Source organism: Paraburkholderia atlantica, from assembly GCF_000092885.1.
GTDB lineage: Bacteria > Pseudomonadota > Gammaproteobacteria > Burkholderiales > Burkholderiaceae > Paraburkholderia > Paraburkholderia atlantica.
The window spans coordinates 682,579-910,778 of record NC_014118.1; the positions used below are offsets into that span (position 1 = coordinate 682,579).

The window sequence follows — 228,200 nt, forward strand, 5'->3', positions numbered from 1 at the left end:
AGCCTCCGCGATCGCAACAAGGTGGAGAACCGCGACCTCACGGGCGATCCGTGGGACGGTCATACGCTGGAATGGGCGACGAGCTCGCCGCCGCCGGTGTATAACTTCGCGCACATCCCGGACGTCCGCTCGCTCGACGCGTTCAGCGAAATGAAGTCACGCAAGGGCGGTGTCAAAGTGCCGGCGTATCGCGACATTCACATGCCGTCGAATACGTCCGCGGGTCTGCTGGTGGGGCTGTTCTCGCTGGTGCTCGGATTTGCAGCCGTGTGGCACATCTGGTGGCTTGCGATCGTTGGCCTGGTTGGCACGATGCTCACCGTGATCATCTACAGCTTCATGGACAACGACGGCTATTACATTCCGGCGGACACTGTCGCGCTGATTGAAGAGAAACGCAACGGCGGTGCTGGCGCCGTGGCCGGTGTCGGCGCAAGCGTCGGCAAGCAGGTCGAGCTGGAGGTGGACTGATGTTACAGAAGACTATTGCGGTTGAGCCGCATCTCGCGCCGGACCACGTGCCGTCGCACTCGGTGTTCGGCTTTTGGGTGTACCTGATGACCGACTGCATCATCTTCGCGGCACTGTTCGCAGTGTTCGCGGTGATGAGCCAGCAGTTCGCGGGTGGTCCGAGCGGTAAGGACCTGTTCGAGATTCCCGGCGTCGCCCTCGAAACGACGATGCTGCTGCTCTCGAGTATCACCTACGGCTTCGCGATGCTCGGCGCGCACAAGAACCGCAAGGGCGTGCTGCTCGGCTGGCTCGGCGTGACGTTCCTGCTGGGCTTCGCGTTCCTCGTGCTGGAAATGCGTGAGTTTTCGCACATGATCGCCGAAGGCGCGGGTCCGAGCCGTAGCGCGTTCCTGTCGTCGTTCTTCACGCTGGTCGGTACGCACGGTCTGCACGTGACGTTCGGCTTGATCTGGATGGTGGTGTTGGCGCTGCAGGTGATGCGTCATCGCGACCTGACCGAACGCGACATGATCCGTCTAACGTGCCTGAGCCTTTTCTGGCACTTCCTCGACGTCGTGTGGATCGGCGTTTTCACCTTTGTCTATCTTGCGAGCGTGATCTAAATGGACCATAGCCATAGCGCCCATGGCGCACACTCGGAAGGCGGTCACGGCAGCTTCGGCAGCTACATGACGGGCTTCGTGCTCTCCGTCATTCTGACCGTCGCGGCATTCGCGATCGTGATGACCGGTACGTTGACGGGCCACAGCGCGTTGTTCGCGATCGCGGGCCTCGCGGTCGTGCAGATCCTGGTGCATCTGGTGTTCTTCCTGCATATGAACGCGTCGTCGTCGCAGCGCTGGAATGTGACGGCGTTTGTGTTCACTGCGTTGACCGCGGTTATCGTGGTTGGCGGGACGTTGTGGGTGATGCATAACGTCAGTATGAACATGATGTCGCGCTAAGCGGATAACGTTTTAGTGTTGGCCTCGATGAAAAGCCCCGCAAGATTTCGATCTTGCGGGGCTTTTGTTTTGGCTGGACGGTTTGCTTTTTTACTGTGCTCGTGGCGCGCAGAATACGAAAACGTCATCGACATGCAGGAGCGTTGCGAATCGCCAAAGGCCGTCGCAACAGAAGAAGCCCGCTGCTTCGACGAAAAGCTACATGCGTATCTGCAACACTGTCAGGGCACTGCTTTTTCCGTCGTTCGTCGAAGGTTGCGGGATGCCGCTCGCCGAAGCGCTCGAGTTCAAAGTACCGATACTCGAGAGTGAGTGCGATTTCGATCCGTCGCGTCGATGCCGGGGCGCCAGCGAGGCCGACGCGATCGACGCCCGTCGGCAAGAGCCCGTCATGGACGCGCCCGGTGGCACAAGGCGAAAGGAGAAGTCCAGCGCGGTGATCCATGCAATCCCGGTACTTCGAAGGTCCTAACACTGCGTAGCCGCCTTTGGCAATCGCGGTCCACGTTCGCCCGTACCTGCCCCGAGACGCTTGCTAATTCTCCGACGGACCACCAGGTTGAAGAAACGAGTGGCAATATGGAGTTGCCCCTGTAACTCAGGACATTCGGACACCGTTAGGTTGATGACTCCGCTGCCTGCCTGAACTCGCGCGGCGAGCGATATTTCAGTGCTTTGTGCGGGTGGCGTTCATTGTAGTGTTCAAAAGCAACGGCCAGATGCGAGAGTGCCGTCGGCGCGTCACGCTTATCCATATAGGCGACGTAATTGTGCTTCATGGTCTTCACGAACGACTCAGCCATACCATTGCTCTGCGGCGAGCGCACGGGCGTCGTCAGCGGCTGCAGGCCCAGTTCGCGCGCAAAGCTGCGCGTGCGATGGTCAATGTAGGCCGAGCCGTTGTCCGTCAGCCATTCGATGGGCTGCGCGGCCTGCGTAGTGCCGAAGCGCTGTTCGACGCAGCATCACGTCGCGCACCACGTCGCCGCTATGGCGTCCAGTTGTCGCAGCCCAGCCAATCGCCTCCCGGTCGCAGCAGTCCAGCGCGAACGTCACGCGCAGCGGCGTGCCATCGTCGCACCGGAACTCAAAGCCATCGGAGCACCAACGGGTATTGCTGCGGTCCACGGCAACGCGACCGTCATGCCGCCGCGTGTCTCGCCGTACGCCGGGACGGCGCAGCAGCAACTGGTGCTCACGCATAACCCGATACACGCGCTTGTGATTGACGCACGGCGCGCTGGTCTGTTCTCGACTGCGGCGCAGCAGTCCCCAGATGCGTCGGTAGCCGCAGGTCGGCAGATGCGCTACATGGGCCCGGATTTCTTCGACCAATTTCGCGTCATCGCTCGGCCTGGCGCTACGGCCATCTGGCCAATCGGACGAGCGAGCCTGTTTCGCTGCTACGCCAGAGCGCGCCACGCCGAGAACTTCACAGACCGTTTTCAATGGTCATCCCCCAGCAGCAAGCGCGAGCGCAATCAGTTTTTTTGAGCGCCGCCAATCCACGGCTTCCTTCAGGATTTCGACTTCCATCGTCTTCTTCCCGAGTAGTCGTTGCAGTTCCTTGATTTCCTTGATGGCTGCGGCGAGCTTTGATGCCGGCACGACGGTCTCGCCCGCTTTCACTGCCGCCAGACTGCCTTCCTGGTATTGCTTGCGCCAGCCGAACACCTGGTTCGGGTTCACGCCATGCCGCCGGGCAACGGGTGTCAGCGTCTCCTGCACGATGGCGACTTTTTCCTGCGCCGTGCGCCGCCGACGGCGCTCCGGCTCACTCAGAATTTCGATGGGTTCCACGTAACGACTAGGCTTACTGTTAGGCACAAGGCTATCCCTTATTTTAAGAGAGTCCTCGTGTCCTCAGATACGTGGGGCTGCTCCAAGGTGTAATAACCAGTTGTGATATAAAGCCGCGCAGCCCCCGAAAAGGCTCGATGTACTGGTGAGCAACAAGCGCGCATATGCGCTGTACCGGCGTCTCGGCTTCGTCAAATTGCCGCGCAGGGCGCCAGTTTCGGCGCGCCTGCCGCGCGAACTCGAATCGGTGCGAATGGAGTGGGTTGGGAAGGAATAGAGGGGCGCCGTAACAGAGGCGACCTGCAAGATACGACGCAATCACGGGGCAGATACCCGATGCAGTCGATTCATAAGACACAAACGAGGACCTGAAAACATGCACATCCATCCCGTAGTTCTTTGCGGCGGCAGCGGCACGCGACTGTGGCCGATGTCGCGCGGCGGCTATCCGAAGCAGTACCTGGCACTGACCGGCGAGCACACGCTGGTTCAGCAAACCGCGTTGCGCTTGCGCGGCATCGAGGGTGTCACCGCGCCGATCGTCGTCACGAACAATGAACAGCGTTTTCTTGTCGCCGAACAACTGCGTCAGGTGGACGTGGGCTCCGCAAACATCGTGCTGGAACCGGCAAGCCGCAACACGGCGCCGGCCATCGCCGTGGCCGCATTGCTCGCCTTGCGCGACACGCCGGATGCGTTGCTGCTCGTGCTGCCGTCCGATCATGTGATCGCGGGCGAGGCGGCGTTCGTCAAGGCGGTCGAAGCGGCCGCGCAGATCGCGAACGATGGACGTCTGGTCACGTTCGGCATCACGCCGACCGAACCGCACACCGGCTACGGTTACATTCGCGCGGGCGCGCCGCTGATCGACGGCACGCAGACGTTCGCGGTCGACTCGTTCGTCGAGAAGCCCGATGCCGCGACCGCTCGGCGCTTCATCGATGAGGGCCGCTACTACTGGAATAGCGGCATGTTCATGCTGAAGGCGTCGACGTATATGGACGAGTTGCGCCGCTACGAGCCGGAGATCGCGCGTCAGGCCGAATTGTCGCTGCAGAACGCGCAGCAGGATTACGATTTCGTGCGTCTCGAAGCCGAGGCGTTTGCCGCCTGCCCGAACATCTCCGTCGATCACGCGGTGATGGAGAAGACCCAGCGCGCGGCCGTCGTTGCGGTCGCTGATCTCGGCTGGAACGACATCGGTTCGTGGACCGCGCTCGCCGACATCGCCGAGCGCGATGCGCAGAACAACGCGCTGATCGGCGACGTGCTGACCGACGCGGTCAGCAACTCGTATATTCGCGCCGAGCATCGGCTGGTGGCGGCGATCGGGCTCGAGAACGTCGTGATCGTCGAGACCGCGGATGCGGTGCTGGTCGCGAATCGGGACCAGGCGCAGGACGTCAAGAAGATCGTCGCGCAGCTCAATGCGATGGGGCGTCACGAGTCGGTCACGCATCGTTGCGTGGTGCGTCCGTGGGGTTCGTATGAGGGCATCGATAGCGGCGAGCGCTTCCAGGTCAAGCGCATCGTCGTCAATCCGGGCGCGCAGCTGAGTCTGCAGATGCATCATCATCGGGCCGAGCACTGGATCGTCGTGAAGGGCACCGCGCTCGTGACGAACGGCGACAAGGAAATTATGCTGACCGAGAACCAGTCGACCTATATTCCGCTGGGCGTTACTCATCGGCTGCTGAACCCCGGCAAGATTCCGCTGGAGTTGATCGAGGTGCAGTCGGGCGCGTATCTCGGCGAGGACGATATCGTGCGGTTCGAGGATACGTACGGGCGCGTGGCGAAGGTTTAAAGAGCTCGGGGTTGGCCCCGGCGTTGCGCCTCAAAGGCCATCGGTCGAAAGACCGGTGGCTTTTTTACTCATGCGAGCGGATCTGGAAACTGACTCGATGGATGCGAAGGATAACCGTCGAGCAGATGATCGGCGGATCGTCGATACAAAGTCTAGGCGGACTCCGGGCTTACCTATCGCTGAACAACGCTCATCGTCAATTCTTGTAAAGCGGGCTTATCCCGAATTAAAGCTGTTGACCGTTGTCCATTCGATGATTAATTCTCCCGGTATCGCTTGAAAAGAATCAAGGAATCCTTTGAAGCAACCCGTTATGCCATGGCAGAAGCTCAAGGTTACGCATGGGCATGCAATTGTCGCGGACGCTCTGGCAATCAGCACGGCGTCACTGATCATGCGGGTCGTACAGCCCGCTACAGAACACGCGGCGGGCAGCAGCTGGCCGCATTTCGTTGCCGCAATCCACGCTTGCGTCAGCGACGTATAACAGAGGCGCCGGTTTTTGCCCAGGGAATATATGATGCAACCCACTAAGTCTTTGGTCACATTGACCGCTGCGTGTACTATCGCTGCGTTATCTTTAAGTTCGATGGTTCACGGTAGCACCATTTATTCTGTGCCATTTGACTATAAGAAATTCCCTGTGCCGTCGATCTACTTTGAAGGAAAATCACCCAAGGAAATCGACCAGTTCTGTAAATCCGGTCAAAACGCTTCCGCTGATGATGCGGCGGCGTGCGGACAATGGGATTTCGAACATTTGAATTCGACGCTAAACGCCACTTATACCAGATTCTGAATTCAATAAAAAAGTCGGACGAAGAATCGGCGGAGTATAACGATCCTTTAGCCGCTCCCGATTTTGTCGGGGCGCAAGAAAGTTGGTCCAAATACCGCGATCGCTACTGCTGCTCATATGACTACGCGCTCGGCGAAGCATCCGGACGCTACGTATATTTCTGGGATTGCATGAAGGAAATTACTCAGGACCGCATCAAGCAGCTGGAAAAATTTTCGCAATGAATATGCCCCGCTTTGTGAGGGTGCTTGCTTGGGTCCGTTAGGCATGTCTGATCGAGACGTGTCACAAAGGCAAGCGGCACCACGTCGCCTGATCATAGGCCGCCGTCAAGTTCAGAAAGTCAGCAATTGTCCACTTGCTCCCAACCTCGCTCCGGTGGCTTTTTCTCATTCACCTCACGCGTCCGCCACAGCGAGTTCACAATACCCCCGACGTCCACCCGCAACCCCCAAAGCCAAGGAACCCCATGCCCCAACCCAAACCCATCGAATACGCCGACGCCTCCCCCGAAGTCCGCGCCGTCTACGACGACATCAAAGCGACCCGCCAGGTCGACGACGTGAACAACTTCTGGAAGTACATCGCGCAGCATCCGCCGACCCTCGCGCGCACGTGGGACAGCCTGAAGGAAGTGATGGCGCCCGGCGCGCTGGATCCGCTGGTCAAGGAGCTGTTGTACGTCGCAGTCAGCGTAACGAACAACTGCGGCTATTGCGTCGCGAGCCACACGGCGGCGGCGCGTCGCGCCGGCATGACCGACGAGATGTTCGGCGAGTTGCAGGCGATCGTCGGAATGGCTAACGAAACGAACCGGCTCGCGGTCGGCTATCGCGTGCCGATCGATCCGGCCTTCGAATGAGAGCATGAAGCGCATGATGCGGCCCGATCGTACCGACCCGGGCCGCAACCCATGCATGCTTGTGGATGGGTATCGAGCGCGCAAATGCCTTACGCTCGGGCGTTCCAGTTCCACGCACCATGTCCTGCCGTGGGATTCAACGTCTGTACTGGCGCGAGCGCTGATCGACCGCATCTGCGCACCCGAAAACTGATCGCCGTCCGCCAACTTGCGGCAGACCGGTGTCGTTCAGCCGCCAACGCGTCGGCCGATCAGCGCATACTCCATCCCGCGAGTAACGCCGGTAGCTCGGCCATCTCCCTGAACACGTGCACCGCGCCTGCGCCATGCAACGCGGTCGCGCTGCTATGGCCGAGGTGTGTCGGGCAATAGCCGAATACCGTCGCGCCGGCCGCGACACCCGCGGTCGCGCCCGTCACCGTATCCTCGATTACCGCGCAGCGTGCCGGCTCGACGCCCAGTGCCGCGGCCGCGGCGAGGTAGACGTCGGGAAACGGTTTGCTGCGCGGCATTTCGTGGCCGCTGAAGATGCGTCCGTCGAAGCAGTCGAGCAGGCCGGCCTTCACGAGCTGCAATTCGATCTTGATGCGATCCGCACCCGACGCCACCGCAATGCGTCCATTCAACGTTTGGTGCAGCGCGCGCACCGCGAAAGACGCGCCGTCGATCGCACGCAACTCATTGTCGAGCGCCACGTTGCGACGCGCGCGGAACTGCGCCAGCCACTCGGCCGTGAGGGCAAAGCCGGTGTGCGCTTCGATTAGTTCGGCTTCGTCCTTGACCATCTTGCCGACGAAAATGCGCATCGTCTCTTCGACGCTCAAATGCCAGCCGAGCTCGCCGAGCATCTCGGCGAGCACGCGATTCGTGATGGGTTCGGAATCGACGAGCACGCCGTCACAGTCGAAGAGCACGGCGTCGAAACGAAAATCGGCCATCGGAGAGGGTACGGATGAGGTTCGCTAAAGCGGCAAGCATACCTCACCGGCCTGCGGGCCGCAGCGCGATGGCCACCCGTCAAACGCGCGCAATCATTCGCTGTACCCGTCGCTCAGCGTCTTCAGGAACGCGATGATGTCCTGAATGTCCTGATCGGTCATCGCGGGTTGATCGCCGAACTTGAGGTCGAACGGCGCGTCGGCGACATCGATGTTCGCGCGATACCGCGGCGGCAGATCGTCGTACTTGACCACCTTGCCCGACGCATCGCACGGATACATGTTGTCCGGCGCCGTGTCGCGCAGGTTGTAAAAGTCCATCACGTGCTTCAGGTCGTGATACACGCCGTTGTAAAAGAACACCTTGCGTTCGGCGACGTTGCGCAGCGTCGGCGTGAGGAACATGCCACAGTACTGGGTCTGCTTCGCGAGGTCGTCGCGAAACGGTCCGCATACGCCCATGTCGAAGAACTTCGGGTCCTTGTTCATCGGAATCGCCGGATTGCGCGGCACACCCAAGGCTTCGTATTGCGTATCGGTGAAAAGCGGCGGGAGGCCGTCGCGGCTCGGCTGGCTCAGGTGACAGCCCGCGCAATTCGCCTTGTCGTTGTCGTTGAACAGTTGCAGACCGTGCAGTTCGGCACGCGTGAGCCGCGCCTTGCCTTCGAGCCAGTAGTCGTATTTGCTCGTGAACGCATGAAACGACGGATCTTCGGTCTGATAGCGGCCCACCGCGAACATCGCTTCGGCAATCAGCAGGCTCGGGTTGTTGACGATGCCAACTCCAAAGATCCGTTTGAACTGGTCGAGGTAGCGCGTTTGCAGCAGCTTTCGCGCGACGTCGGCTTCGCTTGTAGCGGTGGTCGTACCAGCCCGTCCGAATCGTCGTACGCAATGATCGCGGCGGTGTTCTTCCAGTCAGGCTGCTGTTCGAGGAAGTTGATCACCTTGGTGACGAACGCGCGATTAAAGATTCGAGTCGCGGACATTACGCTGGCTATCGGTTTCCATTCATATCGCTGACTTCCGGTTCGCGTCGTGCTAACCGTGATGCGCTTTCTTTTCGCCGCACGCTTTTTTTGCAGGCAGAGCGACGGATTTCCCCCTCTGACCCGTTGAAGAAGAAACGGGGCCACTCTGGCTCCGGCTCTTTTCGGTCCTATGGAAGAAAACGACATGATCTCGAACCGCATGAGTCGCCTGCTCGGTTGCGCGCTGACCGCCGCGCTGTGCTGCGCGGCCACGCTGACGGCCGCGCCCGCCTCCGCGCAAGTGCTGATCGCGCCGATGGCGCCGCCGCCGCCGCGCGTCGAAGTCGTGCCCGCGCCTCGGGACGGCTATGTGTGGGATCAGGGCCGCTGGCGCTGGGAGCACGGCCGCTATGTGTGGGCGCCGGGCCACTGGCAGCCGGTGCGCGTCGGCTATCACTGGGTGCCTGGGCATTGGGCGCAACGGGGGCCGCACTGGCGCTGGATCGACGGACATTGGGCTTGAGCGAGGCTTGCGATGAAAACACTGGTGATCATTCTGCTGGTGGCCTCGCTCGCCGGCTGTGTGGTCTATCCGGCACGTCCGGCCTATTACCGGCCGGCGGTCGTCGTATATTGACCGCGTACGTGATACCCGGCCGGATAGGGCGTGGCGGCACGAAAGCCATAACAACACGACAGTCGAAGGAGCGGCGGCAATTGAACGACGTTGATCCCGTGTTGCGGCCCGCACGCGAACGCGCGCGCGTGGTGTCGCGACGGAGCCGCACGCCTTGAGCGACGCGCCGCCCGATCCGGACGCCGAGCTGCTCGCGCGAGTGGGCCGCGAGGAGCCCGACGCGGTCCGTTCGCTGGTCGCGCGCAAGCTACCGCGGCTGCTCGCGCTCGCCACGCGGATGCTCGGCGATCGCATGGAAGCGGAGGACGTCGCGCAGGAGGTCTTCGTGCGAATCTGGAAACAGGCGGCTCGCTGGCGTCAAGGTGAAGCGAGGTTCGACACGTGGATGCATCGGGTCGCACTCAATCTTTGCTATGACCGTTTGCGCGGCCGGCGCGAAGACCCGAGCGACGAACTGCCCGACTCGGCCGATCCCGCCGCGCCACCCGACGCGCGGCTCGAAGCAAGCGCCGACCACGCGCGCGTGCGCGCGGCGCTCGCCGCGCTGCCGGCGCGACAGCGCGAAGCGCTCGTGCTGAGCTATTACCAGGAGATGTCGAACGTCGACGCTGCCGCCTTGATGGGCGTCAGCGTCGATGCGCTGGAGAGTCTGCTGAGCCGCGCACGCCGCGGTTTGCGCGCGCAACTGGCCGGCAGCGGCCTTAGCAAGGACAAGTCATGACGCCCGAAAGATTCCATCAGATCGTTGCAGCGTACGGCGCCGACGCGCGTCGCTGGCCGGAGCGCGAACGCGAGGCCGCGCAGGAGTGGGCGCGCGCGCATCGCGACGAAGCCGACGCGGTGTTGATCGATGCGGCCGGCCTCGACGCATGGCTCGCCGCGGACCGGATCGAGCCGCCGAGCCTCGAACTGCAGCGTCGCGTCATCGATGGCGCGCCAGCGCGACGCCCTACCGCGCGCTGGCGTTTTTGGTGGTCGGGCGCGGCGGTGGCAGGCGTCGGGCTGCTCGGTGGTGTGGCCGGCGCGCTCGCGGTGTCGTTCTTCTTGCTGACCGAGAATGCGCCGGCCGTGCATGAATCCTCGTATCTGACTTCGAGTTTCGGCGGCAGCTCCGCCGATTGGAGCGGCGAATGAACGGGCGCTCGTGGAAATTTGCGCTGCTGGGTTCCGCGGTGCTCAACGTGTTCCTGCTCGGCGCGATCGCCGGCGGCGCGTATCAGTGGTTCGCCGTGCACGGTGCGAATCAGCCGTTGGCGCAGGACCAGCGCGCGCTGCGATTCGCCGCCGAGCCGCTGTCGGCGCAGCAGCGGCAGACGTTTATCGACGGCCTGAGAAACGCGCGGCGCGACGGGCGCCAGTATGCGCGCGACGCTCGCGAAGGGCGTCGTGAGGTATTGCGTCTGCTGGCCGCGCCGCAGTTCGATCGCGCCGCGCTCGATGCCGCGCTCGCGCGCACCCGCGCGGCCGATAGCAGCCTGCGCGCGATGGTCGAAGCGAGCGTCGCCGATTTCGCGGCGACGCTGACGCCTGAGGAGCGCATCCAATTCGCCGAGAGTCTGAAGCTGCGCGGGCAATGGCGCGAAGCGCAACCGGCGCTGAACGCGAACAAGCCGGCGTCGAATGCCGCATCGGGCGAATAGAAAAATGCGTGCGGTGGCGACGGATTTCGGCATATCGGCCGTTTAACGGGCATGCAGGCGTGTCACCCGCCGACGAGGATCGTATGGGCCACTCACCGAACCTGAATGCCGCGGCGATCGCACTGAACCGCTTCGGCCTCGGCGCGCGCGCCGACGATACGCCGCCAGCCGATCCGAAGGAATGGCTGCTCGCGCAGTTCGAGCAGTACCAGCCTCGGCCGGACGCGTGGGCGAAGCAGCCCGATTCGAACGCGTTGTCGAGGGAGCTATTGCAGCAGCGCATGCAGATCGCGCAGCAGGCGAAACAGAAGGTGGGCGAGGAGAACAACCCGAACCGGAACGCGAGCAACATCGCAACCAACATCGCCAGCAACGCGGCGGCGGCCAGCCAGACCGACGCGCAAGCTGCGATGCAATCCGAACGAAAGGCATTTCGCGTCGAAATCCTCGACATGTACCGCTCGTCGGTCAATGCGCGCGTCGCAAGTGCGCTGAGCACGCAGACACCGTTCATCGAACGGCTCGTGCATTTCTGGGCGAACCACTTTGCGGTGTCGGTAGAAAAGCCCGGCGTCGCGGCGCTCGCCGGGTCGTTCGAAGCGGAGGCGATTCGCCCGCACGTGCTCGGCCGTTTCGAGGACATGCTGCTGGCCGTCGAGCGTCACCCGGCCATGCAACTGTTCCTCGATCAGACGCGCTCGGTCGGTCCCGACAGCATGGCCGCGCTGCGCGCCGCGCAACGCAATCCGGACAACAGACGCGGACTGAACGAGAACCTCGCGCGCGAGATCATGGAGTTGCATACGCTCGGCGTGCGCAGCGGCTATGGCCAGGACGACGTGACAGAGTTCGCGCGTGCGCTGACCGGCTGGAGTCTGGCAGGCAATCCGGGGAACGGCGGCGCCAATGCAAACCGGCGCGCGCAGGAGCCAAGCGGCGAACCCGGCAGCTTCGTGTTTCGCGAGGCGCTGCACGAACCGGGCTCGCGCACGATCATGGGACGCCGCTACGACGAAGCCGGCGAACAGCAGGCGCTCGCAATCCTGCATGACCTCGCGCATGCGCCGGCCACCGCGCAGCATATCGGCGTGAAGCTCGCGCGCCATTTCGTCGCCGACAATCCGCCGGCTGGCGTGAGCGTTCGTCTCGCTGAGGTGTTCACTCGCAGCGACGGCGATCTGCCGACCGTCTATCGCGCGTTGATCGATACGCCACAAGCGTGGTCACCGGGCGCGGTGAAGTTCAAGACACCGTGGGAGTGGACCATTTCGTCGATGCGCGGACTCGGCTGGCACGACCTCGGCAATCTGCAGTGCGCGCCGATCCTGACGCAGCTAGGCCAGCCGGTGTGGCGGCCGGGATCGCCCGCCGGCTACGACGATATCGCCGCGAGCTGGGCCGCACCCGATGCGCTCGTACGCCGTGTCGAAGTCGCGCAACGTTTCGCCGCGCGCGTCGGTGACCGGCTCGATGCGCGCTCGCTCGGCCAGACCCTGCTGGCTGGCTCGCTCAGCGAGCCGACGGCGACGGCGGTGTCACGCGCGGAAAGCGCTTCGACGGCGATCGCGCTGCTGCTCGTCTCGCCCGATTTTCAACGGAGGTGAACGCCATGCTGTCACGCCGCCAGTTTCTGAGCGTCGCCGCCGCCAGTGCCGGTGCACTGCTCGTGTCGCCGCGGATTGCGTTCGCGCATGTCGCGACCGAGCGCCGCTTCGTGTTCGTGATCCAGCGTGGCGCGGCCGATGGCCTGAACATCGTCGTGCCGTACGCGGACCCCGCGTATGCGAGTTTGCGCGGACCGCTCGCGATCGATGCGTCGAACGCGCCGCATCTGGATGGCACGTTCGCACTGCATCCGGCGCTCGCGCAGATCGCGAAGCTGTACGCGCAGCGCGAGGCGCTGTTCGTGCACGCGGTCGCTTCGCCGTATCGCGACCGCTCGCATTTCGACGGACAGAACGTGCTGGAGACCGGCGGCACATCGCCGTATCAGACCAGGGACGGCTGGCTCAACCGGCTCGCCGCGCAATTGCCCGCGACCCGCGAAACCGCGATCGCGTTCGCGCCGACCGTGCCGATGGCGCTGCGCGGTCCCGCTTCGGTGACGTCGTATGCGCCGTCGGGCCTGCCGCAGGCGCCCGACGATCTGCTCGCGCGCGTGTCGCAGCTGTACGAGCAGGACGCGCAGTTGCGTCCGCTGTGGGAATCGGCGATGGCGGCGCGCGGCCTCGCGGGCGATGCCGGCGCACGTCAGGACCCGGCGAGCCTCGGCAAGCTCGCGGCCAGTTTTCTGGCGCGCGACGACGGGCCGCGCATCGCGATGATCGAGACCGGCGGGTGGGACACGCACAGCGCGCAGAACGCGCGCCTCGCGAATCAGCTGAAGGCGCTCGACACGATGCTCGCGGCGTTGCGCGACGGCATGGGACCAGCGTGGAGCAAGACCACGGTGCTGGTCGCGACGGAGTTCGGCCGGACCGCGGCCGCGAACGGCACGGGCGGCACCGATCACGGCACCGGGTCGGTCGCGATGGTGCTGGGCGGCTCGGTGGAGGGCGGACGCGTGATAGCGGATTGGCCGGGGCTCGCGCCGCATCAGTTGTATCAGTCGCGCGACCTGAGGCCGACCACGTCGCTCGATGCGTTGATTGCCGGCACCGCGAGTGAAAGTCTCGGGCTCGATCCGGAACGGACGGCGGCAGCGCTGTTTGGCCGGACCATCGCGGGCAGACCGGTGACGGGCGTCGTGCGGACGTGACGCGTTGATCGCCGGCGCGGCGCGCGAAAGTATTGCGCTCGATCCGGACGATCGCGGCGGTCCGCCGACCCCAACGAGCAGTGCGACCTCAACGCGCGCAGGCGGACGCTTCGCATTGATTCGCCGCGACCTGATGCGTCGCGTGCACCGAGCGCTCGCCGACGCGATGATAGCGGCGGCCGTAGTAGATCAGCGCATCGCCCGCGCCCCGCGTGCGCGTGGCCTTCACCGCGCAGAAGAACACCGTGTGCGTGCCGACTTCGGTCACCGACTCGATCTCGCAATCGAGCGACGCGAGCGCGTCCTGCAACACCGGCGCGCCGGTCTTGAGGCTGTCCCATTGCGCGGCCGCGAAGCGCGCTTCGATCGCGAGCGCGCTCGTGGCGAAGTGCGCGGCAAGCGCCTGTTGCTCCGCGCTCAGCACGTTCACGCACAGCTTGCCGTTGCCGCGAAACACCGCGTTATTGCGGCTGCCGCGGTTGATGCAGACTAGCAGCGTCGGCGGCTCGTCGGTGACGCCGCAGACCGCCGACGCGGTGCAGCCGGCAAGGCCGGCTTCGCCGTCGCTGGTGATGATGTTGACGGCCGCGCCAAGACCGGCCATCGCGTCGCGGAACGTGCTCTTGTCAAGCATGAAGGCCTCTGCTGGAAGTCGGGGGGCGCTAAGACGACGGTGATCGCGTCAGCCGCGAGCCTTGTCGGCCGGTGATGCCGCGCAAGCCGGCGAACGGAAGCGCGCCGCCGTGTGGCTCTCGGGCAGCCGCGCGTGGCCGAACAGCTTTTCGCGCAGCGTGCCGTCGCGATACGCGCGCTTGTACGCGCCACGCTCCTGCAGCAGCGGTACGACCAGTTCGATGAAATCGTCGAAGCACTCGGGCACGACGGTGCGCGACAGATTGAAGCCATCGACGCCGGTTTCCTCGGTCCATGCGATCAGCTCGCCGGCGATTTTGTCGGCCGAGCCGACGAGCGGCTGCTGACGGCTGCCGAGCACCATCTGTTCGAGCAGCTTGCGCCTCGTCCATTGCGGACCGGCGGCGCGCGTCATTGCTTCGACGTTCGACACGATCGCCTGGCTCTTGCCGGTTTCGATCGGCTCGTCGAGGTCGTAGCGCGCGAAGTCGATGCCAAGCGATGCGGCCGCGTGCACCAGCGCCGCCTCCGAGCTCGCATAACGGCGGTACTCGTCGAATTTCTCCTGCGCTTCCTGATCGGTGCGGCCCGTTATTATGGTTTGGCCGAGCAGCACCTTGATGTCGTCGGCGCGGCGGCCGCCCGCGACCGCGTGCGCGCGAATGTCGTCGACGATCGTCTTGACCGCCGGCTTCGCCTGACCGTTGACGAACACGCACTCCGCGTGCGCCGCCGCGAACTGTTTGCCGCGCGCGGACGAGCCGGCCTGATACAGCACCGGCGTGCGCTGCGGCGACGGCTCGGCGAGATGCATCGCATCGACGCGGTACTGCTTGCCGTGGTGATGGATCACGTGGACCTTCGACGCGTCCGCGTAGACACCGTGTGCCTTGTCGCGCAGCACCGCGTCGTCCTCCCAGCTGCATTCCCACAGCTTGTAGACGAGCTCCATGTACTCGTCGGCGAGATCGTAGCGGTCGTCGTGCGCCATCTGACCGGTCAAGCCTATCGCGCGCGACGCGCTGTCCAGATAGCCGGTCACGATATTCCAGCCGACCCGGCCGCGCGTCAGATGATCGAGCGTCGACATGCGGCGCGCGAACAGAAACGGCTGCTCGACCGACAGATTCGACGTGACGCCGAACGACAGATGCCGCGTGACCGCGGCCATCGCCGGAATCAGCAGCGTCGGATCGTTGACCGGCACTTGCACGGCACCGCGGATCGCCGCGTCCGGGTTGCCGCCGTAGACGTCGTAGACGCCGACCACGTCCGCGAAGAAGATGCCGTCGAACAGGCCCGCTTCGAGCTTGCGCGCATAGTCGGTCCAGTACTGTAGATCCGTGTAGCGCGTGGACTGATCGCGCGGATGCGTCCACAGCCCTTGCTGGATGTGGCCCACGCAGTTCATGTCAAACGCGTTGAGAACGATTTCCTTCGGCATGGTGTGTTCCGGCGGGTGAGCGGCTTCGGGCGCTGGCATTGCGTTTAATATAGTGGACGAAAAATCACTATGCAAGACATTATTCGGCAGCTGGGAGGGTGCGCGTTGAACGCCGTTTGCACTCCCCCGGCGGCATCGCATCGATATAATTTCGCGGTACTCACCTCCGCACCGACAACCCCGCCATGTCCGAAACTTCCGCGATCGATCTGACCCAGGCGATCTCCGCGCGCGTAAAGACCGAGCGCGAGGCGCGCAACTGGTCGCTCGCCGAACTGGCCGAGCGCTCGGGTGTGTCGAAGGCGATGATCAGCAAGATCGAGCGTGGCGAGGCGAGTCCCACCGCGACGGTGCTCGGGCGGCTGTCGGGCGCGTTCGGGCTCACGCTGTCGACGTTGCTCGCACTCGCCGAGCAGACCGGCGAGCGGCTCGTGCGTCATGCGGACCAGTCGCTGTGGGAAGACCCCGAAACCGGCTATACGCGGCGGCGAATTTCACCGCCTACCGGCGGCGTGCTGGAGTTGCTCGAAATCGAATTGCCGATCGGGGTGAGGGTGCCTTATCCGTCGGATGCGTTCGTGTTTCAGCATCAGCAGATCTGGGTCACGCACGGAGTGCTGACGTTTCGCGAGGGCTCGCTGACGTACCGGCTCGAAGCGGGGGACTGCCTGCAACTCGGTGCGCCGGTCGAATGCGAGTTCTTCAATTCCGGCACTGAGGTGTGCAGATATGTGGTGGGCTTGGTGCGGCGCTGAGCTGTGCCGGATGGTGCCCAACAGTCCAGATAGCAGGACGACGACCGGGGATTAACGGGAGACACCGCATGCATCGCAGGTTCGCGGCGCTCCCGTTCGCGAGTCGAATGCCGACGCTCAGCTTCCACCACCTCCGCGGGACGGGAAATTCAGCGTGAGCTTATTGGTCACCGAGGTCACGCCCGGAACACCTTTCGCGATGTCGGCAGCCTGCTGGATCATGCCGCTCTCAGGTACCGAGCCGGTCAACGTCACCGCGCCGCTACGCGCCCGCACGAACACGTTCGACACGTTGAAGCCCTGAGCTCTCGAGAGCGCGCGCCGCACGTCGCGGCCGAGCTTGCGATCCGCCGCACGCGTCGATTGGGTGGTCGTGGCCGGCGCGGCTGCGGTGGCGGCAGGCGCCTGAGCGTCGCTCGCCTGCGCGTGGGCGCTGGATGCGGTTGCCACGCACAATGCAATTCCGAGCACCTTCAAAAGATTGACTGTTTTCACGGTTTCACCATCCTCGATAAGTTGATGTCGCTTCGTTGCATGTTAGAAACGCCGCGCTTTTGTCGAGCTGGTCTGGGCTCTGGGAAGTGCCTGTCTTGTAGAGGAGTGGTGGTTTCGGCGCTTCCGGCGCGGTTAAACGATACTCCTGGCGGGGCTGGCATGCCAAAAAAACCGTACCGCGGGGAGGTGCGATCAGCTATAAGCGCGGGCGGGCGGCGGCCAGTTTGTCCCAGAACGACGGGGGTAACGAAATCCTCGAGTTTCCTTTACCGGCATCTCCGCGGGAAAACTCGACAGACGGACCGAGATAGCGGGGCGGCGAATACGGATTCAGCGAGTATCGCAGGCCCGTTGACCAGAAAAGATCGGGGACAGGCGTGCTGAAAGTGCGCTGTGCAAGCAGCCTCCCGCTCTTTGCATCGAATAGTCGGCCGACATATTCAGGGCTCCCGCTGCGGCCCGGAGCCCATCGCAACAGGCAAAGCTCTGCTCTGTAGATGCCGTCGACAGGTGCCGAATGACGACACTCGCGTCCATGCGGAGTATGGTCGAAGAGCCCAAAATAAAGCCCTGCGCTAAGACCAGCCAATAATGCAGCACGCTTAAGGATGCGCTTCATAGGTAGAGCACGATCGGCGGGAAAAGCGGAACGTAGCGACGGTCCGAGTAGATGATGAAATCGCCGCCGCGCTGATGTCTGATTGCCCACTGCCGAAAATCGCTGTTATGGATCGGGTAATAAACCTGTCCTTTGATAACTGGATCGCCAAGCGTCACCGGCGACTCCACGTAAGGAACATAACGGGACGTAGCCGCCACGCCAGCAAGCGGCATCACGATAACACCGTTACTGCTCCAGTGCCCCAAATACTGGGATCGTTCCCCGGCTCATCGGTAAACGTGAAGTTGTCTTTTACGTACACCCATGCGCCCGTTACTTCGGCAGTCGTCCTTTGCGTGCCAAATGGGTCCCTTGACAGTCGAACATGACCTATAGCGGCATAGATTACGAACGATCCAAGCGCGGCGGTCAAATCGTCGGGGACTCCTGTTCGCGCAGCATCCGCCATTAGCTTTAGTTTGATTTTTTCCGCAAACGTACCGTCAACTTCGACGTGTTGAAATTGAAAAAACTGATGCAGATGTTGGGGATCATTTCGACAGATATCGTTCTTTATCGTGGTTGTATCGTACATGTCAGGCGGGTACGGCTTGCCTTCCTGATTGATTCCCTTGAGCTCGTCGCTGGGACTGCGGAGTAGTTCAATCGGCCGGCAAACCATCGTTCCATTAACTTCGCTCCGATGGGCATCATTTCTTTGCGCAGAGCGTTCGGAATCTCCTGGATATCGAATGGCGGTACCGTCTTTTTCGGGCGACGATCTTCGTCGCGTGGGTGGTTTGGGCGGCACAGGTGTGTTCAACCATGTTCTGAAGCGGGAAACCGAATCGGCGACCTTGAGAAGATCGTTGATCATTTTCACGGTTGGATCAGGTTTGCGAGACTTGGCCGGGCTAGGCACGGCATTCGGCTTCGCGACTGGCGAGGCCGGAAACGGCGGCGGTGGGTTGTCCGTCGAAAGCGAGACCTCATGCACGATCCGAGCACGACGAACGCGCTCGTCGACCGTTCCAGCGCGCATCCCGCCATTTGCCTGTAAGCTTCCCTGACGGGTTCGCGCCAAGGCTGCGCGCCCCGCTGTGGTGCTTCACGATTCGCAGACGGACTCGCACGTTATTGCCAATCAACCAAGGGATATCAGTCATGAACAGCTTCGTCATTAAACGAATCATGCTTGGGGTTTCGGCGGTCGCACTGGTGGCCGGCACCATTCCGCTCGCGGTCGCACAGGGCTCGACGGATGCCGCGGCCCAGCAAGGCGCGACGACGACCACCCCGAAGCCGACGAAGGCCGAGCGCAAGGCCGAGCGCAAACAGGCTCGCGCGAAAAAGAACGCCGAGCTGAAGAAACTCGAAGACGCGGGCTACCAGCCGGCGCAAAACGATCCGAACTATCCGGACAAGCTGCAGGCGGCGCAGAAGAAGGCCGGCGTCGGTGCGCCGGCCAGCCAGTAACGGCCAAGCGGACAAGCCCACGCCCGGCGCAGTATTCAGCGCTGATGAGACGCCGGGCGGCTTCGACTTCGGGTACGCTTTGCCGTCAGCAACGCGACCGGCAAGGCAGGTGATCATGGCCACGAAACACGAAATCAGGCGCTACAAGGCGAATCTCTCCGACGAACTGCACAGCGCCGCCCTGTATGAGACGCTCGCGCGCGTCGAGAAAGACGAGACCCGCAAGCAGGTCTATCAGGATCTCGCACAATCCGAACACAGTCATGCGCAAGTGTGGGCCGACAAGCTCCGAGCCAACGGCATCGAACCGAAGGGCCGCGGCCATGCGGTCAAAACGCGTCTGATGAAGGGGCTCGTGCGCGTGTGCGGCGCGGACTTCGTGCTGCCGACTCTTGCCGCCGCCGAATACGCGGACCGCAACAAATATCGAGGCCAACGCGACGCAGGCCACATGTCGGCCGATGAACATCACCACGCGGCGGTCGTGCAGACGCTCGCCGGCACCGGCAATACCGACCTGTCGCCCGGCGCGCGCATTGCCGCGGCCGAGTCGTGGCACAAGGGCGCCGCGTCGGGCAACGATCTGCGCGCGGCCGTCCTCGGCGCGAACGACGGCCTCGTGTCGAACTTCTGCCTGATCATGGGCGTCGCCGGCGCAGGCACCGGCAACAAGGCGATCCTGTTGACCGGCCTCGCCGGGCTGATCGCCGGTGCCTGTTCGATGGCGCTCGGCGAATGGCTGTCGGTCACCAACGCGCGCGAACTCGCGAGCACGCAGATCGCCAAGGAAGCCGAGGAGATCGAGGAACAGCCCGAAGCGGAGGAGCACGAGCTCGCGCTGATCTACCGCGCGAAAGGGCTCGACGCGAACGAGGCGAAACGCGTCGCCTCGCAGATGATGCGCGACAAGGACAAGGCGCTCGACACCTTGACGCGCGAGGAGCTCGGTCTCGATCCGGCGGAACTGGGCGGCAATCCGTGGTCGGCGGCGGGCGTGTCGTTCTGCCTGTTCTCGCTGGGCGCGATTTTTCCGGTGATGCCTTTTCTGTGGTCGCACGGCGTCAGCGCGATCGTGCAATGTGTCGTGCTGAGCATGCTGGCGCTCGCGTCGATCGGCGTGTTTACGTCGCTCTTCAACGGTCGCAGCGCGGGGTTTTCGGCGCTGCGCCAGATCATCATCGGGCTGATCGCGGCGGGATTTACGTTCGGCGTCGGACGTTTGCTGGGCGTGTCGATTTCCTGAGCGGTTCACCTCGCACGCACCGTCTCGCCCTTGCCGCCGTCCGGGAGCACCTTTTGCTCTGTCGCGACATCCTCCGCGCGCGGGCCGACCCGCGCCAATCCCTTCTCCCACAAGGCTTTCGTCGCGGCGTCGAGCGCTCGCGGCGCGGCCGGGTGTCGCATTTCCTCATGTGCTTGTCGGAATTAGTCGGCTAGCCGCACTTTTTTCTAGCAACTATGTAGGCACAGCGCGGGCGACGTCCGCAAGCGAGGAGAGCATTCGATGAATTCCCCCAAGGTCGTGGTCGAAGGGCTGTGCAAGGTGTTCGGCACCAACCCTAAACAGGCGCTCGCAATGCTGGCCAGCGGCGCCACCAAAGAGGAGGTGTTTGCCCGCACCGGTCAGATCGTCGGCGTGCACAACGCGTCGTTCGAGGTTCGCGAGGGCGAGATCTTCGTGCTGATGGGCCTGTCCGGCTCCGGCAAGTCGACGCTGATTCGCCTGATCAATCGGCTCGTCGAGCCCAGCGCCGGCAAGGTGCTGATCGATGGCCGCGATGTCGCGAGCGTGCCCCGCGCCGAGCTGACGGCGCTACGCCGCAAGGACATGAGCATGGTGTTCCAGTCCTTCGCGCTGATGCCGCAGCGCACCGTGCTGTCCAACGCGGCGTTCGGCCTCGAGGTCGCGGGCGTCGGCCGCAAGGAGCGCGAGGCGCGGGCGCTGACGGTGCTCGAACAGGTCGGCCTCGCGCCGTTCGCGCAGAAGCTGCCCGCCGAGCTGTCGGGCGGCATGCAGCAGCGCGTCGGGCTCGCGCGGGCGCTCACGGTCAACCCGTCTCTGATGATCATGGACGAGGCGTTCTCCGCGCTCGATCCGCTCAAGCGCAAGGAAATGCAGAACGTGCTGCTCGATCTGCAGCGCGAGCAGCAGCGCACGATCCTGTTCGTATCGCACGACCTGGAGGAGGCGATGCGCATCGGCACGCGCATCGCGATCATGGAAGGCGGCCGCGTCGTGCAGATCGGCACGCCGCAGGAAATCATCAAGAATCCGGCCGACGACTACGTGCGCGCGTTCTTCGAAGGCATCGACACGAGCCGCTATCTGACGGCCGGCGATCTGATGCAAACCGACGACGTGCCGCTGATGCACGCGCCGCAGATCGACGCATCGAGCGTCGCGGCGACGCTGAACGGCAGCGCCGACTACGCGTTCGTGCTCGACAGCGAGCGCAGGATACGCGGCTTCGTGTGCCGCGACGAGACGGGCAGCGCGTCGCCCCGGCTCAACCAGATCGAATGCATCCATCGCAGCACGCCGCTCAACGACGTGGTCGAGCGCGTTGTGGCGAGCCGCGCGCCGCTGCCGGTCGTCGAAGCGGACGGCTCCTACTGCGGCTCGGTCAACAAGACGAACGTGCTGAGCGTTCTCACGCATCATCGAGGTTCCCATGTCTGAAATCATTCCAATTGGCGCCTGGGTCGATCACGGCGTTCACTACCTGCTCGATCATGATGCGAAGACCTTCGACACGATCGGCAAGGTCATCGAGAGTTTCGCCGCGGCGGTCGAGCACAGCCTGCAGGCCGTGCCGATGTGGGCGCTGATGGCGTTCTTCGTCGGCATCGGCTTGTGGCGCGTCGGCTGGCGCTTCGCGTTGTTCACGCTGGCGGCGCTGCTATTGATCTACGGCACCGGCTTCTGGGATCAGATGGTGATCACGCTCGGCCTCACGCTGTCGTCGACGGTGATCAGTCTCGTGCTCGGTGTGCCGCTCGGCATCTGGATGGCGAAGAGCCGCACCGTCGAAATGATCGTGCGCCCCGTGCTCGATCTGATGCAGACGATGCCCGCGTTCGTCTACCTGATTCCGGCTGCGATGCTGTTCGGCCTCGGCCGCGTGCCCGGCATTCTGTCGACGGTGATCTTCGCGATGCCGCCCGCGGTGCGTCTGACCGCGCTCGGCATCAAGCACGTGAATCACGAAATCGTCGAAGCGGGGCAGGCGTTCGGCTGCACGCCGTGGCAGCTGCTGTACAAGGTGCAGTTTCCGAACGCGCTGCCATCGATCATGACCGGTGTGAACCAGACCATCATGATGGCGCTGTCGATGGTGATCATCGCGTCGATGGTCGGCGCTGGCGGCCTCGGCAACGACGTGCTCGCGAGCATCCAGCGGCTCGATATCGGACTCGGCTTCGAAAGCGGCATGTCGGTCGTGATGCTGGCGATCATTCTGGACCGCATCACCGAGAGCTTCGGCCGGGCGCCGGGCAAGGCACGCGCACCATTGTTCGCCGGGCTGCGCCAGGCGATGAAAGTGCGCCGCGAGCCGGCGGCGCAACACGGTTGATGGTCTGATCCGATACGTCCATGAAGCGCGACGCAATCGCCACCGCCGAAGAAGCCGATGCACGGCTGTCCGCCGTCGCGCACGTCGGCTTCCTGACGCTGCCGAACTTCTCGATGATCGCGTTCACCAGCGCGGTCGAGGTGCTGCGCATGGCGAACTACGTGGGCCGCGCGCAGCACTACCGGTGGTCGGTCGTCACACCGGATGGCGAGCCGGCGCGCGCGAGCAACGGCATCACGGTGAAGCCGACCACCACGCTCGCCGAGACAGGCATGCCGGACCTGCTGTTCGTGTGCGCGGGCTGGCACGTGCGCGAGTATGTGAACGACGCGGTGATCGCCCTGCTGCGCGAGGCGGCCGCGCACCGCGTGCCGCTCGGCGGCATCTGCACGGGCCCGTATGCGCTGCTCGCGGCGGGGCTGCTCGACGGCTATCGCGCGACCGTGCATTGGGAGGACATGTCGCCGTTGCACCAGCGGTATCCGCACGTGCATTTCGACGACGAGCTGTTCGTGATCGACCGCGACCGGCTGACCTGTACCGGCGGCACCGCGCCGCTCGATCTGATGCTGCATCTGGTCGGCATGCGGCTCGGGCCCGCGGTGGCCGCGCAGGTGTCCGAGCAGTTCATCGTCGAGCGGATTCGCGGCTCGACCGATTACCAGCATATTCCCGTCGACGCGCGGGTCGGTTTGTCGCGCGCCGAACTGATCGAAGTGGTCCGGCTGATGGAAGCGAACATCGAGGAGCCGCTATCGCTCGATGAACTCGCGCGGCTCGTGAACCTGTCGCAGCGCCATTTGCAGCGGATGTTCAAGCTGTTCCTGAACGTATCGCCAACGCACTACTACCTGAGCCTGCGGCTGCGCCGTGCGCGCGAACTGCTGCGCAATACCGATGCATCGATCGCACGCGTGACCACGGTGTGCGGTTTTCATTCGCCATGTCATTTCAGCAAGGCGTATCGCGCACAGTTCGGACATGCGCCGAGCGTCGAGCGGCGCATGCCGGAGTAGCGCACGCCGCGTCAAATCAGATCGCCTGCGCGCGGCCCGGAAACGTTTCGTCGTAGCACGAGCCGTCGTCGACTTGTTCCGCCGTGCCGCGTTGCTCGCGATACATCATCGGCGGCACGCCGAACTGTTTGCGAAATTCCCGTCCCAGGTGCGACGCGTCCGAAAAGCCGCAGCTCGACGCGATATCCGCGACGGTCTTGTCCGAACTCGTCAGCAGCCACGCGGCGGTGCGCAGGCGCACCTGCTTCGCATAGGCCTGCGGCGCCTTGCCGGTCTGCGCCTTGAAGAGCCGTTCCAATTGACGCGGCGACAGATCGAGCTTGCCCGCCAGTTCGTCGAGCGACAGCGCGCGGCCAACGTGCTGCTCCATCAGCAGGATCGCGCGCTTGACCTTCGGATGCGACGCCGGCGCGAGACCGGGCGGATGCGGCTGCGGCGCGTTGCCCTTTTGCAGGTCATCGACGAGCAGGATGCGCAGCGCCTTCTGCACCGTGGCGGTTTCGAAGTGACGCAGCAGGATCGCGGCGGCGACGTCGATCGACGCGCGCCCGCCCGAACACGTGATGCGCCGCCGGTCGATCACGAACAGCCGGTCGGCGACCAGCATCTGTTCGTCGACCGACGGAAAGCGCTCGATGAAATCCCAGTAGTGAAACCAGCTCACGCAGATCCGATGGCCGTCGAGCACGCCCGCGCGCATCAGCGAGAACACGCCGGTGCACATGCCGACCAGCGTCGCGTCGCGCGCGGCGGCGCGGCGGATGAACGCGAGCGTCGCCTCGCTCGCGGCCGGCCCCGAGTGCAGCAGTCCGCCGACCACCACCACGTAGTCGAACTTTTCGGCGGTCTCGAAGGTTTCCCACGGCGTGATCTGGATGCCGCAACTCGCGCGCACCGGAGCAAGGGTTTCCCCGATCACGCTCCACGAACAGCGCACCGGCTTGCTGAAGTCGCCTTCATCGGCGGACAGGCGCAGCAGGTCGACGAAACCCGAGAACGCGGTCAGCGTGAAGTTCGGCAGCAGGATGATGCCGAAGCGGATGCGCTGCTTCGTGGCGGTGTCGACTGACGGTGGGGAGAGCGTTTCAGCGGAATTCATGCGCGCGGCGGGTCGGTGAAAAGAACTGCGAAAGCGGGACGAACGTTGACCGAAAAGGGTATAGGCAAGCATAGCACCACGGACCTTCAGCATTGCCTGCCGCAATCGGGCCGCCTGTCGCGAATGCGTCGCAAGTCATCGCAAATCCGCCGTGAGGCCCGCCTGGCGGGTCATTTGGCGACGCCATCCCATTGCGATGCCGTTTTTATTCTATCGATCGGTCCCGCCGTGCGGTGCAATAGACGCACTTTCCATCCGGGCGCATCAGTCGAGTCGACGCGCTTCCGGCCATCGCAACTCGCAAGACTCAGCGCACAAGGCACGCCATGAACGTCAGCGTCTTCGATCTGTTCAAGATCGGCATCGGTCCATCGAGCTCACACACGGTCGGGCCGATGATCGCCGCATGCCGCTTCGCATCGCATGTCGAGGACGCGAATCTGCTCGGCTTCGTGCGGCGCGTCAGAGCCGAGCTGTTCGGCTCGCTCGGCGCGACCGGCAAGGGCCACGGCACCGATAAGGCGGTGCTGCTCGGCCTCGAAGGCAATCTGCCCGATCAGATCGATCCCGACCTGATCGAGCCGAGACTGCGGGCGATCCGCGAGACCAGGCAGCTCGTGCTGCTCGGCAAGCATCCAGTCGCGTTCGACGAGCGCGAACATGTCGGCTTTTACCGCAAGCTGATGCCGGGCGCACCGGGCTCGGGCGTCGTGCATCCGAACGGCATGCGCTTTCAGGCCTTCGACGAGAACGGCCAGTTACTGGTCGAGAAAGAGTATTTCTCGATCGGCGGCGGCTTCGTCGTCAATCGCGACGGCGATCGCGTGAATGGACGGCGCGCCAGCGCGGAGGTGCCGTATCCGTTCCGCACCGGCGACGATCTGATGCGCGTGTGCCGCGAAAGCGGCCTGTCGATCGCCGAAGTGACGTTGCGCAACGAATGCGCGACTCGGCCCGAACACGAAGTGCGCGAGGGCCTGCTGGCGATCTGGCGCACGATGGCCGCGTGTGTCGAGCGCGGCTGCAAGGTGCGCGGTGAACTGCCCGGCCCGATGCACGTGAAGCGCCGCGCGGCCGAGCTGTGCGAGCGCTTGCGCGCACGCTCGGAGGAATCGCTGCGCGACCCGCTGTCGATGCTCGACTGGGTCAACCTGTACGCGATGGCCGTCAACGAGGAAAACGCCGCCGGCGGCCGGGTCGTCACCGCGCCGACCAACGGCGCGGCCGGTGTGATTCCGGCGGTGCTGCACTACTACGTGAAGTTCATGCATGCGGCGAACGACGCCGGCATCGTCGACTTCCTGCTGACCGCCGCGGCAATCGGCATCATCTACAAGGAAACCGCGTCGATCTCCGGCGCCGAAGTGGGCTGCCAGGGCGAAGTGGGGGTGGCCTGCTCGATGGCCGCCGCGGCGCTCGCGGCCGTGATGGGCGGCACGCCCGCACAGGTCGAGAACGCCGCGGAAATCGGCATGGAACACAACCTCGGCATGACCTGCGACCCGGTCGGCGGGCTCGTGCAGATTCCGTGCATCGAGCGCAACGCGATGGGCGCGATCAAGGCGATCAACGCCGCGCGAATCGCGATGAAGGGCGACGGCAAGCACGTGGTATCGCTCGACAGCGTGATCCGCACGATGCGGGAAACCGGCGCCGACATGAAGACGAAATACAAGGAGACGTCGCGCGGCGGGCTGGCCGTGAACGTCATCGAGTGTTGAACCCGCTACACCGTATCTGCAAAACCGCAAAGGACCCACGATGAGCCGCTATTCGATATTCAGCCTGCTGCGCAACGGGATGTCGTATCACGAGAACTGGGAGCGGCAATGGCGCAGCCCCGAGCCTAAACGTGAGTACGACGTCGTGATCGTCGGCGGCGGCGGGCATGGTCTCGCGACCGCGTACTACCTCGCGAAGGAACACGGCGTGCGCAACGTCGCGGTGCTCGAGAAGGGCTGGATCGGCGGCGGCAATACCGCGCGCAATACGACGATCGTGCGCTCGAACTATCTGTGGGACGAATCCGCCGGGCTCTACGAGAAGGCGATGAAGCTGTGGGAAGGGCTCTCGCAGGATCTTAACTACAACGTGATGTTCAGCCAGCGCGGCGTGATGAATCTCGCACATACGCTGCAGGACGTGCGCGACACCGAACGCCGCGTCAACGCGAACCGGCTGAACGGCGTCGACGCCGAATTTCTGACGCCGGCGCAGATCAAGGAACTCGAACCGACCATCAATCTGAATAGCCGCTACCCGGTGCTCGGCGCGTCGATTCAACGGCGCGGTGGCGTGGCCCGGCACGATGCGGTGGCCTGGGGCTTCGCGCGCGGCGCGGACCAGGCCGGCGTCGATATCGTGCAGAACTGCCAGGTGGTCGGCATTCGCCGCAACGGCAGCCAGGTGACGGGTGTCGATACGACGAAGGGCTTCATCAAGGCGAAGAAGGTCGCGGTGGTCACGGCCGGCAACACGTCGACGCTCGCCGACATGGCCGGCGTGCGCTTGCCGCTCGAAAGCCATCCGTTGCAGGCGCTGGTGTCGGAGCCGATCAAGCCGGTGGTCAACACGGTCGTGATGTCGAACGCGGTCCACGCGTACATCAGCCAGTCCGACAAGGGCGATCTGGTGATCGGCGCGGGCGTCGATCAGTACACCGGGTTTGGACAGCGCGGCAGCTTCCACATCATCGAGGGCACGCTCGAGGCGATCGTCGAAATGTTCCCGGTGTTTTCCCGCGTGCGGATGAACCGGCAGTGGGGCGGCATCGTCGATGTGTCGCCGGACGCGTGCCCGATCATCAGCAAGACCGATGTGAAGGGGCTGTATTTCAATTGCGGCTGGGGCACGGGCGGCTTCAAGGCGACGCCCGGCTCGGGATGGGTCTTCGCGCACACGATCGCGAAGGACGAGCCGCATCCGTTGAACGCGCCGTTTTCGCTGGACCGGTTCTATACCGGTCATCTGATCGATGAGCACGGCGCTGCCGCCGTGGCCCACTAGTCGACGAGGAGACACAGATGTTGCTGATCGAATGCCCGTGGTGCGGTCCCCGCGCCGAAACCGAATTCTCCTGCGGCGGCGAGGCGGACATCGCCCGCCCGCTCGACACCGAATCGCTGACCGACAAGGAATGGGGCGACTACCTGTTCATGCGCAAGAACCCGCGCGGCGTGCATCGCGAGCAATGGTTCCACACGCAGGGCTGCCGCCGCTGGTTCAAGGCGCAGCGCGACACCGTCAGCTATGCGTTCCAGGGCTATCAGACGTTCGAGCGTCCGTTGCTGGCGCTCGACAGTAGCGATCCACAGGCAGCCAACGCACAGGCAAAGGCACAAGAGGGCAAAGCATCATGAGCCAGAAAGACCGACTCCCGACCGGCGGCCGCATCAATCGTGCGATCGCGCTGAGCTTCACGTTCAACGGCGTCGAATACCAGGGCTATCAGGGCGATACGCTTGCGTCCGCACTGCTCGCCAACGGCATGCATTTCGTCGCGCGCAGCTGGAAATATCATCGGCCGCGCGGCATCGTGACCGCGGGCGTCGAGGAGCCGAACGCGGTCGTGCAGCTGGAGACCGGCGCCTACACGGTGCCGAACGCGCGGGCCACCGAGGTCGAGCTGTACCAGGGGCTCGTCGCGAGCAGCGTGAACGCGAAGCCGAGCATCGAGAAGGACCGCATGGCGATCAACCAGAAGATCGCGCGCTTCATTCCGGCGGGCTTCTACTACAAGACCTTCATGTGGCCGCGCAAGCTCTGGCCGAAGTACGAGGAAGCGATTCGCGACGCGGCCGGCCTCGGCACCGCACCGAAACAGCGCGACGCGGACCGCTACGACAAATGCTTCGCGCATTGCGACGTGCTGGTGGTCGGCGGCGGCCCGACCGGGCTTGCGGCCGCGCACGCGGCGGCGTTGTCGGGCGCGCGCGTGACGCTGGTCGACGATCAGCCCGAACTCGGCGGCTCGCTGCTGTCGTGTGCCGCGGAGATCGACGGCAAGCCGGCGCTGCAATGGGTTCAGAAGATCGAAGACGAATTGCGGCAGATGCCCGACGTGAAGATCCTGAGCCGCAGCACCGCATTCGGCTACCAGGACCACAATCTCGTCACGGTCACGCAGCGACTGACCGATCATCTGCCCGTGTCGCAGCGCAAGGGCACACGCGAACTGCTGTGGAAGATCCGCGCGAAACGCGTGATTCTGGCGACCGGCGCGCATGAACGGCCGATCGTGTTCGGCAACAACGATCTGCCTGGCGTGATGCTGGCTTCGGCGGTGTCGACCTATCTGCATCGCTATGCGGTGCTGCCGGGTCGCAACGCGGTCGTGTTCACCAATAACGACGACGGCTATCAATGTGCGCTCGACCTGAAAGCGGCCGGTGCGCAGGTAAGCATCATCGATCCGCGCGCGGGTGAATCGAAGGGCACGCTGCCCGCGCTCGCGCGCCGCCACGGCATCAAGGTGCTGAACGGCACGGTCGTCACGGCGGCTCACGGCAAGCTGCGCGTCGCATCGGTGTCGCTCGCGTCGTATGCGAAAGGTCAGATCACCGCTCAACAGGGCCAACTGCCGTGCGATCTGCTCGCGATGTCGGGCGGCTGGAGCCCGGTGCTGCATCTATTCGCACAGTCGGGCGGCAAGGCCCACTGGCATGACGACAAGGCCTGCTTCGTGCCGGGCAAGGCGGTCCAGCCGGAGACCAGCGTCGGCGCCTGCGCGGGCGACTTCACGCTCGGCCAGGGCATCCGTTTCGCGGTCGATGCCGGCGTCGAAGCGGCGCGCGCGGCCGGGCACATCGTCGCGCGGCCGAAGCCGGTGCAGGTCGCCGAGCTGAGCGAAGCGAAGCTGGAACCGCTGTGGCTTGTCGGCGGACGCGAACTGGCCACACGCGGGCCCAAGCAGTTCGTCGATTTCCAGAACGACGTCTCGGCCGCCGATATCTTCCTCGCCGCGCGCGAGGGCTTCGAATCGGTCGAACACGTGAAGCGCTACACCGCGATGGGCTTCGGCACCGACCAGGGCAAGCTCGGCAACATCAACGGCATGGCGATTCTCGCGCAGGCACTCGGCAAGACCATTCCCGAGACCGGCACGACGACGTTCCGGCCGAACTACACGCCGGTCACGTTCGGTACGTTCGCCGGCCGCGAGCTGGGCGAATTGCTCGACCCGGTGCGCAAGACCGCGATCCATGAATGGCACGTCGAACATGGCGCGGCGTTCGAGGACGTCGGCAACTGGAAGCGTCCGTGGTTCTACCCGAAGAAGGGCGAAGACATGCACGCGGCGGTAGCGCGGGAGTCGCTCGCGGTGCGCACCAGCGTCGGCATTCTCGATGCGTCGACGCTCGGCAAGATCGACATTCAGGGCCCGGACTCCGCGAAGCTGCTGAACTGGGTGTACACGAACCCGTGGACCAAGCTCGAAGTCGGCAAGTGCCGCTACGGCCTGATGCTCGACGAAAACGGCATGATCTTCGACGACGGCGTGACCGTGCGCCTCGCCGAGCAGCACTACATGATGACGACCACCACCGGCGGCGCGGCGCGCGTGCTCACGTGGCTCGAACGCTGGCTGCAAACCGAATGGCCCGACCTGCGCGTGCGGCTCGCGTCGGTCACCGATCACTGGGCGACGTTCGCGGTGGTCGGACCGCAGAGCCGCAAGGTGCTGCGAAAAGTCTGCGACGATATCGACTTCGCGAACGCGGCGTTCCCGTTCATGACGTATCGCGAAGGCACCGTCGCGGGTGCGGCGGCGCGCGTGATGCGCATCAGCTTCTCCGGCGAACTCGCTTATGAAGTCAACGTGCCGGCCAACGTCGGACGCGCGGTGTGGGAAGCGTTGATGGCCGCGGGCGCGGAATTCGACATCACGCCGTACGGCACCGAAACGATGCACGTGCTGCGCGCGGAGAAGGGCTACATCATCGTCGGCCAGGATACCGACGGTTCGATGACGCCGCACGACCTCGGCATGGGCGGGCTCGTCGCGAAGTCGAAGGACTTTCTTGGCAAGCGCTCGCTCTCCCGCTCGGACACCGCGAAGGCGGGGCGCAAGCAACTGGTCGGGCTGTTATCGGAAGATGCATCGTTCGTGATACCCGAAGGCTCGCAGATCGTCGCCGGGCCGTTCCAGGGCGAAACCGCGCCGATGCTCGGGCACGTCACGTCGAGCTATTACAGCCCGATTTTGCGGCGCTCGATCGCGATGGCGGTCGTCAAGGATGGTCTCGACAAGATCGGCACAACCGTCACGATTCCGCTTTCAAGCGGCAAACAGATCGCGGCGAAAATCGCGAGTCCGGTGTTCTACGACAGCGAAGGAGCACGTCAACATGTGGAATGAAACAGGCGGAACGGTATCGGTCGTGGATCGCGCGGTCGGTCGGCAAAACGGCGTGTGGCAGGAGTCGCCGCTGGCCGGTGTGGGTGGCCTGCTGAAACAGCATCAGGCCAACTCGACTGCCGCGTTCCGGCTCGGCGAGCGGCCGTTTCTCGAACTAATGAACGTGCGCGGCGATCCGCGCGACGCGGCGTTCATTCGCGCAGTGGAACAGGTGATTGGCTGCAAGCCGCCGGAGAAGGCAAACACCGTCGCGCGCGGCAATGGCTACGACATGATGTGGCTCGGTCCGGACGAATGGCTCGTGCGTTCGGAGGCCGCGCACGATGCGACGCGCACGGCGCCGTTGCAGGCGAAGCTCGGCGCGGCGTTCGCGGGCGTGTTCGCCTCGGCGGTCGATGTCGGCAGCGGCTATACGGTGCTCGAAATAAAGGGCACCCGGACGCGCGATGTGCTCGCGCGCGGCTGCCCGCTCGATCTGCATCCGAAACTATTCGGCGTGGGGCAGTGTGCGCAGAGCCATTATTTCAAGGCGTCGATCACGTTGCTGCCCACCAGCGCCGACAGTTTCGACATCGTCGTGCGCCGCAGCTTCGCGGATTACTTCGTCAGGATCATGCTCGACGCCGCCGAGCCGTTGATGTCCTGAGTGGTTGATACACGGCGGGCGGTGCATGTTCAGGCACCGGCCGCCGCTTTCTGCGCTTCTTCCTCATCTTTCGCCATGACGTCGACACGTGTCGCCACCGCGCGTCTTACGGCGCTTGCCTGCGATGAGCGCGATGCCGGCGCCGCGCTCGCGCTGCTCGATCAGAGTATCGCGCTGCGTCATCGGCGCATTGCGCTGATTCGCTATCTGCTCGCGCGGGAGCTAGGCGCGCCGCTCGAAGCGCGGCATCACGCGTACGTCGAAAAAATCGCGGCCCGTCTGAGCGCGGATGCGCTCGCGCGGATCGCCAGTGCCGCGCGTGCGCGACTGCGGACGTAGGTATCGGCGTTATCAGCGCTTGCCGTCATCCAGCGCCGAGAGGATCTGATGCGCGGCGCTCACGCGCGCCTCGTTCGGGAAATTGCGGTTCGCGAGCATCACGATACCGAGGCGCTTTTGCGGCACGAACGCGACATACGCGCCGAAGCCGTTGGTCGATCCGGTCTTGTTGATCCAGACGTTCTGCTGCGGCGGCAGCGGCGGTTTGATTTCGGTCGACGGGCTCCCGTTGAGGACCATTGCCAGCGAATTGCCGGCCAGCAAGGTCGGCAATTCGACCGGATACGGGTACTGCTCCCAGATCAGATCCTGAGTCAGCACGCCGGCCTGGAAGTAGCCGGTATGCGTGTCCGTGATTGCACGCTGGAACTGGCTGTCGAGCGGAATCAGGTTCATGTTCGCCTGCACGAAACGCAGCATATCGGCGGCGGTCGACTTCACGCCGTACGCTTCGGCTGAAATCACGCCGCCCGTCAGACGGACCGGCGCACCGTCTTTCGCATAGCCCTGCGCGTAGTCCGGCATTTTCGCCGCGGGGACGTCGATGTAAGTGCTCTTCATGCCGAGCGCAGGAAACACGCGTTGCTGCATCAGCGCGGTGAAGTCCTGGCCCATCGTCTTCGCGGTGATCAGCCCCAGCGTGCCGATGCCGGGATTCGAGTAGGTGCGGAACGTGCCGGGCGGATGAGCGGGCTGCCAGTCGTGGAAGTACTGCAGCAGTTGCGCGTTGTTGCGGATGTCATCCGGCACCTGCAGCGGCAGACCGCCAGGCGTGTGCGTGCCGAGATTCAGCAGGCTGACTTTGCCGAACGGCCGGCCGCGCAGCGTCGGCAGATAGCGCTCCGTGCCGTCCGACAACGACAGCTTGCCGTCGAGCTGCGCATACGACGCGAGCGTCGCCGTGAAAGTCTTGCTGACCGAGCCGAGTTCGAACAGCGTATCGCGTGTGACCGGCTTGCCGGTTTGCGTCGATGCGACGCCGTAGTTGTACACGTAGGGCTTGCCGTCGTCGATCACGCCGACCGCCATGCCGGCGATATGGTACTTCGCCATCAGCGGCCGGATCGCCGCATCGACGGTGGATTGGAGTTGCGCGGCGGCGGGCTCGGCCGCGTGACCGGCGGGTGAGATCGCGGACAGCGTGAACAGCGCGAACGTGGCGGTTGTTATCAGTTTGAGCGCTCGGGTCTTCATTGCAAACGGTCCTCGGTCGGGGAGTGTGAGTCGGCGGATCGGCGAATCGGCTGAGGCAGCACTATCGGGCTTTTGCGAAACGCTGGCAAACGAGGATATGTTGCGCGGGGGTATAGAAAAAGTTGTGGGCCGCAACGCGAGCGTTGCCGGCGTTGTCGGTTGTAGCCAAACGCGTGTCGGGTTCGGCACAGGTGTCGCCGCGGACCGCCGCTACGCTGGTGGAACGGCGCGCCATGCAGCGTGCGGGCGCGTCGCTCACGAACATGGAGACGAGACAATGAGCAGCAATCGCGGCGTCGTGTATCTGGGGCAGGGCAAGGTCGAAGTGCAGTCGATCGACTATCCGAAGATGGTCGATCCACGTGGCCGTTCGATCGGCCATGGGGTGATCCTGAAGGTGGTGAGCACGAATATCTGCGGCTCCGATCAGCACATGGTGCGTGGCCGCACGACCGCCGAGGTCGGCCTGGTACTCGGGCACGAGATTACCGGCGAAGTGATCGAGGTAGGGCGCGACGTGGAAACGCTGAGCGTCGGCGATCTGGTGTCGGTGCCGTTCAACGTGGCCTGCGGACGCTGCCCGACCTGCAAGGCGCAGCACACCGGCGTGTGCCTGAACGTGAATCCGTCGCGCGCGGGCGGCGCGTATGGCTACGTCGACATGGGCGGCTGGATAGGCGGCCAGGCCGAATACGTGATGGTGCCGTACGCGGACTTCAATCTGCTGAAATTCCCGGACCGCGCGCAGGCGATGTCGAAGATCCGCGACCTGACCTGCCTGTCCGACATTCTGCCGACCGGCTACCACGGCGCGGTGATGGCCGGAGCCAAGCCCGGCGCGACCGTCTATATCGCCGGTGCTGGACCGGTCGGCATGGCGGCGGCCGCGTCCGCGCGCCTGCTGGGGGCGGCCTGCACGATCGTCGGCGACATGAACGAGGCGCGCCTCGCGCACGCGCGCAAGATGGGCTTTCAGACCATCGATCTGTCGAAGGACGCGACGCTCGGCGAACAGATCGAGCAGATCCTCGGCAAGCCCGAGGTGGATTGCGCGGTGGACTGCGTCGGCTTCGAAGCGCACGGTCACGGCAGCAGCGGCTCGCACGAGGAAGCCCCGGCCACGGTGCTCAATTCGCTGATGGAAATCACCCGCGCGGCTGGCGCCATCGGCATTCCCGGACTCTACGTGACCGACGATCCAGGCTCGGCCGATGCCGCCGCGCGCAAGGGCAGCCTCAGTTTGCGGTTCGGCCTGGGCTGGGCGAAGTCGCATTCGTTCCACACCGGGCAGACGCCGGTCATGAAGTACAACCGCGATCTGATGCAGGCGATCCTGTGGGATCGTTTGCCGATCGCCGATATCGTCAACGTGACGGTGGTATCGCTCGACGATGCACCCGAGGGCTACCGGCAATTCGACGGCGGCGCGCCGAAGAAGTTTGTGATCGACCCGCATGGGCTATTGAAGGCGGCTTGAGGTTCGATAGCCGCTAAATTGCCGCTAAGCGCTGCGTGGGCTGCTGGTCCACGCGGCGCGTCGTCTTAAGCACGCGTTGAACGGATCCACTGTCCAGTGCGTATTTTCATTGATCAAGCCGCCAGCACTGGCGCATTGGACAGCGAAGGCGCCTGGTTGCGGCGTTCGCGCGTCGGCGCGGTGCCGAACGCATCGCGATAGCTCTTCGAGAAGTGGCAGGCCGACTGGAAGCCGCACGCCATCGTGATGTGCATGATCGACATGTCGGTCTGCAACAGCAGCTCGCGCGCGCGCCGCAGGCGCAGCGTCAGGTAGTAGTGCGTCGGCGTCATCCCCAGGTGCTCGCGGAACAGCCGTTGCAACTGCCGTTGCGACATGCCCGCCAGCCGCGCAAGTTCCTCGCGCGACAGCGGCTCCTCGATGTTGTTCTCCATCAGCGAGATCACTTCGAACAGCGACTTGTTGGCCGAGCCGAGCCGCGCGACCAGCGGCATCTTCTGCTGCGCGCTGGTGTCGCGCACATGTTCGACGATGAACTGCTCGGCGATCTGCGTGACGCGCGCGGTACCGACGCGCGGCGAAATCAGATTCAGCATCATGTCGAGCGGCGCGACGCCGCCGGTGCAGGTCACCCGATCCCGATCGATCACGAACAGCTCTTTCAGAAAGCGCGTGTCCGGAAACTCTTCCTTCAGCGCCGACATGTTTTCCCAATGAATCGCGCACGCATAACCGGCCAGCAGGCCGGCGCGCGCGAGCGCATAGGTGCCCGTGCACAGACTGCCCAGCACGCAGCCCATGCGCGCGAAACGGCGCAGCGCGGACAGATGCTCGGCGCTGGTGGAGCGCTGCACGTCGATGCCGCCGACCACGAACACGATATCGGGCTGCCCGACGCATTCGACCGGCCCCGTATCGACGGAAAGCCCGTTGCTCGCCATGACCGGCCCGCCGGCGGGACTCACGATCGACCAGCGGTAAAGCGGCTGACCCGTCAGGTAGTTCGCCATGCGTAGCACTTCGATCGCGTTGGTGAACGCGATCATCGTGAAGTTCGGAACCGGCATAAATGCGAAATGCGACAACGATGCCGTGCGATCGGTGGACATGGGAACGGGGAATCCTGATGTAAATTTCGCGTCGCCGTGGGGAAGGCGACTATCTCAATTCTGAGTATCAGGGCAACAACCATGCCATCAGGCTAAACCCCTGGATGCTGTGCACACAGCCAGGAATGGCTAAGCAATCCGCTGACGAAATCGCTTCCACGCAGCACCAGAACGGCGCCGCGACGGCAATACGGCGCACCCGAACGGCGCAGCAAGACTGCCTTGTAGTGCAGCCCCACGCGGGCCGACTGCGCCGACTTGTCGAAAAAGGACGCGCATGGCGGAAAAGGCAAAGAACGCGTCTGAATTCGTAAATAGACGCGCGGGCCGACCGTCAAGAATAGATCCAAGGCAAAGCGGCGGCGCGACCCCGCCGGCAACCCGCAACAGCCTCCCCGTCAACGTTCTTACGGACCTTCCATGTCGAACCCGAATCCCTTCTTCGAAGACTCGCTGCCGGCGCGCGATCCGGCGGTGCGCGGCGCCATTCTGAAAGAGCTCGAGCGTCAGCAGTCGCAAGTCGAGCTGATCGCGTCGGAAAACATCGTGTCGCGCGCGGTACTCGACGCGCAGGGCTCGGTGCTGACCAACAAGTACGCGGAAGGGTACCCGGGCAAGCGCTACTACGGCGGTTGCGAATACGTCGACGAGATCGAGACGCTCGCGCTCGATCGCATCAAGCAGCTTTTCAATGCGAAGTTCGCGAACGTGCAGCCGCATTCCGGCGCGCAAGCGAATGGCGCGGTGATGCTCGCACTGACGAAGCCGGGCGATACGGTGCTCGGCATGTCGCTCGACGCGGGCGGGCATCTGACGCATGGCGCGAAGCCCGCGTTGTCGGGCAAGTGGTTCAACGCGGTGCAGTACGGCGTGCGGTGCGACACGATGCTGATCGACTACGAGCAGATCGAGGAACTGGCGCAACAGCACAAACCGACGCTGCTGATCGCGGGCTTTTCCGCCTATCCGCGCGCGCTCGACTTCGCACGGCTGCGCGCAATCGCCGACGGCGTCGGTGCGAAGCTGATGGTGGACATGGCGCATATCGCGGGCGTGATCGCGGCCGGCCGTCATGACAATCCGGTCCCGCATGCGCACGTGGTCACGTCGACCACCCACAAGACCCTGCGCGGTCCGCGCGGCGGCTTCGTGCTGACCAACGACGAAGAGATCGCGAAGAAGATCAACTCCGCCGTGTTCCCCGGCTTGCAGGGCGGACCGCTGATGCATGTGATCGCCGGCAAGGCGGTCGCGTTCGGCGAGGCGCTGCAGCCGGGCTTCAAAACCTATATCGACAGCGTGCTCGCCAACGCGCGGGCGCTCGGCGACGTGCTGAAAGCGGGCGGCGTCGATCTGGTGACAGGGGGCACCGACAACCATCTGCTGCTGGTCGATCTGCGGCCGAAGGGGCTCAAGGGCAATCAGGTCGAACAGGCGCTGGAGCGCGCGGGCATCACCTGCAACAAGAACGGCATTCCGTTCGATACGGAGAAGCCGACCGTCACGTCCGGCATTCGCCTCGGCACGCCGGCGGGCACGACGCGCGGCTTTGGCGTCAGCGAGTTTCGCGAGGTCGGGCGTCTGATCGTCGAGGTGCTCGATGCGCTGCGGACGTCCGCCGAAGGCGACGCCGCAACCGAACAACGCGTGCGCCGCGAGATTTTCGCGCTGTGCGACCGCTTTCCCATTTACTGATTACGCGCGGAGCAAACGATGAGTCAACTGCACGAGAACAGCATCATCATCGACGGGCTGAACATTTCGAAGTTCGAGCGCTCGGTGTTCGAAGACATGCGCAAGGGCGGCGTCACCGCCGTGAACTGCACGGTATCGGTCTGGGAAAGTTTTCAGAAGACCGTCGACAACATCGCCGAAATGAAGCAGCAGATCCGCCAGTACAGCGAGATCCTCACGCTGGTGCGCACCACCGACGACATCTTCCGCGCGAAGAAAGAGAACAAGACCGGCATCATCTTCGGCTTCCAGAACGCGCATGCATTCGAGGACAACCTCGGCTATATCGAAGCGTTCAAGGATCTCGGCGTCAACGTGGTGCAGCTTTGCTACAACACGCAGAACCTCGTCGGCACCGGCTGCTACGAGCGCGACGGCGGTCTGTCCGGCTACGGGCGCGAGGTGATTCAGGAGATGAACCGCGTCGGAATCATGGTCGACCTGTCGCATGTGGGCGGCAAGACCTCGTCGGAGGCGATCGCGGCGTCGAAGAAGCCGGTCTGCTATTCGCATTGCTGCCCGTCCGGGCTCAAGGAGCATCCGCGCAACAAGACCGACGAGCAACTGAAGGAAATCGCGGACGCGGGCGGCTTCGTCGGCGTGACGATGTTCGCGCCGTTCCTGAAGCGCGGCCCCGATGCGACCGTCGAAGATTACATCGAGGCGATCGAGTACGTGGTGAACCTGATCGGCGAAGACCAGGTGGGAATCGGCACCGATTTCACGCAGGGCTACAGCACCGAATTTTTCGACTGGATCACGCACGACAAGGGCCGTTATCGCCAGTTGACGAACTTCGGCAAGGTCGTGAACCCGGAAGGCATTCGCACGATCGGCGAGTTTCCGAACCTGACCGCCGCGATGGAACGCGCCGGCTGGACCGAGACGCGCATCCGCAAGATCATGGGCGAAAACTGGGTACGGGTGTTCGGCGAAGTCTGGAAGGTGTGAGCCTTTTTACAGCGGATCAAAACGGAGTTCCCACATGCAACCTCAACTGCCCATCGATGTGAATCCGGACACCGGCGTCTGGACCACGGACGCGCTGCCGATGCTCTACGTGCCGCGTCATTTCTTCACCAACAACCACGTCGCCGTCGAGGAAGCGCTCGGCCGCGACACGTACGCCGAGATTCTCTACAAGGCCGGCTACAAGTCCGCGTACTTCTGGTGCGAGAAGGAAGCGAAACAGCACGGCATCACCGGCATGGCGGTATTCGAGCACTACCTGAACCGTCTGTCCCAGCGCGGCTGGGGCCTGTTCAGGATCATCGAAGCCGATCCGGCGAGCTCGCATGCGCGGATCGAATTACGGCACTCGTCGTTCGTGCTCGCCCAACCGGGCAAGACCGGCAAGCTCTGCTACATGTTCGCCGGCTGGTTCGCGGGCGCGATGGACTGGGTCAACGATACCGCGCCAGACGGCGCGCGCAAGGGCCCGCCGTCGCAATCGAAAGAAGCACGCTGCGCGGCGGAAGGACACGAGCACTGCGTGTTCGAAGTGTCGCCGCTGGCGTCAATCTAATCCGAGCATTCCGAGGTCGACCGCGATGCGTTACCCGAACCTTTTCAAGCCGCTCACGTTGAACAAGCTGACGCTGCGCAACCGCATCGTCAGTACCGCGCACGCGGAGGTCTATGCGGAACCGGGCGGCCTGCCCGGCGACCGTTATATCCGCTACTACGAGGAAAAGGCCAAGGGCGGCGTCGGACTCGCCGTGTGCGGCGGGTCGAGCCCGGTGTCGATCGACAGCCCGCAAGGCTGGTGGAAGTCGGTGAATCTCGCCACCGACAAGATCGTCGATCCGCTAGCGCGGCTCGCCGAAGCGATGCACGCGCATGGCGCGAAGATCATGATTCAGGCCACTCACATGGGACGCCGTTCGGCGTTTCACGGCGAGCACTGGCCGCATCTGATGTCGCCGTCGGGAGTGCGCGAGCCGGTGCATCGCGGCAATGCGAAGATCATCGAGGTCGAGGAGATTCGCCGCATTATCGGCGACTTCGCGACGGCAGCGAAGCGCGTGAAGGATGCGGGCATGGACGGCATCGAGATCTCGGCCGCGCACCAGCATCTGATCGATCAGTTCTGGAGCCCCCGCACCAACTTCCGTACCGACGAATGGGGCGGTTCGCTCGAAAACCGCCTGCGTTTCGGCGTCGAAGTGTTGCAGGCGGTGCGTGCGGCGGTCGGCGCCGACTTCTGCGTCGGTCTGCGCATGTGCGGCGACGAATTCCATGAAGACGGGCTCGATCACGAACAGCTGAAGGAAATCGCTCAGGCAATGAGCGAGAGCGGCCTGATCGATTATCTCGGCGTGATCGGTTCCGGAGCGGACACCCACAACACGCTCGCCAACTGCATGCCGCCGATGGCGCTGCCGCCCGAGCCGTTCGTGCATCTGGCGGCCGGCATCAAGCAGGTCGTCAAGGTGCCGGTGATGCACGCGCAAAGCATCCGCGACGCGGGCCAAGCCGAGCGGCTGCTGGCGAGCGGCATGGTCGATCTGGTCGGCATGACGCGCGCGCAGATCGCCGATCCGCATATGGTGATCAAGATCCGCGATGGCCGCGAGGACGAAATCAAGCAGTGCGTCGGCGCGAACTACTGCATCGACCGTCAGTACAACGGGCTCGACGTGCTGTGCGTGCAGAATGCCGCGACCTCGCGCGAAGCGACGATGCCGCACGTGATCGTCAAGTCGCGCGGGCCGAAGCGCAAAGTCGTCGTGGTCGGCGCGGGGCCGGCGGGGCTCGAAGCGGCGCGCGTCGCGAAGTCGCGCGGTCACGACGTGGTGCTGTTCGAGAAGAACGATTACGTGGGCGGCCAGATCATGCTGGCGGCGAAAGCGCCGCAGCGCGAGCAGATGGCGGGCATCGTGCGCTGGTTCGACATGGAGACGAAGCGCCTCGGCGTGGATCGACGCCTCGGTGTCGCCGCCGACGAGCGGACCATCACGGCCGAGAAGCCCGACATCGTCGTGCTCGCCACCGGCGGTTCGGCGTTCACGTCGCAGGTCGCGGCATGGGGTGTCGACGCGGGACTCGCGGTCAGTTCGTGGGACGTGCTGGCCGGCAAGGTCGAGCCGGGCCAAAACGTGCTCGTGTATGACGGCGTCAGCACGCATGCGGGCGCGGGCGTCGCGGATTTCATCGCGAGCCGTGGCGGGAACGTGGAGATCGTCACGCCCGACGTGAAGGTCGCCGACGACGTCGGCGGCACCACGTTCCCGATCTTCTATCGCCGTCTGTACGCGCAAGGCGTGATCCATACGCCCAACTACTGGCTCGACAAGGTGTACGAGGAAGACGGCAAGAAGATCGCCGTGATCCGCAACGAGTACACCGAGGAGCAGGAAGAGCGCGCGGTCGATCAGGTGGTGATCGAAAACGGCAGCACGCCGAACGACCAGCTTTACTGGAAGCTGAAGCCGGAATCGGTCAATCGCGGCCAGGTCGACGTGCACAAGCTGTTCGCGTCCGAACCGCAACCGTGTCTGGACGAGCAACTCGGCAATGGACGCTTCCTGCTGTTCCGCGTCGGCGACTGCATCTCGATGCACAACATTCACGGCGCGATCTACGACGCGCTGCGCCTTTGCAAGGATTTCTGACGATGAGCCCCGTGTTTGTCATCACCGTCCTGCTGTGGGTGTCGGTGGCCGGTCTCGCGTTCGCGCTGGCACGCCGCGCCGCCTACTGGCGCGAGGGCCGCGCGACCGTCGCGGGCGCCTACGGCTGGACCAATCTGCTCGCGATCCCGAAACGCTACTTCGTCGACCTGCATCATGTAGTTGCGCGCGATCCGTATATCGCACGCACGCACGTTGCAACGGCGGGCGGTGCGATCCTCGCGATGGCGCTCGTGTTCGTCAACTACGGCTTCGCGATCTACTCGCCGTGGCTCGACAAGCTGATCTTCGTCGCCGCGCTGGCGATGCTGATCGGCACGGTGTTCGTCTGGCGCCGCCGGCATGGCGCGAAGACGGTGCCGGCGCGGCTCTCGCGTGGGCCTTGGGATCAGTTGCCGCTGCTGCTGGGTTCGTTCGCGCTCGGTCTCGCCTTGTTCATCGCGTTGCCCGCGACGGCGATGTCCGGTGCGCTCGCCGTGATCGTCGCGCTGCTGATCGCGGCGGGCGCGTTCACGATGACGTTCGGCGCGGCGCGCGGCGGTCCGATGAAACATGCGTTGGCGGGTCTGCTGCACCTCGCGTTTCATCCGCGTCAGGAGCGCTTTGCCGATGCCGCCGCGGCGCGTAACGCTCCCGACGCCGTGCCGCCCACGGCATTGAAAATGCCGCTGCTCGACGCGAAGGAATACGGCGTCGGCAAGCCGGTCGAATTCCGCTGGAACCAGTTGTTGAGCTTCGACGCCTGCGTGCAATGCGGGAAATGCGAAGCGGCGTGCCCCGCGTTCGCGGCGGGTCAGCCGCTGAACCCGAAAAAGCTGATTCAGGATCTGGTGACCGGCATGGTCGGCGGCACCGACGCGCAATACGCTGGCAGCCCGACCCCAGGCATTCCGGTCGGCAAGCATGCGGGCGCGCCGGGTAAGCCACTGATCTCGACGCTGATCGAAGCGGACACGCTGTGGTCCTGCACGACCTGCCGCGCCTGCGTACAGGAGTGCCCGATGCTGATCGAGCACGTCGACGCAATCGTGGACATGCGCCGCAACCAGACGCTCGTCGAAGGCAGCGTGCCCGGCAAGGGGCCGGCGACGCTCGCGAATCTGCGCGAGACCGGCAGCATCAACGGCTACGACATCGGCGCGCGTTACGACTGGGCCGTCGATCTGCAGGTGCAGGTCGCGCAGCCGGGCCGTCATGTGGACGTACTGCTGATCGCCGGCGAGGGCGCTTTCGACATGCGCTATCAGCGCACGCTGCGCGCGCTCGTCAAGGTGCTGAACCGCGCGGGCGTCGATTACGCGGTGCTGGGCGGCGCCGAAACCGATACCGGCGACACCGCGCGGCGTCTCGGCGACGAAGCGACGTTCCAGCAACTGGCTCGTACGCTGATCGGCACGCTCTCGCAGTACTCGTTCACGCGCATCGTTACCGCCGATCCGCATGTGCTGCATAGTCTGCGCAACGAGTATCGCGCGCTCGGCGGCTTCTATCAGGTGCAGCATCACACGGCGCTGATCGACGAACTGATCGCGAGCGGCAAGCTGTCGCCGCGCGCGGCCGCCGCCGTCGCAGAGCGCAACATTACCTATCACGATCCGTGCTATCTGGGCCGCTACAACGGCGAGACGGAAGCGCCGCGGCGTGTGCTGAAGAGCATCGGCATCAAGGTGGTCGAGATGGAGCGGCACGGGATGCGCGGACGCTGCTGCGGTGGTGGCGGCGGCGCACCGTTGACCGATATCCCCGGCAAACGGCGGATTCCCGATATCCGTATCGACGACGCGCGCGCAAGCGGCGCGGAGATCGTTGCGGTCGGCTGCCCGAATTGCACGGCGATGCTCGAAGGGGTAGTGGGGCCGCGTCCGGAAGTGCTGGACGTGGCCGAACTGGTCGCCGCGGCGCTGGAGTAACGCGATGATGAATACGCTCAAACGAATCGATCCGCGCCGGCCTTTCTCGGTGACGGCGCAGGGGCTCCGGCGCATCACGCTCGGCGTGGTTGGCATGGCGGATGCCGCGGGTAGTGCGTCGCTAGCCGATGCGCGTCATGCCGGGCATCGCGAACAGCCGAAGCCGCGCCGCACGACCGCCACGCCGCACCATGTGCTGCTGGTAGCGGCGCACGCGGATCGTGGCGCGCTCGATGAACATGCGCGGCAGACGCTCGCCGCCGCCGCGCTGATCGCCGACGCGCAAACCGAAGTCGTGTTGCTGGTGTTCGGCGAATTCACCGGCGATGCCGCCGCGCTCGGCGCCGACAAGCTGATCGAATTGCCGATGTTCGACCGCCGCACGTACGCACCGGACGATGAGCTGAATGCGCTGGCGGCCTGCGTCGCAGCCTACGCGCCGGCCCATGTCTTCCTGCCCGACAACGCGACCGGCGACGGCGACCTCGGCCGCCGTTATGCGTCGGTGGCGGATGCAAGCGTCGCGACGCACGTCGTCGAGATCGATGCCGGGCACGTGTCCACCTATATCCGCGCGAATACGGCGCTCGCCAGCCGCGCGCTGCCCGAAGTCGTGCTGCTCGAGCCGAACGCGGTCGATCCGAAGCTGCCGTTCGTCGGCGCGGGCGAGCGGGTCGCGTGGCGCTTCGACCGCGAGGCAGAAGCAGCGAACGCGCAACGCGCGATACGCGATCTCGGCATCGACGAAATCGACGCGGCGCAGGTTGCGCTGGAAGAGGCGGACTTCATCGTATCGGCGGGCAACGGCGTCAGCGACGTACCCGCGTTCGAGCGGCTCGCGACGACCCTCGGCGCGGCGATCGGCGCGAGCCGGGTCGCCGTCGACGACGGCAAGTTCACGCGCGACAAGCAGATCGGCGCGACCGGCAAGACCGTCGAGGCGAGCGTGTATATCGCGTTCGGCATCTCCGGCGCGGTGCAGCATCTGCAGGGCATCAAGGATTGCCGCCATGTGATCGCAGTCAATCTCGACGCGAGCGCGCCGATCGCGAAGCGCGCGAATCTGACCGTGATCGCGGACGCGCAGGAAACCATCGCGGCGCTCAACGAAGCGGCGGCCGCGGCGCGCGGCGCGCGTGCGACTTCGGCCGCGCTGTTGCAGCCGGGCAAGCTAGCCGAAGGAGTGCTCGCATGAAGATCGCCGTGTTGGTTTCGGTCGGACGTCATCCGCTTAGCGGCGCCGCGCGCTATAGCCGCAACGATGCGGCAGCGTTGACGCTGGCGCTGTCGCTCGCGAGAACGCATGGCGCGACGCTCGACGTGCTGCATGCGGGCGATCCGTCGAACGCTGCATTGAACGAGTATCTGGCGCTCGGCGCGCGTTCGGTCGAAGTGCTCGACATGCCACTCGACGCCGATCCGGCGCCACAACTCGCCGCGCGTTTGCGTGACTACGAACTGGTGCTGACCGGCACGCGCGCCGAAGGCGGCTTCGATAGCGGCATGCTGCCGTATCGCGTCGCGCATGCGCTGGCGGTACCGCTCGTCGGCGCCGCCGTCGATCTGGCTGTGCGCGATGGTTGCGCGCAGGTCCGGCAGTTCATGCCGAAGGGCCTGCGACGGCGCGTCGAAGTGCGGCTGCCCGCGTTGATCGCCGTGCACCCGCTCGCGAACGCCGCGACGTCGTACGCGTATGCGCGGCTGCGCGAAGGCACGATCGAGCGCACCACCGCGCCCGGCGCCGCCGCGCCGCAAGGCATTACTCCCGAACAGTCCGCATGGACCATCGGCCCCGCCACCGCGAAACCGGTGCGGCTCGCCGCTGCCGAAAAGCGCTCGGGCCACGCGCGCATGCTGTCGGCGACGACGACCGAGAGCCGCGGCGGCAGCGTCGTAATTGAAGGGAGTTCCGTCGAAAAAGCACAAGTGATCCTCGCGTATTTGCGCGAGCATCAACTGGTGGATTACTGAATTCCGGCTCGGGCCAGCATGCGACCAGGAGGGCCTGGCGCGGCGCCAGACGTGACACGCAACGGAGCACACAATGAAAGTTTCCGCAGACGTTCGCGCAATGATCGAACGCCGCAAGCCAAATTACACACTGGAAGCGCCGTTCTATACGAGCGAGGATATTTTCGCGCTCGATATCGACGCGATCTTCCGCCAGCACTGGATTCAGGTAGCGGTCGAGCCCGACGTGCCAGAGCCGGGCGACTACGTGACGGTCGAGATCGGCAACGACTCGATCCTGATCGTGCGCGACGACGACATGCAGGTGCGCGCGTTTCATAACGTCTGCCGCCATCGCGGCGCGCGTCTGTGCAATACCGGCAAGGGCTCGCTCGGCAATATCGTCTGTCCGTATCACAGCTGGACGTATAGCCTCAATGGCGACCTGATGTTCGCCGAACACATGGGCGAACAGTTCGACCGCTGCAAACATAGCCTGAAGGCGGTGCATGTCGAGAATCTCGCGGGGCTGATTTTCATCTGTCTCGCCGAGCAGCCGCCCGCTGATTTTTCCGTGATGCGTGCCGCGATGGAACCGTATCTGTTGCCGCACGATCTGGCCGGCTGCAAGATCGCCGCGTCGATCGACATCATCGAGGACGGCAACTGGAAGCTGACGATGGAGAACAATCGCGAGTGCTATCACTGCGTCGCGAACCATCCTGAGCTGACCATCTCGCTGTACGAGTACGGCTTCGGTTATCAACGCTCGCCGGCGAACGAGGAAGGCATGGCCGCGTTCGAGGCCACCGTCGCGCGCCGCACCGCGCAGTGGGAGGCGATGCAGTTGCCGTCGGCGGAAATCGAGCGGCTCGCCGATCTGGTCACCGGGTTTCGCACGCAACGTCTGCCGCTCGATCGCGACGGTGAATCGCAGACGCTCGACGCGAAGGTCGCATCGAAGAAACTGCTCGGCGGTTTCAAAGAGGCCGATCTCGGCGGCCTGTCGTTCTGGACTCAGCCGAATTCGTGGCATCACTTCATGAGCGACCACATCGTCAGCTTCTCGGTGATTCCGCTGTCGGCCGGCAAAACGCTGGTGCGCACCAAATGGCTCGTGCACAAGGACGCGCGCGAAGGCATCGATTACGACGTCGACAATCTGACCGCCGTGTGGCGCGCGACCAACGACCAGGATCGCGCGCTGGTCGAATATTCGCAGCGCGGCGCGACGAGCAGCGCGTATGAGCCGGGTCCGTATTCGCCGTTCACCGAAGGACTCGTCGAAAAGTTCTGCGAATGGTATATCGGCCGTCTCGCGGATTACGACGCGAACCCGCGAGCAGCGCACGACGAGAAAGTCGTGTCGTTCGCGCGCTGAGTGCAACACCGCAATGACGAGCGGGGGGACAACCATGATGCGCGATCAGGCCATGTTTCAAGCGGACATCGAGCAGACTTCACAGAATCCAGCGGGCGCGTTGAGCCGTGTGACGCAGCCGCGCTTCTGGGACGCGCTGCCGGCACGCTGGAACAGTGACTCCGACGACACGCTGGAGTGCTGCCAGGTTCGCAGCGAAACGCACGACGTGAAGAGCTTTTTCTTCCGTGCGCCATCGGGGCGGGCATTCGTGTTCGAGCCGGGGCAGTTCATCACGCTGGAGCTGGAGATAGGCGGCGAGACGATCAATCGCTGCTATACGATCTCGTCGCCGCCCACGCGGCCCCATACGATCTCGATCACCGTCAAGCGCGTGCCCGGCGGCCCGGTGTCCAACTGGCTGCACGACCATCTGCATGCGGGCATGCAGGTGCGCGTGCTCGGGCCGTCCGGCGAATTTACCTGCGCGCGGCATCCGGCGCGCAAGTTCCTGTTTCTGTCGGCGGGCTCGGGCATCACGCCGCTGATGTCGATGAGCCGCACGCATCATGAACTCGGCGAGGACAGCGATATCGTCTTCGTGCATAGCGCGCGCACGCCGGACGACATCATCTTCGCGCGCGAGCTCGATCTGATCGCCGCCAATCAGGCGCATTTCCGCACCGCGTTCGTCTGCGAGCGCGTGGGCGCGCGCACCAATTGGCCCGGCATCACCGGCTTTCTGACGTTGCCGCTGCTGAAACTGATTGCGCCGGATTTTCTGGAGCGGGAGATTTTCACCTGCGGGCCCGCACCGTACATGCAGGCGGTGCGCAATCTGCTCGACGAAGGCGGCTTCGATCGCCAGCACTATCACGAGGAAAGCTTCTCGTTCGAGACCGTCAGCGAAGTCGCCGCGCAATCGGCCGAAGCGCATGTCGCCGACGCGCTGCGCGATGCGCCCGCCCCGGCGGAAACCGCGACGCGTTTCAAGGTCAGCTTTACGCGCAGTCATCGCGACATCGAGTGCGGCGGCGACCAGCATGTGCTCGAAGCGGCAAAGCAGGCGGGCGTGCGGCTGCCGGCGTCGTGCACGCAAGGCATGTGCGGCACCTGCAAGGTGAAGCTCGTGTCCGGCGAGGTGGCGATGAAGCACGCGGGCGGAATCCGTCAGCGTGAGATCGATCAGGGCATGGTGCTGCTGTGCTGCAGCAAGCCGCTGAGCGATCTCGTCGTCGACAAGTAATACGACTGGTAACACCACAAGAACGCGGCAAACACTGGGCGGATTTGCGTGGAAGTCGCATGCGGACAACTGCATGTCGCAAAACAACGCTACCCGGCAATTCTGGTTGGCGATTCTAAATGCGCGGTGTGCGGTTCGATGGCAAACGCGTCAATGGGCAAATGGATCAACGGGAGAACGTCGATGAGACTGATCGGAAAGGTAGTGGTGGCAAGCGCGTTGGGGGTGATGCTGGCGGCGGTCAGTGCGGGCGTGTCGGCCGATTCGAAGCCGACCATCAAGATCGGTTACGTGGAGGGCTGGGACGATAGCGTCGCGACGTCGAACGTGGCCGCCGAAGTGATCGAAAAACGCCTCGGTTATCAGGTGCAATTGGTCCCGGTCGCGGCCGGCGTGATGTGGCAGGGCGTGGCGCGGGGCGACCTCGACGCGACGCTGTCCGCATGGCTGCCGGTCACGCACGGCGCGTACTGGAACAACTTCAAGGACAAGGTGGTCGACCTCGGGCCGAACTTCAACGACGCGAAGATCGGGCTGATCGTGCCGGACAACGTGGACGTGAAGAGCGTCGGCGATCTGCAGGCGAAGAAGTCGGAGTTCGGCGCGCGCATCGTCGGCATCGACGCTGGAGCTGGCGTGATGCAGAAAACCAGCGAGGCGATCAAAGCGTACGGGCTCGACTATCAGCTGATGCCGAGTTCAGGCAGCGCGATGACCGCCGAGCTGGCGCGCTCGGAGGCGGCCAGCAAGCCGATCATCGTGACCGGCTGGAAGCCGCACTGGATGTTCGCGAAGTACAAGCTGAAATTCCTCGACGATCCGAAGAAGGTATTCGGTGAAGCGGAGCACGTCGATAGCGTGGTGAATCCGGAGCTCGAGAAAAAGGCGCCGACGGTGGTCGCGTTCCTGAAGAAGTTCCAATGGAAGCCGGGTGAGATCGACACGGTGATGCTGGCCACGCAGAACGGCGAAAAGCCGGCCGCGGCGGCCGACGCGTGGATCAGCGCGCATTCGGACCGCGTGGATAGCTGGGTGAAGTAAGCCGGCAAGCGTCGGCGCAGCCTGATGAAAACGCCGCTTTTCAGCGGCGTTTTTCTGTTTACCGCAGCACGACGGTGCGCTCGCCGTTGATGAACACCCGCCGCTCGACGAACGCCTTCACCGCGCGCGCGAGCGTAATGCACTCGACGTCGCGTCCGGTCGTCAGCAGCCGTTCGGGACTGTACGAGTGATCGACCGGTTCGACCCCCTGCTCGATGATCGGGCCTTCGTCGAGATCGTCGGTAACGAAATGGGCGGTGGCGCCGATCACCTTGACGCCGCGCGCATGGGCCTGGTGATACGGTTTCGCCCCCTTGAACCCCGGCAGGAACGAATGGTGAATATTGATCGCGCGCCCGGCGAGCGCGCGGCTCGTTTCGGCGGACAGGATCTGCATGTAGCGCGCGAGAATCAGCAGCTCGGCGCCGGACGAGTCGAACAGGTCGAGGAGTTGGGCTTCCTGTTGCGGCTTCGTGTCGGCGGTAATCGGCAGATGATGGAACGGCAGGCCGTGCTGCCGCGCGAGCGGTTCGAGGTCGCGATGATTCGAGCCGATGCCGACGATGTCCATCTTCAGCTCGCCCATGCGCCAGCGAAACAGCAGGTCGGCGAGGCAGTGTTCGAGTTTGGACACCATGATCATGACTTTCGGCCGGATCGACAGATCGTGGATCGCCCACGTCATCCGGAAGCGTTCGGCGATCGGCGCGAATTCCTGCTTCAGCGTGGCGATCTGCAGCGCGTCGTCGCGATCGACGTGGTGAAACACGCAGCGCACGAAAAAGCGCTCGCTGAGTTCGTCGTCGAATACGGTGAGTTCGTCGACGTAGCAACGATGCCGTTCGAGAAAACCGGCGACGGCGGCAACCTGGCCCGCCGCGCTCGGACACGCGACGGTGAGGACCCCTTGTGCAGGACGGGAAATGGCGGACATGAGCTCTCCACATTGACGATCAGGCGCGGCCGCGGGGCGCGGCGCGCATCGTCGCAGTAGAGCAAATCGGGCGATCGCGGGGATAGAAGCTAACCGCCGTTGCGCTGGAATGGGAACGCCAGGAGGATCTGCCGCGCTATTCCGCAGGGTCCGCCGCGAGCCTTCGCTTCAGCGTATCGATCAACGCGCGCACTTTCGCCGGCGGGTGACTCGTCGGCGGAAACACGGCCTGGATGCTCGCCGGCGCGGTTGCCCATTCGGGCAGCAGCCGGATCAGCCGTCCCGCCGCGACGTCGTCCGCGATCGAAAAATCCGTCAGCAGACCGATGCCGCCGCCCGCGAGCGTCGCCGCGCGGCAGGCATTGGCCGTGTTGACACGCAACGCGGACTCGCATCGCACGCTCGCGGCTTTCCCGTCGACGTGCCGCAGATCGAGCGTCAACGGATGCGGCAGCACCGACAACGCGCAATAGGGCAGCGTCTCCAACTCGGCCGGCGTGCTCGGCACGCCCCACGTGCGCAGGAACTCGGGACTCGCGACCAGCCATTTGACGAAGCTGCCGAGCTTCACCGCCCGATAGTTCGAATCCGCGAGACGGCCAAGCCGGATCGCGACGTCGATGCCATCGGCGATCAGATCGACGTAGCGGTCGCTGCTCAGCAGCTCGACGTCGAGCTGCGCATGCGCGCGGCGCAATTCGACCAGCGCGGGCGTGACGACGAGCGTGCCGTAGTCGTTCGGCGCACTGACGCGCAGCGTGCCGCGTACCGGCGAAGTTTCCCCGCCGAGCGCGTTCAGCGCGTCCTCGGCGGCGCGCAGTATCTTCACGCTCGCCTCATAGAACGTGCGGCCCGCCTCGGTCACGCCGAGCCGCCGGGTGGTGCGCACCAGCAGGCTCGCGCCGACCTCCGCCTCGAGCCGCTGCATATGCGTGCTGACCATCGTCTTCGCGAGTCCGAGCCGCGTCGCGGCGGCGCTCAGCGAGCCCGCGTCGATGACCGCGACGAAGATCGCGAGGCGGTTCAGGTTCACGTTGCGCACATCGGCCATGATCGATTGTCCATTCTCGCTTGACTGTGTTTCCGGGATTATCGGGCTTCCGCGCAACAGTGCCTACGCCATATGCTGGGCGTCTCATTCAACGTATCCGGAGACCTCCATGTCCGCCACCCGCCCCGCCCAGCCTATCAAGCTGTATACGACGCGGCTTTCAGGCCACGGTCATCGCGTGAAGCTGTTTCTGACGCTGCTCGATCTGCCGTTCGAGGTGATCGAGCTGGACATGAAGGCGGGCGACAACCGCAAGCCCGAGTACCTCGCGCTGAATCCGTTTGGTCAGGTGCCCACGATTCGGGACGGCGAGCTCACGCTATTCGATTCGAACGCGATTCTCGTCTATCTGGCGAAGCGCTATGGCGACGCGTCGTGGCTGCCGGACGATCCACTCGGCGCCGCGGCGGTGCAGCGCTGGCTGTCGCTCGCGGCTGGCCAGATCGCATACGGGCCGTGCGCGGCGCGGCTCGTTACCGTGTTCGGCGCGCCGCTCGACCACGAGCGTGCGAAGCAGATCGCCGTCAAGCTGTTCGACGTGATCGACGAGGAGCTCGCCGGCAAGCCGTTCGTGGCCGGCGCGCACGTGACGATCGCCGATATCGCCGCGCATACGTATATCGCTCACGCACCCGAGGGCGGTGTGTCATTGCAGCCGTATCCGAACATTCGTGCATGGCTGAGTCGCGTGGAGGCATTGCCGCGTTTCATCGCAATGCCGTCGACGAAGGCGGGTTTGCTGGCGGCGTGATTCGCGTTTAGAGCCGCGTCAGATCTTGCGAGGGAGTCCGATCATGTCCGAATTCGTTCTGTTGAATAACTGGGGAGCCGACGTGTCGCCGTTTCATGCCGGCGAGCAGGAGGCGCAGCAGCGCGCGGGTGTGCGTGACGTGGCGGAGTCGATGGGGCGTCGGGGCATTCGCCGTTTCATGCCGGAGCAGCATCGTGAGTTCTTTGCCGCGCAGCCGTTCCTCGTGATCGGCGGCGTCGATGCGAGCGGTCAGCCGTGGGCGACGCTCCGCGCGAGTTGGCCGGGCTTCGTCTCGTCACCGGATGCGCGCACCCTGCGCATCGAAGGCGGCACCTTGGCGGGCGATCCGCTCGCCGCGGCTTGGCGCGAAGGCGCGCAGCTCGGTGCGCTGGGCATCGAGCCGCGCACGCGGCGCCGCAATCGGGTGAATGGCGTCGTAAGGTCCGTGCAGGGCGACACGTTACAGGTCGAAGTCATGCAGAGTTTCGGCAATTGTCCGAAGTACATCCAGAGCCGTACGCCGTCTTTCATCGAACGGAACGCGGCTGCGACGCGCGCGCAGCCCGAGATTGCCACGCATCTGAGCAGCGCCGACCGCGAACTGCTCGCGAGCGCGGACACGTTCTTTATCGCCAGCGCGAATCTGAGCGAGGAAGCAGGAGTGGGGAAGGGTGTCGACGTTTCGCATCGCGGCGGCGCACCGGGTTTCGTGCGCGTGGACGACGCAAAAACGCTGACCACGCCCGACTACAGTGGCAACCGCTTCTTCAACACGATCGGCAACCTCGTGCACGATCCCCGCGCGGGCCTGCTGGTCATCGACTTCGCAACCGGCGATCTGCTTTATCTGGCGGTGCGAGCGGAGATTATCTGGGACGGGGACGAACTCGCGGCATTTGCGGGCGCGCAGCGGCTCGTGCGGTTCCATGTGGGCGAAGTGCGGCGCAGCCGTGGCGCGTTGCCGTTCCAATGGTCCGCGGTCGAACTGGCGCCGCAGTTTCTGCCAAAGGTTCGGGAAAGCGCCTGAGCCGATGCGCACGCGCGTCCGTTAGCTGGTGCGGCCACCGTTTTAGTGCGCATTTCGGCCGAGCCGGTAAGACACGCCAAGTCTGGTGGCCAGTTGCCACACATAGACTCGCGAGTACGAAATGCCGAACTGACGGCTTATCAGCTCGCGCATGCGCGCATTGCTCCAGCCATCGGCGTCGAAGCCATAGTCCCGTGGCGAGGCTCTCAGCGCCTCGGCCAACCAGTCCAGATCCGCCAACGCGAGTGCGGAATGGCGGCCGCCGACGCTCATGTTTCTAAGCGCCTCGAGCCCACCTTGCTCCAATAGCTTGCGATAGCGCTCGACGGTGGTCTTTGCCATTCCCATCTGTTTCGCGACCTCGGCCGCAGCGACGCCGTCGAGCAGTTTCTTGCCCGCTGTGAGACGCCGTGCGACGGTCGGTAAATCGTCATTCGGTCGATGCATTGGAGAACTCCGCCGTTGGGTCGCTGACCGGACTGCAATCGGTTGCTGGGATAGACAGAGAAGAGGCCACGCCACTTACAGATAATCGAAAAGTCGCCCGCTGTGTCCAAAAGAATAAAAAATCAATCGCGTCTTTCCTCTGATAGAAAAAGACGTAATCCTCGCGTAAGACGTTAGCACTATGTTTTCTTTCTGCATTCGTAAAAAATCTTTCTTGCGATTGAATTTCACGTTTGCTAACCTGATTGAACTGATTTAAACAAAACATCAATCCGAACCAGTTCGCGCCGGCTGCCCGGACACCGCCAAGCCGCATGGAGTTTGAGGTCTGGAGCTTGTTAGTAACGCGCGAGATGTCGGAAGACTGACCCGTTTGAATGCGTGGATTTCTGTTTTGCGAATGCCATTCGAATGCATTTTTGGATGCAGGGTGGCGTTCGCTGGAAATCTGCGAAAAAAGGGTTCTCAAGATTGAAAAAACCGTTTTCGCGGCGCTTTCCAGGCGGATTATAGAGAAAGGGGACATTCGCGCGGAGTGTCGCTGTGAATCCCGACTCCAGTAACCATCTGCTTACTTTGACTGCGTCGCTCAATATCCGGAAATATTTTTGCCGGGTACGCGATACGCATAAACACGATCAAAGATGACGGCGCTTTCATCGGGCGCCAGTGGGTATCTGCAAGCAGGCGGTAAGGAGAATGACATGAACACCGATAAGACCCGCGATATCGCCGCGATGCTATTGCGTGCCGCCAAGCGCAAGAGACTCGTGTCTTATCAGGAACTGCACGCGCTTTTCGGTCGCGACGAACCGTTGCAAAGCCGTTATCGGGCACTGGCGGACGCGGCGCGCTCCCTGAGCGATTGCGCGTCGCTCGACTACGGCTGCCTGATGAGCCTCGATAACGGTCTGCCGGGTGATGACTTCTTCAACCGTTTCAGGCACGACAGGCCGCATGAATACGAAAAGGTGATGGGCTTCGGATCGGCGGGACGCTCGACGACCAAGAAACGACTGATCGCAGATGCCGAGCGTCTGCGGGTGTTCGAACATGCATCGCAGACCGAGGCAAACGGGAACGCGGCGAACACGTCGGCCCGTACGCCGCGTCGAAATGCACGTAACGCGCCGAGACGCTCGCGGGTCGACAGAAAATGCGAAACGCCTCTAAATGACAAGGCATAGCCGAAGATAAAAAATCCGCTTGAGCCGCGAGAGCGGTATTCGCGTTTGCTTCAAAGCTTATTCTCGTGGTGCACAGGGAAATATTTAACAATTGTCTAATTGCGGCATATGTCGCGCATGAATGAACCGATCTGCGCGGAGGGGCGTAAATTCGCAAGGGTGTGAATACGCGCGCGGTAAATTTGACATTTAAATGTCGAGCCAGTCTGGTTGACAATCGCCGAACGGTGCGGGGCGTATGAGACTGGCGCTTGTGACACTTTGCGCACGCGACTGCGCATCGTCGGTCATCGCCGGAGGCAATTTCTGGCACGCCGTATGCACACCGGCGACGGTAGCCGAAAAGCCCGGTGGTGGCCGCGGTAGACACACATCGCATTTGACATAATACAAATTATCACCAAAAAATTCGGGTTTCGAGATGGAGTCATTATTTCCGCATTTCGTCCAACATCCGCGGGCATCTTTGCAGTCTGAGCAATTTCCAAATTCTCGTAACGAGATTAGAAAAGCGATCAGAGAAATCCGCCTTTAGATTTAATGATCGGAATCAATCACCTGAGAACCTTGTGTACGCTGCCGCACATTGCGCGCGGCTAGTACGGAATATTTTTCATTACGGTTGTAGAACAAAAAACGATTGGAAATTTGGGCTATGGACACCCTGACAGACGTGCGTGGGCACACTGAGACTAAGCGAATTCGAATCGACAAAAGCGTCGCCTTGAAATCTTTTGATGACGTGATTCCCCAGGAGACGATCGCCGAAATCAACCGGTTCATCGACCACCTGTTCGACACGACGGCACCGCGCTCGCAGTCCGGCGCGCAGATCGCCGAGATGCTGCGTAGCGCTCAGGCTTTTCGTGAGCTCGAGCAGTCGATCTGCGCGAATGCGCGCGCGCTGGCCGCGAGGGTCGGGCAGACAAATTTACCGACCGAGCCGTTCCACGTACTGCGCTGTGCCAGCAAGACTTCGCTGGCGGAGAGCCACTGTCGCCACTACGACTCGCACCTGCTGACGCTGCTGATTCCGCTTCAGCTGGCACCCGACGGCGTTCACAACGGCGACCTCGTGATGTACCGCAAGCCGCGCCTGTCGGTCACGACGCTGACCAACCTGATCTGCAAGATGCGCCATGGCTTCCTGCACAGCTTGCCGCTCAGTTGGCGCAGCTGGCATACCCTGCATGATCTGCGTGTCGGCAACTGCCAGCGCATTCGGGTCAAACCGGGCAGCGTCTATGAATTCAACGGCTTCGCGCTTCAGCATGCGAACCTCGACGTACAGAACGGGCAGCGGCGCACGCTCCTGATTCACTATTACGATCCCGGTCACTCGCTCGGCCTGAGCGGCGTGCTGCGCCGCGGGCGTATCGGCTAAGCACACCGGCACACTGGCGCACGGCACCTCTTGCCGCGCGCGCCTGCCACGTCACTGCCCTATCACCCCGACAAACCAGGCGGATTTCACTTTGCTTTTAATCCGGCATAGACTGAACTCAGACTTTTTCCGTTAGACGCTTTCTTCGCACTTGCCGTGACCGTTGCCGTGCGCGGCGACGGATGTTTTTGTCGTGCTCCGCGAGCCGATGGCAGTCTGACCGGTTCGTGCCTAATCAACACTGAAAAGGGACGACTCATCATGGCCGATACCGGTTACATGGCACGCAAATCCGTCGCTGAGATCGTCGCCAGCGCCGACGTCGAAGAAGGCCGCCATCTGTCGAAAACGCTCGGCGCGACGAGTATCACCGCGATGGGTATCGGCGCGATCATCGGCGCCGGCATCTTCGTGCTGACGGGAACCGCCGCCGCGCAGTTCGCGGGGCCGGCCATCACGCTGTCGTTCATCCTGGGCGGCATCGCGTGCGCGTTCGTCGGCCTGTGTTATTCGGAGCTTGCGGCGATGCTGCCTGTGTGCGGCAGCAGCTACACGTACACGTATGCGACGCTCGGCGAGATCTTCGCGTGGATCATCGGCTGGGACCTGATCCTCGAGTACGCGATGGGCGCCGCGACCGTAGCTGTGGGCTGGTCCGGCTATATCGTGAGCCTGTTGCGCAACGTCGGTATCGACATTCCACCTACCCTCGCCGCCGCGCCCGGCACCGTCGTCAAGCTGGCCGATGGCTCGACGGTCACCGGCGTGATCAACCTGCCGGCGGTCGTGATCATCGCGATCCTGACCACGTTGCTGGTGTTGGGGACTAAGGAATCGGCGCGCCTGAACAACGTGATGGTCGCGGTCAAGCTGACCGTGGTGGTCGCGTTTATCGCGATCGGTCTGTTTTTCATCAAGCCGGAACACTGGCATCCGTTCATTCCTGCCAACACTGGCCAGTTCGGCAGTTTCGGCATGAGCGGAATTCTGCGTGGCTCGGCCGTGGTGTTCTTCGCATTCATCGGCTTCGATGCGGTGTCGACGGCTGCACAGGAAGCGCGACAGCCGCAGCGCGACATGCCGATCGGTATCCTCGGCTCGCTGGTCATCTGCACGGTGCTGTACATCCTCGTCGCCGCCGTGCTGACCGGCCTCGTGCCCTACACCGAGCTGAACGTTCCCGATCCGATCGCCAAGGGTGTCGATACGATCGGGCTCACGTGGTTTGCGATTCTGATCAAAATCGGTGCGTTGACGGGGCTGACCACCGTGATACTCGTGCTGCTCTATGGGCAAAGCCGCATCTTTTTCACGATGTCGCAAGACGGTCTGTTGCCGCACTTCTTCGCGAAGGTGCATCTGCGTCTGCACACACCTTATCTGAGCCAGATCCTGATCGGTTCGGTCGTCGCGATCGTCGCGGCGCTGACACCAATCGGCGTGCTCGGCGAGATGGTCAGCATCGGCACGCTGTTCGCGTTCGTGCTCGTGTGCGGCGCGGTGATCTATCTGCGGCGCAGCGACGCCGAGGCGGCGCGTCCATTCCGGGCGCCCGGCGTGCCCGTCGTGCCAGTGCTCGGCATCCTGTTCTGCTTGCTGCTGATGGTCGGCCTGCCGCTCGTTACGTGGCTACGGCTCGTCGTGTGGCTCGTGATCGGCATGGTGATTTATCTGTCATACGGCCGCGACCATTCGGTGTTGCGGCATCCGGAGCGCAAGCGTACGTGAGTGTGATTCAGTGACCATTGCATGCCTTTAAATAGCGGCAATTGCTGGACGTCAAATGCTGGATCGCAATTGACATGTAATCGACGATTGCCATTCAACCTGCCGAACTCTCTGGACATGCGCGCTGCGTCTAGTCCCAGTCGCGACAACCAAGAAGAAATTGACAAGCCACCCAGACCCGGTAGGATCAACGGAAATATTTTCCGCGCATTAACGCGCTAACGCTCATTCTGAACAGTTAATTCGACCGCAAACCGTTAAAACCGTCACCGATCTCACGCGCAAAAAAGACTGCCTTGATCAAAGGAGTTTCTCTTGCTTTGCTCCGCATTCCGCCTGCGTAGTCGTGCCGTATCGCTGCTGATCACCGGTTTGCCGCTCCTGCTTGCCGCCTGCAACGACCGGTCCCAGACTCCCGCCACCGCGTCGATGCCGCCGCCGATTCCGGTGCTGGTCGAAACGGTTTCCACCACCCCTGTCGCCGATGTCGTCGAGTTGCCGGGCCGCATCGAGGCCGTGCGCACCGCCGAGATTCGCGCGCGCGTCGATGGCATCGTCGAGCGCACGCTGTATCAGGAAGGCACGGACCTGCCGGCCAACGCTCCGCTCTTCCAGATCGACGCGAGCGACTATCGCGCGCAGTTGCAGCAGGCGCAGGCCGCGCTCACGCGCGCGACCGCCGTGCGAGACAACGCGGCGTCGGTCGTGGAACGGTTCAAGCCGCTCGTCGGTCGTCATGCGGTCAGCGCGCAGGAATACGACGCCGCACTCGCGACGATGCAGCAGGCGCAGGCCAATGTCTCCGATGCGCAAGCCGCGGTTTCGCTCGCGCAACTGCGGCTCGATCGCTGCATCATACGCACGCCGATCGCTGGGCGCGCGGGCCGCGCGCTCGTCACCGAAGGCGCGCTCGTCAGCGCGGGCGCGGCCACGCTGCTCACGCAGGTCAATCAGCTGACACCGATCAACGCGGTGTTCACACAGTCGAACACCGTGATGCTCGACGTCGAGCAGCAGATCCAGTCCGGCGCGCGCAAGCCGATCAGCATGAAGCACGTCGAGGTGCAACTGATCCTCGCCAACGGCCAGGTCTACAACGAGCGCGGTTTTCTCGACTTCGCCGATCTCGTCATCGATCCGTCGACCGGCACGCAGACGGTGCGCGCGCGCTTCGCGAATCCGGACCGCACGCTGTTGCCGGGGCAGTTCGTGCGCGGGCGCATCATCGCGGCGGGCACGCTGCAGGGCATCCGTATTCCCGAGCGCGCGGTGCAACTCGACAACGGCGTTGCGAGCGTCGCGCTGGTCGCCGACGACGGCACCGTGGTCCGCCGCAACATCGATCTCGGCGAACAGGGCGAAGGACGCTGGACCGTGCGCAGTGGTCTGAAGCCCGGCGAGCGCCTGATCGTCGATGGCTGGCAGAAGGTGCAACCGGGTCAGCGTGTCGACGCGCGGCCCGCGCCCGATGCTTCGCCGGCGGCGCAGCCGGCCGCGGCCCCCGCCCCCGCTTCTGCCGCGCACTGACGGGCGGGCCGATGAATCGATTCTTCGTCGCCCGGCCGGTTTTCGCGTGGGTCATCGCCCTTTTCATCGTGCTGTTCGGCGCGATCGCGCTCGCGCTGTTGCCGGTCGAGCAGTATCCCGACGTCGCCCCGCCGTCGCTCAGCATCACCGCGGTGTACAGCGGCGCCGACGCGAGTACGCTCGAGCGTACCGTCACGTCGATCGTCGAAGACGAGATGAACGGCATCGACCATTTCCTGTACATGTCGTCGGTGAGCCGCTCGAACGGCACGATGCAGATCACCGTGGTGCTGAAGCCCGGCACCGATCTCGACGTTGCGCGCAGCCAGGTGCAGGACCGTCTGAGCCGCGTCGAGCCGCGTCTGCCGCTCGAAGTCCGGCAGGTCGGCGTGCGTGTGACGAAGGCGTCGTCGGGCTTTCTGATGCTGCTTGCGCTGCAGGCGACCGACAGCGGTACCAGCGCCACCGCGATGGGCAACTTCGCGTCGAACAACATCGTCAACGAGCTGCGCCGTATCGACGGCGTCGGCGATGTGCAACTGTTCGGCTCGTCGTACGCGATGCGGATCTGGATCGATCCACGCAAGCTCGCGGGCTTCGGGCTGTCGGCGAGCGAGGTGCTGCAGGCGATCCAGGAGCAGAACAGCCAGACCGCCGGCGGCGGCCTTGGCGATCAGCCGATCGCGCCTGGCTCGGAATTCACCGCGCAGATCGTCACGCAAAGCCGCTTCACGACGCCCGAGCAGTTCCGCGAAATCATCGTGCGCGCGAATCCGGATGGCTCGACCGTGCGGGTGGGCGACGTCGCGCGCGTCGAGCTCGGCAACGACAGTTATGGCAACCGGCTCACCGTCAACGGCAAGGCGTCGGCCGGCATCGCGATCCAGCTCGCGAGCGGCGCGAACGCGCTCGCGGTCGCCAACGCGGTGCGCCAGCGCATGCGTGAATTGCAGTCGATTTTCCCGCGCGGCGTCACGTGGACCGTGCCGTTCGACACCACGCCGTTCATCACGACCTCGGTGCAGGGCGTGATCCGCACGATGATCGAGGCGCTGCTGCTCGTGACGGTCGTGGTGTTCCTGTTCTTGCAGGACTGGCGCGCGACCGTGATCCCGACGATCGTCGTGCCGATCGCGCTGATCGGCACCTGCGCGGGGCTCTATCTGTTCGGGCTGTCGATCAACATTCTGTCGCTGTTCGGCATGGTGGTCGCGATCGGTATCCTCAACGACGACGCGATCGTCGTCGTCGAAAACGTCGCGCGGATCATGCGCGAGGAAGGGCTCGGCGCGCCGCGCGCAACGGTGAAAGCGATCGGGCAGATTTCAGGCGCGGCGATCGCCAGTACGCTGGTGCTGGTCGCGGTGTTCATTCCGATGGCGTTTTTTCCGGGCTCGACGGGCGGCATCTACCGGCAGTTTTCGGTCACGCTCGCGGTGTCGATCCTGCTGTCGACAGTGCTGGCGCTGACACTCGGCGCGGCGTTGTGCGCGGCGATGTTGCGTAGCGAGGCGGCGGCAAAGGAACGGCCGAAGAACCCGGCGTCACGTCTGCTGCACGGCGTGTTCGGCGGCTTCAATCGCGGGCTCGACGCGGGCACCACGCGCTATATCGGCGGCGTCGATTCGATGTTGCGCTCGCCGCTGCGCTGGCTGCTGGTGTTCGTCGCGGCCTGCGCGATCACCGCGTTTTTCTTCACGCGGCTGCCGACCGGCTTTCTGCCGACCGAGGACCAGGGGTACATTTTCGTCACCTACACCGGCCCGCCGGGTTCGACCGACCAGCGCACGCAGCGCGCGATCGACCAGGTCGAGGCGTTTCTGCGAACGCAGCCGCAGGTGCGCAACGTCGCGTCCGTGACGGGCTTCAGCTTCTTCGGCCAGGGGCAATCGGCGGCGCTGTCGTTTGTCGATCTGAAGCCGTGGGACGAGCGCTCGGGCGAGGAGAATTCGGCGAGCGCGCTGGTGCGTCGCGCGAACGCCGCGTTCCGGCAGATTCCCGAGGCGATCATTTTTGCGCTCGATCCGCCGCCGATTCCTTCGCTCGGCACCGCGACCGGCTTCACGATGAAGATTCAGGATCGCAGCGGCGTCGGCGGCGAGGCGCTGCAACAGGCCGCGCGGCGCATGATGATCGAGGCGTCGCAAAGCCCTCTTCTCGCGGGCGTGCGCGCCGAGGGCATGCCGGAGGCGCCGCAGCTGTATGTCGAGATCGACCGCGTGAAGGCGCGCGCGCTCGGTCTGCAGATCGGCCAGGTGAACCAGGCGCTTGCGCTGACGTTCGGTTCGAACTACGTGAACGACTTCGTGTTCGAGGGCAACGTGCTGCGCGTGCTGTTGCAGGCGGACGCCGAGCAACGTATGCGCGCCGAGGACGTGAGCGCGCTGCGCCTGCGCAACAACCGCGGCGAGATGGTGCCGTTCTCGGCGTTCTCGCACGTGCGCTGGATTTCCGGGCCGCAGCAACTCGAACGCTATAACGGCTTTCCGTCCGCGACGCTGTCGGGTCAGGCCGCGCCCGGCCGGTCGAGCGGCGCGGCGATCGCCGAGATGGAACGCATCGCGTCGCACGTGTTGACCGGCAGCCTGAGCTACGAATGGACCGGCACCGCGTTCGAGGAAAAACAGGCGAGCGGCCAGATCGGCATGCTGCTGGGGTTGTCGCTCGTGGTCGTGTTCCTTCTGCTCGCGGCGCTGTACGAGAGCTGGGCGATTCCGGTCGCGGTGTTGCTGATCATCCCGTTCGGCGTGATCGGTGCGGTACTGCTGACGTTGCTGCGCGGACTGTCCGCGGATGTGTACTTCAACATCGGCCTCGTGACGATCATCGGCCTTGCAGCGAAGAACGCGATTCTGATCGTCGAGTTCGCGATCAAGGAGGAAGCCGAAGGAAAGGACGCGTTGGCCGCCGCGAAGAACGGCGCGCAGCAGCGTCTGCGCCCTATCCTGATGACGAGCATCACGTTCGTGTTGGGTATGCTGCCGCTCGTGCTCGCGACCGGCGCGGGCGCTGCGAGCCGGCGCGCGGTCGGCACCGGCGTGATGGGCAGCATGCTGACCGCGACGATGTTCGGTATCTTCTTTACGCCGCTGTTCTATGTGGCCGCGCGTCGCTGGCTGAGCCGCAAGAAGCGCAGCATCGATCTCGACGATGACGATCTGCCGACGGCCACGCCGGGCGAAATGGGCGGAGGGCAGCGCGATGCGTAAGCGCCTTCATCAGTGCCTTCATAAGCGCCTGCTGCTGCCCCTCTTCTGCTGCTCGCTCGGCGCCTGCAACTTTGCGCCGAAGTATCAACAGCCGTCATTGCCGATTGCCGACCATTTCGACACGACCGAGACCGCCAATCCGGCCACCGCGCATCTGGCAAGCGAAGTCGACTGGCAAACCTTCTTCGCCGACCCCCAACTGAAGCTGCTGATCGAGGCCGCGCTCGAGCACAACCGCGATCTCGCCGCGTCGATCGCGCGGATCGAGCAGGCGCGCGCGTTTTATCGCATCCAGAACGCCGCGCGTTTGCCGCAGGTCAATGCGAACGCGGGTGCGACCCGCACGAAGGCGCCGCTCGGTTCGATCGATCCCGAGTTCGACAACACGGACATCTCGGTCCAGTTCAACCAGTACAACGTGCAGGCCGCGGTGACGTCGTTCGAACTCGACTTCTGGGGCCGTGTGCGCAACACCAGCGAAGCGGCGCGGCGCCGCTATCTGGCCACCATCGAGGCGCAACACGCGTTCCGTTTATCGCTGATCGGCAACGTCGCGTCGAACTACTACGCGATCCGCTCGGGCGATGAAGGCATCGCGCTCGCGCAACAGACGCTCGACAGCCGCCGCTATGCGCTCGACGTCGCGAAGATGCGGCTCGATGCGGGCGTCACGTCGAGCGTCGATTACGACCAGGCGGCCATTCTCGTCACGCAGGCGCAGACGCAGCTGGCGGAGCTGCAACGGACTACCGCGCAGCAGCGCAATCTGCTCGAGGTGCTGATCGGCGGGCCGCTGAACGAGTCGCTACCGCAAGCGCCGCCTATCGCCGACGCCGCGCAATTTCGCGAACTCGACGCGGGCCTGCCCTCCGCGTTGCTGATCGACCGGCCGGACATTCAACAGGCCGAGCAGCAGCTGCGCGCGGCCAATGCAGACATCGGCGCCGCTCGCGCGGACTTTTTCCCGCGCATCGCGCTGACGGGCAGCTTCGGTTATGTGTCGGCCGAACTTGGCGATCTGTTCGTGCCGGCCAAGCAGGCGTGGTCGTTCGGCGCGCTGGTCGGCATGCCGATCTTCGATGCGGGACAGCGCCAGGCGCAACTAGCGCAGGCGCGCGCGCGACGCGACGAACTGGTCGCCGACTATCAGCGCACGGTGCAGAACGCGTTTCGCGAGGTCTCCGATGCATTGGTCGCACGACAACGCTACAAGGAGCAGATCGCGGCGCAGGAACAGGCGGTGCAGGCGCAGCGGCAACTCGCCGAAACGGCGGAGCTGCGCTACGAAAACGGGATCTCGATCTATCTCGAGGTAGTGGATGCGCGACGCAATCAGTTTGCCGCCGAGCAGCAGCTGATCCAGCTTCGGGCGACGGCCTTGCAGAATGGGGTGTCGCTTTACGTCGCGCTGGGGGGCGGACCCGACGAACCGCCGAATGTATCGCAAAGCACGTCTCACGCGGATGGGGTCCAGCCGCCCAACTGAGGCACGCGCGCTGCATCGGCGCGTCGTGCCCACCGCCGGCATTGCACCGGCGGGTCCTACTCATCAGCCAAGCGTCACGTCGACCGACGCTTGTTCACCATCGCGCACCACGGTCACGGACACGCTGTCGTCCGCCTGCGCGATCATGCGGCGCAGCTGCTCGACGCCGCGAATCACCTTGCCGTCGACGGCAACGATGATGTCGCCCGCCTGAATGCCTGCCTCGGCGGCCGGACCGGTGGCCTGCTGTACCACCACGCCGCCCGGCAGCTGCGCTTGCTGGAGTTCGTCGCGGGACAGCGGACGCACGGCGACGCCCAGACGCGGACGGTTTTGCTGCTGCGGTTGGGGCGGCTGCTCTTCGCGTGGCTCGGCCGACGCCAAGTCCGACGCTTGCTGCGTACCCACCGTCACCGACAGCTTGTTTTCGCTGCCGTTGCGCCACACGCTGATCGTCGCTTTGCTGCCCGGCGACAGTTGCGCAACCTGACCGACCAACTCCCTGGTGTTATCGATATGCTTGCCGTTCACGCCGACGATCACGTCGCCCTGGCGCAGACCGGCTGCGTGCGCGGGACCAGTCGGATCGACCGAGCCGACCAGTGCGCCGCCCGTCGAGTCTAGGCCGAGCGCCTTCGCCTTGTCGGCGCTGAGCGGCTGCACGGCCACGCCGATGCGGCCGCGAGTCACGTGACCGGTGCTTACGAGCTGGTCCTTCACGTGCATCGCCGCATCGATCGGAATCGCGAACGACAGGCCCTGGAAGCCGCCGGTGCGCGAGTAGATCATCGAGTTGATGCCGATCACTTCGCCGTTCAGATTGAACAGCGGACCGCCCGAGTTGCCCGGATTGACCGGCACGTCGGTCTGGATGAACGGGATCGGGCTATCGTCGGACATCGAACGCGATTTCGCGCTGATGATCCCCGAAGTCACCGTGCTGTCGAAGCCGTAGGGCGAGCCAATCGCCACGACCCATTCGCCGACCTTGCTGCTGTCCGGGTTGCCAATCTTCACGGTCGGCAGATTGTTCGCGTCGATTTTGACGACGGCGACGTCGGTGGTCTTGTCCTTGCCGATCACGCGGGCGCGGAATTCACGGCCGTCGGTGAGCTTCACGCTCACGCTGGTCGCGCCGTCGACGACGTGATTGTTGGTCAGGATGTACCCGTCCTGGCTGATGATGAAGCCCGAGCCGAGCGCTTCGCCGCCGCTCTTGCGTTGACCGTTCTCGTCGATCGATGCGGCTGCTTTCACGCCGATATGCACGACCGCCGGACCATAGCGCGTCACGATGCTGGAGAAGTCGGGCGCCGACGAGCGCGAGCCGACGATATCGGACACCGCGTGCAGCGACGACGTCGAGCCCTGCGTGCTGCTCACGGATGCATCGGCACTGCGATGGCTGAGTGCATACGCGCCGCCGAACGCGAGTACTACGCAAATCGCAGCGCTACCGCTCCAGTATTTTTTCGTGGTCATAGTCAAGGGAATATTGCCGAAAATTTCAAGTTGGATGCGTAATGTAGTGGCCTCCTCTTAAACAAGGCTTAAAGATGGTGCTCGATCAAAACAGGCGAAGAAGCCTTGATTTATGGGCTGTTCGTGCGTCGTGCGCGCTTGCGGCCACCGTTGCGCGTGCAGCTGTCGCGCGATGTGAGGATGAATTCACGAATGGCTTATCGTGCCCGACCCGTGATTTCCCCAGGATTGACCTCGCCGAAACCGGTTCCGATAATAACCATATCGTGGACTTGATATCCACAATGTGGACATAAAGTTCTTTCAGCACACTTCGCGAGGAATTTCCGCATGCCAGAGGCAAACCGATCCGATTTGACGCCGTACCAGCTGCCGTTCCCCAAAGAAGCGCAAAAGGAAATCGTCGTGCCCTTCGCGATTCCGACCGACGAACGCGTGTGGGTCCCGCAGGCCGAAAACGTGTCGTTTCGCCCGCTGTGCCTGAACGCGTCGCAGGGATACTGGATGAATCTGCTGCGCGTGCGCCGCTCCGGGGTGTTGAGCCGGCATCGTCATCCGCAGGCCGTGCACGGCATGGTGCTCAAGGGCCACTGGCGCTATCTCGAACATGACTGGGTCGCGACCGAAGGCAGCTATGTGTACGAGCCGCCGGGAGAAACGCATACCTTGTATGTCCCCGAGGACGTCGAGGAAATGATCACGTACTTCCAGGTCAACGGCGTGATGTTCTATTGCGATCCGTACGGCAATTACACCGGCTACGAAGACGTGTTCACGAAGATCGACATGTGCCGCAAGCACTACACGGCGGTCGGCCTCGGCGAAGACTACGTCGACCAGTTCATCCGGTAACGAGCCGCGCCCAACGACTCTGCAATACCACGAGGCGCCGCAACACCATCCCCCACAGCAGGACACATTGCGCAGGAGACAAGCATGCTTCAGAAGTCGCAGCGTCTGAAACGTATCCAGGTGGTCGCCGTCGTCTTCCTGACGGTTGCGGGCATCGTCAATTATCTCGACCGCAGCACGTTGTCGATCGCGAACCATCTGGTCAGCGAGGAGTTGCATCTGTCCGCTTCGCAGATGGGATTGCTGCTGTCCGCGTTCTCGTTGTCGTATGCGTTCGCGCAGTTGCCGGTCGGCGCACTGCTCGACCGTTTCGGCTCGCGCGTGATGCTCGGCCTCGGCATGCTCGTGTGGTCGATCGCCCAGGTGGCGGGCGGCTTCATCCAGACGCTCAATCACTTCCTGACCGCGCGCGTCGTACTCGGCATCGCCGAGGCGCCGCTGTTTCCGGCCGGCGCGAAAGTCGTCAGCGAATGGTTCGCGGTACGCGAGCGCGGCACGCCGATCGGCACCTTCATCTCGTCATCCACCATCGCGCCGATGATCGCACCGCCGCTGCTCACGGTGCTGATGCTGGCCTTCGGATGGCGAACGATGTTCGTCATCATGGGCGTGGTCGGCATCATCGTCGCGCTCGCCTGGTACGTCGTCTATCGCAATCGCGGCGAAATCGCGCTGACCGAAGCAGAAACCGCGCATCTGAACGAAGGTTCGACCGCCCAGGAAAACCCGCAGGGCCTCAGCTGGGCCGAATGGGGCGCGCTGTTCAAGCTGCGCAACACGTGGGGGATGATCTTCGGCTTCATGGGCGTGATCTACATGGTGTGGCTCTATCTGACCTGGCTGCCCGGCTATCTGGAGCGCGAGCGTCATCTGAGCATCGCGCACACCGGCTGGCTCGTCGCGATTCCCTATGTATTCGGCACGATCGGCATGGCGAGCAGCGGCGTGATCGCCGACTATCTGCTGAAGCGCGGCATGGCGCCGATCCGCAGCCGCAAGTGGCCGCTGTGCGTCGGTCTCGTCGGCGCGGCCGCGTTCACGGTGCCGGCCGCCTACACGCCGAGCACGACGCTCGCGATCGTCTACGTGTCGCTCGCGATGCTGTTCGTGAACCTGTCGAGCGGCAGCGCATGGGCGCTCGTCAGCGTCGCCGCGCCGCGCCATCTGGTGGCGTCGCTCGGCAGCATGCAGAACTTCGGCGGCTATCTGGGCGGCTCGTTCGCGCCGGTGATCACCGGCATCGTCGTCGATCAGACGCATTCGTTCGTCAACGCGCTGCTGATCAGCGCGGCGGTTGCGTTCGCGGCGGCGCTCGTCTATCTGTTCGTCGTCAAGGAAGTGGCGCCCGCACCGCTCGCCAGCTCGATCGAGACCCAACCCACCTGACGCGGCATCTCACATGACATTCCAGAATCAGCTACTCGAAGGCAAGACCGCGCTCGTAACCGGCGGCTTGTCCGGCATCGGCGCGGCCATCGCCAACGCGCTCGCGCAATTGGGGGCGCACACGGTGGCAGCCGGTTTGCCGCTGCCCGAAGGCGCACCCGAGACGCTCGATCGCGAGATTCCGCGCGTTGCACTGGATGTGCGCTCGGGCGACGCCGTAAGCGCAGCGGTGAACGCATTCGAGCGTCTCGACATCGTGGTCAACTGTGCGGGCGTGATCAGCCGCGTCGAAGAACATCGGCTCGACGTGTTCGAACGCGTGATGGATATCAATCTGAACGGCACGATGCGGGTGTGCGCGGCCGCGCGCGACTTGTTGAAGGCGTCGGCGGGCTGCATCGTGAATACGGCGTCGATGCTGAGTTTTTTCGGCGGCGGTCTCGTGCCCGCCTATAGCGCGAGCAAGGGCGCAGTTGCGCAGCTAACGAAGTCGCTCGCGATCGCGTACGCGGCCGACGGGATTCGCGTCAATGCGGTTGCGCCGGGCTGGATCGCAACGCCGCTCACGCAGGCGTTGCAGGATGACGATCGCCGCTCGCAGGCGATCCTCGAGCGTACGCCGCTGCGTCGCTGGGGCACGCCGCAAGAAGTCGCGCAGGTCGCGGTGTTTCTCTGCACGCCGGCGGCGTCGTTCATGACGGGAGCGATCGTGCCGGTCGACGGCGGGTATCTCGTCGCGTGATCGGATCGTTGCGTGAAGCGGCGCCACCTTCGTTTGACGCCATCGATAAAGGCATAATTGCGTACCCCTGCCCTGCCTCTATGTGATGCCCGGTTCCGCTTCCAAACCCTCTTCGCGCGCTGGCGCCGCCGGCCATGATGCCGTCCGGCACGCCGAAAACAAGGCCGACTCCAAGGCCGTCGCCGGCGCCGCCGCGTTCTCGAAGTTCATCGCGGTGCTGCAACTGATCGCCGATGCGCCAACTCCGCCCAACGTCGCGAAACTGAGCGCGGCGAGCGGCTATCCTCGCCCGACCGTGCATCGCATCGTCGCCGCATTGCAGGCCGAAGGGCTGATCATCGCGAGCGGCAGCGGCAATGCCTACGGCCTCGGACCGCGCCTGATCAATCTCGCGAGCCATAGCTGGGAGCGCTCGGACCTGCGGCTCGCGGCCGTCGATGCGTTGACGGCGTTACGCGACCTCACGTCGGAGACGATTCACCTCGCGGTGCCGAGCCAGGGCGAGATGGTCTACATCGAAAAGCTCGAAAGCCCGCATGCGGTGCGCATGGCCTCGCGCATCGGCACGCGCGTGTCGCTGACGTCGAGCTCGGTCGGCAAGGCGTATCTGGCGACACTCACCGTGGCCGAGCGCGAGGCGCTGCTGAAGAACGCGCCACTCGCGCGTTTCACCGAGCACACGCTGACCGACCTGGACGACGTGCGCCGCGAGATCGATGCGACTGCGCAACGCGGCTACGCGGAGGATCGCGAGGAGAACGAAGATTCGATCTGCTGCTACGGCGCCGCGATTCGCGGCCCGGACGGCCGCGCGGCCGGCTGCGTGAGCATCAGCATGCCGACCTTCCGCCGTCGCGACGATGTGCAAGCTACTTACATCGAGCCGCTGCTTGCGGCATGCCGCACGATCGCGGCGCGGCTGGGCCCGGCGAGCGGCAGATAGCGGACGATAGTGCGGCCGCGGCCGTCGATAAACTGCTATTCTTGCTGTCGCGCCGCGTGCAAGCGGCAGACCCCGACAAGCTCCCGGCGGCGCTCACGCGCCCGCCTTCGCAAAGACAGGAATACGCATGTTCGGTTTTCTGCGCGGCTACTTTTCCAACGACCTCGCGATCGACCTCGGCACGTCGAACACGCTGATCTACATGCGCGGCAAGGGCATCGTTCTCGACGAGCCGTCGGTCGTATCGATCCGCCAGGAAGGCGGGCCGAACGGCAAGAAGATCATCCTCGCCGTGGGCCGCGAAGCGAAGCAGATGCTCGGCAAGGTCCCGGGCAACATCGAAGCGATCCGGCCGATGAAAGACGGCGTGATCGCCGATTTCAACATCACCCAGCAGATGATCAAGCGCTTCATCCAGATGGCGCATGAGTCGCGACTTTTTGCACCGTCTCCGAGAATCATCATCTGCGTGCCCTGCGGTTCGACCCAGGTCGAGCGTCGCGCGATCAAGGAGGCCGCGCATAGCGCGGGCGCCTCGCAGGTCTATCTGATCGAGGAACCGATGGCCGCCGCGACGGGCGCCGGCCTGCCGGTGTCGGATGCGACCGGCTCGATGGTCGTCGATATCGGCGGCGGCACCACCGAGGTCGGTGTGATCTCGCTCGGCGGCATCGTGTACAAGGGTTCGGTGCGCGTCGGCGGCGACAAGTTCGACGACGCCATCGTCAACTACATCCGCCGCAACTACGGCATGCTGATTGGCGAGCAGACCGCCGAAGCGATCAAGAAGGAAATCGGCTCCGCGTTTCCGGGCTCCGAGGTCATGGAGATGGAAGTCAAAGGCCGCAACATGTCCGAGGGCATTCCGCGCAGCTTCACGGTGTCGAGCAACGAAATTCTCGAAGCGCTGACCGATCCGCTGAACCAGATCGTGTCGTCGGTGAAGATCGCATTGGAACAGACGCCGCCGGAACTCGGCGCGGACATCGCCGAGCGCGGCATCACGCTCGCGGGCGGCGGCGCCCTGCTGCGCGATCTCGACCGTCTGCTCGCCGAGGAAACCGGCCTGCCGGTGTTCGTCGCCGAGGCGCCGCTGACCTGCGTCGTACGCGGTTCGGGCATGGCGCTGGAGAGGATCGAGAAGTTCGGCAGCTCGTTTTCCTATGATTGACGCGCGCGCCAGCCACTGAACGATGACGACCCTGCCCGCCTACGAGCCGCCCGTCGATGAAACCGAGTTGCTGTTGAAATGGATTCGCCGCGCGCGCGAATCGCAGATGAGCCATTACGACATGGCGGATCTGCTGTCGGCGCGGGAGCGCCGCATGGGCTGGCTCGTGACCGCGCTGACCGCGTTCGTCGGCACGGCGGTGTTCGCGTCGTTGAGCGTGCCGCCGGTGTCGTTCGAAATGCGGATATTCGTTGGTCTCGTCAGCGTGACGGCGGCGATTTCGGCCGCGCTGCAAACGTTCCTGCGCTATGCGGAGCGTGCCGAGAAACATCGCGCCGCCGGTGCGCGCTACGGCGCGGTGCGCCGGCGGCTCGAAGCGGTGTTTGCCGGCGACGCCGATGCGCGCGAAGCGCACTACCTCACCGCGATCCGTACCGAACTCGACCGTCTCGCCGAAGACTCGCCGAACGTGCCGCCGCGGATCTTCTATCGCACGCAGCGTACGTTGCTGGCGGATAGGCCGCGTCGACGCGACGCATAAAACGTACGGCGTCTTCGTTTCCGTTTCCGCCTTCGCTGCGGATCACAAATCGTCGGCGCTGATACCCAGCTCGGCCGCCATGCGCCGCACGACGGCCTGCAGACGGCTGACTTCATCGGCGAGACGCTTCTGCTCGGCCTTCAGCGCCTCGAATGCGGACAGCGGCACGCTGTCGTCCTCGGCGACCGCCGACTGCGCGGCTTCGCTGATGCTGACCTCGCCGCACAACAGATGCATCCAGCGATTCTCGCGCTCGCCCGCCATGCGCGGCAGCCGGACGACGCGAGGCGGATCGTTCGCGGCCAGCTCGTCGAGAAACGCCTCGACCGACGAGATATCGGCGAAACCATGCAGACGCGCGCTGTTCAGGCGCAATTCGGCGGCCGTTTGTGGGCCGCGCAGCAGCAGCGTGGTCAACAGCGCGATCGACTGTCCCGGCAGTCCGAGTACGCGGTTCATGTTGTGCTCGAAGCGCGGCACCCGGCTGCTGCTGCCCTCGAACACGAGGCTCAGGCGTTTCAAGCCGTCGACGGCGGTCAGCACCTCGGCATCGGTCGCGTTCATCACCGGCGCGCGGCCGGTCTTCTGATTGCAGCCGAGCGTCAGCGCGTTCAGCGATAGCGGATAACTGTCGGGTACTGTGTTCTGTTTTTCGACGAGCACACCGAGAACACGTCCTTCGAGCGCGGTCAGCGCGCGCAGCGAGGGTCGGGAAGGAGCGTCGGGGGTCGAATTCATGGGGATGCGTGGTCTCGTGGAAGATGCGCGCGCCGTTCGCGGCGGGACGGCGCGTTCTATCAGGTGGCCACTATGATAAACGCGGCGCGGCCCGCGCGGTGGGGGAATCTGCGCTGGCCGCGCCGTCGCGCGTCAGGCGGTCTTCGAATACTTGAAGGTGCCCTGTGCGCTCGCGATCAGCAGCTTGCCGTCCACCCACGCTTCCGCGCGCGAAAAGAAAATCGAGCGGCCCGCGCGTTCGAGAAAGCCCTTCGCGGTGACCGTCGCGCCGAGCCCCTTGTCCAGATAGTTGGTGGTCAGCGACAGCGTGAAGCCATGCCGCGCCGGTTGTCCCGGCTGCGCATACAGGCCCGCGTAGCCCGCGGCGGCATCGAGCAGCGTTGCGATCGCGCCGCCTTGCAGCACGCCCTGACGATTGAGCTTGCTCGCGTCGATCGGCATCAGCAGCTCAGCGTAGCCGTCGCGCCATTGCGTCAGCCGCACGCCGAGCGATTCGAGAAACGGGTTGTCGATGGGAAAGTCGGACATGATTCGGGCCCTGGCGGGTCGTAACGAGCCGTGAGCATACCCGCGATCACGCGGCGGCAGCGGCCAGGCGCGCACGCGGGCAAATCCCGCCGCATCTGCTAGTGTGAAGGGATGGACATTCTGTTTCGTGGAGACTCCATGCGCTCCGCTAGCTCGAAATCTGGCGAGTCTGCCCGCCTGACCGACGCGCAGATCGCCACCGAGGCGGCGCGCCGTCTCGCGTGGGACTCGGCGGTGCCGCCGCGCGCCGTGCGCGTGAAGGTCGCGCGCGGGCGCATCACGCTGTCGGGCGAGCTTCAGAGCGAAGCTCAGCGCACCGCGATGCTCGAAGACGTGACGCGGTTGTTCGGCGTCACCGGCATCGCGGACCGGACCGTTATCAAGTCGGCATAACGCGGCTCAAGGGGTCAGCTCTCGCCGGCTTGCAGCAGTTCCCGGCAATGCCGCGCGATCTGCTTCTCCTCCTCGGTATGCAGCACCCTCACCTTGCCCACCGGATCGCCCTCGACGAGCCCAAGAAACGCAAGCCCGTCGCATACACGCCGCCGAACCTCGGCGCTGTGCTCGCCGATCCCGCCGGTAAACACGAGTAGATCGATGCCGCCGAGCAGTGCCGCGTATCCGCCGATCGTCTTGCGCACTCCGGTTGCAAACGCATCGAGCGCGAGCGACGCGTGCGCATCGCCGTTCGCCGCGCTTTTTTGCAGCGCTTGCATGTCGCTTTCGCCGTCCGCGTACCCGGCCAGACCGCTCTGGCGATTGAGCAGCGTGTCCAGCGCATCGGCGTCGAGTCGTTCCGCGCGCATCAGATACAGCAGCACGCCCGGATCGAGGTCACCGCTGCGCGTGCCCATCGGGATGCCGCCGGTCGGCGTCAGGCCCATCGTCGTGTCGACCGAGCGGCCGTCGAGCAGCGCGCACAGGCTCGCTCCATTGCCGAGATGCGCGAACACCGCGCGCGACGGCAATGCCGCGCCGAGTTGCTTGACCAGCGATTCGTACGACAGCCCGTGAAAGCCGTAGCGGATCACGCCAGCGTCCGCATAACGGCGCGGCAGCGGGAGTTGCGCGGCGCGCGGCGGCAGCGTCGCGTGAAACGCCGTGTCGAAGCACGCGTAATGCGTAGCGTCGCGGAAAATCTGCGTGGCTTCGTTGATCAACTCGAGTGCCGGCGGGATATGCAGTGGCGCGAAGTGCAGCGCGTCGAGCAACTGACGGCGCACGTCGTCGGTGATGCGCTGGTGCGTGCGCAGACGCGGGCCGCCATGCACGACGCGATGCCCGACCGCCGAGGGCCGCGCATGATGCTGTTGCACGAGCAGCTGCGAAAGCTGTTGCAGCGCCTCGGTCTGCGAGTCGAGCTTTTGGTCCTGCTGCAACAGCACGCGACCATCGGCCGCCTTGATCCGCAGTCGGCCGTCGGTGCGGCCGATGCCCTCGGCCGCGCCTTCGAGCAGCAGCGTTTCGTCGTCGGCCGAGGGTGCGAAAAGCCCGAACTTCAGCGACGACGACCCACTGTTCAGCACCAGAATCGTCCGTTCCTGATCGTGGTCGTGCATGGTGTCCCCCTCAGCCTTTCCACGTCCAGTTACGGATTTCCTCCTTGTCGATCCCTTCTTCGTGCGCATACGCGAGATGCTCGATGATCTGCCCGCGCAGCCACTCCTTCGTATGATCGCCGACGCCCCGCAGCGTCGGCACGCGATCGATCGCATCGATCGCCAGCGTGAAGCGGTCGACGCCGTTGATGATCGCGAGTTCGAGCGGGGTATTGATGTTGCCCCTCTCGTTGTAGCCATGCACGTGCATGTTGCCGTGGTTCTTGCGGTTGTACGTGAGCTTGTGCACGAGCGCCGCATACGCGTGGAAGTTGAAGATCACCGGTTTGTCGGTCGTAAACAGCGAATCGAAATCGCGGTCGGACAGTCCATGCGGATGCGCATGCTCGGGCATCAGGCGGAACAGATCGACCACGTTGACGAAGCGGATCTTCAGCGTCGGGCAGTGCTCCTTCAGGATCTGCACCGCGGCGAGCGCTTCCATCGTCGCGATGTCGCCCGCGCACGCCATCACGACGTCGGGCTCGGCGCCCTGATCGGTCGACGCCCAGTCCCAGATGCCGATACCTTTGGTGCAGTGAATGACGGCCGCGTCCATGTCGAGATAATCCAGATGCGGCTGCTTGTCGGACACGATCACGTTGACGTAGTCGCGCGAGCGCAGGCAGTGGTCGCCAACGCTCAGCAGACAGTTCGCATCGGGCGGCAGGTAAATGCGCACCACATCCGGGCTCTTGTTCGTGACCACGTCGAGAAAACCGGGGTCCTGGTGCGTGAAACCGTTGTGATCCTGGCGCCACACGATCGACGTGATCAGCAGATTGAGCGACGGCACCGGCTGCCGCCAGCCGAGCTCGCGCTTGGATTTTTCGAGCCATTTCGCGTGCTGGTTGAACATCGAGTCGATCACGTGCACGAACGCTTCGTAGGTCGCGAAGAGCCCATGACGGCCGGTCAGGTTATAGCCTTCCAGCCAGCCTTCGAGCGTGTGCTCGCTGAGCATCTCCATCACGCGGCCGTCGGCCGACAGGTGGCCTCCGTCGGCGTCGCTCGGTTCGAGGGGATCGAGCCAGGTCTTGCCCGACACTTCATAAACCGCATGCAGCTTATTGCTCGACGTTTCATCGGGACCGAACAGCCGGAAGTTCGACATGTTCTTGCGCATCACGTCGCGCAGGAAGGTGCCGAGCACCGCGGTCGGCGACGTATACCCCGCCGCCGGTTTCTTCACGGCCACCGCGTAATCGCGGAACGACGGCATGTCGAGCATCTTGCACAGCAGCCCGCCGTTCGCGTGCGGATTCGCGCTGATGCGGCGCGCGCCTTCGGGCGCGAGCGCGCGCAGTTCTTCGACGAGCCGGCCGTTCGCATCGAACAGCGTTTCGGGACCGTAGCTGCGCAGCCAATCCTCGACGATCTTCAGACTCTTGCGATTGGTCACCGCATCGGCCACCGGCACCTGATGCGAGCGCCAGGACCCTTCCACTTTGTGACCGTCCACTTCTTTCGGCCCGGTCCAGCCCTTCGGCGAGCGCAGCACGATCATCGGCCAGCGCGGCCGCGTGGTGTCGTTGTTCTGCCGCGCGTTCTGCTGGATCGCGCGAATCTCGCTGATGCATTGTTCGAGCGTCGCCGCCATCTGCTGATGCATCGTGTCGGGATCGTCGCCTTCGACGAAATATGGCTTGTGCCCGTAACCGACCATCAACGCCTCGAGCTCTTCATGCGGAATGCGCGCGAGCAGCGTCGGATTGGCGATCTTGTAGCCGTTCAGATGCAGCACGGGCAGCACCGCGCCGTCGCGGATCGGGTTCAGGAATTTGTTCGAATGCCACGAGGTGGCGAGCGGCCCGGTCTCCGCTTCGCCGTCGCCGATCATCACGGTGACGATCAGCTCAGGATTGTCGAACGCGGCGCCGTAGCCGTGCGACAGGCAGTAGCCGAGCTCGCCGCCTTCGTGAATCGAGCCCGGCGTCTCCGGCGTGCAATGCGAACCGATGCCGCCCGGGAACGAGAATTGCCGGAAAAAGCGCCGCATGCCGTCTTCGTCCTCGCTGCGGTCCGGATAGACCTCCGAGTAGGTGCCTTCCAGATAGCAGTGCGCGAGACTCGCCGGCGCGCCGTGACCGGGGCCGGACAGAAAGATCATGTCGAGATCGTGTTTGCGAATCAGCCGGTTCAGATGCACGAGCACGAAGCTCTGACCGGCGTCGGAACCCCAGTGGCCGAGCAGCCGGTTCTTGATGTGCTCGGGCTTCAGCGGTTCGCGCAACAGCGGGTTGTCGCGCAGATAGATCATGCCGACCGACAGATAATTGCATGCGCGCCAGTAGCGATCGAGGTTGCGCAGCGTATCGGGGTCCAGAACTTGCGGTGGGGTGGGATGCGAGGTTGCTTCGGCCATGGCGTCACTCCTCGAAAAGAATTGTCAGGCTGGTTGGCGAATGATGCGGTGCACGCGAAACGAAGCCGTAGGGCACGGGTCGAATGTACTAAGCTGCTCAAACCGGGGCGAATGTTTCTAGCCCTCGCAGTATCTCGCGCTGAATGTGGCATTCGTACTGCAATTGCCTTGCGCTGTCTGCTTTCTTTTCGTGATCCTCTGTCTCAGGTCAATGGCCGCCATGTCGACATCTCCCAGTGCGCTCAAAGTGCTTAAGGTTCTGGTCCTTACGCTCGTGTTGACGTTCGTGGCGGTCGGAATACCGATAGGCGTATTCGGGCTGCTGGTCAAGCTGTTCAGCCACGCCTAGCACAGCGGCGCCGCTGGCAGCATGTGGACGCGAGCGCCGCGGAATATGTATGCTCTCTGAAAGACCGGGCGCGACATTTGCATCGCGCCGCTCATTCAACGCAAGGAGAGAGCCTTGGCCAATCACAGCGACCACACCAACAACCCGTCCGCTTCGCAACCTGATCCTGATTTGCAGGCGCTCGCCCGCGAAGTCTTCGACCTCGCGCGACGCGGCGATGCGACGATGCTCGCCGCCGTCATCGAAAAAGGCGTGCCGCCGAATCTTCGCAACGAACGCGGCGACAGCCTGCTGATGCTGGCGAGCTACCACGGCCACGTCGACGCGGTGCGCACGCTGCTCGAACAGGGCGCCGATGCGAACCTGCGCAACGACGCGGGACAGACGCCGATCGCGGGCGCCGCGTTCAAGGGCTTCGATAAAGTGATCGAAACCTTGCTCACGCATGGCGCCGACGTCGAAGGCGCATCGCCCGATGGCCGCACCGCGCTGATGATCGCCGCGATGTTCAACCGCACCGCAATCGTCGATCTGCTGCTCGCGCACGGCGCGGACCCGCATGCGCGCGACGCGAACGGCGTCAGCGCCGCCGATGCCGCCGCCCGGATGGGCGCCGCCGATACCCAGGCGCGCCTGAAAGCGCTCGGCGCTTAATCCCGCGACTTCACCCGCGGCTTTATCCATGAGGCGGCGCCCGCACGTCGCACGCGGCGCCGCCTAACTGCCCTTCGCGCTGCGCAACAGCGTCTCCGCGTCGATCTCCGCCAACTCGCCGATTCGCCCGACGCTCACGTCCGCGGGCGGATTGTTCGCGATCTCCTTCGCATCGAATGCATAGTGTCCCTGGCGCGGAAACACGGTCGTCAGCTCCGTGCCCCAAGCCTTCTTCATCGCGCTCAGAATCCGCAGCTTGTCGTCGACCATCACGTAATGGCGCGCCGGATAGCAATCCATCACCTGATCGAGCATCAACTCCTTGTGGATGTAAATCAGCACGCGCCCTTCGACTTCGTCCCACAGGCCCGAGCGCGAAATCTTGCGCGGCTGGAACACCACGTCGCCATCCGACAGGATCACCGTCGGCCCGTACTTGCCGACATGACGCAGCGCGTCGAGCGCACCCGGATAGAGCCGGTTCGCAAACGGATACTCGATCAGGAACGACGACATCAGCAGCAGGCGCGTGTCGCGTGGATGCTCGGTCCGGTAGCGCTGCAGCGCGCCAAGGTAGTCGGCGTAGCCGAGTTCGGTGCGCAGGTTCTCGAAGATTTCCCAATAGCGGGCACTGTTCTCTTCGCCGAACTGCCCCATCATGTGCGCGCGCAGATCCTGCAGCACGTGATCGTTGTCGAGCAGCGTGTTATCGCAATCGAACAGAAACACGACATCGTGCGGCGTGGCGGAGGTGACTGGCATCGCGGTTCCTCGTGGCAGGTTCGTGGATCGCCTCGGCTACTTCAGCCCGCCGTCCGGCGCGACGGGTTTTTCCGCGTGGCCGCCGAAATCGTGCCGCATCGCCGACAGCACGCGGTTCGCGAAATCGGCTTCTCCGCGCGAACTGAAGCGGGCGAACAGCGCCGCGCTGAGCACCGGCGTCGGCACGCCTTCGTCGATCGCCGCCGCGACGGTCCAGCGCCCCTCGCCGGAATCCGATACGCGGCCCGCGTAGCCTTTCAGCTCGGTGTCGCTGGCGAGCGAGCCGGCGATCAGGTCGAGCAGCCACGAGCCGATCACGCTGCCGCGCCGCCAGACCTCCGTGATATCCGCGAGATTCAGATCGTACTGATACAGCTCGGGGCGGCGCAGCGGCGACGTTTCGGCATCGGCTTCGCGCGCGTGGCGGCCGGCGTCGGCGTGGCGCAGCACGTTCAGACCCTCGGCGTAGGCGGCCATCAGCCCGTACTCGATGCCGTTATGAACCATCTTGACGAAATGCCCCGCGCCTTGCGGGCCGCAATGCAGAAAGCCCTGCTCGGCGGTGCTCGCGCCCGCCGCTCGGCCCGGCGTCGCGCTTGCGGTGCCCACGCCGGGCGCCAGCGCCGAGAAGATCGGTTCGAGCCGTTTGACGACCTCGGCCTCGCCGCCGATCATCAGGCAGTAGCCCCGCTCGCGCCCCGCGACGCCGCCGCTCGTGCCGACGTCCACATAGTGAAGCTGGCGCGCGCCGAGCTGCTGGCCGCGGCGGATGTCGTCGTGATAGTAGGAGTTACCGCCGTCGATCACGATGTCGCCGGGTTCGAGCAGCGGCGCCAGCTTGTCGAGTGTCGCGTCGACCACCGCGGCGGGCACCATCAGCCACACGGCGCGCGGCCTGGCGAGCTTCGCGACGAGGTCTTCGAGCGAGCTCGCGCCGGCCACGCCTTCCTGCTTCAGCCTGTCGACCGCCGCCGGCTGCACGTCGTACACGATGCATTGCTGAGCGCCGCTGGTCAGGCGCCGCACCATGTCGGCGCCCATCCGTCCCAATCCAATCATGCCTAGCTGCATAGCTCGCTCCGAAAGATGCTGCGTTGCGCTGTCCGATTTTCTGGTCGTCGTGTCGTCGTGTTGCGGCGGCGTGGCTGCCCTTAAGCATAGGCGCTATGTCGCGAGCTACGCCGAATGTATCGAAGGAAGCCGCACTTTTTTGCAGCGGGGCGGCGCGGCTCGAAGTTTCACGCGGCTGGAGACGCGCCGCATCCGCGCGAAAGCGAACGCGGCGGCGTCGGGCGTCATTCGCTGCGCTCGGGCACGCGCGTGCCGCGGCGCGCGGCCAGCTTCGCGTATTGCTCAGCCGCGAAGCGCTTGACCGCGCGCCACATCACCGGATAGCGATAGCCGGGCACCGCGAACAGCACGAGCGCGCACAGCCCCAGCAATCCGCAAAACAGGAACGTGCCGCGATAGCTGAACGCCTGCACGAGCAGCCCGGACAGCACCCCCGACAGGATCGAGCCGACCCGCGCCGCATTGAAGAACAGCGCGGTCGCGCGCCCGGGCGAATGCGGCATCAGATCCTGCACGTAGGTCATGCCGAGGCATGAGGTCACGGCGACCACGAACGCGTTCAGCATCTGCATCGGGATCAGCACGCTGACGCTGCCGGCCAGCGACATCGCGACGAAGTAGACCGCGTGCACGGCCGCGCACGCGGCAAGCCAGTTCGGCTTGTGCAGCGACGACGACTTCGCGCCGAGCGCGAGCATCATCGGGATCTCGGTCAGCGCGCCGAGACCGAGCATCACCGACACGTCGAGATGCGTGCCGTTCAGCCCGTGCACGATGTAGAGCGGCAGCACGATCATCGTCGCGTTCGCGGCGAGGCCGAGCAAGGTCAGCGCGGTCACCGAGCGCAGGATGTCGTTCGCCGACGCGGCCGGCAGCGTTTCGTGCGCATCCTCGCCGGGCTGCCTCAGCGGCGGCACTGTGATCGACGCGGACGGCTCGGAAGCGGTGTCTTCGACCGTGTGATCGCCGAGATGGCTCTGCGGCTCCTGCATGCGCCAGACGATGAAGCCGCAGGTCGCGAAGCTCGCGGCCGCGAACAGGAACAGCCCGGTGAAACTGGTCGCGGCGAGCACCAGCGCGCCGACCGACGGCCCGAACACCCATGCGGCCGACAGGATCGTGCGCAGCGTCGCGCTGGCGAACACGCGCTCGGCGGGGTCCGGCACCGGCAGCGCCGCGCGGCTGAACGAGAACACCATCGAAATCGCCGAGCCGCCCGCGCCGATGAACACGATACCGACAACCAGCAGCAGCCGGTAATCGCGCACCACGCACAGACACAGGTAGCCGAGCGCGGCCAGGATCAGCGCCGCCAGCAACAACGGTCGATGGCGCCCGCTCCTGTCGCTCCAGCGCCCGGCGGCCGTGCTCGCGAGCACGCCGCTGGCGGCGATCAGCGTCATGAATACGCCGAGCCGGAACGGCGTCATGCCGGCGCGTTCGATGCCGAACAGAGACAGATACGGTGCGGTGAAGGACATCGCCACACCGAGCATCAGGGTGGCGGCAGCGAGCGGCTTGAAGCCAGGAATGCGAAGCAGGTCGAAAAAACGCGCAGTTTTCAACACGGGGACGGAGGGTCAGGTGGAGCGGGCCGCGTTGCGCTTCAATGCGCTCGACGGCACGTTAGGCGTCGCGGGCTCGGGGCCAAAACGACCGGGGCATTATCGACCCGGAGCGCGGCTCGCGTAAACCCGCTCACAGGCCGTCCCAAACGAGGAAGGCGCACGCGTGCATCGGACTGCTCGCGTCGTGCCGTGGCGATGCGTGCCGTTAGCGGCAAGCTGCCGGCACGCTCGCCGCTACTTGCCCTCAGTTGCGCGCATTTGCTGCGCCTGCGCCTTGTAGTCGTAGGTCGGATAGAACTCGGTGTGATAGCCGCCCCACGCGGTCGATTCGATCGCGCGGTTCACTTCGCGCAGCCGGCTCGCGGGCACGCGCAGCGTCACCACCTGTCCGATGCCCATCATCACGTACCACGACACGACTTCGATGCCGGGCGGTGGGAAGGTCTTGAAGAAGCCCTGCTCGCGCAGTTGATCGTTGATCTTCGGCAGCGGCTTCGATTCGTCGTGGCGCAGGAAGATCGTCAGCAGGAAGGTGTCGTCGGCGGGAGCGGACGTTGGTGTGGCTGGGGTGGCCGCGATCGTGGCGGGGGGCGCCGCGTCGGCGGCGTGGGCGAGCGGCGCGATCGCCAGGAACCCCAAGGACACGGTGAGACCAGCGACTGTCGATGCAATGAGCATGAAACGCCTCCATCACGGATTGAACTCAGCTTCGATCACACGCCAGCGTGCAGCAATCCCCACTCCAGCGAACGCATCACACGACGACGTAGCCGCGCTGTTCGAGCGTCCACCGATGCCATCGGTTGCCATACGCGCCACACACGACCGCGAACACGATTGACAGCACGAAGCCGATCAGATCGGCCGTCTCGCCCCACACACCGATGCCGAGCAGGATCACGTTGATGCCGAGCATCACGAACGCGGCGAACCACATTCTCTTCGACAGCGCCCAGATGAAGCCGAGCAGGCACGCGCCCCAACTGAAGCCGGTCGCGACCGCGATAGCGTCCTTGTGCTGCGGATGTTGCAGATAGATTCGTGCGTTCATGTTTTGCGAGGTTTCGTGCGATGGCGCGGCGCGTCGATCGGTCGAGCACGCGCGCACCGCTTTTTAACATGCCGCGGCGACATCACGCGCATCGGCTGCATACGGCCGCTGCGCTGACGATCCGCGGCATAGCTGCTACGCTTGGCAGATCACGATCACGAGCGGAGCACGCATGACCTCCCCGACACCCTATTCCCCGAAAGCCCCTTCCCGCGCCGAGCTCGACTCGCTGCCCGGCGCCACCGTCGTCGAATTCGGCACCGACTGGTGCGGCTATTGCCAGGGCGCGCAGGCCTCGATCCGGCAGGCGCTCGCGCCGCACGCGGGCCTGCGGCATCTGAAGATCGAGGACGGTCCCGGCCGCCCGCTCGGGCGCTCGTTCAAGGTCAAGCTGTGGCCGACGCTCGTGCTGATGCGCGACGGCGCCGAGGTCGCGCGCGTGGTGCGGCCACGCAGCGCCGAGGACATCGAGGACGCGTTCGCGTCGCTCTGAGATTCGAGCTCCATCATGCGCCAGGTCATCCATCATCTGAGTGTCCAGGCCCGTGGCCGCGGCCTGGTCGAATTTACCGACGACGCGCGCCGCTTCGTCGACGATACCGACATTCGTACAGGATTGCTGACGGTGTTTTGCCGGCATACGTCGGCGTCGCTGCTGATTCAGGAGAACGCCGATCCATCGGTGCGGCGCGATCTGCAGCGCTATTTCGAGAGCCTCGCGCCCGAAGACGACACGCGCTACGAGCACGACACCGAAGGTCCCGACGATATGCCCGCGCATCTGCGCACGGCGCTCACGCAGGTGCAGTTGTCCGTGCCCGTCGAGCATGGAAGGATGGTGCTCGGCACATGGCAGGGGCTCTATCTGTTCGAACATCGGCGTCACCCACAGCCGCGCGATATCGTGCTGCATCTGCTCGGCGAATAAGAGTCCGCTTTCGCACCCACTCGTCACGCAAAGGAAACTGTCACCGGCATTTCTCCGCACACCGCATCGTACGGAGCCTACCCAAGGGAGCACACCTCATGGACACCCGTAGCGAGCTGCAAGCCACCGTCAAGGCGATGGTTCAACCGGGCAAGGGTCTTCTCGCCGCCGACGAAAGCGGCCCGACGATCGCCAAACGCTTCAAGACGATCGGCCTCGAATCGACCGAAGAAAACCGTCGCGCGTATCGCAACCTGCTGCTGACGACACCCGGCCTCGGCGAGTTCGTGAGCGGCGTGATCCTCTACCAGGAAACGCTTGGCCAGAAAGCCGACGACGGCACGCCGTTCCCGCAAGTGGCCGCGGCGAACGGCATCGTGCCGGGCATCAAGGTCGACCTCGGCAAGGTGCCGCTCGCGCTCGCTCCCGGCGACGAGATCACCGAAGGCCTCGACGGTCTCGCCAAACGCTTCGTCGATTACAAGCGGCAAGGCGCGCGCTTCGCGAAGTGGCGCGCGGTCTACAACATCACCGACAGCCTGCCGAGCCGCCTCGCGATCGAGGCGAACGCCGATTCGCTCGCACGCTACGCGGCGATCAGCCAGGAAGCCGGCATCGTGCCGATCGTCGAACCCGAGGTGCTGATGGACGGCGATCACACGATCGAGCGTTGCGCGGAAGTGACCGAGGCCGTGTTGCACGAGGTGTTTCATGCGCTGCATCGGCATCGCGTGGTGCTCGAACATATCGTGCTGAAGCCGAGCATGGTGCTGGCCGGCTCCGAGCATCAGCAGCAGTCGAGCACAGCGCATATCGCGGCGGCGACCGTGCGCGTGCTGATGCGCACGGTGCCCTCTTCGGTGCCGGGTCTCGTGTTCCTGTCGGGCGGACAGTCGCCCGAGGAGGCCACCGCCAATCTCGGCGCGATGAACCGGCTCGGCGCGCTGCCGTGGAATCTGAGCTTTTCGTATGGGCGAGCGTTGCAGGAACCGCCGCTGAATGCGTGGCGTGGCCAGCCGGGCAACGTGAAAGAGGCGCAGCAGGCGCTGCTCAAGCGCGCGCGTCTGAATGGCGCGGCCGCGCTCGGCAAGTACGACGCTTCGATGGAAAAGGATTGACGCTGGCGGGCGAAGCGCAAATCGCCCGTCATCACGCTTTTGTACAAAAAGGCCGGAGCCGACACGCCGGATGAGACCCGGCGCGCGGCTCCAGCCGCCTTTGTGCCTCGATACGCCGCGCTTACTGCCCCTTCGTATCGCTGCTCGCGTCCGCCCCCGGCATATTCGTCGAGTCGGTCATGGGCTTCTTCGACTTCGAATGCTTCTTCATGTGATGTTGGGTCGCAGGCGTGGTCGTCGCCGCCGGGCCTGCGTCGCCGCCCTCGCGTGTCGAGGTCGCGGCGTTGGTGTTCGGGTCGTTGCCGGCCGGCCCCCCGCCGGCACCGGCGCCACCGCCGGCGCCTTGGGCCATCGCGAGCGACGAAGCCGCGAGCAAGGTGGAAACGAGCACTGCGTGTCTGATCTTCATGGCGATTCTCCTGGGTGTCGAGAGTGTCGAAAGGAAGTGGGCGCGCGGCAACCGCACGCGCAAACCTCGCACTTTTTTCAGCAAGGGCTGTGCCGCAGCACAGCACGACAGGAAAAGCCCATGGACCCGATGCGCGAACGGTGTGCCGCGGCTTCAGGTGCCGCACGCCACCAGCGCATGCAATTCGTCGATGTTGAACGGCTTCGCGAGTATCGCGATGCCGAGCCGGCGCGCGCGGTCGAGCTCGTCGGCGTAACCGGTCATCAGCGCGATCTTCTGCGACGGCCACGCGCTGCGGATCTTTTCCGCCAGATCGATGCCGTTCAGCTTGCCCGGCATCTGGACGTCCGACAGTACGAGCTCGAAGCGCGAGCCGGCGCTCAGCACGTCGAACGCCTGGTCGGCGGTCGGCTCGTGATGCACCTCGCAGCCGAAGGTTTCGAGCACCGCGGTCACGCCGGCCGCGACGTCCTCGTTGTCCTCGACGAGCAGCACGGCCCCGGCCGCTGTCGGCAGCGGCTGGCGCGCATCGACGCCGGCCGTTGCGGCGCGCTCACGATAGCGCGGCAGAAACATCCGCACCGTCGTGCCGCTGCCCAGCACGCTGTCGATCTTCGCGGTGCCGCCGGCCTGCTCGGACATCGACAGCACCTGGGCGAGCCCGAGACCGGTGCCCGAGCCGCGCAGCTTGGTCGTGAAGAGCGGCTCGAACGCGCGTCGCGCCACCGATTCGGGCATCCCTTCGCCGTCGTCGGAACAGGCGATCAGCACGTATTCGCCGTCCGGCAGGTGCGTGTCGCTGCTGACCAGCCGATTGTTCTGGCAGCGGATCACGAAGCGCCCGCCGCGCGGCATCGCATCACGCGCGTTCATCGCGATGTTCACGATCGCGAATTCGAGGTCGGTCGGATCGACGAGCACCTGCCACAGGCTCTCCGGTATACGCAGCGCCAGCTCGATCGTGTCGCCGAGTGCAGCGTTGATCAGCGGCACGGCGGCCGGCAGCCAGCGTGCAAGCTCGACGGGTTCCTGCTTGAGCGGCTGCTTGCGCGCGACGCTGAGCAGTCGCCGCGTCAGCGCTTCGGCCGTGGCGGTGGCCCGCTCGACCGCATGCACCTCCTTCTCGAGATCGTTGTAATGCTTGAGCCGCGCGAGTTCGGTGTTGGCCGACACCACCATCAGCAGGTTGTTGAAATCGTGCGCGACACTGGCCACCAGATTGCCGAGCGCGCCCATGCGCTGCAGCTGCCGGCTCGACGCCTCGGCCGACAGACGCATCGCGACCTCGCCCTGCCAGCGCTCCCACGCGCGCCGCTCCGCTTCGAGCTGGCGCAGCGAATACAGCACGAGCATCCAGATCGCGATACAGGGCACCGCCGTCAGCGCCGCGATCAACAGAAAGTGCGTGCGCCACGCCGCCACGATCGACGACGTCGCGTAAGCGCTCATCACATACAACGGATAGTCGCCGACGCGGCGAAACGCGAGCAGCCGCTCGACGCCGTCGACGCTTGAATTCAGACGCACGTGGCCGAACAGCTGTTTGTCGCGCAACGCGGACATGAACGCGCTGTGCATGGACAGCCGCGCGCCGGCCGGCCATGGCGGATAGCGCACCAGCAGATTGCCGTCCTGCCGGTACAGCGCGAGCGCGAGCGACGGATCGCCATTGGTCAGCTCGTGATAGAAGCGCGAAAAATATTCGTTGCGCAGCGCTACCGTGACCGCGCCGAGAAAGCGACCGTCCGCGCCCGAGCGGCCGATCGCGGTCGTGAATACGTCGACCTTCGACAGCGTGCCGAACATCGGCAGCGAGAAATACGGCTGCGGACGCATCGCCTTCGCGGCGAGAAAGTCGTCGCGCTGGCCGATCGCCACCGCCGGGGCCGGATACGCGAGGCTCGACACGAGCAGCTCGCCGTTCACGCCGAGCAGCGAGATCGCTGCCACCTGCGGGAAGTCGCCGCCGATGCCCTGCAAACGCTCGTGCAATTCGCGCTCGCGTGCACGAATCTGCGCATCGTCGGAATCGCCGAGCAGCTCGACCACGCGCGAGGCCATCTGCCGGTTCAGATCCAGCACCTTGACGGCCTGCTCCTGCGCCACGCGCGCGAGGCGGTCGATCATATCGTTCGCATCGGAGATGCGGCGCTGGTAGTCGAAGTAGCCGTAGCCCACGAGGCAGGCCAACGGAAACAAAATCGACACGGCCAGCATGATCAGCAACATGCGCCGTGTCGCCACGAAGTTGCGTGACGGCATCGGCACATCGACTGCGACACGTTCTGCACGCTGCACGGTCACCTGCTCCATCAAAGTTGCATACGGTCAGGGAAGGCTGTGCCTGCGAATTCGCACGCTGCTGTTCGCGCGCTAATTCCCCTGCCTCGAAATTTACCGCAACTCGGCCTATCTTCCCAAGCGGGTTCGCTGCATCACTTCGCTCACGCGTGCGGGCACACGGATTGCTGCCTGATCTGCTTGATCGCAAGCCCACTTCCGTTCCCTGCTCGCGACGCGCTTGCGTGCGCTTCGCGAGCCCTTCCTTGCGCGAGGCCTCACGATGTCCACGACTGCCCGCCGCGTTGCGCGGCTATCGGAATTGCCGGCGGACCGCGCGGTGCGCGTCACCGTGGACGACACGCCGATTCTGCTCGTGCGCGACGGCGACACCGTGCGCGCGTACTCACCGGATTGCCCGCATGCCGGGGGCCCGCTCGAAGAGGGCGCGCTGTGCCACGGCCGCATCATCTGTCCGTGGCACAAGGGTACGTTCGATGTCGCGACCGGCAATGTGCTGGAGCCGCCCCCGCTGCTGCCGCTCGATCGCTACCCGGTCACGCTCGACGGCGACGACGTGCTGGTGTCGGCGGAAAAAATCGCCGTGCCGGCACAGGCCGGGCACACGCCGCCGCTCGATGCCACCGCGCAACGCGAACACTATGTGGTGATCGGCGCGGGCGCGGCCGGCGCCGCCGCCTGTGCCGCGTTACGCGAGTTCGGGTTCGAGGGCCGCATCACGCTGATCGGCGACGAAGCGCATGCGCCCTACGACCGCACCTCGCTGAGCAAATTCGTTCCCTCGTTCGAAATGCCGCCCGCCGACGTGCCACCGCTGCTGCCGCCCGACTGGCTGCACACGCACGGCATCGAGCGGATCGTCGCGAAGGTCGCGCGGCTCGACGTGCCCGCACGCACGATCCATTTCGAAACCGGCGCGGGTAATAGCGAGCAGAGCATCGAGCCGCTCAAATACGACACCGCGCTGCTCGCCACCGGCAGCGTGCCGAAAGTGCCCGACATTCCCGGCTGCGAACTCGGCGGCGTGCACGTGCTGCGGCACCTCGACGATGCCGCCGCGTTGATCGACGCGCTCGGCGACGATGCATCGCAAACCCGTGTCGCGATTCTCGGCAGCAGTTTCATCGGCCTCGAAGTCGCATCCGCGTTGCGCAAGCACGGCGTGCCCGTCACCGTGATTTCGCGTGACAAGGTCCCATTTGCGAAGCAGTTCGGCGAGCGCGCGGGCCAGATGTTTCGCGCGCTGCACGAAAGCAACGGCGTGAAGTTCTATCTCGACGCGAAGGTCGCGTCGCTCGAGGGCGAGGAAGGCAACGTGCATACGGTGATGCTCGACGGCGGCGAGGCCATTGCCGCCGATGTCGTGCTGCTGGGCACGGGGGTTGCGCCGGCTACAGGGTTCGTCGAAGGACTGCCGTTGCAGAAGGACGGCGGCGTGGTCGTCAATGCCGGCATGAGCGCCGCGTGCGGTCTGTATGCGGCCGGCGATATCGCCGTGTTCTCGCTGCACGAGAACCAGGAGCCGCTGCGCATCGAACATTGGCGCGTCGCACAGCAGCATGCGCGGATCGCCGCGCAGAACATGTGCGGCGTGCGTACTCGCTATGCCGACGTGCCGTTCTTCTGGACCTATCACTACGGCAAGAACTTCGAATACCTGGGGCACGCGAGCCAGTGGGATGAGATCGTCGTCGATGGCGACTTCGATCATCACCAGTTCATCGCGCTGTACGTGCGCGACGACAACGTCGACGCGGTCTTCGCCTGCGAGCGCGAAGCGCTGACCGCGCGGCTTTCGGACGCGATGCGCGGCGGCCTGTCGCGCGCCGACGCGCTCGCGATCATCGGCGCAACGGCCGGCAGCGCGCCGCAAGCGGCGGCGTCGTGAGCCATCGCCTTGCCGTTCAACCTTGCAGAAAGGAGCCACCATGACGACACATAAGGAACAGCATCCGCACCCGGAAAAGAGCGAACAGCAGATCGACGAGCAGGTCGAGGACAGCTTCCCGGCTAGCGACCCGCCTTCGACGGGCGGCACCACGAAGATCGAGCCGGAGCAGGACAAAGCAAAGGCCGGGCACGACAAGCCTGCCGGTCAATAGTCGCGAGGCAGCGCGGTACGCGCTGCCCGTGCGGCTGGCCGAGCGATGCTGATGCGGCGACGCCGCCAGGCAGTGGCGGATAACCGGCCGCGATGCGGCGAGGCCGCAAAACAGCAAGGCCGCAAGGCTTCAGCCATGCTCGAACTGCGGCTCCGCAATCACCGTGCGCGTCGCATCGAGGTGACGGCATGCGGCTAGCATCTGCTGCAACGACGTCACCGCGCAATCCGCTTCCAGCGACTCTTGCTGTTCCGCGCTCCACTGCTGCGTCTCTTCAGGTGCCCAAAGGCCGACCACGATCGACACGTTCGGCAAGCGCGCGCGAATGCGCCGGATCAGATTGCGCAGATGCGACGGAATGCCGTCGATCTGCAGATACAGAAGGCAGACGATGCCGACGTCGTCCGCCTCGAGGCTGTCGATCGACGCGCGCGACACCGCCTCGTGCGGCAGCGAGCGTGCCGCGAAGCCGTGCTTGCCGAGCAGCTGCAGCAGGATGACCGTCGCGAGTGCATCGAGCGGACCACGGCCCGGCAGGCACAACACGCGGCTCGTCGGCGCATGCCACGCGAATACGGGCGCGGCGACGGACGGTTCGCTGCTCGGCCCCTGCTGCGGGCCGTGAGTCTGCTCTGGCGTGACCGTCCTGGTGCTCACGCCACTGTTCGTGGCGTCGACCGGTCGTCGCATCGCTCGCGCGGGCTGCGTTTCGTCGGTGGGCGCCAGCGGCCCCAGCGCGCTCCAGCTCTGCTGCGTCGGCAGCGGTGCGGGCTCACGATCCTCGTAGCCGTCGAGGCCGTCGACGAGGTCGTTGGTCGTCGATTCGATGCGCGCGAGCTGTGCGCTCGTCACGCTGCCGCTCGTTACGTCTCTGGCGGCGAGCCGCAAGCCCTTGATCGCGACTTCGTCGTAATAGGCCGACAACGAGCGATCACGCAGCAGCACTTCGGCCTGCTCGATCGCTTCATCCGGATCGCCGGCGAGCGCGCGTTGATAGAAGTTTTCGACCGGCGTCAGCGGGGGCTGATCGCCGAGCAGCACGTCGAGAAACTCGAGACGCCGCACATGGCGGCCGAGCACCAGCAGACACAGCGTCAACGGAGTCGACAGGATCAGGCCGATCGGCCCCCAGATCCAGCTCCAGAAGATCGCCGCGACCACCACCGAAAACGGCGACAGGCCCGTGCTGCGCCCATACAGCAGCGGCTCGACCACCTGCCCCACCGCCAGTTCCGCGACCACGAACAGCACCAGCGACCAGATCGCCATCTCCCAGCCGGGACTGACCGCGGCCGCGAGCGCGGTGGGCAGTATCGCCGCGATCCAGATGCCGACGTAGGGCACGAGCCGCAGCAGCGCCGCGAGAATGCCCCACAGGATCGGGCTCGGCACGCCGATCAGCAAGAGCCCCGCGCCGATCACGACACCGACGCCGGTGTTCACGCCGAGCTGCGACACGAAGTAGCGGCTCAGACGCCGCGCGGTCTCGTCCATCACCGTGGTCGTGCGATGCAGGTCGCGCGAGCCGAACAGCCGGATCGCGCGATCGCGCAGGTCGTCGCGTTGCAGCAGGATCACGATCGTGACGACGAAAACGATGAACGCGGTTTCCAACGGACTGATGGCCGGCGACAGTACGCGCCGCGCGAGCTCGAACGGCGTCGGCACCGGTTCGCGCACTTCCACCGGCACCGCCGTCGATGCCTGCGGGCTCGTGGCGGCCGCCGCGCCGTTCGGCGCTCTCAACTGCGGCGGCTCGATCGTCGCGCGCTGCAACGCCTGGCCTGCCTCGCTAGCGAAACGGTTCAGCTTGCCGATCGTCAGACTGTGCACGGTATCGAGCTTGTGCTGGATAGTCGCCTGATAGCGTGGCATGCCGGCCGCGAGATCGGTCAACTGTGTGGCGATCACCGCGCACAACAGCGCGATGACCGACACCGAGATCAGCACCGCCGCGCACACCGACGCGACATGACCGAGTTTGAGCCGGCACAGTGCATCGGCGAGCGGCGCGACGAGAAAACTCAGCAGGATCGCGAGCGTGATCGGAATCATCACCGCGCTCGCGAAGTACAGGCATGCAACCGCGATCACCGCCACGACGAACGTGACGAGGCCCTCGATACCGAATGCGGCGGACGCCGCCTGAATGCGCGCGGCGGGGCTAGTGGCGCGCGGCTCGGGTGTGTCGTTCATCTCGTGGAGGAAGATCGGGCATGGGAAAGGTCCCTGAGCCGCGCGCGATGCGCCGGCTCAGAGTCTCGTTACTCGGGAAGGTCGAGTAACGCCTATTTCATCGTATCGCCCGACACCGGCCCGCTCTCGACCGGTGGTGCCTCTTTCTCGATCTCACTGCGCGCCTGCTCCCAGTATTGCTCGGGTGTGCCCTTCGGCTCGGCCGCCTGCTCCCACAGATAGTAGGCGCGCATGCGGATCTGCTCGTCGACGCTCGGTTCCTGTTCCATTTGTTCACCCCAGCTTGGCTGTTTGCGTGCGCGCGCCTGCGGTGGCGAAGATCGGAGACGCGTGCGTGTCGTCAACAACACAGGGAGCAAACGTTGTACCCGGGGTGCGGCCCACTCACGCAACGGAACTGGCGTTGCTCGGTCACTTCGACTAGCCCGGCGCAGAGTCGCCTTCGTCGGAAGTCAGTTGCTCTTCGAGGCGGTCGAACACGCGCTGCGTCGCGCGGCTCGGCGCTTCGAGCGCGAACAGCAGCAGCGAGCGGCCCGTCACCTGGTAGGCGTCGCCCGCGCTGAATTGCGGCAGCTCGGCGCGCACCGGCATGTTGGTGTCGACGAGACAAGTCCAGCGCTCGCCCTCGGGAATGTCGGGCAACGTGAAATTGACGACGTCGTGATGCGCGTTCAGCACCAGCAGCAAGGTCGCGTCGGACGCGAGACGGCGAATGCCGCTCGCCTGCGCGCGGCCGTCGATCACGAGGCCGAAGCAGCGCATCGCCGGATCGGCCCATTGTTCATCCGTGATGTCGGTGCCGTCCGGGGATAGCCAGCGCGTGTCGGTCACGTCGAGGGTCTCGTTGTATTCGCCGGTCAGGAACCGGCCGCGCCGCAACACCGGCAAACGGTGGCGCAGCGTGGTCAGCTTGCGCACGAACTCGGTCAGCGCGCGGCCGTCGTCGTCGATCGCATCCCAATCGACCCAGCTGATCTCGTTGTCCTGGCAGTACGCGTTGTTGTTACCCTGCTGCGTGCGGCCGAACTCGTCGCCGGCGAGGATCATCGGCGTGCCCTGCGACAGCAGCAGCGTCGCGAGCAGATTGCGCTTCTGGCGCTCGCGTTGCTGGCGGATGTCGGCGTCATCGGTCGGTCCTTCGGCGCCCATGTTCCACGACCGGTTGTCCGCATGGCCGTCGCGGTTGTCCTCGCCGTTTGCGTCGTTGTGCTTGTCGTTGTACGAGACCAGATCGTTCAGCGTGAAGCCGTCGTGAGCGGCGATGAAGTTCACGCTCGCCCACGGCCGCCGGCCGCGGTGATTGAACTTGTCGCCCGACGCGGTGATGCGTGTCGCGAGATCGGCGGCGGTGCCCTCGTCGCCCTTCCAGTACGCGCGCGCGGTGTCGCGGAAGCGATCGTTCCATTCGGCCCAGCCCGGGGGAAAACCGCCCACCTGATAGCCGCCGGGGCCGCAATCCCACGGCTCGGCGATCAGCCGGATGCTGGAGAGCACCGGGTCCTGGCGGCAGCTGTCGAGAAAGCCGCCGCCTTCGTCGAAGCCGTGCTCTTCACGGCCGAGGATCGTCGCGAGATCGAAGCGGAAGCCGTCTACTTTCATTTCGGTGACCCAGTAGCGCAGACTGTCGGTCACCATCTGCAGCACGCGCGGATGCGACAGGTTCAGCGTGTTGCCGGTGCCGGTGTCGTTGATGTAGTAGCGCGGCTCGTCGGGCATCAGCCGGTAGTACGACGCGTTGTCGATGCCCTTGAACGAGATGGTCGGGCCGCGTTCGTTGCCTTCGGCCGTGTGGTTGTACACGACGTCGAGTATCACTTCGAGGTCGGCCTGGTGAAAGCGGTCGACCATCTCCTTGAACTCGCCGACCGAATCGGTCGACGATGCGAAGAAACGCGGATCGGCCGCGAAAAAGCCGATCGTGTTGTAGCCCCAGTAGTTCGTCAGGCCCTTGTCGAGCAGATGCTTGTCGTTGACGAAGGTCTGGATCGGCATCAGCTCGACCGAGGTCACGCCGAGGCCGCGGATGTGGTCGAGCACCGGCTGCTGCGCCAGACCCGCGAACGTGCCGCGCAAACGCTCGGGCACTTGCGGATGACGTTTCGTATAACCGCGCACGTGCGTTTCGTACAGAATCACGCGCTCCCACGGCAGCGCGTTACGCTCCGGATGACTCCACGAAAAATTCGCGTCGACCACTTTGCATTTCGGCACGAAGGGCGCGCTGTCGCGTTCATCGAATGACAGATCGAGCTCTTCCGAACCGAGCGTATAGCCGAAAATTTCCGGCGCCCATTTCAGTTCGCCGATGTGCGCCTTCGCATACGGATCGAGCAGCAGCTTGTTCGGATTGAAGCGATGCCCGTTCTGGGGCTCGTAGGGACCATGCACGCGATATCCATAGACGGCACCCGGTTTCAGATTGGGTACGAACACATGCCATACCTCGTCGGTGTATTCGGGCAGCTCGATGCGTTCGAGTTCATGCTGGCCGGATTCATCGAACAGACACAGTTCGACTTTCGTCGCGTGCGCGGAGAACAGGGCGAAGTTCACGCCGTTGCCGTTCCATGTCGCGCCGAGCGGAAATGGCGTGCCTTCGGAAATGCGCGTCGAGTAGCTGGCTGGGGATGACATAGGTGTTCTCAGTGGATGCAAGGAGGTTGGTATCTCGGGGTCATGCATGTGCTTTTTTTCAACTGCCTTTCCACGTGTTCCTGGCTGCTCGTTATTCCAGTGTAGGCATTCGGGGCGGACGCGCCGGACATTGCACAGCGCGCACCGCAGGCCGGGTTAGTTAGCAACTTATGGGCCTGATCGCTCTGTCCGATCGAAGTCGCGGCATGAGATTTGCACCATAGCGGCAAGGCGCACGCGTTCCGCGCCATCGAAACGCCACGACAGCAACCAGGGAGAACACAGATGATGCGCAACACGCAGATCAAACCGCTGGCCGCTTCCGCATCGCTTCTCGCCGCCATTACGCTGATTTCCGCGTTGGGCACTGGCGGCAGCGCGTTCGCGCAAGGCGCGCCGCAGGCGATCACCGAAAAACGCACGGACGTCGTGCAGCTGGCGAGCGGCTATCGCGCGTCGAAGCTGTCGGGCGCGGACGTGTACAACCGCAATAAGGACAACATCGGCACGCTCGACGATCTGATCGTGTCGCCTGGCACAGAGCGCACCACCTACGCGATCCTGTCGGTCGGCGGCTTTCTCGGCCTGGGAAAGCATCTGGTCGCGGTGCCGTTCAATGATCTGCAGATCGACAACCGACGTATCGTGCTGCCCGACGGGACGAAGAAATCGCTCGAGGCGTTGCCGGAGTTCAAGTACGCGGATTGAGCACGGCGTTGCCGCGTCGAATCGATCGACGCGGCAACGGGCCGTCAGCCGAGCAGCTTGTCGGGCGTAATCGGCAAATCGCGGATACGTTTGCCCGTAGCATGCCAGATCCCGTTGCAGACCGCGGCGGCCACGCCCACCACGCCGATTTCTCCGACGCCTTTGACGCCGAGCGGATTGACGATGTCGTCGCGCTCGTCGACGAACAGCACGTCGATCTCGTGAATATCGGCGTTCACGGGCATGTGATATTCGGCGAGGTTGTGATTCATCTGCCGTCCGAGCACGTGATCGAACTGGCCGTGCTCGTGCAACGCCATGCTGATGCCCCACACGACGCCGCCCGCGACCTGATTGCCCGCCGTCTTCGGATTGACGATGCGCCCCGCCGCGACCGCGCTGACCACGCGCGTCACGCGCACGATGCCGAGCGTTTCGTCGACGCGCACTTCGGCGAACACCGCCGAATGCGTGCCCATCGAATACGCCTGCTGCTTGACGTGCGGCTTCACGCTCGCCTGCTCTTCGAGTTCATCGAGTCCGGCGCGTTCGAGCAGCGTCGCGATCGCGATCGAGTCGTCCGCGTGCGGGCCGCACACGAGCTGGTTGCGCTCGCGTCGCACTGCTTCGCGATCCACCGACGCGAAGCGCGCACCGCCATATTCGCGCGCCAGTTCGACCAGACGGTTGTGCAGGCGCGTGCAGGCCGCATCGACTGCGCTGCCCACTGACGACACCGTCCACGATCCGCCCTCGATCGGCGCCTTCGGCAGCCGCGTATCGCCGAGTTCGAAGCTGACGTCGGCGAGCGGCATGCCGAGCGCATCGGCGGCGATCTGCGTCATCGCGGTGTAGGTGCCGGTGCCGATATCGGCGGTCGAGCTCGACACTCGGACGCGGCCATCTGGCGTCAGCACCGCGCGGGCGGCCGCTTTGTTCTGCATCGCGTCCCACGCGCCGGTCGCCATGCCCCAGCCGATCAACTCATTGCCTTCGCGGCGTGCGCGCGGTTCGAGCGGCCGCCCCGCCCAGCCGAAGCGGGCCGCGCCTTCGCGATAGCAGTCGCGCAGCGCCTTGCTCGAAAACGGCAGGTTCTTGTTCGCGTCGCGCTCCGCATAGTTGACGAGCCGCAATTCGAGCGGGTCCATTCGCAATGCCTCGGCGAGTTCGTCCATCGCGACTTCGAGCGGAAAGAGCCCTTGTGTCGCGCCGGGCGCGCGCATGTCGGCCGGCGTCGGCACGTCGAGCTTCGCGACCTTGTAGCCCATCGACACGTTGTCGCATCGATACAGCTGCCCCGCCCAGTTGACCACCACGTCGCAGAACTCCTCGTAGCGCGAGGTCTCCGACACCGCCTCGTGGATCACCGCCTGCAGGCGGCCATCCGCGGACGCGCCGAGCGCGACGCGCTGCACCGACTGCGGCCGATGCGCGAAGGTGAACATCTGCTGCCGGGTCAATGTGACACGTACGGGCTTCTTCAGTTCGCGCGCGGCCATCACCGCGAGCGCCAGATGATATTGCGGCCGCAAGCCGGAACCGAACGCGCCGCCGACGAACGGCGACACCACCTGCACTTCGTCATCTTTAAAGCCGAACACGCGCTTCAGATAGCCCTTCGTATTGACGACGCCCTGAGTCTTCTCGTAGACGGTCAAGTGTCCTCGTGCATCGGGCACCACGGTACAGCCGTGCATTTCCATTGGATTGTGGTATTCCGCGGGCGTCGTGTAGAACGCGTCTACGCGCACCCTGGCATCGGCCAGCGCTTTGCGCGGGTCGCCACGCTCGGGCGGCGGCGGATCGAAGCCGCCCTTCCCGGCCGACGGCGGCACGGCGCTCATCAACGCCGCTTCGATATCGGTCTGATGAGAAGCGGCTTCGTAGCCTACCCGCACCAGCGACGCCGCGTAACGCGCGAGTTCGAGCGACTGCGCGACCACCAGCGCGACCGGCTGCCCGCTGTACCACACGCGCTCGTCCCACAGCGGCCTCAATGGAGTGCCGCTCGGCGCGATCATGTCCTTGAACGCGTCGGCGTCTGCCGGCAGCGCCGGGCGCTTGCGATGCGTGAGCACGAGCAGCACGCCGGGCAGCGCCTCGGCGGCCGCGGTATCGATCGACACGATCTTGCCCGTCGCGATCGTGCCCGACACCACCACGCCGTACACGAGCCCTTCGGCACCAAACTCGGCCGCATATTGCGCGGCGCCGGTCACTTTGGCCGTTCCGTCTACACGTGAATGCGGCACGCCTATCGCGGGCTTCGGGCTGCCTGTCGACGGCAAGGTTTCGGCACGGTTCATCGCGCGGCCTCCTCGAACGAACGTTGTGTGGCCTCGCCGAAGGCGCGCACGATCACGCGCGCCGCGAGTTCGATCTTGAACGCGTTGTCGCGCTGGGCGCGCGCATCGCGCAGCAGCGCCGCCGCGAAATCGCGCAAGGTCCGCGCGTTCAGCGTCTCGCCGCGCAGTGCCGCTTCGGCGGCGGGATCGCGCCATGGTTTGTGCGCGACGCCGCCGAGCGCGCAGCGCGCGTCGACGACACGCGAGTCGTCATCCAGTTCGACAGCGACCGCGGCCGACGCCAGCGCGAACGCATACGATGCGCGGTCGCGCACCTTCACGTATGCGTGATGCGCGGCAAAGCCTTGCGGCGGCAGTTCGATCGCGGTCACCAGTTCGTCGTCGCGCAAGTTGGTGTCGATATGCGGTGTATCGCCAGGCAGCCGGTGAAAATCCGCGAACGGCAGCGTGCGTGCGCCGTCGTTGCCGATCAGATGGACGGTGGCGCCGAGTGCCGCCAGCGCCACGCACATATCGGACGGATGCACGGCGATGCAGTGTTCGCTCGCACCGAGGATCGCGTGAATGCGGTTCACGCCGTGCAGCGCCGGACAGCCGCTGCCGGGCTCGCGCTTGTTGCAAGGCGTGCCCACGTCGTAGAAGTAATAGCAGCGCGTGCGTTGCAGCAGGTTTCCGCCGACCGTCGCGACGTTGCGAATCTGCGGCGACGCGCCCGCGAGGATCGCTTTCGCGAGCAACGGGTAGCGCGTCGCGACGGTATGGTCATACGCGAGTGCGCTGTTCGTTACGAGCGCGCCGATCATCAGGCCGCCTTGCGCCGATGCTTCGATCCGCCTGAGTGGCAAACGGTTGATGTCGACGAGCATAGCCGGCCGCGCCACGTCTTCGCGCAACAGGTCGACGAGATTCGTGCCGCCCGCGATAAACGCAGCGGCCTTGTCCGAACGATGCCGTTCGAGCGCATCCTGCACCGCCTCGGCGCGCGTGTAGGAGAAGCGGTTCATGGCCGCGCTCCGGGTTCATTCGCGACCGGATCGTTTTGCCTTGCATCGTCGCCGAAATGCGCCGCGTCGAGAATCGCGGCGACGATATTCGTATACGCGCCGCAGCGGCACAGATTGCCGCTCATCTGCTCGCGCACGTCGTCCGCGCAGCGCGCATGGCCTTCTTCGAGCATCGCGTACGCCGAGCAGATTTGCCCCGGCGTACAGTAGCCGCACTGGAACGCGTCGTGTTCGATGAACGCCTGCTGCAACGGATGCAACGTATCGCCGTTCGCGAGACCTTCGATCGTCGTGATCGAAGCGCCGTCGTACACGACCGCGAGCGCGAGGCAGGTATTGATCCGCTGACCATTGACGAGCGCCGTGCACGCGCCGCATTGGCCGTGATCGCAGCCCTTCTTGGTGCCGGTGAGGTGCGCATGCTCGCGCAGCAGATCGAGCAGCGAAGTCCACGGTTCGACGTCGAAGCGATGCGTCTCGCCGTTGATGTCGAACGTCAATGCATGCGACGCGGGCGCGTCGGCCCGCGCGATTTCAGCATCGGGGGTAGCCATCGGATTTCCTCCTCACAAGGCGTCGCGCAAGCAACGCGACGCGCGTCGAAACTCCATGCAACTCGAACCCATGCAAAGCGGCGGCAGCGCGCGAGCGCGATGCCGCCGCGGCGTCCGGCGCGTCGCGAGCCAGCTCGACGCTCTCGACTGAACGCTTATTGCCCCGCCCCGCTACCCGCGCGCGGCGGCGTCGCGCCTTTGAAGCGCTTGGTGGTAGTGGCGCGGCCATTGCCGCTACCGGCGACACCATTGGTCGCGCCCCCCGACTCGCCGACATTACCGTTCGCGTCGTTCGTGCTGGTCGTATCCGGCGTGCGCGATTCTTCCAGGCTTGCGCCGGGTTTTGCGGCGGACTTGCCGTGTTGCGTAGACGGATTGGAACCGGTCTGCGCGAAGCCCGCCTGCGCAAAACCTAGCGCGAGGCAGCCCGAAACGAGCGCGGCACCGAGTTTGACGGATACATCGATCTTCATGGCACTCTCCCTTATGACGTTATGGAAACCACTGCGAGAAGCTGCTACGCGGTCGCCGGCAGCCTCGCCTCCTTGGATTCGACAACCTAAATAATCGGCGCGCCGCCGGTCACGGCAATCGTCGCGCCCGAGATGTAGCTCGCTTCGTCCGACGCGAGCATCACATACGCGGCCGCGACCTCCGCCGGTTGTCCGGGGCGCTTCATCGGCACCTGCTTGCCGAACTGCTCGACCTTGTCGGGCGGCATCGTCGAGGGAATCAGCGGAGTCCAGATCGGTCCCGGCGCCACGCAGTTCGCGCGAATACCCTTTTCCGCGAGCAATTGCGCGAGGCCGCCGGTGAAGTTCTGAATCGCGCCCTTGGTGGTCGCATATGCGATCAGGCCGGGGTTCGGATGATCGGCATTGATCGACGACGTATTGACGATCGCGCCGCCCGGCTTCATATGGCGCACCGCCGCGCGCGTGATCCTGAACATCGCGCCGATGTTGGTATCGAAGGTCTTGTCCCATTCTTCGTCGCTGATCGCGTCGAGCGACGGATAGCTCATCTGATACGCCGCGTTGTTGACCACCACGTCGAGTCGGCCGAATGCCTCGATCGCCTTGTCGACGATCGCATCGCAATGCCGGCGATCGCGGATATCGCCGCCGACCAGCACCGCCTTGCGACCGGCGTCCTCGACCCAGCGCGCGGTCTCGCGCGCATCCTCTTCTTCGTCGAGATAGGCGATCAGCACATCGGCGCCTTCGCGCGCGAACGCGATCGCGACCGCGCGGCCAATGCCGCTGTCACCGCCGGTCACGATCGCTGCCTTGCCAGCGAGACGCCCCGAACCTTCGTAGGTTTTCTCGCCGTGGTCCGGTTGCGGGTTCATGCCGGCCGTGCGGCCGGGCGTCTGGTCCTGCTGCTGTTCAGGAAACGGCGGTGCCGGGCGTTGCGTGTCGCTCATGTCGGATCTCCCTCATTGCGAATGGTCATGGGCGGCGCGCACAAGCGCGCCGCATCATCGGTCTTTCAGCAACGAGTGGGCCTGCGCGTGCGAGCGAGATGAAACCCCTGGGTGGACTGCAACGCAGGGGCTCGCACGGCTAAAGAGAAGCTGCGGCGGACAGAACAGTGGCAGCCAGATGGCAGACAAATGACAAACGGATTCGCACAGCGCCGCGTGCGATTTCTGGCGACGACCTTGCAGAAATGACAGAACCGACAGGAAGTTTTCGCTAACAACCTGATTCAGATGATGGCTCCGCCGCATGCAACGCGGCCGCCGATTCGAGCACGCGCAGCAGACGCTCGGGTGTCAGCGGTTTCGCGCAATGCGCGTCGAAGCCAGCCGCCTTGGCGAGCGCGCGATCCTCACGCGACGCGAACGCGGTACAGGCGACCAACAGCATGTGCCTGGTCTGCGGATGCGCGCGCAGACGCCGTGCGAGTTCGAGCCCGTCGAGTCCTGGCATCTTAATGTCGAGCAGCACGGCAAACGGCTGCCATTCGCACGCGGTCTGACACACGGCATACGGATCGTCGAGCGCACGACACTCGAAGCCGTCGGCCGTCAGTAGCATTTGCAGCGCGTCGGCTGCTTCCCGGTAATCGTCGACTACCAGCACGCGACGATGCGCGGCCATCGCATAGCGGATGGGCCGCCATACGAGCACGTCGTCGCTGCTGTCCACGTTGTCGTTGAACACAGTCATTTTTTCTCGCCCTTTTTACATTCGCCCTGAAGGGCATCCCGCGCCACGCGCGCAAGATTCGATCCCATTGCGTCTGCCGGACTACAGCAAGCTGTTTGTTATTTCCGCTTCATTCGGACGATGCCGCGTCCGGCACGCCTGATCGCGCACTCCAGCGTTGCAATCACCTGGTATGCGGGATTCAGCGTGTCCATACATCACGGCGGTTGAATGACGGCGCCTGCAATGTGCGCGCTGCGCAATATCGATTGACGCTCTGTCCTTGTGCAGTCCGCCTCGCTCAGGGGCGTCGCACGACATCGGTATTTCAACGGATCGAGGGGGCCACGCAATGCATGCCGCTAGCGCTCTTTTGGCGCCGATCGAAGACGCGGTCATAACCAAAGGATAAGCGACGATGCCGATAAAAAAATGCTCGACGCGTTAGGGGTTTGTGCTCTACGGGTTATCCCGCACGATTATCGATAAAGCCTTTCAGCATCGCGAGCGTATCGGCGTCGTCGATATGTTTGTCGGTACGCCAGCGCAGCATGCGTGGAAAACGCACGGCCACGCCTGACTTATGGCGCGAACTCGCTTGTATGCCTTCGAAGCCGATCTCGAACACGAGCGTTGGCGTCACGCTGCGCACGGGGCCGAATTTATCGACGGTGGTCTTGCGCACGATCGCATCGACCCGATGCATCTCTTCGTCGGTGAGTCCTGAATAGGCCTTCGCGAACGGCACGAGCGTGCGCACGCCGTCGGCTTCGTCCCACACCGCGAACGTGTAGTCGGTGTAAAGACTCGCGCGACGGCCATGACCGCGCTGCGCATAAACAAGTACAGCGTCTACCGCATACGGCTCGATCTTCCATTTCCACCACGTGCCCGATGCCTTGGTACGGCCGACGCCATACATCGACTCGCGCTCCTTCAGCATCAAGCCTTCGACGCCGCGCGCGCGGCTCTCCTCGCGCAACGCCGCGAGCGCGCTCCAGTCCGCGCCGCTGACGAGCGGCGATACGCGCAGCAGACCGCGCGCGAGCGTGCCCTCGACCGAAGCGCTCAACGCATCGAGCCGCGCGCGCCGGTCGGCCAGCGGGCTCATGCGCAGATCCTGCCCGTTCGCTTCGAGCAGGTCGTACGCAAGCAACGCTGCCGGCGAATCCGCGAGGATCTTGCGCGTCAGGGTCTTGCGCGCGATGCGCGGTTGCAGTCGCGCGAACGGCAACGGCGTGGCGGCGCCAGGCTCCCACGCGAGAATCTCGCCATCGATTACATAGCCATCGGGTAAGGACTCGCCCAATGCCGCGACCTCGGGGAAACGATCGGTAATCAGATCCTCGCCGCGCGACCACAACCACACGCGGCCGCCGCGTTTGACGAGTTGCGCGCGTATGCCGTCCCACTTCCATTCGATCAGCCAGTGCCCGGGGTCGCCGAGCGTCGCCGGATCGGTCTGCAACGGATGCGCGAGAAAGAACGGATACGGCAGGCCGAGGTCGCTATCGTGTTCAGGCGCGTGCGCTTGCGTATCGTCGTCGGTCTGCGGCGCGATCAGACGCAGATAACGCGCCGCATCGGGCTTCTGTTGCGAATCGGTCCAGCCGACCATTCGCTGCGCGATCCGCTTGTGATCGACACCGGCCACTTCGGCGAGCGCGCGCACCACCAGTTGCCGCGCGACGCCGACACGAAAGCCGCCGCCGATCAGCTTGGTCAGCAGGAAGCGACCGCCCCAGTCGAGTTCATCCCAGTAACTGAGTAGCCGCGTGCGCAACTCGTCGGGCGGCAGGCCGCGCAATGGCAGCATGCGTTGCTCGATCCATTGCGTGAGACCCAGCTCGGAGTCGCGCGACGCGGGCGGCAGGATATGCGCGATGGTCTCGGCCAGATCGCCGACCGCGTGATACGACTCCTCGAACAGCCACTCGGGCAAGCCGGCACGCTCGCGCGCGATGTCCGTCAGCAAACGCGTCGGCACCAGTTGACGCGGCTTGCCACCAGCGAGGAAATACGACGCCCATGCGGCGTCTTCGGGCTCGGCCGCCGAGAAATAACTGGTCAGCGCCGCGAGCTTGTCGTGCGTCGACGTGGTCGCATCGAGCGCGGTGTAAAGGGCTGCGAAGCGTTTCATACGGTGTCCGTCATGGTTCGCTCGTCACCGGCGCTTCGTCGGCGCCGGCCGCATCGGCTTCGACGGTATCGTCGCCGTATTGGGTGTCGAACGCACTCGCCTGCAAGCCCTGTTCGTTGAGCCAGCGCACCATCGGTTCGATCGAGCCATGCGTGACGATCACGCGCGAGGCGCCGCTCTCGCGAATCGCCGTTTGCAAACCCGGCCAGTCCGCGTGATCGGACAGCACGAAGCCGCGATCGACACCGCGCCGGCGACGCGCGCCGCGCAGGCGCATCCACCCCGACGCGAACGCATCGCTGTATTCGCCGAAGCGCTTGAGCCACGCGCTGTTCTGCGCGGACGGCGGCGCGACGATCAGCGCCTGTCTGAAGACGGCCTTGTCTTTCGCGGCGATCTCGCTGACGAGACCGATTGGCGGCAGACGCACGCCAGCGTCGCGATACGCGCGATTGAGCGGCTCGACCGCGCCGTGGCAGAAGATCGGCCCGATCGCCGCATCGACGCTCGCGAGCACGCGTTGCGCCTTGCCGAACGAATAGCAGAACAGCACCGACGCGCGCGCTTCGGATGCGTTGTGACGCCACCATGAATCGATCGAATCGAACACGCTTTGCGGCGTATCCCAGCGATAGATCGGCAGACCGAACGTCGATTCGGTGATGAAGGTATCGCAATGCACCGGTTCGAACGCGGCGCAGGTCGGATCGGCTTCGAGCTTGTAGTCGCCCGATGCGACCCATACGCGGCCCGCGTGTTCGATGCGCACCTGCGCGGAGCCGAGCACGTGCCCGGCCGGATGCAGCGACACGCGCGCCGCGCCGATCGTCAGCGGCTCGCCGTAGTCGAGCGTCTGCAACGCGATGCCGGGGAGCCGCGACAGCAGCACGCTCGCGCCCGCGCGCGTGGCCAGATAGCGTTGATGACCGAAGCGCGCATGGTCGGAATGCGCATGCGTGATCACCGCGCGTTCGACCGGCCGCCATGGGTCGATGTAAAAATCGCCGGCCGGGCAATACAGTCCCTCCGGCCGCGCGACCACCAGATCGCTGGCTTGCGGCGCGGTGCTCGTTTGACGGGGCGGCTGATCCATCGGCTGTCCTCGGAAATGGAGGGCGATCTTGCGAACGCGGCCAAGCAAGCTGTATGCCGCGCCATTTATGGCCCCGTTTCTGCTTACGGTATATAAAGCACACAGGCGTGTCGAGAGCGGCTGCCATCCGGCAGCGCCCGGCGCGCACCGCGAGGCCTCATGCCGATCCTGCTCGACCAGCATGCGCTGTTTATCGCCAGACATCCCGGGCGCTTCCTGCTGCAAACGCTGAAAGCGTTTCGCGCGAACCAGGGTCTGCTGCTCGCGGGCGCGGTCGCGTACTACGCGTTGCTGTCCATCGTGCCGCTGCTGATCCTGATCGTCATCGTGCTGTCGCGCGTGGTGCCGCAGCAGTTGGTGCTCGACGCGCTGTCGCACCTGCTGCGCTGGCTCGTGCCCGGCCAATCGGCCGCGCTCGTGCGTGAGCTGTCGAACTTTCTGCAGCATCGCGCGGTGATCGGCTGGGTGCTGCTGCTGACGATGCTGTTCTTCAGCTCGCTCGCTTTCACCGTGCTCGAAAACGCGATGTCGCTGATCTTCGTGCATCGCGTCGTCGTGAAGCGGCGCCACTTCCTGATCTCGGCGTTGCTGCCCTACTGCTACATCATGTTTCTCGGCGTGGGCCTCTTGATCGTCACGTTCGTATCGAGCGCGCTCGACACGATCGGCGCCGAAGGTCTCCAACTGTTCGGCCTGCATGTGTCGTTGCGGGGCTTCACGCGAGTCATGCTGTATCTGCTCGGCCTCGCCGGTGAAATCTTCGTGCTGACCTCGGTGTATCTGGTGATGCCGGTCGGACGTCCGTCGCTCAAACACGCGCTGATCGGTGGCGTGGTGGCCGGCGTGCTGTGGGAGGTCACGCGGCACGTGCTGGTCTGGTATTTCGCCACGCTGTCGCAGGTGAGCCTCGTCTATGGCTCGCTGACGATGGCGATCGTGATCCTGCTCAGCTTCGAATGGCTCGCCACCCTGCTGTTGTTCGGCGCGCAGGTGATATCGCAGTACGAGCGCTTCGGCACCGAAGCGCTCGACGCGCCGCAGCCGAAGATCAAGACCGGCTAAGCAAGCCAGTCGCAAGGAACAACCCTTGCTCGTTCGATACCGACCATAGCCGCCCATTCCACGCGGCGGCATCGACTGGATATCGAGGGAGCGAGGATCATGGCTGAAACCGTTGGCGATTTCATCATTGAGCGGCTGCATGCATGGGGCGTGCGGCGTATCTATGGCTATCCGGGCGACGGCATCAACGGCGTATTCGGCGCGTTGAACCGCGCGCAGAGCGAAGCGAAAAAACGCCATAAAGGCACGGATCAGCCGGGCCCGATCGAATTCATCCAGGTCCGCCACGAAGAAATGGCGGCCTTCATGGCCGCCGCGCATGCCAAGTTCACCGGCGAACTCGGCGTGTGCATCGCCACTTCGGGGCCCGGCGCATCGCATCTGCTGACGGGCCTCTACGACGCGCGTATGGATCACATGCCGGTGCTCGCGATCACGGGTCAGCAGGCGCGCGCGGCGCTCGGCGGACACTATCAGCAGGAGCTCGATCTGCCGTCGATGTTCAAGGACGTCGCCGGCTCGTTCGTCGGCTTTGCGACGATGCCCGCGCAGGTCCGTCATCTGGTCGATCGCGCGGTGCGTATCGCGCTCGCCGAGCGCGCCGTGACTGCGCTGATTCTGCCGAACGATCTGCAGGACATTCCGTACGAGCCGCCGGGGCGTAAGCACGGCACGCTGCATTCGGGTATCGGCTATGCGCGCCCACGGGTCGTACCGAGCGATGAGCAGTTGCGCCAGGCCGCCAACGTGCTGAACGCGGGCCGCAAGGTCGCGATCCTGGTCGGCGCGGGCACACTGCACGCGACCGATGAAGTGATCGCGGTCGCAGAGAAACTGGGCGCCGGCGTCGCGAAGGCGCTGCTCGGCAAGGCCGCGCTGCCCGACGATCTGCCGTGGGTGACCGGCTCGATCGGACTGCTCGGCACGAAGCCGAGCTACGACATGATGACCCATTGCGATACGTTGCTGATGATCGGCTCCGGCTTCCCGTACTCGGAGTTTCTGCCGAAGGAAGGCGACGCGCGCGGCGTGCAGATCGACATCAAGGCCGACATGCTGAGCTTGCGTTATCCGATGGAAGTGAACCTGGTCGGCGATAGCGCCGAGACGCTGCGCGCGCTGCTGCCGCTGCTCGAGCAGAAGGAGGATCGGCTGTGGCGTGAGCGCATCGAAGGCTGGGTGTCCGACTGGTGGAAGACGCTGGAAAAACGCGCGCACGAACCTGCAAAAGACGGCCTGAATCCGCAGCTGTCGGTATGGGAGCTGTCGAAGCGCATTCCGTCGAACGCGATCGTCACCAGCGATTCGGGTTCGGTCGCGAACTGGTACGCGCGTGATCTGCAGGTACAGCGCGGCATGATGTGCTCGCTGTCGGGCGGGCTCGCGTCGATGGGCGCCGCCGTGCCATATGCGATCGCCGCGAAGTTCGCGTACCCGGAGCGGCCCGTGATCGCGCTGGTCGGTGACGGCGCGATGCAGATGAACAACATGGCCGAGCTGATCACGGTCGCGAAGTACTGGCAAGGCTGGAGCGATCCGCGCTGGATCTGCATGGTGCTCAACAATGGCGATCTGAATCAGGTCACGTGGGAGCAGCGCGTGATGGAAGGCGATCCGAAGTTCGAGGTGTCGCAGGACATTCCGTCCGTGCCGTATCACCGCTTCGCGGAGCTGATCGGTTTGAAGGGCATCTATGTCGACCGCCCCGAGCAGATGGCGACTGCCTGGGACGACGCGCTCGCGTCGAATCGCCCGGTCGTGATCGAGGTGAAGTCCGATCCGAATGTGCCGCCGCTGCCGCCGCACGTCACGCTCGCGCAGGCCAAAGCGTTCGCCGAGACCTTGCTGAAGGGCGACCCCGACCAGGGCAACGTGATGGTCGAGACGGCGAAACAGGTGCTCGGCGCGGTGCTGCCGGGGCATCACGACAAATGACGCGGTAGAGCCTCGACGACGTGTGCGCGCGCCAACGGTTCGACAAAGAACGTGACTGGTAAAATGACGCGCGCTTCGTGCACGCGCTCATGGGCCTGCTTCAACGCAGGCCATCACGTCGCCCCTTATCTCATGCTCACACACGTCCTCGCCGTTTTCGCGGCGGCCCACCCTGCGTCATTCGCGCAGGTCGCATCATTCGCGTCGTCAGGCATGGACGCCCTCGCCCATGCTTGACGAAACCCGCATCGCACGCGCGCTGACCGCGCGCGGCATCACACCCGATCCGCGCCAGCGTGAGGCCATCGGCGCGCTCGTCGGGTTGCTCGGCGCGCAGCAGCGCGCGCGGCATGCATGGTCCACCGTCGCGTTCGGCCCGCAAGGCGTCTACTGTCACGGCTTGCCGGGGCGCGGCAAGAGCCTCGTCGTCGATACGCTGTTCGAGCTCGCGCCATGCCGCAAACGGCGCCTGCATTTCCACGAGTTCCTGCGCGAGATGAACCGCCGGCTCGTCCAGGCGCCGCGTGGCGACGACCGGCTTGGCGACGTATCGCGGCAATGGCTCGACGGTATCGAGCTGCTGTGCTTCGACGAATTCCATGTGCACGATATCGCCGACGCGTTCCTGATGGGCCGCTTTCTCGACACCGCGATCAACCTCGGCACGCGGATCGTGCTGACGTCGAACTACGCACCGGACGATCTGCTGCCCGACCCCGAGTTTCACGAGCGCTTTCAGCCGACCATCGCACAGATCAAACGCACCTTCACGGTGATCCATTTCGACGGCGCGCGCGATTACCGTTTCGGCGGCGAAGCGGCCGAGGTGCCGCGCTTTTTCGCGCCGCTGGATGCGTCGAGCGAGGCCGCATTGCGCGATATCTTCACGCGCCATGAAAGCGACGCCGCGATCGAACCGGTCAAGCTCAGCGCGGCGGGCCGGCCTCTCGAAGCGCGTGCGGCCGGCAGTGCGCTGCTGTGGGCGGACTTCGAGCAGCTGTGCGTCGCAAGCCGCTCGCACCTCGACTACCTCGATCTCGCCGAGCAATGGCAAGGCTTGATCGTCGATCGTCTGCATACGGACGCACTGAGGCAGTCGCATGCGCTGCAGCGCCTCGTGTGGCTGATCGACATCTTCTACGACCGCAAGCGCGCCCTCTTCATCGCGTCCGATCAGCCGATCGAGACCGCGTTGACCGGCCTCGAAGGCGCGCATGATCTGTCGCGTACGCTGAGCCGGCTCGCCGAAATGCAGTCGCGCGCATATCGCAACACGCTCGCGCGAGGCGGCGCGGACGAAGCGCAAGACGGCGTCAACGCCGAAGCTCGATAGCCGGGCATCTGACCCGCGCCCATTTCTGGAATTCTTGCAAGGCAGCGGTAAAGCGTGCCAACGCCCTATCGCGCCGACGAACGCGCCGCGGCGCCGCGCGCTGCGCCGCAGGACAACGAAGCGGGGCCGGACGCGGCCCGCCGCTTGTGCGGGAATGGGCTCTGCTACCGCCGAGCGCAGACCCCATTGTTCAGCGGATTACCTCCGCTCGCGCCCGGCCCATGCTCAGAACCGCCTCCGTGGCCGCCGCGTTGTGCGCGGCCTGCCTCACTTCCGCCTGCGTGCATATCGGCCCCTCGCGTCTGAAGGCCGATCAGGTCGACTATGCGCGCGCGCTCGGCGACGCGAAGAAGCGCGCGATCCTCGCCGCCGTGATCGGTCTGCGCTACGGCGATGCGCCCGCGTTCCTGAGCGTCAGCAGCATCATCGCCGCCTACACGTTCGACACCACCGGCGGCGCGACGCTCAACGCCGGCTCGGGCACCATGCCGAACTACGCGCAGGCGACCGGCAGCGTGTCGTATTCGAACCGTCCGACCTTCACGTTCACGCCGACCACCGGTGAAGCGTTCGCGTCCGCGTATATCCGGCCCCTCGCGCCGGCGCTCGTGTTGCCGCTCGCCGAGGGCGGCGTGCCGATCGATCTGCTGTTGCGCATCACCGCGCAGTCGATTGGCGGTCTGCGCAACGGCGATGTGCTCGGCGGCAACAACAGCGCGGGCGCACCGGGCTTCTTCGAATTGCTGCAGGCGTTGCGTCGCCTGCAATTGGCGGGCGAGCTGAACATCGAGACGCGTCAGCTCGATGCAAAGGCCAATCTCAAAGGCGGCCAAAGCCCCGCATTGGCCGTGTTCCTGTCGATCGGCGCGACCGGCAGCGGCGAGTCGCCGGGCACGGCCGCCGATGTCGCCCGCGTGCGCAGGCTGCTGCATCTGTCTACGAAGACACGTAGCTATGAGGTCGTGTATGGGCCGTCGTCGACTTCTGCGAAGGGCGACCGCATTACGATGGTCACGCGCTCGGTGCTCGGCATCCTCAGTGATCTCGGCGCGCAGGTGCAGGTGCCGCAGGAGCGCATCAGCGACGGTTCGACGAAGCCGACCGTCGGGTTGATCGGCGGCGAAACGAGGCCGACAATCATCGTGCACTCGGGCAAGGCCGCGCCGGCCGATGCTTATGTGTCGATCGCATATGGGCCTTCGGTGTATTGGGTCGAGCGCAATGACTTCGACTCGAAATACGCTTTTACGGTCGTGCAGAATCTGATGGCGCTCGCGGAGGCGGATACGAGCAGTAAGGCGCCGGTGGTGACGATTCCGGCGAATTGAGTTCGATAGGCGTGAGCGGACCTGTTCGTTCTTCATCGCGCCGCGCTGTCGCGGCAAAGGAGAAGTCATGGAAAAGATCCCAGTTACCACGGCCTTGTTCATCGCAGGCTTTGGCCCGATTGTGATCGAGGCCCAGGCAAGCCGCGATCTCTACGGCCGGGCTTTCGGTATCCCCTTCAAGGAAGAGAACGGCGGCTATCTCCATACGGAGAGTCTGAACGGGGCAAACTCTTTCGCGTTGTGGCCACTCTCGCACGCTTCTCAGTCGTGCTTCGGCACGGAATCATGGCCTCGCGACGTACCCATTCCGCAAGCCTGGATCGAATTCGATGTCGACGACGTCGAAGCGGCGACGGCAGAACTTGAAGCGCAAGGGTATCGAATGCTGGTCAAAAACCGGAAAGAGCCTTGGGGCCAGACTGTCAGCCGCTTTATCGGGCCGGAAGGATTGCTGGTCGGCATCACATTTACGCCATGGATGCGGGACAAGAAGTGATGGCGGCTACAGTGCAGATTGGGGGGAACCAGCGCGCATCAGGTTACCTGGTTCATTCCGCAAATCGATATTCACCATTGTGAATAATGCGCATAACTATCAGCCTTCGCTTTCCTAAACTTGGATTTCGCGACGCTGACCGAAACGTGCGAGAGCATCGTTTGCGTCGGAATCGCAGTCCATTCAAGGAGAAGCGCTTCATGAGCAAGGCAACCAGCACATTGATCGCGGCCGTCGCCGCACTGATGCTGTCGGGCGGCGCATATGCACAAAGCAACAACACGCTGGCGACTCCGTCCACCAAGTCGCCGGCACCTGCAACGAGTGGCTACGGCACGCCGGGTGCCACCGGCTCGGACAGCGGCTCCGCGTCGCCGAACGCGGGCCAGCCGATGAGCACGATGAGCACGGACAGTAGCTCGACGTCCCGCCAGCCCGCTTACGGGGTTAACAACTCGTTGGCGACCCCATCCACGAAGTCGCCTGTCGGCCAATAATCGCAATCAAGGCTGGCAACCACGCGCGGTAATTCGAACGTCGCCTCTGCCCCGGCATGCGGTCGTTTGATCCGCGAATGCGTGCACTCGTTGCAGGCGCCTTCGGTGGGCGCTGATCTAGAATAAAAGCATGGTCGCGACCCGACAAGGAGGCTGCCATGACACTCACGCTAACGTCGCAAGCTTTCCGACAGAGCGGCGAAATTCCGGTGCAGCATACCTGCGAGGGCGCCAATGTATCCCCGCCGCTCGCGTGGTCCGGCGTGCCCGCGAACGCAAAAAGCCTGGCGCTGATCGTCGACGACCCTGACGCGCCAGACCCGGCCGCGCCGAGAATGACGTGGGTGCATTGGGTGCTCTACAACATCCCGCCGACAGCAACCGGGTTGCCCGATGGCGCTGATGCGCAGGCTTTGCCGGGCGGCACGCTCGAAGGCACAAATGACTTCAAGCGTGCCGCTTACGGCGGCCCGTGTCCGCCCGTGGGACGCCACCGCTATTTCCACAAGCTGTATGCGCTCGACACCGTTCTGCCCGACCTGAAAAGCCCCAGCAAGGCCGCTCTCGAGAAGGCCATGCAGGGGCACGTACTAACGCACGCCGAACTGATCGGCACCTATCAGAAGCGATGAGCGCTGGCATCGTTTCATCAATCGAACTTGCTGACGAAAAAATTCAGCAGCGCCAGTGCGCCAAAATCAGTGCGACGACACATAAGCCGTATCAGCGAATACTGCCGGGATCGAGAAACTCTCGCGCAGACGCTTAGCCTCCGCGGCCGGCGTCAGTCCAAACAGACGCCTGAATTCCCTGCTGAACTGGGACGGGCTCGCGTAACCCACCGCGTGACCCGCCGCCTCCGCGGTCAGGTCCTGGCGCACCATTAACAGGCGAGCCTGATGAAGGCGCGTCGACTTCAAATATTGCATCGGCGACACCTGGGTAATTGCCTTGAAGTGGCTGTGGAAGCTCGGAATGCTCATACCCGCTTCGTCGGCCAGTTGACTTACGTCGAGGGGCTGCGCATAGCTTGCATGAATCAGGCGGAGCGAGCGGCCGATCTGGCCGAACTGTCCTCGCATCGCCAAAGCCTCGCGCAACGAGCTTCCCTGGGCTCCGGTGAGCACCCGGAAATACAGTTCACGCAGCAGCCCGGCGCCCAACACGGCCGCTTCCAGCGGCCGATGCATCGCCTCGAGAAAGCGCAGCACGGACGCTTGCATCGCGTCGTCCATCGGCGTCGACATCATGCTCTGAGGTGCTGGTGCGCGCTCCGCCACGCCTTCACGGTCGATCCGCTCCGCAAGTTCGGCGGCCAATGCGAAATCGAGGTGCAGATACAGCGCGAGAAGTGGACGCTGCTCGGTTGCGTCGGTCTCCATGCTGAACGGCACAGGCACGGATACGGCCAGATAGTGTCGCTCGTCATACAGGTAAAGCTGGTCGCCGAAATAGCCTCGCTTGCGGCCCTGGCAGACGATCACGATACCGGGGTCGTACAGCACGGGCGTGCGCGAGAGCGCCCGGTTCGACCGCAAGATGCGGACGCCCGGCAGTGCCGTGAGGTTGTAGCCCTCGTCGGGCGCCAATGCGCGCAGCAGGTCAACCATGCGTTTCTGGCTTCGCGAGGATAGAGCTGGGTGTCGGGTCGAAGCGCGTATCGGGCTCATAGTTTCGTGCAAGAAAATCAGCGGAATTCGGCTTATTTTGCCTCGGTTGTCAGATTAGTATGCACTCTCCAATCGACATTCGGGAGAAGCTTCAGTGGCATCCAGCAAAACTCTGCTCATCACCGGCGTCAGCAGCGGCTTTGGCCGCGCGCTCGCACAGGAAGCGCTTGCGATGGGTCACAAGGTCGTCGGTACGGTGAGAACCGTCCAGGCAAAGCGTGAATTCGAGTCCCTATCCGCGAACGCCGCTTGGGGACGTGTGCTCGACGTTACCGCGTTCGACGCGATCGACGGCGTGGTGACGGAAATCGAGGCCAGCGTCGGACCCATCGATGTGCTGGTCAACAATGCCGGCTACGGTCACGAGGGCATCATGGAGGAATCGCCGCTATCGGAGATGCGCCGGCAGTTCGATGTGAATGTATTTGGTGCGGTCGCGATGATGAAGGCCGTTCTGCCATTCATGCGTGAGCGCCGCCGCGGTCACATTGTGAATATCACATCGATGGGCGGCTACATCACGATGCCGGGAATCACTTATTACTGCGGGAGCAAGTTCGCGTTGGAAGGCATCTCCGAGGCGCTCGGCAAAGAGGTCCGGCCCTTCGGTATCGCCGTGACGGCGGTGGCGCCGGGCTCGTTTCGCACTGACTGGGCGGGGCGCTCGATGACGCGGACGCCCCGCTCGATTTCGGATTACGACGATATTTTCAATCCCATCCGCCAAGCCCGAGAGGAAAAAAGCGGCAAGCAATTGGGAGATCCCGGCAAAGCGGCGCGCGCAATGCTCGCCGTCATCGCAGCGGAACATCCGCCCACGCGTCTATTGCTCGGTAGCGACGCACTCGGGCTCGTTCGAGCCAAACTGTCGGCATTGAAAGCGGAAATCGATGCGTGGGAGGCCACCACCATCTCGACGGATGGCTGATGACAGCCGAGGCGGAGCATCTGTCGCGACGCGACTTGCATTACGTTGCATTCAACACCGCTGCGCGGTGCGCGAATAGTCGATGGATTCATGAGTGGCGTGCAAAGCTGCATTTGTGAGCGACGCGCGACGTGGCCTACACTTCGTCTCACTCGCTCGAGTGATGCGGATAGAACCCGTTCCTCGCCGATCGGCACGCGCAGTCTTCACCCTCTGGTCGCAAAGGCTTTTCGCTGGAATCGGCGGCCGACGCTCTGGCGACGAGCAAGCGAACCCTTTAGCGCCGTATCGAGTCGGTGCTGGGCAAGTCGCCTTTGTCATACTTCCAGGATTTGCGCGTCGAGCATGCGCTTCACGTGATTCGGACAAGCCACCCGGATATCGAGGCAATCGCTGCCGAGGTCGGCTACGCCGATGGCGTGACGCTGCGTACACTGCTTCGCAGACGGCTCGGCCGAGGCGTGCGTGAATTGCGCGGCGATGTGCGCTGATCGCGAGTAGCGCGGGAAACGATGGCCAAGCGGTCAGTAAGCGCCGCGCCCGCTGGGCTTACGTTAAGAGGACAGCATCTGGAGGACTTTTACCATGACTGAAGCTATCGACCCTGCTGCCGATACCGGAGCAAGCGGGTTTCAAGGCGTCACGCGACGCGTGCTTGAACGCATGCCGATGCCTGGGAGTAGCCGGGAACTCGTTCTGACCGAGGTGACCTATCCGCCGGGTGGTGTGGCCCCGCTGCACGCGCATCCCGTTGGTGGAATCGTCTACATACTGGAAGGTGTAGCCGAGTCTGCGTACGGCAGCGATGCTCCCCGACGATACTCGGCCGGCGCGTCTTTGCAGGACAGGACGGACGTGCCACATACGCTCTTCCGCAATTGCGAGTCAGAACGCCCACTTCGCTTTCTGACAATTTGTGCGCTGGAGCCCGGCCAGTCATACGTCATCGAGCTTTGAAGATCAGTTGCGCTTCGAGCGCTTCAGTGGCATTGTCACCCTCGACGCTGGCCGAAGTTGCCGCCGAATCAGGCATACGAGGGCATGCATTGGAGGTGATTCGCGAACGCTTCGAATATGTACGATAGCGCACCAAATCGTGCCGACATGCGGGGGAGCATTCCGAGGCACTCTCTACCCACCGACCGGCGCCGCCGGTTTCGGGTAATCGCGTGTTGTTGTGGCGTCAGGCTCCTCACATAATCCTGTGCAGGTTGCTACGGAATCGAAATTCAAATGCTGAACATCGATCTCAGGTCACAACTGCAGACGTATCTGCGAAATATCCGCAGACCGGTCGAATTGATCGTGTCGCGGGGCGGCAGCCAAACGTCGCACGAAATGGTGACGATGCTGAACGAAATTGCGTCGTTGTCCGATCTGGTAACGGTAGTCGAAGAGCAGCACGACGACGAGCGCAGGCCATCGTTTTCAATCAGGCAGGTCGGAGCAAGTGCCGCCATTCAGTTTGCCGCCACGCCAACAGGGCCTGAATTTTCGTCCCTCGTCCTTGCAATACTCCAGGTCGGAGGACATCCCGTAGTAGCCGACCGTACGACCATCGAACAGATTCGAACCCTGCAACGTGACTACTATTTCGAGACCTATATTTCGTTGTCGTGTGGAAGCTGTGTGGACGTAGTGCAAGCGCTGAACATGATGGCGGTGATCAATCCACGGATTCACAACATTACGATCGACGGCGGAATTTTTCAGAGTGAGCTGTCCGCGCGTGATATTAGCGTCGTGCCGACGATCTACATGAACGGCGAGGTATTCGGCGAGGGGCGCAGCAGCTTCGTGCAGCTCGGCGCGAAACTCCTCGACATAGAAATGAGCATGAGAGCGGCACTGCGCGCGGCTAGCAAGTCGTAGCACCGGCCTGCAGGCCGTAAAAACGACAACGGACGCACCTGAAGGCGGCGCTGTAGTCCACGCTGCTGCGGCGCTACGCGCTCATGATCCGGAATCGGCGTCGCTCGCGTGGATGAGCAGCAGTGGCGTTTGCGTAATTTGCAAGACCCGCCCAGCGACGCTGCCGAGTATCCAGCGCGTGATGCCGCGCCTGCCGTGCGTACCCATCACGATCAGTTGCGCGTCCCAGCCGCTCGCCTCGCGCACGATCGCATGAGCAACGTCATCGTTGGTCCGGTTGGTCCTGACGAGCGCCGTCGAGACCCGCGTCGACGCGCGCGCCAGAACCGGCTCCGCAGCGGCTATTGCGTCCTTGCCTTCGCCGACGAACGAGTCCTCGAGCGAATCGATCGGAATCCAATCGGACAATCGCACGGCGCGATCAATCACATAGACTGCTCGCAATTCGGTGTCGGACGCAGCGAACCGTATTCCGTACTGCAATGCGGACATCGACTGAGAACTTCCATCGACCGCGAACAGGATGCGCTCGGGCAACTCGCTATGCGTCGCGCTGTAGCTCTGCGGGACGACCAGCATCGGGCAGCGAAGACGTCTCGTCAGCGGTTCGGACACCGTACCCTCGGCCCAACGCTGCAACCCCTGGTGTTGACGCGCGCCTACCACCATCAGGTCGGCTCGCCATGTGTCGGCCGCATCGATCAGGGCATCCACGACGTCGTTGCCGCGCTTCGCGAGGTCGATGACTTCAGTGTCGATATGTGCATCACACGCGGCTAGCGATCGCTTCGCCCGATCGAGTGCTTCGACTGCATCGCGAAGCAATTCATCGCGCGCCAGATCCAGCATGTGGCCGACGCGCCGACCCGTCGGAAAAAGCGTGTGGGGATTCTCGGCCACGCTCACGAGGCGGACGTCGCATCCGGACGGAAGGAGGTTTCGCGCGTAGTCGAGCGCCTGTCGAGATGCGTCCGACGAATCGACTGCGATCAGCACTCTGCGCGGCAGCGTCGACATGCCGTCGACTGGATGGGGGGAATTCATGGTTGGCTCCGAACTACGGCAGGTTTATCTATGAACGGCTCGCCGGCGCGAAATCGGTCAGCTCGGCGCTGAGTTACCTGTTTGGCACCGCTTATCCGGAGCCCGGCGTAGTGGTGACGAATGGCGTCGACTACGAGATCTACGCGAAACGCGACGCCTGAGCGGCCCCCTCCGCGATGCCCCGCTCATCACAGAGGGCCGTTCGCATTCAAGCCCGTGGCGCCTGCCGTTCTTCCGACGTCGTCATTTCCCCAGGGCGGCGCAACATCTTGTCCACTTCTCCCGCGTGCATCTCTTCGACGTGGATCATCTGACGGGCGAACTCCTCGAGTGCGACCGAGCGGTCTTCCACCAGCGCCAGCAGGTCGCGATACAACTGCAACGCGACATTCTCGGCTTGCAACGACTCGCGGAGGATCGAAGCGATATCGAAGGTATGCGAGTCGAGCAGAGGACCGATCGCCAGCGACGGATAGGCGCCCAGCGTGGTGATCCATTCGCCCGCCTGCTGTGCGTGCAACAACGATTCGTCCGCCTGAGCGCGCAACCACTCCCGGATCGGGATGCGTCCGAATCCGAAAACAAGCAACGAATAGTGCGTATATCGGACGACGCCGGCCAACTCGGATTCGAGAATCCGGTTCAGCACCGCAACCACGTCCTCCTTATTGATCTCGGCCATTTGAAATCTCCTTTCACTCAAACCGTCGCCGCACGCTCAAGCACCCTTCCCCTTCTTCACCCGCTCGATCTGCTGCTTCGCCGCCTGATACACCGCATCAGGCGTGAAACCGAACTTCTTCTTCAGATCCGCAATCGGCGCCGATGCGCCGAACGTGTGCATGACGACCTGCGCACCGAGCCGCCCCGTATACCGGTCCCAGCCGAGCGACGCAGCCTGCTCGACCGCGACGCGCGCCTCGACGTCCGCCGGCAGCACCGACTCCTGATACGCACCGTCCTCGCGCTCGAAGATGTCCCACGACGGCATCGACACGACGCGCGCCGCGATGCCCTCGCTCTTCAGCTTCTCGTACACGTCGGCGCAGATCGACAGCTCGCTGCCGGTCGCCATCAGGATCACCTCGGGCTTCTTGCCATCGGGCGCATCGGCGAGCACATACGCGCCGCGCTTGACGCCGCTCGCTGACGCATAGCGGCTGCGGTCGAGCGTCGGCAGCGGCTGGCGCGACACGACGATGCACGCGGGCCGGTGCGGCTGTGTCAGCGCGACCCGCCATGCCTCGGCCGCTTCGTTCGCGTCGCCGGGACGCAGCACCGTCAGGCCGGGCACACCGCGCAACGACGCGAGCTGCTCGATCGGCTGATGCGTCGGACCGTCTTCGCCGACGCCGATCGAATCGTGCGTGAACACATAGATGGCCGGCACTTCCATGATCGCGGACAGGCGGATCGGCGGCTTCATGTAGTCGCTGAAGATCAGGAACGTCGAGCCGTACGCGCGCAGATTCGATAGCGCGAGCCCGTTGACCACCGCGCCCATCACATGTTCACGAATGCCGAAGTGCAGATTGCGGCCGCCATAGCTATCCGCCTGGAAGCTGCCGGCGCCTTCGAACTTCAGGTTGGTTTTCGTCGACGGCGACAGGTCGGCCGCGCCGCCGATCATCCACGGCACGCGCGCGGCAATCGCATTGAGCACCTTGCCCGACGATTCGCGCGTCGCGATGCCCTTCGCGTCGGCGTCGAAGCTCGGGATGTCGCTGTCCCAGCCCTGCGGCAATTCGTGCGCCTGCATCTGCGCGAATTCGCGCGCGAGATCCGCGTACTGCTTTTTGTAGCTGTCGAACTTCGCCTGCCATTGTTCGCGCGCCGCCTTGCCGCGTGCGCCGATGCCTTGAGCGAAACGTTCGTGCACGCCCTCGGGGACGTAGAAGAACTTGTCCTCGGGCCAGCCGTAGAACTTCTTGGCCAGCGCAACTTCGTCGACGCCGAGCGCTTCGCCGTGCGCGGACGCGGTGTCCTGCTTGTGCGGCGCGCCCCAGCCGATGATGCTGTGAACCACGATCAAAGTCGGCCGGTCGGTCACGCTCTTCGCCTCGATGAGCGCCTTTTCGAACGCGGCGGTGTCGTTCGCATCGCCGACGTTCAGCGTGTGCCAGTTGTAGCCGTGAAAGCGGCTTGCCACATCATCGCTATACGCGAGGTCGGTATGGCCCTCGATCGTCACGCGGTTGCTGTCGTAAATCCAGATCAGGTTCGACAGCTTCAGATGCCCCGCGAGGGAGGCCGCCTCGTGCGAAATGCCTTCCATCATGTCGCCGTCGCCGCACAGCGCGTACACGCGGTAATCGAACAGCGGCGCGTCCGCGCGGTTGAAGTGGTTCTCGTACCAGCGCGCGGCCATCGCCATGCCGACGCTATTGCCGAGACCCTGGCCAAGCGGTCCCGTGGTGGTCTCGACGCCGGTCGTCATCCGGTACTCGGGGTGGCCCGGCGTATTGCTGTCGATCTGGCGGAAATGCTGGATGTCGTCGAGCGATACGGCCGGCGCGCCGGTCGGCTTGCCGTGTTCGTCGACGGCTTTCACGTTGGCCAGATGCAGCAGCGAATACAGCAGCATCGATGCATGCCCGACCGACAGCACGAAGCGGTCGCGATTCGGCCACAGCGGCTCGTCAGGGTCGTAACGCAGATGGTGTTGCCACAGGTGATACGCGATCGGCGCGAGCGCCATCGGCGTGCCGGGGTGGCCGGAATTGGCTTTCTGCACGGCGTCCATCGACAGCGTGCGGATCGTGTTGATGCACAACTGATCGAGGGCGGGATCGTTTTGCATGGGACGCTCCTTGTTCGGCAATTCGGGAGACGGCCGACGCACGACGCTGAGCGCGCGGACGGCTCGGCGCATCGTGTCGACATGGAAAACGCGCGCGTCCGGGCGTGTCGCCAGGGACGCGAAGCCGCACGTGGAACCGCACACGTGCCGACGTTACTGCCGAAAGCGCGCGGGAAAATCGCGGCGAAGCCCACAGATGATGCGCCTAACCGCGCAACTCTGCACGCCACGCCGCAGCAGACCGGCTGCTTCGCGAACGACGAAGTTCACGCCACCTGCAGCCAAAGCTCGACCACCGGACCATGCTTGCCGTCGATCGGATCGAGCGGCGGAAACGGCAGCGCCAGCATGTCGGTGAGTTCCTGCGGCGTCAGCGCTTCGCGGCGAATGTCCCACTGCTGCCCTAACGGATAGCCCGCCACCACCTGAAAATGCGGCTCGAACGATTGCAGACAATGGCCGGTGCCAGCCGGCAGCAGCAGCACGTCGCCCGCATGCAGCCTCACCACCCGCCCGCCCGGCCCGCCGACGATCACCTCGGCGCTTGCGTCGATCACGCCGAGAACCTCGTGCGCGGTCGCGTGGAAGTGATGGAAGTCGAAGATGCTGTTGCGCCACTGCGCGGGCCATGCATTGCGCTCGAACAGGATTTCGAACGCGGCGGCCAGATTGCCGCTGCCGGGCGACAGCGCGCGCCGGTACAACACGACCGGCAGCTTGCTGTTGTTCGGCACCCAGTCGTGCGGTTCCAGCATGAAAGCTTCGTATTCGGTCTGCGCGGCGTCGAAGCCGTGCTTTGACTCGTTGAACATGATTGCTCCTGGCTTGTGATGCGGTTGCCGCGAACCGGCGTCCGAACACCGGCTAGCCGCCGCCGATGCCTTGCAGCACCTTGCCTGTGCCGCCGCACACGGTGCAGCGAGCGCCGTCGACCTTGCCCGTGCCGTGGCAGGCGCGGCAAATGTCCTCGCCCGCGCCGGGTGTGTTGGGCGGCGCTTCGTCGCCGGGGTTCATCGTTTCGGTTGAATTGTCCGGTTGCATACGCTTTCTCCGGTTGGATGTTGACGGATTGGATGCACGGGCTGGCTCGCGACGCGTCGCGTCATTGCTCGCCCGGCTGCTTGCGATGCGATTCGCGCCCGCCGCCCCCTGGCGGTTCGGCGTGCTCGCCGGTGCCGAGCGGCACTTCGGCGCCGTGCCGCGGCCGCTCGCTCGAGCGGGGCGGATTGGTCGCTTTATCCACGCCGGTCTGCACGACCGGTTCGATGCCGAGCGGACTCGGCTCGACGTAGTGCGTGCCGCTCGGTTTGTTGCGGGCTTTGACTTCGTCGGACATCGCGGGCGCGGCGCGCTCTTCCGGCCGCGCGGACTGCTCGCCGGCCGGCGTCTCGCCCTGCTGCTGAGTGGTGGTGTTGGCCGATTGGGGATCTTGCATCACGCCCTCCTCGTTTGTTGCGCCATCGATGCGCGTCGTGACGCGCTATCTCGAACGGGCACCTGGTGAGTGCAGCAACATTCGAGCCTTGCCGATGAGGTCCGAGGGCAGCGCGACAGGCACGGCCATTGCGGACTCGGTGGCAGTACCACCGCACGTTCGCTTTGTAAAAAGGAGAACCCAAAGGAGAACCCCATGAGCATCACGACTATCCGCGTTTCCGATACCGAGGTACAGGTCGAGCGCACGCTGTACACGTTTGCGCAAAAGAGCGACGCCGATGCGTTCCAGAACTGCGTCGTCGACGGTCCGGTCGACACCTGCTATCGCGATCATCCGCCGCTGTCGGTACGTCCGACCGTGCCCGACGAACAGCCGGACGACCCCGCGCGTGGCAGCACGATTTCGCCGTCGCTCGGCGGTATGCCTTGATCGCGTTTGTACCTGTCGCGGAACCAGCAGCACTACACCGGCTGCGCGCGCTCAGCCTTCGGGCGCGGCGCGATCGGCCGCGACGATCTCGCGGCCATATGCAATCGCGGCACGCCGAGCTTCGTCGGCGGTCGCATAGGGGCCGATCTGCGGTGCGCCGTCGAACGGGAACAGAATCCGCCTGTCCGCTTTCCTCACCACCTTCAGTCCACCTATATATCGGCCGTCGCCTGTTCCGTGATAGCTGGCGAAGATCTCGAAGTCGTCGTCAGCAACGTCGGCCTTGTGTCGCGCCATATGCGTTCCTCGTCGTGTGCTTTCTGCGAGTGATGTCCAATGCGAGCCGGGCGCGCCCGGTCATCGCGATGCGGCGCGTGTGCGGGGTTTCAGCAAGTGACGTTCCACACAACGACACGCGTCGCCGTGCGGCACGCGCATTGCGCGTCTGAACGAAGACTTTGTGGAGACCCTGATGGATTTGCCTGACACGAGCCGGCAAGCGCCCCGTGCAATCGGCACATTCGACCTGAACGCAGCCACCCTGGCGCAGATGACGATGCGGTCGCTGCCGCTGCATCTGCACGTGCCGACGCCACCCGAGGTCGACCCCGAGATCCCGCCCAAGACGCCGCCGAACATCGACCCCGATCCGATCCCGGACGATCCGCTCGACGATCCCCACGAACCACCGGAAGGTGATCCACCTGCCGCGCCGCCGCCGTTGCACGCATCGCACCCGCGTGTGCCGTGCATCGCGGATTGAGTCCATGTCGAGACGGACAATATGGGGTGAAGGGACGCGACGTCGCGGTTACGTTGCTGGTCGACCGCAGCGGCTCGAAAGCCGGCCGCAAGATCGAACTCGCGCAGCTGTGCGCGAGCGCGCCGTGCGATGCGCTGACTCAGTTGTCGTTCGATTGCGAAGTGCTCCGCTACTGCCCGCTCGAATCCACGCCGATGAAGCAACTCTACGAGCGGCAACGCGCGGCCGGTGCGGATTTGCGGCGCTGCAACCGCTTCGTCGAGCGGCTCGATCTGAAGGTCTACAAGCGCTTCGGCGCGACCGACCTGAGCGGCATCGCCGACCTCGACTGCGGGCACGAGAACCCGGACGGCGAAGCGCTCGCCGATCATCCGGCCGGGCGCCGCATCCTGATGGTGTTTCCCGACGGCTATCCGTCGACCTGCGACGGCGACCCGAAGGTGTTGCGCAGCGACCTGCGCGAACGCGTCGCGGCGACCGCGAAGCGCGGCATCTAACTGGTGGGGATCGGCGTGCCGACCGATGCGGTCGAGGACTTCGATCCGCGCAACCTGGTGGTGAGCCGCCTCGCCGAATTGCCTTCGACGGTGTTCTCGCTGCTCGGTTCGATGCGGCTCACTCGTTGAGCATGGGTTGAGCGCAGCGACACGCTATTACGGGCTTGCCGCCCGCATCGTCGCGATCGGAGTCAGGAATTCCGATACGCCGGTCAGGATGATCTGCACGCCGATGCACAGCAGCAGGAAAGCCGACACCCGCAATGCGACCTTGGTGCCCTCGACGCCGAGATAGCGCGCCAACACGGTCGCGCGGCTATAGATCAGATATACGCAGACGGCCACGGCGAACGTGATCGCGACCGACGCGATGCTCGACATCACGAATGCCGACAGCTTGTGCGTGCGATTCGCGGACAGCGCGATCGCGGTCGCGATCGAGCCGGGCCCGGTGGTCAACGGCACGGTGAGTGGAAAGAACGCACGGGCCTTCGCGGTCTCGGCATCGACGCGCTTCACGTCCGTCTGCTCGGCCGGCGTGTCGGGCGCATTGAGCATCTGCCAGCCGCCGACGGCGAGCGCGAGCCCCCCGCCGATGCGCAACGCCTCCATCGAGATACCGAAGAAATGCAGGATCGGCGTGCCGATGAAGAACGCTACCAGCAGCACGCAGGCGGCGTTGATCGCAACCTTGCGGGCAAGCGCGTCGCGCTCGTCGAGCGTCAACGATGCGGTCCGATCCAAAAAAACGAATGCGCCGCCGAACGGATTGATGATGCTGATCATGCCGATGAAGCCAAACATAATGTCCGAGATCAGACTTTCGACCATGTGCGTGTCCGTGTGTCTACTTGTGCGGGTTCGCGCATGGGCGCGCTGCCGGTCAGGAAGCCGGCACGCATCACGCGGTCCGGAAAATGCTGCAATGCTCGCAGATCATATCGCGGCGCGCCAGTCGCCCTGCAAAAAAGCCGCGCGATACCTGGCGCGTCACGTCGCGTCCCGCTTTGCAGCGCAGCAATCGGTGCGGGAAAGATGAAATTGCAACGGTCGGAACCTTCACATTTATTTTGACCTACTTTACGGGAGCGAAGTATCAGGCATACAGTCTTCAGCGAAGCCGGAATTTCAACGACACATAACTACTAGTTCGAGGAGTTGCCCGCATGCTTCTTCGTGTACTTGCCGCGTTGCCGTTCATCGGCATTCTGGTCGGCGTTACGTTTGTCAATCGGGTCGAGCCCATCGTGCTCGGCATGCCGTTCGTGCTGGCCTGGATCGTCATGTGGGTGGTGTTGAGCGCGATCATCATGGCGATCGTCTACAACCTCGATCCGTCGAACCGGCGCGTCGCCGCCAATGGCGAGGAGGTTCGCCCATGAGCGCACTCGTCATCATCGCCGCCGTTACGCTATTCGCGCTATTCCTCGGCGTGCGCGCAAGGCGCGGCCACGACATGAGCCTCGAGCAATGGAGCGTCGGCGGCCGCAGTTTCGGCACCGCGTTCGTGTTCCTGCTGATGGCCGGCGAAATCTACACGACCTTTACGTTCCTCGGCGGCAGCGGCTTTGCGTACGGCAAGGGCGCGCCCGTCTACTACATCCTCGCGTACGGCACGCTCGCGTACATCCTGTCGTACTGGATGCTGCCGCCGATCTGGCGCTACGCGAAAACGCACCGCCTCGTGTCGCAGCCGCACTTCTTCACGCGCAAATACGAGAGCCCGGCACTCGGCACGCTGGTCGCTCTGGTCGGTGCGGCCGCGCTGATTCCGTATCTGGTGCTGCAGTTGAAGGGTCTCGGCATCATCGTCGCGACCGCGTCGTATGGCGTGATCTCGTCGACGGCGGCGATCTGGATCGGCGCGATCGTCGTGACCTCTTACGTGATCGTGTCGGGCGTGCGCGGCTCCGCGTGGAACTCGGTCGTCAAGGACCTGCTGATTCTCGCGATCGTGCTGTTCCTCGGCATCTATCTGCCGCTGCATTACTACGGCGGCTTCGCCGCGATGTTCCGCACCATCGACGCCGCCCGTCCCGGCTTCCTGACCTTCCCGGCGCACGGTTCGAGCGTCGTGTGGTTCCAGTCGACGGTGCTGTTGACCGCGCTCGGCTTCTTCATGTGGCCGCATACGTTCGGTTCGATCTTCACGGCGAAGGACGAGCGGATCTTCCGCCGCAACGCCGCGATCCTGCCGCTCTATCAGCTGATCCTGCTGTTCGTGTTCTTCGTCGGCTTCGCGGCGACGCTGCGCGTGCCGGGCCTGAAAGGCGCCGACATCGACCTGTCGCTGTTCCGCCTGTCGCTGCAGACGTTCGATCCGTGGTTCGTCGGGGTGATCGGCGCGGCCGGTATCCTGACCGCGCTGGTGCCCGGCTCGATGATCCTGACCTCGGCCTCGACGCTGCTCGCCAACGACGTCTATCGCGGCATGGTGAACCGCAACGCGTCGGATGCGTCGGTCGCGATGATCGCTCGTGTTCTGGTGCCGGTCGTGGCGCTGGTCGCGGTCTTCTTCACGCTGAACGGCGGCGAAACCATCGTCGCGCTGCTGCTGATGGGCTACAGCTTCGTTACGCAACTGTTCCCGGCCGTGATCTGCAGCCTGTTCCCGCACAACCGCGCGACCCGGCAAGGCGCGTTCTGCGGCATCATCGCGGGTGTCGCGGTGGTCACACTGACCACTACGCTGCACTGGAGCGTTGGGCAGCTGATGCCGTTCCTGCCCGAGGCGCTGAAGGACGTCAACATCGGCTTTCTCGCGCTTGCCGTGAATGTGATCGTGTTCGTGATCGTCAGCGCGGTGACGCAGCCGAGCGCGGCCGAGCAGGAGAAGCACGCGTCGGTGCATTGAAAGATAGCTACGCCTGATGCATCTGAAGGGGCTGTTCGCTTCGGCGACAGCCCCTTATTCTTTCGGTTCACGGTTCGACCGCTCATCCCTCGATCCCCGGAGCCCCGACATGTCCTACGTTCTCTACTACTCGCCCGGCGCGGCCAGCATGCCCGTGCACTGGATGCTGCTCGAAATGGGCGTGCCCTTCGAAGCGCGCCTCGTCGATATCGACGCGGGCCAGCAGCACGATCCCGAGTATCTGCGCTTGAACCCGGCTGGACGCGTGCCGACGCTGGTCGTCGATGGCGTGCCCCGGCATGAATCGGCTGCGCTGCTGATGCTGCTCGCCGAGCGTCACGCAGACGCCGGGCTCGCGCCCGCGCCCGGTACGCCCGCTCGCGGCGAATGGCTCGAATGGATGATCTACCTCGCGAACACGCTGCTGCCCGCGATGCGCGACTGGTTCTACGCCGCAAGCGACGGCGACCCGGCCGGCGCCAACGCGGTGCGCGCTCTCGCGCAACGCCGCATCGAAGCAGCGTGTGCGCGGCTCGACGCGCATTTCGCCGGTGGCCACGCGTACCTCGCGGGCGACAAGCTCAGCACCGCCGATCTGCTCGCGCTCGTGCTGATGCGCTGGACCCGCAACATGCCCCACCCGGCTACGGTGGGCTGGCCGCATCTCGCGGCCTATATCCGCAAGCTGCGCGCACGGCCGGCGTTCATCGAACTCAATGAGCGCGAGAAGCTGACGGAGTGGCGCAACGACGCTCAGTGACGCTCGACAGCCTCAAGCTTCACATCGTCGCTTCCCTGCCCGTCTGCGCCGCGAACGCGAAGCCGTTCTTGCCGTCGCGCTTGACCTGATACATCGCAGCATCGGCGGCGGCGATCAGACGGCGATGATCGTCGACGTCGTCCGGATAGCTCGCGATCCCCACGCTCGCCCGCACGCGGCCGATTCCCATCTGCTCGTCGGTCTCGACCACGCAGGCCATCAGCCGGCGCGCGATCTCGGCGAGCTCGTCATCGCCGGCGAAGGTGCGCACCAGCACCGCGAACTCGTCGCCGCCAATGCGCGCGACCAGATCCCCTTTGCGCACCGACGCGCGAAAGCGCGCGGACACCGCGGCGAGGAATTCGTCGCCGGTGCGATGCCCGAACGAATCGTTGACCTGCTTGAAGCCGTCGAGGTCGATATACAGCACGGCGAGGCGCTGCTCGACGGCCACGGTCCGCGCGATTTTGGCGGCGGCGTCGAGCGCAGCCAGCAGCTTGCGGCGGTTCGACAGGCCGGTCAGCGAATCGTGCAGCGACGCCAGCTCGAACTCGTGCGACTGCCCCGCGAGCTGGCGATTGCGCTTCGCGTACATGCCGAGCGCCGTGATCAGCATGCAGAACAGCAGCGCGGCGAGCGCGATCAGCGTGCGCGCGACGTGCGCGACCCGCAGCCGCACGTCGGCGCTCGACGCGTCGCGTTGCGCGCGCCAGTAGGCCGAGACGCTGCCCAGCACCGTCGCGACGGCTTCGGGCGTCGCCTGGGTCGGTGACATCGACGGTATGGGCGGCGCCGGCGACGGACTCGCGTTGACGAGCGCCGCGAGCGACGCGAAACGCCGCGCGAGTTCCGCGCGCGCCGCCTCATAGGCCGGCACGAAAGACGCGTCGTGACTCGCCGGAGTGTCGGCCATGCGCTTCCACGCGGCCAACTGTTCGCGCGCGCTGTCGACGCGCTCGGCGGCTTCGAGCACGAGGCCCGCGTACTCCTGCTTCAGCTGATCGGAGAACACCGTGCGGATCTGGATCGCCACATACAGCAGGCCGAACAGCAGACACAACAGCGCGGCCACGGCGACGCTCGCGGGCCCCGGCCGGAAGCGCCACACCGGCCCGCGCGCGTGTGCGGCGCCGCGCAGTCCGGCTTGCCCTGCTGACCCGGCGACCGCGTGCTCAGGGATGGGAGTACGGATCTTGTTGCTGTCGGCCGTTGTCATGTTGACGATAGCTCACGCGTCGAAAGAACTGTCCGATCCGCGCAAACAGACCGCCCCTGTGCTGCGACGACGCGCGCCGCTCCTGCTGCGCGACGCGCGTTTCTTTCGTGTCGTGACCGCCCGCGGGCTTCGCGGTCGAATTGGCGACGTGCCGCGTCGAGCGCGGCGGTGGCGTGGGAACAATCGGGGCCGTGGGTGGATTGGTCGACAGATCCGCCGACAGGTCCGCCGATGTATCGACCGGCGTATCGGCCAGCGCGGCGGTGAGATTCGGCTCAGGCGTACTCGGGTGGATCTGACCGGACCACACGGCCGGGTTGGTGTCCTCGAAGCCGCCGTTCGCGCCGGCCGTTGTGAGCGCGACGTCTGAGGCGGTGGGCTGCGTGGCCGACTGCGCGATGGCGGGCGTGGCGGCCTCCTGCGGCGCGTGCGCGACGGCCACCGTCGGCACCGCGGGCGCCGACGAACCGAGCGCCTGACGTGCGCCCGCAATGGCATCCGCGTAGGTCTGCTGATCCTGGTTGAACCAGACGCCGTAGGCGACGGTGCCCATCACGCCGAAGGTCAGCGCACCGGCCGCCGCGAGGCACAGCGCGAGGCGGCCGAAGCGCGGCGGCGGCACGCCCGATTCGTCGGTGCCGTCGGGTTCGAAGGAGGAACGGCCGTCCGTTGTGGAATCACGCAAGTCGGTATCGTCGGGATCGGTAGCCATCGCAATACGCTCCGGGTATGCCACTTCCTGCTGACAAGCTGGCGCACTGACGAGTCGCCGCGTAAGCCGCGCTCGCTGGCTGCCGCCGCACGCAATGCTCAATGAATGTAATCCTGTCGCGAACGCCCGACAACACAGCAGCGTTGCGTTTCCGCCTCGCTTCCAGGGTGCATCAGACGACGCCTCCAGACACCGCATGAGTTGGCAAAAAAACGTGCAAATTTGGTAAAAACTCCAACCTCGCTACCAGCGCCACAGCCAGCCCCGCGCCTGCCGTCACCGCGACGCCCGATGCGACGCGGGTCCGCGAAACGCGCCAACGCGGTCGCCGTTTCGCACGCAACATCCGGGCCTGATGGCGCACCGATGCCCGACACCCGGAGCATTGCTTGAAACCCGCGTGGGAGTAAGCGGCGCGCCTCGGGCAGTATTCCGCGAACCTGGTACCGCGCGAATTCCCGAATCCGTCCGCGCGTGGTGGTAAGGTCACCTGCGCATGTCGCGAACGCGCGCCGTGCCGCACGGTGCCCGGCCCTACGTCATCGGTCAGCATAAAAATCATGTCGAACAGGTATCAGCACAAGCCCCTCACGCCGTGGCACCGCGCGCTCGCGCGCTTCTCTCTTTCGGAAACCGCCAAATACACGAAGCTGACGCTCGGCCTGTGGATCGGTTTCGGCATCCCGTACCTGCTCGGTTTTCCCGACGCGGCCGTGCCGCTCGCCGGTTCGACGATGCTGACGCTGGCGCTCGGTAGCTCGATTTCGGCGGCGCGAAGCTACTTCTACAAGCGGGTTTTTTCCAACGTGGTGGCGATGCCGATCGGCACGCTGCTGATCTGGCTGACCGCGCCGCACCTGTGGATGGGCGCGGCGCTGCTGCCGCTCGTGATCTTCAGCATCGTCGCGCTGCGGCCGTCGCTGTTCCAGATGACCAGCATCACGGTGCCGATCACGCTCGTGCTGTATACCGGCGAACATCTGCCACTGCTCGAACAGCGCCTGATTGGCGTGGTGCTGGGCATGTTCCTCGGCTTCGTGATCCAGCAGATCGCGTTTCCGCCCGATCACGGCTACTGGGCGAATACGCTCGTCAACGACGGCAACGAACAGGCCACCGACGTCGTCGCGCAACTGGCCGCGGGTCAGCTCGACAAAGCGCGGATCAAGCCGGCGGCCTCGAAGCTGCGCACACTGAGCACGAACCTGAAGCAGGCGCACCTGCTGCTGAAGACCGACCTCGAGCAGGCGTGGGTGTCGCCGCATCTGAAGCGCAACGCGGCAAGGCTGCCGGTGTTCGCGTGCTATCAGGAGACTTTCGATTCGCTGGTCAACTTTCTCGAAACGATGGACACGTTTCACGATCAGTTCGCCGCGCTCGATGCCGCGTGGCGCGAAATGTTTCTCGCGCGGCTCGCGCGCCTCGTCAACGCTCACCGGCAGCTGGCCGAGGCGGCGGACCTGCGCGTCGAGCGTCCGGCGCTCGACGCCCCGCCTCTGCATATGGAGGACCTGCGTCAGCTGACCGAGGACCTGCCTGCGTCGAACGTGTTTACGCGCGTGTACCTCGGGCATCTGACCGGCTACGGGATTCTGCTATGCCGGTTGAGCGAGCTGCATACCGCGTGAGCGGCGCGGGTTGCCCGATTCACCGCTCATTGCACGGCTCATTGCACGGTGATAGTGGCCCGCATATTCGGATGGATGCCGCAGAAGATCTTGTACACGCCCGGTTTATCGAACTTGAATTGATAGGTGTCGTCCTGATCGAGCGCGGCCGAGCGGAACAGGCCCGCATCGTTGACCACGGTGTGCGGCTCGCCGTCGAGATTTTTCCATGTGACCGTCGTGCCCGCCTTGACGGTCAGCTCCGTCGGCGTGAAATTAAAATTCTTCATGAACATCGCGTTAGGCGTCGACGCAACGGTCTGAGGCTGCGCCGCCTTCATCGGCATCTGCATCTGCATCGGCATGGTGGTTTGCGCGAAGCCGAGCCCCGCCGACATCGCCAGAATCGCGGCACTGCCGAGCGCAACTGCGAGTGCCCGGCCCTTCAGGTTGGTTGGCATCATTGATCTCCTCGAGCTTAAAAGTAGCGCTTGCCGTCAGGCGAGCGTCGTGTCGTCGAGCGTCGCCTTCAGCGGATGACGCGCGATGCTGACGCTCGTCACGCCGAGCATCTTCGGCAACTGGTCGCTCGCGACCTTCAGCGGCCCCGGGCCTTCGCCCTGGCCGGCGGTCGGTTGCGGATAGGCGGTCGAGCGGGCGGTATGGAACGTCACGTTGCCTTCGACCTTCGTCACGATCTGATGAATGTGACCGTTCAGCACCGTCACCGAACCGAAGCGCTTCAGATAGTTCATCGCCTGTCCGGCGTCGCCGGTGCCCCAACCCCACGGCTCGTAGATCGTCCACATCGGCATATGCGCGAACACGACGACCGGGGTGCTCGACGCGCGGCCTTTCAGATCGTTTTCGAGCCACTCGAGCTGCTCGCCGCCGAGACCGCCGAGGCCGTTCGGCTTGAAATTCATCACGTTGACGAGGCCGACGAAATGCACGCCCTGGTGGTCGAAACTGTAATAGCCGCGGTTATCCGACGCCTTGCCGAAGCGGCTGAAGTACTCGGTGCCGGGGCCATCGGTGACGTCATGCTCGCCGGGGACCGTGTGCAGCTCGGTGATCTTCAGTCCCGACATCAACTGCGCGGCCAGATCGAATTCCGCGGGCTTCGACAGGTGCGTGATGTCGCCGGTGTGAATCGCGAGCGGCGGACGTGACGGCATCGCGTTGACGTAGTCGATCGTCTGTTTCAGCGTGCCCGCGACGTCGGGATTCGCTTCCTTGTTGAAGCCGATATGCGTGTCGCTGATCTGCAGGAAAAGCGGCGTGCCCGCCGCTGGCGTCGCGGTTTTCGCGTCGGCCGCGAGCGCGAGTTCGACCGGCGTCAGCACACCGCCCGACAGCATGAACACGGTGCCCAGGCCACCGAACGCAAGACACTTCAGCGCGCCGCGACGCGCCGGATCGAATGAATGTTGTGACGACATGATGACCTCACGATAGGGATTCGTCGAACCGAACCCGGTTCGTGAGGCATGACTGTCGTGTGGCGGGTTTTATTCCCGCGTCGTGCGGCGTTTGTGGAAGGCGGCGCGTGTATGCGAACAGAAAGCGGCCAGTAAACGCCGTGATGGATTGCACGTTGGATTGAACATTGCGTCAGCCGCCGACCGCCGCGATGATCCGCGCGCGCATCGCGGCGTCGGGCAACGGTCCCGATCTCGCGCGCACGTTGTCCGCCATGTATTGCGGCCGCCCGGTGCCGGGAATCACGACCGTCACCGCCGGCTGCGCGAGCACGAATTTCAACAGGACCTGCGCCCAGCTCGTGCAGCCGATTTCGGCGGCCCATGCGGGCAACGGCGTTTTCATCACGCGCGCGAGCAATCCACCGCCGCCGAACGGCTGATTGATCACGACGCCGATGCCGAGTTCGGCGGCGAGCGGCAGGATGCGTTGCTCGGCCGCGCGATCGTCGGCGGCGTAGTTGATCTGCACGAAGTCGGGCTTCTCGCTGCGCATCACCGCCGCGACCTGGTCGAACGCGCTCGATGTGTAATGCGTGATGCCGAGATAGCGAATCCGGCCGCGCGCCTTCCAGTCGCGCAACGTCGCGAGCTGCGTGCGCCAGTCGAGCAGATTGTGGATCTGCATCAGATCGACATGCGGCTGCTGAAAACGCCGCAGCGATTCCTCCATCTGCGCGATGCCGGCTTCGCGTCCCTCGGTCCAGACCTTGGTGGCGACGAAGGCCTTGCGATGCGCGTCGAGCTGCGTGAGCAGCGCGCCCGCGACCGCTTCCGACGAACCGTACATCGGCGATGAATCGATCACCGAGCCGCCCGCTTCGAACAGGATGCGCAGCACGTCGGCGAGTTGCGCACGCGCGGCGGCATCGTCGCCGACGTCGAAGGTGCGCCACGTGCCGCAGCCGATCACGGGCAGCGCTTCGCCGGTGGACGGGATCGCGCGGCGGTTCATGCGGGGTAAGGTGGTATTGGGTTGCGCCGGTTTGTTGGTTTGCCCGGACGTGACGCGCGACAACGCGAGTGTTGCCGGTAATCCGAGCGCCGCGCGCAGAAGGCGGCGGCGGTGAGCGTGGTCCGGAGAAAATGCCATAGCGGGTACGGTGCCATCGTGCATGGGAGTTCGATCGTGATCGCAGCGGCTATAGCACACCCCGCCTCGCGAATTCGACAGCCAGACCATCCGCGTCGACGAACCGGTAGCCCTGCAAACCAGCCGCGAGCGCGCCGTCCACGTTGGCCTCGCTGTCGTCGATGAACAGCGTGTCCGTTGCGGCCGCGCCGAGCCGTTCGACGCAGCGCAGATAGGTTTGCGTGGCGGGCTTCGCCGCGCCGAACGCCGCCGACGAATAGACGTGCGCCCCGAACAGCCGCGCCACGGGCGGATTCAGATAAGCGATGTGATCGGTCAGTAGGCGGCAGTTGTTCGTCAGTATCGCGATGCGGCAACGCTGCGCCGCGCGCGACGCCAGCGCGAGCGCCGCTTCGTTTGGCGTGATCGACGCGAGCCGTGCGTCGAGCCATTCGGCGCGGCTCACCGGATAACCGAGCAGCGCGCCGAGTTCGCGCAGATATTCGTCGTCGCTGATTTCGCCGCCATCGGCGCGCGCCTCGAGTCCCGAGCCCCAGATCGCATGACGCACGGTCTCTTCCGTGCAGCCCGCGATCGCCGCGAGACGCTCGACACGCGCGGCGCGGTCGTAGTGCGACAGCACACCTTCCAGGTCGAACAGAAGCAGCGTGACGGGTGCGCTCATGCTGTCGGTCTCGCGGGTTGAATATTGAGCCATGCACCATGCGCCCTTTGCGCGTTACGCTCCGGGCTTAACGTGTTTTCTGCCGCAACGGCCTGAAGAACTTCCGAATTTCGGCCGCCAGCAAGTCGGGCTTTTCCATCGCCGCGAAGTGCCCGCCGGCCGGCATTTCGCTCCACTGCACGACGTTGAAGGTTCGTTCGAGCCAACTGCGCGGCGGATGATTGATCTCCTTCGGAAACAGCGCGAAGCCGACTGGCGTGTCGATGCGCTCGCCGTCGGAGAAACGCATCGGCTGCAGGCGGTTTTCCCAATACATCTGCATCGCCGGGCCGATGCACTGCGTGAACCAGTACAACGAGATATTGGTCAGCAGCTCGTCCTGCGAGAACACGCTTTCGACGTCGCCGCCGCAATCGCTCCACGCGCGAAACTTTTCGCCGATCCATGCGGCGAGCCCCACCGGCGAATCGTTCAGCGACGCGGCGACGGTCAGCGGTTTGGTGCTGTGCTGATGCGCGTAGCCGCCTTCGAGTGCGGCCCAGTCGTTCTTCTCGCGCAGATAGTCCCGCTCGGCCGGGGTCAGCTCCCGCTGCGCCGCGCCGATCGCCGGCTCGTAGGAACTCGGCAGGAAGTTCAGGTGGATGCCGTCGACCACCCGCGGATGATGCGCGGCCAACGCGATCGACACGCCCGCGCCAAGATCGCCGCCCTGCGCGCCGAAGCGCTCGTAGCCGAGCCCCCGCATCAGCGACACCCACAGGTCCGCGACCTGGAACGCGGACATGCCGGCCTGCGCGGGCGCAGGCGAAAACGCGAAGCCCGGCAGCGACGGCGTGACGACGTCGAAGGCGTCGGCGGGATCGGCGCCGAACGCGGCCGGGTCGCACAACTGATCGAGCAGCGCGTGAAACTCGAAGAACGAACCGGGCCACCCATGCGTGATCACGAGCGGATAAGCCTGGAAGCCCGGCGTAACGCTCGCGGCGCGCCGATGCGCGAAGTGCACGGTCTGGCCGTTCACGTCGGCGAGAAATTGCGGCAGCTGGTTCAACTTGCGTTCGGCCGCGCGCCAGTCGAATTGCCCGGCCCAATAGGTCGCGAGTTCGCGCAGCCAGGCCGGGTCGACGCCCTGCTGCCATGCGGGCGCGGGCGTCGCGGGCGCCCAGCGGGTGGCACGGATGCGGCGGCGCAGATCGTCGATGTCCTGATCGGCGATCGCAATTTCAAACGGGTCAATCTGCATGGCGGGGCGTCCTGGGTCGGTTGGCGGCTCCCCGTCATCGTACGCGCGTCGAATGAAAGCCGGATAATGGGCGTCCTTTCCATCCGATTCATTGACCGACCCACAGGAGATTGACGCGATGTCCGCTTACGAATCCAAGGTGCCGCGAGTGCTGCTGACGAACGACGACGGTATCGACGCGCCCGGCCTCGCCGTGCTCGAAGCGGTCGCCGGCGAGCTCGCGCACGAAGTCTGGGTGGTCGCGCCCGAGCACGACCAGAGCGGTACGTCGCATTCGATCAGCCTGCATTCGCCGCTGCGCGTGAGCCGCCAGGGCGAACGCCGTTTCGGCGTCACCGGCACGCCCGGCGATTGCGTCGTGATGGGCGTGCGTCATCTGATGCGCGAGGCGCCGCCGTCGCTGGTGCTGTCCGGCGTCAATCGCGGCGGCAACCTCGGCATCGAAACGATGTTCTCGGGCACGGTCGGCGCGGCGATGACGGGTCTGCTGCTCGGGCTGCCGTCGTTCGCGCTGAGCCAGGTGTTCACCGATCGCGAGCGCGTGCGCTGGGACACCGCGCGCACGCTCGCGCCCGGCGTAATCCGTCAGTTGCTCGCGATCGAGCATGCGGCGCCGACCTGCCTGAACATCAACTTCCCGGACGTCGATGCCGCCGACGCCGGTCCGCTGACGCCGACGCGCCAGGGCGTCGGGCTCGTCAGGGACATCGAGGTGCTGCCGGAAGTCGATCCGCGCGGCATCGCTTATCACTGGCTGCGCTTCGATCGCGGCCCGCGCGAAAACGATGCCGACAGCGAAACGGCTACAGTGGCGGCGGGTCGCGTATCGGTCACGCCGCTTGCGTTCGATCGCACCGACGAAACCACCTTCGCGCGGCTCGCCGCGTCGTTGATCTAACGGTTGGCCGGGACGCGGCGCGACGCCTTTTCAATGCGCCCCTGGTCCCAGGGGTCCGGGTCTGCCGAACGCGGGCATCGTCCCGTTCTCGCGCGCGCGCACCAGTTCGGCCTCGACCTCGGCGCGGGTTTTGGGGCCGCTGTTGGCAACCGCTTGAGTTGCGGCCTGGCTGCTCTGCCCCGCGCGCGGCATCGACCATGCCGATTCGACGCCTTGCGTTGCATATTGCGCCTCCGGCACCGCGCTAGTCGCTTTCTTCCCAGAGCGCTCGGCAGTCGAACTTTTCCGGTGGCTGCCGCCCCGCGCATGATTACCCGATGCCGTTCCAACGCTTTGCGCTGAGCGCGGTTTCGTCGGGGTGCCCGACGCAACGCGGCTATGGTGTGCGTGCCCGGTCTTTGCCGCCGGCGGCGCCTTGGTCCGGTTCGAAGTGACCGCAGGCTGCGGCGGCAAACTCGTCGGCTGCGGCTGCGGCTGTACCTGCGGTTGCGGCTTGTTCGACTCCCGCGCGAACTGCAGCGCCGCGATGGCCAGAGCGTCGCCCGCCTGCGCTCCGATCGACGCGGCCGGTTTAGACCGCAACGCAGTCACGTCGTCGCGCAGCGCATGGTGCCGCGTTGCCGCCGCGCCGCCCGGACCCTCGCTCAGTCCCGCCGCCGCGTCCGTTGCGCTGGTGCCCCGTCCGCCATTGGCGACGAGGCTCACGTCCTGGCCGGACGACCAGTCGTTGTCGAGCTGCGATACGTAGGCCCCAATCGTCACCGCGCCGAAGACGAGGCCCGTCAACACGATCATTCTCGGTTCGCTATACAAGGCACGCTCTCCATTCCGACAGATCCACGACCCATTAGTCAGTGTGGGCGATCCGAATCAGAGTGTTTTCCTTTTAGACCCAACAACTGACGAATCGGCGGATCTGGTCGTGGATGTGTCCGAAACTGACAGGTATTCTTCTGTTCAAACGGGCCCTTTAATCGGAGTCCCAAAGCAACTTTTCCAGCGCCCTTCACGACCCTGTTTTCGGCGCGACGCGAAGACGCCTCAGACGAGCGGCCCCTCTTCAGGCTTGCGGCGCATCGCGACGGCAACCGAACTGCCGACGATCAACGCGATACCGGCCATCGATATCCCACCGATCGTCTCGCCCCACACCAGGTAGCCGAACAGCGCGGCCCACACGATGCTCGTGTAGTTGTACGGCGCGAGCGCGCCGGCATCGGCATCGCGAAACGCCATCGTCATCAGCAACTGTCCCGCCGTCGCGAGCGCGCCGAGCAGCGCCACGATCGCGAGCGCGTCGAACGACGGTGTGCCCCACGCGAAGACCAGCGACGCGCCCATCACCGCAGTGCCGACCAGCGTCAAGTACGGCACCGTCGTCCCCGAATCGTCGCTGGCCTTGATGCGCTTGATCTGGATGATCGACCGCGCACCGCACAACGCACTCGTGATCAATAGCGCCGGGCCGAGATGATTGTGCCGGGCGGCGCAGTGGGATCAAAGCCGCGCCGCAGCGCCGGCCAACTCCAAAAAGCAAACGCGGCGCAGCGGAAAAATCCGTTGCGCCGCGTTCGTTCTATGCGAGCCTTTTAGCAAGTTAGGGCAGTTAATTTTTCAAACCAAAAGCCCGCCTTAAATGCCGCTTCATCCCGCATAAATTTCCGGATTATCCGCAAGCGGCAAAAAATTACCGGTCTGTCCATCGAGCGCGAGCATTTCGCCGCTTTCGATATTGAAGATCCAGCCATGCAGCCGCAGCGTCTTGTTCACGAGCCCGACCGCCACCGACGGATGCGTGCGGATATTGGCAAGCTGCGCGATCACGTTGTCCTTGACCAGCGCCGACAGACGCTCCGCATCCGAGCAATAGTGACGCGACGCGTTGATCGCTTTGGCCGCATCCGCGTGACGCAGCCAGCTCGCTACCGCCGGCATGTGCTCCAGATTCGTGCAGGACGAGATCGCCGTCATCGCGCCGCAGTTCGAATGGCCGCAGATCACGATGTCGGTCACGCCGAGCACGGCGATCGCGTATTCGACGGTCGCCGACACGCCGCCCGGCTCCGGGCCGTACGACGGCACGATGTTGCCCGCGTTGCGGATCACGAACAGCGACCCCGGCTCGGTCTGCGTCAGCAGTTCCGGCACTACGCGGCTGTCCGAACAGGTCACGAAGAGCGTGCTGGGATTTTGCGCGGTCGATAAACGCTTGAAGAGCGCGCTTTGCTGTGGAAAGACCTCGCGTTGAAAGCGGATCAGACCTTCGATGATTTCCTGCACGATTTTCTCCAGAGAATCGAAGAGACGGATTTAAAGTTTGCCGCGACTATACCGCAGCCTTTCAATCGTCGCGCGAATCACCGTGCTAATCGTCGGACGCTCCAGCGGCAAATTGCCAGCCTGATAATGGTGTGCCTGGACGCGCCATAAAAAAAGACCCGGCTGCCGGCAGCCGGGTCCAACTCTCTCGCTCACACGCATGAAGCAATGTGTGCGTCGATACTGTAGCCGCGCCGGCGGCGCGGATATAGTCGCCGCGGTGGAAGAGTCCTTTCCACCGCGGCGCGAATCAGTTGACCACGAGCAAGCGGGCTGCTCAATCGAAGTCGCGCGTCTCGAGTTCCACGGACCGTCCCCCGTTTCGTTCGAGCACCCGCCGCGTAGCATTTTCAATGCGGGCGCGGTTCGCCTCGAACGTTCCCACCAGATCATGAGCGGACGGGGCGCCGTTGCCGAGACTGCCGTTGCCAAAATGGTCGTTGAGCGCGTCGAGCGACACGCTGCACCATACGTCCTTCCCGTCCACATTGGCCTCGTAGGCGACGCGCGCAGCAGCCACCACTTCCCGCCGTCCGGTGAATTCGATCCTCATGATTGTCCTCCGTGTGTCAAAGGGAAATCCGAATACGCAACGCTCGTGCCCATACCGGCCGGTTGGCCGGCTGCCCGGGCGCGAGCACGCATTCCGCGCAAGGTGCATGCTCCTGAGCGGCCGTCATGCGCGGCCGCGCCGATGCGCCGCAGCAAGGCCTCCTCCGGGCCGTCGACGCAGTCGACATACCGATACTACGCCCTTCATCTCCCGCAATACTCAATCTTCACGCCCGCTCGTGATCGCCGCCGTGATGGCGTCGATGGCGATGGTCGCGATCGAAGCGACCATCGTGTCGACCGCGATGCCGCAGATCGTTTCGCAACTCCGCGACCTGCGTCGCGACCGGGCCGTCATGGCGAAGGCATAGCACGTCGAGCGGCGCGAGTTCGGCGACTTCGACGGATGGTAATGCGGGGGTGTTTTGGTTTTCAGCGTATTCGTCACGCTTCGCGATGCGCGCTTGCGCCGTGCGCCGCGCTCGCGCCGAAGCCGCCGGATTCGCCACCAGATGCCGCTGCCGCATCCTGAATTCGCTCGGCGATACACCAGTGAAATCGCGAAACGCACGCGCGAAATTTCGCGCTTTGACTGCTTCGCGCTTTCGCGTTTTGCCAGGAACCAGGCGGCCAGGCTCGCGCGCTGCGTCACATTATGATCGACGACCCACGCCGCTTTCCGACACCCGAAAGGCTTTTACGGCAGCGTCAACTGCCGTTCCCATACAGCGTCGAATCGGCGAATCCTTCGGCGGCCAGCACCTGACCGACCAGAATCAGCGCGGTGCGCTCGATCGCGCTGCCCCGCACTTTCGCGACGATATCGTCGAGCGTGCCGGTGATCTTTTCCTCGTCGGGCCAGCTCGCGCGATAGATCACCGCGATCGGACACGTGCCGCCGTAATGCGGCCGCAATTCATCGACGATGCGTGCGAGATGCCGCACGCCGAGGTGAACCGCCAGCGTCGCGCGATGCCGCGCGAGATCGGCCAGCTGCTCGCCTTCGGGCATCGACGTCTTGCTCGCGTAGCGCGTGAGGATCAGCGTCTGCGACACGCCGGGCAGCGTCAGCTCGCAGCCGAGCGCCGCCGCGCATGCGGCCGTCGCTGTCACGCCGGGTACGATTTCGTAAGGAATGTCCAACTCGCGCAAGCGGCGGATCTGCTCGCCGATTGCACCGTACAGCGACGGATCGCCCGAATGCACGCGCGCGACATGCTGGCCCTTCGCGTGCGCCGCCGCGAGCAGCGCGACGATCTGGTCGAGATCGAGTTCGGCGGTGTTGATCACCAGTTCGGCGCTATGACCTTCGAGCACCGCCGCCGGCACCAGCGACCCCGCATACAGAATCACCGGAGAACTGCGCACGAGACGCTGCCCTTTCACCGTGATCAGTTCGGGGTCGCCCGGGCCCGCGCCGATAAAAAACACTGTCATTCAGTACTCCAGTTATTGCTCACTGAGCCGAATCCGCATGTGCCTGCGGGGGCAACGCATCGAGAAGATCGGCAACGCCGGCGAACTCGCGATCGACGTCGGGCAACACCGGCCGTCGCAGCATGATTACCGGCAAGCAGCGTTCGCGCGCAACTTCGAGCTTGGCCTCGGTCGCGGCGCCGCCGCTGTTCTTGCTGACGACGACGTCGAACCCCTGCAGTGCGAACAGCGCGCGTTCGCCGTCGAGCGTGAACGGTCCGCGCGCCGCGAGAATGCGCGCGCGCGCGGTGTCCGGATGCGGATCGAGCACGCGCACGGTCCAGAATTGATACGGCGGAATCTCGTCGAGATGCGCGAGCGGTTCGCGTCCTAGCGTGAATAGCGGCCGCCTGAACGCCGCGAGTGCGTCGATCAGTCCGTTCCAGTCATCGACCATGCGCCAGTCGTCGCCGGCTTGCGGCTGCCACGCTGGTCGCCGCAATGCCCAGCACGGCACCTTCGCGACGCGACACGCCTCTACGGCATTCGCGCTGATCCGCGCCGCATACGGATGCGTCGCGTCGATCACGAGGCCGATCGCTTCGCTCGCGAGGTAACGCGCCAGACCCTCGCTGCCGCCGAAACCGCCGACGCGCACCGCGCACTTCAAGTCGTCGGGCACCTTGCCGAGTCCCGCGAGACTGTACACATGCGCGCGCCCGAGTTGGCGCGCGATCTTCAGCGCGTCGCCGGTGCCGCCGAGCAGCAGGATGCGCGTCATCGGGCGACTCCGACGAAGTTGCCCTGCCGGTCGATCGCGAAGATTTCGACGCTGACCTGCGGCGGCACGATATCGCGTGCAACGGCCAATGCCTGCTGACAGACGATATCGCCGAGCGGCACCTGTTGCGCGTGCGCGAGAACGAGCGCCTGCTGGCTCGTGTTGGCCGCGCGCATCGCCGCTTGCAGCGCGGCGTCGGCGCCATGCTCGGCGGCCCAGCCGGCAAGCTGTTCGAGATCGATGCTGGAGTTGCGGCTATGCAGATCGAGATGGCCGGCCGCGAGCTTGCTGAGCTTGCCGAACCCGCCGCAAATGCTCAGACGCTCGACCGGCGCGCGCTTCACATGCTTGAGCACCGCGCCGACAAAATCGCCCATTTCGATCAGCGCGATATCGGGCAGGCCGTAGTGCGCGCGCATCGCGTCCTCGCTCGCGTTGCCGGTGCAGGCGGCCACATGCATATAGCCGTTCGCGCGCGCGACGTCGATACCCTGATGGATCGACGCAATATACGCCGAGCACGAAAACGGCCGCACGATCCCGGTGGTGCCGAGTATCGACAGTCCGCCGACGATGCCGAGCCGCGGGTTCATCGTTTTCAGCGCGAGCGCTTCGCCGCCTTCCACGCCGATCGTCACTTCGAAGCCGCCGCGATACGCATGGCGCGCGGCGAGTTCGTCGAGGTGCAGCGTCATCATCTGGCGCGGGACCGGATTGATCGCCGGTTCGCCGACCGGCAGCGTGAGCCCAGCGCGCGTGACCGTGCCGACGCCCGGCCCGGCGCGAAAGATCACACCGGGCTCGGGCACGAGGCGCACGCGCGCGAACACGAGCGCGCCGTGTGTGACGTCGGGATCATCGCCGGCATCCTTGATCGTGCCGGCTTCGGCGATCCGCTCGCAGTCCATCTCGGCAAAACGGCAGAACGTGAGCCGCATCGGCACATGCTGGCCCTTCGGCAGCACGATCTCGGCGACCTCGCTGACCTCGCCCGCCAGCAGCAAACGCGCGGCCGCCAGCGAAGTCGCGGTCGCGCAACTGCCGGTCGTGTAGCCGCTGCGCAGCGGCGCCGGTTGTTCGGGGGTTTCGTCGCGCATTACGAATCGGCTGACGGTTTGGCAGGTTTGGTCACGTCGAGCAGCGTGATCGGCAACGCCTGGCGCCAGGTATCGAAGCCGCCGAGCGGTTGGGCGTGCGCGAGAGCGATGCGTGTCAGCGTGCCGCCATGCTGCTCGCGCCACGCGGCGAGCACCGCCTCGCCTTGCAGCGTGACCGCGTTCGCGACGAGCCGGCCGCCGTCGCGCAGTTGCGCCCAGCAGGTGTCGAGCACGTCCGGCACCGTTACGCCACCGCCGATAAACACCGCGTGCGGCGCGGGCAGTCCCCGCAACGCGTCCGGCGCGCGGCCGGCCACGAGTTGCAGACCGGGCACACCCAGAGCATCGCGATTCTGTTCGATGAAGCGCTGCCGCGCGTCGTTCGCTTCGATCGCGATCGCACGACAGGTGGGATGCGCGCGCATCCATTCGATTCCGATCGAACCGCTGCCCGCGCCGACGTCCCACAGCAACTCGCCGGGCGCGGGCGCGAGGCGCGCGAGCGTGATGGCGCGCACGTCGCGCTTGGTCAACTGGCCGTCGTGGATAAAGGCGTCATCGGGTAAGCCACAGCTCAGCGGCAGACGCGGCGCTTGCGCCGACGCGCGGCAATCGAGCGCGATCAGATTGAGCGCGGCCATCTCGCCGGCCGGCCATTGATCCGCGCGGCCATCGACACGCCGTTCGCGCTCACCACCCAGATGTTCGAGCACGGTCATGTGAGTCGCGCCGAAACCGCGCGCATCGAGCGAGGCCGCCAGCGCCGCCGGGGTGTGGCCGTCCGCGCTCAGCACGAACAGGCGCGCGCCGTCGTGCAGATGCGCATTCAGCGTGGCAAGCGGCCGGCCGACCACCGACACGGTCGCGACATCCTGCAACGGCCAGCCGAGCCGCGCGGCCGCGAGCGACAGCGACGACGGCGCGGGCAGCACGCACAATTCGCCGGCCGGCAACTGCCGCGCGAGCGTCGCGCCGACGCCGAACAGCATCGGGTCGCCGCTCGCGAGCACGCACACCGCGTGCGGACGCTCGGCGAGCAACGGCGCGAGATCGAACGGACGCGGCCACGCGGCGCGGCGCGCGGCGAGCCGCGCAGGCAGCATCGCCAGATGGCGCTCGCCGCCGTACACGACCGACGCGCCCAGCAACGCCCGACGCGCGGGCCGCCCCAAACCCGCGAAGCCGTCGTCGCCAATGCCCACTACGGTCAGCCATGCCGGCATGCGTCCATCCTCATCAGTTGCGTCGATTCTCGGGCGATTGCACCGCGCCACGTCATGCATGCGGTTGCGCGCAGGCTCGCACGACGGATTGCGAAAGTCCGCATGATACCGCCGCCATGCGGCCCGCGGGTACGCGGCAGAGCGCCATGCCGCCACGATCTCCGGCGTCCCGCGATAGCCGGGAAACAGCCGCCGCGGCCACAGCCTGAAGATATAATGGCCGCTTTCATTGCCCACGGTCAGCCCGAAGCGCTTTTCGGCCGCATGGTTCACGCCGGCCTTCATCGGGCAGCATGCAGCGAGGCCGCCGCCATGCCGTCGCGCGACGCTAAACCCGGTGCCCCTTTGAATCGAGCTTCACCTCCCACCGTTCCGTCCCACGCGGCCACACCACCGCGGTCCCCGGCATGTCCGGGGTTGCTGCGCATCGTCCCCGCGCGCGACGGCGGCATCTGCCGCATCAAACTGCCCGGCGGCGTGCTGAGCGCGGCGCAGGCCCACGCGATCGCCGATGCGAGCACACGGCACGCGAGCGGCGTCGCCGAGCTGACCAATCGCGCGAATCTGCAATTGCGCGGCGTGCGTAGCGGACACGAAGCTGCGTTGAGCGCGGCGCTGATCGGCGCGGGACTCGGACCGGCCGCCGCGAACGACCCGCACACTACCGATCCCACCGCGCTCACTTACGCCGACGACATCCGCAACGTGATGATCAGCCCCGCCGCCGGCCGCGATCCGCACGCGCTGATCGACACGACGCCGCTGTGCGCAGAACTGCTCACGCTGCTGCAAAGCGATGCGCGCTTCGCCGGGTTGTCGCCGAAATTCGCGCTGCTGCTCGACGGCGGCGAACGACTCGCGCGAGTCGATCATCCGCACGACGTGTGGCTCGCGGCGTCGGCTGACGAAGAAGGCGTGCGCTTCGTGTTCGGCCTCGCGGGGTGCCCGGACTCGACCGGCGAAAACGCGATCGCGGGCGACCATCGCGATGCCAACGGCACGGGCGCGCTCGCGGCCGTCCCGCCGTCGCGCGTGCCAGCGCTCGTGCGCGCGTTGCTGCACACGTTCCTCGACCTCGCCCCAGCCGACGCGAGCCGCATGCGCGATCTGCTCGCCACGCACGCCGCCGATGCGCTGCTGCAACACGCGCAACGCTTCGTCGATTTCCCGCTCGCGCGCGACGCATTGCTGCGCCACTGGCAACGCCACCTTCCCGCCGACGCGTCGCTGCGGCTCGGCGCGCATGCACAGCGCGGCGACGGCACGTGGCACGTCGGCGGCCAGCCACCGCTCGGCCGTCTCGATGCGGCCACGCTGAGCGGCCTTGCCGCGCTCGCGCAGCAACACGGCAACGGCATGCTGCACGCAACGCCATGGCAAAGCGTGCTGCTGCCCGACATCGCGACCAACGCCGTGCCCGCGGTGCTGGCGAAGCTGAGCGCACTCGGCCTCGCCTGCGATCCCACGCAGGCCATCACGCATGTGATCGCCTGTGCCGGTTCGGCCTGCTGCGCGAAGGGCCTCGCCGACACCAAGATCGACGCGCTGCAACTCGCCGAGCGCTTACCCGCCGGCATCGACGTGCATCTGACCGGCTGCCCGCGCTCGTGCGCGGCCGCGCATCGCGCGCCGTACACGCTGCTCGCCGCCGCGCCCGGCCACTACGACCTTTATCGACGCGACGGCCGCCCCGGTTTCGGCCAATGCGTCGCGCCCCAACTGACGATCGACGAGGCCGCCGCGCTGCTCGCTCGCCTCGCCCGGAGTACTCCCCATGCTTGATTACATTCGCGACGGTCAGGAGATCTATCGCCAATCGTTCGCGACGATCCGCGCGGAGGCCGACCTCGCGCGTATCCCCGCCGACCTCGAAAAGCTCGCGGTGCGCGTGATCCACGCGTGCGGCATGGTCGACGTGATCGACGACCTCGCGTTCTCCGACGGCGCCGGCAGCGCGGGCCGCAGCGCGCTCGCGCAACGCGCGCCGATCCTGTGCGATGCGGGCATGGTCGCGCAAGGCATCACGCGCGCGCGGCTGACCGCGAACAATGAAGTGATCTGCACGCTGACGCACCCGGACGTGCCCGCGATGGCGCGCGACATCGGCAACACGCGCTCGGCCGCCGCGCTCGAATTGTGGCGTCCGCATCTCGCGGGCAGCGTCGTCGTGATCGGCAATGCGCCGACCGCGCTGTTCCATCTGCTCGACATGCTCGATGCCGGCGCGCCGAAGCCCGCGCTGATTCTCGGCTTTCCGGTCGGCTTCGTCGGCGCGGCTGAATCGAAAGCGGCACTCGCGGAAAACAGCCGCGGCGTTCCCTATGTGGTCTTGCACGGACGGCGCGGCGGCAGCGCGATGGCCGCCGCCGCGGTCAACGCGCTTGCGACGGAGGTCGAATAAATGAGGAGCCAGATAACGAGTCGCGGACGGCTGTACGGTATCGGTGTCGGTCCCGGTGATCCGGAATTGCTGACGTTGAAGGCGCTGCGGCTGCTGAAAGCGGCGCCGGTGGTCGCGTATTTCGTCGCGAAGGGCAAGAAGGGCAACGCGTTCGGCATCATCGAGGCGCATCTGCACGACGCGCAGCGGCATCTGCCGCTCGTCTATCCGGTCACGACCGAAGCGCTCGAACCGCCGCTGTCGTATGAAGCGATCATCGCGGACTTCTACGACACCGCCGCCGAAGTCGTCGCGGGCCATCTCGACGCGGGCCGCGACGTCGCCGTGGTCTGCGAAGGCGATCCGTTCTTCTATGGCTCGTACATGTATCTGCACGACCGGCTCGCGGCACGCTACGACAGTGAGGTGGTGCCCGGCGTGTGCTCGATGCTCGGCGGCGCGGCGGTGCTCGGCGCGCCGCTCGTGTATCGCAATCAGAGCTTGTCGGTGCTGTCGGGCGTGCTGCCCGAAGATGAATTGCGCCGCCGCCTGGCCGATGCCGACGCGGCGGTCATCATGAAACTCGGCCGCAATTTCGACAAGGTGCGGCGCGTGCTCGACGAACTCGGACTCGCGCAGCGCGCGTTGTATGTCGAGCGCGCGACGATGCGCAATCAGCGCATCGTGCCGCTCGCCGAAGTCGATCCGATGGCGTCGCCGTATTTTTCGCTGCTGGTCGTGCCGGGGCAGAAATGGCAAGGATGAACGCGCCCGCGATCGTGATTCTCGGCACCGGCGCGCTCGCGACGGCGCGGCGGATTCAGGCGCTGTATGTCGAGCGTGACGCGCATGCCGCGGCCGGCGTTGCTACGGCGTGTCAGGTCCACGCGCTGCAAGGCCGCGTCGAGGCCGACGTGTCGTACAGCGAACTCGGCGCCCAACTGCGCGAGCTGTATGCGCGCGGCACGCCGATCGTCGCGTTGTGCGCGGCCGGCATCGTGATTCGCTGCCTCGCGCCGCTGCTGTCGAACAAGGGTGCCGAGCCGCCGGTACTCGCGGTCGCCGAGGACGGCAGCGCGGTCGTGCCGCTGCTCGGTGGCCTCGCGGGCGTCAACTTGATGGCGCGCGACATCGCCGCTGCGTTGGCCGTGCAGCCCGCGATCACGACGAGCGGCGAGTTGCGCTTCGGCACCTGCGTGCTCAATCCGCCCGATGGCTATGCGCTCGCCGATCTCGGCCAGGGCAAGCGCTTCGTGTCGGATCTGCTCGCGGGCGAAAGCACGCGCATCGAAGGCGACGCGCCGTGGCTCGACGACGCGCAACTGCCGCGCTCGGAGTCGGCGCGTCTCGCGATTCGCGTGACGCCGCGCGCGTGGGATGGGCGTGAAGACGAGCTCGTGATTCATCCACGCAGCGTGGTGGCGGCTGTCGTCAGCGTCGATGCCGATTCCGCCGACGCGATCGTCGCACGCGTGCGCGCGGCACTGAAAGCGCACGGTCTCGCGATGCTTTCGCTCGCGGCCTTGCTCGGGCCATCGGCGAGCATGACCGACCCGGCGCTTGCGCAAGCGGCAAGGCTGCTCGACGTGCCGCTACGCTTCTCCGATGCTGGCGCCGAACCGGGCGAAACGGATGCCGCACGCTTGCTGCATACCGCGCTACGCGTCCCCCACGAAACGCTGCACGACGACGCACACCCGAACGTCGCGCTCGCCCTCTGCTCACTCGCCATCGACCCCGCGACGCTCGGCCGTGCCCGCGGCCGTCTGACCGTGATCGGCCTCGGCCCCGGCTGCGCCGAACTGATGGTCCCGGCCGCGCGCACCGCGTTGAACGAAGCGACCGACATCCTCGGCTACGACACCTACGTGAAAATGGCCGGCCCGCTGCGCGCGGATCAGCGTGTGCACGGCACCGACAATCGCGAGGAAATGCAGCGCGCGCGGCACGCGTTCGAGCTCGCGAGCGAAGGCCGCTCGGTCGTGATGGTGTCCTCGGGCGACCCCGGCGTGTTCGCGATGGCGGCCGCCGTGCTCGAAGCGCTCGAAGCTTCGAGCAACGACGCATGGGCGGCCGTCGAATTATCGATCGTACCTGGCGTGTCGGCCGCGCTCGCGACCGCCGCGCAGGCCGGCGCGCCGCTCGGCCACGACTTCTGCATGCTGTCGCTGTCGGACAACCTGAAGCCGTGGACGATCATCGAAACCCGCCTGCGCCATGCGGCGCAAGCCGATCTCGTGATGGCGTTCTACAACCCGATTTCGCGCGCGCGTCCGTGGCAACTCGACAAGGCGCTCGATATCGTGCGGGAATATCGCGCGCCATCGACCCAGGTGGTGCTCGGGCGCGACATCGGCCGGCCTGGCGGCACGCTGCGCACGCTGACGCTCGGCGAACTGCGCTCGGCCGACGTGGATATGCGCACGATGGTGATCGTCGGGTCGTCGCTGACGAGAAGATTCGCGTGCGGCGATAACGGCGCGCAATGGGTGTACACGCCGCGGTGGTACGAGTAAGCGGGCCGTACCGGGTGGTGCCAGCCCGCCCCGCTCATGCCACCTTCAGATCCTGCACCGCCCGCTGCCTGACGCCCAGGTCGTCCCACAACTCCGGATGACACGTGAACACCAGAATCTGATGCCGCGTCGCCGCGTCGATCAACACGCGTTTGAGCGCATCGCGGCGCGCGGCATCGGTGTGGACCGCGGCATCGTCGAGCATCAGCAGCGTCGGCCGGCCTGAGGCCTGCAACAGGTCCGCGTACGCGAGCCGCGTCAGGATGCCGAGCTGTTCGCGCGTACCGAAGCTCAGCGCGTCGAGCAGTTCCGCGCGGCCGTCGCGATCGAGCATCGCCGGAATCAGATCGTCGCCGAGCGCAAGGCTCGACTGCGGAAAAATCCGCTTCAGATAGTGACCGAGCCGCTCGGTCAACGGCGCGCGCAGCTGCGCGAGCGCGGCGTCGCGTTCGTCGACCAGCACTTCATCGAGCAGACTCAGCGCGCTCGCGCGCAGGCTCAGTTCGTCCTTGCGGCGCGTGGCCTGCTCGACCTGCGCTTCGAGCGCGGCAAGCCGTTCGCCGAGACCCGATGCACCCATCGTTTCGAGCTGGCTACGCAGTTCCGCGATCCGCAGTTGACGCTCGTGCTGCTCGTTGCGCGCGAGTTCCGCCGATGCGCGATAGCGCTTCGCCTCCGCCACGGGATCGTCCAGCCGCGCCGTATCTAGTTCGCGTTCGCGCTCGCCGCGCTGGTTCTTCAGCGCATCGACTTTCACGCGCTGCTCGACGATGTGCGCCTGCCATTGCGCGCGGTTGCGCCGGAACGCTTCGTCGTTGAGCTGCGCTTCCTTGCGTTGCAGCTGCGTCGCGAGCGAATCGGCCTTCGCGACGCCGGTGGATTGCGCGCCCGCCGCCTGTGCGAGCACCTTGCGCGCGGTCTCCAACGCGTCGCGCGCGATGTCGGCGTTGCGGCGCGCGTCGTCGAGCGGTGGCGCCGCGGATACGTCGGGCAGACCGGCAAGGCGCTCGCTCGATGCCTGCAAGCGCGCCGCCGTCGATGCCAGCGCCGCGCGCAACGCATCGATGCCGTGCGGTGCATGGACCTCGAGTATCCTGGCCTGGCTCTTCTGTTGCGCGACCAGCGTTTTCCATTGCTCGTGACGCGCCTGCGCATCATCCACCGACGCGACGCCGAGCGACCGCAGCAACTGTGCGTGCTGCGTCTCGAGCGACGCCAGCTCCGACAACCGCGCGGACAGATCGGACACACCCGGAATAACGCGCAATTCGCCGAGCTCGCCGAGGCCGATGCGCTTTTCTTCATCGACACGCAGTACGCCCGTGCCGCCGATCGTCTGATCGCCGACGCGCAAATCGCCGTTCAAGCTGTACTCGATGCGCGTCATCGCCGCTTCGGTCCGCGCGCGCAGCACGGTCAACTCGCCGTCGAGCGTGACGAGGCGCTTGAACTGCGCGTCGTCGAGTTCGAGCGCCGCGGCGTCGCGCGCCGCCTGCAAGACGGCAGCGTTCGCCTTGTCCGCCTCGCCGATCGACGCTTCGAGCCGCTGGCTCTCCGCCCGATAGAAATCGACCTGGCTGCGCAGATCGGCAGCGGTCACGGCCGCGTTCGCGAGTTCGAGCGCACGGTTCGCCTCGGCCGCTGCCTGCTCGAATTGCGCTACACGGCTTTCGGCCTGCGCATGCGCGGTTTGCGCGGCCGCGACTTCGGCGCGCGCCGCGTCGAGTTGCTCGCGTTCGCGCGCGAGCGCCGCCTCCATGTCGAGCGCGCCCTGTTCCTGCTGCACCGACAACGCGAGTTCGGCCTCACCGATCTTCAGCGACTGCGCGAGCCCTTCGAGGCCACGTTCGAGTTGCTCGACCGCCGCGGCGCGTTGCTGCGCGAGCGCGGCCTTCTGCTCGTGAAGCTCCCACGGACGCCGGCGCTCGGCGTCGTCGAATGCCTGCTGTTGCGAGGCGAGGCGCGCGATGTTGTCGTCGAACTGCTGGCGCTGCTGTTGCAGCTCGTCGCGGCTCGCGATCAGCGTCGCCAGCTTCTGCTCGGCCTCCGCAAGCGGCCCGGTCGATTTCTGCGTGCGCGCGGTCAGCAGTTGCCGCAGCTCGCGCTGCACGGCCGCGATCAGCGCGTCCTCGCCACCCGCTTCGCGGCCGCCCGACAGTTGCGTGAGCGCGTCGCGCAGATACTGCGCCGCGTGCCCGGTCGAATCGCGCATCTCCTGCGTGCCGCCTTGCTGCACCCACAACAGACCCGGCACGCCGGCGTTTTCGGCTTTCATCGGACCGCGCGCCGCGCGCGAAAAGCCGAGCAGCGCGGCGAGCTTGTCTTCGGCTTCGTCCTCGCTATACACGGCCTGGCCGATTCTCAGCTCGCAGCGCTGACGCGACACGAACTGCTTCGACAGACGGCACGCCACCCCATCGAGTTCGAAGCTGACCTCGACCGACGGTTGCCCGTTCGCGAGTCCCCACGGCAACAGGTCCTTCAGATGCGAGGCCTTGTAGCGTTCGAGGAACACCGTGCGGACCGCTTCGGCAATCGTGCTTTTGCCGGCCTCGTTCGGGCCGACGAACAGGTTCAGACCGGGCTGCAGATCGTCGATCACGATCTGCCCGCCGAACTGCCTGAATTCCTGAATCGCAATACGTTGCAGCTTCATGCGCAGGCTCCTTCACGCGGCGCTTCAGGTTGCCGTTCGCGCGCCTGCGCGGGCGGCGCGGCATGGGAATCGCGGTGCCACTGTTCGCGCTGAAAACGCGCCAGCAGCAGCAACGCTTCGGCCGCGCGCCGCGCCTGTTGCGGATCGGCCTGGGCGTCTTCCTGCAAGCCGCGCAGCCGTGCCACCACCTTCGCGAGGTAGCCGCTTTGCGCGCCGAGTTCGGCGAGATCGTCGGCGGTGGGCAGCACGTGCAGGCTGCTCAGATCGGCACGCAACGCGCGCACGCGGGCGCGAGCCTCTTCGACCGCGACACGCAGCGCCTCGGCATCGGCGAGCGCCGCGGTGCCGTCGACCTCGATGCGCAGCACGTCATTCGCGCCGAGTTCGACGAGGCGGGCTTTCAGTGCGTCGATGTCGGTCGGCACCGAAATCGTCTCGTCCCAGCGATGCCACCGGTATCGCCCGATTCGAACCACATCGACCTGCGGCACCGCGCCGGGATCGCTGACGGTGACGTCGAGCACGAAGCCCGGCTCGTTCGCGCGGAAACGGTCCTGTTCGTGCGTGCCCGCGTACCACGTGCGTTCGTCGACGCGCAGATGGCCGTGCCAGTCGCCGAGCGCCAGATAGTCGAGCCGCGCGCTCACGGCGCGCGTCGGCGCGATCGGGTTCGACGAGTCGATGCCCTCCTGCAGAATGCCGCCGACGCTGCCATGCGCGAGCCCCACGCGGTGATAGCCGGGCGGCGTCTCAACGGAATCGAAGAAGGCGGTGGTGTCGTCGTAGGTGATGCGCTGCGTGAGCGGCGCGCATAACAGCGCGCAACGGCACGCGTCGAGCAGCACGACGCCGCTTTCGAGCACGACGCGCACGTTCGGCGGCACGCAATTGAGCCGCTGCGCGCGGGTCCACACGCTTTCGACGAGCGCCGCGTCGTGATTGCCCGGCAGCATGACCCACGTTCCGGAAAACGCTTGCAGCGCGGCGAACAAACGACGGATCACGGTGTCCGACACCGTCTGCAGGTCGAACACGTCGCCCGCGACCAGCACCGCGTCGACGTTGCGCGCGGCCGCTTCTTCGGCGATGCGGCGCACCGTGTCGAAGCGCGCTTCGCTGAGATGCGCGGCCTCGTCCGGTTCGAACTGACCGAACTGCGTGCCGATCTGCCAATCCGCGGTGTGCAGAAACCTGATCACTGTGCCTCCATTGCGTTTGCGTTGCGTCGTGTTGCGTGGGCGCTCGACGACGAGCCCAACCGCGAATGTTACCTTGCCGAAGCCCCGGCGCGTATTGCGCGTGCGTATCGAGGCTGGACGCGTGCGCGGGCCGTACCGCATCATTGCAACCGAACCGGCTGAGCCCCGCACCTTTCAGCCGCCGCCGATACGATCAACCGCGCCCGATGGACAAGACCACCGAACTGAAGAAAGCCAAGCGCACGCCTTTACTGCTGCTGCTCGCGGCCGCCTGCGTTTTCGTCGTCACCGCGTTCCTGCCGCGCGGCCTGTGGGTCGACGGCATCAAGGCCGTCGCCGAGGCCGCGATGGTCGGCGCGCTCGCCGACTGGTTCGCGGTCGCGGCGCTGTTTCGCCGTGTGCCGATTCCGGTCGTGTCCGCGCACACCGCGATCATTCCGCGCAACAAGCACAAGATCGCCGACAACCTCGCGGACTTCGTGCAGGACAAGTTTCTCGACGTGCCGTCGCTGGTCGGTTTGATCCGCCGGCACGATCCGGCACAGACCATCACCGTGTGGCTGGGCGAGTCCGCCAACACCGAGCGTCTCGGCGACTACGTGGTGCGGCTCACCGGCGGCATCCTCGAGGTGGCCGACGACGCGCGCATCCAGAACTTCATCAAGGACGGCTTGCGCGACGTGCTCGCGAAGGTCGATCTGTCGCAATCGCTCGGCGCCATCCTCGACACGCTGACGCGCGACGGCCGTCATCAGGAACTGCTCGACACCGCGATCGATCAGGTGATCGCGGTGCTGCGCGAGGCGCCTGCGCGCGAATTCATTGCCGGGCGCATCGTCGATTGGGTGAAGAGCGAGTATCCGACGATGGAGAAGTTTCTGCCGTCGGCGTGGATCGGCGACAAGGGCGCCGAAGCGATCGCGAGCGCCGCGAACCGTATGCTCGAACAGATCGCCGAGAACCCCACCCACGAACTGCGCGACAAGTTCGACCGGGCGGTGCAGAAGCTGATCGTGCGGCTGAAGACCGATCCGGTTTTCCTGCAACAGGGCGAAGCGCTGAAGCGCTATCTGGTCGAAGGCGAGGCTTTCAGCGCCTACGTGAAGGACATGTGGGGAGAACTGCGCGCGTGGCTCAAGCGCGATCTGCAAAGCGCCGACTCGGCGCTGCATGCGCGGGTCGCCGCGATGGGCGCGTGGGTCGGCCGCGAACTCGCGCGCGATCCAGCGCTGCGGCAATCGCTGAACGATCATCTCGAAGAAGCCGCGCGCGCGATGGCGCCCGACTTCGCGCAGTTCCTCACGCGCCATATCAGCGATACCGTGAAGAACTGGGACGCGCATGAGATGTCACGGCAGGTCGAGATGAATATCGGCAAGGATCTGCAGTACATCCGCATCAATGGGACGATCGTCGGGGGATTCATCGGTTTGCTGCTGTACGCGAGTTCGCAGTTGCTGGAGATGTTGCGAGTGCACGTAGGCTGACGACTCGCGCTCCTCGAGCGACCCGCCGCGAGGCTGCGCGTGAGCCCTGCTACCACCAAACCGCCTACAATTCGGGCATATGTCTTGCGGACGACCAGAACTCCGCTCGGTCGTCAACGCGTCCCAACCGGAATTGTGTTTACATGAAAATATCGCTGCCGCCGCCGCATGGGCGCCCCAACCGCGTTTATCCGCCGGGCACGCCGGGCCTGCATGGCCTCGTGTCGCTCATCACCGGCGTGGTGGTCGTGTGCGCGCTGTACTTCGGCCGGGAGGTGCTGATTCCGATCACGTTGTCGGTGCTGCTGAGCTTCCTGCTCGCGCCGCTCGTGCAGATGTTGCGGCGTCTGCACATGGGCCAGTTGCCGTCGATCTTCATCGCGGTGCTGTTCGCTCTCGCGTCGCTGCTCGCTATCGGCGCGCTGATCGGCGCGCAGCTCGTGCAGCTCGCGAACGCCCTGCCGCAGTACCAGGAAGCGATCGAGCAAAAGATCGAAACGGTGCAGGAAAAGACCGTGGGCCGCGCCGATTCGCTGATGAGCAGCGCTGCCAGCGCGCTGCAGCGCATGGCGCCGTCGCGCCCGGCGCCGCCGCGCCCGACCGGCCGCGCCGCGCGCAACGCGCCGCAAGTGCCGCAACAGGTCGAGGTGCACGAGCCCGCGCCGACGCCGGTGCAGCTCGCGCAGCGTGCGCTGACGCCGGCCATCGCGCCGATCGAGACGACCTTCATCGTGCTCGTCGTGACGATCTTCATCCTGTTGCAGCGCGAGGATTTGCGCGACCGTCTGATCAGCCTGTTCGGCTCGCGCGACCTGCACCGCACCACCACCGCGATCAACGATGCCGCCGGGCGCCTGTCACGCTATTTCGTCGCGCAGCTCGGCGTGAATCTGAGCGCGGGCGGCATCATCGCGATCGGGTTGGCGATCATCGGCGTACCGGGCGCGCTGCTGTTCGGCGTGATCGCCGCTTTGCTGCGCTTCGTGCCGTACATCGGCATCTGGATCGCCGCGATCCTCGCGGTGTTTCTCGCGGCCGCGATCCAGCCGCAATGGACGATGGCGGTCCTCACGCTGATCCTGTTCATCGTCGTCGATGTAGTCGCCGGGCAGATCGCCGAGCCGCTGCTGTACGGTCATCGCTCGGGCCTGTCGCCGCTCGCGGTGGTGGTCGCGGCGATTTTCTGGAGCTGGCTGTGGGGGCCGGTCGGCCTCGTGCTGTCGACGCCGCTCACGCTGTGCGTCGTCACGCTCGGGCGCTACGCGGACCGCTTGAACTTTCTGACCGTGCTGCTCGGCGATCAGCCCGCGCTGACGCCCGCGCAGAACTTCTATCAGCGCCTGCTCGCCGACGATCCGCACGAGGCGATCGTGCAGGCCGAACGGCTGCTGCGCGAGATGTCGCTGATCGACTACTACGACAAGGTCGCGCTCGAAGGCCTGCGGCTCGCGCGCAACGACGCGCAGCGCGGGGTGCTGATGCCCGAGCAGTTGCAGCGGATCAACGACGCGCTCGTCGATATCGTCGAGAACCTCGAAATCGCCGACGGGCTGCGCGACACGCTGTCACCGGCCGAACCAGCGGATGCGGGTAACGCGCTGCTTGCGGGGGCGCCGGACCTGGCGTCGCCGGGCGCGGGTGCCTCCGAGCGCTACGGCAGCGATCTGCTGTCGCGCTCGCCACAGTTGGACGAAGCGGGCAAGGCGGCGGTGTTGTGCGTGCCCGGCCGCGGCGCATTCGACGAAGTGACGACGGCCATCGCCGTGCAACTGCTGAACCGCCAGGGTTTCGCGCCGCTGATGGCGACGCACTCGGGCTATCGCAGCGCGCGCGCCGATGAGCCGAGCTTCAAGGACACGTCGATCATCTGCATCGTGTCGCTCGACGCGCCCGAGTCGCCGCCGTATCTGCGCAACATGCTGCGGCGCACGCGCGAATGGCGGCCACGCGCGACGCTGGTGCTCGGCGTCGGCGATGCGCCGGACGACAGCGTCGAGCTTGATGCGGGCGGCGAGTTGCATGCGTCGCCGACGTTCCGCGCGATGATCCAGGCATGTCACGCTGCGACGAGCGGGCAACCCATGCGGCAGCAATCGCAGACGGCCAGCGCGGGCTGAGGCTGGGCAGGTTGACGCTGCGCCAGCCTGAAGACACCTTGCACGTTTAGCGAGCGGCGCTACCATTGGTAGCGCACGCCGAGATCGCCCTCGACACCGCTACGGCGGACATTGCTGTTTCCACTCACGGCAAACTGGTAGCCGAACTGTCCGTACAGGTTGAGCCGCTCCTTGATCTTTGCGGTGACACCGCCGGCGAACTCCAGTCGGGTGGCCTGCACATTTAGCGGCACTGGGTCATTGGAGAAGGTCGTGGTGGCCTGGGCATTGAAATCCCGCCACACGTTGGCGCGCACATACGGCTGCCACACCGCTCCATTGCCGCCTTCGATGGTCCACTTCCCGCGCACGCCGAGGCGGCCACTCGCGCCCGAAGTGGAGCCGAGGGAGACTTCACCCAGACCATCGTTCGCATCGTTGAACGACACATGCTGCCAAATGATCTGCGCCTGCGGCTCCAGCTCGAAACCCGGGCCGAACGGCAGCGGGATCGGATAGCCCCCCTCGAGGGATGTCGCGAAGCCCGTACCCCGGACCGGCAGATTCGCAAACTGCGTCGTCGCGGCGCCGTCGTAGTACGTACCCTGCACGACCGCATCGAGATACCAGCCACTCGGGCCGTAGTGCGTCCAGTAGCCACCGCCTGTATACGCATTCAGATGCATCGAGCCGGTGTGCTCCAGCGCATATCCGGTTGCCGGCGCGTTGGTGACGAGGCCATCGACATCCGCACTGCCGTAGCCGTACGCAAAGTACACGCCTGCAGCGTCGCGATGACCGGGCCAGATGCTTCCGCGCCATACGTCGAGACCGGTCTGCAAGCCTCCGACTCCGCCGCTCACCCGCGGCCCGGCGTAAGCCCCATAGCGGTTGTCGATCTGGCCGCCGAAAACGCGTCCCCAGGCGGAGCTTGCCCAGCCCGAGCCGCCCGCGGCGCCGCTCTGTGTCGTGAGCGTGTCGCCGATGCGCTCATGCAGCGTGCCGAGCATCTCGACACCCATCTGCCGGGCGACCGGTTGAACTACGCCATAAGTGGCCAGTTCCGGCCCGATGATCGGGTAGACGCCTGGCGGCAGCGGTTCCGGTGGGGGCTCGGTGCCAGGTCCTGTTCCCGGTTCCTCTTCGCCTCCGCCCGGCGGGGGTGGCACGACGAACGACGAGCGCAGAAACCAGTCCTCGGGATGGCTGCTGTTGAGGCCACCGCGAAACAAACGATAGTCTTTGGCGCCACCGCGCGCCTCGCCGACGAGCGTAAAGGCGTCCGGCGCCGTGGTGCCGCCGTTGGTTGTCTCGACGACGAGAATGCCGTTGCCCGTCGTCAACCCACCGGCGCCGCCTGCGTTCGTGATGCGCACGGCTGAAGGGTCGGCACTGCCGCCGTTGATGATGAGCCTGTCCGACGGCGAGCCATCCAGACCGAGGAACGTGCGCAGCGCGAGCGTGCCGCCGGCGCCCACAAAATTCTTGACAGTGATCGCACCGAATTGCCCTGCCGGGAGCCCGAAGCCCGGCTCAACCGTTCCCGCATTGGTGACGGTGTTCAGCTCGGTTCCTGTACCGCCCAGGGTTCCGTTCGCCTCCACATTGACCGGCGATTGCAACGAGCCGGTCAGATTGAGCACGCCATTGCGAACGTTCGTCGGACCGGTAAACATGTTCTGGCCGGATAACGTGAGCACGCCGTTGCCGGCCTTGGTCAGTGCTCCGCTGCCGGAGAGCACGCCGGACCATGTCGCGCCGAGGCCGTTGGTATCGATGGTCGACGTCGTGCCGCCGACCAGCGTTGCGTTGACGCCTGCGCTCAGCGCCGAGCCCACCACCTGTATCGTTCCTCCACCGAGATTGAACGCATAGGTGCCGCCCAGATTGTTGAAGTCGCCGAGCAGCGAGCTTCCGCCAATCTGCAGTGTGCCGCCCGACAGGTTATACGTGCCGTTGCCGGCCGCCGCGAGGAACAGCCTCGACGCGCCGCCGATTGCCAGGGTGCCGCCGGTCTGGTTGATCGTACCGGTGCCCTGGCTACCGGTGGACGTGACGTTCGAGCCGATGAACAGCGTCCCGTTCGCCACGTTGAAGGTGCCGCCGCTCAGGTTGAGCGTGCCGCTGCTCGGGTTGCCTTGCGTATTGCGGCCGAGCGTCACGAAGTCGGTGGTGCTGTTGCCGAATCTGACCGTTCCGCCTGCCAGGTTATAGATGCCGGTACCGCCCTGGTTGCCGATGTTCAGCGACACCGGCGTGCCCGGCGTACCGAAGACGACGTTGCCCGCGGTCTGCGTCACCGTGCCTGTGCCGCCGAAGTCACCGAGCTGGAGCGCAGAGTTGAACGTGAGCGTGCCGCCGCTCACGTTCAACGTGCCAGACGACGTCGATCCGGGAACCTGCGTCGCCAGCGTATTGCCGAGGCCCAGCGAAAGATAGTCGATCGCGGTGCTGCCGCTCGTGACCGCCAGGCCACCGCCCACTACAAAAGCCGAGCCGCCCTGAATCCGCGCACCGTTGATCGTGAACGTCCCTGCGCCAGTCTTGACGAAGATACCGTGCAGCGCGTCGCTCGCGGTGCCGGTATTAATGATCGCGCCGGAGAAACTGCTGCTGGTGTTGTCGGTGCCAACCACCAGTATGTTCGTGCCGTCGATCACGGTGCCGCTGCCCGACAGGTTCGGCAGCGGCACGACGCCCGTCGCGACTCCCGGAATCGGAGTGGTTGTGACGCCCGAAATATCGAAGGTGCCGTTGTTTATCATCCCGCTGGTCAAGTTGATGCTGCCGCTGCCCGTCAGAGCCAGCGTGCCGGCAGAGATGGTCGTCATGCCGGTATAGGTATTCGCATTGGTCAGCGTGAGCACGCCGTTGCCGGCCTTGGTCAGTGCTCCGCTGCCGGAGAGCACGCCGGACCATGTCGCGCCGATGCTGTTGGTGTCGATGGTCGACGTCGTGCCGCCAACCAGCGTTGCGTTGACGCCTGCGCTCAGCGCCGAGCCCACCACCTGTATCGTTCCTCCACCGAGATTGAACGCATAGGTGGCGCCCAGATTGTTGAAGTCGCCGAGCAGCGAGCTTCCGCCAATCTGCAGTGTGCCGCCCGACAGGTTATACGTGCCGTTGCCGGCCGCCGCGAGGAACAGCCTCGACGCGCCGCCGATTGCCAGGGTGCCGCCGGTCTGGTTGATCGTACCGGTGCCCTGGCTACCGGTGGACGGGACGTTCGAGCCGATGAACAGCGTCCCGTTCGCCACGTTGAAGGTGCCGCCGCTCAGGTCGAGCGTGCCGCTGCTCGGGTTGCCTTGCGTATTGCGGCCGAGCGTCACGAAGTCGGTGGTGCTGTTGCCGAATCTGACCGTTCCGCCTGCCAGGTTATAGATGCCGGTACCGCCCTGGTTGCCGATGTTCAGCGACACCGGCGTGCCCGGCGTACCGAAGACGACGTTGCCCGCGGTCTGCGTCACCGTGCCTGTGCCGCCGAAGTCGCCGAGCTGGAGCGCAGAGTTGAACGTGAGCGTGCCGCCGTTCACGTTCAACGTGCCAGACGACGTCGATCCGGGAAGCGTTGAAGCATTGCCCAAGCCCAGCGAAAGATAGTCGATGGCGGCGTTGCTGCTCGTCGCCGCCAGTCCACCGCCGATCACGAATGCCGAGCCGCCCCGGATCGTTGCGCCGTCGATCGTCAGTGTTCCGCTCCCCGTTTTGACGAACTGGCCTTGTTGGGACGTTGGATCGCTCGCAACGCCGGCGTTGTTGATCGTGCCGGAGAAGCTGGTGCTCGTGTTATCGGTGCCAACGAACAGGACGTTGTTGGCGGGGTTGTCGATCGTTTCGCTGCCGGAGAGATTGGGTCGTTCTGTCACCGTCTGCTGCGCCAATACCGGCACGGGTGACAGGCCTAAGAGCCAGATGGCATGGAGGATGCACAAAGAGTTGAGTCGCTGACGCCGGGGCGCCTGTGGAATCGTCAATCGACCGCGCGCGCCGCCGGCCAACGTACTTAACGACGCGCGGTGAATCGATCTTGCAGCCATGACGGCCCCTCCATCACCCGCCGGTGGAAGTTTGCCAGCTCACACGAGCTCGACTTCGGCAGACCGGCCCATCGACGTTAATTTTGGACAGCATCCCCCCGAACAGTCGTTGGCCTTACAGGTTGTGCGCACGCGATTGAGTTGTTGCCAAGTTTTGGTAAGGATAGGTACGAAGATTGAATTGTCAAGAATCAGCGCGGCGAACGGTTCGCGGTCCGGGCCCGCGACATCCACCGTGCCGTTCAGCGGCGTGGCGACGCCAACATCGCCAATGCAGCCGAAGCGGGCCTCGCGTGGACCTTGCGCGCGTGTCTGGACGACTAACGAGGAGCGAAGGTCCAGATTGCTACCACTCGTCATGCGGCGCGGCGTTGTACCCAAAATGTGGACAGCCGCGCGCGCACGCCGACGCATACTGCACCGATAACGCAAGCAACCTGGAGACACGCATGACCCGCCCGTTCAAGCCCTATCCGTTCGCGCCGCGCCGTTATCCGGCCGCGGTGCCGCCGCTCGTCGACGGACGCGATCCACAAACGCGCGCCGTCGCGATCGTCGGCGGCGGCCCGGGCGGCATGACGCTCGCGCTTGCGCTCGCGCGCCAGGGCGTGCGCTCGGTGCTGATCGAGGCCGACGACAGCGTCTGCACCGGCAGCCGCGCAATCTGCATCTCGCGGCGCAGTCTCGAAATCTTCAAGCGGCTCGGCGTCGTCGATGGATTTCTGCAAAAGGGGCTGGCGTGGACCGGCGGGCGCAGCTTCTATCGCGACACCGAGGTGTTTCGCTTCGCGATGCATCAGGACGACGAGCAATCGCTGCCGCCAATGATCAATATCGCTCAGTATCAGATCGAGCAGTTGCTGCTCGACGAGATCGAACGGCACGCCGATCTGATCGACGTGCGTTGGCAAACGCGTGTGACGGGCCTCGCGCAACGGCCGCAAGGCGGCGCGACCTTGACGCTGCGCAGCGCCGGATCTGACGATCCGCAAGGCACGAACTGGCAGATGGACGCCGCGTGGGTCGTCGCCTGCGACGGCGGACGCAGCACGATCCGCGATCTGCTCGGGCTGAAGCTCACCGGCACGACTTACGAAGGCCGCTACGTGATCGTCGATATCGAACTCGACAGCACGCGCGCGACAGAACGCCTCGCTTATTTCGATCCGCCGTCGAATCGGGGCTCGACGGTGCTCGTGCACAAGCAGCCCGACAACGTGTGGCGCATCGACTATCAGTTGCGCGACGACGAAGACCCCGACGCCGCCGTGCTGCCCGAGAACGTGATCCCGCGCGTGCAAAACCTGCTCGACTCGATGGGCGAAACCGGCGCGTGGTCGCCGATCTGGATCACGATCTACAAGGCCAATGCGCTGACGCTCGAGCGCTACCGGCATGGCAACGTGCTATTCGCGGGCGACGCCGCGCATCTGGTGCCCATCTTCGGCGTGCGCGGCGCGAACTCCGGCATCGACGACGCCGACAATCTCGGCTGGAAGCTCGGCTGCGTGATCAATGGCAGTGCATCGCCAGCGCTGCTCGATAGCTATAGCGACGAACGTGTGTACGCGGCGCGCGAGAATCTGAGCTACGGCATGAAAAGCACCGAATTCATGGCGCCGCCGACCTTCGCGTTCGATCTGCTGCGCACGGCCGTGCTCGGGCTCGCCGAGCGGCATGCAGCGGTGCGGCCGCTGATCAATCCGCGCCAGACGCATGCGATCGCGTATCGGCAATCGCCGCTGAACTTCGCGGGCGACAAGGGCGATGCGTTCGATCGCGGCCCCGCGCCGGGCACCGTGCTGCCCGAATGCAGGCTGCTGAATCAATCGCAAGATGGCGCACGGTTCGGCATTCATCTAACCGATCTGCTCGGCCCGTGCTTCACGGCGCTGCGCTTCGACGCAGACCACGCGAACGACGGTGAGTCGTGGCAGCAACTGCAAAGCACGCTAGCCGGCCAGGGCATTCCATTCAGCCTGATCGATATCGTCACGGCCGAAGCGCAATCGGCAAACGGCCCTCGCGTGGTCGACCCGACCGGCCGCCTGCACGACATGCTCGACGCGCAGCCCGGCACCGTCTATCTGATCCGCCCCGACGGCCACGTGCTGGCGCGCTGGCGAGACGGCAGCGCGGCGGCCGTGCAGCACGCGCTCGATGCCACGCTGACACAGCAGAACTAACGCGCAAGGACCCTCGACACCATGACCGATTCCGATCTCGACCTCGTCTATACGACGCTGTGCAACACGCTGACCCACGAAGGCGAAGCGCAGGCGTCGCTGTATCTGGCGCGCCTCGCGCTGTTGTGCCTGACCGAACTCGACGACCCGCGGCGCGCGTTGTCGTTGATCGAAGCGGCGAAGCTGCCGGCCGCCGTCGCGGCCTAGCGTGGGCAATAGAAACCGCCTCCCTGGAGGCGGTGGCGAGCCGACTATTTTTCCGCCAGCCGATGACTGCCGGCATGCGGCTCGACGCGATAGCGCTGGCGAATCTCCTTCAAATGATCCAGATCGCCGGGGTGTTTGCCGTCGGGAAAATCGACTTCCGCGATGCTGTGGCCAGCGCTCGCCTTGAGCATCCCGCGCTTTTCGCCGCCGCTCGCCAGCACGGCGACCGCTTTGATATTGCCTTGCTGATCGTATTCGATATGTACCTTCATGGGGGACTCCTCGTCATGTTCGATGGTATTGGGCGGATGCACAGCAGCCCGGTTTAAATTGCGTCGGTCCACGCAATGAAGAGTCCGTAGGAAGCAAAGTCGGTTGCGCTCTTGTTATGCACCTCCAGCAACACGACGCGATTGCCTTCGGCGTCGCAATCGTTGGAAAGGTTGCGGACTTCGATGTTCTTGTCCCACGGCAGTCCCGACAGGGGGATCGCTGCCGCCCACAGGATTTCGCCGTAGTTCATCGGACCCACCCACCAGAACGCGGAGTCGCCCGCATTCAGATCGACTCCGCTGCCGACCAGTTGGCCATTTACATTGATACCCATCGCTGTCTCCCAGTTGCAGACGGCCACAGCGACGCGTAATTGCCCGTGTGCCCGTGGCGGTCGTTACACCGCTGACAAGAGGACGGCAACGCTGGATGCGTTTTGAACGAAGCCCGGTACTCCGCGAATGCCCACAAAAAAGCCGCGCGATCAACGCGCGGCTTTTCTTCTTCGAAGCGAAGGCGTTACGACAACTACCTCACTGCTTCGGATACAAGCCCAACGTGCTCGCATGCAGCCGCGCGAGTCCTAGCAACGCATCCGTATAAGGCGTCGGCACACGCGTCAGCTGTCCAAGCTCGCGCACCGCGCCGACCAGCGCATCGAGTTCGACCGCCTTGCCGGCCTGCACGTCTTGCAGCATCGACGTCTTCATCGCACCGAGCTTCAGCGTGACCGCGTGACGGTCATCGGGCGCCTGGTCGATCGGGATGCCGAAGCGCGCGCCGATTTCCTTCGCCTCCAGCATGATGTGCGTGACGAAGCCGCGCACGAGTTCGTCGCCGAGAATCCGGTCGGTCGTTGCGCCGGTGATCGCGCTGACCGGGTTCATCGTCATGTTGCCCCATAGCTTGAACCAGACGTCGCGCTGGATCTGCGCCGAGGCCGTCGCATGGAAGCCCGCCGCTTGCAACAGCGCGGCCAGCAGTTCGACACGCTCGCTCGGCTTGCCCGACGCCTCGCCGACGATCAGTCCATTGCCCTGGTGATGCCGGATCACGCCGGGTGCGTCGATCAGGCAACTGGCATGCACGACGCAGCCGACGGTCTGCGCGGCCGGGATCGCGGCGGCGATCGCGCCGTCGGGATCGATCGTCTTCAGGCGCTGGCCGGCGAGCTCGCCGCCGAGGCCGTCGCAGAACCACCACGGCACGCCGTTCATCGCCGTCAGCACGATCGTCTCGGGACCGAGCAGCGGTTTGATACGCGCGGCGACGGCCGCCATCGCCGGGCCCTTGACCGCGATCACGACCAGCTCCTGCACGCCGAGATCGGCCGGCTTGTCGCTCGCCTTCACCTGCTCGGCGTAGATCACGCCGCCTTCGATCAGCCGCAGACCGTGCTGGCGCACTGCGTCGAGCGTCGCGCCGCGCGCCACCACGCTGACCTGATTCCCGGCCTGCGCGAGCTTCACTCCCATCCAGCCGCCGATCGAGCCGGCGCCGTAGATCGCTACTTTCATCGCCTGAATCCTTGCCTGTTGCTGTGATTATTGCAGCGTTGATTGTCGCGCTCTTTTACGCGTGGCTTCAATCACTGCCGGTAGCTCGCATCGATCCGGTCGACCCGCCGCACCAGCGCATCGAAAACGTCCTGCCCAGCGCCGTGGCGCGGGTCGAACTGCAGCGCGTCGCGCGAGCAGCGCATCGCAATCTCTTCCGGCACCGGCCGCGCGCGGCCCATCGAAAACGTCGCCATCTGGATTTCGCACGCGCGATTCAGCGTCCACAAAATCGCAAACGTCTGCGGCAACGTCCGGCCCCACGATAGCAGACCGTGGTTGCGCAGGATCACGGCCTGCTTGTCGCCGATATGCGCGAGCAGCCGCGGGCCCTCTTCCGCATGAATCGTGATGCCTTCGAAGTCGTGATACGCGATCCGGTCGTGCAATTGCGCGCTATAGAAGTTGGTCTGCTGCAGGCCCTCTTCGAGACAGGCCACCGCGACGCCCGCTGTGGTGTGCGTATGCATCACGCAGTGCGCGTCGGGCAAGCCCTCGTGAATCGCCGCATGCACGACGAAGCCGGCCGGATTCACCGGATACGGCGAGCCGTCGAGCACCCGCCCCTGCGCATCGATCTTCACCAGATTGCTCGCGGTCACTTCGCTGTAGTGCAGCCCGAACGGGTTGATCAGGAAGTGACGCTCGGCGCCGCTGACGCTTTCGGGCACGCGCAGCGTGATGTGGTTGTAGATCATCTCGGTCCAGCCGAGCAGATCGAAGATCCGGTAGCACGCGGCAAGCTGCACGCGCGCCTGCCATTCGTCCGGATGCATCGCGGCCGATCTGGGCTGGCTCGCCGGCTGCGCTTCGAGGGTCGTGGCCATCGTCAGTGTCTCCATGATTGTCGTCGTGGCGGCGCGCCCGTGCGCGCCGCCACCCTATTCACTCGTGCTGCAACAGCGGCTGGACCGCCGGACGGCTTCAGGCGCCCGACACCACCGCCGCGATCGACGACGCGACATAGTCCGCGTTGCGCGCGTTCAGCCCGGCGACGCACATGCGGCCGGAGCGCAGCACGTACACCGCGTATTCGTTGCGCAGACGCTCCACCTGGCTTTCGGACAGGCCCGTGTACGTGAACATGCCGCGCTGCGCGACATAGCGCGCGCGCATCACTTCATCGACGCGCCCGTCGAGCCCCGCGTGGATCACGTTGCGCATCGCCAGAATGCGCTCGCGCATCGCGCCGAGCTCGGCTTGCCACGACGCGCGCAGCGTCGCATCGGCGAGCACGTTGGCGACGAGGCGCGCGCCGTGCGTGGGCGGATTGCTGTAGTTCGCGCGTACCGCCGACATCAGCTGGCCCGCCACGCGCGCGGCTTCGTCGGCGCTCTTGCAGACCACGCTCAGCGCGCCGACGCGCTCGCCGTACAGCGAGAAATTCTTCGAGAACGAGTTCGCGACGATCAGCGGCACGTTCGCGTCGGCGAGCATGCGCACCGGAGCGGCGTCTTCTTCGAGGCCCGCGCCGAAACCCTGGTAGGCCATGTCGACGAACGCGATCAGCTTGCGGCGCTGCAAAACCGGCACCAGTTCCGCCCATTGCGCCGGGCTCAGATCGACGCCAGTCGGGTTATGGCAGCACGCGTGCAGCAGCACGACGCTCTTTTCCGGCAATACGTCGATCGCGGCGAGCATTTCGGCGAAACGCAGGCCGCCCGTTTGCGGGTCGTAGTACGGATAGGTGTTGACCGTCAGGCCCGCGCCTTCGAATATCACGCGATGGTTTTCCCAGCTCGGGTCGCTAATCCACACCTGCGAGGCGGGGAAATAGCGCTTCAGGAAATCGGCGCCGACCTTCAGCGCGCCCGAGCCGCCGAGCGTTTGCAGCGTCGCGATCCGGCCTTCGGCGCGCGCCGCGCTGTCGGCGCCGAACACCAGCGCCTGCGCGGTGTCGCGATAGAGCGGCAGACCCGCCATCGGCAGATACGAGCGCGGGCCGATCGCGTCGAGCAGCGCGGTTTCGGCGCGGCGCACCGCATCGATCACCGGCAGCTTGCCGGCGTCGTCGAAGTAGATGCCGATGCTGAGGTTGACCTTGTTCGGCCGGGGGTCCAGCTGAAAGTCTTCGTTGAGGCTCAGAATCGGGTCGCCCGGATAGGCGGGAATATGGTCGAACATGACGGGTCCTTGAAGGCGGCCTGTGCAGGCCTGTTGTAGCGGTCGTCCGCGCCGCGGGACGACAGGGCAAACCTCAAGTCTAAGCGGGTTTGCCGGGCTAAGTCGACCGGCACGAGTGTCGATTGTCGGCGCGCCGCGCACAATCAATCGATTTTTCACGATTCGTAAGTTTTTCTTTAGAATCGATCGTATGCCTCTTACCCGCGTCACGATCCGCCAATTCGAAGCGTTCCTCGCCATCGTCGATCTGCACAGCATCGGCGCGGCGGCAGAGCGGCTCGGGCTGACTTCGTCGGCGGTCAGCCAATTGCTTGCCGAACTCGAAACGGAGCTCGGCTTCCGGCTGTTCGATCGCACCACGCGGCGTGTTGCGCTGTCCAGCGCGGGGCAGGACTTTCTGGCGTCGGCCGAATCGGTGCTGCGCCACGTGCGCGCGGCCGCCCAGTCCGCCGACGACATCCGCAATCGCGCGGCCGGCATCGTGCGGGTCGGCGCGCCGCTCGTGATCGCATCGACGGCGCTGCCCGCGGCGATTGCCGAATACGCGCGCGACAAGCCGAAGGTGGTCGTGCGGGTCTGCGATACCGTGGTCGAACAACTGGTGGAGCGCGTCGAGAGCGGCGACATCGATCTCGCGATCGGCCCGAACCGGCAAAGCGGGCCGCGCGTGCGTTGCGAGGCCGCGTTCGCGAGTCCGTGGGTCATGTGGTGCGCGGCCGAGCATCCGCTCGCCTCTCGCCGCCGCGTGCAATGGCAGCATCTGCGCGACGTGCCGATCGTCGCGACCGGCCGCGACCACGAACGCGCGGTCGATCAGATGCGCGCCAACCTGCCGGTCGAGGCGCGCATCATTCCGGTCGATGTCGTCGATAACGTGACCACCGCGTTCGGCCTCGCCGCGCAAGGGCTGGCGGTCACGCTCGCGCCGGCCTATGTCGCGCCGCTCGCGCGCACGTTCGGGCTCGTGATGAAGCGCATCGTCGATCCCGAAACGATTCGCGAGGTGTGCGTGTACCGGTCGACCGAACGGGCGCTGTCGCCATCGGCCGATGGTTTCGCGGATTTCGTGATGCCGTGGTTGAAACGCTGGGATCGGGAGGCGCAGGCCGAGGCGCGGGGCAAGCGGAGTTGAAGCGCGATGCGTCGCATCGCGCAGCTAAGGCTGCATACACAGCGCGAACAGTTGCCGCTGATTCGAAACCCCGAGCCGTGCATACGCGCGCTTCTGATAAGTGACGACGCTCGCCGGCTTCACCCCCATCTGCGCGGCAATCTCGGCGGCGCTCGCGCCTTCGAGCGTGCCACGCAACGCGTCGAGTTCGCGCGGCGTCAGCGTCGGACATGCGCGCCGCACGCGCGCGAGCATCGCCGCGCCGCTACCCTGCTGATGCTGCCCGTTCAGCGCGTAATGGCCCTTCGCCGCATGCGCGAACAGCGGCGCGACGCTTTCGATCCGCTGCAGATCGTCGGGCGCGAACACGCCATACGCGCCGTCGCGGTACAGGTTGATCGACAGCCACACGCTATCCGCGGGCTGCACCAGCAACGACAGCCGGTCCGATACGTTCGGCTGCGCGTAGCAGGCCGCGCGATACGCGTCGTTTTCGATTTCGTCGCCGCGCTGCTGATGCAGCACCAGCGCATCGCGTGAAGCGCTGCGCCGCCTGTCGTGGGTCTGGCCGATGATCGCGCGATTGCCATCCAGCGCATAAAAATGCGCGGCGTAGCGTTCGGCGACGTCGCGCAGAAAACGCCCGCCGCGATGATCTGCCGCCGACACCGTACGCGGCCGCGCGTCGAACTCATACGCGAAGATCGTGCACTGCGAGACCGGCAGCGACAACGACTCGCCAACCGTCTGCAGAATGCTCGCGGCGAGCGCGTCGGCATCCGGGTCGGAGATCGCCATGACGAGGTCGGTGGCGCGCGCGGTGCTGATCTGACCGCTGCGCTGCGGTGATGCGAGGCGCCAGGAACGCATGATGGGGATTCGTGCTTGCGCTGCGTGGATTGGGTTGCGGCAAGCGTAGCACAGCGGGCATGCGGCGCAGGTGTGCCGGCGTGATCGGCTCGTCAGCGACGCCTTATCGCCGGGTAAACGACCCCCGCTGCAACGCCACCACCCTCGGCAATTCGATCGTAAAGGTCGTGCCGGCCTCGTCGCTGGATACGACGCTGACGTCGCCGCCATGCATGCGCGCGATCTCCTGCACGATATGCAGACCGAGGCCGAGCCCTTCGCGCGAGCGCGCGCCGTTGCCGTTCGACACGAACGCCTTGAACAGATGCGGAAACACCTCGGCCGGAATCGTGCCGCGATTGGACACCTTCAGGCGCACGCAATCCTCTGCCTCGCCATCGACCTCCACGCCGATATCGCCCTCCGGCGCGCCATGATGCAGCGCATTGCTGACCAGATTCGATACCGCCTGCCACACGAGATCGGTATCCCACGCGCCGGCCGTATTGCCGGTGCAGGTGAACACGATCTGCTTGCCGCTCTTTTGCGATGCGAATTCGTCGATCACCGAGCGGCACAGCGTCGCCAGTTCGATCGAGCGCGGCTGCAACGGCAGACGTCCGCCTTGCAGGCGCGCGAGGTTCAGCAGCTGATCGACCATCCGCGCCATGCGCAGCGAGCTGTTCTTCACGCGCGCCGCGACGGTCGCGGCCTGCTCGTCGGCGGCCGTGCGCATCAGGTACTCGGCCGACGCCAGCACCGCGCCGAGCGGCGTGCGCAGGTCGTGACTGAGCACCGCCATCAGCATTTCGTTCGCTTCGAGCATCTGGCGCGTGGTTACCAGTTGCGCGGCGAGCTGGCGCTTTTGCTGCTCCAGTTGCACGAACACGTCGACCTTCGACTGCAGAATGCGCGGGTCGAACGGCTTGTAAAGGAAGTCGACCGCGCCCGCCTCGTAGCCGCGGAACGTGCGCGACGCGTCCTGCGCGGTCGCGGTCAGGAAGATGATCGGTACGTGCGCGGTGCGCGGGCTGCCGCGCATCAGCGCGGCCAGCTCGAAGCCGTTCATGCCTGGCATGTTGACGTCGAGAATCGCCAGCGCGACTTCGTGCTTGAGCAGCAGATCGAGCGCGGCGGTGCCGGAGTCGGCGACCAGCACCGCGACGTCGGGCCGCGCGAGCAATGCTTCGAGCGCGGTAATGTTGTGGACGATGTCGTCGACGATCAGGATGTTCACAGGTGAGTTCGTCATGGCATCGGATTAGAGGGATGTCGGCAGCGCGGCAAGGCGCTTCGCCAGGGTTTTGGGGTTGAAGATCGCATCGGCCGCGCCACGCTCGATCGCCGCGCGCGGCATTTCCGCCGAACCGGCGCTGGCGGGGTCCTGCACCCATGCGGTGCCGCCCAGCGCGCGCACGCATTCGAGGCCGAGCGCGCCGTCGTCGTTGGCGCCGGACAGCAGGATCGCGAGCAGCCGCTCGCCGTACACCGCGGCAGCCGATTCGAACAGCACGTCGATCGACGGCCGCGAGAAGCGCACCGCCGCATCGGTCGACAGCGCGACCGTGCGGTCCACTTCGACGAGCATGTGATAGCCGGGCGGCGCGACGTGTACGCGGCCGGGCAGGATCAGCTCGCCCGCATCGGGTTCGAGCACCGGCAGCGCGCAGCGATGCGCGAGCGCCGGCACCAGGTAGCTCGGCGAATCGGGCGGCAGATGCGTGACGACCATTACGGCCGCGCCGAAGCGCGCGGGCAACGCGGCGAGCAGCACGTTGAGCACTTCGACGCCGCCCGCCGACCCGCCGATCACGACCAGCTCGTAACCGCGCGGCGCGTGCGTGCGCGCGGCGCCGCCGGCATCCGCGGTCGGCGTCATCGCAGGTTCAACGTTCGGGGATGGCATCGCGACCTCGCTAACGCTTCTGATAAATGCGTTCGGCCGCGCGGAACTCGTCGAACGCCGGGTAGTGACGCGAAAACCGCAGGCTTTCCTTGCTGCCCAGGCCGAGAAAGCCGCGCCGCACCAGCGCATTCTCGAACAGCCCCAACGCGCGATCCTGCAAGCCGCGATCGAAATAGATCAGCACGTTGCGGCACGACACCAGATGCGCTTCGAGGAACACTTCATCGGTGGACAGGCTGTGATCGGCGAACACCACGCGCTCTTTCAGCGAGCCGGCAAAGCGCGCGCCGCCATACGCTGCATGATAGTAGTCCGACAGCGAACGGGTGCCGCCCGCCGCCAGATAGTTCTGTGTGAAGCCCTGGATGCGTTCGAGCGCATAGATGCCCGCCTCCGCGCGCGCGAGCGCATCGGGGTTGATGTCGGTCGCATAGAACAGCGTGCGCTCGGTGAGGCCTTCCTCGTCGAACAGGATCTTCAGCGACCACAGCTCCTCGCCGGTGCTGCATCCGGCGACCCACACCTTGATCGACGGATAGGTGCGCAGACGCGGCAGCACGTGTTCGCGCAGTGCGAGGAAATACGACGGATCGCGAAACATGTCGCTGACCTGCACGGTCAGGTACCGGAACAGCCGCGAAAACTCGTTGCCGTCGCGCATGATGCGGTCCTGCAATTGCGACAGCGTCTCCACGTTGAATTCATCGAGCGCCTGCGTGAGGCGGCGGCGCAGCGACGACATCGCGTAGTGGCGAAAGTCGTGCTGATACTTCAGATAGATCGCTTCGAGCAGCAGCCGCAGCTCGATGTCGAAATCGCTGAGACGCTGCGGTACGTCAGATGCGGACGGTTTCATCGCGTTTCTCGCTTGCGTGCTTGCGCTCGCGCTGTCAGCGCTGCCGCAGCCACACGCGGCACAGCGCGACGAGCTTGTCGACGTCGATCGGTTTCGATACGTAGTCGTCGGCGCCCGCTTCGAGGCAGCGCGTGCGATCGTTCGCCATCGCCTTCGCGGTCAGCGCGATGATCGGCAGATGCGCGAAGCGCGGATCGCGGCGAATCTCGCCCATCGCGGTCAGGCCGTCCATCACGGGCATCATCACGTCCATCAGCACCAGATGCACCTCCGGTGCGTTCTCCAGTTCGTCGAGCGCCTCGCGGCCGTTGCGCGCGATCAGCAGCTTCGCGCCGAGCGGTTCCAGCACGTGCGACAGCGCAAAGATGTTGCGTACGTCGTCTTCGGCGAGCAGGATCGTGCGACCCTCGAACGCATTGTCGCGTTGCCGCACGGTGCGCAGCATGCGCTGCTGCTCCGGCGCGAGCGACGACTCGACGCTGTGCAGAAACAACGTGACTTCATCGAGCAGACGCTCCGGCGATTTCGCGCCCTTGATGATGATCGACTTCGAATAGCGGCGCAGCCGGTGCTCCTCTTCGTCGGACAGCATGCGGCCCGTGTAGACGATCACCGGCAGCGATGCATGCGCGGTGTTGGCGGCGAGGCGTTCGAGCAGATCGTAGCCGGTGCCGTCGGGCAGCGCGAGATCGGTGACGACGCAGTCGAACGCCAGCGCCGACAGTTGCTCGAACGCGTCGGCGAGCGTCGCGACCGCGACGATCTCGGTGTTCTCGCTTTGCAGCAGCGCGCGGATGCTTTCGCGCATCGGCGCGTCGTCCTCGATCACCAGCACGCGCTTCAGGCGCTGTTGCAGCCGCGCTTCGAGACGGCGGATCGCGGCCTCCATCGTCGAGCGCGCGGTCGGCTTCAACGTGTAGCCGATCGCGCCGAGGTGCAGCGCCTTGTCGGCGTGGTCGGTGGCCGACACGATATGAATCGGAATGTGGCGCGTCAGCGGATCGTTCTTCAGCCATTCGAGCACCGTGAGGCCCGAGCGGTCCGGCAGACCGACATCCAGCAGCACCGCGGCCGGCCGCATGTCGCGCACCAGCGCGAGGCCGCTAGCGGCGTCGCTCGCGTGCACGAAGTCGAAGTCGAGTTCGTGCACGAGATCGCGCAGAATCGCGGCGAATGGCGGATCGTCTTCGACCGCGACGATCAGACGGCCCGCGCGGGTGCGATTGTCGCGATCGTCGGCAATCGGCGCGGCGGCGGGCTCGGCGGTGCCGGGCAGCAAAGTGTCGCGCGATGCGTCGGGCGACGCCCGGCTTGCCAGACCATTGGCCGGCGAGATCACCGCGGCGGGCGCGGCGTCGAACGGCGTGTGCAGCAGCGGCGCTTGCGCCGTCGCCTGCGCGCCCGTGCCCGTGCCCGCGCTCATCGCGCTGTCCGCGGCCACGCGCGCCTCGCGCGCATCGAGCGGCAACCACAGCGAAAACACGCTGCCCTTGCCCACTTCGCTCGCGACGGTGATGCGCCCGCCCAGCAGCCGCGAAAATTCGCGCGAAATCGACAGCCCGAGACCGCTGCCGCCATATTGACGGCTCGTCGAACCATCGGCCTGCTGGAATGCGTCGAAGATCATGTCCAGCTTGTCGGCCGGAATGCCGATGCCCGAATCGCGCACGTCGAAACGCAGCACGTTGTCCTCGACCTTGGCGACCTCGAGCGTGACCTCGCCGTGCTCGGTGAACTTCACCGCGTTCGACAGCAGGTTGCGCAGGATCTGCGTGAGCCGCTGGCCGTCGGTGACGAACGTATCCGGCGTGCCCGGTAACTTGTCGAAGGCGACCCGCAAGTGCTTGGTCGCCGCGATCGGCCGGAACATTTCGTCGAGCGATTGCAGCGTCGCCTCGATCGACACCGTTTCGGGTTCGACCGTCAGTTGCCCCGCCTCGACTTTCGACAGATCGAGAATATCGTTGATCAGCACGAGCAGATCGCTGTTCGACGCGTGGATCGTCTCCGCGTAGCGCACCTGCTCGTCGGTCAGATTGCCGCTGCGATTCTGCTGCAGCAGCTTCGCGAGAATCAGCGAGCTGTTCAGCGGCGTGCGCAATTCGTGCGACATGTTCGCCAGGAACTCGGACTTGTAGCGGCTCGACTGTTCTAGGCGCTCCGCGTTGGCCGCCAGGTCGTTCTGCGCGCGCAGCAGATCCGATTTCTGCCGCTCCAGCCGCTGCGCGTATTCCTCGAGCTGCACGTTGGTCTGTTCGAGCTCGGCCTGCTGCGCTTCGAGGCGCCGTTGCGATTCCATCAGCGCGCGGCCGCGTTCCTCGAGCCCTTCGTTCGAGACCCGCAACTCCTCCTGTTGGACCTGCAACTCCTCGTTCAGCTGCTGCGTCTCGGCGAGCGCATCCTGCAGGCGTTCGCGATACAGCGCCGCTTCGAGAAAATCGCCCATGCTGTGGCGGATCAGCTCCATGAACTCTTCGTCGCGCGGCGTCACCTCGCGCAGGAAGCCCATTTCGACGACGCCGTTGACCTGGCCGTCGTTGTCGATCGGCAGGATCAGCAGATTGCGCGGCACGCCGCTGCCCGTCGCCGACACGACCCGCACGTAATCGGCGGGCACGTCGCGCAGCACCACCGTGCGGTGCGAGCGCGCGGCCTGGCCGACCAGCGTTTCGCCCTCCTCGAAACTCAGGGCAGCGGTCTGCTCGCTGTCACGGCTATACCCGTACGCGGCGATGCGGCGCAGTGTGCCGCTCTGCCGGTCGCGCACGTACAGCGCGGCAACGACCGCATCGAGATATTGGGCGAGGAATTCGAGCATCGCGCGGCCGACGAGCGGCGCGCTCGTCTGGCCGACCACCTTATCCGCGAGCAGGCGCTGGCCCGAGCGCAACCAGACCTGCTGCTCGAGCAGCGCGGTCTGCTCGGCCTGCCGACGCAGCACGTTGTTGTAGGTCTCGGACAGGTCCAGCAGTTCGCGACGACCCCGCCATGCGAGCAGGCCGCTGACGCCGAGGCTGAACAGCAGGAACAGCCCCACCAGCGTCGCCGTCACATTGCGCGTCGCTTCGGCGCGCTGCTGGCGCAGGCGCAATTCGACGTCGAGAAACTCGCCGAATTCGCGGCGTATTTCGTCGAATTCGATCTTGCCGCGCCCCGCTGCAAGCGCGCTCTCATAGTCCAGGTTGCGGCGGCGTGCGTCGATGATCTCTTCGGCGAAGCGGGTCCAACGCTGCTGCAGCGCCTCGATCTGCTTGAGCCGCGCGGTTTGCAGCGGGTTGTCGGCGAGCTGCTTTTGCAGGGTTTCGAGCTGTGCCTTGAATTTCGGGCCGCCGTTTTCAAACGGCGTGAGGAAACTCTCGTCACCGGTGATCAGGAAGCCGCGCATCGACGATTCGCGATCGACCGCGAGCCGCAGCATTTCGTTGGCGTCGCCGATCACGCGCTCGGAGTGCTCAGCCCAACTCATCGTCGACACGAGGTAAGCGATCAGGCCGACGAACAGCGCCATCGTGACGAGGCCGACGCCCAAAGGCAGCGCGATATTGCGGCGAAGGATGCGGCGGAAACGGAGTTGATCGACGGCCTGCGATGCGGTCATTTTTTCTGTAAGAGGCATGGCGAATCGGGTCGATGCGGAATATTTTTCGGGTCTGCGCACGATACTGAGTACCGCGAAGCGACCGCCGTCATCATACAAGGACGACCCGCATCGTGTAACGGAAGTCCGCGCGTTGAGACTTGCCGGGCAGGGCGCGGCACGCATCGCGCGATGCGTCGCGCGCGGTGCGCAATGCAAAAGGAACCTGGCCGGCTCGCACCGGCCAGGTTCCTGCCTCGTTCAGCGGCTAACGCGGCGGTGCAGCAGCGCAACCGGCTCGGCCCGCTCAGGCCGGCACCGATTCCGCCTGCGCCGCGCGTGACCACACGCGATGCTGCCCCGCGGTCTTGATGAACGTCTTCAACACCTCGGCGGACTGCGAATCCTCGCCTGTCACGACGCCGTCCGGCTGCGCAGGCAACTGCGCGGCCGTGAGCAGATCGCGCCCCGCGCCGATCGCCGCGATCGCCTTCAGATGCTTGAACGCTTCGAGCACGAAGTGCCGCGCATCGCCCGATTGCGCCAGCGTCTTCGCCCCCTTCTCGCCGCCGACGACGATCACCGCGTCGAACATCACCGACGGCAGCCCGGCGATCGTCGCGTCGGGTGCGAGGTCATCGATCCCGGCGAGCGTCGGTGCGATCAGCATCGGCGTCGCGCCTTCGCCCTTGAGCGCCTGCTGCAGCTGTTTGATCGCCGCGGCATCGGAACCGGGCGCGGCGAGCAGCGCGATCTTGCGGGTCTTGATGCCGGGCTTTACGCGATTGAGCAAACTCAACGCCGGCGACGCCTTCGGCCCGACGAGCTTCGCCGTGCCCTTCTTCGGCGCCGGCAGGCCGAGTCCTTCGGCGACTTTCGCGGCGAGATCGGCGTCGAAGTTCGCGAGAATCTCGTTGACCTGGCGCGCGCGAATCTCGGGCTTCGTCACCTTACCGAGCTCGAACTGATAGGCCGCCGCGATATGGTCTTTCTCCGGCTGCGACATGCTGTTGTAGAACAGCGCGGCCTGCGAGAAATGATCGGAGAACGAGTCGCTGCGCACGCGAATTTTCGTGCTCTCGACGCGTTCCTGATAGCTGTCGAAGCCGCCCTCTTCGGCGCCCGGATCGGTTTCCTTCGGCCAGCCGTCGTTCAGCGAGTTCGGCTCGTAGGACGCCTGACCGACGTGAATCGCCTGTCGGTGCATCGCATCGCGCTGATTGTTCACGGACGGACATACCGGCCGGTTGATCGGAATCTCGTGAAAGTTCGGACCGCCGAGGCGGCTGATCTGCGTGTCCGTGTAGGAGAACAAACGCCCTTGCAGCAGCGGGTCGTTGGTGAAATCGATGCCCGGCACGATATGGCCCGGATGGAAGGCGGCCTGTTCGGTCTCCGCGAAGAAGTTATCCGGATTGCGATTGAGCGTCATCTTGCCGATGATCTTCACCGGCACCAGCTCTTCAGGAATCAGCTTGGTCGGATCGAGCAGATCGAAATCGAACTTGTGCTCGTCGGCTTCCTCGATGATCTGCACGCCCAGTTCGTACTCGGGATAATCGCCGCGCTCGATCGCTTCCCATAGGTCGCGCCGGTGAAAGTCGGGGTCCTTGCCGGCGAGCTTCTGCGCTTCATCCCACAGCAGCGAATACGAGCCGAGCACCGGACGCCAGTGGAACTTGACGAAGCGCGCGTTGCCCTGTGCATTGACGAAGCGGAACGTGTGGACGCCAAAGCCTTCCATCGTCCGTAAGCTGCGCGGGATCGCGCGATCCGACATCGTCCACAACACCATGTGAGCCGATTCGGGCACGAGCGAAACGAAGTCCCAGAACGTGTCGTGCGCGGACCCGCCAGTCGGCATTTCGTTCGGAGCTTCCGGTTTCACCGCGTGCACGAAATCGGGAAACTTGATCGCGTCCTGGATGAAGAACACCGGCATGTTGTTGCCCACCAGATCGAAATTGCCTTCCTGCGTGTAGAACTTCGTCGCGAAGCCGCGCACGTCACGCACCGTGTCGGCCGATCCGCGCGGACCTTGCACGGTCGAGAAACGCACGTAGACCGGCGTCTCAGCGGCGGGGTCCTGCAAAAACGCGGCCTTGGTGTACTCGCGCATCGATTCGTAGACCTTGAAGACGCCATGCGCGGCCGAGCCGCGCGCGTGCACGATCCGTTCGGGAATGCGCTCGTGATCGAAATGCGTGATCTTCTCACGCATGATGAAATCTTCGAGCAGCGACGGGCCGCGCGGCCCTGCACGCAACGTGTTCTGGTTGTCGGCGATCTTGACGCCTTGATTGGTTCTCAGCGCCTCGCCTTGCGGCTTCACGCGATTGCGTTCGAGATCGTTCGATTTCGCGTCGTTCGACTGCGCTGGCCCGTTTGCCTGGGCCGCGGTCTTCTGGGTATTCGCTTTACCTGCCATGGGGATCGACTCCTTGTATTCGGGCGCGCGGCGACGAAGAAGTCGCGGCGCGCGATCACGGAGTCAGCAAGGGCTATACCCACGAAGTCATCGCGCAAATGACTGCGCGGCGGCGTCACGTCAGAACCGGTAGTTGATCGACACGTCGGCAACACCGGTCGCGCGGCTGCGCGTGATCGGACTGTTGCCCGCGCTGCCGACGAGCTGCTCGAACGCGCCGTCGGCGGTCGCGAACCAGTGCTTGCTGAACAGCCAGATCGCGCTGACACCGAAACCCACCGACTTGAAGCCCGCGCTCGCGTGGTACTGCGGATACTGCGAGTGCGCGGCCTGCTCCTGATTGACGCCGAACCAGCTGTTCATGTACTTGGAGTCCGCGAGCACCACGTTCGGGCCGGCGAACCAGAAGAACTGCCTGGTGCTGCCGGGCATCGGCATATAGGCGCCGAGATCGCCGATCCAGCCGTTCGATCCGCCGAAATAACGGCGGATATCCGCGCGCAGCACGAGCGGAAAATCCTTCGACACGACGTACTCGCCCGAGAGCTTCAGACCCACCGCCGGGTTGATGTTGCCGAGCCCGTTGAGTTCTTGCGGATCGTCCTGGGCGCGCCGCCCGAGATCGTAGACCGCGGCCAGACTCATGCGCCAGTTCTCGCCCTGCGCGAAATTCACGCCGAAGCCTTCGCCGCTCGACAGAAAGAGCAGATCCTTGTAACGCACGTCGATGCTCGGACCCGCCACCAGGTGATAGCGGTCCGAACCCTCGAAGCGCGGCTGGAACGACGTGGCCACGCCGAAGCGCAATTGCCAGTCGGGAATGTTCGGCTGCCACATCTTCTGCAGCGGAATACCCACCGAATATTGCCATTCGCCGAGCGGCGACGGCGTCTGCGCGAAGACCGCACCCGGCACGCAGGCCATCGCACTCAAGGTCGCGGCGAGGAGCGAACTCGCCGCGATGCCGGTTTGTTTATGGCGGGGCGTGGCGCCCCGCTTCTTTCTACGGCTGTTCAACACCGGAAGCCTCCGATCCCGCTCGTCGCGATGAAGTTAGGTTTTCGCCCGGGGTCCAGCGCGGACCCAAAAAGCACGGACGACCGCCGCACTGCTACTGACGGCGTGTAATTTTTCCAATCGATGACGCGGGCGGCGCGATGCGCACGAGGCGCGGCGAGCCCGCGTGACCCACGCGGCCGTGCGGCCACTGTGCACAGTCCTTGCGCGTCGCGGTGACGCGGACAATGGCCAACGGGACATGGCCCCGCAAGATATGCGCCAAGTCTGTGGAAGATTGATGACGAGCGCGTTGACAAGAGTGTCGCGAAGACGGTCAGGCAGCAGCGGCGCCGCGGGCGCCGCCGTTCGGCCGGTTATTGCCCTGCCTGGACGAGCACCGGTTTGTCGCGATACAGGCTGGGGAACAGGCGCTTCAAGTTGGCGATTTTCGGCATGTCGTTGAACACGATATAGGCCGAATCGGGATGCAACGTCAGATAGTTCTGGTGATACGACTCGGCCGGATAGAAGCCCTTGTACGGCTCCGTCTTCGTGACGATCGGCGCGGGGAACACGTGCGACTTGTCGAGCTGCGCGATATAGCTTTGCGCGACGCGCCGCTGCGCGTCGTTCAGCGGAAAGATCGCGGAGCGGTACTGCGTGCCGCTGTCGGGCCCCTGACGATTCAGCTCGGTCGGGTCCTGAACCACCGAGAAATACACCTGCAGCAACTGGCCGTAGGTGACCTTGCCGGGATCGAAGATAACCTGCACCGATTCGGCGTGCCCCGTGTCGCCGCCGCTGACGGTCTCGTACTGCGCAGTGTCGCGTGAGCCGCCCGAGTAGCCGGACACCGCCCGCGTGACACCGCGCACATGCTGGAATACGCCCTGGACGCCCCAGAAGCAGCCGCCCGCCAGTACCGCAGTCTCCTCGTGCGCGGTACTGGCCGGGAGCGGTTCGTCGAGCGCGGGCGGTGCGATGACGACGGCGTTCTCCGCCGAGAACGCGACGCGCTGCGCGAGCGGCAATGCGAAGGCGGCGGCGCCGAGCAGCAACGACAACGCGGCCGCACGTGAGCGTTTCGAGTTGCCGCCGAGCGATGTAAGGGATTGCGGTCTGTTGCCAGTCATGATGGTCGCTCCGAAAAAGTGCCGGCGCTCGCCCGCCGTGGCACGGTGCTGCCAGGGCCAGATGCGGGTGCGCCGAAGCTTGGTCGCGCGGGGACAGCCTTTATGACAGCATGCGCGTTTTTGCGGCCGGCTGCGCGGTTCAGCGGCCGCGAGGCTTACAGCGGAAATTTCGTGGTCGACAGGATTTCCTTCAGCACCATGAACGAGCGGATCTGCCGCACGCCCGGCAGATACAGCAATTCCTCCGCGTGCAGACGATTGAAGCTGTCGCTGTCGCGCGTGCGGATCACCATGAAATAGTCGAACTCGCCGGTCACCACGTGGCACTCCATGCAGCCGGCCACCTTCTGCGCGGCCTTTTCGAATTCGGCGAACGACTCGGGCGTCGAGCGATCGAGCACCACGCCGATGATCACCAGCATGCCCGCGCCCGCCGCCTTCGGATCGAGCAGCGCGACCACGCCGCGAATCAGCCCGGATTCTTTCAAGCGTTCGACGCGCCGCAAACACGCCGGCGCGCTCAGCTTCACTTTCGCGGCGAGCGCCACGTTCGAAATGGACGCGTCGGTTTGCAGCTGCCGCAGGATCGCGCGATCGATGCGATCGAGCGCGTGGTGGGGATCGGATGGTTTCGAACCTGCGCGAACTTTTGTTGCGTTCATATCCGTGCCTACGAAGTTTTCTTATGGGCAAGGTTTCTATTAATTTTGAAAAATACGTCCGAGCATTTTTTTTGCAAGCTCATTTCTGGCTGTTTTTTCTAACATGAACGCACGCAAATCACCCACCATGGAGCCGCGATGAACCTGCAACGATTCCCCCGCTACTCGCTCACCTTCGGGCCCACGCCGATCCAGCCGCTCAACCGTCTGAGCGAGCATCTCGGCGGCAAGGTCAAGCTTTATGCCAAGCGCGAGGACTGCAATAGCGGCCTCGCGTTCGGCGGCAACAAGACCCGCAAGCTCGAATATCTGATCCCTGACGCGCTCGCGCAGGGCTGCGACACGTTGGTGTCGATCGGCGGCATCCAGTCGAACCAGACGCGCCAGGTCGCGGCGGTTGCCGCGCATCTGGGCCTGAAATGCGTGCTCGTGCAGGAGAACTGGGTCAACTACTCGGACGCCGTGTACGACCGCGTCGGCAACATCCAGATGTCGCGCATGATGGGCGCCGACGTGCGGCTCGTGCCGGACGGCTTCGACATCGGCTTTCGCAAGAGCTGGGAAGACGCACTCGACAGCGTGCGCGCTGCCGGCGGCAAGCCGTATGCGATTCCGGCCGGCTGCTCGGATCATCCGCTCGGTGGACTCGGCTTCGTCGGCTTCGCCGAAGAGGTGCGTCAGCAGGAAGCCGAATTGGGCTTCAAATTCGACTACATTGTCGTGTGCTCGGTGACGGGCAGCACCCAGGCGGGCATGGTCGTCGGTTTCGCCGCCGACGGCCGCGCCGATCGGGTGATCGGCATCGACGCCTCGGCGAAATCGGCGCAGACGCGTGAGCAGATCACGCGCATCGCGAAGCGGACCGCCGAACGCGTCGAGCTGGGCCGCGACATCACCGCGAAGGACATCGTGCTCGACGAGCGCTATGGCGGCCCGGAATACGGTCTGCCCAACGACGGCACGCTCGAGGCGATCCGTCTGTGCGCGCGGCTCGAAGGCATGCTGACCGACCCGGTGTACGAGGGAAAGTCGATGCACGGCATGATCGACAAGGTGCGCAACGGCGAATTTCCGGCCGGCTCGCGCGTGCTGTATGCGCACCTGGGCGGCGTGCCGGCGTTGAGCGCGTACAGCTTCATCTTCCGCGACGGTTGATGGGGTTCAGCGGATTCAGCCGACGGGCGTCCGCGGTTCGACCGCGAGCTTCTTCCTCAGATGCTTGCGCAGAAACTCGACGAATGCCCGGATCGTGACCGAGCTTTGCCGATGCTGCGGATACACGGCATAGACGCCCGTCGCCGATGGCAGGAACGCTTCGAGCACGGGCACGAGCTGTCCGCTGGCGAGCGCATCGGCGATGATGAAATCGGGCAACCGAACGATTCCCAGTCCCGCGACGGCCGAATCGCGAATCAGCTCGCCGTTATTGGCCCGCAACGGCCCGCGCACCTCGACGCTCTTCACCGCGCCGTCGACGCGAAACTCCCAGTTCACCGCGCCGCCGTGGCCGTACAGCAGACAATCGTGATTCGCGAGATCGGCCGGCACGACCGGGCTGCCACGCCGCCGCAGATAAGCGGGGCTGCAGCACGCAATCATCCTGACATCCATCAGCTTCTGCGCGATCAGCGACGAATCCGCCAGCGTGCCGATGCGGATCGCCATGTCGAAGCCCTCGCCGACCACATCGACCGCGCGGTCGCTCAGTTCCATATCGAAGCGCACGTCGCGATGCTCGCGCAGAAACGCGGCGACCAGCGGCGACAGATGCGTCATGCCGAACGACATCGGCGCGCTCACGCGTAGCAGCCCGCGCGGCCCGGCACGGCGCAGCGACATCGCCTGCTCGGCGTCCTCGACCTCGCCGAGGATGCGCTTCGCCCGCTCATAGAACTCCTGGCCCAGATCGGTCACCGCCAGCTTGCGCGTATTGCGAATCAGCAATTGCACGCCGAGCGCCTCTTCGAGCGCCATCACCCGGCGGCTCACGAACTGTTTCGACAGCGACAGCCGGTTTGCCGCGGCGGTGAAATTGTGGGCGTCGACGGTCGCGACGAAGATCCGCATGTCATCGAGTTGCATCGTATTGTCTACTCCAATGCGACAGTGTTTCCATTTTTACCATGATTATAACGATCCGGATTGACCTACACTGTCATTCATCGATCGCAGCCAAACATCTGGCCCGGATCAGACGACAAAACTCAAGGAGAAAACAGCATGCTCGAAATCAGACACGCCAACCAACGTGGCCGCGCGGAACACGGCTGGCTCAGCTCGCGCCATACGTTTTCGTTCGCGCACTATCACGATCCGAAACAGAACGGCTTCTCCGACCTGCTCGTGATCAACGACGACCGTGTGGCCCCGGCGCAAGGCTTCGGCAAGCATCCGCATCGCGACATGGAGATCTTTTCGTACGTGCTCGAAGGCGCGCTCGAACACAAGGACACGATGGGCACGGGCTCGGTGATCGTGCCGGGCGACGTCCAGCTGATGAGCGCAGGCACCGGCGTGGCGCACAGCGAATACAACCATTCGAAGAGCGAGCCGGTGCACTTCCTGCAGATCTGGATCGCGCCGGCCGAGCAAGGCACGAAGCCGCGCTATCAGCAACAGCACTTCGGCGCGGCCGACAAGCGCGGTGTGCTGCGGCTGGTGCTGTCGCCGGACGGTGCCGACGGTTCACTGCAGTTGCAACAGGACGCACGTGTGTATGCGGGTCTTTTCAACGGCGACGAGACCGCGCGGCTCGAACTCGCGAAGGATCGTTATGCGTATGTTCATGTGGCGCGCGGCAGCGTCACGGTGAATGGCGTCGAGCTTGGCGAGGGTGATGGCGCGCGGGTGCGTGGCGAAGAAGCGCTGACGTTCACGCAGGGCCGCGACGCGGAAGTGCTCGTGTTCGACCTGCGCAACATCGAAACCTCGGCGTTGTGGGCATAATCGCTCCGCTTGCGCCGCTAATGACTCTATCTTGAACGTGGCTCGCTGGACGACGATTTCCAGTGAGCTTCAACCCTCTACCCTAACGGGAAAAAATCATGCGCTATACGCTGTTTGAAAATCAGAAAGACGTCGTGGTTCTCGTCGCTCGAATCCTGCTGATGGTGCTCTTCGTGATGTTCGGCTGGTCGAAGCTGACCGGCTTTTCCGGCACCGTCGCTTATATGACGTCGACCGGCGCGCCCGTGCCGGAGTTGTCGGCCGTTATCGCGGTGGTGATGGAGCTGGTCGTGGGCGTCGCGCTGCTGGTGGGTTTCTTCACGCGACCGCTGGCGCTGCTGCTTGCGCTGTATACGCTCGGCACCGCGTTCATTGGCCATCACTACTGGAATATGACGGGCGCGATGCAGTACGACAACATGATTCATTTCTACAAGAACATCGGCATCATCGGCGGCTTGCTGTTGTTGTGCGTGACCGGCCCCGGCAAGTATTCGTTCGACCGGCGTTGACACCGATTTCCGTGCTTTAACGAAAAAGGCCCGCGTACTGAACTGACCCCGCAAAGTTGGACGGTTTTCGGCTAGGGCCGTGAGGGCTGGGTTCTGTACATCACAGGACTCAGCCCTTTTAGTTTCAGCTTGATGCGTTGGTGATTGTAGTAGTGAATGTAGTCTTTGATGCCGGCCTGAAGTGCTTCAATGCTCTCGAAGCGATTCAGGTGGAAGAACTCTGACTTCAGCGTGCCGAAGAAGCTCTCCATCGTGGCGTTATCGTGGCAGTTTCCCTTGCGCGACATGCTCTGTGTCAGGCCGCGCCGGGCGAGCAACGTCTGGTAAGCACTCATCTGATAGTGCCAGCCCTGATCGGAGTGGACCACGGGCCGATCGTCAGGCTTCAGCTTCCTCATGGCCTTCCTGATCATGCCTGCGACCATTGCAAACGCCGGACGTGTGGCCGTCTCGTAAGCCACAATCTCGCCGTTATACAGATCCAGAACGGGCGACAGATAGAGCTTGTGCTCGCCCACCCGGAACTCGGTGATATCGGTGACCCACTTCCGGTTTGGCGCATCGGCGTCAAACTCTCTTTGCAGCACGTTCGGCGCAATCCGTCCCACCGTCCCCCGGAAGGCGCGGTACTTCTTCGGACGCACCAGGCACTTCAGCTTCATGAGCTGCATCAGTCGCTGGACAGTCTTGTGATTGACAACGATACCCAGGCGCCGGATCGCGCTGGTGATGCGCCGATAGCCATACCGTCCCTTGTGCTGCTCGAATAACGAGCGGATACGCGCCTTGAGTTGCGCGTGTTTGTCCGCCACCAGCGATGCCTTGCACTGATAGTAGAAAGTGCTGCGCGCCAGGCCCGCCACCTTCAGCAGGCCGTCTACTGGAAACTGATGCCTTAACCCGGCCACTATTTGCGCTTTTTGCGCGGCGCTTTGGGGCTTTCCGAGCGGATCAAGGCATCGAGTTTTTTTAGGTACGCGTTCTCCATGCGCAGATAGTTCAGCTCTTCAAGGAGCTCTTCTTTCGTGCGGGACTCGTCGGACTTCGTTGAATCGGACGGCACAGATGACTTGGGTTGCTTCACGGGTCGTCCTCGGGGGCCAGGCTGCAGGGCCTGGATACCTCCCGAATCATACTGGCGTTTCCAGATGCCGATCGTAGTCGGATTGCGGATATCGAAAACTGCGGCCGTTTCCCGCAACGACAAGTCCTTCGTCTGCATGAATTGCAGCACCTTTAGCCGGAAGCGCGCATCGAAACGCCCGTACTTCTTCCTGAACGCCGCTTCGCCGTGTACCTGCCACGCGGCAGCCCATTTGCGTACCGTGCCATGGTCTATACCATGCCGATGCGCAACCTCCCGACTACTGCCACCTTTGCCTGACAGATAATCCCTGACAACAGAGCGCTTGAACCGCGCGGTATGCCTGCTCATAAAAAAACACCCCAAATCGTTGAACGGGTGTCCAACTTTTGGGGTGCAGTTCATACAGCGGGCTTTTATCATGCGCAAACTAAAACGGCGGCCCGCGGGCCGCCGTTTGCGTGACTGATCTACCGGATCAAACCGCTGCTTCGGCTTCCGCTTCGCTGACCGCCGCGACTTCTTCGCTATGGCGGATCAGGTGATCGAACGCGGACAGCGATGCCTTCGCGCCTTCGCCCACCGCGATCACGATCTGCTTGAACGGCACCGTGGTCACGTCGCCGGCGGCGAACACGCCCGGCACCGACGTCGCGCCGCGCGCATCGACGACGATCTCGCCATGCTTCGACAGCTCGACCGTGCCCTTCAGCCATTCGGTGTTCGGCACGAGACCGATCTGCACGAACACGCCTTCGAGTTCGACGTTCTTCACTTCGCCCGAAGCGAGGTCCTTGTAGACCAGACCGTTGACCTTCTTGCCGTCGCCGGTGATTTCCGTGGTCTGCGCCTGCGTGACGATCGTCACGTTCGGCAGGCTGCGCAGCTTACGTTGCAGCACTTCGTCGGCACGCAGCGTCGCGCCGAATTCGAGCAGCGTTACTTCGCGCACAATACCCGCGAGGTCGATCGCCGCTTCGACGCCCGAGTTGCCACCGCCGATCACCGCGACGCGCTTGCCCTTGAACAGCGGGCCATCGCAGTGCGGGCAGTACGCGACGCCATGATTGCGGTACTCGCGCTCGCCCGGCACATTGATTTCGCGCCAGCGCGCGCCGGTCGCGAGGATGATCGTCTTCGCCTTCAGCACCGCGCCGTTCGCCAGACGCACTTCGTTGATGCGCCCCGGAATCAGCGCTTCGGCACGCTGCACGTCCATGATGTCGACGTCATAGGCCTTCACGTGCTGTTCGAGCGCGGTCGCGAACTTCGGTCCTTCGGTTTCGGTCACCGACACGAAGTTTTCGATCGCCAACGTATCGAGCACCTGGCCGCCGAAACGCTCTGCCACGACGCCAGTTGCAATGCCCTTGCGTGCCGAGTAGATCGCCGCCGCAGCGCCCGCCGGGCCGCCGCCGACGATCAGCGTATCGAACACCGGCTTCTTTTCCAGTTCCTTCGCGGCGCGCGCACCGGCGTTGGTGTCGAGCTTCGCGAGGATTTCCTTCACGCCGCTGCGGCCCTGGCCGAAGGTTTCGCCGTTCAGGAACATCGTCGGTACCGCCATGATCTGGCGCGCTTCGACTTCGTTCTGGAACAGCGCGCCGTCGATCGCGACGTGACGGATGCGCGGATTGATCAACGCCATCACGTTGAGCGCCTGCACGACTTCCGGGCAGTTCTGGCACGACAGCGAGAAATACGTTTCGAATTGATAGTCGCCGTCGAGGCTGCGAATCTGTTCGATCACCGCATCGTCGAGTTTGACCGGATGGCCGCCGACCTGCAGCAGTGCGAGGACGAGCGACGTGAATTCATGCCCCATCGGAATGCCGGCGAAACGAATGCCCCCTTCCTTGCCCGCTTCGCCGATCGAAAACGACGGCTTGCGCTCGTCGTCGCCGCGACGCTCGATCACCGTCACGCGCTCCGACAGAGTCGCGATGTCGTTCAGCAGGGCCAGCAGCTCCTGCGACTTCGCACTGTCGTCGATCGATGCGACGAGCTCGATAGGCCTGCTAACTTTTTCGAGATACGACTTCAGTTGAGTCTTGAGATTGGCGTCAAGCATGGCGTTGCGATTCCGTGACGAGGGGTGTTGGTGTCCCGGCGCCGCACATATCCGGAGAGGACATGTTGGGCCCGAGGAACGCGCGAAACGCCGTAGCAGGCGATTCGCGCGGTGATGCGCCGGAATGAATCCCGGCAGATGCAGACTGCGAGTGCAGCGTGAGCTGCGCGGACCTTAGATCTTGCCGACCAGGTCGAGCGACGGGGTCAGCGTTTCTGCGCCCGGCGTCCACTTGGCGGGGCACACTTGACCCGGGTGCGCCGCGATGTATTGCGCAGCCTGAACCTTGCGCAGCAGTTCGCCAGCGTCACGGCCGATGCCGTTGTCGTGGATTTCGCACAGCTTGATCTCGCCTTCCGGGTTGATCACGAAGGTGCCGCGCAGCGCGAGGCCTTCTTCTTCGATCAGCACGTCGAAGTTGCGCGAGATAGCGAGCGTCGGGTCAGCCAGCATCGGGTACTGGATCTTCTGGATCGTGTCCGACGTGTCGTGCCAGGCCTTGTGCGTGAAGTGCGTATCGGTCGACACGCTGTAGATCTCAACGCCGATCTTCTTGAACTCTTCGTAACGATCGGCCAGGTCGCCCAGTTCGGTCGGGCACACGAAGGTGAAGTCCGCCGGATAGAACACGAAAACCGACCACTTGCCCTTCAGGTCTTCTTCAGTGACGGTCTTGAAATCGCCGTTATGGTAAGCCTGTGCTTTGAACGGTTTGACTTGACTGTTGATGATCGGCATTTGCTGAATCCTCTTTGGAGGGTGGTTGAAAAGTAGAGTCAGTATGTCAGACTACACTTAATAGGTAAAGTGGATTGTATTAATGAGTTTGATAGTTCATTTCTATTAATTTTATCGGTCGAGACTATCGGGTCGATTGGCGGGCGTTTCAGCCCTTCAGAAGCCGCCACAGCGTGGTTCGACCGATGCCGAGCGCGCGGCTCGCGGCGGCACGATTGCCGCCGGATTGTTCGAGGGCACGCAGCGCATCCTCGCGGCTGGGGCTGACGCGGGGCGCCGTGCCGCCAGGGTTAGCGTGCTGGGACGCTTCTTTGATTCGCTCGCCCCCGGCCAGCCTGACCCGGCCGAACTCGGGAAACACCGCCAACCAGTCTGGCAAGGCGTCGGCGGTCGAGTTCCCGGACATCTCGCTGGCCGCGTCACCGATATAAATCGCCGCGCGCGCCAGCAGATTTTCCAGTTCGCGGACGTTGCCGGGCCACGCGTAGTTCGCGAAAAGCGGGTCGAGAAACGCGAGCACCCGCTCGAGCGCCGCCGCCGACAAGCCGTACTGCAGCGCGCTGCGCTCCAGCAGATGCCGCGCCAGCGGCGCGATGTCGGCGCGGCGTTCGCGCAGCGGCGGCAATTTTATCTGAAGCAGATTTAATCTGAAATACAGATCCGCGCGAAACGCGCCCTGCTCGACGAGCGCGTGCAGATCGCGATGCGTCGCGGCGATCACACGCACATCGACCGGCGTCGCGCGGCCCGCGCCGAGCTTCATCACCTCGCGTTCCTGCAGCACCCGCAATAGCCGGCTTTGCAGCGCGGCCGGCATTTCGCCGATTTCATCGAGAAAGATGGTGCCGGTGTGCGCGATTTCAAATAACCCCGGCTTGCCGCCGCGTCGGGCACCCGTGAACGCCCCTTCCTCGTGCCCGAACAGCTCGCTTTCGATCAGCCCTTCGGGCAGCGCCGCGCAGTTGAATGCGACGAACGGATTGCCGCGCCGCCGGCTCGCGTTATGGATGCCCTGCGCGACCAACTCCTTGCCTGTGCCGCTTTCGCCGCTCAGCAGCACGGTGGCGTCGTGCGCGGCGCCGGCGCGCGCGAGACGGCGCACGCGTTCGAGCGCCATCGAGGCGCCGATCAGGTCGTCGAGCCGGTGCCGCGCGACCAGATGCCTCGGCCGCTGGCTGGTGCGCAGCGAGCGGTCGATCCGTTGCGCAACGAGCGCGTCCTGCGCCGTCACGACGAAACCGGCCCGCGCGCCCTGCTCGACGATCGGCACACAGCTGACGATCAGCGCGCGCCCGCCGATCTGCTCGACGCGTTCGTCGACTGGCTGGTCGGCGGCGCGCGTCTCGCGCAACAGCGGTGCCAGCGCGCGCCCGACGCGCGCGGGAGTGTCCTCGTCGTCCTTCGGGGCCTCCTGCGCCGGGCCTAAACCGAGCAGGTCGAGCATCGCCGGGTTGACGGCTTCGAGCTGGCCGGCTTCGTCGAACGCGGCGACGCCGTCGCGCAGATGCGCGACGATCGTATTCAGGCGCACTCGCTTCGATTCCTTCTGCCGGCTCACGCGCGCCAGTTCGACCGAGCGCTCGAACGCTTCCTCGACCGCGGCGAGCGAGTACAGGAACACGCTTTCCATGCCGGCCTGCTGCGCCAGATCGCAGGCCATGCCCGCGCCGACCACCACGCGGCACCCCTGCGCGGCGAGTTCATCGACCGCGTGCCGCACTTCGTCGATCGACCGGTACGCGCGCTGCCGCAGATCGACGTTCAGCAGCGGGCTCAGGTCGGCCAGTTCCTGCGCGATCGCTTCATGCAGCACGAGCCCGATGCGCGCCTGCGGCCAGGTGGCGGTGGCGCGCGTGATCGCGCTCAACACGTCGAAGCCGTTCACCTTGACCATCACGACCGGCACGCCGAGGTTCTCCCGCAGGTACGCGCCGTTCGAGCCGGCGGACAGTACGACGTCGACGGAACCCGCATCCACGTACGCCTGCAGCGCGGCGACGGCCGCGCCGTAGCCCTCCCGCACCGTGAAGAATTTCGCGCGGCCGGCATAGCGCGGCGCGACCGCCTCGCAAAGCGATTGCAGTCGGCTAATACTGACGAGTGCGACGCCCGGGCGGCCGATATCAACGGCGGGGCTCGGGTTCGCGACGAACGGGGCGAACGTGGACACTGCGGTTCTCCTTGATTGAAACGTTCCGCGAAACGTTTCATGAAACGTTCCGCCGATTTTCTCACGAACCGTCAGGCCAAGCCCATAGCGCGCAAACCCTTGTTCTATCTGCCCAATGCGTTGAACACCCGCCAATGGCACGTTTCCTGCAGAATGTGGCCCGCGTTCCAACACCGCTTCCCCTTCTGGAGACCCGCATCATGACCACCACTTCCGCCACCCGCCGCGCCGCCTTCCGCGCCAAGGTCAATCAGCGTCAGGGCCTGCTCGTGCCCGGCGCGTTCAACGCGATGAGCGCGCGCGTGATCGAGGACGCCGGCTTCGAGGCGGTCTACATCACCGGCGCGGGCGTCACCAACATGTCGCTCGGCCTGCCCGATCTCGGCTTCATCGGCCTTGCCGAAGTTGCCGAGCACACCGCGCGCATTCGCGACGCGGTCGCGCTGCCGCTGATCGTCGATGCCGACACCGGCTTCGGCAACGCGCTGAACGTGCGCCAGACCGTGCGCGTGCTCGAGCGCAGCGGCGCCGACGTGATCCAGTTCGAAGACCAGGTGATGCCGAAGAAATGCGGCCACTTCTCGGGCAAGGAAGTCATCGCGACGAGCGAGATGGTCGGCAAGATCCGCGCGGCCGTCGACGCGCGCGAAGACGCGAACCTGCAGATCATGGCCCGTACCGACGCGGCCGCAGTCCACGGCATCGAAGACGCGATCGAGCGCGGTCATCGCTTCATCGAGGCGGGCGCCGACATCCTGTTCATCGAGGCGACCGAATCGCTCGCCGACATCGAGCGTCTGCCGGGGCTGTTCGACGTGCCGCAGCTGATCAACATCGTGATCGGCGGCAAGACGCCGGTGCAGTCGCGCGACGCGCTCGCGAAGCTCGGCTACGGCATCGTGCTGTACGCAAACGCGGCGCTGCAGGGCGCGGTGCTCGGCATGCAGCGCGCGCTCGGCACGCTGCAAAGCAACGGCCGCCTCGACGAGGACGCGACGATCGTCGCGCCGTTCAGCGAGCGCCAGCGGCTCGTCAACAAGCCGCTGTATGACCGGCTGGACAAGGAGTACGCGGCGAAGGACTGACGCACGGGTGGCGGCGCGGCGGTGCGGCGCGCTGCATGCCTGGGTGATATGGGACCTTTTATTGCGTTAGCATTCAGGGCTGGCAAGCGAGGCTGAAATTCAGCCAAGCTGATGTTCCCGCCAGCCCGAAGCATAAAAACGCAACCGAAAGGCAATCTCGAGCACCATGAAGTCACACGCTTCGCGCGCCGCGCGCCGGCCCGTCAATCGTCTTTGCTCGCGCATCAGCGCGCCACGGGAGCTCGCGCGATGAGTACCAGCGGCACCCGCACCGCGCACGTCGGCTGGCTGCCGTACATCGTCGCGGCCACCTTCTTCATGGAGTACCTCGACACCACGGTGATCGCCACCGCGCTGCCGCAGATGGCGCGTTCGTTCGGCGTCGGCCCGAACAGCCTGAGCCTCGGCATGACCGCCTACATGCTCGCGCTCGCGATCTTCATTCCGGCGAGCGGCTGGGTCGCCGACCGCTGCGGCGCGCGCACCGTGTTCGTCAGCGCGATCGGCGTGTTCACGGTCGCATCGGTGCTGTGCGGGCTGTCGCAGAACGTGCCCGAGTTCACCGCCGCGCGGCTGCTGCAAGGCATCGGCGGCGCGATGATGGTGCCGGTCGGCCGTCTGATCGTGGTCCGCAGCACCGAGAAAGCCCGCATGATGCAGGCGATCTCGACGATCACCTGGCCAGCCATCGCGGCGCCGGTGGTCGGCCCGCCGATCGGCGGCTTCATCACGACCTACGCGTCGTGGCGCTGGATCTTCCTGCTGAACGTGCCATTCGGCCTCGCGGCGATCGCCGTCGCGCTCGCCATCGTGCCGAACCTGCGCGGCACCGAACGCAAGCCGCTCGACGTGGTCGGCCTGCTGCTGAGCGGCGTCGCGCTGACCGCGATCCTGTACGGCGCGGAGCTGGCGAGCCAGCCGGCCACCAACGCGTGGCTCGCGATCGCGGTCGTGGCGGGCGGTCTGCTGGTCGGCGCGATCGCATTCCTGCACGCGAAGCGTCATCCGCATCCGCTCGTCGACGTGTCGACGCTGAAGGTGCCGACGTTTTCGGTGACCGTCATCACCGGTTCGTTCACGCGCATCGGCATCGGCGCGGTGCCCTATCTGATGCCGCTGCTGTTCCAGGTCGGCTTCGGTCTGTCGGCGTTCCGCTCGGGTCTGCTGCTGCTCGCGAGCGCGGTCGGCAACCTCGGCATGAAGGCGCTGACCACGCGCATCCTGCAGCGCTACGGCTTCCGGATGGTGGCGATCGTCGACGTGGTGGTGGCAGGCATTTTCATCACCTTGTGCGGGCTGCTGACGCCGGACGTACCGCTCGTGTTGGTGCTGATCGTGGTGTTCGTGTACGGCGTCACGCGCTCGATGCAGTTCTCGACGCTGGCGACGCTCGCCTATGCCGATATCCAGCAGACGCAGATGAGTGCGGCGAGCACGCTGTGGAGCGCAGCCATGCAAATGACGATCGGTCTCGGCATCGCGTTCGGCGCCGTGTCGCTGCGCGTCGCGGCGCTGTTCAACGGCGAGACGTCCGGCCACGTGTTCACGCTCGACGATTTCCGCCTCGCGTTCCTGTTCGCCGGCTTGCTGACGCTGCTGTCGGTGATCGGCTATATGGGGCTCGCGCGCGATGCCGGGCAGAGCATCGGCGGGGGTTCGCGCGGTGGCGAGACTACCGCGAAGGGCTAAACCGTACACACTGCCGCTACGCAACCTGGGGAGACACGCCGTGCAAGCCAGCGAACTGACGATTTCCAGCCGCATCGCCGATCTCGACCTCGACATGGTCTACGCGTTCCTGTCGCAGGAAACGCCGTGGGCCAAGGGCATGCCGCGCGCGACCTTCGAGCGGGCCGTCGCCGGTTCGCTGTGCTTCGGTGGTTTTGTTGACGGCAAGCAAATCGCGTTCGCGCGTCTGATCACCGACGAGGCGACCTTCGCATACCTGTGCGACGTGTTCGTGCTGCCCGCGTATCGCGGCCAAGGATATGCGTCGGCATTGATGAAGCATATCCTTGCGAGCCCGTCTCTCGCCAGTCTGCGCAGAGTCGTGCTGGTCACGACCGACGCGCATCACGTCTACGCGCCGCATGGCTTCACGTCGCTCGCGAACCCGGAGCGCTATATGGAGTTGCATCGGCCGGATGTCTATCGAGCGGCCGGATAGGCGCCGCCTCAGCCGTACGCGCGCTCGCGCATCCACTTCGTCATGATCCATTTGTCGCCGGCCAGCACCGGCGCGCCGCCGTGCAGCGTCGACGGATCGAGCTGGCGCTCAGCGTTCATGTAGCGGAAATACACCGCGCCGCCCGCCTGCGCCGCGACCGATAGGCCCGCCGTGGGAAACACCGTCTCTCCGCCGTCGGCGACGTCGTTCAGATAGATGATCAGCGTCGCGACGCGCTGGCCGCCCTGCGTGGTGTGCACCGCGCTGCCGGGCTGATCGGGCGCGAAGAAGTCGAAATGCGGGCTGTACTCGCCGCTCGTGCCGTAATGGAGCACCTGCAGACCTTCGCCGTTTTCGAGCGGCCAGTTCGTCAGGCTCGCGATGCGTCGTTCGACTCGCGCGATCAGCTGATCCTCGCCGCGCCGATACCAGACGCCTTCGCTGGTCCGGTTGCGGATCACGTCCTCCCGGCCGGTGAGTGGATTGACCGTCGTCGAGCGTTTCAACCGATGCCGGGAGCGTTCGATCAGCTCGGCGCATTCCGCGGCCGACAGCACGTCGGCGAACACGACCAGCTGCGGGCGCTCACAGCGCAGCAACACGCGCACCTCGCGGTCGGCCGCGTGTATCAGGTTGCCGCGTGCAACCGGCGCGGCGTCGTATCGATAAGGGTTGGTGGCGGGATCGGCCACCGTGGAGGGCGCCGCGGGGCCGGACGCGCGCCGATCGAACGCATGGTGGACCGCGACTCGGGCCTCGCCGTCGGCAAAGCCGGCCTGCACCATCGCGTCGACCATCGAGCCCGGCGTGCAGCCGCGCGCGACATTGCTGCTCAGCCATTCTTGCCAGGCGGCATCGACGACTCGCATAGCGTTTCCCGTGGGGCGGCCCGGCAAGGCGTGCGGGCACGCGCGTGCTTCGATCATAGCAAGCGCGATGCACGCGCCGCCGCCCGCACGCGCCTAGCCGCGCTCGCGATTCAACTGCCCGCGATAGTGCAGCAACCCCCGACGCGCCTGCTGCCTGAGCATCCGTTGCACGAACGGCGACCAGCCCAGCAGCGTGCCGCGCACGCCCATTGCCTGGCGCATCCACAGCCACAGATCGAAACGGTCGCGATGCTCGACGATGAGTCCGTCGCGGAACACGAAACGCGCCTCGATCCGGTTCACGACGTCGCGCCCCGTCTGCACGAAACGGTAGCGCGCCACCCACTGCGCGCGGCCGGTACGGTCGTCGGCCTCGATGTCGCTGAAGGTCAGCGTGAAGTCCTGCGCATGCTTGACGAGCATGCGCCACATGTCGCGCACTTCGTCGCCGACCAGCTCGCCGAAGGCGGGGTCGCTGAAGACGGCGTCGTCGGCATAACAGGCGACCATGGTCTCGGCGTCGCGTTGCTGGAAGGCGGTGTAAAAACGTTCGATCAGCTCGGTGTTGGGATGGCTCATTGATGTCGTGTGGTGTATTGCGGGAGCACGTCATGCACGCGCAGGTTCGCGCCGCGCTCCGGAAAACAGCCCGCGCGCGGTAGGCGGCGGGCATGGCGCACACGATATAGGAAAACGGCGTGAATGGGGCGCCGGCGCGAGCCGACGACGGCTTTACCCTTCCGATACCGCTGCCTTGAAGCGCACCCCCTCCGCCCGCCCGGCGAGCCCCCACACCACCGCCGCCACCGACGCCGCGACCAGCGCCGCCACTCCCAGCGCGGCCGCAAAACCCGCCGCGAAGCTCGTCTGCGCGGCCGTCGTCAGCGCCGTCCGTAGCGCGGGCGCCAGCGACGCGGTGGCCTGCGCGATGTCGCCCGCCATCACGCGCGACATGAAACCGGCGTCGAGCGCGGCGCGCACGCCAGGCGTCAGCGGCGTGGCCGCGTCGAACGCCGAGCGCGCGTGCGCGGCCAGCACCGCGCCGAGCACGCCGACCGACATGACGATCGCGGTAAAACGCGTCGTCGTGCTGATACCCGAGGCCATGCCGGTCCGCTCCGGCGGCACGCACGCCATGATCGCCTTCTGGGTGTCGCCGTTCAGTACGCCGGCGCCGAGTCCGGTCACGATCATGCCGACCGCGACCCACGCGTAGCGAGCGCCGCCGGCCACGAGCGCGGTCAGCAGATTGCCGAGCGCGATCAGCAGCAGGCCCGCGCTCAGCAGCAGCATCGGCGGAATCCATCTGCCGAGCGCCGCGCCGATGTACGGTCCCACGACCATCGCGAGCGCGAACGGCAGCATGCCGATGCCAGCGGCCACCGCCGACAGCCCGAACGCGTTCTGCAGATACAGCGGCAGGAACGTCATCATCACTTGCGCGCACGCGGCATAGCCGAACATCGCGAGCACCGCGGCGACGAAACGCGGCTGACGAAACAGCGCGAGATCGACCATCGGATGCGCGCGGCGCCGCTGCAGCTGCACGAATGCGCCGCCAAGCAGCGCGCAGACCGCTAGCCTCGAGCCTGTAGCCCAGCTCGCGAAACCGTGCGACGGCGCGTCGATCAAGGCCCAGATGCCGCTTGCGAGCGCGAGTGCGAACAGCAGGCTGCCCGCGCCATCGAGCGGACCGCGCGCGGGGTTGCGCGACTCGGCGAGCTCGCGTGACGCGCACCAGCCGAGCACGCCGCACACCGGCAGATTGAGCAGAAAGATCCAGCGCCAGCCGAGCCATTGCGTGATCACGCCGCCGACCAGCGGCGCGATCGTCGTCGCGATGCCCATGCAGGTGCCCCACACGGCCCACGCGCGCACGCGGGCCGGGCCCTCGTGAAAAGTGTTGGCGATGACCGCGAGCGCGGCCGTCAGCAGCATTGCGGCGCCCACGCCTTTGACCGCGCGCGCGACGTTCAACGCCAGCGCCGACGTCGCAAGCCCGCACCCGAGCGACGCCAGGCTGAACACGGCGAGCCCGACGAGCAGCATGCGTTTGCGGCCCACGCGGTCGGCGAGCGCGCCCGCGGACATCAGGCACGACGCGAACGCGACCATGTAGGCGCTGACGACCCATTCGACATCGGCGAAGCTCGCGTGGAACGAGCGCGCGATCGACGGCAGCGACACCGCGACGACATTGGTATCGAGCACGATCAGCGAGCAGGTGGCCGACGCGATGGCCAGCACGAAAGCGGGACGGGCGGCGGGAGCCGGCGTTGCCGCGGTATGGCGGCTGGGGAGGAATGTCATTGGGGCGACGCGCTGCAACGCGAAGGACGGGGCGGAAATGACGTCATCGTAGCGGGCGCACTATTGCATGTCATTCACCTAAAATCACAGAATAATTAGCAATCTGGTCAATACAGAAAAACATGCGACAACTTGAACTGCGTCATATCCGTGCCTTCGTGTGCGTCGCTCAACAGCTGCATTTCGCGCGCGCCGCCGAGGAACTCGGCATCGCCGCGCCATCGCTGACGCGGCTGATCCAGGAGACCGAACGCCTGCTCGGCGTGCGGCTCTTTTATCGGACGAAGCGTTCGGTCGCGTTGAGCGCGGCGGGCAGCGCCTATCTCGCCGAAGCGCTGGTGGCATTGGATCATCTGGAGCGCGCCGCACAGCGCGCGTTGCTCGCTGGACGCGGCGAGGTGGGACGCATCGAAATCGGCTACGTGGCGTCGGCCGCGTATGCGGGTGTGTTGCAGAAGACAGTCGGCGGCTTTCGCGGCGCGCATGCGGGCGTCGAGGTATCGATCCGCGAGGTGCCGATGGACGCGGTCGCCGGGATGCTCGGCGACGGACTGCTCGACGCAGCCTACGTCCGTCCGCCGATGCCGCTCGCAACCGGCATTCAGGCCACGACCGTGCATCGCGACCGCTTCGTGCTCGCGCTGCCTGCCGAGTCGCCGCTCGCCTCCTCGGCCAGCGTGCGGCCCGCGCAACTGCGCGAGCAGTGTTTCGTGCTGCCTGAGCAGGAGTCGGGCACCTTCGAAGTCGCGCGGCGCGGGCGCTTCTCACCGCGGCTCGGGCCGCGTCCGGGTACCCTCGCGGCGGTACTCGCCTGTGTGTCGCTCGGCGGCTATGTATCGGTCGTGCCGCATACGCTCGCCGATTGCATCGCGCTGCCGGGCGTCGTCTACCGCGACATCGCCGGTCAGCCGATCGCGTCCGAAATCGCGCTCGCGTTTCGTCAGCACGAGCGCGCGCCGGCCGTGAAGGCGTTCCTGCGCTTCGCGCGCGGCGGTAACAACTGAGGCTGACAACGGCGCCATTATTTGCCGTCTTCGATCGCCATCACGCGACCGATCTCGGCATCCACCACACGGCGGTTGAACTCGCGATCGCCCTTCACGAGCGGATCAGTTTCACCAGTTCCGCGATCTGCCTCGCGCAGCTTCGCCGCGCCTCTTCCTCGACGTCCCGATACAGACGGATGATGGATTCGCCGACCGGCGTCAGCGTGCAGCCGCCGCCGCTCTGACCGCCCTGCTCCGATTGCGTGGCCGGCGACTTCAGCGAGCGGTTCAGCTCGTCGATCAACAGCCACGCACGCCGGTACGACATGTCGAGACTACGCGCCGCGGCCGAGATCGAACCATATTCACGCACCGCCTCGAGCAGATCGACTTTGCCTGGCCCGAGTGCAACCGCATCGCCGGTGCGGATGCGCATTCTGAAGCGCACTTCGGGACGCGCCCGGGTGGACTTCGTCGCCGCAGCGGCTCTGGTTTTGGCGGGTTTTGCGGTGTCGGCCATGCGCGCAAGCATACACGAACGGTTTCGCGCCGCCATCTCGATGGCACGCATCAAGGCTGCCCTGGAAAGCAGTACCCGTAGTCCTCGCAGCCCGGGCAACCCGGCGCGGGTCCCGGCTTCCGACCCAACGAGATCGCGCATTGCGCGGCGAGGAATTTCTTCCAGCGCAGGTTGTCGACGTTGCGCTCGACGAGCGTCGGAAAGTAGCGCGTGAGCATCCACGTCACGTCATCGCGGCCCGCGAGGCCAAGGTCGCGCCATAGATGATCCGGACGCAAACACGCATGGGCGATGATCGTCGCGAGGCAATGCGCGTCGTCGGGATGGACGGTGCTGCTCGCGTTCGCGACGAGCAGCGTGTGCAGTGCGTGGACGAAGTTCGCGTGTTCGCTGGGGACTACCGGAAGCGGCAACGCCGGAATGCGCGCACGAACGAAGTGCCTCGCTAGCAGCGCGCGCCATGCGTCCGCTTGCAGGCCGAGCAACGCGAGCTCGTTGCGAGCGTCGCGCGCGGCGATCAGTTTGGCGAACAGACGCGTATCGGCGTCCCCGGGTTCGGTGGCCTCGCGTAGCCACGCACGCATGCAGTCGGTCATCAATGGATCGTCGGGCATGGCGGGATCAAACTTCCTCCGCATAGGCGCGGCCTCGAATCTCGGCCAGCGACGTATCGACCAGCAAGCGGCCCGCATCGAATACCGTCTCGAGCACTTCGTCCCACTCGCCCGCCACCGTGCGCTCGTCCCACACGATCGGCAACGTGACCGTCCGGTACTCGCCGCTGCCGCGATGGCGCAGCAACGTGAGCCGGCCTTTCATCGAGCGCTTGCCGTGATCCGTGACCGGGTCCTTCGAAACATCGTGCCACGTGTCGCCCAGTCGAATCGCGGAGCACTTCATCGCGAAGCGCTGCGTATCGCGGTTGATCTGCTGCAACAACGCGCCGCCCATGCCGAACACGATGTTGTCGGCGGCGAAGCCGGCCTCGTCCATCGCGGCGAGAATCGCGGAGATCGAATCCGGGTTCACCTCGTCACCCTGGATCACGCGTACATGGTCGAGCACGCGCCGCCCCTTGCTGTTCGTCTGCGAGCCGAACGACGCCTCCAGCGAGCGCAGCGTGTACAGCACGATCGTGCACGGATCGCCGGAGTCCGGACGAATCACCAGCATGCCGCCGGAATCGAGCACGGCCTGCTTCAGCTCGCCGCCCCACGCGTTCAGCGCGGCGAACAGATCGTAAGAGTCGGACACCACCGAAACGATCGCGCCCGGCTTGCCGAATCGGGCGATCATGTTGCGATACGCGTCGATTTCGCGCTCGCGACCCCACGCCGTGATCGTGCTGTGCTCGGCCGCCGGCACCGAGAACGCGGCCATGCTGTCGTGGTAGTAGTGATTCGCCGCCACCACGCCGAGCACCGTATCCGAGCCCATGAAGCTGACGAGATGCGCCGCGCCGCCGATCGCCGCCGACTCCGCGCTGGACACGCCGCGCGCACCGAAATCGTGCAGCTTGAACGGCAGCTGCGAGAGATCGTCGCTGCTTTTCAGCAGAGCTGCGCGGATCGTCTGACGCAGATGCCAGCTTTGCGTCGCGACCGTAATCGGATACCACACGCGCATCAGCATCGTCTCCAGATACGACGCGAGCCAGAACACGTGGGGATCGTCGCATTCGACGGTGACGAGCACGTTGTGCGTCGGCACGACGGAGCCTTCGGGCACCGCGCGAATCCGCACCGGCAGATAGCCGCCGTATTGCTGCACGACGTAGCGCCAGCCCGCTTCGTTGAACGGCTCGCCGTGCGCGCCGAAGAACGCGCGCGCCTGGTCGAACATCACGCCGGTGACCGGCCGGCACAGGTATTCCTTCAACAGCATCTGCAAGCCGAAAAACAGCGTGCGCTCGTAACGTCCACCGCGCGATTCGATGTACGAGAACATGGCCGTCGCGTCGGGCGGATATTGCAGAAAGTGCGATGCCTTGTACGAATCCGTATTCAGAATCGGATTGGAAAGGATCGACGCGAGGTCGCTGAAACCCTGCGCGTTTTGCATGGACGGTGCTGCGTTCACCTGATTTTCTCGCTGGAATGACCGGACGGCGCGAGCCTCTGCGACGCTTTCGAAACTCTGACGCCGCCGCTCTACCTATAAGAATAGGCGGACGGATGACCCTGTATCTCACCTTACTACGGTATGCGCGTTAGCGCTCGTCGTCGGCCTAGACCCCTGGCTTCAATTGCGGCGGCAGATTCGGCCACGTCGCGAGGAGACGGCCGAGCATGCTTCTACGGCGCTCGGCACCCGCCGGCCACAGCATGTTCGCGAGCAGGACGATGCCTTGCGCGAGCCCGCTGTCGCGCGCGCACGCGACCAGCGGCACGCCGAGGCTCAGCGCTTCGTCGACGTGCTGATCGTCGCGCGGCAGTTGATGCGCGACCCTCGCGTCGAGCGTGCGTTCGAGCATCGGCAGATTGATCTGCGCGTCCTTGTCGTACTGGTTAACGACGACCCGCACCTTGCTGGCCGGATGCCCCAGCTCGCGAAAGATATCGAGCATGCGGCGCGCGCCATGCAGGTAAAGCGGGTTCTGCCGCACCACCATGCAGATCGCGTCGCTATGCGCGAGCGCGCGGATCGTCAACGGGTTCAGGCTCGGGCCGACGTCGATCAGCACCGCGTCGTAACGCCCGCGCACCAACGTCAAAATCCGCTCTAGTTGGCCGGGCAACAGTTCGGCAGCCTTCAGCGGATCGCCGGCACCGGCGAGCAGATCGAGGTTCGGACGCACGTGCATCGCGCATGCGTCGAACAGCGCCGCGTCGAGTTGCTCATTGCGCGAGCACAGATCGGCGAGCGTCATCGGCGGCGGGCGATTCGCCATCAGCAGGCTCGCGTCGGCGAATTGCTGGCTCAGGTCGATCAGCAGCACGCGCCGCTCACGCCGCGCGGCGAGCGCGCACGCGAGGTTGACCGCGATCAGCGTGGTGCCGCTGCCGCCCTTGCTCGACGCCAGGGTGACCACGCGCGCGCGGCGCCGCTGAGGCGCGCGACGCCGCGCCTCGATCTGCGCGAGCGCATCGCCGACGGCCTGTGCGTCGAGCGGCCACGACAGCACCTGCCGCACGCCGATGCGCAGCGCCGCGCCGATCAGCGCGCTGGACGGCGTCGGCGTCACCAGCATGCAGTGGAGTGTCGGTGCGGTGGCGAGCGCTTGCTGGATGCCGTCGAGTCCACGGACGTTCAGATGGGCGTCGTCGACGATCAGCAGGTCGGCTCCGCGGAGCATGCGTGCGTGGATCGGCAGTTGCCGGGCCGAACCGTATGCGGTGTGCAGCCGATAACGCACGCCGCTCTGTTCGAGCCGCACGACGATGCGCTGCGCGTTATCAATGCTCGCGGCAATCAGGAAGATGTCGATCATGGCAGCTCTGCGGCGCTTGGCGCGTCATGCGCGGGTTTTTATTCAAGTCGTCTGTTCACGATTGACGACGCAGGTTTCGGCGCGAACTCCTTACCGCGGCGCTCCTCCGTGAAAACCATGAGCCGGCAAACGGTGCTATCGAATTCCTGTACGGCCGTCGCGAGCCGGTATCGAGCGGCAAGCGTCAAACGTCGTTTTCATCTTCGTCGCGCCGATGCGCCGCGCTGCGATCAGCGCGCACCGGCATCTCATACAGCGCGTCGCGCAGCACCGCGCGGCGGAGCTCGGCCTGGGCGCGGCGCTCGAGCGTCTCGGCGACGACCAGCGCCAGCAGATCGACCGACGACTCCGCCGCCTGCGCGAAAAAGCGCGCGCGCGACGCCGCGACATACCGCCGGTAAGTGCGCCCCGTTCCTTCCGAAGCGGCTAGCCTGCGCAACAGTTGTGGTTTCATGACAGCCCCCGATATCGATCGGATTTGCGCCAGGTCACGCCGCTTCGTCGCAGCGCCCCGGCCGTCGGGCCAGGTTGCCGTGCCCGTGCCAACCCACGGACACGGCCCCTGGTTCACCTCGTACATTCGTCTCTCTGTGGAGACGATGGCCTCTCTCCCCGCTTCATCGCGCCGGCCGGTCCTGATCCGGCGCTGCCCCTTCCCTTTGCGGCGCGTCGCTCGCGAATGTTGCCAGCGCGTTGCCTGTCGTTATCGCCATCCTTTTCGCGTCTCAGGACAAAAAAGTCGAAAAGGAAAAACGGCGAAGTCGATGCTTTTTTTCGTCCGGTTTTGAATGGCCGTCATACCGGTCCGCCATTCAACCGTTTTTCTCACGCATTTAATAAGGCCCCGCCGCGCTCCCGCAAACACCTGATGGCCTCCCCGACCGTGCCTGCGAGTGAGCTTTTTACCGCCGGTCTTTTTTAATCCGGTTTTCCCCGTACCGTCGACCTGGCAGCAAAACATTTTTCTGTGCAGACGTTATTGCAACGCTTATGCCAACCCGCGTAGCAATCGGTAAGGCCCCCCTCAAAGCTTTACGCTGCGGTGAAATCGGTTTGCTTTCGAACGCGAGGCGAGCCTCCCCGATTTGGGGCGTGGTGCGCATTGATTCGTTTCTGACACGCCAATTCGCCGCGCGCTGGCCGCAAAGCGCGCCCTCCGCTTCATCCCGCCGGCCTGCTGGCTGGCCGCAGGGCCGGCCACACGCGACTTCGCCGCTTCCTCCGGTTGGAGAAGCACCCCGCCCGGCGCCGCAAAGCACACTCGACTCGTGCTGTCCGATTTGTCGCAAGTGTGAAACATGGCTGCTCGCGGCTCGTCGGTCTTAGTCACGCCTTAATACCAGGGCAATTGCTATGCAATGTGCGATTCCTCGCATATCCGGCCTTGACCGCTTATTCATTAGTGATCCGTGTTAATCGGAAAACCAACACGCATTCCCGATCCCTGTTTCTTTATCTGGCGCTTTCAGGCGCTTTCGCTTATCGTTAGGCCATGCGCCAATCAGAGCGCTTGTATCAGGTCAACGAGGCAAGCCACGGTTCAAGTGGTTTTCACGATTCGGGGATAAAGTCGCCGGGCAGTTTCAGCAATGAACGACAAGGTCGCCGCCATTGCATGAATGGGTCCGCCATGCAGCGCGTTCCGGTTCGCGCCGCGCTTGCAGTGTCCCTTGTTCGTGATCGCTGCTGCCGTGAATGCGTCGCAGCCGGAGTGCAGTAACTGGCCGCCTGAATCTCACAACGCCGCACAGCAGTCCGAGGATCGAACGGGGGGAACCATGACTACGACTTGCACGCCGGCCGACACCGAACGCACGGTTCTGTACGTGGCAAACGCACCCGACCAGAAACTCGTCGAGTTTCTGGCCGCGTCGGGATGGCAAGCCGTGCACGCAAAAAGCACGGCCGTCGCGGAACGCATGATCGAACGCGGCAATATCAAGGTCGGTCTCGTTCAGTTGCCCGAAGATTGCACGTCCCAGCAGCTGTCCGCGTTCGCGCTGTGCATGCGCCGCGTCGAGACCAACTGGGTCGCGCAGATCGTGCCGGGCCAGGCCGACAACGAACTGGTCAGCCGTTTCATCCTCGATTACTGCTTCGACTTCGTCACGCAGCCGTGGCTCAACGAGCGGCTCGTGTTCGCGCTCGGCCACGCTCATGGGCTGTCGAGCCTGCGTCAGCCTCGCGTCGCGCCGGAGCCGTCGGTCGGCCGTCACGGCATGGTCGGCCAATGCGAGCCGATGCAACAGCTCTACCGGCGCATCGACAAATGCGGCGTAACCGACGCGCCCGTCTTCATCGCGGGTGAATCGGGCACCGGCAAGGAGCTGACCGCTCGTGCTATTCATGACCGCTCGCCGCGCGCGGGCCGCACCTTCGTCGCGATCAATTGCGCGGCGATTCCGCCGAGCCTGTTGCAAGCCGAACTGTTCGGCCACGAGCGCGGCGCGTTTACCGGCGCGCTGCAACGCAAAATCGGCCGCATCGAGAGCGCGCATGAAGGCACGCTGTTTCTCGATGAAATCGGCGACATGCCGCACGAGTGCCAGGCGGTGCTGCTGCGCTTCCTGCAGGAAGGCACGATCGAGCGGCTTGGTGGCAACGGTCCGATCAGCGTCGACGTGCGCGTCATCTCGGCGACCCACGTCGACCTGGAGCGCGCCGTCGAAGACGGGCGCTTCCGCTCCGACCTCTATCACCGGCTGTGCGTGCTGCGCCTCGTCGAGCCGCCATTGCGCGAGCGCGGCGGCGACATCAAGCTGCTCGCCAATTACGCGCTCAGCATGTACAAGCAGGACGGCGCGCGCAAGCTGCGCGGGCTGTCGAGCGACGCGATCGTCGCGATGTCGAACTATCCGTGGCCCGGCAACGTGCGCGAGCTGATCAACTGCGTGCGTCGCGCGGTCGTGATGAGCGAGGGCCGCTTCATCACCGCGAGCGACCTCGGCCTGCCCGAGGCCGACAATGGCCCGGCCGTCACGCTCGCGGAAATCCGCAGCAAGGCCGAAAAGGATGCGATCGAGAACGCGCTGCTGCGACACGGCTACAAGCTGTCCGATGCGGCCGCCGAACTCGGCATATCGCGCGCGACGCTGTACCGGCTGATGCACGCGAACCGGCTGCATCAGGAGCCGGCCGGACGCGGCGCGAGCAGCGGTCCCGATGCCGGCGACGAAGCCGAGCGCCAGACCTCGTCGGTGGCATAAGCGCGGATTCAAGCGTTTTCGCAGTGAACGCTTAGCAGCGCACGGTGACGGCGATTGATCGATCCCGACTCACGAGCGCTCTGCTTGCACGTAACGTAGTGATCCCGCGCGCTCACGCGCCACCGCCGGCATTGCCACCCGGCAAGCGGCCTCCTTCCCCTGCGCAGCGCCGCCCGAGGGGCTTTCCGGGCAGGCTTCCTGCTGACTTCGCGAGGCCTGCCGGCCATCATCGGCTATCCTATCGGCTCAACGCCCCGCCCGGCGAGCGCCGCCGTCGCGGCCCTTTGGCCCGTCCGGCGGGCCTCCGCCGCAGGAACTTCAGCCCCCGGGCCGGTGTCCGTCCCGGGGTCGCCCCGCTGAAACAAACCTACGTTCCGGCACAATCTTCCGCCCTTGCTTCATCCCGCTTTACACCCTATGCAAAAATTTCTGCGTATCTGCTTTTTCATTTTTCTGGTCTCCGGCGCGGCGCCCGTGTTCGCCGCCGCGCCTGAGCCTGCCCATCCCTCGTCCGCTTCCGCCGCCGTCACGCTGACACCTCAGCAGGCCCGCGACGCGCTCACCGTCCTGAACGACCCCAAACGCCGCGCGCAAGTCGCCGATACGCTGCAGGCGATCGCCGCGGCCGGCGCGTTGAGCGCGCCGCCCGCTTCCGCGCCGGCGGCTGCGTCAGCGCCGGCCGCCGCAAGCGGAGCAGCCTCGCTCGTACCGGCCGCGTTCAAGAGCAATGGCCTCGCGTCGCAGATCGCGCGCCAAGGCGCACATTACGCCAACTATCTCGCGACCTCGCTGCGCGGCTCGATCGCCGCGCTGCTCGATGTCGCGTCGGTGCGCGCATGGTGGAACTGGCAGTTCGCCAACCCGCACGCGCGCGTGGTGCTGCTCAAGGTGCTGTCGTCGCTGCTGGCCGCGCTGATTCCCGCATTGTTGCTCGAATGGCTGACGCGCCGGCTGCTGCGGCGCGTCTACCGGGCGATTGCTGCGCGCCGCGAAGCCGCGCAGCAGGACGACAACGACACCGCGCCGCCGTCCACGCCTGCCGCAGGCGCCGCGCGGACCGGTCATGCGCCTACCAGCACGCCGCCGCTGCCCGCGAGGTCGTCGGTGCCGCCGGTGCTCGAGGCTGAGGCGCAAGCCGTCGCGACTGGCCCCGCCGCGCCGTACGCGACGCCATCCGGGAAAGGCCGCGCGATCGAAGCCGAAGGCAAGCGCAACGCGACGCACCACTGGACTCTGCTGCAACGTCTGCCGCGCGCGTTGCTTATTACGCTGGTTCGCCTGATCCCGCTTGCCGTGTTCGTCGCCGCGGCGAGCGCGGTGATTTCGATCGTCACCGACAACGGCACGCCGCAGGACCGCGCGCTCGATTCGCTGATCGACGTTTACGTGGCGTGCCGCTGCGTCGTGATCGTCGGCGCGTTCTTTCTGCAGCCGAGCGCGCCGCGTCTGCGGCTGCTGCGCATGGGCGACGCGTGGGCCGCGTTCATCCTCGGCTGGATCGTGCGGATCGTCAGCGTGGTCGGCGCCGGCGTCGCGCTAGCCGAAGTCGCGCAGGCGCTCGGCATGAACGACGCCGCGCATCTCGCGCTGCTGAAAGTGGTCGCGCTGGTCGGTCACGTGATGATCTCGATCCTCGTGCTGCGCTGTGCGAAGCCGGTCGCCAACCGGATCCGCAATCGCTTCTCCGCGCACGAGTCGTTGCAGATGTTCGGCAACGCGCTCGCGGACGCGTGGGCCTGGGTCGCCGTGGTCATCGTGATGGGCCTGTGGTTCGTATGGGCCTTCGACGTACAGAACGGCTATCACGCGCTAGTGAATATCGGCGGTATGACGCTCGCGATACTGATCGGCGCACGGCTCGTGTCGATCGTGATCTTCGGTGCGCTCGCGCGCATCTTCCACGTGCAGGACGAGGCGTCGCGCTCGCTCGTGCATCAGCACGCGTACCGCTACTATCCGGCGCTGCGGCGCGTGATCAGCTGGATCATCGGCATCGTCACCGCGTTCGTGCTGTTGCAGGCGTGGGGCGTCGACGTCGTCGATCTGTTCCGCAGCGGCACGATCGGGCACCGGCTCGCCTCGGCGCTCGCGACGATCGCCGTGGCCGCGATCATCGCGCTGGTGGTGTGGGAAGTGGTCAACGTGTCGGCCGAACGCCGCCTCGACGACTGGACCAGCAGCGGCGATCTGGTGCGCGCCGCGCGCCTGCGCACGCTGATGCCGATGCTGCGCAGCGCGCTGTTCTGCGTGATCGCGCTCGTCGTCGTGCTGACGGGGTTGAGCGAGCTCGGCGTGAACATCGGACCGCTGCTCGCGGGCGCGAGCATCTTCGGCGTCGCGCTCGGCTTCGGCTCGCAGAAGCTGGTGCAGGACTTCATCACCGGTATCTTCCTGCTGATGGAAAACGCGATGCAGGTCGGCGACTGGGTCACGCTCGCGGGCGTGTCGGGCACCGTCGAATATCTGTCGATTCGCACCGTGCGTCTGCGCGGCAGCGACGGCTCGCTGTTTACGGTGCCGTTCAGTTCGGTGTCGACCGTGAACAACACGAATCGCGGCATCGGCAACGCGGCGGTGCGCGTGAATATCGTGTTCGGCCAGGACGTCGAGCGCGCGATCGACACGCTGAAGGAAATCGGCACATCGCTGCGCGAGGATGACAAGTTCAAGGACGGCATCCTGGCGGACTTCTCGTTCTGGGGCGTCGATGCGGTCGACGGTTCGGCGATCACGCTGGCCGGCCAGATGCAATGCCGCGATACGTCGCGCTGGGGCGTGCAACGCGAGTTCAACCGGCGCATCCTCGAACGCTTCAGCGAGCTCGGCATCGAGATCGCTAATCCGCAGCGTCAGCTGCTCACGTGGGACCCGGCGAGCAAGGCCAAGGTCGACGCGGGCGTGCCGCGCATCCACCACGCTGGACAGCCGGATGGCGGCGACCACACTCCGCACAAGGGCGACGCGCCGCTCGACGATCAGATCCCCGTCGATCCGAGCCCGGCCGGCGGCCCCGGTACGCCCGCCAATCCGGGCTCGACCTCGCCGCACGCGTGACGTGACGCGTCGCGCGTCGCACGCGTAAAGGTTCGCTGGCGAGGCTCGGCGCTAGCGAACCTGCCACCAGCGCGGCAACAGACGCCGCACTTCGGGCCGGCGAAAGCGGTCGTCGATCAGATGCACGACGCCGCGATCGTCTTCGGTGCGGATCACGCGACCCGCCGCCTGCACGACCTTCTGCAATCCCGGATACAGGTACATGTAGTCATAGCCGTTGCCGAAGCGCGCATCGAGCGCGCGGCGCATCTGCTCGTTGACGTCGTTGACCTGCGGCAGACCGAGCGTCGCGACGAACGCGCCGATCAGTTGCTGTCCGGTCAGATCGACACCTTCCGAAAACGCGCCGCCGAGCACCGCGAAGCCGATCCCTTGATTCATCGTCCTGAAGCGCGCGAGAAACGCATCGCGCGCGGCTTCGTCCATGCCGGGCTCCTGCGCCCACACGGGCAAGCCGGGGTGCCGCTCGCGCAGCAGCGCGACCACGCGTTGCAGATAGTCGAAACTGCTCAGGAACCCGAGATAGTTGCCGGGCTGCGCGTCGTACTGCTTCGCGATCAGCTCGACGATCGGCGCGAGCGAACGCTCGCGGTCACGCCAGCGCGTCGACACATGAGCGGCCACGTGCACCTGCAACTGCTCCGCGCGAAACGGTCCTTCGACGTCGAGCCATTGCGTGTCGTCGGCGAGCCCAAGCGTGTCGCGATAGAAATGCTGCGGATTCAGCGTGCCGGAGAACATCACCGTGGTACGCGCGGCCGCATAGCGTGGCGCGAGAAACGGCGCGGGGATCACGTTGCGCACGCATAGCGTCGCACTGGTTTTGTCGCGCGGCGCGAAACGGTCGGCGCTCACCGTCACGTCGAACATCGAGTGCTCGCCGAACTGCTCGGCGAGCGCGACGAAGTGCATCGCGTCGAAGAAAAAGCGCAGCGCGTGTTCGTCGATCGACAACGGCGCGTCGGCGAGCTGATCGGTCACTGCGCCAATCAGATTCTGCGCGGCGGACAGCAATTTGCCGGGTATCGCCGCATACACCTGGTAGCTGGCCGTCTGCGCGCGTTTCACCGCATTCCACTCGCGCTGCAAGCGTTCGAGCGGCTTCTTCAGCGCCGCCGGCGCACTCTTGCGCGCGAGCCGGAACGCACTTTGGTCGAGCGACGCGGTATACATGCGCCGCGCACGTTCGAGCAGGTTATGCGCTTCGTCGACCAGCACGCCGACGCGCCATTGGTTGATTTGCGTGAGCGCATGCAGCATCGCGCTCGCGTCGTAGTAGTAGTTGTAATCGCCGACGATCACATCGGCCCAGCGCGCGAGCTCCTGCGCCAGATAGTACGGACAGACCTCGTGCGCGAGCGCGGCCTCGCGTACCGCCGCGCGATCGAGCCGTGGCGTCGCCAGCGCGGCGGAGCGCGCCGCATCGAGACGATCGTAAAAGCCGCGCGCGAGCGGACAGGACTCGCCGTTGCAGGCTTTGTCCGGATGCTCGCAGGCTTTGTCGCGCGCGACGAGTTCGAGCGTTCTGAGTGGCAGCGCCGCGCTCTGGTGCAGCGAGTCGATTGCATCGAGCGCAAGCGCGCGGCCCGGCGTCTTCGCGGTCAGAAAGAACATGCGATCGAGACGGTCTTCGCCGCAGGCTTTAAGCAACGGAAAAATCGTCGCCAGCGTTTTGCCGATGCCGGTCGGCGCCTGCGCCATCAACGGCTTGCCGTCGCGCGCGGCGCGATACACGGCCACCGCGAGTTCGCGCTGCCCGCGGCGAAACTGCCCATACGGAAACTGCAAGTTGACTAGCGCCGCATTGCGCGCGACGCGATGTGCGTCTTCCTGCACGGCCCAATCGAGAAATCGTTCGCACTGTTCGACGAAGAAAATTTCGAGCTCGCGCGCGCTGTGCTGCTGGGTCAGCACGGTTTCCTTCTGACTGCCGATATCGAAGTACACGAGCGCGACCGTCAGCTCGGCGAGCCCGCGCGACTGGCACAGCAGATGCCCATAGACGAGCGCCTGTGCCCAGTGCAGCACGCGATGATTCGCGGGCATGCGTGCGAGATCGCCGCGATAGGTCTTCACTTCTTCGAGCCGGTTCGCGATTGGATCGTAGCCGTCCGCGCGGCCACGCACGGTCAGACTGCGATGCGTACCCGTCAGCGTCAGTTCGGTTTCATAGCCACTCGCGCGACGGCCCGCGACCATCTGATGACCGGCGATGCCTTCGAGCGAAGTCGGCGCAGGCGTGAAGCGCAGATCGAGATCGCCGCGCCGCGCGGTGAATTCGCACATCGCGCGGACGGCCACCACGTAACTCATACGACGCGCTCCGCTTCGGCTCGCGGTGCGGCGTCTGCTTCGCTCTGCGCCTCTTGCCCGGCCCAGCGCACGTCGACGACGCGCACCGGCATGCCGTGCTGCGCGCAGTACGCGAGCCAGCGGATCTGGTTGTCCTGCAGGCGATCGCCCGGGCCTTTCACCTCGATCAATTCATAGCGACGCTCGGCCGGCCAGAAGCGGATCAGGTCGGGTAAGCCGGAACGATTGCCGCGAATGTCGCGCAGCAAGCGCTCGAACCACAGCTTCAGATGCGCGGCGGGCAGACAGTCGAGCGCAAGCGCGACGAGTTCGGGCGTCAACAGTCCCCAGAATACGAACGGCGACTGCATACCGGTCTTCTGATGCAGATGCCGCAAAATCGTGGCGCGGTAGACGCCGCTATCGAGCTGCGCGAAGCACGCGGCGAACTGGGTGGCGCGACGCGCGTGAAAATCCGGCGCGTGCAGATCGGCAGGTTCGCGCTGGAACGGATGAAAAAACGCGCCGGGCAGCGCCGCGAAAACCGGCTCCCAGCACAGCAGGCCGAACAGCGAGTTGATCAGCGCGTTCTCGACGTAGTGCACCGGCGCGGCGTCGCTGCACAGATGATCGCGCACCACGTATTCGACGGGCACCGGCGTGTCAGGCTTCGGCAGCACCAGCGTGGCGCGCTCCACAGGCCGCGCCGCAGCAGCGCGCGGTACGGGCACGCCGCATTTGCGCCGCAAGCGCGGCAACATCCGGGCGACCCGCTGCGCTTCTTCTTCGCTCTCGGGCGCGGCATCGGCCTGCGAGGCAAGCGCGAGCGCTTCGCCGTAACGCTCGCTGCGCTCGAACACGCGCATGCGTCGATGACGCGCACCGGGCCACGCGCAGCCGTCGTACACCTCGAGTGCGGTGTCCCACTGCTCGCGCCGCTCGCAATCCTGGCCGATCCGGAACAGCAGTTTCGCGCGACGCGTTTCGAGCCAAGGATTCGAGGTGTCGATCGAGCGGACGGTCGTGATCAGTTCTTCAAGCGCGGTGGCGTCGCTGTCGACAGGTAGCCACTCGAGCGCTTCGCGGCACGCGTGCAGCGCGAGATAAACGTCGATGTCCGCGCGTTGCTGGAACGCCCGCGACGACGGCCCGAACGCGACCTTCTCGTACTGGAACACGCCAAGATCGGCGAGCACGAACTCCGACCAGTCCTGATGCAGATTGCCGAAGAACATTAGCCGCAAGCGATCGCACAGCGGCGCGATCGCGACGTGCAGCACGCGGTCCGTAGTAGCGCCGTGCCAGGCGGCGAGCGGACGGGATGTGCATGCTTGCGCGTCGCCGCTTTCAGTTTGGTAAAACGCGCGCAGCGTTTCGAGCAGATCCGGTTTGCGCAATGCCTTCGCGCCGGGAATTCGCGCGATCGCGTCTGCGAACATCTCCAGCAATTGCGCACGCGTGCTGAGGGCAAACAGATCGTCGAGTGACAGAGCCGGCTCGGTGTCGATCCAGCGATGCGACGTCATCGGCAGCGCCGCCTGCAACGGGCAGCCGATTTCGTCATAAACGAGGCGGCTCGCGCGAAACAGCGTGCCGTTGCGCATGAGCATGCGCACCAGCAACGCACGCGAGGCCTGCGGCAATGTCGCGAAAGTGTCTAGAAAAGCATGCTCTTCGTCGTCGAGCAGGTCGTCGTAACGCGCGGCGAGCCACGCAAGCGCGCGCTCGAAATTCAGCAGGTAGTAAGGAGCTTCAGAGCGGAGCTCTGAGCGAGAATCGGTTGCCACGGACTTTGTGCAGGACCTGTATGTTTATACAGTGATGATAGCAAAGTCCGGCGCGGCAACCGCCACGCATCAGCTCGCGAGCCACACGACCGTCAGCGAACGCACGCCCTGCGCGCCGCGAATCAGCACGCCCTCGATGTCGGCGGTGGCTGAAGGGCCGGTAACCAGCGCCGCATAGCGCGCGCTGCGGAAATCGTCGCGGCGATAGACATCTTGCAGTCCATCGAGCAATTGCGCCGGATCGAGCAACACGACCAGATGCTGGACGATGTAGCCCAATGCATTGACCACATATTCGCGCTCGCTAAACCACACGGAGCCGGTTTCGGCGACGCCAAAGCGCGCCCGCACCACTCCGACGTCGACGTCCTGCAGCGACGCGGGGTCCGTATCGGCGCCGATCGCGCGCGTGCCCGGCACTTCCGCGCTCGCCGATGCGATCGATGCCGCCGCGCCAAAGCGCTCGCGAATCAGATCGCTGACGCCGCTCGCGCTCGCTGCTTCGGCGCAAGTGCCGCCCATCGTTTGCAGCGCCGTCGTGAAACGCGCCCGCAGATCGCCGCCAACCGCATCGAACAGCGGCACGTCGGGACGCGGCCGCGCGGCCGGTTGTGCGGCGCGTACTTTGGCGAGAAAAGCCTCACGCGTTGTCATCGCCGCCTCCGCGATTTTTTTTGTACCAGGCATGAAAAGTCATCTTCGGCGCTTCCGGCAATTCGCGCTGCCGGCCCCAGATATTCAGAGGGTTGTACAGCACGAAATTCGGCAGCCGCCGCAACGCGCTGCCCATCGACGCCACCGTCGCGCGATACAAGGTCGGACTCGATAGCAGACGCCCCGCCATCTTCAGCACTTCCTGCTTCACGAACGGCACTTCGTGTTGCTCGGCGATCACCGCGCGCCATTTGTAGATCTGCTCGTGAATGTTGATCTTCACCGGACACACGTTCGTGCAACTGCCGTTGAGCGTCGATGCGAACGGCAACGCGCTATAGCGTTTCAGATCGAAAGTCGGATTGATGATCGCGCCGATCGGCCCCGAATAGGTGCCGCCATACGACAGGCCGCCGCTGCGCCGATAGACCGGACACGTATTCATGCACGCGCCGCAGCGTATGCATTTCAGCGAGAACCAGAAGTCCTCCATCGCGAGCCGCTCGGAGCGGCCATGATCGACGAGGATGAAATGCATCTCGGTGCCCGGCCGCGGCGCACGAAAATGCGACGTGTACTGCGTGATCGGCGAACCCAATGCACTGCGCGACAGCATGCGCACGAATACGCCCAGGTCCGACACTTTCGGTATCAGCTTCTCGATTCCGATCGATGCGATATGCAACGGCGGCACGTTCGCCGAAAGATCGGCATTGCCTTCGTTCGTGCAGACGACGACCGTGCCTGTTTCCGCCACCGCGAAATTGCAGCCTGTCATGCCAGCCGTTTTCTCGCGCACGAAATACGGCCGCGTATTCATGCGCTGGCTTTCTGCCAGATAGTGGATGTCGCTATTCTTCGGATCGGTACCGATGGTGCGGCCGAACAGCTCGGCCACGTCCGCGCGCAGCTTATGGACGGCCGGCACGACCATATGACTCGGGTCCTGATGATCGAGCTGCTGGATGCGCTCGCCGAGGTCCGTCTCCATCACGGTAATGCCGCGCGGTTCGAGATACTCGCGCATCTTGCATTCGTCGGTCAGCATCGACTTGCTCTTGACGAGCGTCGTCATGCCGCGCTCGGACATCAGCTGGTGGACGATCGCGTTGTGCTCTTCCGCGTTCGCCGCCCAATGCACGACCACGCCATTGGACTCGGCCGCCGCCGCGAACTGCTCCAGGTAGTCGGCCAGATTCGACAGCGTGTGTTCCTTGATGCCCGACGCCAGCGCGCGCAACGTTTCCCATTCGGCAATGCCATGCGCCTGCGCGTCGCGCTTCTCGCGCAGGTCCCACAGACGCTTGTCGTGAAACGCGACATGCTCGGCTTTGCCGATAAAAGAACCCGCGGCTTTGGCGTGATCGATGCGGTGATGGTCGCCGCTCATGCGCGTGCTCCATTGAGAACCTGCGCGATATGAATAAAGCGCGCGTCGGCCTTCATGCGTTCAGCGCAACCCTGCTGATGCATCAGGCACGACATGTCGCCCGAAACGATGTACTCGGCGCCCGCGTTCAGATGGTCGCGCACCTTGTCCTGCCCCATGCGCACCGACACCGCTTCTTCGGTGACCGAGAACGTGCCGCCAAAACCGCAGCATTCGTCGGGCCTCGCCGGCTTGACGAACTCGATGCCCTTCACGCCTTCGAGCAACGTGCGCGGCTTCGAAAACGGCGTGCCGGCGATTTCCGACGCCGACGCCTGCTTCAGATGACGCAGCGCGCTGCAACTGGTGTGCAGACCGACGCGATGCGGAAACTCGGCCCACGGAAATTCGCGCGCGCCGATCACGTCGTGCAGAAACTCGACCAACTCGTAAGCGCTTGCGCGCACTTTCTTCACTTCATCAGTCTGCTCGAGCGCGGTCAGATGCTCGCGCACGTGATGAATGCAACTCGCGGACGGCCCGACGATGTAGTCGTAGCCCGCGAAGTTGCGCGCGAATAGTCGCTCGGTGGCGGCGGCGTCTGCATGCGCGCCGCTGTTGGCCATCGGCTGGCCGCAGCAGGTCTGCTGTTGCGGATAGTCGACCTCGATGCCGAAGCGTTCGAGCAGTTCGAGCGTCGCGATACCGACCTCGGGATAGAACGCGTCGATAAAGCACGGGATAAACAGCGCGACTTTCATAGGGCCTTCAGGAAATGCGGCGGGGATGATGTCTACCGACCGATGCGGCCCGTCTGCCCGCTTTGGTCATGTTGGTCTGACCAAGACTATAAAAAAGTCCCTAAGCGGTGTCAATTCGGACGCTCCCATTGAGACGCCAGAACAACTGCCACTGCCTATGCGTTGAGCCACACCGGCTCGGTGAATCTGAACGTCTATTCGGGCGGCTGGAACCCCGGGCGCAGATCATCTGGCAGCACATCGGGCTCAACGAGGCCAATGACGGGCCGGGATCGGTCGATCCGGGCTCGACATCGGGTGTGAGCGGGCGACTCAGCGTGCGCGGCCAGTGGACTATCGAACGTGTCAACGGGCAAGTGTGGCAGCCGGGGCACGACCGCTCAAACCGACTCCCGCAGCACCAGCCGATGTTGCAGAATGCGCGGCGCGGGGCGTTGCCCGTGCAGCAGCGCCAGCAGCATTTCGGCGGCCGCGGCGCCCAGTTCGACCATCGGCTGGGCCACGGTCGTCAGCCCCGGCTCGAAGATGTCGGCGATGGGCACATCGTCGAAGCCCATTACGGCCACGTCGTGTGGCACCCGCCGGCCGGCCTTGCTAAAGCACTTGATCGCGCCGATCGCCAACGTGTCCGACACGGCGAACACGGCGCTCGGCGGGTCCACCACCGCCAGCAGACTTGCCGCCGCCTGGCTTCCGGCGGCGTAGCTGTTATCGCCAGTGACGCAGACAAGCTCGGGCGCAGGCGCCAGGCCGGCGCGCAGTAGTGCTGCGTCGTAGCCCTCGCGTCGCTGACGCGCATACAGGAAGCGCTCATCGCTGGTGATGAAGCCGATGCGCCGGTGGCCCTTGTTGATCAGGTACTGCACCGCATCCGTAGCGGCCTGGCGATGGTCGATGCTGACATAAGGCACGTCACTACCGGGCATGAACTCCGAGCAATTGACCCACGGCTTGCCGTTCGCCGCCTCGCGCCGGGCTGCCTGCTCGGTCATCGGCACGAGGTTGATGACGCCGTCGCTCAGGCTGCCGAGCAGCGTCGGCAGGGATGCGTCCGCTGTGCCAGTCCACGCTTCCAGGTCCGCCGGAAGCAGCGTGTAACCGGCCTGGCGACTGACCGCGGCGGCCCCGCGCACGATCTCGGCGTAATAGGGGTTCGCGAAGTCCGGCATCAGCATCAGCAGAATGCGACTCTGCCCGGTACTCAGGCTGCGGCCGAACGGATTGACGCGGTAGTCCAGTGCGCTTACCGCCGCCTCGACCCGCTCACGCGTGGCCGCCGACACGGGCTTCGTGCCATTGAGCACGCGCGACACTGTGGCAATAGATACGCCAGCCTCGCGGGCGACGGCTTCGATAGAGGGTTTGCTTCGCATCGGTTGGTTCGGGCAGCGGCGGGCCCGCTGTTAGCCGGAGGTAACAATAGTATCACCAGAGGGAAAAGTTTTTCCTACGATGCGCCATTTAGCGTCGAACCTGCGCGGAGATCGAGACGTGGCTTGCCGCGGGCCATGACGTTGTAGCAACCGCCAGCTTTATACGTTCCGCATCTCGAGATGCCTTGGCCCGTATTCCTGCCGGGAGCGATCCCCGTCGCATAGGGTAAAGCCCATGTTCCAGGCAAACGGGAAAGCGCTTACCCTGCTGACCTGCACCCCGCTTTGCAGCAGTCGCTGCTCGCCATCCCAGCAAGCTGCCATCGTGCCGCATCCCCTTGACTCTTTGGACTGACAACCATGAATCAAGCCTTGCCCATTTCCATCCAGATTTACAGCCTGCGTAATGCGGGCGATCTCGACCGGCAGCTCGACATTGCAGCCCAAGCCGGATTTCGCCAGGTGGAGCTGATCGGGTCCTTGCTCGAAGATGCGGCCGACACCCGAAACAAGCTTCAGGCGCGCGGCCTGAGCGCCTCGTCCAGCCACCTCAGCATGGCCATGCTGCGTGAGCGTTTGCAAAAAGTAGTCGCGGCGTGCGAGACCATCGGTTTCACCCAGTTGGTCATGCCCGCTGTGCCGCCAGCCGAGCGCGACAGTGACGCCGCATATTGGCGGGCGCTCGGCAGCGAATTGGGCGACTTCGCTCATCGGCTCGCCGATCAGGGCATCGGTCTCGCCTACCACAACCATGATTGGGAACTCAGGGCGAAAGAGAACGGCGCAACGGCGCTGGAACTGCTGTTCGAGTCCGCCGGAGCAAGCCCGCTCGGCTGGCAAGTGGATGTCGCCTGGCTGGTGCGCGGCGGCGCCGATCCGCTGCCATGGCTGCGTCGTTATACGGGCCGCGTGGTCTCGGCGCATGCGAAAGACCTCGCGCCGGCGGGTGAAAAACTCGACGAGGACGGCTGGGCCGACGTGGGTCACGGCGTCATGGATTGGCCCACGCTGTCCGCGGCCTGCCGCGAAGCGGGGGCGCGTTTTCTCGCCGCCGAGCACGACAATCCCAGCGACGGCGAACGCTTCGCCCGCAATGCCTTTGCCTATCTGCACCAGCTCGGAGCCTGATCCATGAAACCTGTCCTGATCGGCATCATCGGTTGCGGCAACATCAGCGATGCCTATTTCACCGGTGCGGCGAATTCGGAGTTCGCCCGCGTCAAGGCTTGCGCCGACTTGCGTCCGGAGGCCGCCCAGGCCAAGGCCGCGCAGCACGGCGTTGCGGCGATGTCGGTGGACGCGCTGCTGGCCGACCCCGACATCGAAATCGTCATCAACCTGACGGTGCCGCACGCGCATGTGCCGGTAAGCCTGCAGATTCTGGAGGCCGGCAAGCACGTCTACCTCGAAAAGCCTTTGGCTACCGACTTCGCGTCCGCACGCGCAATGCTGGCGCGAGCCGAGGCGTCGGGATTGCGTGTGGGCTGCGCACCCGACACCTTCTTCGGCGCGGCCCATCAGGCCTGCCGCGCGGCGCTCGATGCCGGCCGCATTGGGCGTGCGATAGGCGGAGCCGTGGCGGTATTGTCCCGCGGCATGGAATCCTGGCACCCCAATCCAGAGTTTTTTTTCAAGCCGGGCGGCGGACCCATTCACGACATGGGCCCGTATTACGTGACCCAGCTGGTCAACCTGCTGGGACCGGTGGCACGCGTGTCCGCTTGCGCGACCATCGGTTTTCCACAGCGCATCATCTCCAGTGAGCCGCTCCGCGGCCAGGTCATCGAGGTCGAGGTGCCCACTACGGTCAACGGCATCCTGCAATTTGCAAGCGGCGCCAACGTGTCGATGAGTGCCTCGTGGGACGTGTGGGCTCACCAGCGTGCGCCCATCGAGATCTACGGCACCGAAGGCACGCTGTTGGGCGTCGACCCGAATTTCTTTGGCGGAAGTCCGCGCGTGGCTGAACGTGATAGCGGCTTCAGGCCGCTCGACACACAGCATCACGCCTTTGGCGTCGACAACTTCACGTTGAGAAGTGGTGCGCGCGTGGCCAACTACCGCGCCGTGGGCGTGCTGGACATGGCGGTGGCATTGCGTCGGGATCGGCCGCATCGCGCGAGCGGCGAACTGGCGTTACATGTGCTGGAGGTGCTGGATGCCTTCGAACGCTCTTCGCGCGAGGGGCGGCACATCGATATCGAGACCGCGGTGCAGCGACCCGTCGTCGTGCCATTGGGGCGAGGCGAACAGGTGTTTGTCGCCGACTGACTCAGCTACGCTCCGTCGCCAGATGTTTCGCGTGCCGGGCAAGTCAGGAAATCACGGCAGCCGACGGCTTCGTCGCATCGTCCTTGTAAATCTCGCGCACGAAGGCCAGATGCCGCTCGGCGGCCTTGCGTGCTTTAGGCGCATCGCGTGCGACGACCGCGTCGTAAATCGCCTGGTGCTGGCTCATCAACTGCTTTTCCATCGCATCGTCGTAATCGATCAAGCGATGATACTGGCGCATGCCCTCGCGAATCAGCGTGTGAATGCCGTGCATCACATGCGCCAGCGCGACGTTGTGCGTGGAGTCGGCGATCGCGAGATGAAACGCGGCATCGAGTTCGGCGAGACTCGCGCGATCGCGCGACAACGACGCAGCCTTCAACGCCTCGAACGCCGCGCGAATTTTCTTCAGGTCGGTGGCGGTCGCGCGCTGCGCCGCATAGACCGTCGAAATTGCTTCGAGCCCCTGGCGCAGCTCCAGAATATCGGCACTGGTACGCGGATTCTGCAGCAGCAGTTCGGCAAGCGGCTTCGAGATGATCGGCGCGGTCACGTCGACCACCGTGAAACCGCCGCGGCCCGAGGTTTCGATGTAACCGTCCGCCTCCAGCCGGATCAGCGCCTCGCGCAACGACGGCCGCGACACGCCGAGCTGTGCCGCGAGATCGCGCTCGGCCGGCAGCCGGTCACCGGGCATCAGCGTGCCCTCCGAGATCAGTTGCTTGATCTGGTCGGACACCACGTCGGAAATGCGCTTGCGCGCGAAGGACGGAATTGGGCTGAATGGCATAAGCGGCAAACGATGAAGCGCGGTTGACGAGGCGCGCGGCTACTGCACGGTGCGTGGAATTATACCGTTCGACATCGTGCGCCGATTCGCCGATCTCAATGCGGCTGAGCCGTATAAAAGCTCACGAGATCACGCTTCATCGCGTGCAGCGCGGCATCGTCGAGATACACCATGTGGCCGGTCGGATAGTAGGCGATGCGCACGTTCTCGCGCAGCGACCGATCGAGGCCAAGATGCGCGAGCGCATATTCGGTCGCGTAGAACGGCGTGGCGAGATCGAAGTAGCCGTTCAGCGACAGCACCCGCAACTGCGGATTCTGCCGCATCGCTTCGGCCAGATCGCCGCCCGCGTACGGCAGCTCCAGCCGTTCGCCCCACCATTCGCGATGTTTCCAGTCCCACTGCCTCAACGCATCGTCGCTGAACACCAGGTAACGGTCGGTCGGCGCGTAGTGCAGGTCTTCCGACAGATGCTGATGAAGCGCCGCATTGAACGCATTCGATACGCTGTTCACCGACGCATCGAAATCGGGATCTTCCGCCGCATCGTCGTAATTCAGGCCTTCGACACGCGCATCGTAGCGCCCTACGCTGCGCGACTCGTTGCGCAGCAACTCGTTTCGAAAACGCGACGGATAAAGACGCAGACGGTTGCGCTTCACGAAGCCCACGTCGAGACCGGTGTAGTACGCGACGCGCGCGGCGATCGCGTCGCGCTGATCGTCGGGCAGCGCATCGCCCTGATCGAGCGCCTGCGCATAGGGCCCGCGTGCGAACGCGCGCGCTTCGTCGACAAAGGCCGGCAAGCTCGCGGGCTTCGGCGTGACCTTGTCGTGATACCACGCGATCGCAGCGAAGCTCGGCAGATAACTCTCGCTCTTGAAATCGGTGCCGGGCGCGAACGCCGCCGAATTGAGCACCGACGACAGCAGGATCACGCCGTTCAGCGCGATATTGTGCTGCCCCAACTGATAAGCGAGCATCGCGGCGCGCGCGGTGCCATACGATTCGCCGAACAGGTACTTCGGCGAATTCCAGCGCTGATTCACCGTCAGATAGCGGTCGATGAATTGCGCAAACGCACCGACGTCCTGATCGACGCCCCAGAAGTCCTTGCCCGTGCCATGCCCGACCGGTCTCGACAGGCCCGCGCCGACCGCATCGATGAACACGAGGTCGGTCGTGTCGAGCAGGCTGTCGGGGTTGTCTTCGAGCGTGTACGGCGCGGGCGGCGTGCTCGCGGGGCTCGCGGTGCGCACGCGCTTCGGGCCGACCGAGCCCATCATCAAGAATACGCTGCCGGCGCCTGGGCCGCCGTTGAACAGAAACGTGATGGGACGCGTGGCCGGCGCTTTGGTGGGCACCGTGTACGCGACATAGAACACGCTCGCGTTGGGCGCGCCGTTCATGTCGTGCAGCAACAGATTGCCGGCGCTCGCCGTGTAGTCGAGCTTGCGACCGTTCATGCGCAGCGAATGCGTGGTCGTGCTGGTGGTTTCTGGCGGCACCGGAATCGCGGGCGGCGACGCCCTGTCGTTGCGTGGCCTCGCCGTCGCGTCGGCCGAGTCCGGTGCATTGGATGCAGCCGTCCGCTTGTGCGGCTCATTCGATTCGCCGACCTGCGGCGCGCTCGGCGCGGATGCGGCGGCGTCCGTGCCTGCCCTCGCATCGGCCTGCCCGGCTGCCATGCATCGTTCGCCGAACGACACCGCACCGGCGACGGAAAGCGCCACCGTCAGCGCGGCGGCCGGCAGTCCCGCTGTCAGCAAGCGGCGCAACGAGGAACAGAAGCGAAGGGTCATGAAGTCGTCCGCGACGAGTCGAAAAGCGCTGGAGGCCGCCCAGCCGGATTGTGGAGCGCACCCGGCGCTCGATTCTTGACGCAAGTTTGTGCGGCGTCAACCTTCGGTGTCACGGCACGCCCCAACATTACATAGCGCCTTTTCCTGCACATGGCGCACACCTGCGCAGTCATGGCAGAATCGACAGCGCCTTCGTCGCCTTGCCGAGAATACCCAATGGACCAACTGGTACTGGATGCATTCGACGCTGCCGCGCTGATCCCGGGCTTTCGCGCGCCGCACCTGCCGCAGGAACAGCCGGACCCCTCGACCCTCGACGCCGCCGAGCACGCGATGCGGCACTGGACGAGCACCGTCAGCGGCCCGCTGACGCCCGGCTCCGACGTGCACCGGCACGAAATGTGCCGCATGTTCCGCGAGACCTTCAATCCGTATCGCCCGTCCGTGCTCGAGTGGCCGCCACTCGAAGCCGCGACGCTCAAGCGCATCGTCGAGTTGCCGATCTGGGACATCGCCGTGCAAACCGAAGGCAGAGCCCGCCTGCGCATGGCCGCCTACGCCGCGACGCTCGACACCCCCGACCTGCGCGACGCGCTTGCGCTGAACGCGTGGGAAGAAAACCGCCATAAGGAAGTGCTGTCGCGCATGGTGCATGCGTATGGCATCGAGCTCGCGAGCGAGCCGCCGTACGTCTATCCGAAAGACACGGAGCGGGCTTACCTCGTGACCGGCTATAGCGAATGTATCGACAGCTTCTTCGCTTTCGGCCTGTTCGAAGTGGCGCGGCGCTCGGGCCTGTTCCCGCCGGAACTGACGGAAACGTTCGAGCCGGTGATGCAGGAAGAGTGCCGCCATATTCTGCTGTTCGCGAACTGGGTCGCCTGGCATCGCGCGCAGCTTTCATGGTGGCGGCGCATCCGCTTCGAGCTCAAGGTAGCGGGCGTGTGGGCGTTTCTGGTTTGGGAGCGTATCGGGCTCGCGCGTGCGATGGATGCCGACGGCAACGTCCACGAACACGATAACAATTTCACGGTCAACGGCGCGCAGTCGGTGACGGATGTCGATATCAGCGTGCCCGAATTGATGCAACTGTGTCTTCAGGAAAACGAACGCCGCTTCGCGGGCTATGACCCACGGCTGTTGCGGCCCGCAACGATGCCGCGGCTGGTGCGCTTCGGCTTGAAGTTCGTGCGTAGGAAAAAATAAGCTGCGCCGAACGCGCGCGCTGTGCCCGCGCGCCCCGCATTCGAGAATTGCGAATCGCTGCTTGACGGTCGAAGTCACTCGCCATCCAAGCGAGTGGCGCGGCAGTCATGCCCGCGTCAGGCTGACGCCATGCTGCTTGCGTAAGCTGGGAACCCAAGCGAACGACAAGGAGCGCGCAATGGAGTCCTTCCCGCTATTCATCATTGGCTCGCCCCGGTCCGGAACGACCTTTCTTTGTTCCGTGCTGAACGCGCATCCTCTGATCCAGCTGACCAACGAATGCCGCGTGTTTGCATTGCTGAAGGACTTCCTCGAAGTCGGCTGCCATCGCGCCGATCTGCTCGGCGATACTTCGCGCGACCGCCTGCTCGCATTCGGCCATCGTACGCTGGGCGGGTGGGTCGAGCGCTTCTATCGGGAAGAATTAAAGTTCGGCGCGCCGATCTGGGGCGACAAGCATCCGTCGTACGCCGACCCTACGGTACTGTCGGGCCGCACGGGTTCGATCGAACGCCTGCCGCGCTCCGGTTCCTGCTTGCGTCTGATCCGCGAACTGCTGCCGCAGGCGCGTTTCATTCATATCCACCGCGATCCTCGCCACGTGGCCAATTCGCTCGTGCACAAGCATTGGACCGGATCGATCGAGGACGGCATCCGCGTGTGGGGGCAATACGTCGGCGAGATCAACGCATTTTTCGAAGAGATACCGGCAGCTCGCGCGTTGACCGTGTCGTACCGGAAGGTCATCGAAGAACCGCGTGAAACGGCGGCCAGCATCGGTCAGTTTCTCGGCCTCGCGGATGCATCGCCGATCAGCGAGTTCCTGATCTCGCAACGCCGCTCACCGACGCCGTTCAGCGATCCGGTGACCGATATCGGCGATTTGTATCTCATTCCCGATACGGCCGCGAGCGACGACACGCTGCTCGCTCTCGCGGGAACCCAGGCGCGTCGGCTGGGTTATGCGGCGGCTTGAGGTTCTTGGTCAGCCCCTCACCCCGTCCACGAACCGCGCAATCCTGTCGCACGCCTCGATCAATCGATCCTCGCCCACCACCAGCCCCAGCCTGACGAAACCGTTCGCCGTCTCCCCGAACGAACTTGCATCGAGCACGGCCACGCCTTGCGCGCGAAACAGCTGCCACGTGAACCCGGTCGTATCGAGCCCGGTCCCGCTGACGTCGACCATCACGAACATGCCGGCTTCGGGCAACAGGCACCGCAGGCCCGGCACGCGATGCAAGCGTTCGAACACGACGTCACGCCGCCGCCGGTAGATCTCGCGGATAGCGGCGACGATCGCCGCCCTGTTCTCCAACGCCGTTAACGCGGCCTGCTGGATGAAGCCCGGCAGGCCGTACAGCATCGCGAGCGCGAGCCGCGCCATGTGCTCGATCAGCGTCGCGGGCCCGATTGCCCAGCCGACGCGCCACCCCGCCATCGCGTGCGACTTCGACAGACTGCCGAGCGTGACCGTGCGCTCCGCCATGCCGGGCAGCGACGCAATGCTCACGTGGTCGCGTTCGAACGTCAGTTCCGCGTAAACCTCGTCGGACAGCACCCACAGGTCGTGCTCGCACGCGAGCCGCGCGATGCGCTCGAGATCCGCGCGCTGCATCACCACGCCGGTCGGATTGCACGGCGTCGCGAAGAAGATCGCCTTCGTGCGCGGCGTGATCGCTGCCGCGAGCGCGTCGCAGTCGACGTGAAACGCGCGCGCCGGATCGACCGGCACTGCGACGAGCGTCGCGCCCGCCGCGCGCACGCAGGCCTCGTAGGTCAGATACATCGGCTCGGGCACGATCACTTCGTCGCCCGCCTCTAGCAGGCACAGCGACACCGCGAACACGCCGTTTTGCGCGCCGGCGGTCAGCACCACGTTGGCGGCGCTCACGTCACGGCCCGTGGTACGCGCGTGCTCGGCGGCGATCGCGGCGCGCAGCGGCTCGCGGCCGGCCATCGCCGTATAGTGCGTATCGCCGGCGCGCAGCGCATCGATGGCGCGCTCGACGATCGGCGCGGGCGTCGAGAACTCGGGGTCTCCTACGCTCAGCACGATCACGTCTTCGCCCCTCGCAGCCGCCTGCTGCGCGACCCGATGAATTTCCCAAGCCGACGTACGCCGCCCTTGCAGTCGCTCGACCAGATTCGAATACCTCATTGCGCTCACCCGTTCCATTCGACTCGCCAATGTAAAGGCGCGCCGGCGAAACGTCCAGATACGAAAAAGGGTCATGCGAGCGGACAACCTCGCATGACCCTGTGCGCAACGTACTGCTGTTTGCACGACTGCTTTGCTTCCTTCAAACCCCCGCCAAACCTTATTGCAAACCCCCGTAAAAACGTCGGTGCGTCAAAGCTGCCGGCGCAGTTCCGCCGGCGGCACCTTCATCAGATGCCGGTATTTCGCCACCGTGCGCCGCGCGACCAGCACACCCTGGTCCGCGAGCATCTTCGCGAGCGTCACGTCCGACAGCGGATCGCGCGCGTTCTCCGCGGCGATCATCTCCTTGAGCAGCGCGCGCACCGCCGCGGCCGAGCAGGTGCCGCCGCTTTCGGTGCCGAGCTCGCGCGGGAAGAAATGCTTGAACTCGAAGATGCCGCGCGGCGTCGCCATATATTTGTTGCCCGTCGCGCGGGAGATCGTCGATTCGTGCAGGCCCAGCTCGTCAGCCACGTCGCGCAGCACCATCGGCTTCAGCGCGATCTCGCCGTACTGGAAGAAAGCCTTCTGATGCGCGACGATGCATTCGGCAACCCGCTGAATCGTATCGAAGCGCTGCTGCGCGTTGCGGATCAGCCAGCGCGCTTCCTGCAGCTGCTGCGCAAGCGGCGAGCGGCTCGCGCCGGCCGACTGGGCGAACAGCTGTGCATACATGCGATGGATTCGCGCCCGCGGCTGCACTGCCGGATTGATCGACACGACCCACTTGTTGCGGGCCTGACGCACGATCACGTCGGGCACCACATAGTTATCCTCGGCGCGGCCGTAGCAATTGCCCGGCTTCGGATCGAGCTTGCGCACCAGCGCGCAGGCCACGCGCAATTCCTCCGCGCTGCAGCCGATCTGCTTTTGCAGCTCGGCCTGTTCGCGGCGCGCGAGACGTTCCAGATGATGCTCGGCGATCTGCCGCGCGACGTCGCGCCCCGGCGTATCGGCGGGCAACGCGTTGATCTGCAGCGCGAGGCATTCCGATAGCGAACGCGCACCGAGCCCCGGACGATCGAGCGATTGCACGAGGCGCAACGCGACCAGCAGTTCTTCCTCGGTCAGCGTGGGTTCGAGATCGACGCTGTCGGCCAGGTCGGCGAGCGACTGCCGCATATACCCGTCTTCGTCGAGTGCCTCGATGATGAAACGGGCCACCGCGCGATCGCGGTCGTCGAGACGGTATAGGCGCAACGCGTCGTGCAACTGCTCGCGCAGCGTGGGTTGCGAGCGTGCCCAATCGGCCGGGTCGCTGCCGTCCCCGTCGCCGTTCTGGCGCGCCGAGCTGCGCGAACCGTAGTCGCCGGAAAAATCGGCGGGCATGTCGTCCTGACCCGCGCTTTCGAGCGTATCGCTACCGGAGTTTTCCGCCGGCAGTCCGTCCGGCTCGGCGGCGGCTAGCGTATCGACGGCGGGTGCGTTCGCGTCTTCGCCATCAGTTGGCGTCGTGCCGGCGAGCGCGACGTCCTCTGCTTCGGATGAGTCGTATTCGAGGAACGGATTGGTATCGAGCGCCGTGCGCAATTCCTGCTGGAACTCGAGAGCCGACAATTGCAAGAGACGCACCGACTGCTGAAGACGAGGCGTCAGTGCAAGAGACTGCCTTGTGCGTAGTTCGATTGAAGGCATTGGAGTAGATCCCGTTCGTTGGTAGTCAAAGACTCAGTGAGCCGAGTTCACTCCTTCAATGCAACGTCCGTACCAGTTCGCGCAAGACGCTGTTTTGATTACGGTTTATTTACTCGTGCGGATGAATTTTGCGTGCCATGCGCGCCCGTTTTTACAAACGGCAGGCAATTTCCGGTCCCTTTCTTCACACCTCCGACGGCCTCGCGCCCGGTCGCGCCGCAGCCCTATTCGTCAGTCGACAAACCCCGATGGCTACGGCTTTCGCGAGCGGCATCACCAGGCTCGCAGCGGCCGGGCACGATCCATGCGGAGCAGCGTTGTGTGGACGGACGCCGCCCTTTGCAAACACGCCAGTCATGCGCGGATGCGAATACGACGCCCGGTGTCGAGAAACGGGCCCCCGACGGTACCGTAGCGGCCACGACCCACGTGTGTCATCAGCGGCTTTGGCCGCGATCGGCCACCGGCAACAAGACCGCCATTTTCATCACCACCTGAAGGAGAAAACCATGAAGACGATCCAGCTTCTTAAGACCGCCGGCAGCATCGTTGTCGTTGCATTCGCGCTGAACGCGAACGCCCAGACCAGCGCTTCGGCTCCGCCCGCGGCGTCGGAAAGCGTCGGCCAGCATCTCGACGACGGCACCATCACGACCAAGGTCAAGGCGGATCTGCTTGCCGCGAAGAACGTCAAATCGACGCATATCCACGTGAAGACCCGCAAGGGCGTCGTATGGCTCACGGGTTCGGTGCCGTCGGCCGAAGACAAAACCGCCGCCGAAGATGTCGTGCAGAACGTAAAGGGTGTCGAAAGCGTGAAGAACCATCTGAAGGTCGGCACCGACTGATATCCGCATAATCGGTTCACGCCGATTCGATCGAGCGGAACGAAACAGAGCCGGCAGAGCCGGCTCTTTCTATTGCACTGCCGCGTCGATCAACGCTTCATCGCCGCATACTGGTCGCGCAGATCGCGCACGCGATCATGATTCTGCAGTACGCCCTGGTATTGCCGCTCGACGATCGCACGCACATCGGCCGGCAAATCCTTTTCGAGCGCATCGTGATAGCGCTTCTTCGCGACGTCCTCGCCCTTTTCGCATTCGGCGAGAATCGCATGGTCGCTTCGATCCGAAACCGCCGATCTGACGTCGACCCAGCCGCGATGCAGCGCACCGCTCATGCTGCCGCCGGTTTCGGGCTTGCCGCCCAGGGTCTGAACGGCATCCTGCAACTCACGCGCGCCGCGCGCGCACTCTTCGGCGGTCGAGCGAAACAGCATCTTCAGCTCTTCGTTATGCGCATCCTCGGCTGCTTTCATAAAGCCCTTTTCGCCATCCTTCGACGTTTCGACCAGGTCATTCAATACGGAAACAACGTTGGTAGCCATTCAATACCTCCAAGGGTTTCGTTCATCGCGGAATCCGCCGCGCGGGGCTTTTTATGTGCGTCGCGATGAATCGGTTCGACGCGCGGCGGGCTGTATTGGATAGCACGCATCGCGCGTGCCCGAAAAAACTTCGGCAGGGTTTTCAGCCGCCGCACGACACACGGCAACCGTGGGTGTAGCGCGACGTCGAAATCGCGCGGTAAAACGGAAAGCGGTAAACGGAAAACGGCCCGATGATCGTCATCGAGCCGTTTTCCGTTGGTATGCCGCGTCGCTTACGTCACGCGCGCTTTTCCGCGAATTCCTGGATCGGCTTGGGCGTCCTCGTCGGATCGAAATCGGCCCAGCGTCCCTGCTGCCAACGGCCGGTCGCCTTCTCGATCGCGACGCCGCCCGCTTCACGCAGCACGCGCGCGGCATCGAGCTGATTGTCGGGCGACACGTGCACGGCGACGAGCACGCCCGAATCGCGCGCTTCCTCGTGATACGGCACGTGAAGGTCCGATTTGCCGCGCTCTTTGGTGCGCGACATCGCGCCGATCAGCGAGCCGACATACGCGCCGACACCCGCCGCGATCAGCGACACCAGCAGCGGTGCGGAAAACGCCGCGAAAATCGCCACGCCAACCACCGCGCCGATCACCGCTCCGATCGTCACGCCCATGCCCGCGCCTTTAGGCGCCTCTCCCGCGCCGGGGTCGGTATCGGTGTCGCCGCCGATCGGGAAACGCGCGTGCTGGCCGCGCGGATTGACGAAAAACAGCGTGACGTCCTCTTCGACGAAACCCGCATCGAAAAGCTTTTGCGCCGCACTTTCCGCGGCCGGAAACGTCGTGAAGCGTGCTGCGACGATGAGTGACATAACGCCTCCTTATCGTTGATTAGCGTTCGCGGACCATACCGTCGCCGGGCAGCGCGCGTCACAAGCGGCGCGCCCAGTCAGTGCAACACGCGGCGGCCCTACGCCGCGGTGCCGCGATCCGGTTCCATGCCTTCCACTCTGAACAGTCCGCTATGCAACACCACGCTTTCTCCGGTGTTCTGGTCGAGCGCTTCCGCGCAGACCGAGCGGATGCGTTGACGGCCTCTGTCGAAAGCGGCCATCAACGCCGGTTCGAGCGCGGATTCCGCGCCGAAATGATCTTCCAGAGCCTCGGCGGTGATCGAGCAGACCACCGGCTCGCCATCGACCCGCGCGAGAAAGCGCACTGTCAGATTGGCGCCGTCGAAGACCGGTTCGTCGTCGGGGAAAGTGATCTGCATCAGAGAGTCCTCATAAGCAGGCCGTGGCAGGATCGCGTTCATGACGAGCCTTTCAATTTGCCGGCCAGTTGCTGCGCCATCTCCAGGTGATGCTTGATGGTCGGCAGCGCTTTCGCGGCCGCGGCCTTCAGTTGCGCATCGGTGCCGCTCTCGCTTTGCTGCTGGAACAGGTCCACCGCACGCTGATGGGCTTCCACGCCGACCTGCTCGACGTAGGCCGCATCGAACTCGTTGCCCTTCAACGTCTGCAGTTTGCCGACCAGCGCGGAATCCGCGGACGGCGTCGGCTTGAAACCCTTCTTCGCGACCAGCCCGGCCATTGCTTGCGACAGCTTCGTGTGGTCGGTGATCATCTGTTGCGCGAACTTCCTGACCTGCGGATCGTTCGAGTTCTTCAGCGCGATCTTGCTGGCGGCGATTTCGGTGGCGTCCGACTTCGACGCTTCGAGCACGAACTGCTGATCTGCGGGCGACAGCGTCGTTTTACCGACCGGCGCGGCGCTCGCGGGCGCATCGCTCGCCTGCGCGCAGGCCGTGTCGATCGTTGCGGCGCTCGCGCCCAACACGGCCAGCGCGGCAGTCACCACTTGTAGGGAATACCGGAATTTCATGCACTTTCTCCCTGTCGAATCACCGATGCGCAGCGTCGAATCACCAATGCGCTGGCGTCAAAGCCAACGCGCCGCCTTCGATCAAGCCGCTTTGCGCTTCGTCAGTTGGCCGATCAGCGTCTTGTTGAATGCGGGCAGGTCGGCGGGTTTGCGGCTCGAAATCAGATTGCCGTCCTCGACCACTTCCTGATCGACCCACGTGCCGCCCGCGTTACGAATATCGTCCTGCAGGCTAGGCCAGCTCGTCACGGTGCGCCCCTTGATGATCCCCGCCGATACCGGCAGCCACGTGCCGTGGCAGATCACCGCGATCGGCTTCTTCGCGTTGTCGACCGCTTTGACGAATGCCTGCGCCTGCGGCAGCAGTCGTAACGCGTCGCCATTTACGACGCCGCCCGGCAACACCAGCGCGTCGTAGTCTTCGGGACGGGCTTTGTCGAACGTCGCATCGACATCGACGGTGTCGCCCTTGTCGACATGCTTGAAGCCCTGGATCTTGCCGGGCTTCGCCGAAATCACGTGGACCGTCGCGCCGGCCTCGGTGAGCGCGCGTTTCGGCTCCACGAGTTCGGCCTGCTCGAAACCGTCTACGGCGAGTACCGCTACCTTGTAGCCATTCAGTGCATCAGTCATGCGTCTTCTCCTTTCTGCGGCGCCGCGCTCACGCGCTGGCTGGTTATGCATGTGCATAGCGCGGCGCCTGTGCTAAAGCGTTGTCCCGCAAAACACGTGCCCGGTTGCGCCGGTTAGCGCGAACCGCTTCGTGTGCCAACAGCATCATGGTCAGACATCGGTCTGGTCTTCGTCGGAGCGCTCCGCGCCAGGAGGCAGCTGCGGATCGACGACGTGGTCGGTGTCGATATCGCGGTCCGCTTCCAACGTCGAATCGCCGTCGGCCGACGCACGCTCGCCCGTACCTGAGCGATCGGTATCGCTGCCGAGTTCGGCGTCGCCGGTTTCGAGCGCGTGATTGTCGAGCTCCGTGTCGACGTCGAAATCGTGACGCTTCGCGCCCGCGACGTCGCTGCCGCTGTCGGACGAGTCGCTGGGACCCAGCGTGCCCGTCGTGCCGGAGGTTTGCTTGACAGTCCGCTGCGGCTCTTCATCGGGATTGAGTGTGCTGGTCATGAAATCTCCCCTTTCCAGTTGGTCACATCGACTTTTTCCGCAAGGACCGTTCCGCTTCAGCGCCTTGCTTCGGCGTCAATGGCATCCCCCTTGCTTCAGCCGCTTGAAAACTTTCTACTGGCGACCATGGCTACCCCGACCCACTCCACGACCGCGAATGGCAATACCGCACCACAGCCGATGCCGCCGGGCCTGCGCCACGCCGACGACGCGAAGCCCGGCTACACACGCAAGCGCGAGCGGGACCGCTTCGTCTATTTCGACGTGAACGGCAAGCGCATCGTCGATGAGGACGAGATCCGACGCATCAACTCGCTCGCGATCCCCCCGGCCTACGAAAACGTCTGGATCTGCCCCGATCCGCGAGGTCATCTGCAGGCGACGGGCCGCGACTCGCGGGGCCGCAAGCAGTACCGCTATCACCCGCGCTGGCGCGAAACGCGCGACGCCGACAAGTACGAACGGATGGCCGAGTTCGGCCGCGCCTTGCCGAAAATCCGCGCGCGCGTCGCGCGTGATCTGAAGCTGCCCGGCATGCCGCTCGACAAGGTCGTCGCGGCCATCGTGCAGTTGCTCGACACGACGCTGATTCGCGTCGGCAGCGCCGAATACGCGCGCGACAATCAGTCGTACGGATTGACTACGTTGCGCAAGAGGCACGTGAAGATAAAGGCCGGTCGATTGCGCTTCCAGTTTCGCGGTAAGAGCGGCATCGAGCACGACGTGACAGTGGACAATCCGAACGTCAAGCGCATCGTGCGACGTTGCGCGGAGTTGCCCGGCCACGACCTGTTTCAGTATCTCGACGAAGACGGCACGCGCCACAGCGTCGGCTCGACCGATATCAACGACTACCTGCGCCGCGTGAGCGGCGCGGACTTCACCGCGAAGGACTACCGCACCTGGGCCGGCAGCGTGTACGCGCTGGCGGCATTGCGCCGTTTGATGTGCAGCAGCGCAGCCGAAGCGCGCGGCCATATCGTCGCGACCGTGAAAGAGGTGGCGAACCTGCTGCGCAATACGCCCGCTGTGTGCCGGCGCTGTTATATCCACCCCGCGATCATCAGCGCGTTCGAAGCCGACGAGTTGCGGAGCCTCACGCCAGCTCAAGCGCGCCGCGGACTCAAGGTGGATGAAGTGGCCTTCGCGGTGCTGCTGGCGCAGGCGGAGAAACGCGCGGCGAAACTCGCGCGCGCATCCGCTGCGAAAGGACGCAAGACGCGAAAGTCGTCGGCCGACGGCAGCATCAACGGTTCGCTGACGAGTCTGCTGAAGAAATCCCGCGTGGTGCGCAGGAAAGCTCCCGCCGCAGAACAGAAAGGCGCCGCGGCCCAGCGGCGAGCCACAGCCCGCGCTGGTACGCCGCGCACTGC

203 protein-coding genes and 8 pseudogenes (2 of these 211 only partly in view) are annotated in these 228,200 nt (G+C 64.9%); 103 read left to right on the forward strand and 108 right to left on the reverse strand.

The genetic code is table 11. The features are described 5' to 3' along the window. The 4 genes and pseudogenes from cyoB to BC1002_RS38960 all read left to right on the forward strand — a co-directional run. Window positions 1-471, forward strand: partial view of a cytochrome o ubiquinol oxidase subunit I gene (gene cyoB / locus BC1002_RS19110; protein WP_013091628.1) — the end only. The gene continues 1,551 nt to the left of window position 1, outside the view; 471 of the gene's 2,022 nt are visible here — the last part of the coding sequence; its start codon lies beyond the left edge, outside the window; its stop codon occupies window positions 469-471. Beyond that, a complete protein-coding gene (gene cyoC, locus BC1002_RS19115; protein WP_013091629.1) occupies window positions 471-1,076 on the forward strand; it encodes a cytochrome o ubiquinol oxidase subunit III in 606 nt (201 codons plus the stop codon). Before cyoB ends, cyoC begins: the two co-directional genes overlap by 1 nt. Then, on the forward strand, window positions 1,077-1,418 hold the full coding sequence (gene cyoD / locus BC1002_RS19120; protein ID WP_013091630.1) for a cytochrome o ubiquinol oxidase subunit IV: 342 nt from the start codon (window positions 1,077-1,079) through the stop codon (window positions 1,416-1,418). Between the two features lie 111 nt (window positions 1,419-1,529). Beyond that, window positions 1,530-1,737: pseudogene (locus BC1002_RS38960) on the forward strand (glycosyltransferase family 4 protein); the annotation flags it as partial. A 298-nt stretch (window positions 1,738-2,035) separates the two neighbouring features. Here BC1002_RS38960 and BC1002_RS19130 read toward each other — a convergent pair. Continuing rightward, window positions 2,036-3,209: pseudogene (locus BC1002_RS19130) on the reverse strand (IS3 family transposase). 385 nt (window positions 3,210-3,594) lie between these two features. On the opposite strand from BC1002_RS19130, the gene BC1002_RS19140 reads away from it, so the two are divergent. From BC1002_RS19140 to BC1002_RS19145, 3 genes are all read left to right on the forward strand, one after another. Further along, a complete protein-coding gene (locus BC1002_RS19140) occupies window positions 3,595-5,025 on the forward strand; it encodes a mannose-1-phosphate guanylyltransferase/mannose-6-phosphate isomerase (RefSeq protein ID WP_013091632.1) in 1,431 nt (476 codons plus the stop codon). Between the two features lie 744 nt (window positions 5,026-5,769). Next, window positions 5,770-6,048, forward strand: coding sequence for a lysozyme inhibitor LprI family protein (locus BC1002_RS36415; protein WP_083788707.1), 279 nt, complete (start codon window positions 5,770-5,772; stop codon window positions 6,046-6,048). 245 nt (window positions 6,049-6,293) lie between these two features. After that, window positions 6,294-6,686, forward strand: a complete 393-nt coding sequence (locus tag BC1002_RS19145; protein WP_013091633.1) for a carboxymuconolactone decarboxylase family protein — start codon at window positions 6,294-6,296, stop codon at window positions 6,684-6,686. A 251-nt stretch (window positions 6,687-6,937) separates the two neighbouring features. On the opposite strand, the gene BC1002_RS19150 is transcribed toward BC1002_RS19145, so the two are convergent. From BC1002_RS19150 to BC1002_RS37780, 3 genes and pseudogenes are all read right to left on the reverse strand, one after another. Beyond that, entirely contained in the window at window positions 6,938-7,624 is a 687-nt protein-coding gene (locus tag BC1002_RS19150; RefSeq protein ID WP_013091634.1) for an HAD family hydrolase, read from the reverse strand. Window positions 7,625-7,717: 93 nt separating this feature from the next. Further along, window positions 7,718-8,467: pseudogene (locus BC1002_RS19155) on the reverse strand (c-type cytochrome); the annotation flags it as partial. A gap of 10 nt (window positions 8,468-8,477) precedes the next feature. Continuing rightward, window positions 8,478-8,589: pseudogene (locus BC1002_RS37780) on the reverse strand (alkaline phosphatase family protein); the annotation flags it as partial. A 211-nt stretch (window positions 8,590-8,800) separates the two neighbouring features. Here BC1002_RS37780 and BC1002_RS19160 point away from each other — a divergent pair. The 6 genes and pseudogenes from BC1002_RS19160 to BC1002_RS19190 all read left to right on the forward strand — a co-directional run bounded on the left by BC1002_RS19160 (window position 8,801) and on the right by BC1002_RS19190 (window position 13,630). Beyond that, the gene (locus tag BC1002_RS19160; RefSeq protein WP_013091635.1) at window positions 8,801-9,118 is read left to right on the forward strand and encodes a YXWGXW repeat-containing protein; all 318 of its coding nucleotides are present in this window, start codon (window positions 8,801-8,803) and stop codon (window positions 9,116-9,118) included. Window positions 9,119-9,362: 244 nt separating this feature from the next. Then, window positions 9,363-9,953, forward strand: a pseudogene (locus BC1002_RS19170) (RNA polymerase sigma factor); the annotation flags it as partial. Beyond that, the gene (locus BC1002_RS19175) at window positions 9,950-10,366 is read left to right on the forward strand and encodes a hypothetical protein (RefSeq protein ID WP_013091638.1); all 417 of its coding nucleotides are present in this window, start codon (window positions 9,950-9,952) and stop codon (window positions 10,364-10,366) included. The pseudogene BC1002_RS19170 and the gene BC1002_RS19175, both read left to right, overlap by 4 nt. Next, complete coding sequence (locus tag BC1002_RS19180; protein ID WP_013091639.1) at window positions 10,363-10,872, forward strand: periplasmic heavy metal sensor; 510 nt, start codon at window positions 10,363-10,365, stop codon at window positions 10,870-10,872. Before BC1002_RS19175 ends, BC1002_RS19180 begins: the two co-directional genes overlap by 4 nt. 83 nt (window positions 10,873-10,955) lie before the next feature. Then, complete coding sequence (locus tag BC1002_RS19185) at window positions 10,956-12,476, forward strand: DUF1800 domain-containing protein (RefSeq protein WP_013091640.1); 1,521 nt, start codon at window positions 10,956-10,958, stop codon at window positions 12,474-12,476. Between the two features lie 5 nt (window positions 12,477-12,481). Further along, on the forward strand, window positions 12,482-13,630 hold the full coding sequence (locus BC1002_RS19190; protein ID WP_013091641.1) for a DUF1501 domain-containing protein: 1,149 nt from the start codon (window positions 12,482-12,484) through the stop codon (window positions 13,628-13,630). Window positions 13,631-13,718: 88 nt separating this feature from the next. Here BC1002_RS19190 and BC1002_RS19195 read toward each other — a convergent pair whose 3' ends face one another. Together BC1002_RS19195 and BC1002_RS19200 are read right to left on the reverse strand one after the other, a co-directional pair. Continuing rightward, window positions 13,719-14,264: a flavin reductase gene (locus BC1002_RS19195; protein ID WP_013091642.1), complete on the reverse strand. Its 546-nt coding sequence runs from the start codon at window positions 14,262-14,264 to the stop codon at window positions 13,719-13,721. 48 nt (window positions 14,265-14,312) lie between these two features. After that, window positions 14,313-15,707 (reverse strand): LLM class flavin-dependent oxidoreductase, encoded by a 1,395-nt coding sequence (locus tag BC1002_RS19200; RefSeq protein WP_013091643.1) that lies wholly within the window; start codon window positions 15,705-15,707, stop codon window positions 14,313-14,315. 185 nt (window positions 15,708-15,892) lie between these two features. Here BC1002_RS19200 and BC1002_RS19205 point away from each other — a divergent pair, with 185 nt between their 5' ends. Further along, a complete protein-coding gene (locus BC1002_RS19205; RefSeq protein WP_013091644.1) occupies window positions 15,893-16,462 on the forward strand; it encodes a helix-turn-helix domain-containing protein in 570 nt (189 codons plus the stop codon). A 117-nt stretch (window positions 16,463-16,579) separates the two neighbouring features. Here the strand turns inward: BC1002_RS19205 and BC1002_RS19210 are convergent, their stop codons facing one another. Further along, window positions 16,580-16,957, reverse strand: a complete 378-nt coding sequence (locus BC1002_RS19210; protein WP_013091645.1) for a BON domain-containing protein — start codon at window positions 16,955-16,957, stop codon at window positions 16,580-16,582. 615 nt (window positions 16,958-17,572) lie between these two features. Next, a pseudogene (locus BC1002_RS39975) lies at window positions 17,573-18,600 on the reverse strand (DUF6402 family protein). A 122-nt stretch (window positions 18,601-18,722) separates the two neighbouring features. Between BC1002_RS39975 and BC1002_RS19220 the strand changes: the two are divergent. The 5 genes from BC1002_RS19220 to BC1002_RS19240 all read left to right on the forward strand — a co-directional run bounded on the left by BC1002_RS19220 (window position 18,723) and on the right by BC1002_RS19240 (window position 23,625). Further along, complete coding sequence (locus tag BC1002_RS19220; protein WP_013091646.1) at window positions 18,723-19,034, forward strand: hypothetical protein; 312 nt, start codon at window positions 18,723-18,725, stop codon at window positions 19,032-19,034. A 115-nt stretch (window positions 19,035-19,149) separates the two neighbouring features. Further along, complete coding sequence (locus tag BC1002_RS19225; RefSeq protein ID WP_013091647.1) at window positions 19,150-20,277, forward strand: VIT1/CCC1 transporter family protein; 1,128 nt, start codon at window positions 19,150-19,152, stop codon at window positions 20,275-20,277. Window positions 20,278-20,538: 261 nt separating this feature from the next. Then, on the forward strand, window positions 20,539-21,714 hold the full coding sequence (locus BC1002_RS19230; protein WP_013091649.1) for a quaternary amine ABC transporter ATP-binding protein: 1,176 nt from the start codon (window positions 20,539-20,541) through the stop codon (window positions 21,712-21,714). Further along, window positions 21,707-22,609: a choline ABC transporter permease subunit gene (gene choW / locus BC1002_RS19235; RefSeq protein WP_013091650.1), complete on the forward strand. Its 903-nt coding sequence runs from the start codon at window positions 21,707-21,709 to the stop codon at window positions 22,607-22,609. Before BC1002_RS19230 ends, choW begins: the two co-directional genes overlap by 8 nt. Window positions 22,610-22,629: 20 nt before the next feature. After that, entirely contained in the window at window positions 22,630-23,625 is a 996-nt protein-coding gene (locus BC1002_RS19240) for a GlxA family transcriptional regulator (protein ID WP_013091651.1), read from the forward strand. Window positions 23,626-23,641: 16 nt separating this feature from the next. On the opposite strand, the gene BC1002_RS19245 is transcribed toward BC1002_RS19240, so the two are convergent. Next, window positions 23,642-24,724 carry a GlxA family transcriptional regulator gene (locus tag BC1002_RS19245; protein ID WP_013091652.1) on the reverse strand — a complete coding sequence of 361 codons (1,083 nt, stop codon included), beginning with the start codon at window positions 24,722-24,724 and terminating at the stop codon, window positions 23,642-23,644. A 326-nt stretch (window positions 24,725-25,050) separates the two neighbouring features. Here BC1002_RS19245 and BC1002_RS19250 point away from each other — a divergent pair, with 326 nt between their 5' ends. From BC1002_RS19250 to BC1002_RS19275, 6 genes are all read left to right on the forward strand, one after another. After that, the gene (locus tag BC1002_RS19250; RefSeq protein ID WP_013091653.1) at window positions 25,051-26,445 is read left to right on the forward strand and encodes an L-serine ammonia-lyase; all 1,395 of its coding nucleotides are present in this window, start codon (window positions 25,051-25,053) and stop codon (window positions 26,443-26,445) included. 40 nt (window positions 26,446-26,485) lie between these two features. Further along, the gene (locus BC1002_RS19255; RefSeq protein WP_013091654.1) at window positions 26,486-27,730 is read left to right on the forward strand and encodes a sarcosine oxidase subunit beta family protein; all 1,245 of its coding nucleotides are present in this window, start codon (window positions 26,486-26,488) and stop codon (window positions 27,728-27,730) included. A gap of 17 nt (window positions 27,731-27,747) precedes the next feature. After that, the gene (locus BC1002_RS19260) at window positions 27,748-28,083 is read left to right on the forward strand and encodes a sarcosine oxidase subunit delta (RefSeq protein ID WP_013091655.1); all 336 of its coding nucleotides are present in this window, start codon (window positions 27,748-27,750) and stop codon (window positions 28,081-28,083) included. Further along, complete coding sequence (locus tag BC1002_RS19265; protein WP_013091656.1) at window positions 28,080-31,082, forward strand: sarcosine oxidase subunit alpha family protein; 3,003 nt, start codon at window positions 28,080-28,082, stop codon at window positions 31,080-31,082. Before BC1002_RS19260 ends, BC1002_RS19265 begins: the two co-directional genes overlap by 4 nt. Next, the gene (locus tag BC1002_RS19270; protein WP_013091657.1) at window positions 31,072-31,728 is read left to right on the forward strand and encodes a sarcosine oxidase subunit gamma; all 657 of its coding nucleotides are present in this window, start codon (window positions 31,072-31,074) and stop codon (window positions 31,726-31,728) included. The genes BC1002_RS19265 and BC1002_RS19270 overlap by 11 nt, the downstream gene beginning before the upstream one ends. Window positions 31,729-31,803: 75 nt before the next feature. Then, on the forward strand, window positions 31,804-32,067 hold the full coding sequence (locus BC1002_RS19275; RefSeq protein ID WP_013091658.1) for a hypothetical protein: 264 nt from the start codon (window positions 31,804-31,806) through the stop codon (window positions 32,065-32,067). Window positions 32,068-32,079: 12 nt separating this feature from the next. Here the strand turns inward: BC1002_RS19275 and ampC are convergent, their stop codons facing one another. Further along, window positions 32,080-33,261 (reverse strand): class C beta-lactamase, encoded by a 1,182-nt coding sequence (ampC, locus tag BC1002_RS19280; RefSeq protein WP_013091659.1) that lies wholly within the window; start codon window positions 33,259-33,261, stop codon window positions 32,080-32,082. Window positions 33,262-33,538: 277 nt separating this feature from the next. On the opposite strand from ampC, the gene fdhA reads away from it, so the two are divergent. Then, entirely contained in the window at window positions 33,539-34,738 is a 1,200-nt protein-coding gene (gene fdhA, locus BC1002_RS19285; RefSeq protein WP_013091660.1) for a formaldehyde dehydrogenase, glutathione-independent, read from the forward strand. 113 nt (window positions 34,739-34,851) lie between these two features. Here fdhA and BC1002_RS19290 read toward each other — a convergent pair whose 3' ends face one another. Next, a complete protein-coding gene (locus BC1002_RS19290) occupies window positions 34,852-35,847 on the reverse strand; it encodes a GlxA family transcriptional regulator (RefSeq protein ID WP_013091661.1) in 996 nt (331 codons plus the stop codon). A 420-nt stretch (window positions 35,848-36,267) separates the two neighbouring features. On the opposite strand from BC1002_RS19290, the gene BC1002_RS19295 reads away from it, so the two are divergent. The 10 genes from BC1002_RS19295 to BC1002_RS19340 all read left to right on the forward strand — a co-directional run bounded on the left by BC1002_RS19295 (window position 36,268) and on the right by BC1002_RS19340 (window position 48,720). Beyond that, on the forward strand, window positions 36,268-37,542 hold the full coding sequence (locus tag BC1002_RS19295; protein ID WP_013091662.1) for a serine hydroxymethyltransferase: 1,275 nt from the start codon (window positions 36,268-36,270) through the stop codon (window positions 37,540-37,542). A gap of 18 nt (window positions 37,543-37,560) precedes the next feature. Continuing rightward, complete coding sequence (locus BC1002_RS19300) at window positions 37,561-38,532, forward strand: dipeptidase (protein ID WP_013091663.1); 972 nt, start codon at window positions 37,561-37,563, stop codon at window positions 38,530-38,532. Between the two features lie 34 nt (window positions 38,533-38,566). Continuing rightward, window positions 38,567-39,106 carry a DUF5943 domain-containing protein gene (locus tag BC1002_RS19305; RefSeq protein WP_013091664.1) on the forward strand — a complete coding sequence of 180 codons (540 nt, stop codon included), beginning with the start codon at window positions 38,567-38,569 and terminating at the stop codon, window positions 39,104-39,106. Window positions 39,107-39,131: 25 nt separating this feature from the next. Beyond that, a complete protein-coding gene (locus BC1002_RS19310) occupies window positions 39,132-41,195 on the forward strand; it encodes an NADH:flavin oxidoreductase (protein ID WP_013091665.1) in 2,064 nt (687 codons plus the stop codon). Between the two features lie 2 nt (window positions 41,196-41,197). Then, a complete protein-coding gene (locus BC1002_RS19315) occupies window positions 41,198-43,123 on the forward strand; it encodes a (Fe-S)-binding protein (RefSeq protein ID WP_013091666.1) in 1,926 nt (641 codons plus the stop codon). A gap of 7 nt (window positions 43,124-43,130) precedes the next feature. Further along, window positions 43,131-44,318: an electron transfer flavoprotein subunit alpha/FixB family protein gene (locus BC1002_RS19320; RefSeq protein ID WP_041735303.1), complete on the forward strand. Its 1,188-nt coding sequence runs from the start codon at window positions 43,131-43,133 to the stop codon at window positions 44,316-44,318. Continuing rightward, entirely contained in the window at window positions 44,315-45,094 is a 780-nt protein-coding gene (locus BC1002_RS19325; protein ID WP_013091668.1) for a drug:proton antiporter, read from the forward strand. The genes BC1002_RS19320 and BC1002_RS19325 overlap by 4 nt, the downstream gene beginning before the upstream one ends. 73 nt (window positions 45,095-45,167) lie before the next feature. Further along, window positions 45,168-46,454, forward strand: coding sequence for an aromatic ring-hydroxylating oxygenase subunit alpha (locus tag BC1002_RS19330; protein WP_013091669.1), 1,287 nt, complete (start codon window positions 45,168-45,170; stop codon window positions 46,452-46,454). Window positions 46,455-46,488: 34 nt separating this feature from the next. Continuing rightward, complete coding sequence (locus BC1002_RS19335; RefSeq protein WP_013091670.1) at window positions 46,489-47,679, forward strand: FAD-binding oxidoreductase; 1,191 nt, start codon at window positions 46,489-46,491, stop codon at window positions 47,677-47,679. 183 nt (window positions 47,680-47,862) lie between these two features. After that, window positions 47,863-48,720 (forward strand): glycine betaine ABC transporter substrate-binding protein, encoded by an 858-nt coding sequence (locus tag BC1002_RS19340; RefSeq protein ID WP_013091671.1) that lies wholly within the window; start codon window positions 47,863-47,865, stop codon window positions 48,718-48,720. Between the two features lie 58 nt (window positions 48,721-48,778). Here BC1002_RS19340 and purU read toward each other — a convergent pair whose 3' ends face one another. Together purU and BC1002_RS19350 are read right to left on the reverse strand one after the other, a co-directional pair. After that, a complete protein-coding gene (purU, locus tag BC1002_RS19345) occupies window positions 48,779-49,654 on the reverse strand; it encodes a formyltetrahydrofolate deformylase (RefSeq protein ID WP_013091672.1) in 876 nt (291 codons plus the stop codon). Between the two features lie 136 nt (window positions 49,655-49,790). After that, entirely contained in the window at window positions 49,791-50,705 is a 915-nt protein-coding gene (locus tag BC1002_RS19350; protein WP_013091673.1) for a LysR family transcriptional regulator, read from the reverse strand. Window positions 50,706-50,814: 109 nt separating this feature from the next. On the opposite strand from BC1002_RS19350, the gene BC1002_RS19355 reads away from it, so the two are divergent. Then, the gene (locus BC1002_RS19355; RefSeq protein ID WP_013091674.1) at window positions 50,815-51,456 is read left to right on the forward strand and encodes a glutathione S-transferase family protein; all 642 of its coding nucleotides are present in this window, start codon (window positions 50,815-50,817) and stop codon (window positions 51,454-51,456) included. A 43-nt stretch (window positions 51,457-51,499) separates the two neighbouring features. Continuing rightward, the gene (locus BC1002_RS19360) at window positions 51,500-52,483 is read left to right on the forward strand and encodes a pyridoxamine 5'-phosphate oxidase family protein (protein WP_013091675.1); all 984 of its coding nucleotides are present in this window, start codon (window positions 51,500-51,502) and stop codon (window positions 52,481-52,483) included. Window positions 52,484-52,525: 42 nt separating this feature from the next. Here BC1002_RS19360 and BC1002_RS19365 read toward each other — a convergent pair whose 3' ends face one another. Both BC1002_RS19365 and BC1002_RS37790 read right to left on the reverse strand, forming a co-directional pair. Further along, the gene (locus tag BC1002_RS19365) at window positions 52,526-52,930 is read right to left on the reverse strand and encodes a helix-turn-helix domain-containing protein (protein ID WP_013091676.1); all 405 of its coding nucleotides are present in this window, start codon (window positions 52,928-52,930) and stop codon (window positions 52,526-52,528) included. Next, the gene (locus BC1002_RS37790) at window positions 52,914-53,456 is read right to left on the reverse strand and encodes a hypothetical protein (RefSeq protein ID WP_157874714.1); all 543 of its coding nucleotides are present in this window, start codon (window positions 53,454-53,456) and stop codon (window positions 52,914-52,916) included. Before BC1002_RS37790 ends, BC1002_RS19365 begins: the two co-directional genes overlap by 17 nt. Window positions 53,457-53,634: 178 nt before the next feature. Here BC1002_RS37790 and BC1002_RS19370 point away from each other — a divergent pair, with 178 nt between their 5' ends. The 6 genes from BC1002_RS19370 (at window position 53,635) to BC1002_RS19395 (ending at window position 63,451) form a co-directional block, all read left to right on the forward strand. After that, window positions 53,635-54,117, forward strand: coding sequence for a hypothetical protein (locus BC1002_RS19370; RefSeq protein ID WP_013091677.1), 483 nt, complete (start codon window positions 53,635-53,637; stop codon window positions 54,115-54,117). Window positions 54,118-54,841: 724 nt separating this feature from the next. Then, entirely contained in the window at window positions 54,842-55,501 is a 660-nt protein-coding gene (locus tag BC1002_RS19375; protein WP_238537995.1) for a hypothetical protein, read from the forward strand. Window positions 55,502-55,762: 261 nt separating this feature from the next. Beyond that, window positions 55,763-57,229 carry an amino acid permease gene (locus BC1002_RS19380; protein ID WP_013091679.1) on the forward strand — a complete coding sequence of 489 codons (1,467 nt, stop codon included), beginning with the start codon at window positions 55,763-55,765 and terminating at the stop codon, window positions 57,227-57,229. A 315-nt stretch (window positions 57,230-57,544) separates the two neighbouring features. Next, complete coding sequence (locus tag BC1002_RS19385; protein ID WP_013091680.1) at window positions 57,545-58,756, forward strand: efflux RND transporter periplasmic adaptor subunit; 1,212 nt, start codon at window positions 57,545-57,547, stop codon at window positions 58,754-58,756. Window positions 58,757-58,767: 11 nt separating this feature from the next. After that, window positions 58,768-61,965, forward strand: a complete 3,198-nt coding sequence (locus BC1002_RS19390) for a multidrug efflux RND transporter permease subunit (RefSeq protein ID WP_013091681.1) — start codon at window positions 58,768-58,770, stop codon at window positions 61,963-61,965. Further along, window positions 61,958-63,451: an efflux transporter outer membrane subunit gene (locus BC1002_RS19395; protein WP_013091682.1), complete on the forward strand. Its 1,494-nt coding sequence runs from the start codon at window positions 61,958-61,960 to the stop codon at window positions 63,449-63,451. Before BC1002_RS19390 ends, BC1002_RS19395 begins: the two co-directional genes overlap by 8 nt. 63 nt (window positions 63,452-63,514) lie before the next feature. On the opposite strand, the gene BC1002_RS19400 is transcribed toward BC1002_RS19395, so the two are convergent. Continuing rightward, on the reverse strand, window positions 63,515-64,933 hold the full coding sequence (locus tag BC1002_RS19400) for a trypsin-like peptidase domain-containing protein (protein ID WP_013091683.1): 1,419 nt from the start codon (window positions 64,931-64,933) through the stop codon (window positions 63,515-63,517). 330 nt (window positions 64,934-65,263) lie between these two features. Here BC1002_RS19400 and BC1002_RS19405 point away from each other — a divergent pair, with 330 nt between their 5' ends. From BC1002_RS19405 to BC1002_RS19430, 6 genes are all read left to right on the forward strand, one after another. Continuing rightward, on the forward strand, window positions 65,264-65,785 hold the full coding sequence (locus BC1002_RS19405; protein ID WP_013091684.1) for a 2,4'-dihydroxyacetophenone dioxygenase family protein: 522 nt from the start codon (window positions 65,264-65,266) through the stop codon (window positions 65,783-65,785). Between the two features lie 84 nt (window positions 65,786-65,869). Next, window positions 65,870-67,171: an MFS transporter gene (locus BC1002_RS19410; RefSeq protein ID WP_013091685.1), complete on the forward strand. Its 1,302-nt coding sequence runs from the start codon at window positions 65,870-65,872 to the stop codon at window positions 67,169-67,171. Window positions 67,172-67,184: 13 nt separating this feature from the next. After that, window positions 67,185-67,913: an SDR family NAD(P)-dependent oxidoreductase gene (locus BC1002_RS19415; protein WP_013091686.1), complete on the forward strand. Its 729-nt coding sequence runs from the start codon at window positions 67,185-67,187 to the stop codon at window positions 67,911-67,913. A gap of 85 nt (window positions 67,914-67,998) precedes the next feature. Further along, window positions 67,999-68,856 (forward strand): IclR family transcriptional regulator, encoded by an 858-nt coding sequence (locus BC1002_RS19420; protein WP_013091687.1) that lies wholly within the window; start codon window positions 67,999-68,001, stop codon window positions 68,854-68,856. A gap of 127 nt (window positions 68,857-68,983) precedes the next feature. Next, a complete protein-coding gene (locus tag BC1002_RS19425; protein WP_013091688.1) occupies window positions 68,984-70,027 on the forward strand; it encodes a rod shape-determining protein in 1,044 nt (347 codons plus the stop codon). Between the two features lie 22 nt (window positions 70,028-70,049). Next, window positions 70,050-70,568, forward strand: coding sequence for an SLATT domain-containing protein (locus tag BC1002_RS19430; RefSeq protein ID WP_013091689.1), 519 nt, complete (start codon window positions 70,050-70,052; stop codon window positions 70,566-70,568). 42 nt (window positions 70,569-70,610) lie between these two features. Here the strand turns inward: BC1002_RS19430 and BC1002_RS19435 are convergent, their stop codons facing one another. Together BC1002_RS19435 and BC1002_RS19440 are read right to left on the reverse strand one after the other, a co-directional pair. Next, complete coding sequence (locus BC1002_RS19435) at window positions 70,611-71,306, reverse strand: YceH family protein (RefSeq protein ID WP_013091690.1); 696 nt, start codon at window positions 71,304-71,306, stop codon at window positions 70,611-70,613. A 132-nt stretch (window positions 71,307-71,438) separates the two neighbouring features. Next, a complete protein-coding gene (locus BC1002_RS19440; RefSeq protein ID WP_013091691.1) occupies window positions 71,439-71,834 on the reverse strand; it encodes a PaaI family thioesterase in 396 nt (131 codons plus the stop codon). A gap of 138 nt (window positions 71,835-71,972) precedes the next feature. Here BC1002_RS19440 and BC1002_RS19445 point away from each other — a divergent pair, with 138 nt between their 5' ends. After that, window positions 71,973-72,227, forward strand: coding sequence for a BON domain-containing protein (locus tag BC1002_RS19445; RefSeq protein WP_013091692.1), 255 nt, complete (start codon window positions 71,973-71,975; stop codon window positions 72,225-72,227). Window positions 72,228-72,241: 14 nt separating this feature from the next. Here the strand turns inward: BC1002_RS19445 and BC1002_RS19450 are convergent, their stop codons facing one another. Both BC1002_RS19450 and BC1002_RS19455 read right to left on the reverse strand, forming a co-directional pair. Then, window positions 72,242-73,393: an acetate/propionate family kinase gene (locus BC1002_RS19450; RefSeq protein WP_013091693.1), complete on the reverse strand. Its 1,152-nt coding sequence runs from the start codon at window positions 73,391-73,393 to the stop codon at window positions 72,242-72,244. A 10-nt stretch (window positions 73,394-73,403) separates the two neighbouring features. Beyond that, window positions 73,404-75,797, reverse strand: a complete 2,394-nt coding sequence (locus tag BC1002_RS19455) for a phosphoketolase family protein (RefSeq protein WP_013091694.1) — start codon at window positions 75,795-75,797, stop codon at window positions 73,404-73,406. Between the two features lie 463 nt (window positions 75,798-76,260). Here BC1002_RS19455 and BC1002_RS19460 point away from each other — a divergent pair, with 463 nt between their 5' ends. Next, window positions 76,261-76,800: an ankyrin repeat domain-containing protein gene (locus tag BC1002_RS19460; protein WP_013091696.1), complete on the forward strand. Its 540-nt coding sequence runs from the start codon at window positions 76,261-76,263 to the stop codon at window positions 76,798-76,800. Between the two features lie 63 nt (window positions 76,801-76,863). Here the strand turns inward: BC1002_RS19460 and BC1002_RS19465 are convergent, their stop codons facing one another. The 5 genes from BC1002_RS19465 to BC1002_RS19485 form a co-directional block, all read right to left on the reverse strand. After that, the gene (locus BC1002_RS19465; protein ID WP_013091697.1) at window positions 76,864-77,562 is read right to left on the reverse strand and encodes an HAD family hydrolase; all 699 of its coding nucleotides are present in this window, start codon (window positions 77,560-77,562) and stop codon (window positions 76,864-76,866) included. Window positions 77,563-77,598: 36 nt separating this feature from the next. Next, window positions 77,599-78,633, reverse strand: coding sequence for a phosphogluconate dehydrogenase (NAD(+)-dependent, decarboxylating) (gene gnd / locus BC1002_RS19470; RefSeq protein ID WP_013091698.1), 1,035 nt, complete (start codon window positions 78,631-78,633; stop codon window positions 77,599-77,601). Between the two features lie 224 nt (window positions 78,634-78,857). After that, window positions 78,858-80,201, reverse strand: a complete 1,344-nt coding sequence (locus BC1002_RS19475; protein WP_013091699.1) for a sugar efflux transporter — start codon at window positions 80,199-80,201, stop codon at window positions 78,858-78,860. 234 nt (window positions 80,202-80,435) lie between these two features. Next, window positions 80,436-80,879, reverse strand: coding sequence for a hypothetical protein (locus tag BC1002_RS19480; protein ID WP_013091700.1), 444 nt, complete (start codon window positions 80,877-80,879; stop codon window positions 80,436-80,438). A 76-nt stretch (window positions 80,880-80,955) separates the two neighbouring features. Next, window positions 80,956-81,252 (reverse strand): DUF2628 domain-containing protein, encoded by a 297-nt coding sequence (locus BC1002_RS19485; RefSeq protein ID WP_013091701.1) that lies wholly within the window; start codon window positions 81,250-81,252, stop codon window positions 80,956-80,958. A gap of 172 nt (window positions 81,253-81,424) precedes the next feature. Between BC1002_RS19485 and BC1002_RS19490 the strand changes: the two genes are divergently transcribed. The 3 genes from BC1002_RS19490 to BC1002_RS19500 all read left to right on the forward strand — a co-directional run bounded on the left by BC1002_RS19490 (window position 81,425) and on the right by BC1002_RS19500 (window position 83,298). After that, entirely contained in the window at window positions 81,425-81,745 is a 321-nt protein-coding gene (locus BC1002_RS19490; RefSeq protein ID WP_013091702.1) for a thioredoxin family protein, read from the forward strand. 15 nt (window positions 81,746-81,760) lie between these two features. Next, complete coding sequence (locus tag BC1002_RS19495) at window positions 81,761-82,180, forward strand: secondary thiamine-phosphate synthase enzyme YjbQ (RefSeq protein WP_013091703.1); 420 nt, start codon at window positions 81,761-81,763, stop codon at window positions 82,178-82,180. Between the two features lie 98 nt (window positions 82,181-82,278). Beyond that, complete coding sequence (locus BC1002_RS19500) at window positions 82,279-83,298, forward strand: class I fructose-bisphosphate aldolase (protein ID WP_013091704.1); 1,020 nt, start codon at window positions 82,279-82,281, stop codon at window positions 83,296-83,298. Between the two features lie 121 nt (window positions 83,299-83,419). On the opposite strand, the gene BC1002_RS19505 is transcribed toward BC1002_RS19500, so the two are convergent. Next, window positions 83,420-83,707 carry a hypothetical protein gene (locus tag BC1002_RS19505; protein ID WP_013091705.1) on the reverse strand — a complete coding sequence of 96 codons (288 nt, stop codon included), beginning with the start codon at window positions 83,705-83,707 and terminating at the stop codon, window positions 83,420-83,422. Window positions 83,708-83,860: 153 nt separating this feature from the next. Next, on the reverse strand, window positions 83,861-86,020 hold the full coding sequence (locus tag BC1002_RS19510; protein WP_041734972.1) for a hybrid sensor histidine kinase/response regulator: 2,160 nt from the start codon (window positions 86,018-86,020) through the stop codon (window positions 83,861-83,863). A gap of 250 nt (window positions 86,021-86,270) precedes the next feature. Here BC1002_RS19510 and BC1002_RS19515 point away from each other — a divergent pair, with 250 nt between their 5' ends. After that, complete coding sequence (locus tag BC1002_RS19515; RefSeq protein ID WP_013091707.1) at window positions 86,271-87,896, forward strand: FAD-dependent oxidoreductase; 1,626 nt, start codon at window positions 86,271-86,273, stop codon at window positions 87,894-87,896. A 40-nt stretch (window positions 87,897-87,936) separates the two neighbouring features. Further along, entirely contained in the window at window positions 87,937-88,110 is a 174-nt protein-coding gene (locus BC1002_RS38475; RefSeq protein WP_013091708.1) for a hypothetical protein, read from the forward strand. A gap of 129 nt (window positions 88,111-88,239) precedes the next feature. Here the strand turns inward: BC1002_RS38475 and BC1002_RS19520 are convergent, their stop codons facing one another. The 3 genes from BC1002_RS19520 to glgX form a co-directional block, all read right to left on the reverse strand. Continuing rightward, the gene (locus tag BC1002_RS19520) at window positions 88,240-90,306 is read right to left on the reverse strand and encodes an AI-2E family transporter (RefSeq protein WP_013091709.1); all 2,067 of its coding nucleotides are present in this window, start codon (window positions 90,304-90,306) and stop codon (window positions 88,240-88,242) included. 92 nt (window positions 90,307-90,398) lie between these two features. Further along, window positions 90,399-90,575 carry a DUF2934 domain-containing protein gene (locus tag BC1002_RS36435; RefSeq protein WP_013091710.1) on the reverse strand — a complete coding sequence of 59 codons (177 nt, stop codon included), beginning with the start codon at window positions 90,573-90,575 and terminating at the stop codon, window positions 90,399-90,401. A 151-nt stretch (window positions 90,576-90,726) separates the two neighbouring features. Further along, window positions 90,727-92,940 (reverse strand): glycogen debranching protein GlgX, encoded by a 2,214-nt coding sequence (glgX, locus tag BC1002_RS19525; protein WP_013091711.1) that lies wholly within the window; start codon window positions 92,938-92,940, stop codon window positions 90,727-90,729. Window positions 92,941-93,225: 285 nt separating this feature from the next. Here glgX and BC1002_RS19530 point away from each other — a divergent pair, with 285 nt between their 5' ends. After that, on the forward strand, window positions 93,226-93,648 hold the full coding sequence (locus BC1002_RS19530; protein WP_013091712.1) for a PRC-barrel domain-containing protein: 423 nt from the start codon (window positions 93,226-93,228) through the stop codon (window positions 93,646-93,648). A gap of 44 nt (window positions 93,649-93,692) precedes the next feature. Here the strand turns inward: BC1002_RS19530 and BC1002_RS19535 are convergent, their stop codons facing one another. From BC1002_RS19535 to BC1002_RS19570, 8 genes are all read right to left on the reverse strand, one after another. Continuing rightward, window positions 93,693-95,954: a xanthine dehydrogenase family protein molybdopterin-binding subunit gene (locus tag BC1002_RS19535; protein WP_013091713.1), complete on the reverse strand. Its 2,262-nt coding sequence runs from the start codon at window positions 95,952-95,954 to the stop codon at window positions 93,693-93,695. Beyond that, complete coding sequence (locus BC1002_RS19540) at window positions 95,951-96,958, reverse strand: FAD binding domain-containing protein (RefSeq protein ID WP_013091714.1); 1,008 nt, start codon at window positions 96,956-96,958, stop codon at window positions 95,951-95,953. The genes BC1002_RS19535 and BC1002_RS19540 overlap by 4 nt, the downstream gene beginning before the upstream one ends. Further along, complete coding sequence (locus BC1002_RS19545) at window positions 96,955-97,512, reverse strand: (2Fe-2S)-binding protein (RefSeq protein ID WP_013091715.1); 558 nt, start codon at window positions 97,510-97,512, stop codon at window positions 96,955-96,957. Before BC1002_RS19545 ends, BC1002_RS19540 begins: the two co-directional genes overlap by 4 nt. A gap of 155 nt (window positions 97,513-97,667) precedes the next feature. After that, window positions 97,668-97,985: a hypothetical protein gene (locus BC1002_RS19550; protein WP_013091716.1), complete on the reverse strand. Its 318-nt coding sequence runs from the start codon at window positions 97,983-97,985 to the stop codon at window positions 97,668-97,670. 86 nt (window positions 97,986-98,071) lie between these two features. Further along, window positions 98,072-98,938 (reverse strand): glucose 1-dehydrogenase, encoded by an 867-nt coding sequence (locus tag BC1002_RS19555; RefSeq protein WP_013091717.1) that lies wholly within the window; start codon window positions 98,936-98,938, stop codon window positions 98,072-98,074. 271 nt (window positions 98,939-99,209) lie between these two features. Next, window positions 99,210-99,686, reverse strand: coding sequence for a response regulator (locus BC1002_RS19560; protein ID WP_013091718.1), 477 nt, complete (start codon window positions 99,684-99,686; stop codon window positions 99,210-99,212). A gap of 445 nt (window positions 99,687-100,131) precedes the next feature. Beyond that, window positions 100,132-101,805 carry an ATP-dependent DNA ligase gene (locus BC1002_RS19565; protein ID WP_013091719.1) on the reverse strand — a complete coding sequence of 558 codons (1,674 nt, stop codon included), beginning with the start codon at window positions 101,803-101,805 and terminating at the stop codon, window positions 100,132-100,134. 10 nt (window positions 101,806-101,815) lie between these two features. After that, window positions 101,816-102,898, reverse strand: a complete 1,083-nt coding sequence (locus BC1002_RS19570; protein ID WP_013091720.1) for a ligase-associated DNA damage response exonuclease — start codon at window positions 102,896-102,898, stop codon at window positions 101,816-101,818. Between the two features lie 159 nt (window positions 102,899-103,057). On the opposite strand from BC1002_RS19570, the gene BC1002_RS19575 reads away from it, so the two are divergent. From BC1002_RS19575 to BC1002_RS19605, 7 genes are all read left to right on the forward strand, one after another. Continuing rightward, window positions 103,058-103,960, forward strand: a complete 903-nt coding sequence (locus tag BC1002_RS19575) for a YihY/virulence factor BrkB family protein (RefSeq protein ID WP_013091721.1) — start codon at window positions 103,058-103,060, stop codon at window positions 103,958-103,960. Between the two features lie 99 nt (window positions 103,961-104,059). Then, window positions 104,060-105,895, forward strand: coding sequence for a thiamine pyrophosphate-requiring protein (locus BC1002_RS19580; RefSeq protein WP_013091722.1), 1,836 nt, complete (start codon window positions 104,060-104,062; stop codon window positions 105,893-105,895). 229 nt (window positions 105,896-106,124) lie between these two features. Then, window positions 106,125-107,228 carry a cell division protein ZapE gene (zapE, locus tag BC1002_RS19585; RefSeq protein ID WP_013091723.1) on the forward strand — a complete coding sequence of 368 codons (1,104 nt, stop codon included), beginning with the start codon at window positions 106,125-106,127 and terminating at the stop codon, window positions 107,226-107,228. A 221-nt stretch (window positions 107,229-107,449) separates the two neighbouring features. Then, window positions 107,450-108,556 carry a hypothetical protein gene (locus BC1002_RS19590; RefSeq protein ID WP_013091724.1) on the forward strand — a complete coding sequence of 369 codons (1,107 nt, stop codon included), beginning with the start codon at window positions 107,450-107,452 and terminating at the stop codon, window positions 108,554-108,556. Between the two features lie 67 nt (window positions 108,557-108,623). Then, the gene (locus tag BC1002_RS19595; RefSeq protein WP_013091725.1) at window positions 108,624-109,052 is read left to right on the forward strand and encodes a VOC family protein; all 429 of its coding nucleotides are present in this window, start codon (window positions 108,624-108,626) and stop codon (window positions 109,050-109,052) included. Window positions 109,053-109,252: 200 nt separating this feature from the next. Continuing rightward, window positions 109,253-109,549, forward strand: a complete 297-nt coding sequence (locus BC1002_RS19600) for a hypothetical protein (RefSeq protein ID WP_013091726.1) — start codon at window positions 109,253-109,255, stop codon at window positions 109,547-109,549. A 158-nt stretch (window positions 109,550-109,707) separates the two neighbouring features. After that, window positions 109,708-110,181 (forward strand): YbhB/YbcL family Raf kinase inhibitor-like protein, encoded by a 474-nt coding sequence (locus BC1002_RS19605; RefSeq protein WP_013091727.1) that lies wholly within the window; start codon window positions 109,708-109,710, stop codon window positions 110,179-110,181. 66 nt (window positions 110,182-110,247) lie between these two features. Here BC1002_RS19605 and BC1002_RS19610 read toward each other — a convergent pair whose 3' ends face one another. Continuing rightward, window positions 110,248-111,219: an AraC family transcriptional regulator gene (locus BC1002_RS19610; RefSeq protein ID WP_013091728.1), complete on the reverse strand. Its 972-nt coding sequence runs from the start codon at window positions 111,217-111,219 to the stop codon at window positions 110,248-110,250. Between the two features lie 94 nt (window positions 111,220-111,313). Here BC1002_RS19610 and BC1002_RS19615 point away from each other — a divergent pair, with 94 nt between their 5' ends. The 4 genes and pseudogenes from BC1002_RS19615 (at window position 111,314) to BC1002_RS19630 (ending at window position 114,019) form a co-directional block, all read left to right on the forward strand. Further along, the gene (locus BC1002_RS19615) at window positions 111,314-112,147 is read left to right on the forward strand and encodes an oxidoreductase (RefSeq protein WP_013091729.1); all 834 of its coding nucleotides are present in this window, start codon (window positions 111,314-111,316) and stop codon (window positions 112,145-112,147) included. Window positions 112,148-112,368: 221 nt separating this feature from the next. Next, a pseudogene (locus BC1002_RS19620) lies at window positions 112,369-112,638 on the forward strand (helix-turn-helix domain-containing protein); the annotation flags it as partial. Between the two features lie 94 nt (window positions 112,639-112,732). Then, complete coding sequence (locus tag BC1002_RS19625) at window positions 112,733-113,104, forward strand: cupin domain-containing protein (RefSeq protein WP_013091730.1); 372 nt, start codon at window positions 112,733-112,735, stop codon at window positions 113,102-113,104. 276 nt (window positions 113,105-113,380) lie between these two features. After that, window positions 113,381-114,019, forward strand: a complete 639-nt coding sequence (locus BC1002_RS19630) for an alkyl hydroperoxide reductase subunit F family protein (RefSeq protein ID WP_013091731.1) — start codon at window positions 113,381-113,383, stop codon at window positions 114,017-114,019. 81 nt (window positions 114,020-114,100) lie between these two features. On the opposite strand, the gene BC1002_RS19635 is transcribed toward BC1002_RS19630, so the two are convergent. Then, window positions 114,101-115,063: a universal stress protein gene (locus tag BC1002_RS19635; RefSeq protein ID WP_013091732.1), complete on the reverse strand. Its 963-nt coding sequence runs from the start codon at window positions 115,061-115,063 to the stop codon at window positions 114,101-114,103. A 2-nt stretch (window positions 115,064-115,065) separates the two neighbouring features. On the opposite strand from BC1002_RS19635, the gene BC1002_RS37795 reads away from it, so the two are divergent. Continuing rightward, window positions 115,066-115,224 carry a hypothetical protein gene (locus tag BC1002_RS37795; protein ID WP_157874715.1) on the forward strand — a complete coding sequence of 53 codons (159 nt, stop codon included), beginning with the start codon at window positions 115,066-115,068 and terminating at the stop codon, window positions 115,222-115,224. A gap of 47 nt (window positions 115,225-115,271) precedes the next feature. On the opposite strand, the gene BC1002_RS19640 is transcribed toward BC1002_RS37795, so the two are convergent. From BC1002_RS19640 to BC1002_RS19655, 5 genes are all read right to left on the reverse strand, one after another. Then, complete coding sequence (locus BC1002_RS19640; protein ID WP_013091733.1) at window positions 115,272-115,745, reverse strand: ferritin-like domain-containing protein; 474 nt, start codon at window positions 115,743-115,745, stop codon at window positions 115,272-115,274. A 36-nt stretch (window positions 115,746-115,781) separates the two neighbouring features. Beyond that, window positions 115,782-117,863: a transketolase gene (gene tkt / locus BC1002_RS19645; RefSeq protein ID WP_013091734.1), complete on the reverse strand. Its 2,082-nt coding sequence runs from the start codon at window positions 117,861-117,863 to the stop codon at window positions 115,782-115,784. A gap of 266 nt (window positions 117,864-118,129) precedes the next feature. Further along, window positions 118,130-118,675, reverse strand: a complete 546-nt coding sequence (locus BC1002_RS19650) for a cupin (protein WP_013091735.1) — start codon at window positions 118,673-118,675, stop codon at window positions 118,130-118,132. Window positions 118,676-118,727: 52 nt separating this feature from the next. Further along, window positions 118,728-118,904: a hypothetical protein gene (locus tag BC1002_RS38480; protein ID WP_013091736.1), complete on the reverse strand. Its 177-nt coding sequence runs from the start codon at window positions 118,902-118,904 to the stop codon at window positions 118,728-118,730. A 61-nt stretch (window positions 118,905-118,965) separates the two neighbouring features. Then, window positions 118,966-119,298, reverse strand: a complete 333-nt coding sequence (locus BC1002_RS19655; protein ID WP_013091737.1) for a hypothetical protein — start codon at window positions 119,296-119,298, stop codon at window positions 118,966-118,968. Between the two features lie 195 nt (window positions 119,299-119,493). Here BC1002_RS19655 and BC1002_RS19660 point away from each other — a divergent pair, with 195 nt between their 5' ends. After that, window positions 119,494-119,730: a hypothetical protein gene (locus BC1002_RS19660; protein WP_013091738.1), complete on the forward strand. Its 237-nt coding sequence runs from the start codon at window positions 119,494-119,496 to the stop codon at window positions 119,728-119,730. Between the two features lie 51 nt (window positions 119,731-119,781). Here the strand turns inward: BC1002_RS19660 and BC1002_RS19665 are convergent, their stop codons facing one another. Beyond that, window positions 119,782-120,027: a DUF6723 family protein gene (locus tag BC1002_RS19665; RefSeq protein WP_013091739.1), complete on the reverse strand. Its 246-nt coding sequence runs from the start codon at window positions 120,025-120,027 to the stop codon at window positions 119,782-119,784. A 175-nt stretch (window positions 120,028-120,202) separates the two neighbouring features. Here BC1002_RS19665 and BC1002_RS19670 point away from each other — a divergent pair, with 175 nt between their 5' ends. Together BC1002_RS19670 and BC1002_RS19675 are read left to right on the forward strand one after the other, a co-directional pair. Further along, window positions 120,203-120,493, forward strand: coding sequence for a hypothetical protein (locus tag BC1002_RS19670; RefSeq protein WP_013091740.1), 291 nt, complete (start codon window positions 120,203-120,205; stop codon window positions 120,491-120,493). A gap of 26 nt (window positions 120,494-120,519) precedes the next feature. After that, window positions 120,520-120,990: a cobaltochelatase CobT-related protein gene (locus BC1002_RS19675; protein WP_420798778.1), complete on the forward strand. Its 471-nt coding sequence runs from the start codon at window positions 120,520-120,522 to the stop codon at window positions 120,988-120,990. Between the two features lie 156 nt (window positions 120,991-121,146). Here the strand turns inward: BC1002_RS19675 and BC1002_RS19680 are convergent, their stop codons facing one another. After that, window positions 121,147-121,821, reverse strand: coding sequence for a MarC family protein (locus tag BC1002_RS19680; protein ID WP_013091741.1), 675 nt, complete (start codon window positions 121,819-121,821; stop codon window positions 121,147-121,149). Between the two features lie 335 nt (window positions 121,822-122,156). On the opposite strand from BC1002_RS19680, the gene BC1002_RS19685 reads away from it, so the two are divergent. The 3 genes from BC1002_RS19685 (at window position 122,157) to BC1002_RS19695 (ending at window position 124,604) form a co-directional block, all read left to right on the forward strand. Continuing rightward, window positions 122,157-122,372, forward strand: coding sequence for a DUF3311 domain-containing protein (locus tag BC1002_RS19685; RefSeq protein ID WP_013091742.1), 216 nt, complete (start codon window positions 122,157-122,159; stop codon window positions 122,370-122,372). Beyond that, the gene (locus BC1002_RS19690) at window positions 122,369-123,844 is read left to right on the forward strand and encodes a sodium:solute symporter family protein (protein WP_013091743.1); all 1,476 of its coding nucleotides are present in this window, start codon (window positions 122,369-122,371) and stop codon (window positions 123,842-123,844) included. Before BC1002_RS19685 ends, BC1002_RS19690 begins: the two co-directional genes overlap by 4 nt. 109 nt (window positions 123,845-123,953) lie before the next feature. Next, the gene (locus tag BC1002_RS19695; RefSeq protein WP_013091744.1) at window positions 123,954-124,604 is read left to right on the forward strand and encodes a glutathione S-transferase family protein; all 651 of its coding nucleotides are present in this window, start codon (window positions 123,954-123,956) and stop codon (window positions 124,602-124,604) included. 19 nt (window positions 124,605-124,623) lie between these two features. Here the strand turns inward: BC1002_RS19695 and BC1002_RS19700 are convergent, their stop codons facing one another. Both BC1002_RS19700 and BC1002_RS19705 read right to left on the reverse strand, forming a co-directional pair. Continuing rightward, on the reverse strand, window positions 124,624-125,820 hold the full coding sequence (locus tag BC1002_RS19700) for a GGDEF domain-containing protein (protein WP_013091745.1): 1,197 nt from the start codon (window positions 125,818-125,820) through the stop codon (window positions 124,624-124,626). Further along, window positions 125,777-126,532, reverse strand: coding sequence for a hypothetical protein (locus BC1002_RS19705; RefSeq protein WP_013091746.1), 756 nt, complete (start codon window positions 126,530-126,532; stop codon window positions 125,777-125,779). Before BC1002_RS19705 ends, BC1002_RS19700 begins: the two co-directional genes overlap by 44 nt. A 560-nt stretch (window positions 126,533-127,092) precedes the next feature. On the opposite strand from BC1002_RS19705, the gene BC1002_RS19710 reads away from it, so the two are divergent. Then, window positions 127,093-128,160, forward strand: a complete 1,068-nt coding sequence (locus BC1002_RS19710) for an aromatic acid exporter family protein (protein ID WP_013091747.1) — start codon at window positions 127,093-127,095, stop codon at window positions 128,158-128,160. A gap of 38 nt (window positions 128,161-128,198) precedes the next feature. Here the strand turns inward: BC1002_RS19710 and BC1002_RS19715 are convergent, their stop codons facing one another. The 5 genes from BC1002_RS19715 to BC1002_RS19735 form a co-directional block, all read right to left on the reverse strand. Next, complete coding sequence (locus BC1002_RS19715) at window positions 128,199-128,600, reverse strand: cupredoxin domain-containing protein (RefSeq protein ID WP_013091748.1); 402 nt, start codon at window positions 128,598-128,600, stop codon at window positions 128,199-128,201. A 36-nt stretch (window positions 128,601-128,636) separates the two neighbouring features. Continuing rightward, window positions 128,637-129,581, reverse strand: coding sequence for a metallophosphoesterase family protein (locus tag BC1002_RS19720; protein WP_013091749.1), 945 nt, complete (start codon window positions 129,579-129,581; stop codon window positions 128,637-128,639). A gap of 172 nt (window positions 129,582-129,753) precedes the next feature. Next, window positions 129,754-130,713, reverse strand: coding sequence for an aldo/keto reductase (locus tag BC1002_RS19725; protein WP_013091750.1), 960 nt, complete (start codon window positions 130,711-130,713; stop codon window positions 129,754-129,756). A 49-nt stretch (window positions 130,714-130,762) separates the two neighbouring features. After that, complete coding sequence (locus tag BC1002_RS19730; protein WP_013091751.1) at window positions 130,763-131,377, reverse strand: HAD family hydrolase; 615 nt, start codon at window positions 131,375-131,377, stop codon at window positions 130,763-130,765. Window positions 131,378-131,444: 67 nt separating this feature from the next. Beyond that, the gene (locus BC1002_RS19735; protein WP_013091752.1) at window positions 131,445-132,620 is read right to left on the reverse strand and encodes an epoxide hydrolase family protein; all 1,176 of its coding nucleotides are present in this window, start codon (window positions 132,618-132,620) and stop codon (window positions 131,445-131,447) included. Window positions 132,621-132,738: 118 nt separating this feature from the next. On the opposite strand from BC1002_RS19735, the gene surE reads away from it, so the two are divergent. Continuing rightward, window positions 132,739-133,518, forward strand: coding sequence for a 5'/3'-nucleotidase SurE (gene surE, locus BC1002_RS19740; protein WP_013091753.1), 780 nt, complete (start codon window positions 132,739-132,741; stop codon window positions 133,516-133,518). Between the two features lie 30 nt (window positions 133,519-133,548). On the opposite strand, the gene BC1002_RS19745 is transcribed toward surE, so the two are convergent. From BC1002_RS19745 to BC1002_RS19760, 4 genes and pseudogenes are all read right to left on the reverse strand, one after another. Continuing rightward, entirely contained in the window at window positions 133,549-134,331 is a 783-nt protein-coding gene (locus BC1002_RS19745; RefSeq protein ID WP_013091754.1) for a DUF4148 domain-containing protein, read from the reverse strand. A 228-nt stretch (window positions 134,332-134,559) separates the two neighbouring features. Further along, window positions 134,560-134,988, reverse strand: a pseudogene (locus BC1002_RS19750) (EamA family transporter); the annotation flags it as partial. A 174-nt stretch (window positions 134,989-135,162) separates the two neighbouring features. Further along, window positions 135,163-135,798 (reverse strand): carbonic anhydrase, encoded by a 636-nt coding sequence (locus BC1002_RS19755; protein WP_013091755.1) that lies wholly within the window; start codon window positions 135,796-135,798, stop codon window positions 135,163-135,165. A gap of 316 nt (window positions 135,799-136,114) precedes the next feature. Further along, entirely contained in the window at window positions 136,115-136,390 is a 276-nt protein-coding gene (locus BC1002_RS19760) for a DUF1488 family protein (protein ID WP_013091756.1), read from the reverse strand. Window positions 136,391-136,628: 238 nt separating this feature from the next. Here BC1002_RS19760 and BC1002_RS39395 point away from each other — a divergent pair, with 238 nt between their 5' ends. Beyond that, the gene (locus BC1002_RS39395; protein ID WP_274380065.1) at window positions 136,629-136,760 is read left to right on the forward strand and encodes a hypothetical protein; all 132 of its coding nucleotides are present in this window, start codon (window positions 136,629-136,631) and stop codon (window positions 136,758-136,760) included. Between the two features lie 337 nt (window positions 136,761-137,097). On the opposite strand, the gene cobM is transcribed toward BC1002_RS39395, so the two are convergent. Genes cobM through BC1002_RS19785 form a run of 4 tightly spaced genes read right to left on the reverse strand, consistent with a single transcriptional unit; the run spans window position 137,098 to window position 140,906 of the window. Next, complete coding sequence (gene cobM, locus BC1002_RS19770) at window positions 137,098-137,826, reverse strand: precorrin-4 C(11)-methyltransferase (protein ID WP_013091757.1); 729 nt, start codon at window positions 137,824-137,826, stop codon at window positions 137,098-137,100. 19 nt (window positions 137,827-137,845) lie between these two features. Continuing rightward, window positions 137,846-138,586, reverse strand: coding sequence for a cobalt-precorrin-6A reductase (locus BC1002_RS19775; protein ID WP_013091758.1), 741 nt, complete (start codon window positions 138,584-138,586; stop codon window positions 137,846-137,848). Further along, window positions 138,583-139,683: a cobalt-precorrin-5B (C(1))-methyltransferase gene (locus BC1002_RS19780; RefSeq protein WP_013091759.1), complete on the reverse strand. Its 1,101-nt coding sequence runs from the start codon at window positions 139,681-139,683 to the stop codon at window positions 138,583-138,585. Before BC1002_RS19780 ends, BC1002_RS19775 begins: the two co-directional genes overlap by 4 nt. Then, window positions 139,683-140,906, reverse strand: a complete 1,224-nt coding sequence (locus BC1002_RS19785; protein WP_041735308.1) for a bifunctional cobalt-precorrin-7 (C(5))-methyltransferase/cobalt-precorrin-6B (C(15))-methyltransferase — start codon at window positions 140,904-140,906, stop codon at window positions 139,683-139,685. The genes BC1002_RS19780 and BC1002_RS19785 overlap by 1 nt, the downstream gene beginning before the upstream one ends. 312 nt (window positions 140,907-141,218) lie before the next feature. Between BC1002_RS19785 and cobG the strand changes: the two genes are divergently transcribed. Genes cobG through cobJ form a run of 4 tightly spaced genes read left to right on the forward strand, consistent with a single transcriptional unit; the run spans window position 141,219 to window position 145,802 of the window. Then, entirely contained in the window at window positions 141,219-142,688 is a 1,470-nt protein-coding gene (gene cobG, locus BC1002_RS19790; protein WP_013091761.1) for a precorrin-3B synthase, read from the forward strand. Then, complete coding sequence (locus BC1002_RS19795; RefSeq protein WP_013091762.1) at window positions 142,681-143,307, forward strand: precorrin-8X methylmutase; 627 nt, start codon at window positions 142,681-142,683, stop codon at window positions 143,305-143,307. The genes cobG and BC1002_RS19795 overlap by 8 nt, the downstream gene beginning before the upstream one ends. Before the next feature lie 12 nt (window positions 143,308-143,319). Continuing rightward, window positions 143,320-144,051, forward strand: coding sequence for a precorrin-2 C(20)-methyltransferase (locus BC1002_RS19800; protein ID WP_041735309.1), 732 nt, complete (start codon window positions 143,320-143,322; stop codon window positions 144,049-144,051). After that, entirely contained in the window at window positions 144,048-145,802 is a 1,755-nt protein-coding gene (gene cobJ / locus BC1002_RS19805; RefSeq protein ID WP_013091764.1) for a precorrin-3B C(17)-methyltransferase, read from the forward strand. Before BC1002_RS19800 ends, cobJ begins: the two co-directional genes overlap by 4 nt. 34 nt (window positions 145,803-145,836) lie before the next feature. Here the strand turns inward: cobJ and BC1002_RS19810 are convergent, their stop codons facing one another. After that, window positions 145,837-148,458 (reverse strand): AAA family ATPase, encoded by a 2,622-nt coding sequence (locus BC1002_RS19810; protein WP_013091765.1) that lies wholly within the window; start codon window positions 148,456-148,458, stop codon window positions 145,837-145,839. Next, window positions 148,455-149,657, reverse strand: coding sequence for a metallophosphoesterase family protein (locus BC1002_RS19815; RefSeq protein WP_013091766.1), 1,203 nt, complete (start codon window positions 149,655-149,657; stop codon window positions 148,455-148,457). Before BC1002_RS19815 ends, BC1002_RS19810 begins: the two co-directional genes overlap by 4 nt. A 206-nt stretch (window positions 149,658-149,863) precedes the next feature. Between BC1002_RS19815 and BC1002_RS19820 the strand changes: the two genes are divergently transcribed. Together BC1002_RS19820 and BC1002_RS19825 are read left to right on the forward strand one after the other, a co-directional pair. Then, window positions 149,864-151,144, forward strand: coding sequence for a DUF445 domain-containing protein (locus BC1002_RS19820; protein ID WP_013091767.1), 1,281 nt, complete (start codon window positions 149,864-149,866; stop codon window positions 151,142-151,144). Window positions 151,145-151,287: 143 nt separating this feature from the next. Continuing rightward, on the forward strand, window positions 151,288-153,261 hold the full coding sequence (locus BC1002_RS19825; protein WP_013091768.1) for an AI-2E family transporter: 1,974 nt from the start codon (window positions 151,288-151,290) through the stop codon (window positions 153,259-153,261). Between the two features lie 59 nt (window positions 153,262-153,320). Here the strand turns inward: BC1002_RS19825 and BC1002_RS35660 are convergent, their stop codons facing one another. Continuing rightward, window positions 153,321-157,106 (reverse strand): autotransporter outer membrane beta-barrel domain-containing protein, encoded by a 3,786-nt coding sequence (locus tag BC1002_RS35660; protein ID WP_162094069.1) that lies wholly within the window; start codon window positions 157,104-157,106, stop codon window positions 153,321-153,323. Between the two features lie 620 nt (window positions 157,107-157,726). Between BC1002_RS35660 and BC1002_RS19835 the strand changes: the two genes are divergently transcribed. Together BC1002_RS19835 and BC1002_RS19840 are read left to right on the forward strand one after the other, a co-directional pair. After that, window positions 157,727-159,463 (forward strand): FAD-dependent oxidoreductase, encoded by a 1,737-nt coding sequence (locus tag BC1002_RS19835; RefSeq protein ID WP_013091771.1) that lies wholly within the window; start codon window positions 157,727-157,729, stop codon window positions 159,461-159,463. A gap of 21 nt (window positions 159,464-159,484) precedes the next feature. Further along, complete coding sequence (locus BC1002_RS19840) at window positions 159,485-159,670, forward strand: hypothetical protein (RefSeq protein WP_013091772.1); 186 nt, start codon at window positions 159,485-159,487, stop codon at window positions 159,668-159,670. Window positions 159,671-159,714: 44 nt separating this feature from the next. Here BC1002_RS19840 and BC1002_RS19845 read toward each other — a convergent pair whose 3' ends face one another. The 5 genes from BC1002_RS19845 to BC1002_RS19865 all read right to left on the reverse strand — a co-directional run bounded on the left by BC1002_RS19845 (window position 159,715) and on the right by BC1002_RS19865 (window position 163,623). Then, complete coding sequence (locus BC1002_RS19845) at window positions 159,715-160,014, reverse strand: hypothetical protein (protein ID WP_238537997.1); 300 nt, start codon at window positions 160,012-160,014, stop codon at window positions 159,715-159,717. After that, on the reverse strand, window positions 159,996-160,277 hold the full coding sequence (locus tag BC1002_RS19850) for a hypothetical protein (protein WP_013091774.1): 282 nt from the start codon (window positions 160,275-160,277) through the stop codon (window positions 159,996-159,998). Before BC1002_RS19850 ends, BC1002_RS19845 begins: the two co-directional genes overlap by 19 nt. A 199-nt stretch (window positions 160,278-160,476) precedes the next feature. Further along, window positions 160,477-161,460, reverse strand: coding sequence for a 2-dehydropantoate 2-reductase (locus BC1002_RS19855; RefSeq protein ID WP_013091775.1), 984 nt, complete (start codon window positions 161,458-161,460; stop codon window positions 160,477-160,479). Window positions 161,461-161,531: 71 nt separating this feature from the next. Further along, window positions 161,532-162,326, reverse strand: coding sequence for a class II aldolase/adducin family protein (locus tag BC1002_RS19860; protein ID WP_013091776.1), 795 nt, complete (start codon window positions 162,324-162,326; stop codon window positions 161,532-161,534). A 97-nt stretch (window positions 162,327-162,423) separates the two neighbouring features. Further along, window positions 162,424-163,623: an amino acid aminotransferase gene (locus BC1002_RS19865; RefSeq protein WP_013091777.1), complete on the reverse strand. Its 1,200-nt coding sequence runs from the start codon at window positions 163,621-163,623 to the stop codon at window positions 162,424-162,426. A 190-nt stretch (window positions 163,624-163,813) separates the two neighbouring features. Here BC1002_RS19865 and BC1002_RS19870 point away from each other — a divergent pair, with 190 nt between their 5' ends. Then, complete coding sequence (locus tag BC1002_RS19870; protein WP_013091778.1) at window positions 163,814-164,755, forward strand: LysR family transcriptional regulator; 942 nt, start codon at window positions 163,814-163,816, stop codon at window positions 164,753-164,755. Window positions 164,756-164,779: 24 nt separating this feature from the next. On the opposite strand, the gene BC1002_RS19875 is transcribed toward BC1002_RS19870, so the two are convergent. The 9 genes from BC1002_RS19875 to BC1002_RS19915 all read right to left on the reverse strand — a co-directional run bounded on the left by BC1002_RS19875 (window position 164,780) and on the right by BC1002_RS19915 (window position 177,144). Next, the gene (locus tag BC1002_RS19875) at window positions 164,780-165,604 is read right to left on the reverse strand and encodes a helix-turn-helix transcriptional regulator (protein ID WP_013091779.1); all 825 of its coding nucleotides are present in this window, start codon (window positions 165,602-165,604) and stop codon (window positions 164,780-164,782) included. 103 nt (window positions 165,605-165,707) lie between these two features. Then, complete coding sequence (locus BC1002_RS19880) at window positions 165,708-166,835, reverse strand: hybrid sensor histidine kinase/response regulator (RefSeq protein WP_013091780.1); 1,128 nt, start codon at window positions 166,833-166,835, stop codon at window positions 165,708-165,710. A 9-nt stretch (window positions 166,836-166,844) separates the two neighbouring features. Next, window positions 166,845-167,489 (reverse strand): chemotaxis protein CheB, encoded by a 645-nt coding sequence (locus BC1002_RS19885; protein WP_013091781.1) that lies wholly within the window; start codon window positions 167,487-167,489, stop codon window positions 166,845-166,847. A gap of 10 nt (window positions 167,490-167,499) precedes the next feature. Further along, window positions 167,500-168,345, reverse strand: a complete 846-nt coding sequence (locus BC1002_RS19890) for a CheR family methyltransferase (protein WP_013091782.1) — start codon at window positions 168,343-168,345, stop codon at window positions 167,500-167,502. A 34-nt stretch (window positions 168,346-168,379) separates the two neighbouring features. Continuing rightward, entirely contained in the window at window positions 168,380-171,943 is a 3,564-nt protein-coding gene (locus BC1002_RS19895; RefSeq protein ID WP_041734988.1) for a response regulator, read from the reverse strand. Window positions 171,944-172,229: 286 nt separating this feature from the next. Then, entirely contained in the window at window positions 172,230-174,350 is a 2,121-nt protein-coding gene (katE, locus tag BC1002_RS19900; RefSeq protein WP_013091784.1) for a catalase HPII, read from the reverse strand. 120 nt (window positions 174,351-174,470) lie between these two features. Next, window positions 174,471-175,370, reverse strand: a complete 900-nt coding sequence (locus tag BC1002_RS19905; protein WP_013091785.1) for a MipA/OmpV family protein — start codon at window positions 175,368-175,370, stop codon at window positions 174,471-174,473. A gap of 353 nt (window positions 175,371-175,723) precedes the next feature. Then, window positions 175,724-176,482 (reverse strand): peptide-methionine (S)-S-oxide reductase MsrA, encoded by a 759-nt coding sequence (gene msrA / locus BC1002_RS19910; protein ID WP_013091786.1) that lies wholly within the window; start codon window positions 176,480-176,482, stop codon window positions 175,724-175,726. 155 nt (window positions 176,483-176,637) lie between these two features. Beyond that, window positions 176,638-177,144, reverse strand: coding sequence for an Lrp/AsnC family transcriptional regulator (locus BC1002_RS19915; RefSeq protein ID WP_013091787.1), 507 nt, complete (start codon window positions 177,142-177,144; stop codon window positions 176,638-176,640). Window positions 177,145-177,282: 138 nt separating this feature from the next. Here BC1002_RS19915 and BC1002_RS19920 point away from each other — a divergent pair, with 138 nt between their 5' ends. Continuing rightward, complete coding sequence (locus tag BC1002_RS19920) at window positions 177,283-178,299, forward strand: 1-aminocyclopropane-1-carboxylate deaminase (protein ID WP_013091788.1); 1,017 nt, start codon at window positions 177,283-177,285, stop codon at window positions 178,297-178,299. Between the two features lie 15 nt (window positions 178,300-178,314). On the opposite strand, the gene BC1002_RS19925 is transcribed toward BC1002_RS19920, so the two are convergent. Next, window positions 178,315-179,226, reverse strand: coding sequence for a LysR family transcriptional regulator (locus tag BC1002_RS19925; RefSeq protein WP_013091789.1), 912 nt, complete (start codon window positions 179,224-179,226; stop codon window positions 178,315-178,317). A gap of 138 nt (window positions 179,227-179,364) precedes the next feature. Between BC1002_RS19925 and BC1002_RS19930 the strand changes: the two genes are divergently transcribed. Further along, window positions 179,365-180,090, forward strand: a complete 726-nt coding sequence (locus BC1002_RS19930; RefSeq protein WP_013091790.1) for a pirin family protein — start codon at window positions 179,365-179,367, stop codon at window positions 180,088-180,090. Between the two features lie 98 nt (window positions 180,091-180,188). Then, window positions 180,189-180,602, forward strand: coding sequence for a DoxX family protein (locus BC1002_RS19935; RefSeq protein ID WP_013091791.1), 414 nt, complete (start codon window positions 180,189-180,191; stop codon window positions 180,600-180,602). Between the two features lie 71 nt (window positions 180,603-180,673). Here the strand turns inward: BC1002_RS19935 and BC1002_RS37480 are convergent. From BC1002_RS37480 to prpR, 4 genes are all read right to left on the reverse strand, one after another. Beyond that, a protein-coding gene (locus tag BC1002_RS37480) for an IS3 family transposase (RefSeq protein WP_085954295.1) occupies window positions 180,674-182,037 on the reverse strand; the annotation gives its coding sequence in 2 pieces (ribosomal slippage) (window positions 180,674-181,537 and window positions 181,540-182,037; 1,362 coding nt in all). A 127-nt stretch (window positions 182,038-182,164) separates the two neighbouring features. Then, complete coding sequence (gene ahpF / locus BC1002_RS19950; RefSeq protein WP_013091793.1) at window positions 182,165-183,757, reverse strand: alkyl hydroperoxide reductase subunit F; 1,593 nt, start codon at window positions 183,755-183,757, stop codon at window positions 182,165-182,167. 174 nt (window positions 183,758-183,931) lie between these two features. Further along, window positions 183,932-184,495, reverse strand: a complete 564-nt coding sequence (gene ahpC / locus BC1002_RS19955; RefSeq protein WP_013091794.1) for an alkyl hydroperoxide reductase subunit C — start codon at window positions 184,493-184,495, stop codon at window positions 183,932-183,934. A gap of 148 nt (window positions 184,496-184,643) precedes the next feature. Then, complete coding sequence (gene prpR / locus BC1002_RS19960; protein ID WP_013091795.1) at window positions 184,644-186,665, reverse strand: propionate catabolism operon regulatory protein PrpR; 2,022 nt, start codon at window positions 186,663-186,665, stop codon at window positions 184,644-184,646. Window positions 186,666-186,865: 200 nt separating this feature from the next. On the opposite strand from prpR, the gene BC1002_RS19965 reads away from it, so the two are divergent. The 3 genes from BC1002_RS19965 (at window position 186,866) to BC1002_RS19975 (ending at window position 189,917) form a co-directional block, all read left to right on the forward strand. Then, window positions 186,866-187,750, forward strand: coding sequence for an isocitrate lyase/PEP mutase family protein (locus BC1002_RS19965; protein WP_013091796.1), 885 nt, complete (start codon window positions 186,866-186,868; stop codon window positions 187,748-187,750). A 249-nt stretch (window positions 187,751-187,999) separates the two neighbouring features. Beyond that, window positions 188,000-189,439 (forward strand): MFS transporter, encoded by a 1,440-nt coding sequence (locus BC1002_RS19970; protein WP_013091797.1) that lies wholly within the window; start codon window positions 188,000-188,002, stop codon window positions 189,437-189,439. Window positions 189,440-189,479: 40 nt separating this feature from the next. Next, window positions 189,480-189,917: a GNAT family N-acetyltransferase gene (locus BC1002_RS19975; RefSeq protein WP_013091798.1), complete on the forward strand. Its 438-nt coding sequence runs from the start codon at window positions 189,480-189,482 to the stop codon at window positions 189,915-189,917. A gap of 8 nt (window positions 189,918-189,925) precedes the next feature. On the opposite strand, the gene BC1002_RS19980 is transcribed toward BC1002_RS19975, so the two are convergent. The 3 genes from BC1002_RS19980 to BC1002_RS19990 form a co-directional block, all read right to left on the reverse strand. Beyond that, window positions 189,926-190,786, reverse strand: coding sequence for a 2OG-Fe(II) oxygenase (locus BC1002_RS19980; protein ID WP_013091799.1), 861 nt, complete (start codon window positions 190,784-190,786; stop codon window positions 189,926-189,928). 93 nt (window positions 190,787-190,879) lie between these two features. Continuing rightward, complete coding sequence (locus BC1002_RS19985; RefSeq protein WP_013091800.1) at window positions 190,880-191,365, reverse strand: nuclear transport factor 2 family protein; 486 nt, start codon at window positions 191,363-191,365, stop codon at window positions 190,880-190,882. 153 nt (window positions 191,366-191,518) lie between these two features. Next, window positions 191,519-193,096, reverse strand: a complete 1,578-nt coding sequence (locus tag BC1002_RS19990; RefSeq protein ID WP_013091801.1) for an MFS transporter — start codon at window positions 193,094-193,096, stop codon at window positions 191,519-191,521. 122 nt (window positions 193,097-193,218) lie between these two features. Here BC1002_RS19990 and BC1002_RS19995 point away from each other — a divergent pair, with 122 nt between their 5' ends. Further along, complete coding sequence (locus BC1002_RS19995; protein ID WP_013091802.1) at window positions 193,219-194,100, forward strand: LysR family transcriptional regulator; 882 nt, start codon at window positions 193,219-193,221, stop codon at window positions 194,098-194,100. A 94-nt stretch (window positions 194,101-194,194) separates the two neighbouring features. Here the strand turns inward: BC1002_RS19995 and BC1002_RS20000 are convergent, their stop codons facing one another. From BC1002_RS20000 to BC1002_RS20020, 5 genes are all read right to left on the reverse strand, one after another. Continuing rightward, window positions 194,195-194,602, reverse strand: a complete 408-nt coding sequence (locus BC1002_RS20000; protein WP_375791811.1) for a winged helix-turn-helix domain-containing protein — start codon at window positions 194,600-194,602, stop codon at window positions 194,195-194,197. Between the two features lie 50 nt (window positions 194,603-194,652). Next, on the reverse strand, window positions 194,653-195,216 hold the full coding sequence (locus tag BC1002_RS20005) for a nitrogen fixation protein NifQ (RefSeq protein ID WP_041734990.1): 564 nt from the start codon (window positions 195,214-195,216) through the stop codon (window positions 194,653-194,655). Window positions 195,217-195,223: 7 nt separating this feature from the next. After that, complete coding sequence (locus BC1002_RS20010) at window positions 195,224-196,663, reverse strand: nicotinate phosphoribosyltransferase (RefSeq protein ID WP_013091805.1); 1,440 nt, start codon at window positions 196,661-196,663, stop codon at window positions 195,224-195,226. Window positions 196,664-196,829: 166 nt separating this feature from the next. Continuing rightward, window positions 196,830-198,032: a CpaE/TadZ family protein gene (locus BC1002_RS20015; protein WP_013091806.1), complete on the reverse strand. Its 1,203-nt coding sequence runs from the start codon at window positions 198,030-198,032 to the stop codon at window positions 196,830-196,832. A 184-nt stretch (window positions 198,033-198,216) separates the two neighbouring features. After that, entirely contained in the window at window positions 198,217-198,486 is a 270-nt protein-coding gene (locus BC1002_RS20020; RefSeq protein ID WP_041734993.1) for a hypothetical protein, read from the reverse strand. Window positions 198,487-199,810: 1,324 nt separating this feature from the next. Here BC1002_RS20020 and BC1002_RS20025 point away from each other — a divergent pair. Then, on the forward strand, window positions 199,811-201,238 hold the full coding sequence (locus tag BC1002_RS20025; RefSeq protein WP_013091808.1) for a sigma-54-dependent transcriptional regulator: 1,428 nt from the start codon (window positions 199,811-199,813) through the stop codon (window positions 201,236-201,238). Window positions 201,239-201,655: 417 nt separating this feature from the next. Further along, entirely contained in the window at window positions 201,656-204,292 is a 2,637-nt protein-coding gene (locus BC1002_RS20030) for a mechanosensitive ion channel domain-containing protein (RefSeq protein WP_013091809.1), read from the forward strand. A gap of 51 nt (window positions 204,293-204,343) precedes the next feature. Here the strand turns inward: BC1002_RS20030 and BC1002_RS20035 are convergent, their stop codons facing one another. From BC1002_RS20035 to BC1002_RS20060, 6 genes are all read right to left on the reverse strand, one after another. Continuing rightward, window positions 204,344-206,605, reverse strand: a complete 2,262-nt coding sequence (locus BC1002_RS20035; protein ID WP_013091810.1) for an ATP-dependent DNA helicase — start codon at window positions 206,603-206,605, stop codon at window positions 204,344-204,346. Beyond that, window positions 206,602-208,371 (reverse strand): VRR-NUC domain-containing protein, encoded by a 1,770-nt coding sequence (locus BC1002_RS20040; protein WP_013091811.1) that lies wholly within the window; start codon window positions 208,369-208,371, stop codon window positions 206,602-206,604. Before BC1002_RS20040 ends, BC1002_RS20035 begins: the two co-directional genes overlap by 4 nt. Before the next feature lie 69 nt (window positions 208,372-208,440). Further along, window positions 208,441-209,025 carry a LutC/YkgG family protein gene (locus tag BC1002_RS20045; protein ID WP_013091812.1) on the reverse strand — a complete coding sequence of 195 codons (585 nt, stop codon included), beginning with the start codon at window positions 209,023-209,025 and terminating at the stop codon, window positions 208,441-208,443. Beyond that, the gene (locus BC1002_RS20050) at window positions 209,012-210,415 is read right to left on the reverse strand and encodes a lactate utilization protein B (protein ID WP_013091813.1); all 1,404 of its coding nucleotides are present in this window, start codon (window positions 210,413-210,415) and stop codon (window positions 209,012-209,014) included. The genes BC1002_RS20045 and BC1002_RS20050 overlap by 14 nt, the downstream gene beginning before the upstream one ends. After that, the gene (locus BC1002_RS20055) at window positions 210,412-211,155 is read right to left on the reverse strand and encodes a (Fe-S)-binding protein (RefSeq protein WP_013091814.1); all 744 of its coding nucleotides are present in this window, start codon (window positions 211,153-211,155) and stop codon (window positions 210,412-210,414) included. Before BC1002_RS20055 ends, BC1002_RS20050 begins: the two co-directional genes overlap by 4 nt. A 380-nt stretch (window positions 211,156-211,535) precedes the next feature. After that, the gene (locus BC1002_RS20060; RefSeq protein ID WP_013091815.1) at window positions 211,536-212,528 is read right to left on the reverse strand and encodes a LacI family DNA-binding transcriptional regulator; all 993 of its coding nucleotides are present in this window, start codon (window positions 212,526-212,528) and stop codon (window positions 211,536-211,538) included. Between the two features lie 360 nt (window positions 212,529-212,888). Between BC1002_RS20060 and BC1002_RS20065 the strand changes: the two genes are divergently transcribed. Together BC1002_RS20065 and BC1002_RS20070 are read left to right on the forward strand one after the other, a co-directional pair. Next, on the forward strand, window positions 212,889-213,656 hold the full coding sequence (locus tag BC1002_RS20065) for a sugar phosphate isomerase/epimerase family protein (RefSeq protein WP_013091816.1): 768 nt from the start codon (window positions 212,889-212,891) through the stop codon (window positions 213,654-213,656). Window positions 213,657-213,659: 3 nt separating this feature from the next. Beyond that, window positions 213,660-214,799 (forward strand): Gfo/Idh/MocA family protein, encoded by a 1,140-nt coding sequence (locus BC1002_RS20070; RefSeq protein WP_013091817.1) that lies wholly within the window; start codon window positions 213,660-213,662, stop codon window positions 214,797-214,799. A 43-nt stretch (window positions 214,800-214,842) separates the two neighbouring features. Here the strand turns inward: BC1002_RS20070 and BC1002_RS20075 are convergent, their stop codons facing one another. Continuing rightward, window positions 214,843-215,589: a FadR/GntR family transcriptional regulator gene (locus BC1002_RS20075; RefSeq protein WP_013091818.1), complete on the reverse strand. Its 747-nt coding sequence runs from the start codon at window positions 215,587-215,589 to the stop codon at window positions 214,843-214,845. Between the two features lie 95 nt (window positions 215,590-215,684). Then, window positions 215,685-217,391 (reverse strand): S10 family peptidase, encoded by a 1,707-nt coding sequence (locus BC1002_RS20080; RefSeq protein WP_013091819.1) that lies wholly within the window; start codon window positions 217,389-217,391, stop codon window positions 215,685-215,687. A 216-nt stretch (window positions 217,392-217,607) separates the two neighbouring features. Between BC1002_RS20080 and BC1002_RS20085 the strand changes: the two genes are divergently transcribed. Next, window positions 217,608-218,597, forward strand: a complete 990-nt coding sequence (locus tag BC1002_RS20085) for a hypothetical protein (protein ID WP_013091820.1) — start codon at window positions 217,608-217,610, stop codon at window positions 218,595-218,597. A gap of 178 nt (window positions 218,598-218,775) precedes the next feature. After that, complete coding sequence (locus BC1002_RS20090; protein WP_013091821.1) at window positions 218,776-219,573, forward strand: sulfotransferase family protein; 798 nt, start codon at window positions 218,776-218,778, stop codon at window positions 219,571-219,573. Between the two features lie 9 nt (window positions 219,574-219,582). Here BC1002_RS20090 and BC1002_RS20095 read toward each other — a convergent pair whose 3' ends face one another. Both BC1002_RS20095 and BC1002_RS20100 read right to left on the reverse strand, forming a co-directional pair. Further along, on the reverse strand, window positions 219,583-220,758 hold the full coding sequence (locus tag BC1002_RS20095) for a pyridoxal phosphate-dependent aminotransferase (protein WP_041735315.1): 1,176 nt from the start codon (window positions 220,756-220,758) through the stop codon (window positions 219,583-219,585). 192 nt (window positions 220,759-220,950) lie between these two features. Then, on the reverse strand, window positions 220,951-222,435 hold the full coding sequence (locus BC1002_RS20100; RefSeq protein ID WP_013091823.1) for an RNA polymerase factor sigma-54: 1,485 nt from the start codon (window positions 222,433-222,435) through the stop codon (window positions 220,951-220,953). Between the two features lie 509 nt (window positions 222,436-222,944). On the opposite strand from BC1002_RS20100, the gene BC1002_RS20105 reads away from it, so the two are divergent. Next, complete coding sequence (locus tag BC1002_RS20105) at window positions 222,945-223,283, forward strand: BON domain-containing protein (protein WP_013091824.1); 339 nt, start codon at window positions 222,945-222,947, stop codon at window positions 223,281-223,283. A gap of 89 nt (window positions 223,284-223,372) precedes the next feature. On the opposite strand, the gene BC1002_RS20110 is transcribed toward BC1002_RS20105, so the two are convergent. From BC1002_RS20110 to BC1002_RS20135, 6 genes are all read right to left on the reverse strand, one after another. After that, window positions 223,373-223,825, reverse strand: a complete 453-nt coding sequence (locus BC1002_RS20110; RefSeq protein ID WP_013091825.1) for a PA2169 family four-helix-bundle protein — start codon at window positions 223,823-223,825, stop codon at window positions 223,373-223,375. 280 nt (window positions 223,826-224,105) lie between these two features. Then, window positions 224,106-224,687, reverse strand: coding sequence for a glycine zipper domain-containing protein (locus tag BC1002_RS20115; RefSeq protein ID WP_013091827.1), 582 nt, complete (start codon window positions 224,685-224,687; stop codon window positions 224,106-224,108). Window positions 224,688-224,785: 98 nt separating this feature from the next. Beyond that, window positions 224,786-225,130: a DUF1488 family protein gene (locus BC1002_RS20120; RefSeq protein ID WP_013091828.1), complete on the reverse strand. Its 345-nt coding sequence runs from the start codon at window positions 225,128-225,130 to the stop codon at window positions 224,786-224,788. After that, window positions 225,127-225,699, reverse strand: a complete 573-nt coding sequence (locus BC1002_RS20125) for a DUF4142 domain-containing protein (RefSeq protein ID WP_013091829.1) — start codon at window positions 225,697-225,699, stop codon at window positions 225,127-225,129. The genes BC1002_RS20120 and BC1002_RS20125 overlap by 4 nt, the downstream gene beginning before the upstream one ends. Window positions 225,700-225,780: 81 nt before the next feature. Then, window positions 225,781-226,332, reverse strand: a complete 552-nt coding sequence (locus tag BC1002_RS20130; RefSeq protein ID WP_013091830.1) for a type 1 glutamine amidotransferase domain-containing protein — start codon at window positions 226,330-226,332, stop codon at window positions 225,781-225,783. Window positions 226,333-226,482: 150 nt separating this feature from the next. After that, entirely contained in the window at window positions 226,483-226,827 is a 345-nt protein-coding gene (locus BC1002_RS20135) for a hypothetical protein (RefSeq protein WP_013091831.1), read from the reverse strand. 126 nt (window positions 226,828-226,953) lie between these two features. Between BC1002_RS20135 and BC1002_RS20140 the strand changes: the two genes are divergently transcribed. Then, window positions 226,954-228,200: the 5' portion of a DNA topoisomerase IB gene (locus tag BC1002_RS20140; RefSeq protein ID WP_013091832.1), read on the forward strand. 40 nt of this gene lie beyond the right edge of the window; the window shows 1,247 of its 1,287 coding nt (coding positions 1-1,247); it begins with the start codon at window positions 226,954-226,956; its stop codon lies beyond the right edge, outside the window.

Excerpts from the sequence above, each read along its gene's own strand:
- cyoC (WP_013091629.1), top strand. The coding sequence starts at position 471 with ATGTTACAGAAGACTATTGCGGTTGAGCCGCATCTCGCGCCGGACCAC.
- cyoD (WP_013091630.1), top strand. The coding sequence starts at position 1,077 with ATGGACCATAGCCATAGCGCCCATGGCGCACACTCGGAAGGCGGTCAC.
- BC1002_RS19140 (WP_013091632.1), top strand. The coding sequence starts at position 3,595 with ATGCACATCCATCCCGTAGTTCTTTGCGGCGGCAGCGGCACGCGACTG.
- BC1002_RS36415 (WP_083788707.1), top strand. The coding sequence starts at position 5,770 with ATGGGATTTCGAACATTTGAATTCGACGCTAAACGCCACTTATACCAG.
- BC1002_RS19145 (WP_013091633.1), top strand. The coding sequence starts at position 6,294 with ATGCCCCAACCCAAACCCATCGAATACGCCGACGCCTCCCCCGAAGTC.
- BC1002_RS19150 (WP_013091634.1), bottom strand. The coding sequence starts at position 7,624 with ATGGCCGATTTTCGTTTCGACGCCGTGCTCTTCGACTGTGACGGCGTG.
- BC1002_RS19160 (WP_013091635.1), top strand. The coding sequence starts at position 8,801 with ATGATCTCGAACCGCATGAGTCGCCTGCTCGGTTGCGCGCTGACCGCC.
- BC1002_RS19175 (WP_013091638.1), top strand. The coding sequence starts at position 9,950 with ATGACGCCCGAAAGATTCCATCAGATCGTTGCAGCGTACGGCGCCGAC.
- BC1002_RS19180 (WP_013091639.1), top strand. The coding sequence starts at position 10,363 with ATGAACGGGCGCTCGTGGAAATTTGCGCTGCTGGGTTCCGCGGTGCTC.
- BC1002_RS19185 (WP_013091640.1), top strand. The coding sequence starts at position 10,956 with ATGGGCCACTCACCGAACCTGAATGCCGCGGCGATCGCACTGAACCGC.
- BC1002_RS19190 (WP_013091641.1), top strand. The coding sequence starts at position 12,482 with ATGCTGTCACGCCGCCAGTTTCTGAGCGTCGCCGCCGCCAGTGCCGGT.
- BC1002_RS19195 (WP_013091642.1), bottom strand. The coding sequence starts at position 14,264 with ATGCTTGACAAGAGCACGTTCCGCGACGCGATGGCCGGTCTTGGCGCG.
- BC1002_RS19200 (WP_013091643.1), bottom strand. The coding sequence starts at position 15,707 with ATGCCGAAGGAAATCGTTCTCAACGCGTTTGACATGAACTGCGTGGGC.
- BC1002_RS19205 (WP_013091644.1), top strand. The coding sequence starts at position 15,893 with ATGTCCGAAACTTCCGCGATCGATCTGACCCAGGCGATCTCCGCGCGC.
- BC1002_RS19220 (WP_013091646.1), top strand. The coding sequence starts at position 18,723 with ATGAACAGCTTCGTCATTAAACGAATCATGCTTGGGGTTTCGGCGGTC.
- BC1002_RS19225 (WP_013091647.1), top strand. The coding sequence starts at position 19,150 with ATGGCCACGAAACACGAAATCAGGCGCTACAAGGCGAATCTCTCCGAC.
- BC1002_RS19230 (WP_013091649.1), top strand. The coding sequence starts at position 20,539 with ATGAATTCCCCCAAGGTCGTGGTCGAAGGGCTGTGCAAGGTGTTCGGC.
- choW (WP_013091650.1), top strand. The coding sequence starts at position 21,707 with ATGTCTGAAATCATTCCAATTGGCGCCTGGGTCGATCACGGCGTTCAC.
- BC1002_RS19240 (WP_013091651.1), top strand. The coding sequence starts at position 22,630 with ATGAAGCGCGACGCAATCGCCACCGCCGAAGAAGCCGATGCACGGCTG.
- BC1002_RS19245 (WP_013091652.1), bottom strand. The coding sequence starts at position 24,724 with ATGAATTCCGCTGAAACGCTCTCCCCACCGTCAGTCGACACCGCCACG.
- BC1002_RS19250 (WP_013091653.1), top strand. The coding sequence starts at position 25,051 with ATGAACGTCAGCGTCTTCGATCTGTTCAAGATCGGCATCGGTCCATCG.
- BC1002_RS19255 (WP_013091654.1), top strand. The coding sequence starts at position 26,486 with ATGAGCCGCTATTCGATATTCAGCCTGCTGCGCAACGGGATGTCGTAT.
- BC1002_RS19260 (WP_013091655.1), top strand. The coding sequence starts at position 27,748 with ATGTTGCTGATCGAATGCCCGTGGTGCGGTCCCCGCGCCGAAACCGAA.
- BC1002_RS19265 (WP_013091656.1), top strand. The coding sequence starts at position 28,080 with ATGAGCCAGAAAGACCGACTCCCGACCGGCGGCCGCATCAATCGTGCG.
- BC1002_RS19270 (WP_013091657.1), top strand. The coding sequence starts at position 31,072 with ATGTGGAATGAAACAGGCGGAACGGTATCGGTCGTGGATCGCGCGGTC.
- BC1002_RS19275 (WP_013091658.1), top strand. The coding sequence starts at position 31,804 with ATGACGTCGACACGTGTCGCCACCGCGCGTCTTACGGCGCTTGCCTGC.
- ampC (WP_013091659.1), bottom strand. The coding sequence starts at position 33,261 with ATGAAGACCCGAGCGCTCAAACTGATAACAACCGCCACGTTCGCGCTG.
- fdhA (WP_013091660.1), top strand. The coding sequence starts at position 33,539 with ATGAGCAGCAATCGCGGCGTCGTGTATCTGGGGCAGGGCAAGGTCGAA.
- BC1002_RS19290 (WP_013091661.1), bottom strand. The coding sequence starts at position 35,847 with ATGTCCACCGATCGCACGGCATCGTTGTCGCATTTCGCATTTATGCCG.
- BC1002_RS19295 (WP_013091662.1), top strand. The coding sequence starts at position 36,268 with ATGTCGAACCCGAATCCCTTCTTCGAAGACTCGCTGCCGGCGCGCGAT.
- BC1002_RS19300 (WP_013091663.1), top strand. The coding sequence starts at position 37,561 with ATGAGTCAACTGCACGAGAACAGCATCATCATCGACGGGCTGAACATT.
- BC1002_RS19305 (WP_013091664.1), top strand. The coding sequence starts at position 38,567 with ATGCAACCTCAACTGCCCATCGATGTGAATCCGGACACCGGCGTCTGG.
- BC1002_RS19310 (WP_013091665.1), top strand. The coding sequence starts at position 39,132 with ATGCGTTACCCGAACCTTTTCAAGCCGCTCACGTTGAACAAGCTGACG.
- BC1002_RS19315 (WP_013091666.1), top strand. The coding sequence starts at position 41,198 with ATGAGCCCCGTGTTTGTCATCACCGTCCTGCTGTGGGTGTCGGTGGCC.
- BC1002_RS19320 (WP_041735303.1), top strand. The coding sequence starts at position 43,131 with ATGAATACGCTCAAACGAATCGATCCGCGCCGGCCTTTCTCGGTGACG.
- BC1002_RS19325 (WP_013091668.1), top strand. The coding sequence starts at position 44,315 with ATGAAGATCGCCGTGTTGGTTTCGGTCGGACGTCATCCGCTTAGCGGC.
- BC1002_RS19330 (WP_013091669.1), top strand. The coding sequence starts at position 45,168 with ATGAAAGTTTCCGCAGACGTTCGCGCAATGATCGAACGCCGCAAGCCA.
- BC1002_RS19335 (WP_013091670.1), top strand. The coding sequence starts at position 46,489 with ATGATGCGCGATCAGGCCATGTTTCAAGCGGACATCGAGCAGACTTCA.
- BC1002_RS19340 (WP_013091671.1), top strand. The coding sequence starts at position 47,863 with ATGAGACTGATCGGAAAGGTAGTGGTGGCAAGCGCGTTGGGGGTGATG.
- purU (WP_013091672.1), bottom strand. The coding sequence starts at position 49,654 with ATGTCCGCCATTTCCCGTCCTGCACAAGGGGTCCTCACCGTCGCGTGT.
- BC1002_RS19350 (WP_013091673.1), bottom strand. The coding sequence starts at position 50,705 with ATGGCCGATGTGCGCAACGTGAACCTGAACCGCCTCGCGATCTTCGTC.
- BC1002_RS19355 (WP_013091674.1), top strand. The coding sequence starts at position 50,815 with ATGTCCGCCACCCGCCCCGCCCAGCCTATCAAGCTGTATACGACGCGG.
- BC1002_RS19360 (WP_013091675.1), top strand. The coding sequence starts at position 51,500 with ATGTCCGAATTCGTTCTGTTGAATAACTGGGGAGCCGACGTGTCGCCG.
- BC1002_RS19365 (WP_013091676.1), bottom strand. The coding sequence starts at position 52,930 with ATGCATCGACCGAATGACGATTTACCGACCGTCGCACGGCGTCTCACA.
- BC1002_RS37790 (WP_157874714.1), bottom strand. The coding sequence starts at position 53,456 with ATGTCCCCTTTCTCTATAATCCGCCTGGAAAGCGCCGCGAAAACGGTT.
- BC1002_RS19370 (WP_013091677.1), top strand. The coding sequence starts at position 53,635 with ATGAACACCGATAAGACCCGCGATATCGCCGCGATGCTATTGCGTGCC.
- BC1002_RS19380 (WP_013091679.1), top strand. The coding sequence starts at position 55,763 with ATGGCCGATACCGGTTACATGGCACGCAAATCCGTCGCTGAGATCGTC.
- BC1002_RS19390 (WP_013091681.1), top strand. The coding sequence starts at position 58,768 with ATGAATCGATTCTTCGTCGCCCGGCCGGTTTTCGCGTGGGTCATCGCC.
- BC1002_RS19395 (WP_013091682.1), top strand. The coding sequence starts at position 61,958 with ATGCGTAAGCGCCTTCATCAGTGCCTTCATAAGCGCCTGCTGCTGCCC.
- BC1002_RS19400 (WP_013091683.1), bottom strand. The coding sequence starts at position 64,933 with ATGACCACGAAAAAATACTGGAGCGGTAGCGCTGCGATTTGCGTAGTA.
- BC1002_RS19405 (WP_013091684.1), top strand. The coding sequence starts at position 65,264 with ATGCCAGAGGCAAACCGATCCGATTTGACGCCGTACCAGCTGCCGTTC.
- BC1002_RS19410 (WP_013091685.1), top strand. The coding sequence starts at position 65,870 with ATGCTTCAGAAGTCGCAGCGTCTGAAACGTATCCAGGTGGTCGCCGTC.
- BC1002_RS19415 (WP_013091686.1), top strand. The coding sequence starts at position 67,185 with ATGACATTCCAGAATCAGCTACTCGAAGGCAAGACCGCGCTCGTAACC.
- BC1002_RS19420 (WP_013091687.1), top strand. The coding sequence starts at position 67,999 with ATGCCCGGTTCCGCTTCCAAACCCTCTTCGCGCGCTGGCGCCGCCGGC.
- BC1002_RS19425 (WP_013091688.1), top strand. The coding sequence starts at position 68,984 with ATGTTCGGTTTTCTGCGCGGCTACTTTTCCAACGACCTCGCGATCGAC.
- BC1002_RS19430 (WP_013091689.1), top strand. The coding sequence starts at position 70,050 with ATGACGACCCTGCCCGCCTACGAGCCGCCCGTCGATGAAACCGAGTTG.
- BC1002_RS19435 (WP_013091690.1), bottom strand. The coding sequence starts at position 71,306 with ATGAATTCGACCCCCGACGCTCCTTCCCGACCCTCGCTGCGCGCGCTG.
- BC1002_RS19440 (WP_013091691.1), bottom strand. The coding sequence starts at position 71,834 with ATGTCCGACTTTCCCATCGACAACCCGTTTCTCGAATCGCTCGGCGTG.
- BC1002_RS19445 (WP_013091692.1), top strand. The coding sequence starts at position 71,973 with ATGCGCTCCGCTAGCTCGAAATCTGGCGAGTCTGCCCGCCTGACCGAC.
- BC1002_RS19450 (WP_013091693.1), bottom strand. The coding sequence starts at position 73,393 with ATGCACGACCACGATCAGGAACGGACGATTCTGGTGCTGAACAGTGGG.
- BC1002_RS19455 (WP_013091694.1), bottom strand. The coding sequence starts at position 75,797 with ATGGCCGAAGCAACCTCGCATCCCACCCCACCGCAAGTTCTGGACCCC.
- BC1002_RS19465 (WP_013091697.1), bottom strand. The coding sequence starts at position 77,562 with ATGCCAGTCACCTCCGCCACGCCGCACGATGTCGTGTTTCTGTTCGAT.
- gnd (WP_013091698.1), bottom strand. The coding sequence starts at position 78,633 with ATGCAGCTAGGCATGATTGGATTGGGACGGATGGGCGCCGACATGGTG.
- BC1002_RS19480 (WP_013091700.1), bottom strand. The coding sequence starts at position 80,879 with ATGCTCATTGCATCGACAGTCGCTGGTCTCACCGTGTCCTTGGGGTTC.
- BC1002_RS19485 (WP_013091701.1), bottom strand. The coding sequence starts at position 81,252 with ATGAACGCACGAATCTATCTGCAACATCCGCAGCACAAGGACGCTATC.
- BC1002_RS19490 (WP_013091702.1), top strand. The coding sequence starts at position 81,425 with ATGACCTCCCCGACACCCTATTCCCCGAAAGCCCCTTCCCGCGCCGAG.
- BC1002_RS19495 (WP_013091703.1), top strand. The coding sequence starts at position 81,761 with ATGCGCCAGGTCATCCATCATCTGAGTGTCCAGGCCCGTGGCCGCGGC.
- BC1002_RS19500 (WP_013091704.1), top strand. The coding sequence starts at position 82,279 with ATGGACACCCGTAGCGAGCTGCAAGCCACCGTCAAGGCGATGGTTCAA.
- BC1002_RS19505 (WP_013091705.1), bottom strand. The coding sequence starts at position 83,707 with ATGAAGATCAGACACGCAGTGCTCGTTTCCACCTTGCTCGCGGCTTCG.
- BC1002_RS19510 (WP_041734972.1), bottom strand. The coding sequence starts at position 86,020 with ATGGAGCAGGTGACCGTGCAGCGTGCAGAACGTGTCGCAGTCGATGTG.
- BC1002_RS19515 (WP_013091707.1), top strand. The coding sequence starts at position 86,271 with ATGTCCACGACTGCCCGCCGCGTTGCGCGGCTATCGGAATTGCCGGCG.
- BC1002_RS38475 (WP_013091708.1), top strand. The coding sequence starts at position 87,937 with ATGACGACACATAAGGAACAGCATCCGCACCCGGAAAAGAGCGAACAG.
- BC1002_RS19520 (WP_013091709.1), bottom strand. The coding sequence starts at position 90,306 with ATGAACGACACACCCGAGCCGCGCGCCACTAGCCCCGCCGCGCGCATT.
- BC1002_RS36435 (WP_013091710.1), bottom strand. The coding sequence starts at position 90,575 with ATGGAACAGGAACCGAGCGTCGACGAGCAGATCCGCATGCGCGCCTAC.
- glgX (WP_013091711.1), bottom strand. The coding sequence starts at position 92,940 with ATGTCATCCCCAGCCAGCTACTCGACGCGCATTTCCGAAGGCACGCCA.
- BC1002_RS19530 (WP_013091712.1), top strand. The coding sequence starts at position 93,226 with ATGATGCGCAACACGCAGATCAAACCGCTGGCCGCTTCCGCATCGCTT.
- BC1002_RS19535 (WP_013091713.1), bottom strand. The coding sequence starts at position 95,954 with ATGAACCGTGCCGAAACCTTGCCGTCGACAGGCAGCCCGAAGCCCGCG.
- BC1002_RS19540 (WP_013091714.1), bottom strand. The coding sequence starts at position 96,958 with ATGAACCGCTTCTCCTACACGCGCGCCGAGGCGGTGCAGGATGCGCTC.
- BC1002_RS19545 (WP_013091715.1), bottom strand. The coding sequence starts at position 97,512 with ATGGCTACCCCCGATGCTGAAATCGCGCGGGCCGACGCGCCCGCGTCG.
- BC1002_RS19550 (WP_013091716.1), bottom strand. The coding sequence starts at position 97,985 with ATGAAGATCGATGTATCCGTCAAACTCGGTGCCGCGCTCGTTTCGGGC.
- BC1002_RS19555 (WP_013091717.1), bottom strand. The coding sequence starts at position 98,938 with ATGAGCGACACGCAACGCCCGGCACCGCCGTTTCCTGAACAGCAGCAG.
- BC1002_RS19560 (WP_013091718.1), bottom strand. The coding sequence starts at position 99,686 with ATGACTGTGTTCAACGACAACGTGGACAGCAGCGACGACGTGCTCGTA.
- BC1002_RS19565 (WP_013091719.1), bottom strand. The coding sequence starts at position 101,805 with ATGAAACGCTTCGCAGCCCTTTACACCGCGCTCGATGCGACCACGTCG.
- BC1002_RS19570 (WP_013091720.1), bottom strand. The coding sequence starts at position 102,898 with ATGGATCAGCCGCCCCGTCAAACGAGCACCGCGCCGCAAGCCAGCGAT.
- BC1002_RS19575 (WP_013091721.1), top strand. The coding sequence starts at position 103,058 with ATGCCGATCCTGCTCGACCAGCATGCGCTGTTTATCGCCAGACATCCC.
- BC1002_RS19580 (WP_013091722.1), top strand. The coding sequence starts at position 104,060 with ATGGCTGAAACCGTTGGCGATTTCATCATTGAGCGGCTGCATGCATGG.
- zapE (WP_013091723.1), top strand. The coding sequence starts at position 106,125 with ATGCTTGACGAAACCCGCATCGCACGCGCGCTGACCGCGCGCGGCATC.
- BC1002_RS19590 (WP_013091724.1), top strand. The coding sequence starts at position 107,450 with ATGCTCAGAACCGCCTCCGTGGCCGCCGCGTTGTGCGCGGCCTGCCTC.
- BC1002_RS19595 (WP_013091725.1), top strand. The coding sequence starts at position 108,624 with ATGGAAAAGATCCCAGTTACCACGGCCTTGTTCATCGCAGGCTTTGGC.
- BC1002_RS19600 (WP_013091726.1), top strand. The coding sequence starts at position 109,253 with ATGAGCAAGGCAACCAGCACATTGATCGCGGCCGTCGCCGCACTGATG.
- BC1002_RS19605 (WP_013091727.1), top strand. The coding sequence starts at position 109,708 with ATGACACTCACGCTAACGTCGCAAGCTTTCCGACAGAGCGGCGAAATT.
- BC1002_RS19610 (WP_013091728.1), bottom strand. The coding sequence starts at position 111,219 with ATGAGCCCGATACGCGCTTCGACCCGACACCCAGCTCTATCCTCGCGA.
- BC1002_RS19625 (WP_013091730.1), top strand. The coding sequence starts at position 112,733 with ATGACTGAAGCTATCGACCCTGCTGCCGATACCGGAGCAAGCGGGTTT.
- BC1002_RS19630 (WP_013091731.1), top strand. The coding sequence starts at position 113,381 with ATGCTGAACATCGATCTCAGGTCACAACTGCAGACGTATCTGCGAAAT.
- BC1002_RS19635 (WP_013091732.1), bottom strand. The coding sequence starts at position 115,063 with ATGAATTCCCCCCATCCAGTCGACGGCATGTCGACGCTGCCGCGCAGA.
- BC1002_RS19640 (WP_013091733.1), bottom strand. The coding sequence starts at position 115,745 with ATGGCCGAGATCAATAAGGAGGACGTGGTTGCGGTGCTGAACCGGATT.
- tkt (WP_013091734.1), bottom strand. The coding sequence starts at position 117,863 with ATGCAAAACGATCCCGCCCTCGATCAGTTGTGCATCAACACGATCCGC.
- BC1002_RS19650 (WP_013091735.1), bottom strand. The coding sequence starts at position 118,675 with ATGTTCAACGAGTCAAAGCACGGCTTCGACGCCGCGCAGACCGAATAC.
- BC1002_RS38480 (WP_013091736.1), bottom strand. The coding sequence starts at position 118,904 with ATGCAACCGGACAATTCAACCGAAACGATGAACCCCGGCGACGAAGCG.
- BC1002_RS19655 (WP_013091737.1), bottom strand. The coding sequence starts at position 119,298 with ATGCAAGATCCCCAATCGGCCAACACCACCACTCAGCAGCAGGGCGAG.
- BC1002_RS19660 (WP_013091738.1), top strand. The coding sequence starts at position 119,494 with ATGAGCATCACGACTATCCGCGTTTCCGATACCGAGGTACAGGTCGAG.
- BC1002_RS19665 (WP_013091739.1), bottom strand. The coding sequence starts at position 120,027 with ATGGCGCGACACAAGGCCGACGTTGCTGACGACGACTTCGAGATCTTC.
- BC1002_RS19670 (WP_013091740.1), top strand. The coding sequence starts at position 120,203 with ATGGATTTGCCTGACACGAGCCGGCAAGCGCCCCGTGCAATCGGCACA.
- BC1002_RS19680 (WP_013091741.1), bottom strand. The coding sequence starts at position 121,821 with ATGGTCGAAAGTCTGATCTCGGACATTATGTTTGGCTTCATCGGCATG.
- BC1002_RS19685 (WP_013091742.1), top strand. The coding sequence starts at position 122,157 with ATGCTTCTTCGTGTACTTGCCGCGTTGCCGTTCATCGGCATTCTGGTC.
- BC1002_RS19690 (WP_013091743.1), top strand. The coding sequence starts at position 122,369 with ATGAGCGCACTCGTCATCATCGCCGCCGTTACGCTATTCGCGCTATTC.
- BC1002_RS19695 (WP_013091744.1), top strand. The coding sequence starts at position 123,954 with ATGTCCTACGTTCTCTACTACTCGCCCGGCGCGGCCAGCATGCCCGTG.
- BC1002_RS19700 (WP_013091745.1), bottom strand. The coding sequence starts at position 125,820 with ATGACAACGGCCGACAGCAACAAGATCCGTACTCCCATCCCTGAGCAC.
- BC1002_RS19705 (WP_013091746.1), bottom strand. The coding sequence starts at position 126,532 with ATGGCTACCGATCCCGACGATACCGACTTGCGTGATTCCACAACGGAC.
- BC1002_RS19710 (WP_013091747.1), top strand. The coding sequence starts at position 127,093 with ATGTCGAACAGGTATCAGCACAAGCCCCTCACGCCGTGGCACCGCGCG.
- BC1002_RS19715 (WP_013091748.1), bottom strand. The coding sequence starts at position 128,600 with ATGCCAACCAACCTGAAGGGCCGGGCACTCGCAGTTGCGCTCGGCAGT.
- BC1002_RS19720 (WP_013091749.1), bottom strand. The coding sequence starts at position 129,581 with ATGTCGTCACAACATTCATTCGATCCGGCGCGTCGCGGCGCGCTGAAG.
- BC1002_RS19725 (WP_013091750.1), bottom strand. The coding sequence starts at position 130,713 with ATGGCATTTTCTCCGGACCACGCTCACCGCCGCCGCCTTCTGCGCGCG.
- BC1002_RS19730 (WP_013091751.1), bottom strand. The coding sequence starts at position 131,377 with ATGAGCGCACCCGTCACGCTGCTTCTGTTCGACCTGGAAGGTGTGCTG.
- BC1002_RS19735 (WP_013091752.1), bottom strand. The coding sequence starts at position 132,620 with ATGCAGATTGACCCGTTTGAAATTGCGATCGCCGATCAGGACATCGAC.
- surE (WP_013091753.1), top strand. The coding sequence starts at position 132,739 with ATGTCCGCTTACGAATCCAAGGTGCCGCGAGTGCTGCTGACGAACGAC.
- BC1002_RS19760 (WP_013091756.1), bottom strand. The coding sequence starts at position 136,390 with ATGAGGATCGAATTCACCGGACGGCGGGAAGTGGTGGCTGCTGCGCGC.
- cobM (WP_013091757.1), bottom strand. The coding sequence starts at position 137,826 with ATGACAGTGTTTTTTATCGGCGCGGGCCCGGGCGACCCCGAACTGATC.
- BC1002_RS19775 (WP_013091758.1), bottom strand. The coding sequence starts at position 138,586 with ATGACGCGCATCCTGCTGCTCGGCGGCACCGGCGACGCGCTGAAGATC.
- BC1002_RS19780 (WP_013091759.1), bottom strand. The coding sequence starts at position 139,683 with ATGCGCGACGAAACCCCCGAACAACCGGCGCCGCTGCGCAGCGGCTAC.
- BC1002_RS19785 (WP_041735308.1), bottom strand. The coding sequence starts at position 140,906 with ATGCCGGCATGGCTGACCGTAGTGGGCATTGGCGACGACGGCTTCGCG.
- cobG (WP_013091761.1), top strand. The coding sequence starts at position 141,219 with ATGCCGTCGCGCGACGCTAAACCCGGTGCCCCTTTGAATCGAGCTTCA.
- BC1002_RS19795 (WP_013091762.1), top strand. The coding sequence starts at position 142,681 with ATGCTTGATTACATTCGCGACGGTCAGGAGATCTATCGCCAATCGTTC.
- cobJ (WP_013091764.1), top strand. The coding sequence starts at position 144,048 with ATGAACGCGCCCGCGATCGTGATTCTCGGCACCGGCGCGCTCGCGACG.
- BC1002_RS19810 (WP_013091765.1), bottom strand. The coding sequence starts at position 148,458 with ATGAAGCTGCAACGTATTGCGATTCAGGAATTCAGGCAGTTCGGCGGG.
- BC1002_RS19820 (WP_013091767.1), top strand. The coding sequence starts at position 149,864 with ATGGACAAGACCACCGAACTGAAGAAAGCCAAGCGCACGCCTTTACTG.
- BC1002_RS19825 (WP_013091768.1), top strand. The coding sequence starts at position 151,288 with ATGAAAATATCGCTGCCGCCGCCGCATGGGCGCCCCAACCGCGTTTAT.
- BC1002_RS19835 (WP_013091771.1), top strand. The coding sequence starts at position 157,727 with ATGACCCGCCCGTTCAAGCCCTATCCGTTCGCGCCGCGCCGTTATCCG.
- BC1002_RS19840 (WP_013091772.1), top strand. The coding sequence starts at position 159,485 with ATGACCGATTCCGATCTCGACCTCGTCTATACGACGCTGTGCAACACG.
- BC1002_RS19850 (WP_013091774.1), bottom strand. The coding sequence starts at position 160,277 with ATGGGTATCAATGTAAATGGCCAACTGGTCGGCAGCGGAGTCGATCTG.
- BC1002_RS19855 (WP_013091775.1), bottom strand. The coding sequence starts at position 161,460 with ATGAAAGTAGCGATCTACGGCGCCGGCTCGATCGGCGGCTGGATGGGA.
- BC1002_RS19860 (WP_013091776.1), bottom strand. The coding sequence starts at position 162,326 with ATGGCCACGACCCTCGAAGCGCAGCCGGCGAGCCAGCCCAGATCGGCC.
- BC1002_RS19865 (WP_013091777.1), bottom strand. The coding sequence starts at position 163,623 with ATGTTCGACCATATTCCCGCCTATCCGGGCGACCCGATTCTGAGCCTC.
- BC1002_RS19870 (WP_013091778.1), top strand. The coding sequence starts at position 163,814 with ATGCCTCTTACCCGCGTCACGATCCGCCAATTCGAAGCGTTCCTCGCC.
- BC1002_RS19875 (WP_013091779.1), bottom strand. The coding sequence starts at position 165,604 with ATGCGTTCCTGGCGCCTCGCATCACCGCAGCGCAGCGGTCAGATCAGC.
- BC1002_RS19880 (WP_013091780.1), bottom strand. The coding sequence starts at position 166,835 with ATGACGAACTCACCTGTGAACATCCTGATCGTCGACGACATCGTCCAC.
- BC1002_RS19885 (WP_013091781.1), bottom strand. The coding sequence starts at position 167,489 with ATGCCATCCCCGAACGTTGAACCTGCGATGACGCCGACCGCGGATGCC.
- BC1002_RS19890 (WP_013091782.1), bottom strand. The coding sequence starts at position 168,345 with ATGAAACCGTCCGCATCTGACGTACCGCAGCGTCTCAGCGATTTCGAC.
- BC1002_RS19895 (WP_041734988.1), bottom strand. The coding sequence starts at position 171,943 with ATGACCGCATCGCAGGCCGTCGATCAACTCCGTTTCCGCCGCATCCTT.
- katE (WP_013091784.1), bottom strand. The coding sequence starts at position 174,350 with ATGGCAGGTAAAGCGAATACCCAGAAGACCGCGGCCCAGGCAAACGGG.
- msrA (WP_013091786.1), bottom strand. The coding sequence starts at position 176,482 with ATGACTGGCAACAGACCGCAATCCCTTACATCGCTCGGCGGCAACTCG.
- BC1002_RS19915 (WP_013091787.1), bottom strand. The coding sequence starts at position 177,144 with ATGAACGCAACAAAAGTTCGCGCAGGTTCGAAACCATCCGATCCCCAC.
- BC1002_RS19920 (WP_013091788.1), top strand. The coding sequence starts at position 177,283 with ATGAACCTGCAACGATTCCCCCGCTACTCGCTCACCTTCGGGCCCACG.
- BC1002_RS19925 (WP_013091789.1), bottom strand. The coding sequence starts at position 179,226 with ATGCAACTCGATGACATGCGGATCTTCGTCGCGACCGTCGACGCCCAC.
- BC1002_RS19930 (WP_013091790.1), top strand. The coding sequence starts at position 179,365 with ATGCTCGAAATCAGACACGCCAACCAACGTGGCCGCGCGGAACACGGC.
- BC1002_RS19935 (WP_013091791.1), top strand. The coding sequence starts at position 180,189 with ATGCGCTATACGCTGTTTGAAAATCAGAAAGACGTCGTGGTTCTCGTC.
- ahpF (WP_013091793.1), bottom strand. The coding sequence starts at position 183,757 with ATGCTTGACGCCAATCTCAAGACTCAACTGAAGTCGTATCTCGAAAAA.
- ahpC (WP_013091794.1), bottom strand. The coding sequence starts at position 184,495 with ATGCCGATCATCAACAGTCAAGTCAAACCGTTCAAAGCACAGGCTTAC.
- BC1002_RS19965 (WP_013091796.1), top strand. The coding sequence starts at position 186,866 with ATGACCACCACTTCCGCCACCCGCCGCGCCGCCTTCCGCGCCAAGGTC.
- BC1002_RS19970 (WP_013091797.1), top strand. The coding sequence starts at position 188,000 with ATGAGTACCAGCGGCACCCGCACCGCGCACGTCGGCTGGCTGCCGTAC.
- BC1002_RS19980 (WP_013091799.1), bottom strand. The coding sequence starts at position 190,786 with ATGCGAGTCGTCGATGCCGCCTGGCAAGAATGGCTGAGCAGCAATGTC.
- BC1002_RS19985 (WP_013091800.1), bottom strand. The coding sequence starts at position 191,365 with ATGAGCCATCCCAACACCGAGCTGATCGAACGTTTTTACACCGCCTTC.
- BC1002_RS19990 (WP_013091801.1), bottom strand. The coding sequence starts at position 193,096 with ATGACATTCCTCCCCAGCCGCCATACCGCGGCAACGCCGGCTCCCGCC.
- BC1002_RS19995 (WP_013091802.1), top strand. The coding sequence starts at position 193,219 with ATGCGACAACTTGAACTGCGTCATATCCGTGCCTTCGTGTGCGTCGCT.
- BC1002_RS20000 (WP_375791811.1), bottom strand. The coding sequence starts at position 194,602 with ATGGCCGACACCGCAAAACCCGCCAAAACCAGAGCCGCTGCGGCGACG.
- BC1002_RS20005 (WP_041734990.1), bottom strand. The coding sequence starts at position 195,216 with ATGCCCGACGATCCATTGATGACCGACTGCATGCGTGCGTGGCTACGC.
- BC1002_RS20010 (WP_013091805.1), bottom strand. The coding sequence starts at position 196,663 with ATGCAAAACGCGCAGGGTTTCAGCGACCTCGCGTCGATCCTTTCCAAT.
- BC1002_RS20015 (WP_013091806.1), bottom strand. The coding sequence starts at position 198,032 with ATGATCGACATCTTCCTGATTGCCGCGAGCATTGATAACGCGCAGCGC.
- BC1002_RS20020 (WP_041734993.1), bottom strand. The coding sequence starts at position 198,486 with ATGAAACCACAACTGTTGCGCAGGCTAGCCGCTTCGGAAGGAACGGGG.
- BC1002_RS20025 (WP_013091808.1), top strand. The coding sequence starts at position 199,811 with ATGACTACGACTTGCACGCCGGCCGACACCGAACGCACGGTTCTGTAC.
- BC1002_RS20030 (WP_013091809.1), top strand. The coding sequence starts at position 201,656 with ATGCAAAAATTTCTGCGTATCTGCTTTTTCATTTTTCTGGTCTCCGGC.
- BC1002_RS20035 (WP_013091810.1), bottom strand. The coding sequence starts at position 206,605 with ATGAGTTACGTGGTGGCCGTCCGCGCGATGTGCGAATTCACCGCGCGG.
- BC1002_RS20045 (WP_013091812.1), bottom strand. The coding sequence starts at position 209,025 with ATGACAACGCGTGAGGCTTTTCTCGCCAAAGTACGCGCCGCACAACCG.
- BC1002_RS20050 (WP_013091813.1), bottom strand. The coding sequence starts at position 210,415 with ATGAGCGGCGACCATCACCGCATCGATCACGCCAAAGCCGCGGGTTCT.
- BC1002_RS20055 (WP_013091814.1), bottom strand. The coding sequence starts at position 211,155 with ATGAAAGTCGCGCTGTTTATCCCGTGCTTTATCGACGCGTTCTATCCC.
- BC1002_RS20060 (WP_013091815.1), bottom strand. The coding sequence starts at position 212,528 with ATGCGAAGCAAACCCTCTATCGAAGCCGTCGCCCGCGAGGCTGGCGTA.
- BC1002_RS20065 (WP_013091816.1), top strand. The coding sequence starts at position 212,889 with ATGAATCAAGCCTTGCCCATTTCCATCCAGATTTACAGCCTGCGTAAT.
- BC1002_RS20070 (WP_013091817.1), top strand. The coding sequence starts at position 213,660 with ATGAAACCTGTCCTGATCGGCATCATCGGTTGCGGCAACATCAGCGAT.
- BC1002_RS20075 (WP_013091818.1), bottom strand. The coding sequence starts at position 215,589 with ATGCCATTCAGCCCAATTCCGTCCTTCGCGCGCAAGCGCATTTCCGAC.
- BC1002_RS20080 (WP_013091819.1), bottom strand. The coding sequence starts at position 217,391 with ATGACCCTTCGCTTCTGTTCCTCGTTGCGCCGCTTGCTGACAGCGGGA.
- BC1002_RS20085 (WP_013091820.1), top strand. The coding sequence starts at position 217,608 with ATGGACCAACTGGTACTGGATGCATTCGACGCTGCCGCGCTGATCCCG.
- BC1002_RS20090 (WP_013091821.1), top strand. The coding sequence starts at position 218,776 with ATGGAGTCCTTCCCGCTATTCATCATTGGCTCGCCCCGGTCCGGAACG.
- BC1002_RS20095 (WP_041735315.1), bottom strand. The coding sequence starts at position 220,758 with ATGAGGTATTCGAATCTGGTCGAGCGACTGCAAGGGCGGCGTACGTCG.
- BC1002_RS20100 (WP_013091823.1), bottom strand. The coding sequence starts at position 222,435 with ATGCCTTCAATCGAACTACGCACAAGGCAGTCTCTTGCACTGACGCCT.
- BC1002_RS20105 (WP_013091824.1), top strand. The coding sequence starts at position 222,945 with ATGAAGACGATCCAGCTTCTTAAGACCGCCGGCAGCATCGTTGTCGTT.
- BC1002_RS20110 (WP_013091825.1), bottom strand. The coding sequence starts at position 223,825 with ATGGCTACCAACGTTGTTTCCGTATTGAATGACCTGGTCGAAACGTCG.
- BC1002_RS20115 (WP_013091827.1), bottom strand. The coding sequence starts at position 224,687 with ATGTCACTCATCGTCGCAGCACGCTTCACGACGTTTCCGGCCGCGGAA.
- BC1002_RS20120 (WP_013091828.1), bottom strand. The coding sequence starts at position 225,130 with ATGAACGCGATCCTGCCACGGCCTGCTTATGAGGACTCTCTGATGCAG.
- BC1002_RS20125 (WP_013091829.1), bottom strand. The coding sequence starts at position 225,699 with ATGAAATTCCGGTATTCCCTACAAGTGGTGACTGCCGCGCTGGCCGTG.
- BC1002_RS20130 (WP_013091830.1), bottom strand. The coding sequence starts at position 226,332 with ATGACTGATGCACTGAATGGCTACAAGGTAGCGGTACTCGCCGTAGAC.
- BC1002_RS20135 (WP_013091831.1), bottom strand. The coding sequence starts at position 226,827 with ATGACCAGCACACTCAATCCCGATGAAGAGCCGCAGCGGACTGTCAAG.